This window comes from Actinomadura sp. NTSP31 (assembly GCF_041951385.1).
Classification (GTDB): Bacteria; Actinomycetota; Actinomycetes; order Streptosporangiales; family Streptosporangiaceae; genus Spirillospora; species Spirillospora napierensis.
Genome location: NZ_JBGNUT010000009.1, coordinates 112,074 through 307,900, shown reverse-complemented (window position 1 = coordinate 307,900; position 195,827 = coordinate 112,074). Strand labels below are relative to the sequence as shown.

Annotated in this window: 179 protein-coding genes, 1 tRNA gene, 7 pseudogenes and 1 riboswitch (1 of these 188 only partly in view); of the genes and pseudogenes, 106 read left to right on the top strand and 81 right to left on the bottom strand. The window is 70.2% G+C overall.

Features of this window, described 5'->3' with window-relative positions; translation table 11 throughout:
- Positions 1 to 378 precede the first annotated feature (378 nt).
- Positions 379 to 1,968: a hypothetical protein gene (locus ACA514_RS18350; RefSeq protein WP_375042363.1), complete on the top strand. Its 1,590-nt coding sequence runs from the start codon at positions 379 to 381 to the stop codon at positions 1,966 to 1,968.
- Between the two features lie 250 nt (positions 1,969 to 2,218).
- Here the strand turns inward: ACA514_RS18350 and ACA514_RS18345 are convergent, their stop codons facing one another.
- Positions 2,219 to 2,578, bottom strand: a complete 360-nt coding sequence (locus ACA514_RS18345) for a hypothetical protein (RefSeq protein ID WP_375042362.1) — start codon at positions 2,576 to 2,578, stop codon at positions 2,219 to 2,221.
- 1,501 nt (positions 2,579 to 4,079) lie between these two features.
- Between ACA514_RS18345 and ACA514_RS18340 the strand changes: the two genes are divergently transcribed.
- Positions 4,080 to 4,628, top strand: a complete 549-nt coding sequence (locus ACA514_RS18340; RefSeq protein ID WP_375042361.1) for a transposase family protein — start codon at positions 4,080 to 4,082, stop codon at positions 4,626 to 4,628.
- Here ACA514_RS18340 and ACA514_RS18335 read toward each other — a convergent pair.
- Positions 4,602 to 5,848, bottom strand: a protein-coding gene (locus ACA514_RS18335) for an IS3 family transposase (RefSeq protein ID WP_375042360.1) whose coding sequence is annotated in 2 segments (ribosomal slippage) — positions 4,602 to 5,509 and positions 5,509 to 5,848 — 1,248 coding nt in all. Because the reading frame shifts where the segments join, the coding sequence is not laid out codon by codon here. The genes ACA514_RS18340 and ACA514_RS18335 overlap by 27 nt on opposite strands.
- A gap of 98 nt (positions 5,849 to 5,946) precedes the next feature.
- On the opposite strand from ACA514_RS18335, the pseudogene ACA514_RS18330 reads away from it, so the two are divergent.
- Positions 5,947 to 6,147: pseudogene (locus ACA514_RS18330) on the top strand (transposase family protein); the annotation flags it as partial.
- A 1,319-nt stretch (positions 6,148 to 7,466) separates the two neighbouring features.
- On the opposite strand, the gene ACA514_RS18325 reads toward ACA514_RS18330, so the two are convergent.
- Positions 7,467 to 12,041: a CHAT domain-containing protein gene (locus ACA514_RS18325; protein ID WP_375042359.1), complete on the bottom strand. Its 4,575-nt coding sequence runs from the start codon at positions 12,039 to 12,041 to the stop codon at positions 7,467 to 7,469.
- A 444-nt stretch (positions 12,042 to 12,485) separates the two neighbouring features.
- On the opposite strand from ACA514_RS18325, the pseudogene ACA514_RS18320 reads away from it, so the two are divergent.
- Together ACA514_RS18320 and ACA514_RS18315 are read left to right on the top strand one after the other, a co-directional pair.
- Positions 12,486 to 12,581 (top strand): annotated as a pseudogene (locus ACA514_RS18320) (hypothetical protein); the annotation flags it as partial.
- Positions 12,582 to 12,716: 135 nt separating this feature from the next.
- Positions 12,717 to 13,565, top strand: a pseudogene (locus tag ACA514_RS18315) (SulP family inorganic anion transporter); the annotation flags it as partial.
- A 217-nt stretch (positions 13,566 to 13,782) separates the two neighbouring features.
- Here ACA514_RS18315 and ACA514_RS18310 read toward each other — a convergent pair.
- Entirely contained in the window at positions 13,783 to 13,935 is a 153-nt protein-coding gene (locus tag ACA514_RS18310) for a hypothetical protein (RefSeq protein WP_375042358.1), read from the bottom strand.
- 176 nt (positions 13,936 to 14,111) lie between these two features.
- Between ACA514_RS18310 and ACA514_RS18305 the strand changes: the two genes are divergently transcribed.
- Both ACA514_RS18305 and ACA514_RS18300 read left to right on the top strand, forming a co-directional pair.
- Positions 14,112 to 14,870: a hypothetical protein gene (locus ACA514_RS18305; RefSeq protein ID WP_375042357.1), complete on the top strand. Its 759-nt coding sequence runs from the start codon at positions 14,112 to 14,114 to the stop codon at positions 14,868 to 14,870.
- Positions 14,871 to 14,910: 40 nt separating this feature from the next.
- Complete coding sequence (locus ACA514_RS18300) at positions 14,911 to 15,207, top strand: integrase core domain-containing protein (RefSeq protein WP_375042356.1); 297 nt, start codon at positions 14,911 to 14,913, stop codon at positions 15,205 to 15,207.
- Between the two features lie 46 nt (positions 15,208 to 15,253).
- Here ACA514_RS18300 and ACA514_RS18295 read toward each other — a convergent pair whose 3' ends face one another.
- Complete coding sequence (locus ACA514_RS18295; protein WP_375042355.1) at positions 15,254 to 15,541, bottom strand: hypothetical protein; 288 nt, start codon at positions 15,539 to 15,541, stop codon at positions 15,254 to 15,256.
- A gap of 430 nt (positions 15,542 to 15,971) precedes the next feature.
- Complete coding sequence (locus ACA514_RS18290) at positions 15,972 to 16,820, bottom strand: universal stress protein (protein ID WP_375042354.1); 849 nt, start codon at positions 16,818 to 16,820, stop codon at positions 15,972 to 15,974.
- Positions 16,821 to 17,127: 307 nt separating this feature from the next.
- On the opposite strand from ACA514_RS18290, the gene ACA514_RS18285 reads away from it, so the two are divergent.
- Entirely contained in the window at positions 17,128 to 17,973 is an 846-nt protein-coding gene (locus ACA514_RS18285) for a universal stress protein (RefSeq protein WP_375042353.1), read from the top strand.
- A 58-nt stretch (positions 17,974 to 18,031) separates the two neighbouring features.
- A complete protein-coding gene (locus tag ACA514_RS18280) occupies positions 18,032 to 18,709 on the top strand; it encodes a DUF4389 domain-containing protein (protein WP_375042352.1) in 678 nt (225 codons plus the stop codon).
- Positions 18,710 to 18,827: 118 nt separating this feature from the next.
- Here the strand turns inward: ACA514_RS18280 and ACA514_RS18275 are convergent, their stop codons facing one another.
- Positions 18,828 to 20,192, bottom strand: a complete 1,365-nt coding sequence (locus tag ACA514_RS18275) for a wax ester/triacylglycerol synthase family O-acyltransferase (RefSeq protein ID WP_375042351.1) — start codon at positions 20,190 to 20,192, stop codon at positions 18,828 to 18,830.
- Between the two features lie 504 nt (positions 20,193 to 20,696).
- On the opposite strand from ACA514_RS18275, the gene ppdK reads away from it, so the two are divergent.
- The gene (gene ppdK, locus ACA514_RS18270) at positions 20,697 to 23,393 is read left to right on the top strand and encodes a pyruvate, phosphate dikinase (RefSeq protein ID WP_375042350.1); all 2,697 of its coding nucleotides are present in this window, start codon (positions 20,697 to 20,699) and stop codon (positions 23,391 to 23,393) included.
- 35 nt (positions 23,394 to 23,428) lie between these two features.
- On the opposite strand, the gene ACA514_RS18265 is transcribed toward ppdK, so the two are convergent.
- Positions 23,429 to 23,551, bottom strand: a complete 123-nt coding sequence (locus tag ACA514_RS18265) for a lyase family protein (RefSeq protein WP_375042349.1) — start codon at positions 23,549 to 23,551, stop codon at positions 23,429 to 23,431.
- 147 nt (positions 23,552 to 23,698) lie between these two features.
- Here ACA514_RS18265 and ACA514_RS18260 point away from each other — a divergent pair, with 147 nt between their 5' ends.
- Positions 23,699 to 24,529 carry a universal stress protein gene (locus ACA514_RS18260; RefSeq protein WP_375042348.1) on the top strand — a complete coding sequence of 277 codons (831 nt, stop codon included), beginning with the start codon at positions 23,699 to 23,701 and terminating at the stop codon, positions 24,527 to 24,529.
- 62 nt (positions 24,530 to 24,591) lie between these two features.
- Positions 24,592 to 25,455 carry a universal stress protein gene (locus ACA514_RS18255; protein WP_375042347.1) on the top strand — a complete coding sequence of 288 codons (864 nt, stop codon included), beginning with the start codon at positions 24,592 to 24,594 and terminating at the stop codon, positions 25,453 to 25,455.
- A 419-nt stretch (positions 25,456 to 25,874) separates the two neighbouring features.
- Here the strand turns inward: ACA514_RS18255 and ACA514_RS18250 are convergent, their stop codons facing one another.
- From ACA514_RS18250 to ACA514_RS18240, 3 genes are all read right to left on the bottom strand, one after another.
- Positions 25,875 to 26,276 (bottom strand): pyridoxamine 5'-phosphate oxidase family protein, encoded by a 402-nt coding sequence (locus tag ACA514_RS18250; RefSeq protein WP_375042345.1) that lies wholly within the window; start codon positions 26,274 to 26,276, stop codon positions 25,875 to 25,877.
- An 825-nt stretch (positions 26,277 to 27,101) separates the two neighbouring features.
- Positions 27,102 to 27,698, bottom strand: coding sequence for a hypothetical protein (locus tag ACA514_RS18245; RefSeq protein ID WP_375042344.1), 597 nt, complete (start codon positions 27,696 to 27,698; stop codon positions 27,102 to 27,104).
- 99 nt (positions 27,699 to 27,797) lie between these two features.
- Positions 27,798 to 30,215, bottom strand: a complete 2,418-nt coding sequence (locus tag ACA514_RS18240) for a glycoside hydrolase family 65 protein (protein WP_375042343.1) — start codon at positions 30,213 to 30,215, stop codon at positions 27,798 to 27,800.
- A gap of 196 nt (positions 30,216 to 30,411) precedes the next feature.
- Here ACA514_RS18240 and ACA514_RS18235 point away from each other — a divergent pair, with 196 nt between their 5' ends.
- Positions 30,412 to 31,278 carry a universal stress protein gene (locus ACA514_RS18235; RefSeq protein ID WP_375042342.1) on the top strand — a complete coding sequence of 289 codons (867 nt, stop codon included), beginning with the start codon at positions 30,412 to 30,414 and terminating at the stop codon, positions 31,276 to 31,278.
- A 446-nt stretch (positions 31,279 to 31,724) separates the two neighbouring features.
- The gene (locus tag ACA514_RS18230) at positions 31,725 to 32,603 is read left to right on the top strand and encodes a universal stress protein (RefSeq protein WP_375042341.1); all 879 of its coding nucleotides are present in this window, start codon (positions 31,725 to 31,727) and stop codon (positions 32,601 to 32,603) included.
- A 122-nt stretch (positions 32,604 to 32,725) separates the two neighbouring features.
- Here the strand turns inward: ACA514_RS18230 and ACA514_RS18225 are convergent.
- A pseudogene (locus ACA514_RS18225) lies at positions 32,726 to 32,824 on the bottom strand (hypothetical protein); the annotation flags it as partial.
- Between the two features lie 68 nt (positions 32,825 to 32,892).
- On the opposite strand from ACA514_RS18225, the gene ACA514_RS18220 reads away from it, so the two are divergent.
- The 5 genes from ACA514_RS18220 to ACA514_RS18200 all read left to right on the top strand — a co-directional run bounded on the left by ACA514_RS18220 (position 32,893) and on the right by ACA514_RS18200 (position 38,434).
- Entirely contained in the window at positions 32,893 to 34,611 is a 1,719-nt protein-coding gene (locus tag ACA514_RS18220; protein ID WP_375042339.1) for a GAF domain-containing protein, read from the top strand.
- Positions 34,612 to 34,997: 386 nt separating this feature from the next.
- Positions 34,998 to 36,341: a polysaccharide deacetylase family protein gene (locus ACA514_RS18215; RefSeq protein WP_375042338.1), complete on the top strand. Its 1,344-nt coding sequence runs from the start codon at positions 34,998 to 35,000 to the stop codon at positions 36,339 to 36,341.
- Positions 36,338 to 36,595, top strand: coding sequence for a hypothetical protein (locus tag ACA514_RS18210; RefSeq protein ID WP_375042337.1), 258 nt, complete (start codon positions 36,338 to 36,340; stop codon positions 36,593 to 36,595). Before ACA514_RS18215 ends, ACA514_RS18210 begins: the two co-directional genes overlap by 4 nt.
- Before the next feature lie 165 nt (positions 36,596 to 36,760).
- The gene (locus ACA514_RS18205; protein ID WP_375042336.1) at positions 36,761 to 37,264 is read left to right on the top strand and encodes a pyridoxamine 5'-phosphate oxidase family protein; all 504 of its coding nucleotides are present in this window, start codon (positions 36,761 to 36,763) and stop codon (positions 37,262 to 37,264) included.
- Positions 37,265 to 37,468: 204 nt separating this feature from the next.
- On the top strand, positions 37,469 to 38,434 hold the full coding sequence (locus ACA514_RS18200) for a universal stress protein (RefSeq protein WP_375042335.1): 966 nt from the start codon (positions 37,469 to 37,471) through the stop codon (positions 38,432 to 38,434).
- Between the two features lie 156 nt (positions 38,435 to 38,590).
- Here ACA514_RS18200 and ACA514_RS18195 read toward each other — a convergent pair whose 3' ends face one another.
- From ACA514_RS18195 to ACA514_RS18170, 6 genes are all read right to left on the bottom strand, one after another.
- Positions 38,591 to 39,082 carry a DUF2231 domain-containing protein gene (locus tag ACA514_RS18195; RefSeq protein ID WP_375042334.1) on the bottom strand — a complete coding sequence of 164 codons (492 nt, stop codon included), beginning with the start codon at positions 39,080 to 39,082 and terminating at the stop codon, positions 38,591 to 38,593.
- Positions 39,083 to 39,298: 216 nt separating this feature from the next.
- Complete coding sequence (gene gap, locus ACA514_RS18190; protein ID WP_375042333.1) at positions 39,299 to 40,249, bottom strand: type I glyceraldehyde-3-phosphate dehydrogenase; 951 nt, start codon at positions 40,247 to 40,249, stop codon at positions 39,299 to 39,301.
- Positions 40,250 to 40,469: 220 nt separating this feature from the next.
- A complete protein-coding gene (locus ACA514_RS18185) occupies positions 40,470 to 40,781 on the bottom strand; it encodes a hypothetical protein (RefSeq protein ID WP_375042332.1) in 312 nt (103 codons plus the stop codon).
- A 257-nt stretch (positions 40,782 to 41,038) separates the two neighbouring features.
- Positions 41,039 to 41,617: a universal stress protein gene (locus tag ACA514_RS18180; RefSeq protein WP_375042331.1), complete on the bottom strand. Its 579-nt coding sequence runs from the start codon at positions 41,615 to 41,617 to the stop codon at positions 41,039 to 41,041.
- A 78-nt stretch (positions 41,618 to 41,695) separates the two neighbouring features.
- On the bottom strand, positions 41,696 to 42,109 hold the full coding sequence (locus ACA514_RS18175; protein ID WP_375042330.1) for an Hsp20/alpha crystallin family protein: 414 nt from the start codon (positions 42,107 to 42,109) through the stop codon (positions 41,696 to 41,698).
- Between the two features lie 277 nt (positions 42,110 to 42,386).
- Positions 42,387 to 42,965, bottom strand: a complete 579-nt coding sequence (locus ACA514_RS18170; RefSeq protein ID WP_375042329.1) for a hypothetical protein — start codon at positions 42,963 to 42,965, stop codon at positions 42,387 to 42,389.
- Positions 42,966 to 43,191: 226 nt separating this feature from the next.
- Here ACA514_RS18170 and ACA514_RS18165 point away from each other — a divergent pair, with 226 nt between their 5' ends.
- The 3 genes from ACA514_RS18165 (at position 43,192) to ACA514_RS18155 (ending at position 44,782) form a co-directional block, all read left to right on the top strand.
- Positions 43,192 to 43,761, top strand: coding sequence for a hypothetical protein (locus ACA514_RS18165; protein WP_375042328.1), 570 nt, complete (start codon positions 43,192 to 43,194; stop codon positions 43,759 to 43,761).
- A gap of 86 nt (positions 43,762 to 43,847) precedes the next feature.
- Positions 43,848 to 44,378, top strand: coding sequence for a universal stress protein (locus ACA514_RS18160; RefSeq protein ID WP_375042327.1), 531 nt, complete (start codon positions 43,848 to 43,850; stop codon positions 44,376 to 44,378).
- Positions 44,375 to 44,782 carry a hypothetical protein gene (locus tag ACA514_RS18155; protein WP_375042326.1) on the top strand — a complete coding sequence of 136 codons (408 nt, stop codon included), beginning with the start codon at positions 44,375 to 44,377 and terminating at the stop codon, positions 44,780 to 44,782. The genes ACA514_RS18160 and ACA514_RS18155 overlap by 4 nt, the downstream gene beginning before the upstream one ends.
- A gap of 38 nt (positions 44,783 to 44,820) precedes the next feature.
- On the opposite strand, the gene ACA514_RS18150 is transcribed toward ACA514_RS18155, so the two are convergent.
- Positions 44,821 to 45,321, bottom strand: coding sequence for a hypothetical protein (locus tag ACA514_RS18150; RefSeq protein WP_375042325.1), 501 nt, complete (start codon positions 45,319 to 45,321; stop codon positions 44,821 to 44,823).
- Positions 45,322 to 45,954: 633 nt separating this feature from the next.
- Here ACA514_RS18150 and ACA514_RS18145 point away from each other — a divergent pair.
- The 6 genes from ACA514_RS18145 (at position 45,955) to narI (ending at position 55,132) form a co-directional block, all read left to right on the top strand.
- On the top strand, positions 45,955 to 46,440 hold the full coding sequence (locus ACA514_RS18145) for a pyridoxamine 5'-phosphate oxidase family protein (RefSeq protein WP_375042324.1): 486 nt from the start codon (positions 45,955 to 45,957) through the stop codon (positions 46,438 to 46,440).
- A 488-nt stretch (positions 46,441 to 46,928) separates the two neighbouring features.
- Entirely contained in the window at positions 46,929 to 48,233 is a 1,305-nt protein-coding gene (locus ACA514_RS18140) for an MFS transporter (protein ID WP_375042369.1), read from the top strand.
- The gene (locus ACA514_RS18135; protein ID WP_375042323.1) at positions 48,230 to 51,931 is read left to right on the top strand and encodes a nitrate reductase subunit alpha; all 3,702 of its coding nucleotides are present in this window, start codon (positions 48,230 to 48,232) and stop codon (positions 51,929 to 51,931) included. Before ACA514_RS18140 ends, ACA514_RS18135 begins: the two co-directional genes overlap by 4 nt.
- Complete coding sequence (narH, locus tag ACA514_RS18130) at positions 51,931 to 53,685, top strand: nitrate reductase subunit beta (RefSeq protein ID WP_375042322.1); 1,755 nt, start codon at positions 51,931 to 51,933, stop codon at positions 53,683 to 53,685. Before ACA514_RS18135 ends, narH begins: the two co-directional genes overlap by 1 nt.
- Positions 53,682 to 54,368, top strand: a complete 687-nt coding sequence (gene narJ / locus ACA514_RS18125; protein ID WP_375042321.1) for a nitrate reductase molybdenum cofactor assembly chaperone — start codon at positions 53,682 to 53,684, stop codon at positions 54,366 to 54,368. The genes narH and narJ overlap by 4 nt, the downstream gene beginning before the upstream one ends.
- Positions 54,365 to 55,132 (top strand): respiratory nitrate reductase subunit gamma, encoded by a 768-nt coding sequence (gene narI, locus ACA514_RS18120; RefSeq protein WP_375042320.1) that lies wholly within the window; start codon positions 54,365 to 54,367, stop codon positions 55,130 to 55,132. Before narJ ends, narI begins: the two co-directional genes overlap by 4 nt.
- Positions 55,133 to 55,145: 13 nt before the next feature.
- Here the strand turns inward: narI and ppk2 are convergent, their stop codons facing one another.
- Positions 55,146 to 55,961, bottom strand: a complete 816-nt coding sequence (gene ppk2 / locus ACA514_RS18115) for a polyphosphate kinase 2 (protein WP_375042319.1) — start codon at positions 55,959 to 55,961, stop codon at positions 55,146 to 55,148.
- A gap of 196 nt (positions 55,962 to 56,157) precedes the next feature.
- Between ppk2 and ACA514_RS18110 the strand changes: the two genes are divergently transcribed.
- Together ACA514_RS18110 and ACA514_RS18105 are read left to right on the top strand one after the other, a co-directional pair.
- Entirely contained in the window at positions 56,158 to 58,518 is a 2,361-nt protein-coding gene (locus ACA514_RS18110) for a phosphoketolase (RefSeq protein WP_375042368.1), read from the top strand.
- Between the two features lie 21 nt (positions 58,519 to 58,539).
- On the top strand, positions 58,540 to 59,634 hold the full coding sequence (locus tag ACA514_RS18105) for an acetate/propionate family kinase (protein ID WP_375042318.1): 1,095 nt from the start codon (positions 58,540 to 58,542) through the stop codon (positions 59,632 to 59,634).
- 109 nt (positions 59,635 to 59,743) lie between these two features.
- Here the strand turns inward: ACA514_RS18105 and ACA514_RS18100 are convergent, their stop codons facing one another.
- Positions 59,744 to 60,109: a hypothetical protein gene (locus ACA514_RS18100; RefSeq protein WP_375042317.1), complete on the bottom strand. Its 366-nt coding sequence runs from the start codon at positions 60,107 to 60,109 to the stop codon at positions 59,744 to 59,746.
- A 711-nt stretch (positions 60,110 to 60,820) separates the two neighbouring features.
- A complete protein-coding gene (locus ACA514_RS18095; protein ID WP_375042316.1) occupies positions 60,821 to 61,237 on the bottom strand; it encodes an HPF/RaiA family ribosome-associated protein in 417 nt (138 codons plus the stop codon).
- A gap of 300 nt (positions 61,238 to 61,537) precedes the next feature.
- Here ACA514_RS18095 and ACA514_RS18090 point away from each other — a divergent pair, with 300 nt between their 5' ends.
- Positions 61,538 to 62,524: a PIN domain-containing protein gene (locus ACA514_RS18090; RefSeq protein ID WP_375042315.1), complete on the top strand. Its 987-nt coding sequence runs from the start codon at positions 61,538 to 61,540 to the stop codon at positions 62,522 to 62,524.
- A 281-nt stretch (positions 62,525 to 62,805) separates the two neighbouring features.
- Here ACA514_RS18090 and ACA514_RS18085 read toward each other — a convergent pair whose 3' ends face one another.
- Positions 62,806 to 64,038, bottom strand: a complete 1,233-nt coding sequence (locus ACA514_RS18085; RefSeq protein WP_375042314.1) for an acetyl-CoA hydrolase/transferase family protein — start codon at positions 64,036 to 64,038, stop codon at positions 62,806 to 62,808.
- Between the two features lie 225 nt (positions 64,039 to 64,263).
- On the opposite strand from ACA514_RS18085, the gene ACA514_RS18080 reads away from it, so the two are divergent.
- Positions 64,264 to 64,677, top strand: coding sequence for a hypothetical protein (locus ACA514_RS18080; RefSeq protein ID WP_375042313.1), 414 nt, complete (start codon positions 64,264 to 64,266; stop codon positions 64,675 to 64,677).
- A gap of 93 nt (positions 64,678 to 64,770) precedes the next feature.
- Entirely contained in the window at positions 64,771 to 65,811 is a 1,041-nt protein-coding gene (locus ACA514_RS18075) for a zinc-dependent alcohol dehydrogenase family protein (RefSeq protein WP_375042312.1), read from the top strand.
- On the opposite strand, the gene ACA514_RS18070 is transcribed toward ACA514_RS18075, so the two are convergent.
- The 9 genes and pseudogenes from ACA514_RS18070 to ACA514_RS18030 all read right to left on the bottom strand — a co-directional run bounded on the left by ACA514_RS18070 (position 65,789) and on the right by ACA514_RS18030 (position 70,749).
- Positions 65,789 to 66,133 carry a hypothetical protein gene (locus ACA514_RS18070; RefSeq protein WP_375042370.1) on the bottom strand — a complete coding sequence of 115 codons (345 nt, stop codon included), beginning with the start codon at positions 66,131 to 66,133 and terminating at the stop codon, positions 65,789 to 65,791. The genes ACA514_RS18075 and ACA514_RS18070 overlap by 23 nt on opposite strands.
- 22 nt (positions 66,134 to 66,155) lie before the next feature.
- Positions 66,156 to 66,359, bottom strand: a pseudogene (locus ACA514_RS18065) (DUF2231 domain-containing protein); the annotation flags it as partial.
- A 111-nt stretch (positions 66,360 to 66,470) separates the two neighbouring features.
- Positions 66,471 to 66,671 (bottom strand): hypothetical protein, encoded by a 201-nt coding sequence (locus ACA514_RS18060; protein ID WP_375042311.1) that lies wholly within the window; start codon positions 66,669 to 66,671, stop codon positions 66,471 to 66,473.
- Between the two features lie 100 nt (positions 66,672 to 66,771).
- Positions 66,772 to 66,900, bottom strand: a complete 129-nt coding sequence (locus tag ACA514_RS18055) for a hypothetical protein (protein WP_375042310.1) — start codon at positions 66,898 to 66,900, stop codon at positions 66,772 to 66,774.
- Complete coding sequence (locus ACA514_RS18050) at positions 66,897 to 67,028, bottom strand: glycosyl hydrolase family 65 protein (protein ID WP_375042309.1); 132 nt, start codon at positions 67,026 to 67,028, stop codon at positions 66,897 to 66,899. The genes ACA514_RS18055 and ACA514_RS18050 overlap by 4 nt, the downstream gene beginning before the upstream one ends.
- Positions 67,029 to 67,034: 6 nt before the next feature.
- Positions 67,035 to 67,181, bottom strand: coding sequence for a hypothetical protein (locus tag ACA514_RS18045; RefSeq protein ID WP_375042367.1), 147 nt, complete (start codon positions 67,179 to 67,181; stop codon positions 67,035 to 67,037).
- A gap of 25 nt (positions 67,182 to 67,206) precedes the next feature.
- Positions 67,207 to 67,683 carry an HPP family protein gene (locus ACA514_RS18040; RefSeq protein ID WP_375042366.1) on the bottom strand — a complete coding sequence of 159 codons (477 nt, stop codon included), beginning with the start codon at positions 67,681 to 67,683 and terminating at the stop codon, positions 67,207 to 67,209.
- A 163-nt stretch (positions 67,684 to 67,846) separates the two neighbouring features.
- On the bottom strand, positions 67,847 to 70,456 hold the full coding sequence (locus tag ACA514_RS18035) for a cation-translocating P-type ATPase (RefSeq protein WP_375042308.1): 2,610 nt from the start codon (positions 70,454 to 70,456) through the stop codon (positions 67,847 to 67,849).
- Positions 70,456 to 70,749, bottom strand: a complete 294-nt coding sequence (locus ACA514_RS18030; protein ID WP_375042307.1) for an SHOCT domain-containing protein — start codon at positions 70,747 to 70,749, stop codon at positions 70,456 to 70,458. The genes ACA514_RS18035 and ACA514_RS18030 overlap by 1 nt, the downstream gene beginning before the upstream one ends.
- On the opposite strand from ACA514_RS18030, the gene ACA514_RS18025 reads away from it, so the two are divergent.
- Positions 70,694 to 71,101 (top strand): universal stress protein, encoded by a 408-nt coding sequence (locus tag ACA514_RS18025; RefSeq protein ID WP_375042306.1) that lies wholly within the window; start codon positions 70,694 to 70,696, stop codon positions 71,099 to 71,101. The two genes, ACA514_RS18030 and ACA514_RS18025, sit on opposite strands and share 56 nt — an antisense overlap.
- Before the next feature lie 45 nt (positions 71,102 to 71,146).
- Here ACA514_RS18025 and ACA514_RS18020 read toward each other — a convergent pair whose 3' ends face one another.
- Positions 71,147 to 71,848, bottom strand: a complete 702-nt coding sequence (locus ACA514_RS18020; protein ID WP_375042305.1) for a response regulator — start codon at positions 71,846 to 71,848, stop codon at positions 71,147 to 71,149.
- A 220-nt stretch (positions 71,849 to 72,068) separates the two neighbouring features.
- On the opposite strand from ACA514_RS18020, the gene ACA514_RS18015 reads away from it, so the two are divergent.
- On the top strand, positions 72,069 to 73,076 hold the full coding sequence (locus ACA514_RS18015; RefSeq protein ID WP_375042304.1) for an Acg family FMN-binding oxidoreductase: 1,008 nt from the start codon (positions 72,069 to 72,071) through the stop codon (positions 73,074 to 73,076).
- A gap of 603 nt (positions 73,077 to 73,679) precedes the next feature.
- On the opposite strand, the gene ACA514_RS18010 is transcribed toward ACA514_RS18015, so the two are convergent.
- The 9 genes from ACA514_RS18010 to ACA514_RS17970 form a co-directional block, all read right to left on the bottom strand.
- On the bottom strand, positions 73,680 to 75,179 hold the full coding sequence (locus ACA514_RS18010) for an AAA family ATPase (RefSeq protein WP_375042303.1): 1,500 nt from the start codon (positions 75,177 to 75,179) through the stop codon (positions 73,680 to 73,682).
- A 6-nt stretch (positions 75,180 to 75,185) separates the two neighbouring features.
- Complete coding sequence (locus tag ACA514_RS18005) at positions 75,186 to 75,866, bottom strand: CBS domain-containing protein (RefSeq protein ID WP_375042302.1); 681 nt, start codon at positions 75,864 to 75,866, stop codon at positions 75,186 to 75,188.
- A gap of 28 nt (positions 75,867 to 75,894) precedes the next feature.
- On the bottom strand, positions 75,895 to 76,332 hold the full coding sequence (locus tag ACA514_RS18000; RefSeq protein ID WP_375042301.1) for a universal stress protein: 438 nt from the start codon (positions 76,330 to 76,332) through the stop codon (positions 75,895 to 75,897).
- Between the two features lie 118 nt (positions 76,333 to 76,450).
- A complete protein-coding gene (locus ACA514_RS17995) occupies positions 76,451 to 77,278 on the bottom strand; it encodes a DUF6544 family protein (RefSeq protein WP_375042300.1) in 828 nt (275 codons plus the stop codon).
- Positions 77,279 to 77,421: 143 nt separating this feature from the next.
- Positions 77,422 to 77,868 carry a pyridoxamine 5'-phosphate oxidase family protein gene (locus ACA514_RS17990; RefSeq protein WP_375042299.1) on the bottom strand — a complete coding sequence of 149 codons (447 nt, stop codon included), beginning with the start codon at positions 77,866 to 77,868 and terminating at the stop codon, positions 77,422 to 77,424.
- Entirely contained in the window at positions 77,865 to 78,764 is a 900-nt protein-coding gene (locus ACA514_RS17985; RefSeq protein WP_375042298.1) for a carbamate kinase, read from the bottom strand. The genes ACA514_RS17990 and ACA514_RS17985 overlap by 4 nt, the downstream gene beginning before the upstream one ends.
- The gene (gene argF / locus ACA514_RS17980) at positions 78,761 to 79,699 is read right to left on the bottom strand and encodes an ornithine carbamoyltransferase (RefSeq protein WP_375042297.1); all 939 of its coding nucleotides are present in this window, start codon (positions 79,697 to 79,699) and stop codon (positions 78,761 to 78,763) included. The genes ACA514_RS17985 and argF overlap by 4 nt, the downstream gene beginning before the upstream one ends.
- The gene (locus ACA514_RS17975; RefSeq protein ID WP_375042296.1) at positions 79,696 to 80,904 is read right to left on the bottom strand and encodes an arginine deiminase; all 1,209 of its coding nucleotides are present in this window, start codon (positions 80,902 to 80,904) and stop codon (positions 79,696 to 79,698) included. Before ACA514_RS17975 ends, argF begins: the two co-directional genes overlap by 4 nt.
- A gap of 26 nt (positions 80,905 to 80,930) precedes the next feature.
- Complete coding sequence (locus ACA514_RS17970) at positions 80,931 to 82,295, bottom strand: amino acid permease (RefSeq protein WP_375042295.1); 1,365 nt, start codon at positions 82,293 to 82,295, stop codon at positions 80,931 to 80,933.
- A gap of 373 nt (positions 82,296 to 82,668) precedes the next feature.
- Here ACA514_RS17970 and ACA514_RS17965 point away from each other — a divergent pair, with 373 nt between their 5' ends.
- From ACA514_RS17965 to ACA514_RS17955, 3 genes are all read left to right on the top strand, one after another.
- On the top strand, positions 82,669 to 85,311 hold the full coding sequence (locus ACA514_RS17965) for a GNAT family N-acetyltransferase (protein WP_375042294.1): 2,643 nt from the start codon (positions 82,669 to 82,671) through the stop codon (positions 85,309 to 85,311).
- A 156-nt stretch (positions 85,312 to 85,467) separates the two neighbouring features.
- Positions 85,468 to 85,686 (top strand): flavodoxin domain-containing protein, encoded by a 219-nt coding sequence (locus tag ACA514_RS17960; RefSeq protein ID WP_375042293.1) that lies wholly within the window; start codon positions 85,468 to 85,470, stop codon positions 85,684 to 85,686.
- 133 nt (positions 85,687 to 85,819) lie between these two features.
- Positions 85,820 to 88,537, top strand: a complete 2,718-nt coding sequence (locus ACA514_RS17955; RefSeq protein WP_375042292.1) for a cation-translocating P-type ATPase — start codon at positions 85,820 to 85,822, stop codon at positions 88,535 to 88,537.
- 155 nt (positions 88,538 to 88,692) lie between these two features.
- On the opposite strand, the gene ACA514_RS17950 is transcribed toward ACA514_RS17955, so the two are convergent.
- The 5 genes from ACA514_RS17950 to ACA514_RS17930 form a co-directional block, all read right to left on the bottom strand.
- Positions 88,693 to 88,950 carry a hypothetical protein gene (locus tag ACA514_RS17950; protein WP_375042291.1) on the bottom strand — a complete coding sequence of 86 codons (258 nt, stop codon included), beginning with the start codon at positions 88,948 to 88,950 and terminating at the stop codon, positions 88,693 to 88,695.
- 228 nt (positions 88,951 to 89,178) lie between these two features.
- Complete coding sequence (locus ACA514_RS17945) at positions 89,179 to 90,825, bottom strand: hypothetical protein (protein WP_375042290.1); 1,647 nt, start codon at positions 90,823 to 90,825, stop codon at positions 89,179 to 89,181.
- 20 nt (positions 90,826 to 90,845) lie between these two features.
- Positions 90,846 to 91,730: an ATP-binding cassette domain-containing protein gene (locus ACA514_RS17940; RefSeq protein ID WP_375042289.1), complete on the bottom strand. Its 885-nt coding sequence runs from the start codon at positions 91,728 to 91,730 to the stop codon at positions 90,846 to 90,848.
- Positions 91,727 to 92,095, bottom strand: a complete 369-nt coding sequence (locus ACA514_RS17935; RefSeq protein ID WP_375042288.1) for an STAS domain-containing protein — start codon at positions 92,093 to 92,095, stop codon at positions 91,727 to 91,729. The genes ACA514_RS17940 and ACA514_RS17935 overlap by 4 nt, the downstream gene beginning before the upstream one ends.
- A gap of 135 nt (positions 92,096 to 92,230) precedes the next feature.
- Positions 92,231 to 92,698 (bottom strand): proteasome activator, encoded by a 468-nt coding sequence (locus ACA514_RS17930; protein WP_375042287.1) that lies wholly within the window; start codon positions 92,696 to 92,698, stop codon positions 92,231 to 92,233.
- 291 nt (positions 92,699 to 92,989) lie between these two features.
- On the opposite strand from ACA514_RS17930, the gene ACA514_RS17925 reads away from it, so the two are divergent.
- The 6 genes from ACA514_RS17925 (at position 92,990) to ACA514_RS17900 (ending at position 96,659) form a co-directional block, all read left to right on the top strand.
- A complete protein-coding gene (locus ACA514_RS17925; protein ID WP_375042286.1) occupies positions 92,990 to 93,193 on the top strand; it encodes a DUF1918 domain-containing protein in 204 nt (67 codons plus the stop codon).
- Positions 93,194 to 93,228: 35 nt separating this feature from the next.
- Positions 93,229 to 93,723 (top strand): flavodoxin domain-containing protein, encoded by a 495-nt coding sequence (locus tag ACA514_RS17920; protein ID WP_375042285.1) that lies wholly within the window; start codon positions 93,229 to 93,231, stop codon positions 93,721 to 93,723.
- Positions 93,720 to 94,595 carry a universal stress protein gene (locus ACA514_RS17915; protein WP_375042284.1) on the top strand — a complete coding sequence of 292 codons (876 nt, stop codon included), beginning with the start codon at positions 93,720 to 93,722 and terminating at the stop codon, positions 94,593 to 94,595. The genes ACA514_RS17920 and ACA514_RS17915 overlap by 4 nt, the downstream gene beginning before the upstream one ends.
- 110 nt (positions 94,596 to 94,705) lie before the next feature.
- Entirely contained in the window at positions 94,706 to 95,119 is a 414-nt protein-coding gene (locus ACA514_RS17910) for an OsmC family protein (RefSeq protein WP_375042283.1), read from the top strand.
- Between the two features lie 88 nt (positions 95,120 to 95,207).
- Positions 95,208 to 96,053: a universal stress protein gene (locus ACA514_RS17905; protein WP_375042282.1), complete on the top strand. Its 846-nt coding sequence runs from the start codon at positions 95,208 to 95,210 to the stop codon at positions 96,051 to 96,053.
- Positions 96,054 to 96,179: 126 nt separating this feature from the next.
- Positions 96,180 to 96,659 (top strand): cyclic nucleotide-binding domain-containing protein, encoded by a 480-nt coding sequence (locus ACA514_RS17900; RefSeq protein ID WP_375042281.1) that lies wholly within the window; start codon positions 96,180 to 96,182, stop codon positions 96,657 to 96,659.
- A gap of 98 nt (positions 96,660 to 96,757) precedes the next feature.
- Here the strand turns inward: ACA514_RS17900 and ACA514_RS17895 are convergent, their stop codons facing one another.
- The 4 genes from ACA514_RS17895 to ACA514_RS17880 form a co-directional block, all read right to left on the bottom strand.
- Positions 96,758 to 97,834 (bottom strand): ThiF family adenylyltransferase, encoded by a 1,077-nt coding sequence (locus ACA514_RS17895; protein WP_375042280.1) that lies wholly within the window; start codon positions 97,832 to 97,834, stop codon positions 96,758 to 96,760.
- 327 nt (positions 97,835 to 98,161) lie between these two features.
- Positions 98,162 to 98,287, bottom strand: coding sequence for a hypothetical protein (locus tag ACA514_RS17890; RefSeq protein ID WP_375042279.1), 126 nt, complete (start codon positions 98,285 to 98,287; stop codon positions 98,162 to 98,164).
- A 28-nt stretch (positions 98,288 to 98,315) separates the two neighbouring features.
- On the bottom strand, positions 98,316 to 98,918 hold the full coding sequence (locus tag ACA514_RS17885) for a CBS domain-containing protein (RefSeq protein WP_375042278.1): 603 nt from the start codon (positions 98,916 to 98,918) through the stop codon (positions 98,316 to 98,318).
- A 28-nt stretch (positions 98,919 to 98,946) separates the two neighbouring features.
- Entirely contained in the window at positions 98,947 to 99,210 is a 264-nt protein-coding gene (locus ACA514_RS17880; protein WP_375042277.1) for a BON domain-containing protein, read from the bottom strand.
- 775 nt (positions 99,211 to 99,985) lie between these two features.
- Here ACA514_RS17880 and ACA514_RS17875 point away from each other — a divergent pair.
- From ACA514_RS17875 to ACA514_RS17865, 3 genes are read left to right on the top strand one after another with little or no spacing between them, the layout of a single operon-like run.
- Entirely contained in the window at positions 99,986 to 100,237 is a 252-nt protein-coding gene (locus ACA514_RS17875) for a DUF1876 domain-containing protein (RefSeq protein WP_375042276.1), read from the top strand.
- Positions 100,234 to 100,470, top strand: a complete 237-nt coding sequence (locus tag ACA514_RS17870) for a hypothetical protein (RefSeq protein WP_375042275.1) — start codon at positions 100,234 to 100,236, stop codon at positions 100,468 to 100,470. The genes ACA514_RS17875 and ACA514_RS17870 overlap by 4 nt, the downstream gene beginning before the upstream one ends.
- 13 nt (positions 100,471 to 100,483) lie before the next feature.
- Positions 100,484 to 102,790 (top strand): heavy metal translocating P-type ATPase, encoded by a 2,307-nt coding sequence (locus ACA514_RS17865; RefSeq protein WP_375042274.1) that lies wholly within the window; start codon positions 100,484 to 100,486, stop codon positions 102,788 to 102,790.
- A 356-nt stretch (positions 102,791 to 103,146) separates the two neighbouring features.
- Here the strand turns inward: ACA514_RS17865 and ACA514_RS17860 are convergent, their stop codons facing one another.
- Positions 103,147 to 103,623 (bottom strand): universal stress protein, encoded by a 477-nt coding sequence (locus ACA514_RS17860; RefSeq protein ID WP_375042273.1) that lies wholly within the window; start codon positions 103,621 to 103,623, stop codon positions 103,147 to 103,149.
- 338 nt (positions 103,624 to 103,961) lie between these two features.
- On the bottom strand, positions 103,962 to 104,183 hold the full coding sequence (locus ACA514_RS17855) for a hypothetical protein (protein ID WP_375042272.1): 222 nt from the start codon (positions 104,181 to 104,183) through the stop codon (positions 103,962 to 103,964).
- A 303-nt stretch (positions 104,184 to 104,486) separates the two neighbouring features.
- Between ACA514_RS17855 and ACA514_RS17850 the strand changes: the two genes are divergently transcribed.
- Positions 104,487 to 105,332 (top strand): universal stress protein, encoded by an 846-nt coding sequence (locus tag ACA514_RS17850; RefSeq protein WP_375042271.1) that lies wholly within the window; start codon positions 104,487 to 104,489, stop codon positions 105,330 to 105,332.
- A 710-nt stretch (positions 105,333 to 106,042) separates the two neighbouring features.
- On the opposite strand, the gene ACA514_RS17845 is transcribed toward ACA514_RS17850, so the two are convergent.
- The 3 genes and pseudogenes from ACA514_RS17845 to ACA514_RS17835 all read right to left on the bottom strand — a co-directional run bounded on the left by ACA514_RS17845 (position 106,043) and on the right by ACA514_RS17835 (position 108,631).
- Complete coding sequence (locus ACA514_RS17845; RefSeq protein ID WP_375042270.1) at positions 106,043 to 106,540, bottom strand: DUF892 family protein; 498 nt, start codon at positions 106,538 to 106,540, stop codon at positions 106,043 to 106,045.
- A 499-nt stretch (positions 106,541 to 107,039) separates the two neighbouring features.
- Positions 107,040 to 107,812, bottom strand: a pseudogene (locus ACA514_RS17840) (transposase family protein).
- 90 nt (positions 107,813 to 107,902) lie between these two features.
- Positions 107,903 to 108,631 carry a hypothetical protein gene (locus ACA514_RS17835; RefSeq protein ID WP_375042269.1) on the bottom strand — a complete coding sequence of 243 codons (729 nt, stop codon included), beginning with the start codon at positions 108,629 to 108,631 and terminating at the stop codon, positions 107,903 to 107,905.
- A 278-nt stretch (positions 108,632 to 108,909) separates the two neighbouring features.
- Here ACA514_RS17835 and ACA514_RS17830 point away from each other — a divergent pair, with 278 nt between their 5' ends.
- The 13 genes and pseudogenes from ACA514_RS17830 to ACA514_RS17770 all read left to right on the top strand — a co-directional run.
- Positions 108,910 to 109,908, top strand: a complete 999-nt coding sequence (locus ACA514_RS17830) for a LuxR C-terminal-related transcriptional regulator (RefSeq protein WP_375042268.1) — start codon at positions 108,910 to 108,912, stop codon at positions 109,906 to 109,908.
- An 851-nt stretch (positions 109,909 to 110,759) separates the two neighbouring features.
- Positions 110,760 to 111,734, top strand: coding sequence for an alpha/beta hydrolase family protein (locus ACA514_RS17825; RefSeq protein WP_375042267.1), 975 nt, complete (start codon positions 110,760 to 110,762; stop codon positions 111,732 to 111,734).
- Positions 111,735 to 111,850: 116 nt separating this feature from the next.
- Positions 111,851 to 113,095 carry an MFS transporter gene (locus ACA514_RS17820; protein WP_375042266.1) on the top strand — a complete coding sequence of 415 codons (1,245 nt, stop codon included), beginning with the start codon at positions 111,851 to 111,853 and terminating at the stop codon, positions 113,093 to 113,095.
- Between the two features lie 230 nt (positions 113,096 to 113,325).
- Positions 113,326 to 113,901 carry a hypothetical protein gene (locus tag ACA514_RS17815; RefSeq protein ID WP_375042265.1) on the top strand — a complete coding sequence of 192 codons (576 nt, stop codon included), beginning with the start codon at positions 113,326 to 113,328 and terminating at the stop codon, positions 113,899 to 113,901.
- Between the two features lie 574 nt (positions 113,902 to 114,475).
- Positions 114,476 to 114,811 carry a hypothetical protein gene (locus ACA514_RS17810; RefSeq protein WP_375042264.1) on the top strand — a complete coding sequence of 112 codons (336 nt, stop codon included), beginning with the start codon at positions 114,476 to 114,478 and terminating at the stop codon, positions 114,809 to 114,811.
- Between the two features lie 199 nt (positions 114,812 to 115,010).
- The gene (locus tag ACA514_RS17805; RefSeq protein WP_375042263.1) at positions 115,011 to 116,663 is read left to right on the top strand and encodes a relaxase/mobilization nuclease domain-containing protein; all 1,653 of its coding nucleotides are present in this window, start codon (positions 115,011 to 115,013) and stop codon (positions 116,661 to 116,663) included.
- A 316-nt stretch (positions 116,664 to 116,979) separates the two neighbouring features.
- On the top strand, positions 116,980 to 117,273 hold the full coding sequence (locus ACA514_RS17800) for a hypothetical protein (RefSeq protein ID WP_375042262.1): 294 nt from the start codon (positions 116,980 to 116,982) through the stop codon (positions 117,271 to 117,273).
- Between the two features lie 125 nt (positions 117,274 to 117,398).
- Positions 117,399 to 118,217 carry a DUF2637 domain-containing protein gene (locus tag ACA514_RS17795; RefSeq protein WP_375042261.1) on the top strand — a complete coding sequence of 273 codons (819 nt, stop codon included), beginning with the start codon at positions 117,399 to 117,401 and terminating at the stop codon, positions 118,215 to 118,217.
- On the top strand, positions 118,214 to 120,241 hold the full coding sequence (locus ACA514_RS17790; RefSeq protein WP_375042260.1) for a toprim domain-containing protein: 2,028 nt from the start codon (positions 118,214 to 118,216) through the stop codon (positions 120,239 to 120,241). Before ACA514_RS17795 ends, ACA514_RS17790 begins: the two co-directional genes overlap by 4 nt.
- A gap of 25 nt (positions 120,242 to 120,266) precedes the next feature.
- Entirely contained in the window at positions 120,267 to 121,139 is an 873-nt protein-coding gene (locus ACA514_RS17785) for a hypothetical protein (protein ID WP_375042259.1), read from the top strand.
- A 20-nt stretch (positions 121,140 to 121,159) separates the two neighbouring features.
- Complete coding sequence (locus tag ACA514_RS17780) at positions 121,160 to 121,459, top strand: superinfection immunity protein (protein WP_375042258.1); 300 nt, start codon at positions 121,160 to 121,162, stop codon at positions 121,457 to 121,459.
- Positions 121,460 to 122,228: 769 nt separating this feature from the next.
- Positions 122,229 to 122,657: a hypothetical protein gene (locus tag ACA514_RS17775; protein ID WP_375042257.1), complete on the top strand. Its 429-nt coding sequence runs from the start codon at positions 122,229 to 122,231 to the stop codon at positions 122,655 to 122,657.
- A 790-nt stretch (positions 122,658 to 123,447) separates the two neighbouring features.
- A pseudogene (locus tag ACA514_RS17770) lies at positions 123,448 to 123,794 on the top strand (hypothetical protein); the annotation flags it as partial.
- Positions 123,795 to 123,867: 73 nt separating this feature from the next.
- On the opposite strand, the gene ACA514_RS17765 reads toward ACA514_RS17770, so the two are convergent.
- On the bottom strand, positions 123,868 to 124,080 hold the full coding sequence (locus ACA514_RS17765) for a DUF397 domain-containing protein (protein ID WP_375042256.1): 213 nt from the start codon (positions 124,078 to 124,080) through the stop codon (positions 123,868 to 123,870).
- Positions 124,064 to 124,933: a helix-turn-helix domain-containing protein gene (locus tag ACA514_RS17760; protein ID WP_375042255.1), complete on the bottom strand. Its 870-nt coding sequence runs from the start codon at positions 124,931 to 124,933 to the stop codon at positions 124,064 to 124,066. Before ACA514_RS17760 ends, ACA514_RS17765 begins: the two co-directional genes overlap by 17 nt.
- Before the next feature lie 764 nt (positions 124,934 to 125,697).
- Between ACA514_RS17760 and ACA514_RS17755 the strand changes: the two genes are divergently transcribed.
- The 6 genes from ACA514_RS17755 to ACA514_RS17730 all read left to right on the top strand — a co-directional run bounded on the left by ACA514_RS17755 (position 125,698) and on the right by ACA514_RS17730 (position 129,704).
- Positions 125,698 to 126,414 (top strand): ATP-binding protein, encoded by a 717-nt coding sequence (locus ACA514_RS17755; RefSeq protein WP_375042254.1) that lies wholly within the window; start codon positions 125,698 to 125,700, stop codon positions 126,412 to 126,414.
- A 99-nt stretch (positions 126,415 to 126,513) separates the two neighbouring features.
- Positions 126,514 to 127,101, top strand: coding sequence for a hypothetical protein (locus ACA514_RS17750; RefSeq protein WP_375042253.1), 588 nt, complete (start codon positions 126,514 to 126,516; stop codon positions 127,099 to 127,101).
- 394 nt (positions 127,102 to 127,495) lie between these two features.
- Positions 127,496 to 127,792 (top strand): WXG100 family type VII secretion target, encoded by a 297-nt coding sequence (locus ACA514_RS17745; RefSeq protein ID WP_375042252.1) that lies wholly within the window; start codon positions 127,496 to 127,498, stop codon positions 127,790 to 127,792.
- Complete coding sequence (locus tag ACA514_RS17740) at positions 127,789 to 129,204, top strand: hypothetical protein (RefSeq protein ID WP_375042251.1); 1,416 nt, start codon at positions 127,789 to 127,791, stop codon at positions 129,202 to 129,204. The genes ACA514_RS17745 and ACA514_RS17740 overlap by 4 nt, the downstream gene beginning before the upstream one ends.
- Complete coding sequence (locus ACA514_RS17735) at positions 129,201 to 129,545, top strand: hypothetical protein (protein WP_375042250.1); 345 nt, start codon at positions 129,201 to 129,203, stop codon at positions 129,543 to 129,545. The genes ACA514_RS17740 and ACA514_RS17735 overlap by 4 nt, the downstream gene beginning before the upstream one ends.
- Before the next feature lie 3 nt (positions 129,546 to 129,548).
- Complete coding sequence (locus ACA514_RS17730) at positions 129,549 to 129,704, top strand: pentapeptide repeat-containing protein (protein WP_375042365.1); 156 nt, start codon at positions 129,549 to 129,551, stop codon at positions 129,702 to 129,704.
- A gap of 182 nt (positions 129,705 to 129,886) precedes the next feature.
- On the opposite strand, the gene ACA514_RS17725 is transcribed toward ACA514_RS17730, so the two are convergent.
- Positions 129,887 to 131,674 carry a S9 family peptidase gene (locus ACA514_RS17725; RefSeq protein ID WP_375042249.1) on the bottom strand — a complete coding sequence of 596 codons (1,788 nt, stop codon included), beginning with the start codon at positions 131,672 to 131,674 and terminating at the stop codon, positions 129,887 to 129,889.
- Positions 131,671 to 132,966: a helix-turn-helix domain-containing protein gene (locus ACA514_RS17720; protein WP_375042248.1), complete on the bottom strand. Its 1,296-nt coding sequence runs from the start codon at positions 132,964 to 132,966 to the stop codon at positions 131,671 to 131,673. The genes ACA514_RS17725 and ACA514_RS17720 overlap by 4 nt, the downstream gene beginning before the upstream one ends.
- Before the next feature lie 179 nt (positions 132,967 to 133,145).
- Between ACA514_RS17720 and fxlM the strand changes: the two genes are divergently transcribed.
- The 12 genes from fxlM to ACA514_RS17660 all read left to right on the top strand — a co-directional run bounded on the left by fxlM (position 133,146) and on the right by ACA514_RS17660 (position 146,395).
- Positions 133,146 to 134,420, top strand: a complete 1,275-nt coding sequence (gene fxlM, locus ACA514_RS17715) for a methyltransferase, FxLD system (RefSeq protein ID WP_375042247.1) — start codon at positions 133,146 to 133,148, stop codon at positions 134,418 to 134,420.
- 5 nt (positions 134,421 to 134,425) lie between these two features.
- Positions 134,426 to 134,629 carry an FxLD family lanthipeptide gene (locus tag ACA514_RS17710; RefSeq protein WP_375042246.1) on the top strand — a complete coding sequence of 68 codons (204 nt, stop codon included), beginning with the start codon at positions 134,426 to 134,428 and terminating at the stop codon, positions 134,627 to 134,629.
- An 84-nt stretch (positions 134,630 to 134,713) separates the two neighbouring features.
- The gene (locus ACA514_RS17705) at positions 134,714 to 137,815 is read left to right on the top strand and encodes a lantibiotic dehydratase (RefSeq protein ID WP_375042245.1); all 3,102 of its coding nucleotides are present in this window, start codon (positions 134,714 to 134,716) and stop codon (positions 137,813 to 137,815) included.
- Complete coding sequence (locus tag ACA514_RS17700) at positions 137,812 to 139,053, top strand: lanthionine synthetase C family protein (protein ID WP_375042244.1); 1,242 nt, start codon at positions 137,812 to 137,814, stop codon at positions 139,051 to 139,053. The genes ACA514_RS17705 and ACA514_RS17700 overlap by 4 nt, the downstream gene beginning before the upstream one ends.
- The gene (locus tag ACA514_RS17695; protein WP_375042243.1) at positions 139,035 to 140,048 is read left to right on the top strand and encodes a thiopeptide-type bacteriocin biosynthesis protein; all 1,014 of its coding nucleotides are present in this window, start codon (positions 139,035 to 139,037) and stop codon (positions 140,046 to 140,048) included. The genes ACA514_RS17700 and ACA514_RS17695 overlap by 19 nt, the downstream gene beginning before the upstream one ends.
- Before the next feature lie 98 nt (positions 140,049 to 140,146).
- Complete coding sequence (locus ACA514_RS17690) at positions 140,147 to 140,596, top strand: MFS transporter (RefSeq protein ID WP_375042242.1); 450 nt, start codon at positions 140,147 to 140,149, stop codon at positions 140,594 to 140,596.
- A gap of 685 nt (positions 140,597 to 141,281) precedes the next feature.
- Entirely contained in the window at positions 141,282 to 141,770 is a 489-nt protein-coding gene (locus ACA514_RS17685; RefSeq protein ID WP_375042241.1) for a pyridoxamine 5'-phosphate oxidase family protein, read from the top strand.
- A gap of 237 nt (positions 141,771 to 142,007) precedes the next feature.
- On the top strand, positions 142,008 to 143,045 hold the full coding sequence (locus ACA514_RS17680) for a cobalamin-independent methionine synthase II family protein (RefSeq protein WP_375042240.1): 1,038 nt from the start codon (positions 142,008 to 142,010) through the stop codon (positions 143,043 to 143,045).
- A 115-nt stretch (positions 143,046 to 143,160) separates the two neighbouring features.
- Positions 143,161 to 144,183 (top strand): hypothetical protein, encoded by a 1,023-nt coding sequence (locus ACA514_RS17675; protein WP_375042239.1) that lies wholly within the window; start codon positions 143,161 to 143,163, stop codon positions 144,181 to 144,183.
- Positions 144,184 to 144,306: 123 nt separating this feature from the next.
- Complete coding sequence (locus ACA514_RS17670) at positions 144,307 to 144,516, top strand: hypothetical protein (protein WP_375042238.1); 210 nt, start codon at positions 144,307 to 144,309, stop codon at positions 144,514 to 144,516.
- Between the two features lie 311 nt (positions 144,517 to 144,827).
- Entirely contained in the window at positions 144,828 to 145,586 is a 759-nt protein-coding gene (locus tag ACA514_RS17665; protein WP_375042237.1) for a hypothetical protein, read from the top strand.
- A 158-nt stretch (positions 145,587 to 145,744) separates the two neighbouring features.
- Positions 145,745 to 146,395, top strand: coding sequence for an IS5 family transposase (locus tag ACA514_RS17660; RefSeq protein ID WP_375042236.1), 651 nt, complete (start codon positions 145,745 to 145,747; stop codon positions 146,393 to 146,395).
- 28 nt (positions 146,396 to 146,423) lie between these two features.
- On the opposite strand, the gene ACA514_RS17655 is transcribed toward ACA514_RS17660, so the two are convergent.
- The 14 genes from ACA514_RS17655 to ACA514_RS17590 all read right to left on the bottom strand — a co-directional run bounded on the left by ACA514_RS17655 (position 146,424) and on the right by ACA514_RS17590 (position 159,627).
- Complete coding sequence (locus tag ACA514_RS17655) at positions 146,424 to 147,896, bottom strand: hypothetical protein (protein WP_375042235.1); 1,473 nt, start codon at positions 147,894 to 147,896, stop codon at positions 146,424 to 146,426.
- 23 nt (positions 147,897 to 147,919) lie between these two features.
- Positions 147,920 to 148,303 carry a hypothetical protein gene (locus ACA514_RS17650; protein ID WP_375042234.1) on the bottom strand — a complete coding sequence of 128 codons (384 nt, stop codon included), beginning with the start codon at positions 148,301 to 148,303 and terminating at the stop codon, positions 147,920 to 147,922.
- A 121-nt stretch (positions 148,304 to 148,424) separates the two neighbouring features.
- Positions 148,425 to 149,204 (bottom strand): hypothetical protein, encoded by a 780-nt coding sequence (locus tag ACA514_RS17645; protein ID WP_375042233.1) that lies wholly within the window; start codon positions 149,202 to 149,204, stop codon positions 148,425 to 148,427.
- A 6-nt stretch (positions 149,205 to 149,210) separates the two neighbouring features.
- On the bottom strand, positions 149,211 to 149,624 hold the full coding sequence (locus tag ACA514_RS17640; protein ID WP_375042232.1) for a hypothetical protein: 414 nt from the start codon (positions 149,622 to 149,624) through the stop codon (positions 149,211 to 149,213).
- A gap of 41 nt (positions 149,625 to 149,665) precedes the next feature.
- Positions 149,666 to 150,514 carry a hypothetical protein gene (locus ACA514_RS17635; protein WP_375042231.1) on the bottom strand — a complete coding sequence of 283 codons (849 nt, stop codon included), beginning with the start codon at positions 150,512 to 150,514 and terminating at the stop codon, positions 149,666 to 149,668.
- Positions 150,515 to 150,558: 44 nt separating this feature from the next.
- Positions 150,559 to 151,383, bottom strand: coding sequence for a hypothetical protein (locus ACA514_RS17630; RefSeq protein WP_375042230.1), 825 nt, complete (start codon positions 151,381 to 151,383; stop codon positions 150,559 to 150,561).
- A 43-nt stretch (positions 151,384 to 151,426) separates the two neighbouring features.
- Positions 151,427 to 151,828 (bottom strand): DUF4913 domain-containing protein, encoded by a 402-nt coding sequence (locus ACA514_RS17625; protein WP_375042229.1) that lies wholly within the window; start codon positions 151,826 to 151,828, stop codon positions 151,427 to 151,429.
- 79 nt (positions 151,829 to 151,907) lie between these two features.
- Complete coding sequence (locus tag ACA514_RS17620; RefSeq protein ID WP_375042228.1) at positions 151,908 to 153,722, bottom strand: type IV secretory system conjugative DNA transfer family protein; 1,815 nt, start codon at positions 153,720 to 153,722, stop codon at positions 151,908 to 151,910.
- Positions 153,719 to 155,164 (bottom strand): hypothetical protein, encoded by a 1,446-nt coding sequence (locus tag ACA514_RS17615; RefSeq protein ID WP_375042227.1) that lies wholly within the window; start codon positions 155,162 to 155,164, stop codon positions 153,719 to 153,721. Before ACA514_RS17615 ends, ACA514_RS17620 begins: the two co-directional genes overlap by 4 nt.
- A 16-nt stretch (positions 155,165 to 155,180) precedes the next feature.
- Complete coding sequence (locus ACA514_RS17610) at positions 155,181 to 156,656, bottom strand: SCO6880 family protein (RefSeq protein ID WP_375042226.1); 1,476 nt, start codon at positions 156,654 to 156,656, stop codon at positions 155,181 to 155,183.
- Entirely contained in the window at positions 156,646 to 158,067 is a 1,422-nt protein-coding gene (locus ACA514_RS17605; protein WP_375042225.1) for a hypothetical protein, read from the bottom strand. The genes ACA514_RS17610 and ACA514_RS17605 overlap by 11 nt, the downstream gene beginning before the upstream one ends.
- Positions 158,067 to 158,825, bottom strand: coding sequence for a hypothetical protein (locus tag ACA514_RS17600; protein WP_375042224.1), 759 nt, complete (start codon positions 158,823 to 158,825; stop codon positions 158,067 to 158,069). The genes ACA514_RS17605 and ACA514_RS17600 overlap by 1 nt, the downstream gene beginning before the upstream one ends.
- A complete protein-coding gene (locus ACA514_RS17595) occupies positions 158,822 to 159,172 on the bottom strand; it encodes a hypothetical protein (RefSeq protein WP_375042223.1) in 351 nt (116 codons plus the stop codon). The genes ACA514_RS17600 and ACA514_RS17595 overlap by 4 nt, the downstream gene beginning before the upstream one ends.
- Positions 159,163 to 159,627 carry a hypothetical protein gene (locus ACA514_RS17590; protein ID WP_375042222.1) on the bottom strand — a complete coding sequence of 155 codons (465 nt, stop codon included), beginning with the start codon at positions 159,625 to 159,627 and terminating at the stop codon, positions 159,163 to 159,165. The genes ACA514_RS17595 and ACA514_RS17590 overlap by 10 nt, the downstream gene beginning before the upstream one ends.
- Before the next feature lie 266 nt (positions 159,628 to 159,893).
- Here ACA514_RS17590 and ACA514_RS17585 point away from each other — a divergent pair, with 266 nt between their 5' ends.
- The 5 genes from ACA514_RS17585 (at position 159,894) to xerC (ending at position 163,132) form a co-directional block, all read left to right on the top strand.
- Positions 159,894 to 160,196, top strand: coding sequence for a helix-turn-helix domain-containing protein (locus ACA514_RS17585; protein ID WP_375042221.1), 303 nt, complete (start codon positions 159,894 to 159,896; stop codon positions 160,194 to 160,196).
- Between the two features lie 72 nt (positions 160,197 to 160,268).
- Positions 160,269 to 161,213 carry an NlpC/P60 family protein gene (locus tag ACA514_RS17580; protein ID WP_375042220.1) on the top strand — a complete coding sequence of 315 codons (945 nt, stop codon included), beginning with the start codon at positions 160,269 to 160,271 and terminating at the stop codon, positions 161,211 to 161,213.
- Positions 161,214 to 161,400: 187 nt separating this feature from the next.
- Positions 161,401 to 161,649, top strand: coding sequence for a helix-turn-helix domain-containing protein (locus ACA514_RS17575; protein WP_375042219.1), 249 nt, complete (start codon positions 161,401 to 161,403; stop codon positions 161,647 to 161,649).
- 150 nt (positions 161,650 to 161,799) lie between these two features.
- Positions 161,800 to 161,976 (top strand): CopG family ribbon-helix-helix protein, encoded by a 177-nt coding sequence (locus tag ACA514_RS17570; RefSeq protein WP_375042218.1) that lies wholly within the window; start codon positions 161,800 to 161,802, stop codon positions 161,974 to 161,976.
- Complete coding sequence (gene xerC, locus ACA514_RS17565) at positions 161,954 to 163,132, top strand: tyrosine recombinase XerC (RefSeq protein ID WP_375042217.1); 1,179 nt, start codon at positions 161,954 to 161,956, stop codon at positions 163,130 to 163,132. The genes ACA514_RS17570 and xerC overlap by 23 nt, the downstream gene beginning before the upstream one ends.
- Before the next feature lie 102 nt (positions 163,133 to 163,234).
- Here the strand turns inward: xerC and ACA514_RS17560 are convergent.
- Positions 163,235 to 163,308 (bottom strand) — tRNA-Pro (locus ACA514_RS17560).
- Between the two features lie 113 nt (positions 163,309 to 163,421).
- Here ACA514_RS17560 and ACA514_RS17555 point away from each other — a divergent pair.
- The 12 genes from ACA514_RS17555 (at position 163,422) to ACA514_RS17500 (ending at position 178,919) form a co-directional block, all read left to right on the top strand.
- Positions 163,422 to 164,102: a hypothetical protein gene (locus ACA514_RS17555; RefSeq protein ID WP_375042216.1), complete on the top strand. Its 681-nt coding sequence runs from the start codon at positions 163,422 to 163,424 to the stop codon at positions 164,100 to 164,102.
- Between the two features lie 110 nt (positions 164,103 to 164,212).
- Entirely contained in the window at positions 164,213 to 166,129 is a 1,917-nt protein-coding gene (locus ACA514_RS17550) for a PP2C family protein-serine/threonine phosphatase (protein ID WP_375042215.1), read from the top strand.
- 483 nt (positions 166,130 to 166,612) lie between these two features.
- Positions 166,613 to 166,770, top strand: a riboswitch (cyclic di-AMP (ydaO/yuaA leader).
- 10 nt (positions 166,771 to 166,780) lie between these two features.
- The gene (locus ACA514_RS17545) at positions 166,781 to 167,590 is read left to right on the top strand and encodes a CHAP domain-containing protein (RefSeq protein ID WP_375042214.1); all 810 of its coding nucleotides are present in this window, start codon (positions 166,781 to 166,783) and stop codon (positions 167,588 to 167,590) included.
- A 201-nt stretch (positions 167,591 to 167,791) separates the two neighbouring features.
- Complete coding sequence (locus ACA514_RS17540) at positions 167,792 to 170,680, top strand: CDP-glycerol glycerophosphotransferase family protein (RefSeq protein ID WP_375042213.1); 2,889 nt, start codon at positions 167,792 to 167,794, stop codon at positions 170,678 to 170,680.
- On the top strand, positions 170,658 to 171,962 hold the full coding sequence (locus tag ACA514_RS17535) for a glycosyltransferase (protein ID WP_375042212.1): 1,305 nt from the start codon (positions 170,658 to 170,660) through the stop codon (positions 171,960 to 171,962). The genes ACA514_RS17540 and ACA514_RS17535 overlap by 23 nt, the downstream gene beginning before the upstream one ends.
- A gap of 23 nt (positions 171,963 to 171,985) precedes the next feature.
- Entirely contained in the window at positions 171,986 to 173,167 is a 1,182-nt protein-coding gene (locus ACA514_RS17530) for an acyl-CoA dehydrogenase family protein (protein ID WP_375042211.1), read from the top strand.
- Positions 173,164 to 173,943, top strand: a complete 780-nt coding sequence (locus ACA514_RS17525; RefSeq protein ID WP_375042210.1) for an SDR family oxidoreductase — start codon at positions 173,164 to 173,166, stop codon at positions 173,941 to 173,943. The genes ACA514_RS17530 and ACA514_RS17525 overlap by 4 nt, the downstream gene beginning before the upstream one ends.
- Before the next feature lie 9 nt (positions 173,944 to 173,952).
- On the top strand, positions 173,953 to 174,570 hold the full coding sequence (locus tag ACA514_RS17520; RefSeq protein ID WP_375042209.1) for a TetR family transcriptional regulator: 618 nt from the start codon (positions 173,953 to 173,955) through the stop codon (positions 174,568 to 174,570).
- Positions 174,571 to 174,590: 20 nt separating this feature from the next.
- Positions 174,591 to 175,745 carry an acetyl-CoA C-acetyltransferase gene (locus ACA514_RS17515; protein ID WP_375042208.1) on the top strand — a complete coding sequence of 385 codons (1,155 nt, stop codon included), beginning with the start codon at positions 174,591 to 174,593 and terminating at the stop codon, positions 175,743 to 175,745.
- Positions 175,746 to 175,809: 64 nt separating this feature from the next.
- Positions 175,810 to 176,982 (top strand): NADH:flavin oxidoreductase, encoded by a 1,173-nt coding sequence (locus ACA514_RS17510; protein ID WP_375042207.1) that lies wholly within the window; start codon positions 175,810 to 175,812, stop codon positions 176,980 to 176,982.
- Between the two features lie 34 nt (positions 176,983 to 177,016).
- Complete coding sequence (locus tag ACA514_RS17505; RefSeq protein WP_375042206.1) at positions 177,017 to 178,003, top strand: SDR family NAD(P)-dependent oxidoreductase; 987 nt, start codon at positions 177,017 to 177,019, stop codon at positions 178,001 to 178,003.
- 103 nt (positions 178,004 to 178,106) lie between these two features.
- Positions 178,107 to 178,919 (top strand): MaoC family dehydratase N-terminal domain-containing protein, encoded by an 813-nt coding sequence (locus ACA514_RS17500; RefSeq protein ID WP_375042205.1) that lies wholly within the window; start codon positions 178,107 to 178,109, stop codon positions 178,917 to 178,919.
- On the opposite strand, the gene ACA514_RS17495 is transcribed toward ACA514_RS17500, so the two are convergent.
- From ACA514_RS17495 to ACA514_RS17485, 3 genes are all read right to left on the bottom strand, one after another.
- The gene (locus ACA514_RS17495; RefSeq protein WP_375042204.1) at positions 178,916 to 180,580 is read right to left on the bottom strand and encodes a glycerol-3-phosphate dehydrogenase/oxidase; all 1,665 of its coding nucleotides are present in this window, start codon (positions 180,578 to 180,580) and stop codon (positions 178,916 to 178,918) included. The two genes, ACA514_RS17500 and ACA514_RS17495, sit on opposite strands and share 4 nt — an antisense overlap.
- Positions 180,581 to 180,675: 95 nt before the next feature.
- Positions 180,676 to 182,193 (bottom strand): glycerol kinase GlpK, encoded by a 1,518-nt coding sequence (gene glpK / locus ACA514_RS17490; protein ID WP_375042203.1) that lies wholly within the window; start codon positions 182,191 to 182,193, stop codon positions 180,676 to 180,678.
- 96 nt (positions 182,194 to 182,289) lie between these two features.
- On the bottom strand, positions 182,290 to 183,117 hold the full coding sequence (locus ACA514_RS17485) for an MIP/aquaporin family protein (protein WP_375042202.1): 828 nt from the start codon (positions 183,115 to 183,117) through the stop codon (positions 182,290 to 182,292).
- 249 nt (positions 183,118 to 183,366) lie between these two features.
- On the opposite strand from ACA514_RS17485, the gene ACA514_RS17480 reads away from it, so the two are divergent.
- Both ACA514_RS17480 and glpK (ACA514_RS17475) read left to right on the top strand, forming a co-directional pair.
- Positions 183,367 to 184,134, top strand: a complete 768-nt coding sequence (locus tag ACA514_RS17480) for an IclR family transcriptional regulator (RefSeq protein ID WP_375042201.1) — start codon at positions 183,367 to 183,369, stop codon at positions 184,132 to 184,134.
- A 96-nt stretch (positions 184,135 to 184,230) separates the two neighbouring features.
- The gene (gene glpK, locus ACA514_RS17475; RefSeq protein WP_375042200.1) at positions 184,231 to 185,757 is read left to right on the top strand and encodes a glycerol kinase GlpK; all 1,527 of its coding nucleotides are present in this window, start codon (positions 184,231 to 184,233) and stop codon (positions 185,755 to 185,757) included.
- A 19-nt stretch (positions 185,758 to 185,776) separates the two neighbouring features.
- Here the strand turns inward: glpK (ACA514_RS17475) and ACA514_RS17470 are convergent, their stop codons facing one another.
- Positions 185,777 to 186,928, bottom strand: a complete 1,152-nt coding sequence (locus tag ACA514_RS17470; RefSeq protein WP_375042199.1) for an acyl-CoA dehydrogenase family protein — start codon at positions 186,926 to 186,928, stop codon at positions 185,777 to 185,779.
- Positions 186,929 to 187,082: 154 nt separating this feature from the next.
- Between ACA514_RS17470 and ACA514_RS17465 the strand changes: the two genes are divergently transcribed.
- The 7 genes from ACA514_RS17465 to ACA514_RS17435 all read left to right on the top strand — a co-directional run bounded on the left by ACA514_RS17465 (position 187,083) and on the right by ACA514_RS17435 (position 194,148).
- A complete protein-coding gene (locus tag ACA514_RS17465; RefSeq protein ID WP_375042198.1) occupies positions 187,083 to 187,778 on the top strand; it encodes a GntR family transcriptional regulator in 696 nt (231 codons plus the stop codon).
- 128 nt (positions 187,779 to 187,906) lie between these two features.
- Complete coding sequence (locus ACA514_RS17460; protein ID WP_375042197.1) at positions 187,907 to 188,695, top strand: enoyl-CoA hydratase/isomerase family protein; 789 nt, start codon at positions 187,907 to 187,909, stop codon at positions 188,693 to 188,695.
- A 49-nt stretch (positions 188,696 to 188,744) separates the two neighbouring features.
- Positions 188,745 to 189,920 carry an acyl-CoA dehydrogenase family protein gene (locus tag ACA514_RS17455; protein WP_375042196.1) on the top strand — a complete coding sequence of 392 codons (1,176 nt, stop codon included), beginning with the start codon at positions 188,745 to 188,747 and terminating at the stop codon, positions 189,918 to 189,920.
- Between the two features lie 4 nt (positions 189,921 to 189,924).
- Positions 189,925 to 191,136 carry a CaiB/BaiF CoA transferase family protein gene (locus ACA514_RS17450; RefSeq protein WP_375042195.1) on the top strand — a complete coding sequence of 404 codons (1,212 nt, stop codon included), beginning with the start codon at positions 189,925 to 189,927 and terminating at the stop codon, positions 191,134 to 191,136.
- Positions 191,137 to 191,195: 59 nt separating this feature from the next.
- Complete coding sequence (locus ACA514_RS17445; protein ID WP_375042194.1) at positions 191,196 to 192,056, top strand: helix-turn-helix transcriptional regulator; 861 nt, start codon at positions 191,196 to 191,198, stop codon at positions 192,054 to 192,056.
- Positions 192,057 to 192,163: 107 nt separating this feature from the next.
- The gene (locus tag ACA514_RS17440; RefSeq protein WP_375042193.1) at positions 192,164 to 193,168 is read left to right on the top strand and encodes an aldo/keto reductase; all 1,005 of its coding nucleotides are present in this window, start codon (positions 192,164 to 192,166) and stop codon (positions 193,166 to 193,168) included.
- Complete coding sequence (locus ACA514_RS17435; protein ID WP_375042192.1) at positions 193,168 to 194,148, top strand: zinc-binding alcohol dehydrogenase family protein; 981 nt, start codon at positions 193,168 to 193,170, stop codon at positions 194,146 to 194,148. Before ACA514_RS17440 ends, ACA514_RS17435 begins: the two co-directional genes overlap by 1 nt.
- Before the next feature lie 3 nt (positions 194,149 to 194,151).
- Here ACA514_RS17435 and ACA514_RS17430 read toward each other — a convergent pair whose 3' ends face one another.
- Positions 194,152 to 194,928 carry a class I SAM-dependent methyltransferase gene (locus ACA514_RS17430; protein ID WP_375042191.1) on the bottom strand — a complete coding sequence of 259 codons (777 nt, stop codon included), beginning with the start codon at positions 194,926 to 194,928 and terminating at the stop codon, positions 194,152 to 194,154.
- Entirely contained in the window at positions 194,925 to 195,500 is a 576-nt protein-coding gene (locus tag ACA514_RS17425) for a peroxiredoxin-like family protein (protein ID WP_375042190.1), read from the bottom strand. The genes ACA514_RS17430 and ACA514_RS17425 overlap by 4 nt, the downstream gene beginning before the upstream one ends.
- Before the next feature lie 67 nt (positions 195,501 to 195,567).
- Between ACA514_RS17425 and ACA514_RS17420 the strand changes: the two genes are divergently transcribed.
- Positions 195,568 to 195,827, top strand: the 5' portion of a protein-coding gene (locus ACA514_RS17420) for a TetR/AcrR family transcriptional regulator (protein WP_375042189.1). Its footprint extends 364 nt past the window's final position; 260 of the gene's 624 nt are visible here — the first part of the coding sequence; its start codon is at positions 195,568 to 195,570; its stop codon lies beyond the right edge, outside the window.

The following is a 195,827-nucleotide window of genomic DNA, read 5'->3' as shown; positions in this document are numbered from 1 at the left end:
GCCGCTGCTCTCAAGGGCTGGCACATCTTGCGGAAGGCCCGCTGCTCACCCAGCCGCCTATCCGCCATCGTGCGGGCCATCCTCACCATCCATCACCAGGACCAATGAGGATGGAATCAGCTCAGTGCCTTCAGGTCCGTACCAGAGCGCGAAACCGTCGCACCTGACACAGGGGCGATCACGAGTTGGCCCTCCAAGCCGAGCCACCCGGATCCGCTGCAGTTGTCGCGCCGCAGTCAGCCAACACGGCCTTTGTTAATTATTCAGCCAAGCCGCAACAGATCGTCCGGAAATTCAGCCAACTGGCGGCCCCTGCTGGCAAGGATCTGGCTGGCAAGGATCTGGAGCAGCCCCTCGCGATCCCCTGCTGGAGGACGGATGAATCCCCATATCAAGATTCTAGGAAGTGAGATCATAACAAATCCGGGTAGGAGGCATGCGCGCGACTTTCAAGGCAAGAACCTTGTCTTGATCACAGGACCGGCCGGCGGAGGGAAGACCTCTCTGCTGCAGACTGCCCTCTATCCGCTGGGCGTGACATACCCCTTCCGTCGGGCCACCAAGGAGCACGTCGCCGCCGTCCGGACCGCAGTCGAACTCGGACCACTCACCTACCAGCTCACCCGGAGCCTGACCAACAACACGCACTTGATCGAGGTCCGGCAGGGCAACAACTTCGTGACCCGGCTGGACACCCGTGGCGCCGCCGGTCCCACCCCGGCAGCCTGGATCTTCGAACAGCTGGGAATGGCCAAGGTGTTCGCCGACCTTTCGGTTGCTGCGGACAAGGACCGAGTGGACATGGCCGACTACCTTACTGTGCCCTATCTCATGCAGGAGGAAAGCGACCACCAGGTCATGCGGCACCGGTCCGCCAATGCCAAACGCCACAGGGTCTTCGAAACGGTCCTGGGAATCACCAACGACCAGGTCGAGGAACGCAAGGCAGCCCTGCGGGAGATCACTCGAAAGTTCGACGTCGCGCGCGCCGAGCACGGCCGGATCAGCGCGTTCCTCGCCGAAGGATCGATGACCGAGACGACCCTGCGCCGGGATCTGCGCGTCGCGGTGGACAGGCTCGCCGTCGTGCGGTCCCTGCTTGACAACCTGGGGGTGAGCTCTGGGGCAGGCCAGGGGGCGGCCGCCACCGCACCTCCCGGCGGCGACGGGCCACAGCGTCCCCCCATCCCCAAGGCCTGCCCCACCTGTTCGGCCGACCTGTGGCATCGCCGCAACCGAAAAGGTGCCTGCGGTCTGTGTCTGACACCCGACCGCAGCCGACCCGGCTCAACCGACCCAGGCACAGCCGGCACCGACGATCCCCTTACGCAGGCCATCATCGAACAAGCCCGACTCACCGAGCAGATCAAATGGATTCGCCGACTACTTGAGCACTACGACCGACTCAAGATCCTCGGTGACTCGATCACTCAACTCAACGCGGAAAAGCGACGCGCTCAGGCGGCCCTCCAGGACGCCAAAGACCTCATCTCCTCCAAGCGCGGCCTGCTCTACGAGTTGAACGACGAATTCTTGGAGATCATCCGTGAATTCAAACCGCCATGGTTCAAACGGAACGCCCGGATCGACTTCGATACTTATCTACCCGTTGTCGAGGGTGAACAGTTCAACGCCATGGGCGCCGGAATTCGCGTCGCCGTCAACATCGCCTACCACCTTGCGCTCATCGCGGTTGCCGTGCGTACCGGCGCAACCTACATTCCGGACATGCTCATCATCGATTCGCCGCGCAAGAATCTCGGCAAGAACGCGACTGACCGTGACTTCGCGAATCGGATCATCAACTATCTTCTCCGCTTCCATCAGGAGTGCGGCGAGGCGGGCCATCCCTTCCAGTTGATCCTCGTTGACAATGACACTCCGGCCACTTCGACTCAGGATTCCCGTCGAATCATCCTGCGTCACGCCGACCCGTTCATACCCGGTGTAGAGACTGAAATCGTCTAAGCGGTGCACCGCGACGAGGCTCCACACCGATACCGCGCCCTGTAACGGCGCAGCCTGGCAGGCGGCCGGAGGCGACCCCGGCAGTCTTCGCCATACCAATCCGCCAAGCGTCTGTACGCCCACAAGGCGGCGCCGAGCACGGCGCCGTGATCTGGAGAACGGGAAGGAATAAGCGAACCCAGTTCTTGGGCCGCGAGTTTCGTCAATGACGTGGCCTTGCTATACCCCTGGGGCACCGTTGTCGGACTTCCTACAGTCGGCGTTTCACTCCCTGAAGGACCTGGACCAAAGTGTCGAGGTGGTTGTTGGGGAAGGTGATCTGGCCGGCGTTGGCGCGTAGCGCGTCGCCGGTATCGGTGGGAAAGACGTGGGTGATGGCTTGCCACGCGTCGGGGTGGGTCCATCGCCGTACGCGCTCGCCGAACACGGAGTCCTTGCCGAGGATCGCGATGAGGTGGAGTGTGTCGGCTTCGGGGAGCTTGAGCCAGGCGTAGCCCCGGTAGAAGTCGGCGTGCCGCTTGCGGTCCTTCGCCGATGTGTCCGAGCGGTGGCCGTTGACGGCGATCGACTCGCCGAAGTCCTGGCAGCAGCCCTCGGTCTTGAGCCCCATGGCCCAAAGGCTCTGGACCAGCGGGACCATGTTCTCGTCTACATCGACCAGTCCACCTTGGTGGGGGAGACGTACGGTTGGATGGACCTGTCCTAGCTCGCTAGGCATGTCACCGCCTCCCACAGGTGCCGGCTGATGGCCTGCTGCACGGCGTGCTCTCGCGCGGGGTTGCCTGCCTCCGCCCATCGGTAGTTGCTCTGCATGAACCAAGACATGGAGGCTGCGCTCATGCAGACCATGAAATACGCCGACCTCGTCGAGTTGCCGACGGTAGTCGACATCACCACGGCCGCCCGTGCGCTCGGTCTCTCCCGAACGTACGCTTACCACCTCGCAAAACACGGCGACTTCCCCTGCAAGGTCATTCGCATCGGTACCTGTTACCGAGTTCCCACCGCAGCTCCTCGAGCCCTACTCGATGCTGAGGAAGACCGATAGGAGCGTTCGCTTCTTCTGATGGCCGCCGCCCCGGCTGCTTCCGGTCGGGGCGGCTGCCCGTGGAGGGCTTTTGGAAGCAGGGGGAATCTTGGGAGCGGCCAGGCTGGATGTCTCCGAAGCTCGCGGAGGGGTGACTGTCGGCGGCCTGGACCCGGCTGGATGCGCCGCTGAGGCTGGTGGCGGATGAACCTACTACTCGCGGCGGGGCGTTGGCTCGTCGCTTGTGGCTGACGGTGCTGCGGCCCGGCCACCGGCGTTGGTGGTCGATGGTGCTCCGGATCGAATGACGATCATGGGGGAGCGGTGGGACCGGACGTGTGAACATCCGGTGGGCTGGAGCGGGGCGGTGCCGGTTCTTCTGGTTCTGTGTGAACCGGGTGAGTGCCGCCAGGGGCGGCGGGGTTCACTAACGAACGGCTAACAAACGATCAAGAGGCCGGTCCTCCGGGTGGAGGAAACGGCCTCTGAGCTGGTACTTCTCTGTCGGGACGGCGGGATTTGAACCCACGACCCCTTGACCCCCAGGCACAGTAGACCAGTCGATCAAGGTCGGTGGAAGTCGATCGGGGAGCCTCTCACCTGCAGAAACGCCCTGGGGGAGTCGCGGTGGGTCTGGGGAAGTCTGACCACGGTGGCTCCCCGATTGGCTCCCCGCGGCTTCCCTTGAACTCGAGAGGGGCATCTTGCGAACAAGATCGTTCTGTGGGCCTGCTGAGCGACGGAGGCTGGATCGTCGTAACCGTGTCGATGGAGTTTGTCTGCTACACAGGTCGTCTGCCGAGACGGCGAGACTACGTCGGGGGAGTGCGGACGTCGACGTCCGACCCCCTGCGGATTAAAAGTCCGAAACTGCCGTATCGGAGCGGCCTGCTCGGTGCCGGCCTGTGTCGATCCGTCCCCATCGAGCCCGATTCTCGTACCGCACGGTGCCGCCGCGTGCCGATCCGGTTCGGAACCGCCGAGCCGACAACGAGCCGACATGCACAGTTGGCGATCTTGTAAACTGCTCATCGGCGCCCCTTCCTGACCAGGATGGATGGAGTTTTCGGCAAGCGCAAGGTTCGTGGCCGATCTGATCCGCAGGCATCGGCGCCGGGTCGGGTCGCGGTGGCGGCGGTTGCCGCCAGGCCGCCAGGCGCTGCTTGTTCTGGTGCACCTGCGCCGCAACGAGACCTTCGCCGACCTGGCGGCGGCGCTCGGTGTCGGTGCCGCGACCGCGCACCGCTACGTCACCGAGGTGATCGGACTGCTCGCCGACCTGGCTCCCGATCTGCGGCAAGCCATGCGGATCGCACAGGGCAAGGCGTACGTCATCCTGGGCGGCACGTTGGTGGCCACCGACCGACTGTCGGGCCAGAACGACCGGCTGTACTACTCGGGCAAACACCGCCGCCATGGCGTCAACGTCCAGTTCCTCACCGATCCGCACGGCGAACTGATCTGGGCGTCGCCGACCCTACCGGGGTCCACCCACGATCTGACCGCCGCCCGCGAGCACGGCATCATCGACGCTCTGACGGACCGGGCGATCGCCTGCTACGCCGACAAAGGGTGGGTCTTCCCCCCGAACCGTGGACACCGGTTGCTATGCGGCTTGCGCCACCTTATGTGACTGCTGTTCGTAGGTGATCGGACTCATCTGGCCCAGAGCCGAGTGGCGGCGGGTGGTGTTGTAGAGGGTCGCCCATCTGAACACCGCCAGCCGGGCTTGCCTGGGGCCGTTCCGGCCTTTGCGGCCTTGGAGCGTCTCGCGTTTGAGGGAGGCATTGAACGCCTCGGCCGCTGCGTTGTCGGCGCTGGTGCCCACCGTGCCCATCGACTGGGTGACCCCCAGCCGGGCGCAGGCGGCGGCGAAGTCGGCCGAGCCGTATTGCGCGCCGTGATCGGAGTGGAAGATCGCGCCGTCCAGCCGGCCACCGCGGGTGCGGGCCGCGGCCTCCAGTGCATCCACCACCAGCTCGGTGCGCATGTGATCGGCGATGGACCAGCCCGCCAGGCGGCGCGAGCACAGGTCGATCACGGTCGCCAGGTAGAGGAACTTGCCGTCGCCGACCGGCAGATAGGTGATGTCGCCGACGTACTTCATGCCCGGGGCCGGTGCGGTGAAGTTGCGGCGGATTAGGTCGGGCACCTTCTGATGCGAGGGCGCGGGCACGGTGGTGCGGACCCTGCGGCGCAGGTGCACCCCGAGGATGCCGAAGGCGCGCATCACCCGCTCGATGCGCTTGTGGTTGACCTTGCGTCCCTGGTCGCGCAGTTCAGCGGTGATGCGTGGTGATCCGTAGACACCGTCATGGGCGGCGTGGATACGCCGGATCTGCTCGGCTAGCGCCGCATCGGCGGCCCGCCGCTCAGCCCGGGCGGCAGCCGCATCCCGCCACCGGTAGTAGCCCGACCGCGACACTTGAAGGACATGACACAGCCGCTTGATGCTGAACAGCTCGCGGTGGTCGTCAACGAACTGGAAACGGCTCACCAGTTCGTCTCGCCCGCGAAATACTTGGCCGCCCGGCGCAGGATGTCCCGCTCGGCCTCCAACTCCCGAATCCGGGCTCTGAGCTGCCTGTTCTCTGCTTCAACCACGTCGTCGAAACCTACCGGGCCCTTCCCGGGAGCTTGCTGCCAGGCCTCACCCGGCTCCGCCGCAGGCCCGCCGCCGGGCAGCTCGCCGGCAGCGGCACGCCGCTTGCGGTCGGCCAGCACCCAGTTCCGCAGCGTGCCCCGGCTGACCCCCAGATCCCGGGCCACCGACACATACGTCGCCGACGGAGTCGACAAGAACAACGCCACCGCGTCGGCCTTGAACTCCTCCGAGTAGTTCTCCTTGGCCATCCAGACCCTCCAGCCCGGACACCATGATCCAGGACTCAGGGTGACCACGATTCAGGGGGAAGGCCCGGTACGTCGGCGCCGGCGGCGCGGTCGATACCCCCTACAAGCGCAAGAAGCATCGCCAGCTGGGGAAACGCAAGAAGCTGTTCAACCGGCACCACGCCAAGGTCCGCGCGCTGGGCGAGCGAGGCGCCGCTGCGCTCAAGGGATGGCACATCTTGCGGAAGGCCCGCTGCTCACCCAGCCGCCTAACCGCCGTCGTGCAGGCCATCCTCACCCTCCATCACCAGGACCGATGAGGAAGGAATCAGCTCACTGGCGGAACTAGCGGGACCGCCACCGAGCCATCTCCCGCTAGCACCGCCGACCGCCCCGCACGCACACCCCGCAGCTCATCTAGCGAAACCCGGTCGTCGTACTAGGGCTCTGGATGCTGTCCGCCGAAATGTTTTTGCGGCCGGGAGCCTTCCGCGCGGTGGCGTGAATCGACGCTGAGCCCGAAGGTTTTAGCCCAGGGGCACCCGTTGGGCTTGATCGATGGAGTGCTTACGAAGGGCATGCCATAACTGGCTGAATTCCCGCTATGTCCTGAAGGTTGATAGCCTGCTTGCCGCTAGCGGTTTCGATCGTCAGGCGTCCAGACGCGATCTCAACTACCTTACCGCAGTACGTCTGGTGAGTCGTGGAAAGCCGAACCGAAGGCGTCTCCTTCTGTGGGCCGTACCAGGTGACAGCGACAGCAGCGCAGAGCAACCCGGCCGATAGAAGAGCACCCACCAGACCGACTCGCAGCGCGCGGAGGGAAGCGAGAGTCTCAGCGTGTTCCTCAGTGACGAAACTCGCCTGTCTCCGTCGCGAGCTGGACACAGTAAGCGGCCGCGGGGGACCGTGTGCAGCGCGCAACAGCAAAAGAGCAGCCGCTGTCCCCGTCAGCAGCGCGCCGAGCAGCAGGACGCCTACAATCGCATCGAATGGTGTCCGCAGCTGGCCGACGTCAGAGCGGCCCTTAATCAAGCTGAAGCTGAGGAGGCCGGCCAGCAATGCGGAGATCCCGTTGCGCCAGGCCAGGGCCATGCCGCGGACGCGGGGAAGTTCTTCGCGGTACCACTCGTATCGTCGGTGGCCCGCTACACGGTCGGCGACTCCGGCATGGGGGCCGGGCCGGATCTCGAACGTCATGTCGCGCTAGGCCCGATCGTGAGATTCCAGTAGACGCCACAACCGACCTCGCCGCTCGGTCTCCCGACGTGATCAGCCATACAGGTGCAGAGCATGTGAACGGTGCTCTCGTTAGGGCTGGAGTCGTCTGCCCGACTCCTGACCCCTCGTGTGCCACGGTACGACTGGCGAAAATACGGGAACTCCATCGAATGCTTACAGCGTGGACAAGGTCCGACAAAGTGGAACCCGCCACGAGCTGTCAACATCTGAAATGATGCTGCCGCGCTGAGGGCGTATTCTGCCGAGGTGTGTTCGTCATACGAGAGAGGCTCTTCCTTGGGTTGTGGCGGCGGCTTCTCCTCGTTCTCCATGAGGTTCTCCAGTTCGGGGGCAATGAGCCTTAGCGAAAGACGGTCAGCTAGAACAATTGAGCATGCACCGGGCACGAAGGGCATCTTTAGGGACCGGTGTGAACATGCGCGGCCCAGTAAAGCGGATGTTGCGGATAGCGTCGACGGAGAGTCTCGACCGCGGTGTGGAGCGACAGCGCTGGATCGTGGCCTACGTTGCCATCGGCCTGATTTCCCAGCATAGCTCGATAGAACAGCTCGGCCACGTCAGCCGCGACGGCATCCATGACCGGCCACAGCGTGGCGACGACGTGCTGGTATCCGGCCACCTGAAAGGCGGATGCGAGGTGGACGGATTCGTCGGAGAGCAAGAAGCCTCCGACAAGCGTATTGCAGCATGACAGATAAGCGAGCCGGGAATTTGGCAACCTCATGTCGGCAAGCGCTGAGAGGTCCAGCGTTCCATCGACCAGAATGAGCTTGCTTGCGAAGGGATTCAAGGGATCCTGTTCCGCATGGCACGCAAAGTGTGCGTAACTGTGGTGCCGAAGCCCGTCGATTACCCGATTCCTGGTTGCCCGATCTGAGCTAACGATTTCTGACCCAGGCACCAAGTTGCCGACACTCTCAGCTTCATGGGTGGCGGACGGCAGATCGCCCATGCGGGGAGTTTTTGGCATGGCCACGATTAAGGCCGTATCTGCTTCGGGATCCTGGATTTCATCAGCCGACCGCGCCAAAGACTTTAGGGTTGGCGTGTAGGAACTTATCGCAGTGTTCAAAATGCTTTCTGACTCACCGGAGTCAAAGGTGCCGGCGGCATGCCAGGGAAGAAAGGCGAGCATCCCGATCGGGCACCACCATATCCGTCGCTTCCGACCCGCATAGTCCTGGGTCTTGAGATCGGCGAGTATAGGTTGGACCGCGCTCTCCCACATCCAGGTGAGCGTGGCACGAAGGACACGCTGAGCTTTCGCCTCGGCCCGAACTTCATTGTCGCTCGACCCGGCGTGCAACAACGCGGTGGACCTATGCAAAGCGAAGACCCGCTCGACTGCATCGTCCCTCGATAATTGTGGCAACCTCACCAGACGGACGCCATTGTTGGTGACGATCAAAGCGACGGATCCGTAGTCGCTGGATGCAAGGACGATCACCGGACCATTGCGCGCCGCCGGCACTAGTTCGTCGATGGTTGGAGGTCTTAGAAAATCCTCCGACCCTGGTCGTGAACGGACCTGCTCCAGCAGAGAATTCCACTCACGGAACAGCTTCAGCCGGGCATGAGAAAGTGCCGAGTCTGCGACGGTGATCGAGCCTGCCTCCGTCACAGCGCCACCAACGGACGCATCCAGACGTTGGCGTATCTCAAATAGCCGATCCGCGAGATCGGGTGATCTCTCGCGGAGCGGGGAGAAGTCGTCACGCAGGTCACTGCTCTGCTGGAAGAGTAGACCACGCGCGAATTCGGCCAACCGCAGGGCCAGTTCAGGCTGGCCGCTGAAAGCCGTGCAGACTATGGTGGCCGGGACCAGATGATGCCACCGGGAAAGGAATTGCTCCTGCGCGAGTCGACTCGTCCCGGCCCATATGAAAACCGGGAGAAGTTCGGTGGCGCTGGCAAATGCTGAAGCAGCGACCTCCCACATAGCACGGCTCGCCGCGAGATCAGCTTGCCCCGTATGTATTGTCATCTTCCAGTCAGGTGCCATTGATTCGACGCGCGCTGCCTCCTGATAACCGTCGAGCGCCTCCACAAAGTCATCATCCACATTGGTAAGTCGGTAGCGATGCCCAAGCAAGCCAGACAAGTTGCTTACAAGCAGTGGTCGGAAGTAGTGGTCTTCCTCGATTGTTCCAATTGTTTCGCGAGCGATCGATATTGCCCTCTCGAGATCGGGCAGATTAATGATGTCCGGAGCGCTGACTGCCGCCATGAGGGCCAGTACAATGTTGGGCCTGATCGCATCACGAGGACGGATTTGGTCGATTACGAGATAAATGTTATCCAGCGCCTCCCCGAGATCCCCCTCGCGCTTCCTCGTTAGCAATGCGGATGCCAAGTTGCCCATTGATATCAAATATCCAGGCTCCGAGACGGATGACGTGCGCACCGCTTCGCGGTGCAGTTCGATGACCTCGTTCAGCTCTGCACCTGATCTAGTCCGCGCGTAGCGAAGGCGAAGTGCCGCCCCGAGATTTGAAAGTCGCGCTGGTCGATCAGGATCCGACGGCTCAGTCGCGTCTACGGCTTCCCGGCCATATCTGACGGCATCGTCGAGGGCGGCCAGTTCGCCGGTCTGGATGTAATAGGAGCGCATCGTGGCGCAGAGATTCGACGTGATATAAGGCTGTCTGGTGTTTCTCTCCTGCGCGCGTTCGAGTGCCGCAAGTCCCAGTTCCACGGCGTCGTATAGGTCCCGCTCGGTACCCAGGCGCTCGAACCGGGTTCGGAGCACAATCTGAGCGATGTCCAGGGCTCTTGTCGAATCGGCGTCGGCTACGTCCGCCAGCTCGATTGCCCTCCTCGCCGCTGCGACGCCCTCGTCGAGATCGCTCGCCGACTGGCGTGGATCACGAGATATGGCGAGGGCGAGGCTCGCCAGGCGTTCGTGCTGGCCAGCTTTGTCGAGCGTTGATTCACAGGCTCGACGATAGAGGTGCGCCGCCTCAGACGCATCCTTGGGGTCACCGAAGGTCAGATATCGACTCGAGTGAGCAGTGGCCAATCTCTCCAAGATTTCGAGCCGGATGCGGTCTGGAGTATCAGTTCGATCCCTGCCAACGGTGCACGCGCTTATCAGCTCGTCCAAGTCAGACTTGTCTCGCCACACGGAAAAGCGAGCTTCGAGCACTCTGCAATAGTTGGCCAGGCGGCGAGAGTACTCGGCAGGTGTTGGTGCATCGTCAACGGATCGCCGACTCGTCCGCAACGCCTCTTCCGCGTCTTCTGCCGAACTGTTACGAGAAAAGCGGAGGGTTAAGAGGGATGGCCGGAGAAGAGCGAGGGGACCGACATCGCGGAGCGCAGGGTCAACCTCCTTCGCGAGCGTCAGCGCGCGGTCCAGCGCGGCTGGGTTGCTGAGCGAAACGTGGCCGGCTCTGATGAGGTCGTACAGCGTCGAAAGAAGCAGGGGAATTCTGGAATACCCCTTTGGAACGTGCAGCAACACCCACTCGTATAGCGAGTCCAGTTCGTCGCGCGAGACCTCTTCTTCTGAAAAGTGCTCGGTGCGCGCTGCCATGACGAGGCACAATGTGAGTTTGGGGATGTACCGCTGAGGGTCATGGCGAGGAAGTCCGGCCGTAGCCTCCCTCGCCAGCGACTCCGCCTCGAGAAGATCCTGATCCAAGCGGCTCGTGATGAAGCGCGCAAAGAGAAGCCAGCTAAGGTTCGACAACCGTGCTGACCTGTTGGGATCCTCTTGCGACGTGTTCTGAAGGATCTCCCGTCCAAGGCGGATTCCCTCATCAGGTGATGAACCGGAGTCCATTGCCTGGAAAGCGAGGGCGTTGAAAAGGTGGATATTGAGGTCGAAGGTCGCGGCGTCGTCAGCCGAGGCGGACAGCGCGGCACGTAACATTCTGATTTCCTCGATCAGATCAGATCCGTCTTCTGTATGTTCCCGGCGAAGACGTAGTGCGATCGCGAGGTCTCGTTGGTATGATGATTGATCATCTGATCCGAGACGATCACCTGCCAGCGCCTTGCGCCGCGCGGCGATGAGTCTCTCAACGTCGGCCTGACTATGGTGGAGTCTGAAGCGGGACTCCAGGACGTTGCCCACCTTCGCTGCGCACCAAAGATGTCGGGCGTCATCGGGCGGAGTGTTCTCTACTATCTCGTCAAACAGGCTGAGCGCCTGATCGAGGCTGTCACCTGCCGCAACTTGTCGGGATAGGGCGTCGAGGGCGCGAGCCACGGTTAGCCGTGCGGCTATCCAGTACGGGCTCTGTTGGGGTAATGCGTTGAGGTCGATCGCCTCGATCAACGCTTTCGCTTCGTCTAGCAAACCTGGGCCACCGGTCGCTTCGTAACGAAGCCTCAAGGCGTCGATCAACGGGGCGGCGACCCGGACGTATGCCAGCGGAGACTGAGCTGAATCGGGCAGGCTGTGCCGGAGGTTTTCAAGCACGGCGACTAGAGTTCTCGCTCCGACGCCTTCGCCGTATGCGCTTTCGGTACTCATGGCCAATACTTGCACGGTTGCGACACGGTCTTCTGGGTAGAGATCGGACCGCAATACTGATGCCAGGAAAGCCTGGATCATCTCTACCTGCTCGGTGGAGTCGGGGGTCTTACGGACTGTCTCGACCGCATCGAGGAGAAAGGTATTGACCTCCGCTTCTATCGCCGGTGGGGGCGGACGCGTCGATTGGGGTTTCTTGAAAGGATCCGAGCGCCACCATTGCGGCAGTATCTGGCGATGTTCGCCCGTCAGCGAAGAGAACGCCCGGCGTGCCTTTGCCAGATCATCTGATGTGTCGTCGCTGCCATAGGCCAGGTAGCGCCACCAGAAGAATGTGCCAGCTGAATGCATGGCGGCTGTGATGGTGTCCAGAGTCTCGTCTGCTGCCGTCGAAGAAAGCAGTTCCTCGGCCGTGGACCGCCGCGCCTCGTCAGACAGGCATAGCAATTTCCATTCGAATGCACATTTGAATAGTGTCTCGTAGACCACCACGGCTGATGTAGACGGCACGGATGTAGTCTACCCACGATGGCAACAATCATCCTATGGCGTATGCGAGGGTGCTGTGGCGGGATTTGTTGACTGCTCTGGCTGTTGGCAGGAGGCCAATGAGGAAATTTCAACCTGAGTCCGCAGGTCACGGGCCGGTTGCGTCCCGCGCGGCGTGAGCGACGACAGAAGAGCTCCTGGTAGATCGAGATTTGCGACGATCTTGACCACCAGGAGCTCCGATGCTGTTCTATCAGTGAGACTGGGGATGTCGGGAACGCCTGCTGCTGTGGATGAGGTTGCAGTGGCAGGAGGTGCTCTCCGGTGAGACTGACCCTTGTTCTACCTGGCTCCTGTTCGGATGCCATCAGCACGATCTGTGGGCCTTCCCCCTGAATCGTGGTCACCCTGAGTCCTGGATCATGGTTTCCGGGCTGGAGGGTCTGGATGGCGAAGGAGAACTACTCGGAGGAGTTCAAGGCCGACGCGGTGGCGTTGTTCTTGTCGACTCCGTCGGCGACGTATGTGTCGGTGGCCCGGGATCTGGGGGTCAGCCGGGGCACGCTGCGGAACTGGGTGCTGGCCGACCGCAAGCGGCGTGCCGCTGCCGGCGAGCTGCCCGGCGGCGGGTCTGCGGCGGAGCCGGGTGAGGCCTGGCGGCAAGCTTCCGGGAAGGGCCCGGTAGTGCCCTTCACCCTGGACACCCTCACCACCATCGCCCCCTACGCCCTGGCGATGGCGCTGGTCGGCCTCATGGAATCGCTGATGACCGCCAAGCTCGTCGACGACATCACCGACACCCACTCCAGCAAGACCCGCGAGTCCATCGGCCAGGGCATCGCCAACATCGTCACCGGCCTGTTCGGCGGCATGGGCGGCTGTGCCATGATCGGCCAGACGATGATCAACGTGCGCGTGTCCGGCGCCCGCACCCGCCTGTCGACCTTCCTGGCCGGCGCGTTCCTGATGGTGCTGTGCATCGGCCTCGGCCCGGTCGTGTCCGACATCCCGATGGCCGCACTGGTCGCCGTCATGATCCTCGTCGCGTTCGGCACCTTCGACTGGCACTCCATCGCCCCCGCCACCCTCAAACGGATGCCCGCCGGCGAGATCACCGTCATGGCCATCACCGTCGCCGCCGTCGTCGCCACCCACAACCTGGCCATCGGCGTCGTACTCGGCACCCTCACCGCGATGGTCGTCTTCGCCCGCCGCGTCGCCCACCTCGCCGAGGTCACCGCCGTCACCGACCCCGACCACGCCACCGTCGTCTACCGCGTCACCGGCGAACTGTTCTTCGCCTCCTCCAGCGACCTGGTCAGCCAGTTCGACTACGCCGGCGACCCCGACCACATCGTCATCGACCTGTCGGCCACCCACATCTGGGACGCCTCCTCCGTCGCCGCCCTGGACGCCATCACCACCAAATACGCCCAACGCGGCAAGACCGTCGACATCGCCGGACTCAACCAGCCCAGCGCCGACCTGCACGGCAAACTCAGCGGCGAACTCACCCCCAGCCACTGACCGCCCGGACGAACCGCCCGCCGACAACGGCGGTAGCACGGCCAACGGGTGGCCGACCAAGCACTCGGCCGGCCACCCTGGCCGACAACGACGCTGTGACACAGAATCTGCATTACCTGTCACACTGACTGTCGTCGGCCCTCCGCCAGATCCTCCCTGGACACCGCGCCCATGCCCAGCAGGCCCGCCGTGCTCTCACTGGGCCGGACCGGTCGCTTCACGCCTGCTTCCGGTAGGTGCGGAAGGCACGTGTGGACAACAGGCCCATGAAGAGGGCTGCCGCTGCGAGCAGCCCCAGGTGTACCCAGACCGTGCTCCAGTCGGTGTCGGCACCCATCGCCTCTCGGGCCGCGACGACCGCCCATTCCATGGGGTTGTAGTCGGCAACGACACCGACCCAACCCGGGGCCAGACCGAGATTGTGCTTGCCGAAAAGTACGTCCGTGCAGGTGAGAGCCCTAATGTCCGAGGGTAGCGGCGCAGGGTTGGGAACTGTCGCGGGATCAGGCCGCGACACCCGCCCTCGCCTCGCGATGATGGGCGGTTGTGCTGTTGCGACTGGCCTACTTGACCGTGGCGAACGCGTTCGCGGTGCTGCGTTTGGTTCCGATGACCGATCGGGAGAAGGACGCCGAGATCTTGGTGCTGCGGCATCAGATCACGGTGCTGGAGCGTCAACTGGACGGGACGAGGGTGCGGTTCGCCGGTCCGGACCGAGTACTGCTCGCGGCGCTGCTGCACCGGTTGCCTCGCCGTGTACTGCTTCGGATGCGGCTGCTCGTGCGGCCGGACACGATCTTGCGCTGGCACCGGGACCTGATCGCTGGCCGGCACGCCGCTCGCTGCCGACCCAAGCGTCCGGGGCGGCCACCGACCGTCCGCTCCATCCGGGTTCTCGTCCTTCGCCTGGTGCGGGAGAACCCGAGCTGGGGCTACCGGCGGGTGCACGGCGAACTGCTGGTGCTCGGCGTCAAGGTGGCCGCCTCCACGGTCTGGGAGATCCAAGGACGCCGGAGTCGATCCAGCACCGAGCGTGCATCGACCACGTGGGCCGACTTCCTGCGCTCACAGGCTGGAGCACTCCTGGCGTGCGACTTCCTGGAGACCGTCACGCTCACGGGTGCGCGGATGTACGTGCTGGCGGTCATCGAGCACCACAGCCGCCGCATCCGCGTTCTGGGCGCCACCGCCCATCCGACTGCAGCGTGGGTGACACAGGCGGCCAGGAACCTGGCCATGGACCTGGAGGACGCCGGGTGTCGGGCACGATTCCTGATCCGCGACACGGGACGGCAAGTTCCCTGACCCCTTCGACACCGTTCTGGCCGATGCCGGCATCCAGACGGTGCTGACCGGGGTGCGGATGCCCAGGATGAACGCGGTCATGGAACGGTGGGTGCAGACCTGCCGCCGCGAACTCCTGGACCGGACTCTGATCTGGAACCAGCGGCACCTGCTCGACGCCCTCCGGGAGTTCGTGACCTTCTACAACGAGCATCGGCCTCACCAGGGCATCGCTAACGCCCGCCCGTTGAGGCCGTTGCCTTCACCGATCACCGAACCCGACCAGGTCGCCCAGCTGAACGTCCGAAGAAGGCAACGTCTGGGCGGCATCCTCAACGAGTACCGGCATGCGGCTTGACCTGCGCGGACGAGGTTTTCGGCAAGCACAGGTCTACCACCACCGGTCAGCGCAGTTGGTCGTGCAGGAGGCATTGGAACGATGCTGTGGCGCCCGGGTCGCAAGTCTGCTCGTTGACGCCGACCACGATCGCGGCGTCGGCGTCCTTGCCCGCGGCGGAGAGCACGACCTTGCGGCGCCGGCCTTCAGATGCGCGGCGGCGCCGGGACCGGCCGGTGGGTTCGATGACGATCTCGACAGCAGAGCCGGCCCGCTCGACCTCGCGGTCGAGCGGGCCGTAGGTGAGCAGGTGGAGGAGCGTCGCGGTGTCGGCGACATCGTTGACCGCCGCCACCGGTCGGCCGTTGGCGAGGGTCCGGCGTAGATAGCTGCGTCCGATGGTGCCGAATCGTTGATGCCTACTGGTGCGGTCATTCGCCTCCCGCCAGGGGGGCCGGTGCTTTCTGCTCCGAGAGCCGCACCGGATGGTCTATTCCAGGCTCGGCGCGCGGGGCCGAACCAGGGACCTTGCCGGGGGGTGAGCAAGCAGGAACTGCGCGGTATCGAGGAGCAGTTGGCGGGCGAATGCACGGTCGAGGTGGCGGCGTTCGATCGGTTCACGCAGTTGATCGTCCGTTGTGGCGGCGAACGCGACGAATGGGTGGGCGGCCAGGCCAGGCGCTCATCACGGTGGCGGGTGACGCACGGCGCGAGCGGCTCCGTCCGTGCGGTGCGACGAGGCGCGGGTGCCGCTGTTCGCGCTGATCGGGGCCACCGCCGCGCGGTCAGCCGCGGGCGTGGACGACGGCGACCGGGCAGTCGGCGTGATGGATCACGCCGTGCGCCACCGAGCCGAGCGGGAGGGCGGGGCCGTGTGAACCGACGACGACCAGGTCGGCGTGGGCCGAGGCCAGGATCAGGCGGTGGACGGCATGGCCGAGGCCGACGTCCTCGACGACCTTGACGTCCGGGTGGCGGTCGCGCCATGGTGCCAGGGCCGAGGCGAGATGGTCCCGGAGGGTGTTCTCGACGACCTGCAGATCCGCTCCCGCCTCGACGGCGAGCGGCGCGGGATGCCAGGCGTGCAGCGCGCGCAGCCGTGCGCCGCGGGCCTCCGCCGCGGCGAAGGCGTGTTCGAGCAGCGGCTCGGGATCGGTGAGCAGATCCAGGCCGGCCACGACTTCGCCGACCTGGTCCATGTCCTGCCCCCGGACGATGATCAACGGAACCGGCAGGTGCCCGGCGAGGTGGAGCGCCGTCGAGCCGAGGAGCAGCTCCGCGAAGCCGCCCCGGCCGCGATGACCGATCACGACCTCGGTGGCCTCGGCCGCGTGCCGCTTCAAGCCCGCCGACGCGCTGCCGGCGCGGACGAGCGACGTCTCGACCGTCAGGCCCGGCTGCCGGCGCTGGGCGAACTCGTGTCCCGCGCGCAGAACGGAACTCCACGACTCCATCACCGACCGGGCGCCGTCACCGGTGTCCTCTGCCGAACCATGGACGGGGGCGTCGACGACGTGCACGATGAGCAGGTCCCGGCCGGTGCGCGCCGCTTCGTCGGCCGCCCAGCCGATGGCTCGGTTCGGCGGGGCGGAATCGTCCGCTCCGACCACGATGAACTCTCGCTGTGCCGGCATCGCTGCTCCTGACCGTTCGTCCGCTTGGTCGTGGCGCCCGGCCGCGGCCGCGCTCTCACGTCCCAGAGTCCGCCACATGTTGACCGGCCTGTAGGGACCTTCGTCCCGGCAACGGCGCCGACGGCCCCATCACCGCGGCGCCGTTCCAGCGCCGGACGGCCGTGTCGGCCCCGTGAACGCCCCGCGCCGATAAGGAACAGGGACCTTCGCCTCTGGGACGCCGCCGCCTCGACCGCAAGCCTGGATCTCGGGGAATTGCACGGCGCTGGAGGCAGTGGCGCCCGCGGTGCCTCACCAAGGAGGGGACATGTCCGAACCGATCGTCGTCGGCATCGACGGGTCAGAGTGCGCGAACCATGCCCTCGACTGGGCGGCGGCCGAAGCCGTCCGGCGTCACCGGCCCCTGCACATCGTCCACGCCGTGGACCGCTCGCCGTACCGGTCACCGCTGTTCACACCGCCCGAAACGTCCGAGCGCATAGCGCACCTGAGCCATCGCCTCCTCGACGACGCCAGGGAGCGAGTCCAACGACGTCGGCCCGGTCTCGAGACGACCACGCTGCTGGTCGCCGAGCCCGTGCCCGAGGCTCTGGCGCCTGAGGCGGAGAAGGGATTCGAACTCGTGCTGGGCAACCGAGGGCACGGCGGCTTCACCAGCCTGCTGCTCGGTTCGACCGGCCTGCGGATGGCCGCACGGACGACGGTGCCGCTCATCATCGTCCGGGGCGACACCGGTGACAGCGGAGAAGTGCTCGTCGGCCTCGACCTGACCAAGGACGAGGACACCACCCTGAGCTACGCCTTCGACGCCGCCGCCCTGCGCGAGGCACGGTTGCGGGTGGTGCACGCGTGGCTGATGTACCCGCCCTACGTCGCGGCGGGCTACACACCCGAGGACCGGAAGATCGACGCCGGAATACGTGAGCAGGTCGCGGCCGTGATCGCTCCGTGGCGGGTCAAATACCCGCACGTCGACGTGGTCGAAGAGGTTGTGATCGAACACCCGGTCTCCGCGTTGACCAACGCTTCCCGCAACGCCCGCCTGCTGGTGGCGGGCGGGCACGAGCGCGGCCGCAGCGCGCCGCACCTCGGTTCGACCGGCCACGGCGCCGTCCATCACGCGCACTGCCCCGTCGCCCTCGTGCCCCGCTGAACAGACCCCATTGCGGGCACCCGCTGGCCGGTTGCCCGCCTCGACATCGGAGGACGAGATGAACGAGCGCCCATCGCCGGTCCGCGTGGAAGGCCGGCTGGAGGAACCGCTGTCGCGGTGGCTGTGGCTGGTGAAATGGCTGCTGCTGATTCCGCACTACATCGTGCTCTTCTTTCTCGGAATCGCTTTCGCGGTGGTGACCGTGGTCGCGTTCTTCGCGATCCTGTTCACCGGCGGCTATCCCCGGGCGATGTTCGAGTTCAACGCCGGCGTGCTTCGCTGGGCGTGGCGGGTGGCCTTCTACGGGTACGGGGCCTTGAGCACCGATAGGTACCCGCCGTTCACGCTCGCCGACGTCCCGGACTATCCGGCCCGGCTGTCGATCGAGTATCCCGAACGGCTGTCGCGGGGCCTGGTGCTGGTGAAGTGGTGGCTGCTGGCGATTCCGCACTACCTGGTGGTGTCGGTGCTGGCCGGAGCGGCCATGGGCGGAGAGCGTTCGGGCTGGGACACCCCGGGCTTGCTGGGCGTGCTGGTCCTCATCGCCGCGGTGGCGCTGCTGTTCACCGGCCGCTACCCCCGGGGGTTGTTCGATTTCGTCATGGGAATCGCCCGCTGGGCGCTCCGGGTGGCGGGCTACGCCTTCCTCATGACCGACCGGTATCCGCCGTTCAGGCTGGACATGGGCGGTTCCGAACCGGGAGCCGACCTGACGCCGCAGGCCCCGCCGGCGTGACACGACGCCCGTGACGGGACACGACGCCCGTGAGGACGCCAGACCCGCGAGACGGGCTGCGCGGACTCACGGGCTGCGTGGTCCTCTCACGGGCAGCGTGGTCCCTGGGCCGTGGAATCTAGGCCGCCGTGATCTCCGCGGGCGGCTCCGCGAGGAGTTCGTCGATTCCGGCCCGGATGCCGCCTGAAACGACCTCCAAGTCCCGGACGGCGTCGTGGTCGCCGGTGAGGCCGAACGTCAGGCCGCCGTCGTAGGACACCACCCCGACCGAAATCCGCAGGCCGGCCGCGATTGGGATGTAGGGGGCCAGTTCCACCATCCTGTGCCCCATCGCGTACAGCGGGAACGGCGGGCCGGGGACATTGGTGACGATCGTCTGGATCCTCGGCTGCCGCAGCCGGAGCGCGGTGTGCGCCGCGACGGCCAGCAGCGCGGGCGCGCCGCCGATGAGCCTGACCAGGGCGTCCGGGCCCGCCGCCCGGCCGTCGCTCTTGGCGCCGTCCATCTGTTCGCGCAGGAGGCGCAGGCGGCGCACCGGGTCGTCCTGCCCGCACGGCAGGTCGACCAGGACCGCGGACACGCGGTTCGACAGCTGTCCGCGCTCGCCGGGGGTCCGGACGGAGACCGGCACCATGGCGCGGACGGCCGAACCTTCGGTGAGGACGCCGCGGCTCGCCAGCAGGCCCCGGAAACCGCGGGTCACCGCGGCCAGCGCGACATCGTTGACCGATCCGCCATGGGCGCGGCGGACCCGGTCGATCTCGTCCATCCCGGCATGCTCCCGGCACCAGCGCCGGCGCGGGCCGGTCGGGCCGTTGAGCGTGGGTTCGCCGGCGCCCGCGAGCTGCGCCGCGTAGGCGGGCGCGGCCTTGGCGATCGCCATCGAATCGCGAAACATGGGGGTGAACAACCGGACCGCCTGCCGTCCGTAGCCGGCGAGGGCGTCCAGCACGGCGTCGCGGACGAGGGTCCGCGACCGGGGCTCGGGCACCGGCGTCCAGGGCCCGGGCTCCGCGGGCGACCACCTGTCGTCGGCGTCGAGCAGCACCGTCAGCAGGTCGATGCCGGCCAGGCCGTCCACCATGCAGTGGTGCACCTTCGTGATCGCCGCCCAGCGGCCGCCTTCCAGCCCGTCGACCAGCCATATCTCCCACGGGGTGCGGGTGAGGTCGAGGCGCCGGCCGAGGACGCGGGCCGCCAGATCGTGCAGTTCGTGCGCGTCGCCGGGCGAGGGCAGGGCGGTGTGGCGAACGTGGTGCTCGATGGCGAAGTGCTGGTCGTCCACCCATACCGGGTGCGCGATGTTCAGCGGCACGGTGCGGACGCGCTGCAAGCAGCGCGGCGCGAGGGGCAGCCTGGCCAGCACCTGCCGCACCAGGTCCGGATAGCGAGGGGCGGGCCCCTCGAACACGGCGACAGTTCCGATCTGTAGGGGCGTCGTGTCGTTCTCGGCGAAGAACATCCCGGCGTCCAGTGCGTTCATCCGTTGCATGGTGCACCGTCCTTGCCTAGGGCTCTACTCCGTACTCAACCGCGCCGCGGGGCTGTGCCCCAGTCGCTTTCGTCCCGGCTGCGCACGCCGAAGGTCCCGCCGCCGGCGCGGCCCGTCGGGATGAGGCCCACGGTGGGACGCGGGCTCGATGTCACGCCGCCCGTTGATGCTCGCTGGGCTCGTGGTGGGATTCGCCGGACTCGTGCTGGAGATCCCTGGCCCTGAGCCTTCGGCTGGCTCGGCTGCCGATCCGCAGGTCTTGCGGGACGAAAGACGGCCGTATGGCGTAGAGGACCTTCGCCCTGCAGAGGCGGCCGTTCGGCCCTGGATGGGCAACGGCTTGCCTGCCGAGGATGGTGGCGACCCCGCGAACAAGGGACCGTGCCGGCAGTCCGCGTCCTTCTGGAGCGGTTTCTCCCGGCAGGTGCGCCGGGCGCCTCGTCCACGGACGTCCCCGTCGGTCGGGGGGAAGCGCACGCGACAGGAGGAGACCCCATGCCGAAACTCGTCTACGACTTCGCCGAGGGCGACAAGGACCTGATGGACCTGCTCGGTGGCAAGGGGGCCAATCTCGCCGAGATGGCGCGCCTGGGCCTTCCCGTCCCGCCCGGGTTCACGATCACGACGGAGGCGTGCCGGGTCTACCTCGCCGAGGGCCGGGAACCGGCGGGGCTCCGGGATGCGGTCGGCGGACACCTCGCCGGGCTGGAGGCGCAGGCGGGGCGGACGCTCGGACGGTCCGACGATCCGCTGCTGGTGTCGGTGCGTTCGGGCGCGAGGTTCTCGATGCCGGGAATGATGGACACCGTCCTCAACATCGGGCTGAACGACGCCTCCGTCGCGGGCCTGGCCGCGCGGACCGGGGACGAGCGGTTCGCGTGGGACTCCTACCGCAGGCTCATCCAGATGTTCGGCAAGACGGTTCTCGGCGTCCCGGGAGAGCCCTTCGAGGAAGCCCTGGACAAGGCCAAACGCGACCGGGGCGTCACCGGCGACGTGGAACTCGGCACCGGGGATCTGAAAGTCCTCGCCGCGGAGTTCAAGGACATCATCCGCGGCGCGACGGGAGCGCCGTTCCCGCAGGACCCGCGTATGCAACTCGACATGGCGGTCCGTGCGGTCTTCGACTCGTGGAACGGCGAGCGCGCCCGGATCTACCGCCGGCGGGAACGCATTCCGGACGACCTCGGCACGGCGGTGAACATCATGGCGATGGTATTCGGCAATCTCGGGATGGACTCGGGCACGGGCGTGGCGTTCACCCGCGATCCCGCGACGGGACGAACCGGCGTCTACGGCGACTACCTGCAGAACGCGCAGGGAGAAGACGTCGTCGCCGGGATCCGCAACACCGTTCCCTTGGACGAGTTGGAGCACATCGACAAGCGCTCCTACGACCGGCTCCTCCAGATCATGAAGACGCTGGAGGACCATTACCGCGATCTGTGCGACATCGAGTTCACGATCGAGCGCGGGAAGCTGTGGATGCTGCAGACCCGCGTCGGCAAGCGCACCGCCGAGGCGGCGTTCCCGATCGCCGTCCAGCTCGCCGACCAAGGGCTCATCGGTATGGACGAGGCCGTCGCCAGGGTCGGCGGCGACCAGCTCGGCCGGCTGATGTTCCCGCGGTTCCACGCGGGCCCGCGGGCACGGCGGATCGCCGCCGGGATCGCGGCCTCGCCCGGCGCCGCCGTCGGCGTCGCGGTGTTCGACTCGCAGACGGCCGTCCGGCGGGCGCGGGACGGGGAGCGGGTCGTGCTGGTCCGCCGCGAGACCGCACCCGACGACCTCGGCGGCATGATCGCCGCCGAGGGCATCCTGACCAGCCGGGGCGGCAAGACCTCGCACGCCGCCGTCGTGGCGCGGGGCATGGGCACCGCCTGCGTGTGCGGGGCGGAGGACCTCGACGTCGACACGGTGCGGCGCCGCTTCACCGGTCCCGGGGGAGTGGTCGTGGCAGAAGGCGACGTGATCTCCGTGGACGGGTCCAGCGGCGCGGTGTACCTGGGGGAGCTTCCGGTCGTGCCGTCCCCGGTCGTCCGGTACTTCGAGGGCGGGCTCGACCCGGAAGGCCCCGAGGCGGGCGACTTGGTGAAGGCCGTCCACCGGATCATGTCCCGGGCCGACGCGGTGCGGCGGCTGGCGGTCCGCGCCAACGCCGACACCCCGGACGACGCGGCGCGGGCACGCCGCTTCGGGGCGCAGGGCATCGGGCTGTGCCGCACCGAGCACATGTTCCTCGGCGAGCGGCGCGTCCACGTCGAGCGGCTGATCCTCGCCGGCACCGACGCCGAGCGCGAGCGGGCGCTGGCGGCGCTGCTGCCGCTGCAACGCGGCGACTTCACCGCGATCCTGGAGGCGATGGACGGGCTGCCGGTCACGGTGCGGCTGCTCGACCCGCCGCTGCACGAGTTCCTGCCCGATTTCACCGAGCTGTCGGTGCGGGTGGCGCTGGCCGAGGCCCGGGGAGAGCCGTCCGAGCACGACCGGAGGCTGCTGGCCGCGGTGCGGCGCCTGCACGAGCAGAACCCGATGCTCGGCCTGCGCGGTGTCCGGCTCGGGCTGGTCGTCCCCGGGCTGTTCGGCATGCAAGTCAGGGCGTTCGCCGAGGCCGCCGCCGCATGCGCGGGGGCAGGTCTGCATCCGCGCGGAGAGATCATGATCCCGCTGGTCGCCGCCGTCCAGGAGTTGGAGGCCGTCCGCGCGGACGCCCAGCGGGTCCTCGCCGAGGTGGCCGCGGAGACCGGTGTCCCGCTCGACATGCCGATCGGCACCATGATCGAGCTGCCGCGGGCCGCGCTCACCGCCGGCCGGATCGCCGAGGCCGCGCAGTTCTTCTCCTTCGGCACCAACGACCTGACGCAGACGACGTGGGGCTTCTCCCGCGACGACGTCGAGGGCGCCTTCTTCGCCCCTTACCTGGACAAGGGGATCTTCAGCGTGTCGCCGTTCGAGACCCTGGACCGCGCCGGCGTCGGCCGGCTGGTCGAGATCGCCGTGGCGGAGGGCCGCGCCCGCCGCCCGGACCTCGGGCTCGGCGTCTGCGGCGAGCACGCGGGTGATCCCGCGTCGGTGCGCTACCTGCACGAGGTCGGTGTGGACTACGTCTCGTGCTCGCCGTTCCGGGTGCCGATCGCCCGGCTGGAGGCGGCGCGGGCCGCCCTGGGCGAGACGGCCGGCGACACGCGGTAGCCGGCTCGGGTGCCGCTCGGCCGTCGCGGCTTCGATCACATGGGTTCGCCGCCGGCCTGGCGCAGATGCTGTACCGACCCGCCCACCATGACCGCGTACGCGGCGAGCTCTTGCCCCAGCGTCATCGGCACCGCGTCCTGCAACTGGGCGCGGCCCATCAGCTCCAGGGCGCGGTCCGGCCGATGGGCCCTGGGAACCGCGGATGACCCTGGCCCTGCGAAAAGGGGACCTTTGGCCGGGGAAAGGCGGGCCCGCCCGGCCTAGCGTCTGCACTGGGGGCTCCAGACCTCGGGAGGGGATGACCAGTGACGAAACCGATCATCGTGGGCATCGACGGCTCGGTGCACGCGTGGCGGGCTCTGGACTGGGCGGCCGACCAAGCGGTCCGCCACCGGCTGCCGCTGCGGCTCGTGCTCGGGGCGCACTTCCTGATGAACGGGGGCAGGATTCCGGACGATGTGCTGGCACACCTGACCGCTGAGCGCGAGGACCTCCTGGATGAGGCCCGTCAGTATGCCCTCAAGGTCCATCCGGGGCTCGACGTCGACACGAACCTGACGCCGGGGGATGCCGGCCATGCGCTGGTCAAGGAAAGCGAAGGGGCCGCGCTGGTGGTCGTCGGATCGCGCGGGCTCGGTGGATTCGAGGGGCTGCTGTTCGGCTCCGTGGGGCTGCACGTTGCGGCGCATGCACGCTGTCCAGTGCTCGTCGTGCCTCGTGCGGCACCGTTTCCCTCGGAGGTGCCGGGCGAGATCGTGCTCGGTGTTGCGGGCCGGTCCGGCGACGAGCACCTGATCGACTGGGCGTTCACCGAGGCCGCGTCGCGCGGCGCGAGGATCCTCGCCCTCCACGCGGTCGGCGGGGACTTCGCCTCGCCGCGCACGAGGGTCGTGGAGGACATGGAGCTGTCGGCGGCCCTGGCCGGCATGCGTGAACGCCACCCGGACGTGCCGGTCGACCAGATGGTCTCCGATCGGACCGCGGCCCAGGCACTGGTGGAGGCGTCCGCGCATGCGGCCCTGGTGGTGGGGGCCCGCCGGAGGCACGGCGCGACCGGCATGGCGCTGGGCCGGGTGAACCACGCCGTGCTGCACCACTCGGCGTGTCCCGTGGTGGTCGTCCCGCCGCGCGACTGAGCCCGGCGCGCCGGGCGTGAAACCCCGTCCCGAGAACCGGGACCCGTCAGAGGAGAAGGACCATGGCCGAACCGATCATCGTGGGCGCCGACGGCTCCGCCCCGTCCATGCGAGCCGTGGAATGGGCCGCGGACGAGGCGGCCCGCCACCGGCGCGACCTGCACATCGTTCACGCCGTCGAGAAGTGGGCGTTCGACGTCCCGCTCAGTGCCGCGCCGGGGGAGATCGGGTCGCTGTCGCGCACTGGTCGGCAAATCCTGGACGCCGCCGAGCACGTCGCCCGCGACCGGCGGCCGAAGGTCCACGTGAGTACCGAGCCGGCCGCCGCGGGCACCGTGCGGGCGCTGGCGGAGCGGTCGGAGCGGGCGTTCGAACTCGTGGTCGGCCACCGCGGGCTCGGCGGGTTCGCCGGGCTGGTACTGGGCTCGGTGGGGCTGGGAGCGGTGCGGCACGCGGCCTGCCCGGTCGTGGTCGTGCGCGGCGAGGACGACAGCGGGCGCGGCGGCGTCGCGGTCGGGATCGGCCTCGGCGACGACTCCGCGTCCCTGGAGTACGCGTTCCGGGCCGCGGAGGCCCGGGGCGTCCCGCTGAGCGTCGTGCACGCGTGGCCCTTCCCCGAGGCGCTGGACGGGCCCGGAGCGGCGGCGAGCGTGGAGCGCGCGGAGGAGCGCGCACGCTGGCGCGTCGTCGAGGCCCACGCCCCGCTGCGCAAGAGCCATCCCGGTGTGGACGTCGACGAGATGATCGTGCAGGACAATCCCGCCGCGGCCCTGATGGCGACGTCCCGCATGGTCGACCTCGTCGTGGTCGGCACGCATCCGCGCGAGGGGCTGGCGGTGCCGCACAGCCGCGCGGTGACGCATGCGCTGGTCCATCACGCTCACTGCCCGGTCGCCGTCGTCCCCGCTCCGGGGACCCTCACCTGACGGGACGAGGACGCGATCTCCGGAAAAGGATGTGGAAAGGTGCTTCTGACGGCTCACACCAGCTCGAACACGTCGGTGCCCGAGACGAGCGCGACCGGCCCTTCCGGGACGTGCGGTAATGGTGGGCGCACAGATGGATGTCAACGGGCGCCGAGCGCTGATCGGTGACCGGCATCATCGCGACGACCACGGGTTCGGCCAGGCAGCAGCATGCCCGTCCGGCAAGCGACGGCACTCTGGGAGGTTTCGCCTCATCCATGGCCGGGGGCGCCGTACGGGCTTGCGCGCCTTGTCGGATCCGGCGAGGCCGAAGGGCGAGAGGTGGGTGTTCATGGACCTGCTCTTCCTGGACGAGGTGTTCGCCCTGCAGAGCCTTCGTAGGTGGAAGGGCGGGACCAAGAGGCCTGCCCTGGCGGCTGTCACACCGCGGCGGCATCGTCGACGCGATGACCGGAGAACCGCTCGCAGGAGATGCGGAAGTACTCGGTTCCGGGAGCCGAGGGACCCAGGGCGACGCGCACGCGCTCGCCGGGCGACCGGACGGCGCGGGCGTGGCCGACCACGGTGATCGTCCAGCCTGTCAGTCCCGCGGTGCCGAACCGGTCGGCCTGGAAGGCCACGACGGTGCCGCGGACGGCCGCGCCGAGCCGCTCAGCGGCCGGAGCGCGAACGACCAGGTCGCCGCCGTCGACGGTGAACCGGACGGGTGTCACCGCGGGCAGGGCCTGGTCGGTGAAGACGACCCGGCCGATCGTCTCGGAGTTCAGGAGCGCCATGCACTCAGCCCGGCTGAGGTTCCGGGTGCCGGTCTCGTCGTTCATGACTCCATGGTTCGCCACGGCCGGCGGAGTCCGCAGAGGCCAAGGTCATGCGATCAGGTGCCGTCCGTCCCGCTCGTGTCGTCTCCCGCTGCCCGTCGGCGCCGTCGTCCGTAGGCCGGCGAGACGACGGCGACCGGGCACGGAGGATGCCTCAGGCAGGCGGTGGCCACCGGCCCGAGCGGAGTTTCCGGCGGGGCGCCGCCGCGGCGCCCCGCCCAGAACGAGCAGCCGCGCGCCGGCGGCGCGGGTAATGAGCGCGTGCGCTCTCCCCGCGAACCAGCTCCTGGCGGATCGTCACCCGAGGCGCCGGACCGAGAACTCGCAGGACGTCCGCCGCCAGTGCCCGCCGGGCACGTTCGCGCTCCTGGCCCGGGGACGGCCGGGCCGTCGCCACCGGGTAGGGGCCAGCCATTCCCGGCAGGCCCTCCACGCGCGGACGGCGACGATTTCGGCACGGCGCAGTTCCGCCTCGCCTGCCGCTCAGCGCAGTGCGGCCAGCGATGCGGTGGACCCGTCCACGCCGACGGCTATCCGGTCTGTTCCGCGAAGGTGCGTCGTCGCTCTCGTCTCCGTTCCGCCCTGACGCCGCGAGGGCATCGGACCGCAGAGCCGGTCCGATGCCCTCGACGCCGCGTCACTTGGTGATGGTGATCCGCTTGGCCTCCTTCTTGGCGACCGTGGGTCCTGCGGCCAGTGGCGCCTGGTCGGCTGCTCCGGGCTCGGTGCCCGTTCCCATCGGGGGGTGCCGAATACAGCGCTTCTCCGCGGGCGCGCCGTTCCCATGGCCATCAGGCACGTGACGCCGGGACCAAAGTCCGGCGAGGATCAGTTCACCTGGCGGCGGTCCAGGCGGGCCCAGTCGGCCTCCCACATACGTGCGCGACGGCGCTCGCAGCGTCGGCGGACCAGCAGGTAGACCGCCAGCGGCGGTGCTCCCGCGGCGCCCACGGCCGCAGTGCCGGCGAACGCGGTGGCGGTGACGGTGTCGGCGTGGCTCTGCGGCCGCCGGGTGGGCTCTCCCGAGCCGTCCACCCAGACCCGCCGGACCGTGCCCGGCCTCATCGACTTCCGTGCGGGGAGCGTCGTCCAGTGCGCTCGGCCGTCCGGGGTCGTCCAGGTCAGCAGGGCGAAGGAGTAGCGCACTTGGCCGGTGTTCTCGGTTTCGGTGCGGGCGACGCGGGCGTCGACCAGATGGTGCGTGGAGGTCTGGGCCGCCTCGGCCCTCACGCCCGACCGGTGGGCCAGTGACGCCATGCCTGCGCAGAGCGGCAGGGCGATCGCGGCGAACGCCACTGTCGCCGTCAGCCCGACGGCCCATTGCCGCCGGTCGACGGACCGCCGCAGATCATTGTTGTCGAAGCCGAACCGCCGCCGCAGCCGCTGCAGCCCTTCTGGGACACGGTGCAGGTGAGCGCTGGTCATGGCGGCCTCCCGGGATCGCTCTACCCGGCGAACGTAGCCGCTGGCCTGGCGGGGGCGGCAGGTCCGGACGTCCCCCTCACCAGGACGAAAGTCCCTGGTTCACCCGGCGTCCGGGGCTGCTCTGCCGCGCTGGAGCGGGGTCTCCCAGGAGGCACCGGGCTGGATGAGGACGTCCTCGGCGCCGAAGGCGATGCGGATCGGCAGCGCGACTCCGGGGCGGAGCGAGACACGGAGCCGGTCCTGATGGCAGGACAGGTCGATCCCCCAGTGCCCGCGGTAGCGCAGTCCCAGGCGCAGCTCGCCGATCGCGGAGGGCAGGCGCGGATCCAGGTGCAGCGTGCCGCCCCGGGTGCTCAGCCCCGCATAGCAGCGCTGGACGAGGTCCACTGTGCCGGCCATGGCTCCCAGATGGACGCCCTCGGCGGTGGTGCCGTGCTGCGCGTCCTCCATGTCGCAGCCGAGGGCCTCCAGGAAGACGTCCCAGGCCTCGTCGCCGTCGGTGCTGGCCAGGATCCAGGCGTGCACCAGGGAGCTGAGCGTCGATCCGTGGCAGGTGCGCGGCAGATAGTAGGCGATGGTCCGGGCGAACAGTTCCGGCCCGTGCTCGTGGCCCAGGTGCTGGAGGACGTCGTCGAGTTCCTGCGGTGACAGGACATAGAACAGCATCAGCACGTCGGCCTGTTTGGAGGCCTTGTAGCGGTTGGGCGAGTCGCCTTCGGCCTCCAGGATCCGGTCGAGCCTGCGGATGTCGCCGTAGCGCTCGCGGTAGCCGGCCCAGTCGAGTTCCTCCAGCTCGTCGTAGCCCTCGAACTGGCTGATGACGCCGTCGTGGAACGGGACGTGCATCCGCCGGCTCACGTCCTCGAACCGGGTGATCTCCTCGCAGGTCAGGGCGAGCCGTTCGCGCAGTTCGGCGCGGCGGTCCTCGGGCAGCAGCGCGAGCGCCTCCAGGGCCCTGCGCAGTACCCATGCGGTGAGGACGTTGGTGTAGGCGTTGTCGTCCAGCCCCGGCTCTTCGCGGCCGGGGTAGGCATCGTGGTACTCGTCGGGCCCCATGACGCCGCGGATCCGGTACCGGTCGATCGAGCGGTCGTAGTCGGCGAGGTCGGCGAAGTAGCGGGCGATCTCCAGGATGATCTCGCCGCCGTACTCGGCGAGGAACTCCGTGTCGCCGGTCGCCTCGTGGAAACGCCACACGTTGTGGGCGATCGTCAGTCCCACGTGCCGTTGCAGGTGCGAATGGTCCGGCAGCCATCGTCCCGAGCGGGGGTTGAGGTGCACGAGCTGGGTCTCCTCACGGCCGTCGGCCGCGCTCTGCCAGGGATACATGGCTCCGCGACGGCCCGCGGCGGCCGCCGCGCGCCGGGCTTCGGGCAGGCGCCTGCAGCGGTACATCAGCAGCGCCCTGGCGATCTCGGGGAACCGCGTGGTCAGGAAGGGCAGGATGAACAGCTCGTCCCAGAAGACGTGGCCCCGGTACGCCTCCCCGTGAAGACCACGTGCGGGCACACCGACGTCCAGTTCCACGGTGTGCGGCGACACCGTCTGCAGCAGGTGGAAGATGTGCAGGTTGAGTACCCGCTGCACATCCGGGTGATCCACGCTGAGCTGGGCGCGGCGCCACAGATGAGCCCAGGCGAGTTCGTGCCGCTCCAGGAGGGCGTCGAAGCCGTCGGCCCTCCGCACGGCGGCCAGCGCCGCCTCGCCGTACTCCTCGATCGCGCGGTCGCGGGAGGTGTACATGGCCGCCACCTTCTCGACCGTCACCGTCCGGCCCTCCTCGACCTCGATGCGCAAGTCCTGCGCCGTCCATCCCGGCTCGGAGTACCGGGACCGTTCGGCGGGATCCGACGACCGGGTGCGCGCCGCCACGGCGATGCCGATTCCCGACGAGATCGTGGTGGTCTTCACCCAGGACGACTCCGGATCGCCCGGCTCGGTCGGCTTGTCGTGCGTGAGGTGCTCTCCTGGCAGGTTCCGGTAGCGGGCCACGCCCATGTTCGCGACCCGGCCGTCCAGAGCAGAGCGGACCTCGATCGTGCCGCTCCAGTCCTCCGGCACGATCGTCGTTTCCATGGCGGCCAGGTGCGGGTCCTCCATGGAGACGATCCGGCGCTGCGCCACACGGCAGGTCCGGCCCGCCGTGTCCCGGAAGCGCAGCAACCGGGTGAGGACGCCGCGGCGGAGATCGAGCTGCTGCTCGTAGGAGAGGAGCCGCCCCTCGGCGAAGGCCTGATCGACGTCGAACCATTCGCCTTCGGCGGCGCGGAACGTCAGAGGCAGCCAGTTCGGGGCGTTGACCAGATCGACGTTGTCGGCGCGGTACCCGGTCACCTCGATGGAGGATCGGTCGTAGCAACCCGCCACATAGGTCCCGGGGTAGTGCACCTCGTCCGCGGACGACTCGGCTGCGGCGCCTCGGACGGCGAAATAGCCGTTGCCCAGCGTGCACAGGGCCTCGCGTAAGCCTTCCGAGGCGGGGTCGTAGCCGCCGTAGGCCAGGATCCACCGGTTCATGGTCTTCCCTTGCCTCGTTGTTCATGGCCGCTCTTGGATGGGTTCCCGTTTCGGTGCCGTCTCATCGGCGGCGCCGGGCGCCCGGTTGCCGGATGGTTCCCGCCCGCACGGGACTTTTGGCCTCTTTGAGGTGCCCTGGGGTGAGTCGAGACTGGGGAGAGAGGGTGTTGCCGTCGCGTGGGGAGAGGAGTCGGGGATGGGTGGACTGGATCGAGTCCAGCGGCCGCAGGTGCTGCTCGGCTATGACGCCTCCGAGGACAACGACCCCGCCCTGCGGTGGGCGGTCGAGGAGGCGCGGCTGCGCGGGCTGAGCCTGGTGATGTGCCATTGCTGGCACTGGCCGTATGCGGCGGACCACATGGACGACCGGGTCGAAGCGATCATCAAGCGCGCAGGCGAGATGCTCCTGGAGCAGGGGGAGGCGAGGGCGCGGCGACTGGGCGCTCCGGGGACGGTCGGGAAGCGGCTGAGGAGCGGGCCCGTGCCGGACGCTCTGGTGGGCGAGTCCGGTGAGGCGGAGCTGATCGTGATCGGCTCGCATGAGCGGCATCGCCTGCCGGTCGGGTCGACGGCGGTGCAACTGCCGGCGCGGGCGCGCCGTCCGGTGCTGGCCGTCCGCCGGTGCGGTGGCGAGCACGGGCGCGTGGTCGCCGGCGTGGACGGGTCCGCGGGCGGTGAGGCGGCGCTCGGCTTCGCTGTGGAGGAGGCGGCCCTGCGCGGCTGGAGCCTGCGTGTGGTGTTCGGCGCATGGGAACCGGGAGCGGTCGACGAGGCCGAGCTGCCCTTGTTCAGCGACAAGGAACGGCTCGCTCAGGTGCGCACCGCTGCGCTGGAGAAGGCCGTCGCTCCGTGGCGCGAGCGCTACCCGAAGGTCGACCTGCGGGCCTCCGTGGTCCTCGACCGGCCCCGTGAGACCCTCCTCGCGGCCGTGGAGGACGCTGATCTGCTGGTGGTCGGAGACCGCGGCACCAGAGGCCTGGACCCTCTCTTCCTCGGAGCGACGAGCTCGGCGATGCTCCACCATGCCCCTTGCACGGTCGCGATCGTGCCGGCCGCCCCCTGACCCCGGGGCAGGCGAGCCGCGAGCGCGGTCAGCGCCTTCTCTGGTTGGGACTCCTGGGCGAACCCGACGACGGCGTTGACGATCACCACGCCAAGGATGACCAGGGCGTCCGCCTGCTCGCCCACCGCTCCCAGGGCCGCGGAAGGCGGCAGCAGGTGGATCAGCGGGCTGGGGAGCTGTAACAGGTACCGCAGGACGGGCCCGCGGCCGCGCCGCCGCCGGCCGCCTGTTCAGCCCGTCCTCCGCCGGCTCCGAGGCCGCTTCGGCGTCATCAGAGCCGGGCCGGACGCTCGTCGTGCTCTCCGAGGGATCTCGCCCGCGCATGGGCACCACCGTGCTCCGTGCGGCCCGCTGCTGGCAGAGGCGAAGGTCCTGCGTGCATGTGGTCGATCGCCTCTCGCCGGATGTGCCGTCACGGGGGGAGGGTCGGGGTTGAGGGAGGACCAATGAACCGAGGACGCGTTGTTGCCGGGTTCGACGGCTCGCCGGCCGCGGGTCAGGCCGTTCGCTGGGCGGCTGCGGAGGCCTCCGTGCGCGGTGTCCCGCTGGTGGTCTGTCACGCTTGGAACTGGCCCTATCCGTCGCGGCCCCGGGACGAGACGGCGGTGGAGATCGTCAGGGAGTTGGGCGCCATGGTGCTGGAGGAGGGCGTCCGGCTTGCCCGGGAGGCGGCTCGGCACCTCGACGTCGTCCCGCTGCTCCGCAGGGGCGCCGCGCCGGGCGTGCTTCTGGAGGCGGGTGCCGGCGCGGAGCTGACGGTGATCGGAGCCCGGGGCAGCGGCGGCTTCGACGCCCTGCCCGTGGGAGCCACGGCCACCCAGGTCCCCGCGCACGCCGATGGTCCAGTGGTCGTCGTGCCGGCACACGCCCGGCAAGGGAAGGGAGGCGGCTGCGCGCGCATCGTGGTCGGTGTCGACGGCTCACCGGCCGGCGAGGCGGCCCTTCGCTTCGCGTTGGAGGAGGCGCGGCTTCACCGGGTGGTGGTGACGGTCGTCTGCGCTTGGTGGGACCCGGCCGTGCTGCCCGGTCCCGAAAGGCTGCCCTTCACCGATCCGGAAGCGCTCAAGGAGCAGGCCAAGGAGCGTTTCGCCGGCACCGTCGCGCCCTGCCTCGCCGATTACCCCGATGTCTCGGTAGAACGGCGCTTCGTGATGGAGCGCGCTCAGCGCGTCCTTGTCGACAACGCCCGGGAGGCGAGTCTCCTGGTCGTCGGTGATCGCGGGATCGGCTCTTCGCCGCGGACCTTGCTGGGCGCTGTGGTCCGGGCCGTTCTGCACGAGGCGCCGGCGCCCGTCGCGGTCGTCCCTGAGGATGGTCGTCCCTGAGTGTGGGTGCTGTGGCGGGGAGCGGGGTGGCCGGCCTGTTCACTCGTTGTGGTCCTGTCTTCTTGCGGAGTCGGCCTTGAGCGGCGGCACATGCCGAGCTTGGTGAAGATGTTGGAGATGTAGTTCTTGACGGTGTTCTCGGCGAGGAAGAGGCGTTCGCCGATGAGTTCCAGGATGTCAGTGCCCGGCGCACTACGGACGACTGCGCAGCGTGAAGGCATGACCACTTGGTCACAGAGAACGGTCCCCTCGTCTGTCATCCTGGTTCGTGGTCGGTGATACTGGGGGCGTGACCGATGAGCCCGGGGCGGGCGAGGACAAGGCACGGCTGATTCTTCCTCAGTTGCAGTTGGACGATCTCCTGGCCGAACTCCAGACCAGGCTGGCGGCGGCGCGGTCGACCCGTGACCGGGTGCACGCCCTGCTGGAGGCCGTGGTCTCGATCGGCGGCGAGCTGGACCTGGAGACGGTGCTGAGGCGCATCACCGAAGCCGCCACCACGCTCGTCGACGCCCGCTACGGTGCGCTCGGTGTGATCGACGAAGAGGGGGAGCACCTCGTCCAGTTCGTCACCGTCGGGGTCGGCGAGGACGAGATCGCGGCGATCGGCCACTGGCCGCACGGCCTCGGCATCCTGGGGCTGCTGATCAAGGAGCCGCAGTCGCTGCGGCTGCCGGACCTGCCCGAGCACGCCGAGTCGTACGGTTTCCCGGCCAACCATCCGCCGATGCGCACGTTCCTGGGCGTCCCCATCCGGGTCAGGGACGAGGTCTTCGGCAACCTCTACCTGACGGAGAAGGCCGGCGGCGGTCACTTCGAGGAGGAGGACGAGGTCGTGGTCACCGCGCTGGCGACGGCCGCGGGTGTGGCGATCGAGAACGCCCGGCTGTATCAGGAGGCCAGACGGCGGGAGCGCTGGCTGGAGGCTTCCGCGGAGATCACCACGGCGTTGCTGTCGGGGACCGATCCGCACCAGGTCACCGCCGTGGTCGCCGAGCGGGCGCGCGAGATCGCCGACGCGGAACTGGCCACGGTCGCGTTGGTCGACGAGGCGGGCGGTGAGTTCGTGGTGGAGGCCGCCGACGGCACCGAGGCCGATCGGATGCGCGGGTTGCGGATCCCCGGGGACCATTCGATCGCCGGGAACGTCTTCGGGAAGGGGACGACGCTGCGCCTGGCCGACGGTGCCGCGGCGGTCCGCGAGGCCGGCACGCCGGTCGACTTGGAGATCGGTCCGCTCCTGGTGGTGCCGCTGGGCGTCGGCTCTTCCGCCCGGGGCGTCCTGTCAGTGATCAACGCTCCCGGCGGACCGGCTTTCTCCGAGGGGACGCAGCGGCTGCTGGAGGCGTTCGCCGGGCAGGCGGCGGTGGCCCTGGAATTGGCCGACCGGCGCCGCGACGCCGAACGGCTGGCGCTGCTGGAGGACCGCGACCGGATCGCCAAGGACCTGCACGACACCGTCATCCAGCGGCTGTTCGCGACCGCGATGACGCTGATGGCCGCCATCAAGATCACCCAGAAGCGGGAGGTCGCGGTCCGGGTCCAGCGGGCCGTGGACGACCTGGACGACACCATCCGCCAGATCCGCTCGTCGATCTTCGCGCTGCAGGCGGCGGGCGACGAGGAGTCCCTGCGCGGCCGCGTCCACGCCCTCGTCGAAAACGCCGCCGAGCAACTGGGGTTCGCGCCCTCGGTCCGGCTCGACGGCCTGCTCGATACCGCCATCGATGATGAGACCGGCGAGCAGTTGCTGGCGATCGTGCGCGAGGCGCTGTCGAACGTGGCGCGGCACGCCCGGGCCAGTGAAGCGGCCGTCGTCATCGATGTCGGCGACGAGCTGACGCTGCGCGTCGAGGACGACGGCGTGGGCATTCCCGAGGGCGGCCGCCGTAGCGGCCTTCGCAACATGAGCGAACGCGCCGAGACCTGCGGCGGCTCCTTCGATATCAAGCGGCGGCCGGGTGGCGGCACGATCCTGGTCTGGCGCGTGCCGCTCAAGGACGGATGACCGTTCACGGTCCGATGCGATGTCGGTCGAAGTCGGCCCGCGCAGCGTCCCAACGCCTGTGGCGCACCTTGTCGAAGCGGCGCCGGAGAAGACCCAGCGGTCGCCGCCACCGTCCCATCCAGGCCACCGTCACCCCACGGCAGGAGTGTGCCTCGCTGACCTCCACGACCGTAAGTGACCGACCTCCGGATGGAGAAGCGCTCACCCCGCGGTGAGCGCCTTGGGCTCGTGCGGTTCCGGTGCTTTGCCCGCGCCGCGCTGACCACCATGTGGTGACACTCGGCGGGGGACCCGGGGACCCGGGGACCCGGGGACCTTGGTCCGCTGTGCCGCAGCAGAGGCTGAGCGGACGCTGAGAGCCCCTGCGGAATAGGACGGTGTCTCTTATGCGACGCATCACGGCCGTGGCCATGACCGCGCTCCTGTCGGCGGCCTCGATGAGCGTGCCGGTTCTGGGAACGGTGCTCGGCCCGGCGACGGCCAGGGCGGCGGCCAATGCGGATGTCCCCACCTACACGCCCGGCGTGGTCGGCTGGCCCAGCGGGAAGGGCTTCGACGTCGCCTACCGGGCCTCGACGACCAACGTCCTCTACCGCACGTTCGTGGACGGCGCGTGGGCGTGGGGGACCCCGCTCAACCTGGGCGTGCGTCTTGTCGGCGGCCCGGCCGTCACGTTCGCGGGCTCGTCCCCGCACGTGTTCGGTCGCGGTGTGGACGGCCGTCTCTGGGAGCGAGTGCGCCTGAGCGGGACGTGGCAGCCGTGGGCCAAGGTCGACGCCCTGGTCATCACGGCGGCGCCCGCGGCCGTCGGGCTCCCCGACGGGCGGGTCGAGGTCTTCGTCCGCGACATCACGGACCAGCTGCGCACCAAGACCTACACTCCCGGAACCGGGTGGAGCGACTGGTCATCTCTCGAGATGACTGCCGACAGCGCGCCCGCCGCAGCCGTGACGGGCACCGATGCGATACGCGTCGTCGTCACCGGCCGGGACCACGCCGTCTGGACGCGAACCCGGACCGGCGCCACCTGGTCGGACTGGACTTCCCTGGGCGAGAGCACCTACAGCCCGCCCGGAATCGGCGCCGACGCCGCGACCGGCCGCGTCTGGGTGTTCGTCCGAAACTCCGGCACCGACCGTCTGCGTGTGCGCGCCTTCGCCGGCACCTGGGGCGATTGGCAGATCATGGGCGGGCTCTACGTCGATGGTCCGGGCGCCTCCTACGCCGGTGGCAGGACCGTCGCCGTCGGGCGCGGCCGTGACGGGGCGCTCTGGAGCCGGACCATCACCGGCACGACATGGACGGGCGACCAGCGCGCATGGGTTCCCGGGCCGCCCGCCGGCGTGCCCTCCTCGCTGCGCGGCAAGAACGTGACACGGATCCCGACCACCGCCAAGGTCGCCGCCCTCACCTTCGATGGCGCCTGGGACAGCACCGGTGTGGACTCGGTCCGCGCCACTCTCCAAAAGGAGAACGTGCCGGCGACGTTCTTCCTGGTCGGCGACTTCGTCCGCGGATTCCCCGCCTATGCCGGCCAGCTGGCCGGAGCGGGCTTCCGCATCGGGAACCACAGCGACACCCATCCCGACTTCACCGAGATCAGCGACGCCGTCGCCCGCACCCAGGTCGTCAACGCCCGCACAGCGATCTTCAACGCGGTCGGGGCCGAGCCGCGTGCGTTGTTCCGCTTCCCCTACGGCGCCTACACCGCCTCGGCGTCACTCTGGTGAACGGCCTGGGCTACGTCCCGGTCGGCTGGACCGTCGACTCCCTCGGCTGGCAGGGCACCTCGGGAGGCCAGAGCACCGCCAGGGTCACCGCGCGCGTCCTGGCGGCGACCCGACCCGGCATGATCGTGCTCATGCACCTGGGCGCCAATCCCGACGACCACTCCACGCTGGACGCCGAAGCGCTTCCCGCGATCATCCAGGGTCTTCGCGCCGACGGCTATTCCTTCACCACCCTCGACGCACTGCTGCCCTGACCCGTCTCAGCGGTGGCCCGGCGTATGGGCCAAGGCCGCCTGGGGCCCTGCGGCTTCAAAGGCGCACCGGGGCGGCTCCACGTCAGGAGGCACAGGAACGAGCTCTCCGGGAGACGGGACCTTGGGCCCTAACCGGGCGGACGCGCGGTTCAGCAGACTTGAACCATGCTTCTCGATCGTGGTGGTCTGGAGATCCTCGATCCCGGCGAGTGCCGGGCGCTGCTGCGGCAGGCCGAGGTCGGCCGGATCGTCTTCACCCACAACGCCCTGCCGGCGATTCAGCCGGTCAACTACGTCCTCGTCGGCGAGGACATCGTGATCCGGACGTCGCGGACCTCCCGGCTGGCGACCGGCGCGACCGGGACCATCGTCGCCTTCGAGATCGACCACTTCGGCGTCGGCGCGCGGACGGGCTGGTCGGTGGTGGCGGTCGGACCGGCCCGCCGCGTCTCCGCGCCCGGCGAGATCGCGGCGCTGGAGAAGATCGAGTTGCGCAGTTGGGTGCCAGGGCAGCGAGACCAGTTCATCAGGATCCGTCCCGAGATGCTCTCTGGGCGTCGCATACCGGGCGGGCCCGTCGGCGTCCGCCCGGACGGTGCCGCGGCACATGACCGGGAAACGGCGCTCGATCCGGACCCTGAGCGCGACGACGGCTCCACTCTGGTGTGACCGGCCGGTGACGACGGTGGTCATCGTGGTGCGGCCCTGCGCCGCTCCGGTTCCCCGGGCGGATCGTCCGGCGCAGTAGCGATGCGCGCGAGCGCGGCCACCGCCACGATGAAAGGGGCCGAACGACCGGTCGGGAAAATGGGGCCACGCGGCCCGGGCCCGTCACACCGCAGTCCGGGTTCGCCGGCCGGCGGCGGAGATGGCATGACCAGGACCTTCGCCCCTAACGGAATCCGGTCCGGATGGGAAGCCTGGATTCAGGAGGCTGATCGACGGGCGCACACCGATCACTGTGGGCGCTCGGACACGCGAGGGGGGAACATGTCACAGGCGATCGTCGTAGGGGTCGACGGATCCGACTACGCGGAGCGTGCCGTCGAGTGGGCGGCCGCCGAGGCGATCCTGCGTCGTCACCGTCTTCACCTGGTGCATGCCGTCGAGAGCTGGCCGTACCGGGCGCCGCTGTTCGCGCCGCCGCAGACGGTCGACCTCATGGCCCGGATCGGCCGGGACGTCCTCAACGGAGCGCAGGAGCGCGCCCGGGAGCGGTGGCCCGACCTGGAGATCACCGCCGCGCTCGTCTCGGACGATACGGCGCACGCGCTGCGCGGCCAGTCCGCGGACGCGTTCGAGTTGGTGCTGGGGCATCGAGGTCTCGGCGGATTCGCCGGTCTCATGCTCGGCACCACCAGCCTCCGGGTGGCCGCCCGCTCCACTGTCCCGGTCGTCATCGTGCGCGGTGAGGGAGGCCGCGGCGGTGACATCACCGTCGGGATCGACCTCAGGAAGGATGCTGACGCGATCCTCCGGTACGCCTTCGACACCGCCGCCCTGCAGGGCGCCCGCCTGCGGATCCTGCACGCCTGGCGGATCTCCCAGACCCTCGTCGAGGCGGGTTTCGCACCTGACAGGACCAAGGTGGAAGGGGAGCTTTTCGACCGGCTCGTCTCGGCGGCCGGCCCGTGGCGGGCCAAGTACCCCCAGGTCGAGGTCGTTCCGGAGATCGCCGTGGATCATCCGGTGGCCGCCCTGGCAAACGCTTCCCATAGCGCCCGCCTTCTTGTCGTCGGGACCCACGCCCGTTCGTGGACGGCGCCCCGGCTCGGATCGGCGGCGCACGGCACGATCCACCATGCACATTGCCCTGTCGCCGTGGTCCCGGCCCAATGAGTCGAGCACCCGAGACCTACGAGGCCTTCTCCGACGCCGCCCATACGGGTGTCCTCAAGGTCGTCCTGACCCCCTGAACCCGCAGCCGATGGAGCCGTGGCCATCCCCCCGGACGGTCACGGCTTCCACCATGGGCTTCCAACGGTCCGGGTCTCCTCAGCGGCGCTCGGAGTGGGTGGCGACACCGTGCCACACCGCGTTGGCGCCGCTGTGTCCGATTTGGACGACCTGGACGCCGGACGCGGCGGCCCCGCCGACCGCCAGGACCGCGGCCGCCACGGTCACCGCACCCGCCCATCGGGGCGCTGTGGCGGATCGGCGGCGGGTGTACCAGCCGACGCCGGTCAGGACGGCGAGGCCGAGCCACATCGCCGCGGCCAGCGGCAGCAGCGTGTCGGCGAGTTCGGCGTGGCGTTCCACCAGCGCGCTGTGCGGTACGCGCTCCTCCAGGTTCTCGCCGCTCGAGGTCGCCATGGGAACCGAGATCACCGCGGCGGTCGCCAAGGCGAGCACCCAGGGGGCCGCCACTTTCCGGGCCCGCGGCCACAGGGCGACGCCGAGCGTGGCGGCGACGGTGAGCGGGATGAGGAAGACCACCAGATGGACGACGAGCGGGTGGGTGGGCAGGCCCCAGAGGGTCGACGGCATGACCGGCCTTTCACGGAGACGGGGAGACCGCACGAGGATGTGCCGCCACTGAGCCGGTTGGCTATGACTTCGCCCGCTTTCAGAGAACCCTCATAGGTTGTCTTCTGAGAACCCCCATGGGTCGCGGCATCTGCCGGTCCATTCTCCTGCTGGGATGCCGCCGGGCTTTCACAGCCGTGCGGTGATGTGGTCGACGAGGTCGGCGAGCCGGCAGGTCTAGCCCCATTCGTTGTCGTACCAGCCGAAGATCTTGACCAGGTCGCCGTCGGCCTGGGTGAGCGGGGCGTCGAAGACGCAGGAGGCGGGGTCTCCGATGACGTCGCGGGACACGATCGGGCGGGTGCTGTGGCGGACGATTCCCTTGAGAGGCCCGGTGGCGGCGTCCGCGAAGGCCTGGTTGACCTCATCGGCCGTAACGTGCCGGTCGAGCCGGCAGGTGAGGTCGACCAGGGAGCCGTCGTCGACGGGCACGCGCAGGGCGATTCCGTCGAAGCGGCCCCACAGCTCCGGGATCACGACGCCGACGGAGCTGGCCGCGCCGGTGCTGGTCGGGATGATGTTCACCGCCGCCGAGCGTGCCCGGCGCAGGTCCTTGTGCGGGGAGTCGAGGAGGTTCTGGTCGTTGGTGTAGCCGTGCACGGTGGTCATGTAGCCCTTCACAACGCCGAATGCATCGTGCAGGACCTTGGCCATGGGTGCGACGCAGTTGGTGGTGCATGAGGCGTTGGAGACGATGTGGTGGTTGGCGGGGTCGTAGATCTGCTCGTTGACGCCCATCACGATGGTGGCGTCGGCGTTCTTGCCCGGGGCGGACAGCACGACCTTGCGGGCGCCGGCCTTGAGGTGCGCGGCGGCGTCGTCGCGGCGCCGGAACCGTCCGGTGGACTCGATGACGATCTCGGCGCCGAGGGCGCCCCAGTCGAGATCGGCGGGATCGCGGTGCGCGGTCACGGGGATGCGGGTGCCTTCGATGATCAGCGCTGAGCTCTCGTGTTCGACCTTGCGGTCGAGCGGGCCGTAGGTGGAGTCGTACATGAGCAGGTGTGCGAGCGTCGCGGTGTCGGCGACGTCGTTGATGGCCGCCACCGGTCGGCCGTTGTCGAGTGCCAGGCGCAGGTAGCTGCGGCCGATGCGGCCGAATCCGTTGATGCCTACTGGTGCGGCCATGTCGCCTCCGTCGAGCGGCCGGCGGCGGCTGCTTCGCGATGGCCGCGCCGGATGGTTCCTTCCAGACTCGGCCGGGAGGCAGGGCCGATCCAGGGACCTTCGACCCCAAGGCGCGGCCAATGGGCCTGCGCCCGATGAAGCGATGGCCGCGCGCCGGTGAGTTGGCGGCGCACGTAAAGGCCCGGCGTGTGCCGGGCCTTTACGTGACTGGAGGGCGGGGTCAGACCAGCTCGAAGGGGTCGGTGCCGGTCACCAGAGCGCCGTTCCGGTCGAAGACGATCGCGCCGGCCGACGCCAGGGACTTGCGAGAAGCCCGGTAGTGGTGGGCGCACAGATGGATGTCGACGGGGTCGGGCCGCTGATCGGTGACCGGCATCACGGCGACGACGACCGGTTTGGCCAGGCAGCAGCACGCCTGCCTGCTGAGGGCGGGCACCCTGGGCGACACGGCGTCGTCTGCGGGGACGCGCCGCTCGGGCGCCTGCGTCCTGTCGGACCTGGTGAACGGGAGGCGCGGGAAGTCGGTGTTCATGCTTCGAGGTTCCCTTCTCGCCGTCTTCCAGGGCAGGGCCGTTCGTGTCATCATCACGGGACCAAAGCCCTGCCGCGGTTTCATGCGCCTACCGCTCGCCAGGGGGCGCAGACGACCGGTCCGCCGTCGTCGACGGTGAACCGGACCAGCGTCACCGCGGGCCGGGCCTGATCGGTCGAGACGATCCGGCCGATGGTCTGGGTGCTCAGCGGCGCCGGGCATTCATCTCGGCCGAGTGCCGGGGAACCGCTCTCGTCCTAGTGCCTCCATGTTCCGCTGCGGGCGGCGAGGTCCGCAGAGGCCAAGGACACATGGTCGGGTGCCGTCCGTCCCGGCCGTGACGGCCGCAGCCCGCCGCCGCGGTCGTCGGCCGCACGGGCGGGGACGGGGGCGGGCGGAACGAGGACGACCGGACACGGGGCGTGCCGCAGGCAGGCGGAAGCGACCGGCCCCACGAAGACCTCCGCCGACCGATCATCGCACCGTCCGCCGAGGACGAGCAGCTGCGCTTCGCCGGCGTAGGCGATCAACGCGCGTGCGGCGCCGCCGCGGACCAGCTCCTGCCGGATCGGTACCTGTGGGAGCGGACCGAGGGTCTTCAGCACGTCCGTGGCCAGCCCGTTCCGGGCCCGCTCGCGTTCCTGGGCGGGGGAGGGGCGGCGGGCGGCCACGGCATAGGGGGCGAGCCAGTCGCGGCTGGCTCGCCATGCGCGGACGGCGACGATTTCGGCGTGCTGCAGCGTCGCCTGGCCGGCGGCCCAGCGCAGGGCGGCCAGGGAGGCCGCGGAGCCGTCCACGCCGACGACGATCCGGTCGGTGTCGGGTACGTGTGTCATCGCCGTCATCTTCCTTCTCCGCCGGGATGCCACGGGGGCACCGGACGGGTTTCCCGGTCCGATGCCCCCGCCCCCGCGTCACTTGTCGATGGTGATCCGCTTGGCTTCGCGCTTCGCGGCTTTGGGCGTCGGCACGCGGACGGTGAGGATGCCCTGGTCGTAGGACGCCTTGATGTCGTCGGCCTCGATGTCGGCGGGGAGGCTGAAGGAACGGGTGAGGGAGCCGTAGGTGAACTCCGACCGGTGCGCCTCCTTCTTCTCCTCATGCCGCTGGGCGTGGATGCGCAGCACACCGCCGGAAACGGTGATCTCGACGTCCTTGTCGGGGTCGATTCCGGGCAGCTCGGCGCGGATGACGTGGTCGTCGCCGTCGACGTAGTCTTCGACCCGCATGGCCTGGGTGCCGCCGCGGAAGATCGCGAACGGTGAGTCGAACCAGTCGAACAGGTCGGGGAAGATGCCGCGTGACGTGCGGCGCTCCGGTGCGGACATGGGTGCCTCCCTTGGGGCGGGGCCTGGTGGCACCCGCCGGTGGGATCGGGGGCGCCGGGATGCCGGATGCCCGTCTTGGCGACGGTGGGTCCCGCGGCCGGAGAGGGCCGCCTGGTCGGCTGCTCCGGACTCGGTGCCCGGCTCCCATCGGTGGGTGCCGACTTCATGCTCCCTCCGGCGGAGCCGGTTCCCCATGGCCATCGGTCACCTCGCGCCGGGACCAAAGTCCGGCGGAGTTCTGACGGCCGTTAACGCGCCGGGAGGTGCGGTGGCCCCTTCACGGTCCGATGCGATGCCGGTCGAAGTCGGCCCAGGCGGCGTCCCACTGCCCGTATCGAACCCGGTCCAGGCGGCGTCGCAGCAGCCAGTATCCGCCCGCGAACACGGCCGCGGTCGCGGCGGTGGTGCTTGTCGTGCGAGCGGCCGTGTCGTCGATGGTCCGTGCGTGCGAGCGTGGGCGGTCCTCCCTGACCCCGGCCGGGCCGGCCCAGACCCGAACGTGGTCGCCCACGGACGCTCCACGCCAACTCTCGTAAGTGCCGGATCGGTGTGAACCGTCCGATGCGATCCATGCCACCGTCAGGTCGCGGTCGCGTTGCCCGTCCCTGACCTTCTCGACCACCGCGTCGACCTTATGGAACGTGGCGGCCTCATGGCGTTCCGTCCGGATTCCGGAAACGTAGGCGGCTCTGCCGACATAGGCGGCCGTCATCGACGCGACGCCGATACCGGCGATGAGCAGCACCAGTCCGAGGAACCACTGCAATCTGTCCACTTCTCGACGCAGATCATTGGTGTCGAAGCCGCAGCTCCGGCGGCGGCGATTCGTGCCCTGCCAAATGCTCGCCAGTTTCATATCACCCTCCCGGCCCATGTCCTTCTCGGCGAGGTTAGAACCACGGAACCGCCGTGCGGCAGGGACGTCTGGCCTGAGGAAGAGCGTTGTTCGGGCCTGTATGCGGTCGGTTAAAGGGACTTAGGTCCTGTCCAACATGATCCGAACGGATCTACAGCACGCGCTGCTCATGGAGTTGAGTTCGAGGTGGCAAAAGAGAAAGCGATGCGATGGAAGGTGAGACGCGATGGCGGTCTCCGAGCACGAGATGAGCACCAGGCACGGACACCGCGCGCTGGTGCGGGTGGTGGCCCCCAAGCCGTTGACCGAGTCGCCCGCGGCCCGGTACATGTGGGCGGTCGCGCGGCTGGCGCTGGGGTGGGTGTTTCTGTGGGCGTTCCTGGACAAGTTGTTCGGGCTGGGTCATGAGACTCCCGCGGCCAAGGCGTGGACCGAGGGCGGTAGCCCCACCGAAGGGTTCCTGAAGTTCTCGCCGAAGGGCCCGTTCGCCGGGTTCTACCACGACATCGCCGGTGCGGCCTGGGCCGACTGGCTGTTCATGATCGGTCTCGGCGGCGTCGGCGCGGCCCTGATCCTGGGTGTCGGCATGCGGATCGCGGCGGCCGGGGGAGCGGCGCTGCTGGTCATGATGTGGTCGGCGGTCCTGCCGCCGGCCAACAACCTGTTCATGGACGACCACCTGATCTACGCGATCCTGATCGTCGGCCTGGCCCTGGTCAGCGCCGGCGACACCCTCGGCCTCGGCCGCTGGTGGGCCAAGATGCCCCTGGTCCGGCGCCTTCCGATCCTCAAGTGAACCGACCCCCGAACGGAGAGGCGCTCACCTCGCGGTGGGCGCCTCTCCGCACGTGTCCGCCTCTCGCGTATTCCCAAGGAGATGTGATGACAGTTCTTCGCAGGAAGACGGAGACCATGAAGATCGGGCGGAAGAGCCACGGCGTCGTCGTCGGCTACGACGGTTCGGCGCACAGTGCGGCCGCTGTTCGGTGGGCGGCGCGAGAGGCCGGGCTGCGCAACGTCCCGCTCAGCATCTGCCATGCGTGGGAGCCGTACATGACCGCCGGCGCGATGACGATGCCGGTCGCCGATCTGAGTGCCGCGGCAAAGGAGACTCTGGCCGAGGGGACCGAGGTCGCTCAGGGGTATCGGGATGTTCATGCCGTCCTGGAGAGCGGCGGGGCGGCATCGGTGCTGATGTCGGCCGGTAGGAGCGCGGAGCTCCTCGTCGTCGGCTCGCGGGGGCGCGGCGGGTTCGCCGGCGTGGAGCTCGGATCGGTCGCCTTGCAACTGGCCGCGCATGCGCCCTGCCCCGTGATCGTGGTGCGCGAGCGGCCGGAGACGAGCCTGGAGCACCGCATTCGAAGAAGGCAACGTCTGGGCGGGATTCTCAACGAGTACGAGAACGCTGCTTGACCTGCGCGGACGAGATTTTCGGCAAGCGCAGGGCGGCGACCTTCGGTGCCGCCGAGCCCGACTCCGCGCGGGTCAAGGTCGAGCTCGCCAGCCTCGAGCAGAGCCCGGCCGAAGCCTTCCAGGCGGAGCAAACGGTGATCACCGGCTTCCGTGTCGTGTTGCGGGCTCATGGGATCCCCGACGCCGGTGTGTCGCCGTCCCGGCTGAGGCCCGCCACGCACTACGAGTTCGACCGGGCCCACGACGAGACGTTGACCCCGATCCGGCCGGCGAAGCCGCAGCCTCCAACGATCACCGAACCGGACGAGATAACCACCCGAATATTCGAAGAACGCAGCGTCCGGGCGGCATCCTCAACGGGTAAGAAAATGCGGCCTGATCTGCGCGAAAGTAGTCTTCGGTAAACAGGCCGAGCGGCCAGTCGACGATGTGGCGACCGGGGTCAGCCGGCCGTGCAGTTCATCGCGAAGTCGTTGGCTCCGCCCTGTGGGCCGAAGTCCACGAAGACCAGTCCGGCGAAGGCGCTGCCGGTCGCCGGCGGTGTGGTGGGCAGCATGAGGTAGTAGGTGATCGACGGCGATCCGATCTGGGGGCCCAGCAGCCAGGTGTTCCATCCGTGCTGGCGCAGGTAGGCACCGTCCATGAAGGTGTTGTCCAGCACGGGATGGTCGGTGGTGACGTCCACCCGGCCGGTCGTGGCTCGGGCCACCGTCGCCGAGAGCAGGTTCCCCTGAGTCGGGTCCATGGTGCCCGTTGCCACGCGTTTGAGGGCGGGGCGGGTCACGGTGGTCTGCGTGCAGTCCAGTGCGCGTGTGCCGGTGGCCGCGTCGGCCATCGGTGCTGTGGCGGCCGTCAGCACGGTGAGGAACGCGGCGACGGCTCCGAAACGCGTGGTGGGTGTCATGAACAGGGCACGTACCGGCGGGACGATCAGGTTCGGCACCGGCCACTTCCGGACAGGCCGGCATCATCGGGACCGGTCTTGGTCGTGGCGATGAGCGGGCTCGGGTCCGGGCCGCCCTGGGGCTTCACCGAGATCCCGGAGGGCGAGTTGCGCGGCGGCGATTCCGACCTCGGCGACCAGTCCCGCCGCGGCGGACTGGTCTGTGGCCACGGTGCGCGTGGTGCCACGGCCGACGGCTGGCCGGTCGTGCCATGTCGTCTCGGGCAGGTCCAGGGCGCCGGTGCAGTGCGTGCGCACGGTGCAACGGCGCCACCGCACCGCGGCGCGCAAGCCGGGCCAGCACCGGTCGAGAAGGCGGTCAGTGACCGGCGGATGGGTTGGCCGGTGCGGTGGTTGTGCCAGATCGCTGCGGTCATGGTCAGGATGCGTTGGCCGACGCGTATGGACCGACTCGATGAGCTGGCAGAACGGTTTACTGCTCGCGTAGTCCAAACAGGGACGAAAATCCTTCGGACCGGCCGTTGCTCAATCCGCGCGAGGAGGCCCGACCCGATGAACCTAGCGAAAAGATCTTCACCCATGGGGCCGCAGGGTGCCCCTGGAGTCGGCGGAACAAGGAGTCGGGACCTTGGACCCTGAGAGGGCATACGCGCGCACTTGCATCCTGGAATCATGCAATTCGATCGCAGCGGTCTGGAGATTCTCGGTCCCCGCGAGTGCCGGGATCTGCTGCGGCATGCCGAGGTCGGCCGGATCGTCTTCACCCACAACGCCTTGCCGGCGATCCAACCGGTCAACTATGTCCTGGACGGCGAGGACATCGTCTTCCGGACTTCGCGGACCTCCCGGCTGGCCACCGCTGCGACCGGGAGCATCGTCGCTTTCGAGATCGACGCGTTCGATGCCGGCGCGTGCATGGGCTGGTCCGTGGTCGCGGTCGGTCCGGCGCGGCGGGTCTCCGCGCCAGGCGAGATCGCGTCGCTGGAGGAGATCGAACTGCGCCCCCGGGGGCCGGGGCAACGGGACCTGTTCATCAGGATCCGTCCTGAGATGCTTTCCGGGCGTCGCATTCCGGACGGGGCGGACGTTGCTTTGAACGATGACGCCGGGACCCTTGGCATGCGGCACGGAGGAGACAGCGGCGCTGCACTCGGCTGACCGCAGCAGCCCGGTCAGTGCTGCCCGGTCAAGTGCTTGCAGCACATAGTGCACGACCGTCTGCGGCCCACGTGACGCAGTGGGCCGCAAGCGGTCTTCACGGGAGCAGGACGTGACCCTTACGAACCTTCCACAGGAAGTACTTCGCAAACGCGATCTTGGTCGCGCGCGCACCTGAGGGCCGGGGATAAGCAGGTACGTCCTGGGGTTGGCCATGTCCGCCCCGCAACCTGGGCTGCGCGCCACCGGTGGCCCGGAAGGGCCCGCGCCACGGGACCAACGTCCCTATTTACGGTCGGCTGAATCCAGCAGTGTGGTCTCGACGCGAGTCGATCACGGTTCGCGGGCTTAGCGCGGGTACTGCGTCATGCGGTGGAGCGCGGCATCAAGCGATTGAGGCGGTGCAGGCAATGGGTGGTTCGCGAGAGGGGGCCGGCTCGCGCACAAGCGTGCCGGCCGCGGTCCGTGGTGGCCCGCGTCCGCTGGTGATGCTGGTGCTGGTCACGTTGGGGTTCGCGCTGAACTTCTGGGCGTGGGCGCTGCTGAGCCCGCTCGGGCCACGGTTCAAGGAGTCGCTGCATCTCAGCTCGTTCCAGCAGGCGCTGCTGGTGGCGGTGCCGGTGGTGGTGGGTTCGCTCGGCCGCATCCCGGTCGGGGCGCTGACCGACCGGTTCGGCGGCCGGATCATGCTCCCGGTGGTGTCGGCGGTGACGATCGTCCCCGTTCTCTACCTGGGGCTGGCCGGGCAGTCGTCACTGGACGAACTGCTGGTGGGCGGGTTCTTCCTGGGCATCGGCGGGACGGCGTTCGCGGTGGGGGTGCCGTTCGTCAACGCGTGGTTTCCGCCGGAGCGCCGCGGGCTGGCGATCGGTGTGTTCGGCGCGGGCATGGGCGGTACCGCGATCAGCGCGCTGACGACGGTCCGGATGGTCGACCGGTGGGGTGAGGAGACGCCGTTCGTGGTGACCGCGGTGGTGCTGGCGGTCTACGCGGTGGTGGCGGCGGTCGTGCTGAGGGAGGCGCCGGGGCGCGCGGTTCCGCAGGAGCCGCTCGCGCGGCGGTTGGCCGCGACGGCCCGGCTGGGCGTCACGTGGCAGGCGGCGGCGCTGTACGCGGTGGCGTTCGGCGGGTACGTGGCGTTCTCGGTCTACCTGCCCACCTACCTCAAGACCGAGTACGGGCTCGCGCAGGTGGACGCGGCGAACCGGATGGCGGGCTTCGTCCTGCTGGCGGTCGTGATGCGCCCGGTCGGCGGGTGGCTGTCGGACCGGCTCGGGCCGGTGCGCGTCATGGTCGTCGCCTTGGTGGTGACCGCGGTGTTCGCGCTGGTCCAGGCGCCTGCGCCAGCGCTGCTCCCGCTCGGGACGATCGCGTTCCTGGGCATGGCGGCGGCGCTCGGCGCCGGCAGCGGCGCGACGTTCGCGCTGGTCGCGCAGGCGGCGCCGGCGAACAGGGTCGGCGCGGTGACCGGAGTGGTGGGCGCCGCCGGCGGTCTCGGCGGGTTCGTCCCGCCGCTGGTGATGGGCTTGGTCTACGGAAGCCTCGGCTCGTACGCGGTCGGGCTCGTCCTGCTGGCCGTGGTCGCGGGGGCCGCCGCGCTCTTCACCGCCACGGTGGTGCGGCGGACGGCCAACGAGCGACAATCCGGCGAACCGGACATCGCGCCGCCGATCACCGGGAAGGGATCGTTCCGTGCCGGCGACGTCGGCGACTCGCGCGGAGACCCGCGTACGACGAACGAGGACGGCGTCGCGCAGGACGCCTCGACCAGCAGGAAGGATCAGTCCCGGTGAAGGACGAGAGCGGGCGCGGTGCGCGGCCCGGATTGGACGGCCCGGTCGAGCAGGCGCTGGTGGGGACGCGGCGGTTCTTCACGCGCGCGAAGGTGTCGCCCGACCTGCGGACGCTGACGAAGGCGGGCGGACGGCAGGCGGACGCGTTCTACCGGGACCGGTGGTCGCACGACAAGGTGGTGCGGTCCACCCACGGGGTGAACTGCACCGGCTCGTGCTCGTGGAAGGTGTACGTCAAGGACGGCATCATCACCTGGGAGGCGCAGCAGACCGACTACCCGTCGGTCGGCCCGGACCGCCCGGAGTACGAGCCGCGCGGCTGCCCCCGTGGCGCGTCGTTCTCCTGGTACACCTACTCGCCGACCCGCGTCCGCTACCCGTACGTCCGGGGCGTCCTGCTGGAGATGTACCGGGAGGCGAAGGCGCGGACGGGCGACCCGGTGGAGGCGTGGCGGGAGGTCGTCTCCGATCCGGAGAAGGCCCGCCGGTACAAGAGCGCGCGCGGTCGCGGCGGCCTGGTGCGGGCGAGTTGGGACGAGGCCACGGAGATGATCGCCGCGGCGCACGTCCACACGATCAAGGAGTTCGGTCCGGACCGGGTGGCGGGGTTCTCGCCGATCCCGGCGATGTCGATGGTGTCGCACGCGTCCGGTGCCCGGTTCGTGTCGCTGCTCGGCGGGACGATGCTGTCGTTCTACGACTGGTACGCCGACCTGCCGGTGGCGTCGCCGCAGGTGTTCGGCGACCAGACCGACGTGCCGGAGTCGGGGGACTGGTGGGACGCCGGGTACCTGATCATGTGGGGTTCCAACCTGCCGGTGACGCGGACCCCGGACGCGCACTGGATGACCGAGGCCAGGTACCGGGGGCAGAAGGTCGTGGCGGTGTCGCCCGACTACGCCGACAACGTCAAGTTCGCCGACGAGTGGCTGGCCGCCGCGCCCGGGACCGACGGGGCACTGGCGATGGCCATGGGCCACGTCGTTCTCAAGGAGTTCTTCGTCGACCGACAGGTCCCGTACTTCACCGATTACGTCAAGCGCTACAGCGACCTGCCGTTCCTGGTGCGGCTGGAGGAGCGCGACGGCAAGTACGTGGCGGGCAAGTTCCTCACCGCCGCCGACCTGCCGGGCGCCGAGGCGGAGTCCGAGAACGCCGCGTTCAAGACCGTGATCCTGGACGCCGGTACCGGGCGTCCGCTGGTCCCGAACGGTTCGCTGGGGTTCCGGTACGGCGAGGCCGGCGTGGGGAAGTGGAACCTGGACCTGGGCGACGCCGACCCGCTGCTGTCGGTCGCGGGCGGCGAGGCGGTCGAGGTCGAGCTGGCCCGGTTCGACGGCGTCGACGGCGCGCCGGGAACGCTCCGCCGGGGCGTGCCGGTCCGGGAGGTCGGCGGCCACCTGGTCACGACCGTGTTCGACCTGCTGCTGGCCCAGTACGGCGTGCGCCGGGACGGGCTGCCCGGGTCGTGGCCGTCCGGCTATGGCGACGCGTCGGAGCCGGGCACCCCGGCATGGCAGGAGAGCATCACCGGCGTCCCCGCGCAGGCGGCCGAGCGCATCGGGCGCGAGTTCGCGGCGAACGCCGAGGAGTCCCGCGGCCGATCGATGATCATCATGGGAGCGGGCACCAACCACTGGTTCCACTCCGACACCATCTACCGGACGTTCCTCGCGCTGACCACGCTGACCGGCGGGCAGGGCGTCAACGGCGGCGGCTGGGCGCACTACGTCGGGCAGGAGAAGTGCCGCCCGGTGACGGGATGGGCGCAGCTGGCCTTCGGGCTGGACTGGTCGCGCCCGCCCCGGCAGATGATCGGCACCGCCTTCTGGTACCTGCATTCCGACCAGTACCGCTACGACCAGTTCGACGCCGGCGCCCTGTCGGCGGCGGCGGGCGGCGGGCAGCTCGCCGGGCGGTCCACCGCCGACGTGATCGCGCAGGCGGCGCGGCTCGGCTGGATGCCGTCCTATCCGACCTTCGACCGCAATCCTCTCGACCTCGCCGACGAGGCCGAGGCGGCCGGAAAGGGGGCCGGTGAGCACGTCGTCGAGGAGCTGAAGGCCGGGCGGCTGAAGTTCGCCTGCCAGGACCCGGACGCGCCGGAGAACTTCCCCCGCGTCCTGACGGTGTGGCGGTCCAACCTGCTCGGCTCGTCCGCCAAGGGCAACGAGTACTTCCTCAAGCACCTGCTCGGCGCGGCCGACGCCGTCCGGGCGGAGGAGACGCCGCCGGGCAAGCGCCCCGAGGAGGTCGTGTGGCGGGACGAGGCGCCCGCGGGGAAGCTGGACCTGCTGCTGTCGCTGGACTTCCGGATGACCAGCACCACGGTCTACTCCGACATCGTGCTGCCCGCGGCGACCTGGTACGAGAAGCACGACCTGAACACCACGGACATGCACCCGTTCGTGCATTCGTTCAATCCGGCGATCGCCCCGCCGTGGCAGACCCGCAGCGACTGGCGGGCGTTCCAGGACATCGCCGCCGCGTTCAGCCGGCTCGCCGGGACGCATCTCGGTGTCCGCAAGGACGTCGTCGCGGTGCCGCTGCTGCACGACACCCCCGACGAGATGGCGACCCCGCACGGACGCGTCCTGGACTGGGCCAAGGGCGAATGCGAGCCCGTCCCCGGCCTGACGCTGCCGAAGCTGGTGACCGTCGAGCGCGACTATCCGGCGGTCGCGGCGAAGATGACCGCGCTCGGCCCGCTCGCCGAGCGGCTCGGCGGTACCACCAAGGGCGTCACCTTCGACCTGGAAGGGCCGGTCGAGTACCTCAAGCACAAGAACGGCGTGGTGCGGGGCGGCCCCGCGGACGGGCGCCCCTCGCTGCAGCGGGACGTGCACGCCTGCGAGACGATCCTTGCCCTGTCCGGAACCACCAACGGGCACCTGGCCACCCAGGGGTTCAAGGCGATGGAGAGACGCACCGGGCAGCGACTCGCCGACCTCGCCGCCGAGCACGAGGGCAAGCAGATCACGTTCGCCGACACCCAGGCCCGACCCGTCCCGGTCATCACCTCGCCGGAATGGTCGGGCTCGGAGGCCGGCGGGCGCCGCTACTCGCCGTTCACGATCAACGTGGAGCGGCTCAAGCCGTGGCACACGCTGACCGGCCGGCAGCACTTCTACCTGGACCACGACTGGATGGCCGAGCTCGGCGAGCAACTGCCGACGTTCCGTCCGCCGCTCAACATGTCCGCCCTGTTCGGCGAGCCCGAACTGGGCGAGACCGGCGAGCTCGGGCTGACCGTCCGGTACCTCACCCCGCACAACAAGTGGTCGATCCATTCGGAGTACCAGGACAACCTGTTCATGCTGTCGCTGTCGCGCGGCGGCCCGGTGATCTGGATGAGCGGGACGGACGCGGCGAAGATCGGCGTCCGCGACAACGACTGGATCGAGGCGGTCAACCGCAACGGCGTCGTGGTCGCCCGCGCGATCGTCTCGCACCGGATGCCCGAGGGCACCGTGTACATGTACCACGCGCAGGACAAGCTCATCGACGTCCCGCGCTCGGAGACCTCCGGCCGCCGCGGCGGCATCCACAACTCCCTCACCCGGCTGCTCATCAAACCGTCCCACCTCATCGGCGGGTACGCGCAGCTGTCGTTCGCCTTCAACTACCTCGGCCCCACCGGCAACCAGCGCGACGAGATCACCGTCATCCGCCGCCGCTCCCAGGAGGTGCAGTACTGATGCGGGTCATGGCCCAGATGGCGATGGTGATGAACCTCGACAAGTGCATCGGCTGCCACACCTGCTCGGTCACCTGCAAGCAGGCGTGGACGAACCGCAGCGGCGTCGAGTACGTGTGGTTCAACAACGTCGAGACGCGCCCCGGCCAGGGTTACCCGCGCCGGTACGAGGACCAGGAGCGCTGGCGCGGCGGCTGGACGCTCAACAAGCGCGGCCGGCTCGCGCTCAAGGGCGGCGGGCGGCTCCGCAAGCTGCTGACGATCTTCTCCAACCCCAAGCTGCCGAGCATCGGCGACTACTACGAGCCCTGGACCTACGACTACGAGACCCTCACCAACGCGCCGCTACAGGAGCACACGCCCGTCGCCCGCCCCAAGTCCCTGCTGTCGGGCAAGGACACCAAGGTCACCTGGTCGGCGAACTGGGACGACGACCTCGGCGGCTCGGTCGAGCACGGCGACAAGGACGTCCTGCTCAAGGACATCTCCGACAAGGTGAAGATGGAGTTCGACAAGACCTTCATGTTCTACCTGCCGCGGATCTGCGAGCACTGCCTCAACCCTTCCTGCGCGGCGTCGTGCCCGTCCGGCGCTATCTACAAGCGCACCGAGGACGGCATCGTCCTGGTCGACCAGGACCGCTGCCGCGGCTGGCGGATGTGCGTGTCGGGCTGCCCGTACAAGAAGGTGTACTTCAACCACCGCACCGGAAAGGCAGAGAAGTGCACCTTCTGCTTCCCGCGCATCGAGGTCGGCATCCCGACGGTCTGCTCGGAGACGTGCGTGGGGCGGCTCCGCTACATCGGGCTGATGCTGTACGACGCCGACAAGGTCCTCGACGCCGCGTCCGTCCCTGAGGACACCGACCTGTACGAGGCGCAGCGGCAGGTGTTCCTCGACCCGCACGACCCGCAGGTCATCGCGGCGGCCGAGCGCGACGGGATCCCCGCCGACTGGATCGAGGCCGCGCAGCGGTCCCCGGTGTACGCGCTCATCAGCACCTACAAGGTCGCGCTGCCGCTGCATCCGGAGTACCGGACGATGCCGATGGTCTGGTACATCCCGCCGCTGTCCCCGGTCGTCGACGTCGTCCGCGACACCGGGCACGACGCCGAGGACAGGGGGAACCTGTTCGCGGCGATCGACGCGCTGCGCATCCCGGTGGATTACCTCGCCGAACTGTTCACCGCCGGGGACACCGCCCCGGTGGACGCCGTGCTCCGCAAGCTGGCCGCGATGCGCTCCTACATGCGCGACATCAACCTCGGCCGCGATCCCGACGACGCGATCCCCGAGGCGGTGGGCATGTCGGGCGAATCGATGTACGACATGTTCCGGCTGCTCGCCCTCGCCAAGTACGACGAGCGCTACGTCATCCCGCCCGCGCACGCCGAGCAGGCCCACGGCCTGGAGGAGCTGGCGACCGAGTGCGCGCTGGACTACGACGGCGGGCCGGGGATGGGTGGAGCCGGGCTGGGCGGCGGTTCCGGCCCGTTCGGTGAGGCGTCCGGCGGCGCGCTCCCGATCGCGGTGGAGAACTTCCACATGCTCAAGGAGCGGCAGACCTCCGACAACCCGGTCGACCCGGCCGACAAGCACGAACGCGTCAACCTGCTGAACTGGGACGGCAAGGGTATGCCGACCGGGCTGTTCCCCGTGCGTCGCGACGACGGCCGCGGCCGCGAAGGCCCGGGCCCGAACGACGCCGATCCGCCCGCCGACTCCGGCGCCGCCGAAACGGAGCCCAAGCCGTGAAGATCAGAGCCTCGAGGAAGGCCGCCCTGGACGAGGGCCGGCTGACCACCGCGTGGCAGGCGGCGTCGTTGCTGCTCGGCTACCCCGACGAGGAACTGCTCGGGCGGCGCCCGCTGCTGCGCCGCGCCGCGGGCACGCTTCCCGAGCCGGTGGCAGCACCGCTGCACGGGTTCCTCGACCACCTGGACGCCACCCCGCCGCGGGACCTGGAGGCCGAGTACGTCGCCACGTTCGACCACCGCAAGCGCTGCTGCCTCTACCTGACCTATTACGCCTACGGTGACACCCGCAAGCGCGGCATGGCGCTGCTGCGCTTCAAGCAGGCCTACACCACCGCGGGACTGGTCCTGGACGACGGCGAACTGCCCGACCATCTCGCCGTGGTCCTGGAGTTCGCCGCCACCGGCGACCCGGTGCAGGGACGCCGGCTGCTGGTCGAGCACCGCGCCGGCCTGGAACTGCTTCGCTTGGCCCTCACCGACAGCCGCTCGCCGTGGGCGGCCGTCCTGGACGCGGTCTCGGCGACGCTGCCGCCGCTCACCGGCCGCACCGAGGATGCCATCGCCCGGCTCGTCGCCGAGGGGCCTCCCGAGGAGGAGGTCGGCCTGGCCCCCTACGGCGGCGACGCGACCGCCCCGGGGCCCGTGTTCCTGCCCGATCCCGTCGTTGGAGCCCGCTCATGACCGGCCAACTGCCCGTCCTCGCCGCCGACAAGGGCGACGCCGGTGTCGGCGCCACCCTGCTGTGGGTCGCACTGCCGTACGTCACCCTCGCGGTGTTCGTCCTCGGGCACGTCTGGCGGTACCGCTACGACAAGTTCGGCTGGACGACCCGCTCGTCCCAGCTCTACGAGAACCGGCTGCTGCGCATCGGCAGCCCGCTGTTCCACTTCGGCATCCTGGTCGTCCTGCTCGGCCACGTCGGCGGCATCCTCGTCCCCGAGAGCTGGACCGACGCCGTCGGGATCAGCGAGGACATGTACCACGCCATGGCGCTGGTCCTCGGCACCATCGCGGGAGCGTGCACCATCGTCGGGCTGGCGATCCTGATCTATCGGCGCCGGACGGTCGGACCGGTGTTCTCCGCCACCACGCGCAACGACAAGCTGATGTACGCGGTGCTCGGGGCGACCATCCTGCTCGGCCTGTCCGCCACCGTCGTCGCCAACATGCTCGGCGGCGGCTACGACTACCGGACGACAGTCTCGGTGTGGTTCCGCTCCATCTTCTACCTCGACCCGCACGCCGGCCTGATGGGCGACGTGCCGATCCTGTTCAAGCTGCACGCGATCAGCGCCATGGTGCTGTTCTGCATCTGGCCGTTCACCCGGCTGGTGCACATGCTCACCGCCCCGGTCGGCTACCTGACCCGCCCCTACATCGTCTACCGCTCCCGCGACGTCCAGCTGGGCGCGCTCCCACCTCGCCGCGGATGGGAACGGACCTGACCGGCGCCTCCGATCAGGAGCGCAGCGTGGCGGAGTGGTCGGGGACCTGGGTCTGCATCTCGCGCGGCGACCGCTCGTATCCCTTCGGGGCGGGCCGCGGAGGCAGTTCGAGCGGCGGGCGCTCCACCTCCGCGTAGGGAACGGTCGACAGCAGGTGGGCGATCATGTTGATCCGCGCCCGTCGCTTGTCCTCGCTCTCCACGACGTACCACGGCGCCTCGGGGATGTCGGTGTGGACGAACATCTCGTCCTTGGCCCGCGAGTAATCCTCCCACCTGGTGATCGACTCCAGGTCCATCCGGGACAGCTTCCACCGCCGCATCGGGTCCTCCAGCCGGCTCCGGAAGCGCCGCTCCTGCTCGGCGTCACTGACCGAGAACCAGTACTTGCGCAGCAGGACGCCGTCCTCGACGAGCAGCCGCTCGAAGATCGGGCACTGGTGCAGGAAGCGCGTGTACTCCTGCTGGGTGCAGAAGCCCATGACCCGCTCGACGCCCGCCCGGTTGTACCAGGACCGGTCGAACAGCACGAGCTCGCCGGCCGCGGGCAGATGCTCGACGTAGCGCTGGAAGTACCACTGGGTGCGTTCGCGGTCGGTCGGGGCGGGCAGCGCCGCGATGCGGGCCACCCGGGGGTTGAGGTACTCGGAGACCCGCTTGATGGTGCTGCCCTTCCCGGCCGCGTCCCGGCCCTCGAAGACCACGACGACGCGGGCACCCTCGGCGCGCACCCACTCCTGCAGCGTCACCAGCTCCGCCTGAAGCCGGGCCAGCTCCCGCTCGTAGACGTCACGGGGCAGCCGCTTGACCTTGCCCGATGCCTTGCTCATGGCGGGCCTCCCGTTCCGGCGTGCTCGGCCAAGTAGATCACGGCGCCCTCGGCCGCCGACCGCGAACGTCGCGCCGCCTGGGGGATCGCGGCGCGTCGCGTCGGACAGCGCATGTGACTTTCGGCCCTGTCGTGCGAGCCTTTCCCCGTGGTCCTCTGGGGTCAGTGATCCCAGAGGAGGAACGGTGACGTCCACGATGGTGCGAAGTGGTCTGCAGGCCGATTCGGAGTTCGATTCGATCGATGCTTACTGGAGGGCGGCCAACTACCTGTCGGCCGGGCAGATCTATCTGCTGGACAACCCGCTGCTGCGTGAGCCGCTGCGGCCGGAGCACATCAAGCCGCGGCTCTTGGGACATTGGGGCACCTCGCCGGGGCTCAACTTCTGCTACGTCCACCTGAACCGGGTGATCAAGGCGCGCGATCTGGACGCCATCTACGTCATGGGCCCCGGGCACGGAGGGCCGTCCGCGGTCGCCAACGCCTGGCTGGAGGGCACCTACAGCGAGGTCTACCCCGCGGTCTCACGCGACGCGGCGGGGATGAAGAGGCTGTTCCGGCAGTTCTCCTTCCCCGGCGGGATACCCAGCCATGTGGCGCCGGAGACGCCGGGGTCGATCCATGAGGGCGGCGAGCTCGGCTATTCGCTCGCGCACGCCTACGGCGCCGCCTTCGACAACCCCGACCTGGTGGTGGCGTGCATCGTCGGGGACGGGGAGGCCGAGACCGGGCCGTTGGCGACCAGTTGGCATTCCACCAAGTTCGTCGACCCGGTGCATGACGGCGCGGTGCTGCCGATCCTGCACCTGAACGGCTACAAGATCGCCAACCCGGCCGTGCTCGCCCGCATTTCCGAGGACGAGCTGGTCAAGCTGTTCGAGGGATACGGGCACGCCCCGATCGTCGTCTCGGGGGACGACCCCGCCACCATGCACCGCGCCATGGCGGCGGCACTGGACCGGGCACTGGACGAGATCGCCGGCATCCACCGCGCCGCCCGCGAAGAAGGGGCGACGGACCGTCCCCGCTGGCCGATGATCATTCTACGGTCGCCGAAGGGCTGGACCGGACCGAAGCAGGTCGACGGCCTGCCGGTCGAGGGCACGTGGCGGGCGCACCAGGTGCCGCTCGCCGGTGTCCGCGACAACCCCGCCCACTTGGCCGAGTTGGAGGCGTGGCTGCGGTCCTACCGGCCCGAGGAGCTCTTCGACGAGGCCGGGCGGCCGGTTCCGGTGCTGCGGGACCTGGCACCGAGCGGGGACCGCCGGATGAGCGCCAACCCGCACGCCAACGGCGGGCTTCTGCTGCGGCCCCTCGACCTTCCCGACCTGCGCGCCTACGCCGTGCCGGTGGACAAGCACGGCACCGCCACCGCCGAGGCCACCCGCGTGCTCGGCGACTACCTGCGCGACGTCGTCGCCGCGAATCCGCGCAGCTTCCGGATCATGGGGCCGGACGAGACGGCCTCCAACCGGCTGGGTGCCGTCTTCGAGGTCACCGACCGCGTCTTCGAGGGCGACGTGCGCGACACCGACGAGCATCTGGCCCGCAGCGGCCGCGTCATGGAGGTGCTCAGCGAGCACCTGTGCCAGGGCTGGCTGGAGGGCTACCTGCTGACCGGCAGGCACGGCTTGTTCAACAGCTACGAGGCGTTCATCCACATCGTCGACGCCATGTTCAACCAGCACGCCAAGTGGCTGAAGGTCACCCGGCACCTGCCGTGGCGGCGGTCCATCGCGTCGCTGAACTACCTGCTGTCCTCGCACGTCTGGCGGCAGGACCACAACGGCTTCACCCACCAGGACCCCGGCTTCCTGGACGTGGTCATGAACAAGAAGCCGGAGATCGTCCGGGTGTACCTGCCGCCGGACGCCAACACGCTGCTGTCGGTCGGCGACCATTGCCTGCGCTCCCGCGACTACGTCAACGTCATCGTCGCCGGCAAGCAGCCCGCGCCGGTCTGGCTGCCGATGGACCAGGCGATCGCCCACTGCACGCGCGGAATCGGCATCTGGGAGTGGGCGTCCACCGACGGCGGCGCAGACCCCGACGTCGTCCTGGCCTGCGCCGGCGACACTCCCACCCTGGAGACACTCGCCGCGGTGGATCTGTTGCGGGGCTTCTTCCCCGAGTTGCGGGTCCGGGTCGTCAATGTCGTCGACCTCATGCGGCTACAGCCCGTCGAGGAACATCCGCACGGGCTGCCCGACGTGGAGTTCGACGCCCTGTTCACCACCGACAAGCCCGTCATCTTCGCCTTCCACGGCTACCCCTACCTGATCCACCGGCTCACCTACCGCCGCGCGGGCCACCACAATCTGCACGTCCGCGGCTACAAGGAGGAAGGCACCACCACCACGCCCTTCGACATGGTGATGCTGAACGACCTGGACCGCTTCCACCTCGTCATGGACGTCATCGACCGCGTCCCCTCCCTGGGGGGTCGTGTGGCGAACGTCCGGCAGCGCATGGTGGACGAGCGGATGCGGCTGCGCGCCTACACCCGCGAGCACGGCGAGGACGCCCCCGAGATCCGCGACTGGACCTGGCCGTACTGAGCCGTTGCGAAGGAGCCCGTCATGCGAATCCTCACCGTCAACCCCGGTTCCAGCAGCGTCAAGCTCAGCCTCCTGGATGCCGACGACACCGCCGGCGTCCACATCGAGTTGCCCACCGGCGGGGCCGATCGCGCCGCTGAGCGTGTCATCGCGACGGTGGCGCGGCTGCCGCGTCCCGACGCGGTCGGCATCCGCTTCGTGCACGGCGGCAGCGACTACACCCACCCGATGCTGATCGACGACGAGGTCACCAAACGCCTGCACGCGCTGGTCGACCTGGCGCCCTTGCACCAGCCGCTGTCGCTGTACGCGCTCGGAGAGATCCGCAGGGCGCTTCCCGGCGTGCCGGTGGTGGCCTGCTTCGACACGGCCTTCCACACCACCCTGCCCGAGGCCGCCGCCACCTACGCGGTGCCCGCCGAATGGCGTGAACGCTTCGGCCTGCGCCGATACGGCTTCCACGGCCTCTCGCATGCCTACGCGGCTCGTCGCGCGGCCGAACTCCTGGACGCCGACCCCGCCGGCCTGCGCCTGGTGGTGTGCCACCTGGGATCGGGAGCGTCGCTCACGGCGGTGGCCGGCGGCCGTTCGGTCGACACGACCATGGGTTTCACGCCGCAGGAGGGCCTGGTCATGGCAACTCGTGCAGGCAGCATCGACCCCGGCATCCCGCTGTGGCTCTTGGCGCACGGCGTCCCCGCGGCCGAGGTCGCCGACGCCCTCGAGCACCGCTCCGGGCTGTGCGCCCTCGCCGGAACCGGCGACATGCGCGAACTGCGATCGCGTGCCGCCGGCGGCGACGAGGTCGCGGTGGCCGCGCTGGCGGTCTACCACCACCGGCTCCGCGCCTGCGCGGCCGCCATGGCGGCCGCGCTGGGCGGCCTGGACGCGCTGGTGTTCACCGGCGGTGTCGGCGAACACGACCCTGAGACGAGACGGCAGCTGGCCGCGGACCTGGCCTTCCTGGGCGTCGCCGTCGACCCGGACCGCAACGTCGCGGCCCACGCCGACGCGGTGATCAGCCCGTCCGACGCGACGGTGGCGACCGTCGTGGTCTCCGCCCGCGAAGACCTCGAGATCGCCGCGGCCACCCGCTCCGTCCTCGCGGATACCTGAGGAGGACGCCGGGCGAACACGGGTGGAAAGCGAGCCGGGCGGCACCTGACGGCCGTGACCGGTCGCCGCGGTCGTCCGCTTGGACGACCGCGGCTCCTGCCCATGGTCTTCAGCGGCTGCCCGGATGAGCGGCCACGTCGTGCCATACCGCGTCGGCGCCGCTGTGCCTGATCCGGACCACCTGGACGCCGGACGCGGCCGCCCCACCGACCGTCACGACCGCCGCCGCCACGGTCACCGCAGCAGCCCATCGCGGTGCGACGGTTGTGTCCAGCCCGGACAGTTGCCTGGCGAAGGCGACCACTGAGCCCGCCAGGGCTTGGCGCTGCTCGCTGTTGGCCTGGTTGAACAGATTCCGCAGTTCGGGATGCGTGGCGAATATCGAGGAGTAGAACCGCCCGGTGATCCCGGCGCCGTGCGCCGCGATGGCGGGCGGGAACGTTCGAACGATGTCGGCGTGTTCCCTAGAGAGCACCGTGCTGGTCGCTGGGCCGGAGCAGCCGCGGTCGTCGGACGGCGCGTCCCCAGCACATCGGAGACCGGACGGCACGAACTGGACGGCGCCCTGGGCCCGTACCGGACACGGACGGTCGCCTGATGTGGCGTCGCGCGTCGGATCGCGGAGTGGCGGCTTGCGTGGTCCATGTCCCGCATGTCCAGCGGTTGGGTGAGCGGGTTGGCCGCGACTCCGAAATCGGTCGTGGTGAGCAGCGTCTGCTGCGGCGCCTGTCCCGCTCAGCCAAGTCTAGGGGCCGTCGCTTCGCCGCGCGGTGCGTCTTGGACGACGCATGGGTCGGCGCCGACCGACGCCGCCTGTTCGGAAGGTGCCGTACCGGGGCCGGTCGACCGCCATGCCGTCCCCGGAGGTCCTGGGGGCATGCGGTTGCTGTGCCTGGTGTGGACCGCCGCGTAGAGGCGTCGCTCGGCGGCCGGGGGCGGTGACCCTGGGATCGGTCTGGATCTCGGCCAGGCGTGTGGAGCCGCTCCAGGCTCCGGCGAGAACCCGCACGTCAGGGTGGTGGTCCGAGGTCAGCATGGCCGGCCGCGCGTTCAGCAGCGCGGCGCCGCAGCTCATCGTCATCGAACGGCCGCGCGGATCGGTCACCGGCAGTCGCTGCGACGTGTCCGCGTGCAGTTCCAGCTCGCCGTCGCGGAAAAAGACGAACCGCCACGGCTGGGGCCCCGGTCATGGCAGCCAGAGGGCCGGTGCGTCGCCGTCACCACGTGACCGGCGCGGATGCTGGCCGCGACGCGATTCCCAATCCCGCGCGGAGCGCGTCATCTGGGCCGCGAGCCGGTCCGCCGTCGCGGCGATCGCCTCGTGCAGCGACGCCGCCTCGGCATGCGCGTGGAGGAGCCGGCCGTTGATGTCGGCCTGCACCGACGCCTCCGCCGTTGAGGATTTGCTGTGCAAGGGTGCGAGGGCCAGGGTCGCCCGGACCGACAGGACCGGTTCGTGGGCGTGCGCCAGCACCCGGGAGAACACCGTCCGGGCGCGCTGCATCTGGTCAGCGTTGACGTCGCCGGACAGGGCGAAGCACATCGGCAATGTCGGGGCCGCCTCCGCTGGTGACCCAGCGCGGGACCGGTCCTGATCTGGCATGGCTTCTCCTGGAGAAATCGGCCGCCCGGTCGCCCCGGGGGAGACCGTCCTGTTTCGGTCTGCTCCTCCACGATGGCCCCGCTGACCACAGCCGTCCCAGGGACGTTGGTCCCCTGACCGGGGGCCTTCGGTCCAACCAGATGGTCTGGTGGACGTGGCCGGGTGCATCCTCACGCCGGTAGCGGCATGCCGCTACCGGCTACGGAGAGGCTGAGTGGAGAAACCGGCGGTCGGCCTCCGAGGCGGCGGGATAGGGAATGCGGTGGTCTGCGAGGCGTTGCCTGGTGCACTGTGATGTCCATGCTGATCACGCTGGAGTCAGGCGCGGACCGTCGTCATGTCTCGCAGGTGATGCGCAGGCTCGTCACCGACGCGCAGAACCTTGCGGGCAGCCAGCATGGTCCGTATGCGCTGCACCGGGCGTATCAGGCGTGGGTCAACGCCGCGCGCACGCAGTTGCGCCGGCAGATCAGCGAGACCGACATGGGGAGGCTGGTGCTCACTGACCGGTACGAGGCGCTGTTGTCCATGCAGGTTCCGGTGCTGTTCACCAGTTCCCCGGCGGGGCTGAAGCCGGTGGATCAGCCGGGCAGCGGGCCGATCCGGGAGATTCTCACCCTGGAGATCGATGAGCATGTCCACCACTTCGAGCAGGCCATTGCGACGTTGGAGCAGTGGAGCACTCTTTTGGAGCGCGCAGACCGGTCCGGATCGTTGGTGATTGCCGATGCGAACGTGTTCTGTCATCACCCCAGCCGGCTGAAGGACTGGGATGTGGGCGCCGACGCTCGTGCGCTCCCGGGGCGGGACGTCCATCTGGTGCTGCCCCTGCCGGTCTTGGATGAGCTGGACCGGCTGAAGGACCGCGGCCAGGGCGCGGCCAAGACCAATGCGCGGGAGACGATCAAGCAGATGATGGGGCTGCTGCCGCACGGCGTGGTCCGCCAGCGTGGCCAGACGGGCCGGTCGTCGGGCGTTCGCGGCGGTGCGCTCACACTGGACTTGTGGCCTGACCCTCCATGCCATGTCCGGCTGCCCCGCGCGGATGACGAGATCATTGCGCGGGCCGTGGCTTTCCAGGCCTTGGCGGGTCGAAAAGTCACCCTGCTCACTGGGGACGGCGGCATGTCGTCCCGCGCCGAGCTCGCCGGCCTGGACACGGTCCTGCTCGACCTGCCTGATGCGACCCACAAGCCGCCCAAACCGCCCCGCGGTACCCAACACCCCGCACATCGCACCGCCTCGATCGACGTGGCGGCCAGCGGTGTGGAGCAGAACGGCCAGTAAGGGGGCTGCCCCGGTAACACGACACCCGCCGGGTCGGGTCAGGCCGGGAGGCCAGTGCAGGGGGAGCTTGTTTTCCACGACCGTACAGCTTCGGGTCGCGGTCAGCGTCGATGAGGCGGCGCGCGCTGGTATGGCCTGACCGGCGGTGACGGCGCGGTAGGTGCCGCGTCCGCCGTGCGCGATTTCGCGTGAGATCTCTTCTCGCTCGGCACGGGGCAGGTGCTTGGCCGAGCGCCGCTGAGGCTGAGGGCGTGTGCCGACGATTGGTGTGCGCGGTGCCGTCACGGGAGCGGGAAACCGAGCTCCCGGCCCTGTTCGCGCAGCTCCTCGCGGGCGGACGGGTGCGCGACGTTGTCGATGATCTGCTGCGCCTGGGACGCGGCGTCGTTGCCCCAGACCGCGGCGGTGCCCTGCTCGCTGACGATGTAGCTGTGCTGGAACGAGGTCACCGGGCCCGCCAGCCGCGCGATGACGGTGGAGACGTCCGCGCGCGGGTGCCACGAGGGCAGGGCGATCACCGCGTGCCCGCCGGGGGAGTGCAGGGCGCCGACGACGAAGTCGGTCTGCCCGCCGAAGCCGGAGTAGATCGCCCCGCGCACCCGGCTGGCGTTGGCCTGGGCGAACAGGTCGACCTGGAGCGCGGAGTTCACCGCGACCATGCGGGGCCGGCGGGCGATGAGGCCCGGGTCGTTGGTCTTCTCCGTGCGCAGCATCCGGATCCGGTCGTTGCGGTCGGCCCAGTCGTAGAGCTCCCGGCCGCCGAAGGCGAACGAGGCGGTGATCGGGGCGCCGGTGTCGAGCGCGCCGGCCTTCTCCAGCGCCAGGACGCCGTCGCTGAACATCTCCGACCAGACGCCGAGGCCCCGGCGGTCCAGGAGGGAGGCGAGCACCGCGTCGGGAACGGCGCCGATGCCGAGCTGGAGCGTGGCGTGCTCGGGGACGAGCCGGGCGACCCGCTCGCCGATCCGGCGGGCCGCCCCGCCGGGCGGGCGCGGCACCGGCGTGGCGAGCGGCCCGTCCGCCACGATCGCGTAGTCGATCTCGTCCTCCGCCAGGACGGCGTCGCCGAAGGTGTAGGGCATGTGCGCGTTGAGCTGGGCGATCACGAGGCCGCCGCGCGCCCGGACGGCCTCGATGGCCGCCGGGAGGATGTTGACCTCGATGCCCAGGGAGACGGTCCCGGCGGACGGCGGCGAGGTCTGCACGATCACCACGTCCGGCGGCAGCGACTCCTTGAGCAGGTTCGGGACCAGCGACAGCCGCGACGGGAAGTACCGCAGGTTCGCGCGGCCGCGCATCCCGGCCCCGACGAACGGCGTCTCCAGGTCGACCCCTTCGCGGTCGGGCAGGTCCTCCTGCGCGTTGAGCATGAACAGCCGGTACTCGCCCATCGCCTCGTCCACGATCTTCAGAGCGCGCCGCGGCGCGGCGAAGTTGCCGCCCGCCACGATCCTCGGACGTCCCGGCAGGCCGGCCAGGATCCGGGCGAGGTGCCGCTCCGAGATGACGCGCATGCGGGTGCCTTTCCTTGGGGGACGGGTTCGGTGCGGCCGAGGCCGCGTTCAGCTCATGATGACGCACGCCGATTCCCGGTTCATCAGGACCTTCGTCCCGTGGACCGGGACTTCCCTCCCTAGTGAGTCCGGCCGGCGGCCGGGAGCGTGGAAACGCGTGACGACCCTGATCGACACGGCAATCGCCGAGGGAAGACCGGCATATCGCCACGGACGGAGAAGGACATGAGCGCCACCGCCGCGGGTGCGGCCACCCTTGAGGACGTCCTGCGAGAACGTCATCGCCGCTGCCTGCCCGCGCTGGCCAGGCTTAAGCTGCTGGCAAGGGACGGCCGGGGCACCGGACAGGACGTTCGGGCCGCGACCGCCGAAGTGCTGGGCGAGTTGGACGCCGCCGAAGCGGTTCTGCTCGACGCGCTCTCGGGAAGCGTGCGGCGCGAAGCCCTCGCGCACTTCCTGGCCTGCCGCGTCAACCGCCTGAGGATCGTCGCCGAGCACGCCGCCGCGACCGCGGACGCCGGTGACCTCCCCGTACTGCGCCGCCTGCTTTACCAGTTCCACGCTCTTGCCGAGGCGATGTGGAAGGTGCAACTCGGATTGCAGATTCGGAACCCGCGCTCCATCGTCGGCGGGACGTAAGGCCCTTCCTCCGGGACGTTGGGCACTGCCCGGCCTGCGCCGCCGCCGACAAGGCTGGAGGAACAGGGAACCCGAGCAACGGAGGAGGCCCCAATGCGTGCACTGGTGTACCACGGTCCAGGCAGCAAGGCTTGGCAGGAGGTCCCGAAGCCGCAGGTCGTCGACGACGGTGACGCGGTGGTGCGGGTCGACGCGGTGACGATCTGCGGAACGGACCTGCACATCCTCAAGGGCGACGTCCCGGCCGTCACCGGCGGCCGGATCCTGGGCCACGAGGCCGTCGGAACCGTCGAGACCACCGGACCCGGCGTCCGCACGCTCGAGCCGGGTGACAAGGTACTGGTCTCCTGCATCACCTCCTGCGGGACCTGCCGGTTCTGCCGCGAGGGCAGGTACGGGCAGTGCCTCGGCGGAGGCGGATGGATCCTCGGGCACAAGATCGACGGAACGCAGGCCGAATACGTCCGCGTGCCCTTCGCCGACACCTCCGTTCACCGGCTGCCGGACGGGGTCCCGGCCGAGGACGTGCTGATGCTGGCCGACATCCTCCCCACCGGATACGAGGTCGGCGTCCTGAACGGACACGTGACGCCCGGCGACGTCGTCGCGGTCGTCGGCGCCGGCCCGATCGGCCTTTCCACGATCATGGGGGCCCGGCTGTTCAGCCCGAGCCGCATCATCGCGATCGACCTGGCCGACACCCGGCTGGAGGCGGCGAAGCAGTTCGGCGCGGACGTCATGGTGAACAACTCCCGCGAGGACCCGGCCGCGATCATCCGTGATCTGACCGGCGGGCTGGGAGCGGACGTGACCGTGGAGGCCGTCGGCGTCCCGAACGCCTTCGAGCTCGCGGTCGCGCTGGCGCGTCCCGGCGGCCGCATCGCCAACATCGGCGTGCACGGCAAGCCCGCGACGCTGCACCTGGAGGAGCAGTGGATCCGGAACATCACGATCACCACCGGGTTGGTGGACACCTTCTCCACGCCCACGCTGCTGCGGCTGCTCGCCGGCGGGCAGCTCGACGCCGGACGGTTCGTCACGCACCGCTTCGGCCTCGACGACTTCCCGAAGGCCTACGAGGTCTTCGCCGACGCCGCCGACACGGGCGCCCTCAAGGTGGTCCTGACCCGCTGAGGCCGGAACCCGAAGAGCCGCGGCCGTCCCCTCGGACGGCCGCGGCCCTGGTCCGTTCTTCAGCGGCCGCCCGGTGAGCGGCCACTCCGTGCCACACCGCGTCGGCGTCGCTGTGCCCGATCCGGACCACCTGGACGGCGGACGCGGTGGCCCCGCCGACCGCCAGGACCGCGGCCGCCACGGTCACCACGCCCGCCCAACGCGGCGCCGAGGCGTGCTCTCGGCGGGCGTACCAGCCGACCCCGGCCAGGACGGCGAGGCCGAGCCACATCGCTCCCGCGAGCGGAAGCAGCGTGTCGGCCAGTTCGGCGTGTCGTTCCACCAGCGCGGTGCGGTATGCGCTCCTCCAGGTTCTCGCCGCTCGACGTCGCCATGGGAACCGAGATCACCGCGGCGGTCGCCAAGGCGAGCACCCAGGGGGCCGCCACCCGCCGCGCCCACGGCCACTGCGCCACGGCGAGAGTGGCGACCACAGTGAGCGGGACGAGGAAGACCACCAGATGGACGACGAGCGGGTGGGTGGGCAGGCCCCAGAGAGTCGACGGCACGAGCGACCTTTCGCAGCGACGGAGGACTGGACGAGAATGACCCGACCCCTCCGTTCTGCCCACGGCTTGGAGCGCTTGCAGAGAACCCTCATAGGTTCTCCGGCACGGCGTTTACGAGGATTTCAAGTAGGTCAGCGAGACGATGCCCGCGCAGAGCGGCGAGGCGATCCCGGCGAACGACACCGTCGCCGCCAGCCCGGCGGCCCATTGCCGGCGGTCCGTCGTGCGTCGCAGGTCGTTGCCGTCGAAGCCGAACCGGCGCCCTAGCCGCTGCAGCCCGTCCAGGCCGCGAGGTAGGTGCACGCTGGACATGGCCGCCTCCTGGGATCGCCTCTGCGGCGAACGTAACCGCGGGCAGGGAAGGGTCGGCAGGTGCGGATGTCCCGTGCCGGCGGGACGTACGACCCGGTGTTCACTCGTCGGCCGTAGGTGTCCTGCCGTTCTGGAGCGGGGTTTCCCAGGAGTCCCCGGGTTGGATGAGGACGTTCTGGTCGCCGAAGGCGATGCGGACGGGCAGCGCGGCACCGGGACGGAGCGTCACTCTGAGCCGGTCATGGTGGCAGGTGAGGTCGATTCCCCAGTGCCCCGGTAGCGCAGCCCCAGGCGTAGTTCGCCGATCGCGGCGGGCAGACGGGGGTTCAGGTGGAGGGTGCCGCCCTGGGTGGTCATTCCGGCCTAGCGGCGTTGGACGAGGTCGACGGTGCCGGCCATGGCGCCGAGGTGGACGCCTTCGGCGGTGGTCCCGTGCTGGGCGTCCTCCAGGTCGCTGCCAAGGGCTTCCCGGAAGACGCGCCAGGCTTCGTCCCCGTCGGTGCTGGCCAGGATCCACGCGTTCGGCGGGCTCTGACTAGTCCGGCCCCATCCGTCCGGCGTCCGGACGGCCGGGCAGGCCGGCCGGGAGCACCGGTTCGATCCGGTACAGGGACGGCATCCCGCCGGTGCGCGGTGGAGCGTTGCGATGCACTCCCGCAAGCCCGTCGATCAGGTCGTGCGCGGTGAGCAGGCCGACGAGCACGTTCCGGCCGTCGGTGACCGGCACGTAGTCGCGGCCGGACCTCAGCATGGCTTTCGCGGCCTCTGGGACGCTGGCCGTGGGCGGCACCGTCTCCGGAGGTCCGGGCGGCAGGAGCGTGGTGACGGCCCGCCGTGCCTCCTCGGGGCCGGCGCCGTTCCAGGAGGCCGTCAGGGTCTGTGCGTCGACGACGCCGATGAAGCCTCCCTCGTCGTCGGCCACCGGCAGGTGATGGACGCCTGCCTGGCACATCAGCTCCCACGCCATCAGCACCGATTCGGACTCGGAGATGGTGAGGAGGTCCAAGGTCATCACTTCGGCGACGGTCCGCCTCTCGAGTGGGCGATGGGTGGCCATGACTCCTCCAGGCTGTCGGTTTCCGTCCTTGCGTCCAGGATTCGCGGTCAGGGAGCCGGATTGCAGAGGCGAAGGTCCTTTCGGAAGGGAGGCCGAAAAGCCCGGCCGCCGGGAGTCGTCAGCTGCGCTGGAGCCGCTTGATGATCTCTATGAGGACATAGGCGACCACGGCGAAGACAGTGATCCGTACCCACGCGCCGAGGCCGAGGGCGGCTGAGTGGAAGACCCGGTGCGTGAACGGTGTGTAGGTGTAGAACACCTGGATCGCGATGAGGGCCACGGCGCTGACGGCCGTCCAGGGATTGCGGCGGATCCCGCCCCACAGGAGCGGACGATCCAGGGACAGGCAGTTGAACATGTAGGCGATCAGGGTCACCGCGAAGACGTTCACCACGATGGTCCGCGTCGTGTCGGGCGAGGCCCCGTGCGTCCGTTCCCAGTGCTGGAGGCCGAAGGAGCCCGCGAGCAGGATCCCCGACACGAGCAGGATTCTCAGTGTCATGGCACGGGTGAGCAGCGGCAGTGACGGAGCGCGCGGTGGCCTGCGCATGATCGCCTCGTCCTTGGGCTCCACGGTGAACGGCAGGCCGAGGACAAGGACGGCCGTCATGTTCAGCCACAGCACCTGAAGCGGCAGGATCGGCAGCGAGGCGTTGGCGACGATCGCGGCGACCAGCACCAGGCCGAGGCCGATGTTGGACGGAAGCGCCCAGACGATGAACTTCACCAGGTTGTCGAAGACGCCGCGCCCCTCCTCCACGGCCTGCTCGATCGAGGCGAAGTCGTCGTCGGTGAGGACCATGTCGGCCGACTCCCGGGCGGCGTCGGTACCGCCACGTCCCATGGCGACGCCGATGTCGGCCCGCTTGAGGGCGGGGGCGTCGTTGACGCCGTCTCCCGTCATGGCGATGACGTGGCCGGCCTCCTGGAGCGTCCGGACGAGCTGGAGCTTCTGCTCGGGAGAGACCCGCGCGAACACCGAGGCGGAGTCGACCCGCTCCGCGGGCAGGCCGGCGTCCAGGTCGGCCCCCGTCACGACCTCGCCGCCGAGCCCGATCCGGGCTCCGATCGCCGCCGCGGTCGCCGCATGGTCGCCGGTGATCATCTTGACCTGGACTCCGGCGTCGCGGCAGGCCCGCACCGCGTCCGCCGCCTCCGGACGCGGCGGGTCGATCATCGCCTGCAGGCCGAGGAAGGTGAGGCGGGGCAGCGGATCGAGGCGATCGGACGACGCCCGCGCGAACGCCAGGACGCGCAGAGCCCGCCCGCCGAGCGCCTCGGCGTGCGCCGTGACGGCCGCACGGTCCAGGGTCGCCGGTAGGCCGTCGCGGTCCATCCCGTCGTCGCAGAGCTCCAGGATCCGCTCGACCGGGCCCTTGACATAGACGGCGCCGTCCTCGTGCGCGGTGGCCATGTAGCGGCGCTTAGAGGTGAAGGGCAAGGTGGCCGTACGGCGCGGGACGGGGGCGACGCCGGCCTTGGCCGCACTCGTCAGGAGCGCCGCCTCGGTCGGGTCACCGGCCACCCGCCAGCCGCCCTCGTCGTTGGCGAGTTGCGCATCGTTGCAGGCCGCGCCCGCGAGCAGCGTCTCGCACAGTGCGGGATGCCCGGCCAGGCGGACCTGCCGCCCATTGTGCTCGAGGATGCCGGCAGGCCCGTATCCCGAGCCGGATACCGAGTATTCCAGGCCGCCCGCGACGACGGCGGTGACCGTCATCTGGTTCTGCGTGAGCGTGCCGGTCTTGTCGGTGCAGATGACCGTCGTCCCGCCGAGCGTCTCGACCGCTGGAAGGTGCCGGACGATGGCCCCCCGGCGCACCATCCGCGCGACCCCGAACGCCAGGGTGATCGTGACGATGGCAGGGAGCCCTTCGGGGATCGCGCCGACCGCGAGCGCGACCGCGGCGGTCAGCATCTCGGCGGGCGGACGGCCGTACAGCACGCCGATGGCGAAGGTCAGCGCCGCCAGCACGAGGATCGCGACGGTGACGAGCTTGCTGAACCTAGCGATCTTCCGTGTCAGCGGAGTCTCGACTGCGCCGGTGGTCTGCATCAGGTGATGAACGCCGCCGATCTCGGTGCGCGCTCCGGTGGCGACGACCACCCCGGCGCCCTGACCGCCCGTGACCAGTGTCCCGGAGAAGGCCATGTTGCGCCGATCGCCGAGCACCGCCTCCTCCAGCGCCGCCGGGTCCTTGGTCACCGGGACGGACTCGCCCGTGAGGGCCGACTCGTCGACCGAGAGCTCGTCGGTGCGCAGCAGGCGCAGATCCGCCGGGACCTTGTCGCCGGCCACCAGCTCGACCAGGTCACCGCGGACCAGCCCGGCCGCCGAGACGCTCAGCGGCCTGCCGTTCCGGATGACCGACGCCATGGTCTGCGTCAGCGCCGCGAGAGCGGTCAGCGACTTCTCCGCCCGGGACTCCTGGGCGAACCCGACAATGGCGTTGACGATCACCACGCCAAGGATGACCAGAGCGTCCGCGTGCTCGCCCACCGCTGCGCTCACGGCCGCGGAAGCCAGCAGCACGTAGATCAGCGGACTGTGGAACTGCAGCAGGAACCGCAGGACGGGCCCGCGACCGCGCGCCGCCGGCAGCGTGTTCGGCCCGTCCTCCGCCAGTCTCGAGGCTGCTTCGGCGTCCTCGAGACCGTGCTCGGCGTCGCCGCCGAGCGCGGCGGTCACCTCCTCGGCCGGCCTGCGGTACGGCGCCTGCGCAGGTGCCATCAGAGCCTGGCCAGCCGCTCGTCGTACTCCTCCGAGGTGATCTCGCCCCGCGCGTAGCGATCGGCGAGTATCTCCCGGGCGTGCCGGTGCTCCGCCGGCTCGGCGATCGCCGGCGCATCGCGCCGCGGTGCCGCCAGGCGGACGAGGACCCACCCGGCCACGGCGATGAGCACGATCAGCAAGACGATCATCACCGCCCCCCAGATCCACATCCAGCCGGCCCCGCCGGCATTGCCCATGTGCCCCCACCCGCCGCCGGGACCGGCGGCGGTAAGGACGTACCCCATGTTCATGTCCCTACCTCCTCACGGCACCACCGTGCTCCGTGCGGCCCGCTGCGGGCAGAGGCGAAGGTCCTGGGTGCATGTGGTCGATCGCCTCTCGCCGGATGTGCCGTCACGGGGGAGGGTCGGGGTGGGGGAGGGCACGATGAATCGAGGACGCGTTGTTGCCGGGTTCGACGGCTCGCCGGCCGCGGGTCAGGCCGTTCGCTGGGCGGCTGCGGAGGCCTTCGTGCGCGGTGTCCCGCTGGTGGTCTGTCACGCTTGGAACTGGCCCTATCCGTCGCGGCCCCGGGACGAGACGGCGGTGGAGATCGTCAGAGAGTTGGGCGCCATGGCCGTTTCTGAGGATGGTCGTCCCTGAGCGTGGGTGCTGTGGTTGGGAGCGGGGGCGGGGTGGCCGGCCTGTTCACTCGTTGTGGTCCTGTTTTCTTGCGGAGTCGGCCTTGAGTTGTGCGGCGAGGGCGGCGGCCTGGGTGCGGCGGCTCATGCCGAGCTTGGTGAAGATGCTGGAGATGTAGTTCTTGACGGTCTTTTCCGCCAGGAAGAGGCGTTCGCCGATTTGCCGGTTGGTGAGGCCTTCGCCGATGAGTTCCAGGATGTGGCGTTCCTGTTCGGTGAGGCCTTTGAGGGGGTCCTTCTTCTCCTGGCGGGCGCGGATCCGCTGGAGCATGCGGGCGGTGCTGCGGGGGTCGAGGAGCGATTGGCCGGAGGCGACGGTGCGGACGGCGCCGACGAGGTCGGAGCCGTGGATCTGTTTGAGGACGTAGCCGGAGGCGCCGGCCATGACGGCTTCGAAGAGGGCGTCCTCGTCGTCGAAGGAGGTCAGCATCAGGCAGGCCAGGTCGGGCATCTGGGAGCGGATTTCGCGGCAGACGGTGACGCCGTCGCCGTCGGGGAGGCGGACGTCCAGGACGGCGACGTCGGGCCGGGCGGCGGGGATGCGCGCCAGGGCGTGTTGTGCGGTGCCGGCTTCGCCGACGATCTCGATGTCGTCCTCGGCGGACAGCAGGGCGGCGACGCCGCGGCGGACGACCTCGTGATCGTCCATCAGGAACACCCGGATCGTCTTCGTGTCCTGCGGAGCGTTCTGGTCGTCCGGCCCGTTCATAGTGATCGTTCCCTTGAAGTCAGTAGTGATGGGTTGGACGCTACCCCGCGTGCGGGGTCTCTCACAGGCGCCGGAAGTCCCTCGATCCCCGGGACGAACGTCCCGGCGTCTCGACCGGGCAGGCGGATGCCGCCTTGCAGGGACTTTCGGCCCTTCCACAGGTCCGGGCCGGGTGGTGGGCTGGAAATGAGCTTGGAAATGAGGCTGGAAGGAGCGATCGATGCGTACCAGGAACAGCACCACGATCGAGCCGGGCACCGTGCGCGCCGCTGTGGCGGACGCGGTGCAGGCGCCTTCGGTGCACAACACCCAGCCGTGGCGGTTCAGCGCACGTGGTTCGCGGATCAGCCTGCGCGCCGACCCCGATCGCCGTCTGGACGTCGCCGACCCGCAGGGCAGGGAAATGCTGATCAGCTGCGGGGCGGCCCTGTACAACCTGCGGCTGTCACTGCGGAAGCGCGGATACGAGCCGGCCCTGCGGCTGCTGCCCGATGTGGATCGCCCGAACCTGCTGGCCGATGTCGAGGCCGAGCCCTGCCACGAGCCGGTCCCCGGTGAGATCGAAACGGAGTACGCGCAGATCACGCGGCGGCACAGCCATCGCGGCGGGTTCCGGCCCGATCCGGTGCCGCCCGGTGTGCTGGCGGCGATCCGGCTCGCGGCCGAGCAGGAAGGAGCCCGGGTCGTGCAGGCCGTCGACGACCACGTCAAGGGCGCGCTGGCCGCGCTGACCGACGCCGCCGAGCACGTCCAGCGCCGCACGCCCGCCTACTCCACCGAGATCGCCCGGTGGGCGCCGGCACCCTCCACCGCGCGCAAGGACGGCGTCCAGCAGGTCTCCTATCCGAGCCGCACGCCCCGGACCGAACCACACTTCCCGCCGCGGGATTTCGCGCGCGGGCAAGGATGGGGTGTCGAGCCCTCAGACGACGACGGCATCGCCCTCGCGGGTATCGTCCTGCTCCTCGTCACGGAGGAGGACACCCCAGCGGCATGGCTGGGCGCCGGGCAAGCGCTGGAGCGTCTGCTGTTGTGCGCCGTGCAGCACGACCTGTCGGCCGTGCAGCACACGCAGGCGCTGGAGATCCCGGAGCTGCGGGCGTTCATCCGCACGCATTTCTGCGGCGACGCCCACCCGCAAATGCTCCTGCGGATCGGCGTGCCGGCGGGGGAGGAGCTGGCGACCGTGCGGCGTCCGGTCGAGGACGTCATGATCGAGGAGCCCTGATCGGAGGATCCTGCCAGGAAGCGGTCGCGGCCACCGGCCATGAGGCCGGGACGTCGGTCGAGGGGGAGTTCGGACCGTTGCCGGTGGTGCCGCTGGGCGTCGGCTTTTCCGCCCGGGCAGGCGGCGGGCGACGAGGTGGCGACGAGGTGACGCGCGGGTGGAGGACGACGGCCCGCGCAACATGAGGGAGCGTGCCGAAGCCAGGGGCGGCTCCTTCACCACCCGGCAGCGGCCGATTGGCGGCACGACTGGTCTGGCGCGTCCCGCTCAAGGACAGCGGCCGTGTCGCCGATGGTCCGCGCGTGCGGCCGAGGAGGCTCCTCCCTGACGCCACCCTGGCCGGCCCACACTCCTATCTGCTCACCCACGGCCGTTCCGCGCCAGGCTTCGTAGGAGCCGGACCAGCGTGATCCGTTCGTACTGGTCCATGACACCGTCACAGTGCGCTCGGACTGCACTTCCTTGATCTCCACGACCGTCGCATCGACCTTATGGAACGTGGCGGCCTCATAACGTTCGATGCGGACTCCGGAACTGTAGAAGGTTCTGCTTACGTATGCAGTGACCGCTGACGCTGCACCGATTCCGGCCACGAGCAGCGCCCTAGTCGGGCGGCAGGAGGGGTGGGCTCCGCCAGACGTGGTCGGCGCCATGGGGGCGGACGACCTTCAGTGCCCGGTCGAGCGCAGCGTCCAGGGTGCCGCTCGTGTCGATCACCGTGGCGTCCGGCCAGGTGGCGGCATCCTCCGCCATGCTGAGCGCGATGCCCGGGTCGGCGTCGGAGATTCCGTGGGCGCGGCGGCGGATGCGCTCGGCGGCGAGGCTCCCGGGGGCGTCGCAGTGGAGGGCGATGAGGTCGGCGTGCTCTCGCTGCGCCACGGAGGCGATGAGGTCGCGTTCGGCCTGGTCGTTCCATGAAGCGTCCAGGATGACCGTTTCGCCCATGCGAAGCAGGTGGGCGGCGCGCTCGGCCAGTTCCTGGTAGGTGCGCCGGGTCGAGGCCGGTGTGTAGATGCCGGTGCCGTAAGGGGCCGCTGCGGATGTTCCGGGGGAGATGCCGGCGAGTTCCTTGCGTGTGCGGTCGCTGCTGAGGAGGGTGCATCCGAGCCGGTCGGCCAGGGCGCCGGCGAGCGAGGACTTGCCGGTGCCGGGCAGGCCGCCGACCAGGACCAGATCGATCTTCCCGGCGCGCAGGTGGCGCAGTGCCACGTCGGCGTAGTCGCGGGCCTCGGCTGCGGACTTCTCATCGCCCTGGGCGTGCCGCAGGCAGGCGACCTTGGCGCGGACGAATGCCCGGTAGGCGACGTAGTGGTGGCGCAGCGAGGGCGGAGTGGGATCGGCGGCGAACTCGGTGTACCAGCCGATGAACCGTTCGGCGAGGTCGGGCGCGCCCAGACGTTCGAGATCCATCGCGAGGAAGCATGCGTCGTCGAGGCCGTCCAGCCAGCGCAGGCGCTCGTCGAACTCCAGGCAGTCCAGGATCTGCGGGCCGTCGTCCAGGCAGAAGATGTCCGTGGCCAGCAGGTCGCCGTGGCCGTCGACGACGCGTCCATCGGCGATGCGCGCGTCGAAGAGCGCCCTGCGGCCGGCGAGGAAGGCGATGCTGAGATCCTCGATCTGGACGGCGACGGAACGCGCCACAGCATGCCCGTAGAAGGGCTTCACCTGCTCGAAGCTGTCGTTCCAGCGCGCCTGGACGCGGTCGCGGCTCTCTTGCGCGGAGATCTGCGGGCCGCGCGGTGCCTGGGCGTGCCAGGCGGCCAGGATGCGTGCGGTGTCCCGCAGCGCTTCGGCGACGGATGCGCCGGCTTTGACGAGGGTGGACATGCGCCGGTCGGCGGGCATCCGCCGCATGGTGACCAGGTGATCGCAGACCTTGCCGTCGGGGCCGTGCACGTCGGAGACGCCGAGGTAGACGTCGGGTGCGAACCGCCGGTTGAGCCGGACTTCCTCGTGGCAGGCGTGCTCGCGCCGCTCGCGGGTGCTGAAGTCCAGGAAACCGAGGTTCAGCGGCTTCTTCAGCTTGTACGCCCGGTCGCCGACGAAGAAGACGATCCCGCTGTGGGTCTCGCTGACGGCCACGTCGCTCACCTGGTCGGACATCACGCCTCACGCTCTCGGATAGGCGGTCGGATGGGTGTCGTCGTGCTCGTAGGCGAGGTCGCTGACGACGTCCACGACGCCTTCGGTCGCGGCGGTCATCCGGACCACGATGGGGATGAGGCTCTTCAGGTCCACACGCCCCGAGAGGCGGACGATGCCGTCGTGCACCCGCACGCGGACCTCGGACGGGTCCTGCCAGAGCCGGCACACCAGCACGTCGCGGACGATCTCGTCGTGGATTCCCTCGTCGCTGCGGTGGAACACGCTCAGCAGGTCGCGGCGGGCGACGATGCCGCACAGGGCCGCGTCCTCGTCGATGACCGGAGCGGCCTTGAAGCCGCGGGAGGCCAGGAGCCGGGCGGCTTCGGCGACCGTGGCCTCCGCCTTGACCGTGACGGCGGGCGCGCTCATCAGGCCGCGGGCGTCGACCGCGCGCGCCTTGGCGACGGCGTGGTGTCGCCTGCGGCCCCACAGCGGGCGCTCTCCGGCGTCGTCGGGCTTGAACTCCTCCTTGCGGAGCAGGTCGGCCTCGGTGACGATCCCGGCTAGGCGCCCTTCGGCGTCCAGGACGGGCACGGCGCTGATGCGCCGGTCGGTCAGCGTCTCGACGATCTCGGCGAACGGGGTGTCCTCGGTCACCGTCACGACCTCGGTGGTCATGACGTCCTTGACCGTCCGGCGCTTCATGGCCGCCTCCAGGTGGTGCGGGGGGAGGTCACAGGACTTCCTGCGACGCGGTGCTCTGGTCGGCGCAGATCACGACCGGGCAGCGCGCCAGCTCGCGGGCGACGGGCACGGTGTCGCCGCCGAAGGGGTTGCCGTGCTCGGAGTTCGCCCGCGCGCCGATCACCAGCAGTTCGGCGTGTTCGGCGGCCTTGGCCAGCGTCTCTCCCGGCCGTCCGCGGCGGACGAGGAGCCGGGTGGTCAGATGCTGCGAGCGGGGGGTGGCGTGGGCGACCAGGTCGCGGAGCCGCAGCCACTCCTTCGCGGTGCGCAGCGGGTTGGGGCCGGTGCCGGGGGCCAGCACGCGGACGACGTCCAGGCGCGCATGCCGCTCCACGGCCTCCCGGGCGGCGCGGCGGAGCGCGGCCAGGGAGTTGGGGGATCCGTCCACGCCGACGACGACGGCGCGGTGTTCGGGCATGACCTGCATTGATGGCCTCCTTGAGTCGCTTCCAGCTTCGCAAGCGGCCGATCGGGAGGTCAGTGCCGAGCGTCCCCCGCGGCCGGGACCTTCGGCCCGCGCCAGCGGCAACTGGATTTCCGCGGCCTCACAAGAAGTGCGCTTGATCGAGCGTGTACCTGATGAATTCGCCGCGATTCCAGCGCTGGGTCCCGTACCACCATCCCGCCCGCACCATGGAGGGGATGGTGTAGCCGCCGTACGAGGCCTCGTCTTCCAGGCGGGCGCCGAAGACGTGCCGGCCGAACCTCTCGCCGTCCGGAGCGCCCCACCGGTCGAGCACCAGCTCGGTGAGCGAGCCTTCGGGCGTCACGGTCACGGTGACCGAGTGCGTGACGCCGCCGATGAGCACGTCGGCGCGGGCTCGGTCACCGTCGGCCGGCTCCCACGTGACGGCGGGCGACAGCGCCACCGCGGGGACGAAGACGAATTCACCGGCGAGCCGTCCCGCCGCGCTGAGGCTGATGTCAGGGCCGGTGGCCGACATCACCGGGAGCGCGCCGAGCATGCGCCAGCGCATCTCGCCGTCGCCGCCGCTGTAACGGTCGAATCCCCTGATCGGCAGCCCGGCGACGCGGGCCGTGGCCGCCCAGACGAAGCCGTGCGGCGGATGCAGGATCTGAGTCGCCTGGAACGTCCGCCAAGAGCCGAGCCGGATCCGCCCGTGCATGCGCAGCCGCACCGCCCGCAACAGGGGCGTGCCGGGTCTGATCGCGTGGTCCAGCCAGCGGCGGGCCGGCTCGGGCAGTTGCCGGGTCAGCTCTGGCCCGAAAGGTCGCCCCTGCTCAGCGACCGTCGCCAGATCCGCCCAGTCGCGCCGGGCCGCCGGCGTCAGGCCCGGAACCGGCGGCCGGGCAGAAGCCCGGTGCGGGGCGACGACCGGTGAGCTGCCATCAGCGTGGAATCCGGTGTCCATCGACCGCGCTCCTCTGATCGGGCCCTGCTAAGAGCAAAGCACCCGGATGCCGTCGACCGGCACGGCCATTGGTCCCAAGAATCGGAATCGGCTCGCCGTCGCGCGCGGACGAATTCCAAGGCTTCGGCGCACTCGGATGAGGATCATTCGTCGGTCGGGTCGATGTGTTCGATGGACACTCCACCCGGGTGGAGGGGAATGCGGCGCCCGGTGATCTTCTCCGGGGTCAGCCGCACGAAGAACGGTTCGGGGGAGTCGAGCCAGGGTGCCAGCGGCAGCGACCGCAGCCGATCCACCTCCGGCGGGTCGGTGACGGTCTGCGCGGTGCCGGTGAGCAGCACGCTCCACGCGGTTCGCAGTGCCGGTTCCAGGTCGTCGGCCTCGAAGGTCAGCGGGCGCCCCGCACGTATGGCCTCGAATTTCGAGCCGGGCGCGGTACGGAACACCAGTGCGGTGCCGTCCATGACGAAGTTCACCGGCAGGATCGACGCGGTGCCGTCCTCGGCGCACCAGGCGACCCGGCCGACCGGGACGCTCTGCAGCAGGGCCAGGCAGGTGTCGGCGTCGAGGGCCTGCAGTTCGGTGCTCATGGTGCCTCGATTCTCGTGCCCGCGCCTCCCAGGAGGAGCGCGGGAGCGTCGCTGAGGGACCCGATGACGGCGACGGCGCCGGGGCGGTGTTCGGCGAAGCGGCATGCTCCCTCGGCCTTGGGTCCCATGGAGCCGCCGGGCAGGTCGAGCGTGCGCAGCCGCTCCGGGGTGATCTCGCGGATCGGCCGGGCGTCCACCGTGCCATAGTCGCGCATCACGGCCGCGACGTCGGTGAGCAGCAGCAGCGTGTCCGCCTTCAGGCGCGCGGCGAGCAGCGCGGCGGTGAGGTCCTTGTCGACGACGGCCTCGACGCCGTGGTGGTCCGGGTCGACCGGGACGCCTCCGCCGCCGGCGGCGATCACCAGGCAGCCGTCGTCGACGAGCCGCCGGATGGACGGCAGCTCCACGATGGCGCGCGGTTCGGGGGAGGGGACGACCCGGCGCCAGGCCCGGCCGTCCGCGCGCATCGCCCATCCCCGGTCCTCCCGCATCCGCTCGGCCTCGGCCTGTGTGTAAGCGCGGCCGATGAACTTGGTCGGACGGCCGAAGGCGGGATCGGCCGGGTCGATGAGGGTCTCGGTCAGCAGGGCGACGACTTCCCTGCCGGGAAGGGCGCGGCGGAGTTCGCGGATCAGCCAGTAGCCGATCATGCCCTGCGTCTGCGCGCCCAGGACGTCGAGCGGGTAGGGGGCGGTGAGCTCCGGATCCGCGGCGCTCTCGATCGCCAGCAGCCCGACTTGCGGGCCGTTGCCGTGCGTGACGATCAGCTCGTTGCCGTCGGCCAGCGCCGCGAGGCCGCGGACGGCCTCGCGGACGTGGGCGATCTGGACGGCGGCGTCCAGAGGCTCGCCGCGCCGCAGCAGCGCGTTGCCTCCGAGCGCGGCGACGATTCTCATCGGCGGCCTTCCAGCCGGTCGGTCAGGAGTGCGTAGAGGACGGCCTGGGCGGCGGGCAGCCGGTTGGCGGCCTGCCGGAAGGCCAGCGACCGGCCGCCGTCGATGACGCCGGTGGTGACCTCCTCGCCGCGGTGGGCGGGCAGGCAGTGCATGAACACGGCGTCCTCGGGGGCGCGGTCCATGAGGTCCTGGTTCACCTGGTAGGCGGCGAACACCTCTCTGCGGTGCGCGCGTTCGTCCTCGGAGTCGCCCATGGACAGCCACACATCGGTGTACACCACGCTCGCGCCGCCGACGGCCGCTGCGGGGTCCTGCGTCACCGTGACGCTTCCGCCGTGCCGGTCGGCTTCGGTTCTGGCGGACGCGACGGCCTCCTTGCGAGGCAGGTACCCGTCCGGGGACGCGATGACCATGTCCATGCCGGCGAGCGCCGCGGCCTCCATCAGGCTGCGGGCGACGTTGTTGCCGCCGTCGCCGATGTAGGCGATCCGGTGGCGGTGCAGGTCACCGAAGTGCTCCTTGATGGTCAGCAGATCGGTGACGGCCTGGAGCGGGTGGTGGCCGTCGGTCAGCGCGTTGATCACGGGGATCGGGGCGGCGGCCGCCAGCTCCTCCACGTCGGTGTCGGCGAAGGTGCGGATGACGATCGCGGCGGCATAGGCGCCCATCACGCGTGCGGTGTCGGCGATGGTCTCCCCGCGCCGCAGTTGCAGTTCGTCCGGGCCGAGGGCGACGGGCGTGCCGCCCAGGCGGGTGACCGCCGCCGCCGTGGAAAGGCGGGTCCGGGTGGAGGGCTTGGCGAAGTACATCGGGACGATCCGGCCGGTGAGCAGGCCGGGTTCGGCGGCGGGCTCGTCCTGGAATCCGGTGGCCAGCTTCAGCAGCAGGTCCAGGTCGCCGGCGCTGAGGTCGGCGACGCGCAGCAGGTCCTTCACGGGGTCACCTCGTCGCGGTGGAGGGGGCAGCTCATGCACCGGGGACCGCCCCGGCCGCGGCCGAGCTCGCCGCCCGGGATGGTGATGACCTCGATGCCGTGGCGGCGGAGCATGGTGTTGGTGGTGACGTTGCGCTCGTAGGCGACGACGACGCCCGGTTCGACGGCCAGGACGTTGTTCCCGTCGTCCCACTGCTCGCGTTCGGCGGCGCGGACGTCCTGCTCGGCGGTGAGGACGTGGACGTGGGCGAGGCCCAGGGCGCGGGCGATCGCGGGGAACAGTGCCTTGTTCTCGTGGACCACGACCTCGTTCCCGCGTCCCGCTGTCAGGGTGTAGGAGCGCAGCGGCGGCAGCTCGGGGTAGACGGTGAAGGCGTCCTTGCCGACCATCGTCATGACGGTGTCCAGGTGCATGAACGCCCGCCGCGCGGGCAGCCGGGCGGCGATGACGCGTTCGGCGGTGCCGGCGGTGAACAGGCGCTGGGCGAGTAGCTCGATGGCCTGCGGGGTGGTCCGCTCGCTCATGCCGATCAGGACGAGGCCGTGGCCGAGCACGTGGATGTCACCGCCCTCGATCGTGGGGAGGGCGAAGTCCGCACCGGGATACCAGATCTGTGGCGGCTGCTCGGCGAACATCGGGTGGTACCGGTAGATCGCGCTGAGGTGCAGGGTCTCGCGGCGGCGGGCGGTCTTGGCCATCGGGTGCAGGGTCACCCCGCCGTACACCCACGCGGACGGGTCGCGGGTGAACAGGTGGTTGGGCAGCGGCGGCAGGACGAAGTCGCCGTCGTCGAGCGAGGCCAGCAGCAGGCTGTGGACGGCCAGCCCCAGCTCGGCCTTGGTCAGGCCGCCGATGAGGTGCCGGGCGAGGTCGTCGGGGGCCAGGTCGTCCAGCGCGGCACGGACCGGACCGGCGAGTGTCGGCCCGAGGGCGGTCTCGGACGCGGTGCGGTCGAGCAGGTGCGCCCGCGCCTGGTCGATCTTGAGGGTCTCGGCGAGCAGTTCGGCGAGGTAGAGCACCTGGACGCCGCGTTCGCGCAGCGTGTCGGCGAACATGTCGTGCTCCTGGCGGGCCCTCTTGGCCCACAGCACCTCGTCGAACAGCAGGTCGTCCTTGTTGGCGGGAGTGAGGCGGAGCAGTTCCAGGTCGGGGCGGTGCAGCAGCACCTGCCGCAGCCGCCCGACCTCGGAGGAAACGGTGAACACGGAGGGACTTCCTTTCGGACGGTGGTTCAGGCGGCCTTGGCGGGCGGCTCGGTCTCGCTGCCCACGGCCTTGAGGGGGGCGCTGTTCTCGCGGTACTTCAGCCAGGCGTAGACGGGCATCCCGGCGAAGATCAGCAGCGTGCCCTTGAAGACGACCTCGTAGCCGGCGCCCGCGATCGCCCAGACCGAGTAACCGAACGCCAGCAGCGCGATCACCGCGTCACGGGCGAGCCGGCGCCCGGAGAACGCGGCACGGTCGGTGGCCAGCAGGACCAGTTCGGCCATCGAGGCGTAGGCGTAGGGGATGACGGTGGTGAGGGTGGCCAGCAGGATCACGAACGTGAACTGGTCGACCAGGCTGCTGTTGTAGTTCATGACCATCAGCCCGGTGACCAGCACGCTGGAGACCACCAGCCCGACGACCGGGGTCCCGCCGCGTCCGGTGCGGGCGAAGAACCGGGGGAACAGCCCGTCGCGGGCCGCGGCGTAGGGCACCTGGCCCTGCAGCAGGATCCAGCCGTTCAGCGCGCCGAACGCGCTGATCGCGGCACCCGCCGCGACGAGGTTCGCGGCCCAGCCGCCGAACGCGGCGTCCGCGGCGTCGGCGAACGGCGCCGTCGAGTTCGCCAGCGCCGCCGCCGGGACCAGGCCGAGGACGGCGACGGTGCCGAGGATGTAGATCAGCGCGGTGACCACGGTGCCGGCCACGGTGGCGCGGGGGATCGTCTTCCCGGGGTTCTCCACGTCCTCGGCGGGCACGGTCGCCGACTCCAGGCCGATGAACGACCACAGCGTCAGCGCCGCGGCGGCCGTCACCGCCGAGAAGGCACTGGTCCCGCTGGCGTTGAACGGCCCGAAGTTGGCGGACTTGATGAAGAACAGGCCGCCGACCGCGATCAGCAGCAGCGGTACCAGCTTCACCACGGTCGTCACGACCTGCACGAGCCCGCCCTGGCGGACGCCGTAGGCGTTGACGGCGGTCAGCACCCAGATCGCCGCCAGGCCGACGCCCGCGGCCAGGGGCTTGTTCGTGCCGAGGCCGTGCCAGAAGTGCGCGAGGTAGCCGACGAACGCGACCGCGATCGCCGCGTTCCCCGCCCACACCGCGATCCAGTAACCCCATGCCGTCTGGAATCCGACGAAGTCGCCGAACGCGCGCCGAGCGTAGGCGTACGGACCACCGGTCTGCGGGTAGGCGCGCGCCAGCCGCGCGAACACCAGCGCCAGCAGCACGGCGCCGGCGGCGGTGAAGACCCAGGCGACCAGGCTGATGGGGCCGTACTTGGCCAGCGCGCTGGGCAGCAGGAAGACGCCGGATCCGATCATGTTCCCCACGACCAGAGCCGAGGCCATCCAGAGCCCCAGTCTCCGGCGGGCGGGTTTCGTGCGCATGGGCGCCTCCTCGATGAGCGGCCTGCTCGCCGCATCATCAGTCGATCACCCGCCGCATCACTGATCGCCAGCCTTCGGTCCCCGGCCTCCCGGACGAAGGTCCCGCCGCAACCTGACCATCAGTCCCGACCAGGACACGGGGCCCCCGTCCCGGCATGGCCGAGGCGGCCATGAGGTCAGGCCATGAGTCCAACCTGACGTCCAGCCTGACGTCGTCGAGCCGCAGGTCGGTGTCGGCGGGCGACGGAACGGCGTCTCGGCGAGGTGGCGCGGATCGGCCAGACGATCATCGAGCGGTGCGTGGGCCGAAAGTCCCTCGATGATGTGACGTTAGGGCGCTGATCCGCCGCATCCGCCGGCGGAGGCTGGATCCATGAGGGCACAGACGTCCAGCAAACCGGTGTACGCGCTGCTCACCGACGGCACGCAGGTGGAGATCAGACGGCTCGCCGAGACCGATCGCGAGGCGGTCTGCGCGATGCACCGCGAGCTCAGCGACGAGAGCCTGTACCGGCGGTTCTTCGGGCTGAACCGCGCCATGGCCGACAAGATCGCCGATCAGGTCTGCCGTCCGGACGGCTCCGGGCACGCGGCGCTGGGCGCATGGCTCCGCGGCGAGCTGATCGGCATCGCCGAGTACGAGCCGTCCGACGCGCCGGGAGAGGCGGAGGTCGCGATGGCCGTCGCCGACCGGATGCACCATCGCGGTGTCGGCACCCTGCTGCTGGAGCATCTGGGATCGCTGGCCCGCGAGAACAGGATCTTGGCGTTCCGGGCCGACACCCTTGCGGAGAACGGTCCGATGCTGCGGGTCTTCGCCGATGCCGGGATGCCCGCCAAGCGCCGCGTGTCGTCCGGCGTCGTCGAGATCACGATGCCGCTGGTATCCGACGAGCATTATCTGGACGTGGTGGCCGAGCGCGAGCGCGGCGCCGATGTCGCCAGCCTCATGCCGCTGTTCCGGCCCCGTGCAGTGGCGGTGGTCGGGGCGAGTCGGCGGGCGGGCACGGTGGGCGCTTCTGTCCTGCGCAGCATCGCGGCGGGCGGTTATGCGGGACGGCTCTACGCGGTCAATCCGCACGCCGCCGGCACCGAGTTGCACGGAGCGCCGTGCGTAGCAGCGGTGTCCGACCTGCCGGAGCCGGTCGACCTCGCCGTCATCACCGTCCCGGCGGACGCGGTGGTCGCCGCGGCGGCCGAGTGCGGGGCATTCGACATCCCGGCCATCGTCGTGATCACGTCCGGGCTGTCCGCCGAGCAGGGCGGCGAGTTGCTGGCGACCTGCCGGAAGCACGGCATCCGGCTCGTCGGCCCCAACTGCCTCGGAGTGGCCGACACGAGCAGCGGGCTGGACGCGACCTTCGCCGCCCGGCGACCCGCCGGCGGCGTCGCCGGGGTGGCGGTGCAGTCGGGCGGCGTCGGCATCGCGTTGATCGATCACCTGTCCCGCCTGGGCATCGGCGTGTCGTCGTTCGCCTCCCTGGGCGACAAGTACGACGTCAGCGCCAACGACATGCTCATGTGGTGGGAGTCGGAGCCGACCACGCGGCTGGGCCTGCTGCACGTGGAGTCGTTCGGGAGCCCGCGCAAGTTCGCGCGCACGGCGCGCCGGGTGGCGTCCCGCATGCCCCTGCTGACGGTCCTCGCGGGGCGTTCCGACCCGGGCACCAGGGCGGCGGCGTCGCACACGGCCGCCGCCGCCACGCCGGAGGCCACCCGCCGGGCCCTGTTCGAGCAGGCGGGCATCGTCGCGACCGACGACCTCGGCGAGCTGGTGGACGCCGCCGCGATGCTGGCGAGCCAGCCGCCGCCCGAAGGGCCGCGCGTGGCGGTGGTGTCCAACGCCGGGGGCGCCGGCGTCCTGGCCGCCGACGCCTGCGCCGACGCCGGCCTCACCGTGCCCGGCCTGGAGCCGGCCACGCGGCGTCGGCTCGCCGCGATGCTGCCCGCCTGCGCCGCGGTCACCGATCCCGTCGACACCACGGCCGCCGTTTCCGCCGAGACCTTCCGGCGCGCGATCCACCTGGTCGCGTCCGACCCGTCGGTCGACGCCGTGCTCGCCGTCGTGGTCCCGACCGCCCTGGCCGACCTCTCCGGAGCGCTCGACGGCTGCGCCGGGCCGGTCGCCGCCGTCGTGCTCGGCCAGCCGGAAACCGTGGTGATCAGCGACCAGGGCGTGCCCTGCTACGCCTATCCCGAGAACGCCGCTCGTGCGCTGGCGCACGCCTGGTCCTACACGCGGCGGCGCGACCGGAGCCCCGGCCTGCCGCCCGCGCTGCCGGGCCTGCGCACCGGCGAGGCGGCCGGCATCATCAGCGATTTCCTCGCGGACGAGCCGGACGGCGGCTGGCTGCCGTCCGTCCGGACGTTCCGGCTGCTGGAGTCCTATGGGGTGCCGATGGCGCCATGGCGCTGGGCACGGACGGAGGGGGAGGCGATCGGCGCGGCCGCCGACCTCGACGGCCCGGTGGTGTTGAAGGGCGAGGCCGAGGGCGTCCTGCACAAGACCGCGGCCGGGGCCCTGCAGCTGGATCTGCGCGGGGCCGGGGACGTCCGCAGCGCCTACCGGTGGCTGGTCGACCGTTTCGGGGACGGCCTGCGCGGAGTGCTGGTGCAGCGCATGGCCGCGGAGGGCGTCGAGGTGCTGTGCGGCGCGGTCCAGGACGACGTCTTCGGCCCGGTCGTGATCTTCGGATCGGGCGGCGTCGACACCGACGCCCTGGCCGACCGCGCCGCCCGGCTGGCGCCGCTCACCGAGCAGGAGGCCGGCGAACTGGTCGGCGAGCCCCGGGTGGCGGCGGTGCTCGCCGGCCATGCCGCCCGCCCCGCCGGCGACCTTACGGCGCTGCGCGACACCCTGCTGCGCCTCTCCCGGCTCGTGGCCGACCATCCGCAGATCGCCGAACTCGACCTCAACCCCACCATCGTCCGCCCGGACGGGATCGTGGCCGTCGACGCCCGGATCCGGCTGGCCCCGCACCGCGTCTGGGACCCCTATCTGCGCCGCCTCCGCTGATCGTTCTCCGCCGCCCGGTCATCGCCCGGGGCGCCGACGGGCTCCGCCGGCCCGCGCCCGCCGACCGGGGCCCGGTGCGCCGGCCGAAGGGCCTTCCGCCTCGGTCGCGAGGACCTCCGCCCGGTGGCCGCGGCGAACGGCGCGACGGTGGGGGACATGGGCGTTCTCGTGGGGTACGCGAGCGCGCACGGGTCGACCCGGAGCATCGCCGAGCGGGTCGCGGTGGTGCTGACCGCGCGCGGTGTCCCGGTGGAACTCCGCCCGATGGCAGAGGTCGGCGAGGCGCGCGGCTATGACGCGTTCGTCCTCGGAAGCGCGGTCCACCGCCAACGAACTGGCGGGGGCGGGCTTCCGGATCGGACATCACCCTGCTGAACGGCAAGCCGTGCGTGGGCCTCGGGCCCGCCGGGGGCACCGGCCTTGGTGACCGGGTAGGGACCTTCGGCCCGGCACTCCCCCGGCGTTCGCCCCTGACCCTGCGATCGCAGGGCTAGGAGCATGGAGAGCTATGGGACACCATTCCGTTGCGCGCACGGCGCCGAAGGCCGACATGCCCATGGCCGATCCGGAGGAGCCGCTTCCACTGCTCCGCAAGGAACTGGGCACGGGCGATCGCGGTCTGTCGGCGCGCGAGGCGGCGCGCCGGCTCGCGGTGTACGGCCCGAACCAGGTGCGTCGGCACGAGAAGACGTCGTTGGCCCGGCTGCTCGCGGGGCAGTTGGCGCATCCGCTGGCGCTGCTGCTGTGGGGCGCCGGGGCACTGGCCTTCGGCGCCGGGATGCAGGTGCTCGGATGGGCGATCCTGGCGGTGATCCTTGTGAACGCGGCGTTCGCGCTCCTGCAGGAGCATCAGGCGGAACGGGCGGTGGAGGCGCTGGCCGCCTACCTGCCCGAGCGGGCGCAGGTCGTGCGGGACGGGCGGCGGCAGGGGGTGGACGTCGCCGGCCTGGTTCCCGGTGACCTGGTCGTGATCGAGGAGGGTGACAAGGTCCCTGCCGACGCCCGGCTCACCGACGGCGCCCTGGAGCTGGACATGTCCATGCTCACCGGGGAATCGGCCCCTGTCGAGCGCGTGGCGGCCCCCGGGACGGAGGGAACCGCCCACCTGCGGGAGCCGAACCTCGTCTTCAGCGGCACGACCTGCACTGGGGGAGAGGCGCAGGCGATCGTGTTCGCCACCGGTGGGCACACCGAGCTCGGCCGCATCGCGGCGCTCAGCCAGCGCGCTCCCCGCCAGGACAGCCCTTTGGAGAGCCAGGTCAAGAAGGTCGCCTGGCTGATCGCGGCAGTCGCCATCGGCATGGGCGTCGTCTTCCTCCTGATCGGCACGCTCGTCGGCCTGCCCCTGAAGGACGCCCTGATGTTCGCCATCGGGCTGCTGGTCGCCAATGTCCCCGAAGGTCTGCTGCCCACCATCACGCTCGCCCTAGCGGTCGGCGTGCGCGTCCTCGCGAAACAGGGGGCGGTGGTCAAGCGGCTCAGCGCGGTCGAGACGCTCGGCTCGACGAACGTGATCTGCACCGACAAGACCGGCACGCTCACCCAGAACCGCATGCGGCTGCATATGTTCTGGACCCCGGACGCCGGACCGGTGACCGCCTCGGACGACCGGCGGCCGCCGCCGGTCCTGGCACAGGCGATCAGCGACTGTACGACGGTCTCCTACAACGAGGACCACGAACTGCAAGGGGACCCGACCGAGATCGCCCTGGTCGAGGGAGCCGGGCCGGACGTGCCGGAGCGGCTGGCCGACCGCGACGCCCGCCGCCGCGCGGTCTTTCGCTTCGATGCCAGGCTGAGGCTGATGTCCACGATCGCGCAGCGGGGGGACGACCTCCTTGTCTCCGTCAAGGGCGCCCCGGAGTCGGTCCTGGGGCGGTCGGACCTCGGTAGGGACCAGCGGACCGAGGTACTTGCCGCCGTCGACGAGCTCGCCCAGAAGGGGCTGCGAGTGCTGGCGGTGGCGGTCCGCGAGCTGCCCTCCGGACAGGGAGTTCCGGGAAAGCGGGAGGACGTCGAGAAGGATCTGCGGCTGGTCGGGCTGGTGGGGTTGTACGACCCGCCGCGTCCGCAGGTCGCCGGCGCGGTCCGCCGATGCCACGATGCGGGGCTGCGCGTCCACATCGTCACCGGCGACAACGGGACCACGGCGGCGGCCGTCGCCCGCGAGGTCGGCATCGGCGTCCCCGAACTGCGCGTGGTCGCCGAGTCCGAGCAGATCCACGACCACGAGCTGGACGAACTGCTCACCGGCCCCGCCGAGATCGTCTTCGCCCGCTCTGCACCCGAGACCAAGCTCAAGGTCGCCGACGCCCTCCGCGCCCACGGCCAGATCGTCGCGATGACCGGGGACGGCGCCAACGACGCCCCCGCCCTGCACCAGGCCCACATCGGCATCGCCATGGGCAAATCCGGCACCGACGTCGCCCGCGAGGCCTCCACCATGGTCCTCACCGACGACAACTTCGCCACCATCGTCACGGCGATCGAGTCCGGGCGCCGCGTCTACGACAACGTCCGCAAGTTCATCCTCTACATCTTCGCCCACGCCGTCCCCGAGATCGTGCCGTTCCTGGTCTTCGCGCTCAGCGGCGGACTGATCCCGCTGCCGCTGACGGTGCTGCAGATCCTGGCGATCGACCTCGGCACCGAGACACTGCCCGCCCTGGCCCTGGGCCGCGAACCGGCCGAACCCGGCATCATGAACCGCCCGCCCCGCGCCTCCTCCCAGGGCGTCATCTCCCGCGACATGCTGATCCGCGCCTGGGGCTACCTCGGCCTCATCTCCGCCGCACTGGTCATGTCGGTGTTCTTCTACGTGCTCTGGCGCGCCGGCTGGCACCCCGGCGACCCCACCGGACACGGCGCCGCGCTCCACCACGCCTACCTGACCGCGACCACCGCGACCTTCGCCGGCCTGGTCACCTGCCAGATCGGCACCGCCATGGCGGCCCGCACCGACCATGCGTCACTGCGCCAGGTCGGCCTCGCGTCCAACCCGCTGCTCCTTGCGGGCATCGGCTTCGAACTCCTCTTCGCCGCTGCCCTGATCTACCTCCCGCCGTTCCAGCACCTGTTCGGCACGGCCGCACTCGGTCCGGACGTCCTCGGCATCATCGCCGTGTTCCCGTTCATCGTCTGGGGCGCCGACGAACTGCGCCGCTGGCATCGCCGCCGGGCGCTTCCCTCGTCCGGGACCGTCCTGCCAGAGCGAACGCGTTCATAAGCCCCGCCCTCCGCACTCTTGACGTGCAACGCCGCGGCTGATGGAACAGGCGAACGAATGCCCCGCCAAGGGCGTCAGGCGGTCTACCTATGCGGGACTGATCGTTCTGTGGCCCTGGTGGGGCCTCGGAACGCGATGCGGCGGTCTGCGGGTTTTCAGTCCAGCAGGGTGCGCAGCGCCAAGCCGCAGCCGGCCGCAGTTCGTCGTGGCTGCGGCCGGCTGCGGCCGACTGCGGCCTGGACGGCGATGCCGTCGGAGATGGTGTGGACGAGTGCGGCCAGGGCGGCCGGTTCGTAGCGGGAGGGCAGATCGGTGGCCCGCTCCAGCCGCCTGCGCAGCGCCGCCTCACCGGCTTTGCGAGCCGCAATGGCGTCCTGGCGTGCGGCGTGCGCGTCGGGACCGCGGGCGTGCACGCTGTTGACGCGCAGGCAGCCGTGGGGCGTGTTCTGGTCACCGCGATCTGCCGCCGGGGCGTAGAAGGACGACGGTTACGGCCGAGCGGAGGACTGGGTGAGACGTTGCCGGGCCGGGACATCGCCATGGTGGCCGGCGCTGTCCCCCCAGTACCGCCAAAGAGTGATTCGTTGTCCCGACGGGTCCCCTTCCAGGCTGGCGGCGCGAAACGCCTGCTGGTGTCCGTCTCAGGAAAGCTGCATGTCCCGTCGCGTGCAGAGGACCAGTGCCAGCGAGCAGAACGCGGCGGCCAGAGCGGTGGTGATGACGATGGTGGAGGCGTGCGGCGATTCGGCGGGGGCCGAGGCCATGTAGTGGAAGATCGAGACCGTCGTGACCCAGTGGGTGGCGGGCTGCAAGGATCCGAGGATGTTGGCGAGCCACGAGCCGATGACGAGGATGTAGACGGTCAGGCCCGCGATGCGGGGAGCCAGGGCGAGCGCGCAGGCGCCGATGCCGAGGACCAGGAGGCCGGTCGGCACGAGGTTCAGCCCGGCGGTGACCATGGGGACCAGGGCGACGTGGGTCCCGCGCGCCGCGGCGCCCAGCCATGCCGCTACTCCTGAGAGCAGTCCTGCGGCCGTGATCGTGACACAGGTCAGAGCCAGCCGACCGGCGATCACTGAGGTTCTTTTCACGGGCCCGGCGATGACATGGGCGAGGCGGCCGGAAGTCTCCTCCTCCGCCATGGCGGCGAGCTGGCCGGCGGGGATCAGGGCGATGAGGGCGGCGACGAAGAGGAAGGCGACCCCCAGGTAGCGGTCGACCATGTCGCCTTGCCGGGCGAATTTGTCCAGTGCGTTGGCGAACGATTGCGGCGACGTGCCGGTGACGACCTTGGCGAGGGTTCCGAGCGCGAAGGCGGCCGTGCAGGCACCGACGCACCATCCGGCCAAGGCGGGGAACTCCAACCGGGCGGCGAGCCCGGTGGGGGAACGCAGGCCGAGCATCCGCGGTGGCGCCGTGTCGCGGGATGCCAGCATGCCGGAGCCCGTGTCACGGCGAGCCGACAGCGCAATGGTCGCGGCCGACAACGCGATCGCCACCGCAGCGGCCGGTAGCAGCGGAAGCAGCTCGTTGCGCGTGAACGGGCGTGGCAACTCGGCCCAGCCGAACGGTGTCAGCCACAGGAGCCAGTGCATGTGGGAGCCGCTGTCGCCGAGCATGCGCAGGATGAACAGCACGGCGAACGCGCCGAAGCCCATCCCGGCCGCGCCCCGGCGTGTCGCGGCGAGTTGCGAGGTGAGCGCGCCGATGGCGGCGAACACCGCCGGGACGATCACCAGGCTCAGCGCGTACAGCAGCGTTCCGCCCTTCGTGAGCCCCAGCCGCGGATCGCGGCTCGCGAGCAGCATGATGAGGGCCGTCCCGGCGAACACGATCCCAATGGCCGCCGCGAGCCCGGCCAGCGTGGCGGCCGTGGAGCGGGCGGGGGTGGTCCGGCCGGACAGGAGCAGCTGCCGGCGCCCGGCGTCCTCTTCGCCGCGTAGTAGGCGGGTGGCGGCGAGCAGGGCCCAGATCGCGCCGATCGTGGTGAGGAAGACGAAGTTCTTGTAAACGGTGTAGCCGCCGACGGTCCCGATGTCGGACACCGGGCCGAGCAGCACGGCGAACCCGGTGTCGTGTCCGGTCGTGGACGCGATGGCCAGGCGATCGGCCGGGGTCGGATAGGTGCCGGCGTAGGTGATCGCCGATGCCGCGGCAGAGCCTCCGAACACCAGTGCCCACGCCGTGGCGGCCGCCCATGTGCTCCGCAATGCGTGGCGGGCGATCACGGGCTCTGCGGCGTGCCCGCCTTCCGTGTGAGCGGCACGCGGCTTCGGAACGTCCTGCATCTCGTCTCCTCGGGACTCGTTCAGCGGGACGTGCCGTACTCGGCCAGGAACAGCTCCTCCAGCGAGGGCTCACGAGTCGTCAGGTGCTCGAGGCCCGCGGGGGTGAGCGCGTGCAGCAACGGCTGCATAGGCCCCGAGACGTCGCATTCCAGCATGCGGCCGTCGACCGCGACGTTGCGTATCCCAGGCACCGCTGACAGGTCGGGTACCGGGGACTCCAGGTGCGCCCGGACGTGGGTGGCCGCGAGCCTGCGCAGCACGTCAAGCGAGCCGGTCTCGACGATCCGGCCGGCCCTCAACATGGCGACGCGGTCGCAGACCGCCTCCACCTCGCTGAGGATGTGGGAGGACAGGAGCACGGTCTGCCCGCGCTCGCGGGCCTCGCGCACGCATCGGCGGAACACCTGCTCCATGAGCGGGTCGAGGCCGGTCGTCGGCTCGTCCAGGACCAGCAACCGGGCCCTGGTCGCGAACGCCGCGATGAGCAGCACCTTCTGCCGGTTGCCGTGGCTGTAGGAACGGACCTTCTTGCCGGTGTCGAGGTCGTAGCGGCGGATGAGCGCGTCGCGGTAGTCCTTGTCGACCGATCCGTGGACCTCGCCCAGGAAGTGCAGGGTCTCCGCGCCCGTCAGGGAGGGCCAGAGGTTCGCCTCGCTCGGTACGTAGGCGATGTCCCGGTGGAGGTCGCGGGCCGCGCTCCGGGTGTCCAGCCCGAGGATCCTCGCGGTGCCGGAGGTCGGTCTGAGGAAGCCGAGCAGCAGGCCGACCGTCGTGGATTTCCCGGCGCCGTTGGGGCCCAGGTACCCGAACACCTCGCCCTGCCGTACCTCCAGGTCGAGCGAGTCGAGCGCCGTCGTCCGGCCGTAACGCTTGGTCAGCCCCCGTACCTCGATCACCGTCGTCATGGCAGCGGCCGTTCGGCCGGCCGGCGGCGCGCCGCCGTGAAGCGCTGCTCCAGGCCGGTGATGCGCAGGAGCCTGCGCAGTGCGGGCGGTGCGTTGACCACGGTCAGGCCGCCGCCGCGGCGGGTAGCGAGGTCGTCGGCGGCGACGAGTACCGACAGGCCGCTCGCGTCGCGGAAGCTCAGTTGCCGTGCGTCGATCTCCACGGTGGGTGAGCCGGTGGTGACGATGTCGGTCAGCAGCATGTCGAGGCGCTCGGCCGTGAGGATGTCGACTTCGCCGGCCAGGACGACGCGCCGGGGCGGTCCGGGCCGGACCGTGGTCCGGAGTCGTGAGGGCGGTGTGCGCCACCGGGTCGTTGCTTCCATGGCGAATCGTCTCCTGTCTCGCTGCCGCGCGGATGTAGTAAGCCTCCGATGCAGGTGGCGCCGCCTCCAGGGACCAAGGTCCCCCGTGCGTCCGTGGAGGTCCGGATGTTCGCGCGGCGGGGAAGGAGCGTCGGGTCAGCCGCGCGGCCCGCGACGACGTCCGCCGCCCCCGGGGAGAGGGGCCGCATGCGTACGGGTGGCTTGGCAACTGAGCTGCATGAGCATGGACCTCACCAGGCCGTCCAGCCAGCCGATCGCTCCAGAGCAGGCGATCCGGACGTCTGCCGCTCCAGGCTGTTCACCCAGGACCGGAATCAGACTGCGGGCCTCCTCCGCCAGCGGAGGGGACACCGACTCGAGGATCTCCGTCCGCACGCGATCGAATGCCAGGGACGCGCGGCGGTCGGCCGCCTGGTCGTGCGGCGCGGTAGGCAGCTCCTGATTGACCGAGGAGAGCAGGTGCCACGCGCGCAGCAGGCGCGCCGGTGCGATGACTTCGTCGCCGGTGCGCCGTGATTCGGCCGGATCGCCGATCTTGATGGTGGTCCGCGAAGGGTGCGGCGTGCTGGCGACCGTGCCGCCTCCGGCCCGCTGTCCGTCCATGAGAACTCACTCCTCGGCCGCTCGGCCGTCCGTACGGCTGCTTCTTCCAGTGCAGCCGCCGCACAGGCATGAGGCCAGGGGCTTAGGACCTGCGAGCTCCCCGCCCTTCGGCCTTGGCGCCCCGCAGCGGGCAACGGTCGGCGCGGGCGGGTCCCGAGGCCTTCGTGATCGCGCGGCGGGGACCTAGGCACCGTGGGGCGGGACCTTCGGCCCCTCCTCGCCTGCCCGGCCGGTGACCACGCTGGAGGTGTCGGCATCGGCCGACCGCACGGGCGCGAACGAGGAGGCGGCATGAAGGCGAACAGAGGCGACTGGGTGATCGTGCACGGCCATCGGGTGGGGGAGCCGACCCGCAAGGCGGTGGTCCTCGAAGTGCACGGCCGCGACGGCGAGCCGCCCTACGTCGTCGAATGGGACGACGGGCACCGGGGTACCTATTACCCCGCCTCGGACGCGGTGATCGAACGGCACGCCCCGAGTGATGCCGGCGGTTGACGGCCGTCCCCGCCGCAGATACTGAGGAGAGAATCATGAGAGTGCTGGTGGCGTACGCCTCCGAACGCGGAGGCACGGCGGAGATGGCCGAGTGGATCGGCTCGGAACTGCTTCGCATCGGGGTGGACGCGGAGGTCTGCCCGGCCGGGACGATCACGACGCTCGACGGGTACGACGCCGTCGTCGTGGGCGGCGCGCTATACGCCGGACGCTGGCACCGGGAGGCGCGACATTTCGTCCGCCATCACGCCGACGCCCTGGCGCGGCGCCCGGTGTGGCTGTTCAGCAGCGGTCCGCTGGATCATTCCGCCGAGGAGGGCGAGATCGCTCCGGTCCCCGGCGTGGCCAAGTTCGCCCGCCGGATCGGCGCCCGCGGCCATGCCACGTTCGGTGGACGGCTCGACCGCGACGCGCGCGGCTTCCTGGCGTCCAAGATCGCGCAGCGGTCGGGCGGCGACTACCGCGACCGCGACCAGGTCCGCGCCTGGACGGAGGGCATCGCAACCGACCTGCGAGCGGTGACGGCGTGAACGAGATCGTCGTCGGGACCGACGGATCCCGCAAGAGCCTGCGCGCCGTCGACTGGGCCGCCGACGAGGCGGCCCGCCGGAACGCGCCGCTGCGGATCCTCTACGTGGTCGTCCCCTGGCTCTTCGACGTGCCCGTCGATCCCCGCGCGGGGGCTATGCGGGCATGGATGCTGCGCGGTGGCGAGGACATCCTCGGGCACGCCGTCGACCGGGCGCGGGCACGCGTCCCCGGCCTCGGCGTCTCCGGAGAGCAGGCGGGCGGTCAGCCCGCCGAACTGCTCATCGAGAGGAGCGGTGACGGGCTGATGCTCGTGGTCGGGTCTCGCGGCCTGGGCGGTGTCGGCGGCCTGCTCCTGGGGTCGGTGGCGCTGCAGGCCGTGTCGCACGCACGCTGCCCGGTCGTGGTGGTCCGGAGCGTCCCCGAACCCGCGCGCGGTGAAATCGCCGTGGGCGTGGACGGTTCGGCGGCCTCCGCGAGCGCGGTCGGATTCGCCTTCGAGGCGGCCGCCGTGCGCCGATCCCGCCTGCGCGCGGTGCTGGCCTGGCCGCATCCGATTTCGGCGGGGCCCGGCGACATGCAGCCCCTGGTCTACGATCCGGCGATCGTCGCGGAGGGGGAGAGGCGCGTGCTGAGCGAATGCCTGTCCGGACGGCGGGCGGAGTTCCCGGACGTCGACGTCGCGGAGGAGGTCGTGCACGGCCGTGCCACGCCGGCCCTGGCGCGCGCCTCCGCGAATGCGGACCTGCTCGTTGTGGGATCCAGGGGGCGGGGAGGATTCACCGGCATGCTGCTCGGGTCCGTCGGTCACGCGATGCTGCACCGCTCCCGCTGCCCCGTCGCCGTGGTCGCGCCCGCCCGCTCAGCCGAATAGGTGCCCTCCGGTGCCCCCGGGCGGGACCTTCGCCCCTCGGTCATGGACTCCTACCAGGCGAGACTCATGGTGAAGGACGAGGAACGAAGTGAACGAGGGAGGCGGTCCCGATGCAGGAGATGACAGTCGTCCATCGAGAGAACGATGCCTTCGCCGTGCTCATCCGGGACCACGTGATCAACGTGGACCAGCCGTACACCTCGGGCGGCATGGACGAGGGTCCGACACCGGTCGAGCTGTTCGTGGCGGCTCTGGCGGCCTGCGCGGCGCACTACGCCCGCCGCTACCTGGCGGGGCGCGGGCTCCCGGCCACCGGACTGGAGATCACGGCGGGCTTCACCATGAACCCCGGCGTCCCGGCGCGCGTCGCGCGGGTCAGGCTCAGCCTGCGTCCCCCCGTCGACGTTCCGCAGGAGGCGCTGATCGGCTTGAAGGCGGCAGTGGCCGGCTGCACCGTGCACAACTCGCTGCTCGACCCGCCGCGGGTCGACCTGGAAGTGCGCAGCGAGGCCCGCGCCGCCTGAGCCGGCGGATCGAAGGCCCTGCGGGGAACTCATTGGCATGCCACGCGGCCGCTAGGGCAGCGGGACGGCCGGACGGCAAGGAGGAGACATGAGCCATGTGCTCGTCGGTTATGACGGCGGTGCCGGCAGCGAGCGGGCCCTGCGATGGGCGGTGGACGAGGCGCGCCTGCGGCACCTCCCGCTGACCGTCTGCCACGTCTGGCGCTGGCCATACCCGATCACGTACATCGACTATGAGGGCGTCGGGATCGTCAAGCGCATGGGCGAGCATCTGCTCGACAGCGGTGTGGAACTCGCGCGTGAGATGGCGCCTGGACTGCAGGTGACCAAGCGCCTGAAGGACGGAAGCGTCTATCCCGCGCTGGTGCACCAGGGCGAGGACGCCGACCTCATCGTGGTCGGCTCGCACGAGACCGGGGAGCTGCCCATCGGCTCCACCGCGCTGCAGCTGCCGGCTCGCGCCCGCAGGCCCGTCGTGGTCGTCCGGACGGCCGCCCCCCGGGACGGCCGCGTGGTCGTGGGCGTCGACGGGTCCCCGTCGGCGGACGCGGCGCTGGCGTTCGGCTTCGAGCAGGCGGCGCTGCGCGGCTGGGAGCTGCGGGCCGTCTACGGCTGCTGGGAGCCCGGGGCGGCCCCGGACGGGGACCTTTCGCTGTTCGAAGACGAGGACAAGCTCCGTCATGCGTGCGGGTCCATCCTGGAACGGGCCGTGGCGCCCTGGCGGGTGAAGTACCCCTACGTCCGGGTGGTGACCGAGCTGGTGCTCAGGTCGCCACGGGAAGCCCTGTTCGAAGCCGCCGGCGGAGCCGCGCTGGTCGTGGTGGGCCGGCGCGGTGCGGGCGGCGTGGAGCCTTTGGCGCTGGGCTCCACCAGCCAGGCGCTGCTCCAGAACGCCGCATGCACCGTGGCGGTCGTCCCCCGCGCCGGGGAGTGAGCGAACCGTCGACATGAAGAACCGTCCGGGCCGGACGCCGACCGGCTCCGGCCCGGCGGTGCCCGAGCGGCGTCGTGCTGAGCCGCTGTCAGTCGAATGAAGAGGCCGGAGATGATCCTCATGGGGATGGCGACCGGGGAGCTGGCGAGAGAACCCTTCCTGAACGCCATGCGCAGTGCAGACCTCACCAGGCTGGCGACCGCCGCTCGACCCGCCCGGTTCCCGGCGGGCCGGCGCCTGGCCGCCGAGTCCGAACCGGCGGAGCGGTTCTGGATCATCCGGGACGGGACGGTCGAGATCGACTCGCGCCTGCCCGATGGCGGCTCCGTCCCCTTTGACGCGCTGGGCCCCGGCTCGGTCGTCGGGTGGTCCTGGATGTTCCCGCCGTACCGGTGGCGGTTCGGAGCGGTGGCCCGCACGCCGGTCGAGGCCATCGAGTTCGACGGGCGGCTGGTCCGGGTCCTGTGCACCGTCGACACGTCGCTCGGCTACGAGCTGACCCGCCGCTTTGCGGAGGTCATGGCCGATCGCCTACAAACAGTACGAGCTCGGCTTCTGGGCCCTCTAACCGGCCCTGTGCCGAGCATGGAACAGCTTGAGCAATAGCCTTTGGACAAGTGAAGCGTTCTTAGGCGTCGAGTGGCGCCTCAGGTAGATCAACGGTCTCGTGCTCCACTCGATGCTCATAGGGCTGGCGACCCGAATCAGCCATCACTTGGCATCGTCAAGGACGGCAAGGGCCTGAAGTCGCCGTCCGCGAGGGCCGACCCAGGGGAACGTGAGCACCACCGGCAGGCCGCCTGGGGGCGCGAGCCTTCGCGGTCTCGGCTGCGGTAGCGCGGCTCATGAATGACCGTGTCGTGATCCTGGTCTTCGATGTGGAGATCGGTCACGGCCTGCATGAAGTGAGTGGCCGCCTCCGCCGCGGCGATCGAGTTGAAGGTGACGACCGAGGCGGCCGGAACATCGGCGACGTACCGGGCCTGGGCCCGCAGCGAACCCGGAAGCGTCTCGGTGGCCGGGTCCGTCGGGTCGATCAGGTGGTCGCACCAAAGGCAGCGCACCCCCGGCAGGATGGGGCGCATGGCGACGTGGATGTCGCCGACGTCCCCGCCGAGGCGGACGGGGATGGCCACGCCGACCTGAATGGCCGGCAGCAGGTGCTGCTGCACGACTGCGTTGACCACATGACGGGCCACTGCCGTGTCGGCTGCCAGGAAGATCCAATCCACCTGTGTGAGCGCCGAAGCCGCCCGCGGATCGGCGGTGTTGACGTCGAGGCGGACGACCTTGGCCGCCGGGTTGGCGCGTCGCGCGTTGCGTGCGGCGATGCGTGTCTTTCTGGCCGCGAGTCGCTTGCCGAGCGCGCGAAGGATTCCAGGGGAGGCCGGCCTGCGCAACCATGGCATGGCGTCCAGACGCCGGGCTGCCACCAGGCGTGGCAAGTTGGTGGGGTCGACGCGATCGGGATCGATCAGCACGAGCTGGCCGACACCGAGGCGGGCCAGGTACTCCACCAGCAGCGAGCCGATCCCGCCGACTCCGACCACGGCTACCCTCATCTGCCGGAACACCGCCCGCCCGGCGTCGCCGAAAGCCGCGACCGGCGGTCGAAACCGAAGGAGATTCGCGGCCGGCACGACCATCTCGGCCAGCTCGACCCACTGTCCGCCGGGCGTGAGAATGCGCCCGGTGGCTGCGTGTTCGGCCAGAACCACAGCGCCGGACGGTTGGCCGAGGTTCTGTGTGATCGCCGGGTACGACCGTTCCTGGCTGGTCAAGTCCACTTTTGAGAAGGCAACGCGTTCGCTGCCCTTTATGGCAGTGCACCGCGAGATAGGCGAGGTTCCCCCGTTCTGCGAGATCGAGGGCGGTGTCGATGAACTCCACGGTGAGAGCCAGGTGCCCCTGCGAGCCCGGGACGTAGTCGATCCTGTCCACGGCCGGCAGGACATGGCGTGCCAACAGCCACGGTCCTCTGGGCCTCTGGACCTTGCTCGCCAGATTGACGGCGGCGTGCTCGGCGCCGTCACCCGGGAACAGATGGTCTCGGAGCCGATCCCAGTGAAGCGGTGGCATCGTGAGCGACCAGCCCTCGGCCGGAGGGTTCACCGGCCGGCGAGCCATGCCAGCACCCCCTCTGCCTTCATCGCCGGGGTGTCCATCAGCGGATCGCGATCGTTGGTGCGGCGGGAGATCTGCAGCGCCGGGCGCTCCCGCCACCCGTTGCTCACCACCGTGATGGGCGGCGTGGCCGGGCCGTCATGAGGACGGCCTGATCAGGACGCGGGTGGCGCCGGGGACGGTGCGGGCCAGCACCTCGACGATGCGCTCGGCCTCCGGGTCGTCGCGTCCGCTCAGCCTGACCACACCGTCTTCGACGGTGACGTCCCAGGGCCCGCCGTCCGGGGCGTAGGCGGCGATGGAGGCCAGGACGTCGTCGCGGATGCGGGCGTCGCCTCGGGCCAGCGTCGCGATCAGGTCGCGGCGGCTGATGACGCCGACGACCGCGGAGCCGTCGAGGACGGGGATGCTCTTGATCCTTGTCCGCAGCATCGTCTCCGCGAGTTCGGCGATATCGGTGGTGGGACGCGCGGTGCGGACGTCGCGGGTCATGACCTCATCGACGAGGCGGGGCGCCGGCGCGGGCGGGCCGCTCCGCGGGCGGGCGAAGGCCCGGGGATCCGCCTCGAACTCGCCGCGCAGCAGGTCCATCTCGCTGACGATGCCGACGAGCCGCCCCGCCCCGTCGACGACCGGCAGAGCGGTCACGTCGTGCTCGAGCACAATCCTCATCGCCTGGCGGATCGTGGCCGACGGCGCGATCGTCACCGCCGGGGTCGTCATGGCTTCGCGGACCAACATGTGATCCCTCCTCGGTCTCGTTCGGGAGTCAGTAGTCGGTGAGGTCGGCGGTGCGGGGACGATGGCGGTCGTCGACGGCCGCGGTGAGGTGGTTCTCCACGGCGACCACCCCGTCGACGGCGGCGGCCGTGCACACCGCGAACCCGACGTCGCTGGACGCCGGCCCCTCCCCGCGCAGGGAGACCGCTCCGTCCCGGACCTGGACGTTGATGAGGGCGGGCGGGACGCTCAGCCGATTCGTGAAGACCTGCTCGACGATTCCCGGCGGATGTCGGCGTCCGGGCGCAGTCACACCTTGCGCAGGTCGCGCGGTGCGACGATGCCCACCAGGACGCCGTCGGCGTCCACCACGGTCTCTGTCCGGTCACCGCCCGTCTCCTCCCGCCCGGCCGGTCACGGCTGCACCGCCGCTCCGTCTCTCAGAGTGAATGGCTCTGGCCGCCCGTCGATAGGGACCAAAAGCCCCGTGCGCTCCCGCCATAGGTCCCGCGCACCGGCACGGGCTTCAATAGGCAGAAGCGTCCGGTCTATGAAGTAGCTTTCTCACAGCCTTTCCGGTGGTCGCGAGCGGAACCATGGACGGATGTCCCGGCTTCCGGGACCGAAGGCCGAGGACCCCATAGACGATGATGCTGTCCTTTAACTGCGTTTCGCTGGATCGGGCTCGCCGCCGCAGGTCACCAACCAGATGGTCGGGTCGAACGTGGGGCTGTAGACGCGCCCGGTCGGGAATCGGTTCTTGGGCACCTGCTCCAGCGAGGTGACCTCGAAGACCGCGATGCGCCCGTCCTGACGAGCCGGCCGAGCCGTTCGGTCTGGTCGAGCGCCGACGGGCATGCAGAGGCGGAAGCCGTGCCTTTCGCTTGACCTTCGGCCCATCCCTGCGGTCGGACGGATCGCCGCCGAGAGCGCGCGACCGTCGGCCTGAGGGGCGTTCGAGCTGGTCGGGCGCCCCAGCCTCCCGGGCAGGCCCTTAATCGTCTCTTCGGAGGACGTTCGTCCCTTGGGGCGCGGGCGGCCGGTTCGGAGCATGGAATCGGGACGTTATCCAGCTGAGGGGGTTCGCCATGGAGACCAAGCAGTGGAGCGTGGAGCTCTACATCAGCGAGGACGGGACGGACACCGACGTGCGCGCGGTGCTGTTCACCGGTGGCGAGAAGAGGCCCACTGGTCGCGGGCACGCCCGCCGCAACCCGGCCGACCGCCGGATCCCGGAGATCAGCGACGAGTTGGCCGTCAGCCGGGCGCTGGCCGATCTCGCCGACCGGCTGCACGGCCTGGCGAGCGAGGACATCGCCGCACTCGGGGGGCCGGTGTGAAGACGAAGCCGGTGGCAGCGCCCGGAACGGAGCGCGCATCCGTTCCACGGGGGCGGCCGCACAGGCGGCTGCATCTGGCCGTGCCCGCGGTCGCGATGCTGGTCGTCGCCGGAGCCTTGTCGCTCGGCGCTTCCCTCGACGCCGTTATGTGGAGTGCGATCGCGCTGGCGGTCGTGCTCGCCGCCGCGCGGATCGTGACGGCCCTGGACGCCGCCCGCCGCGCCCGTCGTTGAACGGAGTGGACGAATGAACGCCACCGACATGGTCCGGCGCCGCGCGTCCGAGATCCTCTTCATCCTTGTGGCGACCGGACTGGCGGCGGGTGCGGTGCTCCGCTGGACGGGCACGGCCGCCGCGGGCGACCTGGTCTGGGCATCGGTCACGGTGGTGGCGGTCGTTCCCGCCGCCTGGTGGGTGCTGGACGGACTGCGGCACCGCCGGTTCGGCAGCGACGTGATCGCCTTGCTCGCCCTGGCGGGCACGCTCGCCGTGGGCGAACATCTGGCGGGCGCGGTGATCGCGGCGATGCTGACCGGCGGCCGGCTCCTGGAGGAGCGGGCCGGACGGCGCGCGAGGCGGGATCTGGGCGCGCTGCTGTCGATGGCGCCGCGCGTCGCGCACCGCCGGACCCCGGACGGGCTGGAGACGATCGCCGTCGGACGGGTCGTCCCCGGTGACCGGCTGCTGGTCCGGCCGGGCGAGGTGGTGCCGGTCGACGGGCAGGTGGAGGAGGGAAGAGCCGTCCTCGACGAGTCGACCCTGACGGGGGAACCCGTACCGGTCGAGCACACCGAGGGCGACGGCGTGCGCAGCGGGGCCGTCAATTCGGGAAGCCCGTTCATGCTCCGCGCCACCACGGACAGCGACGACAGCACCTATGCCGGGATCGTGCGGCTGGCTCGTGAGGCGGCCGCGGAGAGCTCTCCGTTCGTGCGGCTCGCCGACCGCTACGCCGCGTTCTTCCTGCCGGTGACGCTGCTGCTGGCAGCGGCGGCGTGGTGGGCGGCCGCGAGCCCGGTCCGCGCCGTGGCCGTGCTGGTGGTGGCGACCCCCTGCCCCCTCATCCTCGCCGCGCCCATCGCCTTCGTCTCGGGGCTCTCGCGCTGTGCGCGCCGGGGCGTGGTCGTGAAGGGCGGCGATGCGCTGGAGCGTCTGGCCGAGGCGCGGGTGCTGCTGTTCGACAAGACCGGCACGGTGACGGCGGGGCATCCCGTGCTGAGCGAGGTCGTCACCGCCCCGGGACGGCCCGACCGGGATGTGCTCGGCTTCGCGGCCTCGCTGGACCAGGTGTCACCGCACGTCCTGGCGACGGCGATCGTGCGTGCGGCGCGCGATCGGGGTTCGCGGCTCGATGCACCGTCGGGCGTGACGGAGGAGCCGGGCAAGGGTGTGCGCGGCACGGTCTCGGGGCGCGAGGTGAGCGTCGGGAAGGCCGGCTGGGCGGGGGAGGGCGACCCGGTGTGGGTGGAGCGGATGCGTGACCGGGCGGCGGCCCGCGGGTTGATCACGGTCTTCGTGGGCGTGGACGGGCGGCTCGCCGGAGTCCTCCTGCTGCGCGACACCGTGCGCCCCGACGCCGCGCGCACCTTCCGGTTGCTGCGCAGGGCGGGGATCGAGCGGACGGTGATGGTGACCGGTGACCGTCCGGCCGTCGCGGGGCCGATCGCTGAGTTGGTCGGGGCCGACGCCGTCCACGCGGGCCAGACCCCCGAGGGCAAGGTCGAGGTCGCGCGTGCCGAGACGGCCCGCGCGGCCACCGTCATGGTCGGCGACGGCGTCAACGACGCCCCCGCCCTGGCTTCGGCCGGCGTGGGTGTCGCGCTCGGCGCGCGGGGCGCCACGGCCGCCTCCGAGACCGCGGACGTCGTCATCACTGTCGACCGGCTGGAGCGGCTGGCCGAGACACTCGCGATCGCGCGGCGGACCCGCTCGATCGCCCGGCAGAGCGCCCTGCTGGGCATGGGGCTGTCTCTGGCGGCCATGCTCGCCGCCGCGTTCGGCTACCTCGCGCCGGCGGTCGGCGCGCTGCTGCAGGAGGGGATCGATCTCGCCGCGATCCTCGGGGCGCTGCGCGCGCTGGGGCCCGGACGCGATCGGTCGCCGCGCCTGCGCGGCGACGAGGCGGACCTGGTGCGAAGGCTCGACGACGAGCACCGCGCCCTGCGACCGCGCATCGACCGGCTCCCTGCCCTCGCCGAGCGGATCACGGGCCCCGACCCGCGCGAGCGGGACGCGGCGGCCGGCACCGTTACCGGCCTGCTCGAGGACATCGCCGACCATGAACACCGGGACGAGAAGCTGTTCTATCCAGCGGTCGCCCGCGCTTTGGGCGGCTCGGACCCCACCGGGGTGATGAGCCGCGGGCACACCGAGATCGCCGACCTGGCGCGCCGCGTCGACCTGCTCATCGCCGAGTCGCGCGAGCATCCGGACGCCTCGGACACGGCCACCGACCTACGCGCGGCGATCCAGGAGCTGTACGCCGTCCTGCGGCTGCACTTCGCGCAGGAAGAGGAGAACTACTTCGTCCTCGCAGACGAGCCGGGCGCGTAAGGCCGCTCCGATCCGAGAAGCGCGCCACCGCTGACCTGGTTGCAGGGCCTGCGCTGTCAGGCGGCGGCCGGGCTGCGCGGGCGCAGCCCGCTCCGGTGGATCAGCCACCGGACGTCCTCGGACGTGACGATGCCCGGCAATTGGTGGTCGGCCGCGTCGACGGCGATGAGGTCGCCCGCCTGATCGTGCCGAGTCTGAAGGTTTGCTTTATGGCGACCTTTTGCTGATTTCAAACCTGGTCTTGTCGTCCGGGCGGCCAGGGCGGGGAAAGGCCCCGGGCGAAGGGGCGTAGAAGCGGTCCGCGTGCCGTCACCCTCGGGCGTGCACGACAGCGACAGGGCAGTCGGCGTGATGGATCACCCGTGGGCCACCGAGCCGATGGGCGGGATGCGCCCGCGCGATCCGACCACGATCAGGTCGGCGTGCCCAGAGGCCAGCACGAGCGAGTGCACGGGATGACCGACCACGACGCCCTCGACGATCTCGACGTCCGGATGGCGCTTCCGCCAAGGGACGAGGGCCGCGGCGAGATGACTGCGGAAGCTGTTCGCCGCGATCTGCAGGTCCGCACCAGCCTCGAGGGCGAGCGGCGCGGGCGGCCAAGCGTGCAGTGCGCGCAACCGCTCACCGCGGGTCTCGGCTGCGGCGAAGGCGTGATCGAGCTGTGGTGCGGGATCCTCGACCAGGTCCAGGCCGACGACGACCTCGCCCGCCGGATCCGTGTCCGCGCCCCGTACGACGATCAGCGGAACCGGCAGGCGCCCGGCGAGGTGGAGTGCCGTCGACCCGAGGAGCAGTTCGGCGAAACCGCCCCGTCCGCGATGGCCGATCACGACTTCCGCGGCCCCGTCGCCGCCCGTTTCAGGCCCGCCGGCACGCTGCCGTCACGGACCAGCGCGGGCTCGACCGTGAGGCCGGGCCGCGAGCGGGCGGCCAACTCGCGTGCCGCCCGGAGGACCGGATTCCAGGACTCGACCAGCGCCTGGACACCGTTGCTGGTCTCCTCGGGAGACCCAGCGGAGGGGCACCCACCACATGCACGATCCGCAGGTCCCGGCCAGTGCGCACGGCTTCGTCGGCCGCCCAGCCGATGGCGCGGTCGGACGGGGCGGACCGTCCGCCCCGACAACGATGAGCCCTCGTCGTGTCGGCATCGCTCCTCCTTGAGAGGTCACGGGCAATCCGTTGATTGCGGAAGAAGCAGTTCGCGGGCCTGCCGCAACGCCGTCGCCTGACCGTCGTCATAGGGGACGAGCGGGGCGGTCTCCAGCGCCATGGCCATGACTTGCAGCGCCTCGGCCAGGGCGGCGACACGGCGCTCCAGCGTCGCGACGCGGCACTCCAGGGCCCGCGTGGAGGGATCGGTGGACCCAAAGGAGATCTGCCTTGCCATGACCCCTCCTCTGCCTGCTCGTGGCGCCCGGTGGTGGCCACGCTTCACGGTTCAAGAGTTCGCCACGTGCTCACCGCCCTGTAGAGACCTTCGTCCCGTCGACAGCGCCGACAGCCCCGAACCGCGGTGCGGCACCGGCGGCGGATGGCCGTAGCCGCCTCTCCGGAGCCCTCGGCGCGATCCAGAAGGGAATCCGGGGACTTTCGCCCCTGGGGAGACAGGGCGCCGTCGGCAAGCCTGAAAAGGAGGGAAGACCCGCGTGGGAGGCGCCCACCGCCTTCGACGCACCACGAAGGAGGGAACATGCCCGAGCCGATCGTCGTCGGAACCGACGGATCAGACTGCGCTGACCGGGCCCTCGACTGGGCGGCCGACGAAGCCATCCGGCGCCACCGGCCGTTGAAGATCGTTCACGCCCTGGACCCGTGGCCCTATCGCGCCCCGCTGTTCGCACCGCCCGAGACGGTCGAGCGCATGTCGCGCCTCGGCTACCGAGTCCTCGAAGCGGCCAAGGAGCGGGTCCGGCAGCGTCGCCCGGATCTGGAGACGACGACGATGCAGGTGGCCGAATACACGCCCCAGGCTCTGCAGAAGGAGTCGGAAAAAGCGTTCGAACTGGTGCTGGGCAACCGAGGGCATGGCGGCTTCGCCAGCATGCTGCTCGGATCGACCAGCCTGCGCATGGCCGCCCGCACGACGGTGCCGCTGATCATCGTGCGGGGCGACACAGGAAAGCGCGGAGAGGTCGTCGTGGGTCTCGACCTGCTCAAGGACGAGGAGACCACGCTGAGTTATGCGTTCGATGCGGCCGCGCTCGGCGAGGCCCGGCTGCGGGTCGTCCACGCATGGCTGATCTACCCGACCTACATCGAAGCCGGCTTCGGCTCCGCGGACGAGAGGATCGAGGTGGAGCTCCGCCAGCAGGTGGCGAGCGTCATCGCCCCATGGCGTGCCAAGTATCCCCAGGTGGACGTGGTGGAGGAGGTTCTCATCGAGCATCCGGTGGCCGCGCTCACCAACGCTTCGCGCAATGCCCGCTTGCTGGTCACCGGGGCTCACGAGCGCAGCTGGACCGCGCCGCGGCTCGGGTCGACCGGTCACGGAGCCGTCCATCACGCGCACTGCCCGGTTGCTGTCGTCCCCCGCTGACACGGCGAAATTCCCGAGCATTGGAGGAAAGCACGCCCGCACCGGGCATCGTGGGTACAGACGGCTCCGGTGATGCCCGCCGGGCCGTCGACTGGGCCGCAGCCGAGGCGACAGACACCATGGCACCGGCGGCTGCACAGCGTCCACGTGGCGCAGATCTCGCCCTATCGGGTGCGCCCCTCGCCTTTCCAGCGGAGGACGCCACGCCACGCACCGGGACGCCGTGCGCGCAGAGGCTGAGGCGACCGTCGGTGATCGACACCCCGGCCTCCAAGTGACGGCGACCGCGCCGGCGCACGGCCCGGCCGCCGACGCACTGCGTGCGGAGGCGAAGGGTGTCCTCGAGCTGTTCCTCGGCCATCCCGGCCACGGCGGCTTCACCAATCTGCTCATCGACTCGATGAGCCTGCGCATGGTCGGGGTAATCGCCCGCGCCTGGCCGGGCGTCGCGCAGAGCGGCGCTCCTCGTCGTGGCCGTCCGCGAGCGCCACCGGCCGGCCTCGTGGTGCGGGTCAGTCGCTCATGTCGTGATCCATCACGCGGACTCTCCAGTCCCGGTCGTGAACCGATCAGAGTGACCGGCATGGCTACGCCCTGCCGTACTGATGGGCGCCCGTTCAGCATCGGGTGTGCCGAGCCCGGAGTGGGGGAGACCGCAGGAGCACCCTCGCGTCCCGCACGCCGGACGCCTACCGGTTACTGTCCGGTCGTCAGGTTCCGTCGAAGCCGTGCTCGCGGAGAGTGATGTCCAAGGCGATATCCCAGCTGGCCGACAAGTGCTGAGACATCTCGTGGCCGTCGGCGCACATCCCTGCCGCGACCTGTGCGGTTTCCGTATCGCCGACGCGTTCGGCGAGGCGCCGCAGCAGCTCCCCCACGGCGATCTGCAGGTGTACGGCGGAATAGGCGTCGCGTAGGTACTTGGCGGCACCCGCACGGTGCCCTGCTCCGAAAGCCGCTTCAGCGACCGAGGCGAACAGCATTCCGGCGTCTTTCACGAGCGAGGCGGATGCGCCGTGAGCGCGCAACCTGGCTTCGATCTCCCTCGTGTGGGAATGGGATTGCTCAGCGAATTGGCCGAGCGGCCGACACAGCTCCGGCTCGTCCGCCACTGCGGTCAGGGCCTCGCTCAGCACCGCCTGCACGTGCTGCTGCAGCGCATGCGCGTCCTTAAGCGCGGTGACGAGCTGTCGCTCGATTCTGGTCATCGGTTCACCCCGGTCGCTTCAGCTCGGACCAAGCTGGACGCGGCATACGTTAGGTCAGGATGGCCATCGTCGCGACTGGTGGCACCCTGACCGAGTATCGGGGCGCCGCAGCCCGCATGACATCCTGCTTCCGCTTGCCCGGTGTCCCCATTGGCTAAACTCGACCTGCCCGCCTGGTTCGTCCGCAAACACCGCCGGACGAATCGTCGCGCAGTCTAATGGCCAGGAAAAGGCGGGGCCAATGGCCGGTAGATCTGCTATGTGCGCTTTGGTCCTGTGGAAAAGTAAAGGAGCTTATGAGTGTTTATATTGAGCTGTGATTTTATGTTCGCACAGCTCAGGGGCGAGGTGCCCGGCAGGATTCGAGCCTGCGACCGTCGGTTTAGAAGACCGATGCTCCATCCCGTCTGTCCGCGCCGACGGTGATTGCTGTCTTGAAGATGGCGTCCGATCGCTCGCCGAGTCGAAGCAATTCTTTGGAATCTACAATGAGCCTTTTTCAGTGTGTTGCGGTCTCGTGGAGTTGCAGGGTGTGGACGGCTTTGGCGAGGCGGCCGGCGCGGTGGGGGCAGCAGCGCAGCTTCCGTAGGATTCGCCATGCCTTGAGCTGGGCGTTCGCTCGTTCTCCGGGTCCGCGGAGCTTGGCGTGTGCGCGGTTGGCGTCCTTGAGCGGTGCGGGCTTGTCGCGTCCCTTGTAGGGCGTGAGGATGTGCGTGCCGGCGCCCTGGTACGCCTTGTCGGCCAGTACGAGCAGGCCGGTGGTCGCCAGTGCCCGGATGACTCCCCAGATCCGGGCTGCCGCCAGGTCGTGGACCGAGCCGCGCAGTGGTCCCGACACCCATAGCAGTGTCCCGTCCGGTGCGGCGATGACCTGGAGGTTCATGCCGTGGCGGTGATGCTTTCCCGAGTAGTAGGGCCGGTCGGTGGCGACCCGGTCGATCGGGATCAAAGTGCCGTCCAGCACCAGATATAGCAGCCCGTCCTTGACCGCTTTGGCCAGCGCGGTGCCGAGTTTGGGCGCGCGGGTGGCCAGCACGTCGATGGTCTCGTTGACGTAGCGCCACGCGGTGCTGGTCGAGACAGCGAATCCGGCGCCCAGTGCAGCGTAGGTCTCGCCTTTGCGCAGGTAGACCAGGGTCATCAGGGCCTGCATGTGCCCGGGGACAGGCACCGGCCCTTGCTCCCGATGGCTCGGCGGTGGCGGCGGACCACCCCGGTGGCGTAGGCCAGGGTCCGGCGCGACAACGGCAGCGAAGCACGGTACAAAAGCATGTGAGGCCTCTGGTGGGGACGGGACGTTGTGAGAGACCAACCGTCCTACCAGGGGTTTCTTGACGTCCGGGGCTGCCACTCCGCCCGCGATCATGCTGTGATCAGCGAACACGAAAGTGCCACTGAAAAAGGCTCAATGTAAAGAACGAGGCATGCGTTTAATGCATAAGCTTTCGTGAACCTTGAACGGCGAAAGGTCCAGGGAGGTGGAGCCTGGACCTTTCGTCCTTTGTTGCTAGCGTGCGTTGGGGATGTGAAGCCGGGCGGCTGCCTGGTTGCGGGACAGCATGTTGAAGTCTCGAGCGGGCGGTCGTCTGGGGCCGTCCATGTCGATGAGGTGTGTTGGCCGTATGGCCATGGGCCGTGGAAGAGCGCGATGAGGTTGGCCGTTGGCAGGCTCTTCAGAGTCTGGTGGACGACATCGGCGTCGGGTCCTGGGCTTGCCAGCCACAGGGTCGTCGGCTGTTCGTTGAACTCGTTAGCGCCTGTACGACGGTGCGTGTTCTCCAGGTGCTCGATCGTGTCCTCCAGGGTGTCGGACATGTGGAGGGTGGAGGCGAGGAGTTCGGGCGGCACTGAGGAGGTGTCGCCCAGCAACTGCTCGAGATCGGGCTGTGCGATGACGACGTTGACCCGTTCGGTGCCCTCCACGAGGGCGTCGACCAGCACGGCACGCAGTAGATGTTGTGCGCCGGGGCCGATGACGCCGGCGCCTTCCGGATGACTGAAGGCCTGGGCCAGGGGCCGAGGCTGCTCAGCGCGTGCGAGGGTGCGGAGTGTGATCAGCCGGCGGATGGTGGAGATGGGCGTGCTGCTCATGATCGCTCCTGCTCGCTGCTTGTCGGAGCCCTGATCAAAGCCTGGAAGCCCAGGTCAGCACCCTGAGCAAAACCCGTCATGGTGAGAAGTGGCCACGGCGGGCTCGTTCTGGCGGAGGAGAGCAAGGGGTGATTCGGCCGTGGAGCAGGGGCTTCGACGAGGTGGCTCCGGCCTGGCTCGCGGTGGTGACTTCTGCTCATTGGAACGAAACCTTCACTGCCCGATCGCGTGACGCAGCAAAGTTACTTCGCTACTCTCCGTGCTCGGAGGTGGTGCGGGTGGGGATCCCGGTCGAGCAGAACGTGAAGCAGCTTCTGGAAGGGATCGTCTCGGAAGAGCTGCTCGTCCCGTACATCGCGCTGCTTGCGCGGTCCGGGTGCTTGCTGGAAGAGGCCGATGAGCTGCTCGGTGGACCTGAACGCATCAAGGCGCTCACCGACTCGGGCCTGGCCCACGTCCGTGGCGGTGGGCCGGCACTGCCGCCGCAGGTGATGCCCACACCGCCGAACCTGGCTCTTCAGGGTGCGCTGGCCGACCTGGCGCGGCAGCTGACCGCAGAGCACGAGCGCCTGCTGGACGGACACAGGCGGATGCTCGACATGCACCCGTCCAGCTCGGCGGCGTTGAGCGGGGACGCCGGACAGCTGGTGCAGATTCTCAGCGACCGGAACGAGATCAGTGACCTGTCTCGATCGCTGATCAGCACGGCCCGGCGTGACTGGATGACCCTCGACAACTACGTCCTGGAGGCGTCGGTCGATGAGTTCATCGCCGTCTCGCCGCTGCCCTCGTTCGAGGGCGAAGTGAGGTGCCGGGCGATCTACGAGACGCGGTGCGCCGAGCATCCGGTCGGCGTCAAGACGATCGAGGCCGCCGTCGAGGCCGGCGAGGAAGCGCGGCTGCTGCCTCGGATCGGCATGAAGATGCAGATCGTCGATGAGGCCATCGCGCTTCTTCCGCTGACGCCGACGGGGTTGTCGGGCGCGCTGCTCGTCCGCTCGTCGGTCATCGTCGAGGCGTTGCGGGAGTACTTCGAGTTCCTGTGGGAGCGAGCGATCCCGTTCGGTGCCGCACGGCCCGAAAGTCCGCTGTCGCCTCTCCAGCAGAAGATCCTGAGCATGATGGCGGAGGGTCTGTCGGACGAGGGCATCGCTCGACGTGCTGACGTGAGTCTGTCGACGGTGCGTCGGCATTCCGCCGCTATCAGGGAGAAGCTCGGCTTCGAGAGCCGCTTCGCCGCCGGCGTCGCGGCCGTCCGACGCGGCTGGCTCGGTTGAACTCCGTTACTGCGAGTTGAGAGGCGACCTGATGCCCGAATTCCGAGACTTCGTTCCGAGCCAGCGGATCCGCCCGAGCCTTTCGCTGTCGCCGGACGGAAGTACCGTGGCGTACTCCGGTAACGCCGGTGGCAGTTTCGATCTCTGGGTGCTCTCGATCGTCACGGGTGAGGCGCGGCAGTTGACCGAGTTGGCCGATCAAGCGGTGCAGCAGATCGCGTGGATGCCGGACGGCAAGTCCCTGGTCTTCTCCGCGGATCGCCAAGGTGACGAGCAGTTCAGGTTGTATCGGATCGACGTCGACGGGACCGACCTCGCCGAGCTCAGTTCCGGACCGGACTGCCAGCGGATACTCGCAACGGTGCCCTTCGACGCCGCAGGACGCTACCTGGCGTACGCCGCCAATGACCGCGATGCGACCGTCCAGGATCTGATCGTCCGGGACCTCGCCGACGACACCGAGCGCCGCATCATCCCGCCACCCGAAGTCGCCTTCGAACCTGCAGGAGTGTCGCCTGACGGGAAATGGCTGCTGGCGGCTGGCTTCCGTTCCAACACCGACGTCGCGCTCTACCTGGTGGACCTCGAAGCCGGGAGTGAACCGGTCTGTGTCACTGCTGAGTACGGCGAAGGCATGTTCGAGCCAGGCCCGTGGATGACCGACTCAAGCGGGTTCTACCTGCTCACGGACGTATGGAGTGAGTTCACCGCGGCGGCACGATACCGCCTGGACGGGATTTTGGAGCCTGTCGCTCAGCATGACTGGGACGTCGAACTCATCGACGCTGCGGGTGACGCGCTCATCTGGTCCGTCAACGAGGCGGGCCGCTCCACTCTGCACGCATCGCAGGGTGACGACACGATCGGCCTCCCAGACATTCCTTCAGGAAGTTGTCACCTCGCTTGCGCTCGCGGCAGGGGGGCGGGCAGCGGTCGTTCTGATCGATGCCGCCATTCGCCCGGTCGAGATCGCCGTACTCGATCGGGACTCCGGGTTCCGGTACCTGACCGATGGCCGTCCACCCGCGCTCCACGTGGTCGAGCCGGCCGAGCCGGAGTCGATCACTTACCCCGCAGTGAACGGCCGACAGATCCAAGGTCTTCTCTACCGGCCCCACCAGTCGGGGCCGCATCCCATCCTGCTGTCCATTCATGGTGGCCCCGAGGACCAAGAGCGGCCACGCTACGTCTTCTCCGGGCTCTACCAGCACCTGCTCGACCAAGGCATCGCAGTATTCGCCCCTAACATCGCCGGCTCCACCGGATACGGGTCCGCACACCAGAAACTCATCTACCGCGACTGGGGCGGCGTCGACCTGGACGATCTCGATCACGCGGTTCGTTATCTGCAGGCAGCTCCCGATCTCGACACCGACCGCATGGCCGCCATGGGTGCGTCCTACGGAGGCTTCGCTGCCCTGTCCTGCCTGTCCCGGCTTCCGTACCGATGGGCTGCGGGGGTTTCCCTGTGCGGCCCCACGAACCTGGTCACTCTCGCCACAGAGTGCCCCCCGACCTGGAAGACCTTCGTGGCCACGGTTCTGGGCGACCCCGAGAAGGATGTCGACTACCTGACCGAACGGTCTCCGGCTACTTACGCCGACGCCATCACTGCGCCTCTGCTCATACTCCAGGGCGGCCGGGATCCTCGCGTCCCGCGCGCTGAGTCCGACCAATTCGTAGAACGTCTGCGTGAGCGGGGCGTGCGGGTCGTGTACGAGGTGTTCGAGGACGAGGGACACGGCTTCAGCCAGCGGAAGAACGAGCTTCGCGCATACGAACAGGCTGCAGACTTCCTGGCTCGGCATCTATTGACCAAGGGGTGACGTCCGTCTTCCGCGCGGCCGGAACGCAGACGGGATGCAAGGGGTTCGTGCGCTTTTAGTAGAGCACGGGAAAAGTGGCAGTGTGATCCATTTTCTGTACCCTACGGTGGTCGACCGTGTCCGAGATACTTGCGCCGCTGGCGCTATTGAAAAATCCTGCTGTTTCGCCTCTCTTCATCTCGCGTCTGGTATCCAGTGCGGGTGTCGGTTTCGGGCAATTGGCGCTCGCGTGGGGAGTCATGGACCTGGGCTGTGGTCCTGCGGCGCTCTCCATGGTGATGGCCTGCAAGGCTGCCCCGGCCATACTCATGGTCCTCACTGGAATCGCTGGCGACCGGTTCCGACGCCACTACGTGCTGGTGGCGGCTGAGTCTTTGGCGACCCTGGCCTGGCTGGGACTCGGCGCTTGCTTCCTGACGCGGACGACCTCGCTTCCGCTGCTGTGCGGGCTCGCCGTCCTTTCGGGCGTGGCGACGGCGATGTTCCTCCCGACGATCCGGGGAATCGTGGCGGACCTGCTCACCGAGTCGAGCCGACCGGCCGGCAACGCCGTGATCAACCAGACCGAATCCATCGGGCTCCTCATCGGCCTGGCGACATCCGGCGTGGTGGTCAGCACCGTGGGCGCCGGATGGGCGGCCGCGGCGCGAGGCGCGCTATGTGCCGTCAGCGCAGTCCTACTGAGCCTCCTCACGACCGCACGCCAAGATCACGGCTCCGGGATGCTCCAGGACCTGCGAGCGGGCTGGAGCCAGTTCGCCGCGCACCGATGGGTCTGGACGATGGCATTGCAGTTCACCGCTCTCATCATCGCCGTGGCGTGCTTCACCGACGTCATCGGACCGATGTACATGAAGGACGGCCACGGGGGTGCGCGCGCATGGGGCGTCGTCGCCGCATGCGAAGCCTTCGGAGCCCTGGCCGGGGCTCTCGTCGGCGCCCGCCTCAAGACGTCCAAGCCGGCTCTTGTCGCCACGACGCTTCCTGCTTCCGCGGCGATCCCGATGATCCTGATGTGGGGTGGCGTCCCCTGGATGGTCATCGGCTTGGCGATCTTCGTACCCGGCATCTGTCAGGCCGCGTACTACGTCCTATGGACGACCGCTCTGCAGGAACATTTCGCTCGGGCGGTGCTGGTCCGGGTCAACAGCTGGAGCATCGTCGGCAGCTACCTACTCACCCCCTTCGTCTTGGTCGCCGTAGGTCCCCTGATCGAGAAGATCGGCTCTCAGAATGCTGCGCTCATCGCAGGGCTCCTCGTGCTCGCCGCCGCCTGGGTAGCGCTCCTATCGGTCCGATCGGTCGTCAGCGCAGGCGTGTCGGCGGCCGGCCCCCGCCAGACCGAGCCGATGCCGTCCTGACCTCCGCCCGTGCTCCCGCTGAGTAGGACCCAGAGCTAGCCCGCGACCCTGGCGCTCCGAACGGAGACGCGACACGCCCGGGTCGGTGCTCGCTTGGGTTCAGGCTCGCAAGGAAGTATGGAGCGTAAACAGCCTGACTTAGCTCAAGTAGAAGTCAGACGCTGCCATCCGTCGTCACAAGAGAGGAATCTGCATGGCTCGAGCGACAACCACTCGGAGGACCTCACCACATGGCAGATCACGAGACCCCCGCAGACGAGCGCACGGAACTCCTCGCCGGCGAGCTGTTCGACCGCGCCCGCGCGCTCGCGCAGCTGATCCAGGACCCGCCCGGCCTGACGCGGCCGGAGGCCGTGAGCACGATCACGGGCAATCTGACTCAGGCGGCATTCCGCCTCGCTCAGATCGCTGAGGAACTGGACGCCTTCCTCAACAGAGAACTCGACGCCGGACGCCTCGGGCATGCCCGCGGCGCCGATCCCGTCCCGACCGTCCTGAAGGCGCACGATGCGCTGGCCAAGGCGACCGAGCAGTCCATGAACCTGGGCGTGTCCTTCCGGCATGCGCGCAGAGCCCTCGACGACATCCACGGAACCGAGGACGGCACCGCATCACCGCATCAAGAAGCCGCCAAAGAAGAGACACTGGCAGACCAGCGCACCGAGTCGAGGACGGCGGAGATCGAGTCCGCCTCCAGGGACTTCCCGCATCCCATCGGTGACATCCTCACCAACACCCCAACCTCCCAGGGCCCTGAGGAGCATCGTCCGGGCCCCAAGCCGCCGCCTCCACGCCGTGAGATGTAACCGCCTAGGGAGCTCCGGCGCACCTCGGCGTTCGGCGCAATGACGGCCCGCGCTCTTGCGGCGGCCGTCATAGCTTCCTCAGCACGTTGGCGCTCATCACGTAGGAATCATTTGTCGCCCGTCCTGGCCGGGTGAGCTGCTTGCGGGCGCCGAAGCCGGCGCCCGCGAGCGCTCGCCTGGCCGGCTTGACCGGCGAGATTGGGCAGAGCGGTCCCGCGCACAGTGTTCGTCGTGTCCCAGACCGTCCGGATGCCAGGGAACCTCGACGATCTTGTGCTGACGGGTCTTTCGTCTGGCATCGGCAGAAGGGCCCAACCTACGCCAGACGTGTCTGGTGCAGGACATGGAAGGGGCGGCCGCAACCTCTGGGACGGCTTCAGTCGATGCGGGGCAAGAAATGGATAAGGCATGCGTTATCGCTGCGGACCGGGCGCGGTCCGCAGTGAGCGTGGGATGGGATCGAGCGCGATCCGTAGTGAGGAGGCTGGTTATCGAAGACCCCGATGGTGAAGCCGCGCCGAGGGTCGTGAAGCGACGCAACCGTCGGACACGGTATGTCCCGAAGCGAGGACGGGTGCTGCAACTCCGCTTGTCGGACGAAGAGCGCGCCGCTTTGAGCGCGGCGGCTGAGCGGGAGCAGTTGGCGACTGCGGCGTGGGCGGCGCTGACGCTGTCGGCTGCGGCGAACGGCACGCCGCGGGAGGAGTATCGCGAGTTGTGGGAGGCGCTTGAGGCCGTGATGCAGGCGCGCGGCCAGGCACAGCGGATCGGCGTCAACCTCAATCAAGCGGTCGCGGCGCTGAATTCTGGTGAGGTGTCGTCGACGCTTCAGTGGTATGCCGATGCGGCGGCGCGGACAGTGCGCAAGCTCGATGACCTGGCCGAAGAGCTGAGGAGGCGGCTGCCGTGACCACGTCGGCACCGGCGGCGAGTCCTCCGGGGTGATCGGGAAAGTTCTTCGTGGCGCCCGGGTCCAGGGGCTTCTCCGCTACCTGTACGGCCCGGGCGCTAACGGTGAGCATCACAACCCTCACATCGTCGCCGGATTCGATGCCCCGGATGCACTGGAACCGGCGGTGGGGCCTACTGGCCGCCGCGATCTTCGCCGCTTGGACGGCCTGCTGTCCCAGCCGGTGGCTTTGCTTCGTGAGCGGAACTACCGCAAGCCCGTCTGGCATTGTGCCGTCCGGGCCGCCCCTGAGGACCCGATTCTGACCGATGCGCAGTGGGCGCGGATCGCGACCGAGTTCATGCACCGGACGGGGCTGGCGCCGAATGGGGACGTCGACGCGGTTCGTTGGATCGCCGTCCGCCACGCGGACGACCACGTCCACATCGTCGCTACACTCGCCCGGCCGGACGGCGTTCGTCCGGAGGTGTGGAATGACGGGTATCGGGTCCGGGACGCCTGCCGGGCGATGGAGGACCAGTTCGGCCTGCGGTCGACGGCTCCTGCGGACCGGACGGCCGCGCGTCGTCCGAAGCGGGGCGAGACCGAGAAGGCCGTCCGCCGCGGTCAGGAGGTGCCATCTCGTACGCTGCTGCGCCGTGCCGTCCAGACGGCCGCAGCCGGCGCCTGCTCTGAAAACGAGTTCTTCGCCCGCCTCGACGCCGAGGACGTTCTGGTGCGGCGGCGGTTCAGCCAGCGGACGGCCGGCGAGGTCACCGGATACGCGGTGGCCCTGCCCGGGGACGTCAACGCGGACGGTCAGCCGGTCTGGTTCGGTGGCGGCAAGCTCGCCGCAGACCTGGCCTTGCCCCACCTTCGCCGCCGCTGGACGAGCGCGGACGGCTCCGTCCGGACGCCGTCCGCCGTCCGGACGCTGGACGGACGGCACCTGTCCGCGCGCACGAGACGCGTCCTGCTGCGGACGGCCGTCCGCCGCGCCGCGGACGAGTCCCGGACGACCGCCGAGTTCTTGAGCCGGCTCCAGGAGGACGGCCTGTGGGTGAAGCCTCGGCACAGCCAGCTCAACCCGGGCCAGGTCACCGGCTACGCCGTTGCGTTCCCCACGGAACACGATGGCGAAGAACCGATCTGGTTCTCCGGCAGCCGCCTCGCCGACGACCTCTCGCTGTCCCGTCTCCGGCAACGCTGGTCAGGAGACCCCGAGCACCGCACCTCGACCATCGAGCATGACGAACTGACGACGGAGGAACGGCAAGCCTTCTACGACGATGCCGCACGCGCCGCCTCCCACGCCACCGCCCAGATCCGCCGGCATCTGGCGACGAATCCGTATGCGGCTCAGGACGCTTGCTGGGCGGCCTCCGACGCTCTCCATGTAGCCGCCCAGGCCACCGGCAACCGCCATCTGCTCGGTGCTGCCGATGCCTATGATCGTGCGGCCCGCGCACCGTACGGCCGGATCCCGCGACCGACTCCCGCAGGCAACGCCCTGCGCACCACAGCTCGGCTTCTCGCCCTCACCGGCTCCGCCAAGAACCGGGCGACGGTGTCCACCATGCTGCTCGTCGCCAACTTCATCACCCTGCTCGACACCATCGCCGAACTCCGCCGGCTCCAACACCGCCACGCCCAAGCCGACGCCGCCCGCAGAGCGGCCATCCGAATCCGCGAAGCGAGAACCGCCACCGCTACGCCTGTGCCCCGGCAGAGCGAACCCGCGGTCACACCTTCACAGGTGAGCCTGGCCATGGCCGGATTCCCGACGCCGTGGGCTCCAATGCCTGCCACTGCCACCAGCAGACCGGCTGCGGCGAACCCCGCTCGCCCAGCCCGAGACAGAAGACGTCCCTGACCGGGTGACTCAGCCAGCGGAAAGCTCACGTCGAGAGTTGCTCCGCTGGCGACCAACAAAGCAGATCGGCCGGCTCGGTGAGCTGCCCATCCTTCGGTCGGTCGCACGTGCTTGCTCAGTTCCGCAGCACGAGCCGACCAGTGCCTCTGCGTATCGAGCTGGAACTGGCCTCGGCACGGGCGGTTGACCGTGGGCGACTATCGACACGCCGAATGCTTACTGTAGTTGATCGACGACCTAGCGTATTGCATGGTTCTGATCACTGACTTTGGTTGATGGGGCTGCGGCTCGTCAACCACTGGCCGACGGGGGAGTGATGGAAACGCTGGTAGCGGTCGATCAAAGAGAGCTGGCGGTGCGGCGGGAGCGTCTGCTGCGACTGCACTTCGAGCTCAAGCGGCTGGGCGCCTCGGTGAGAGTGCGCCGGCCGCGCAACGGGCGGTGGCGGTTGAGAATCCGCCGCGACGGCTGGTCGGAGACGGTCATGTGCGCGGGCGCTGATGGCGCCTACGCCTACGTCACGGCGCACGGGCGACTCCTCGGTACGGCCAGCGAGGTGCGGTACGTCGCCCAGGTGCTGCTTTGGATGGTGGAACGGCGGGTGCGATGACCGTCTCCAAGCCACGTCGCCTTCCGGCATCCGCAGGCCCAGCACTGCAAGAACAGTCTGCGGGGCCGACGACAGGAGCAACGAAATACGAGACGCGAGATCGCGTCGTCCGGGTCGTGGTGGCCGTGGTCGCCCCGTTGATCACGGCGCTGGCCGTGCTCGGTGGGCTGGGGTCGTTCACGACCGTGCGGGAGTTGGCGGAGCCGCACTTCAAGGGCCTGGCGTGGATCGTTCCGGTCGGCATGGATCTCGGCATCCTGATCCTGCTGGCCTGGGACCTGCTGATGGAGTACCTGGACCTGCCGTGGCCGGTGCTGCGCTGGGTCGCCTGGGCCTACGTCGGCGGCACTGTGCTGGTGAACGTATCCGCCGCGCGCGGTCAGCTGGCCGGCAGCGTGATGTACGCGGCGATGCCGGTGCTGTTCATCACGGTGGTGGAAGGCGTCCGGCATCTGATCCGCCGCTGGGTGGGGCTGGCGTCCGGTCGCCGGATGGAGCGTGTGCCGGCAGCCCGGTGGCTGCTGGCGCCGGTCTCGAGTCTGCTGCTGTGGCGGCGGATGGTTCTGTGGCACGTCACCGCCTACCAGGACGGGCTGGGGCTGGAGTACCGGCATCTGCTGGCGGTGTCGCGGCTGCAGGAAGAGTACGGGCGGTGGGCATGGCGCTGGGATGCCCCGCTGGCCGAGCGGCTCTCGCTGCGCCGACTGCCGACCGACGGCGACGCGGATGACCTCGAGAGCGCATCGTCCCCAGGTGCGGGGGAGGACGAGCTGCTGGGCGCCGCGCGGCGGATCCGGCGGCAGGCGCGACGGCAGGGGGTTCGGTTCACCAGGGACTACCTAGGTGACCAGCTGCGGGACATGGGGTACCCGGTCGCGAACACGCGCGTCCGGCGGCTCCTGGCCGTGCTCCGCGACGACTCGGCCCAGGGCGGTGAGGCATGAGCGGGCCGGTGCCGACGGGATACCAGGAAGCCGAGCCGGGGGAGAAGCAGCAGCGTCAGCTCGACTTCTTGCAGGGGATCGCCGAGTACGGCGTGGCCGGTCTGCTCGACGGGCGCCTCGAATGGGCGGCGTGGCTTGAGCAGGCGAGCCGCCATGGACGCTACGGGTTCACCAACACCCTGCTGATCCCTGCGCAAAGGCCTGCGGCAACGGACGTCCGTTCCTACGACGACTGGAAGAAGCAGGGACGGCACGTTCTGCGCGGTGAGACCGGCATCCGCATCCTCTCCCGCTCGGGCAAGCCACGGCCGGTCTTCGACATCGAGCAGACCGACGGAGCGGCGATCGAGGAGACCGCACCCGTCTCGACGTCCGAGGGCCTTGTGAAGCTTTCCCGGCTGACGGCGGACCTCGGCGTCTACCTGGACCGCGGACAAGGTTGGACCTACCTGGGAGATCCCGATCGGCGGTTGTCGATCGCCCCCGAGCTGGACGACCTCGCGGCGGCCACGCTCCTCGCCCACCAGCTCGCGCACGTCCTCGACGTCGAGGGGCGACTGGATGCGTCGAACCTGGACCAGGAGCCATGCCATGGGGCGAGGCGAGCGTTCGCCGAGTCGGTCGCCTTCCTGCTGCTGGCAGACGTCGGCCTGCCGACCGAGCATCTGTCCTTCTCCGCTCCGAGCAGTTGGGCAGGCACTGACGAGCGCGCCAACGCGGCGGGTGCCGTCCGCCTGGTGGGAGAGCAGGTGGTCCGTACGGCCTCGCGCCTGCGGTACCGGCTCAGCAAGTTGCAGTCCGTCGAATCTGGCGCGTCCCTCCTGAAGGAGCGGACGAGCGCGCAAGGGAAGGGACCCGCCTCATCGGGGCCTTCACTAGAGAAGAATCCGGAGGCCGACGGTTCAGCGACAGGTAGGCCGCGCGATGAGTTGTTCGCTGCGATCGAGGACGCGCTTCGCTTCTTCATCGCCAACCTCGCCGTAAGCTGGGGCGCCTCATACCTGGCCCGTCGCGGCTTCACCGCTGACGTCCAGGCAAGGTGGCAGGTCGGGCATGCGGTCCGGCCTCGCCAAGCCCTCGTCGAGCACCTACGTCAGCGCGGTCACGGCGACGAAGCGATCATGGCCGCTGGTCTGGCCAAGCTCGGACGTGATGGCGAGCTGATCGACGTCTTCCGCGACCGCGTTCTGCTGCCCTTCCGCAACGACGACGGCGCGGTCATCGGATTCGTCGGCCGAGCCCAGGACGGCTTCGCCGGAGCGAAGTACCTCAACACCCCCGACACGGTCCTCTTCCACAAACGGGAGGTGCTCTTCGGCCTGAGCGAGGTCAGCGACCGGCTCGCCCAGGGCGTTCGTCCACTCCTGGTCGAGGGCCCGCTGGACGCGATCGCGGTGAACAGCGTCATGCCCCAGACCTATGCTGCCGTCGCCACCTGCGGAGCAGCCATCAGCGCGACTCACCTGGACGCACTCAACCGCCACACCGACCTCGGCACCCGCGGCCTGGTCATCGCACTCGACGGCGACCCGGCCGGACGAGCGGGAGCGATCCGCGCCTGGCGCCACCTGAGCGAGGTCACCGGACCGGTCGAAACCGCCCAGCTCCCCACGGACCGAGACCCTGCCGACCTGCTCGGCAACCCAGGACATCCAGAGGTCCAAGCGGCGTTACGGTCCGCATTTCCGCTGGCTGACCTGGTAATTGATGAGAGACTGGAGCGGATCGGTGGAACGCTGGAGTTCGCTGAGAACCGGCTGGCCGCCGTCCGCGCGGCCGCGACCATCATTGCCGGCCTGCCCCCGGATCAGGCCGCCAGACAGGTCGCCCGCGTCGCGTCCCGCACGCAAGTGGACCAGGCCGAGATTACGGTCGCCGTGACGTCGGCGATCAGCCCGGGCCCCGCCGCGGACCTCGCAGCGGCGGCGAACGATTTCCCGTCATCGCCTGATCTTCAGCTTCACTCACCTGCACTCGACAGGCGACCGGTGGTGCCACCAGCGCGAGCACACCGCACCAGGTAACCGAATCCTCTCCAGGAGAACGCACGTGACCAACCAGTACCCTGACCCGGTCGCCGAAGGCTTCTCGCACAGCGGCGAGCGCATGATCCAGATCATCACGATGGCGACCGCCCTCAAACAGGGCTACGCACGCCGGGCGGCCCGGTTACAAGCCGCCGAACTCGCACGCGACGCGGCGGCCGAGCGCGCCGAATCCGCAGCCCAGCAAGCGGCCTTCTCCGAGGCCCGCGCGCGGTGGGTACGCGCACACGATCGCAAATGGCTTCAGCACGCCGGACTGCTGCACGTGGCCGAAGCATGGGGAGCCGCCGTCCCCCACGCCGCCGACAGCGCATCGGCAGCCGGAGCCATGGGCAAGTGCGAGAAGCGGCTACGCGACCTGCACCCGCATGCGATGAGCCACTACGACCGAGCCCGCACCGACGGCATGGAGCCGCTCGAGGCGATGCGCAAGGCCGCACCGTTCTTCACCCGCGACCCCAACGTCCGCACCGGCGAGCCCGCGGCCGCACGACCTGCACTCGCCGAAGGCAGCGGCGCCGAGTGGGTGGCGACCATTTACGGTCCCCACCGCAGCGACTGGGAGAACGCCCGCCAGGAGCAACGCGCTCACCGTATCGCCGACCAACTGCGCGACCGCCTACACAGCCAGGGCCGCGAGCCCCGCCCCGATGAACTGCGGACGGCTCTGAAGGCCACGACCAACCTGCCGGACGAGGTGATCACCAAGGCCGCCGCGGCCTCGGGCACGTCCGCTCAGGCCCGCTTGGCCGCCGAAGGTTTCCCCTTCACCGTCGACCAGGCGCTGGAAATGAGCGCAAGGCAGCCCTTCGGAAGCCCTGCCGCACGCAAGACCCCAGTCCAAGCACCCGACCGGAACAGACGCCGCAACCTGTAGACCCCGAGAAGAGGCATCGAATGACCAATAGTCTCCTGGCGGGCTGGATCTGGGGACTCGCCATCATCACCGCCTTCATCGTCCTGGCCGTCCTGCCGACCTTCATCGCCCTCGTCCGTGGCGCCGACGAGATCCTGCTCATCATGCTGGTCAACGCCCTGTGTTGCGCCACCGTCATCGGCTGGCCACTCGCGCTGATCATGGCCATCAAGTGGCCTCGCAAATACCCTCGCCCGACCAAGACACCGCACGCCTCACGCTCAGCGCGGCCTCACGATCGACACGACACCCGCACGGTGATGCGGGGTCCGTATGGCTGACCCCCGCGGAAGGCGCCAGCACACGCATCGGGTCTTGCCAGCCAGCACCTTCCCCGTCCTCGTGGGGACCTTGAGCCTGATGGCGCTGGCCGTGCCGGCACAGGCGGCCGAGCCCCATCGGCGGTCTCCGGGCTGTCCGCCGATCGGACCCGTCGCGAGCCGTTACGTCGACCGCGAGAAGCTCTGCCGGCGCGCCCGGGAAGAAGCGCTGCGCAGCCTCAAGACCGGTAAGGATCCCGACTGGGACGATGTCTTCCGCGACTCCATACCGGCCAAGCACCCCAGACGGCGCCGGACTGCGGGACACGGGCACCGCACACTCTCCGGGCATGGCTCCCGTTCCCAGCCAAGAAGAGAGCCCAAGCCGTCCGCGCGCCCCACTCCGAGTCAGTCCAGCGGACCCTCCCGCCGCACGACCAACCCGCTGCCACCTCCCAAGATCGTCATCGACTCACCACCCACGGCAACGTCCAACCGCACCGCCATTCCCCACCGCTCACGGACAGGCGAGAGCCGGCCACTCGATACACCCGGCTGGGGAGCAACCGCCGCCCTTGTCACCGCGCTCGGCGGTGTGGTCATGTGGCGGCGCAGAGCCTTCTCGGCACGGTTGCAGAAGCTGCGGCGCAACCCCCGAAGATCAGGCTCCGATACCGAGCCCAGGTCGCACTGCCACCAACCAGAGAACGGCCCTTCTGCCGATCCCTTCGCCTGGGGTGGAGTTTCGCTGGCGGGGCCGGGAGCAGAGGACGCCGTCCGTCATCTGATCATGGACGTCCTCATCCATCAGCACGAGCACGGCATCGAGCTCGTGCTCACCCGTCCAGACGCATGGCGGCTGCTCGGCATCGCACCGGACGATCTGCAGGACGAGCGAGTTCCGGGCTTGACCCTCACCGATGACGACCAGCAGGCATACGCCCACGTGCGCCGGCACGGCTTCTCGCGCCGCCTCCTGATCACCTACGACGGCAGGGACGACGACCATCGGCACACCCCGGCCCAGCAGACCGCGCGTTCGGCCGTAGTGACCGTTGCAACCTGGACCAGGCCATCCGCGCAGATCTCAGCCGACGGCAGCGTCACCCCGTGCTCATCTTCCGGTTCCACCATCGCGGAGCCGCACACTCGGGCGCGGCTCCTCTCCAGACCCGACGCGATCGAACGGCTGCTGGCTCTGCCGACGCTCGGCAGGTGACGACACCCATGCTGCCCATCCCAACGGTCTTCGTAAGAGCGAGCCGATCGCGCCCTTGAGATGATCAGAAATCAGGTTCCGGCTTACGGCGAAGGCCTCGTTCGACCGCGATCCGGTACCGCTCTTGCGGACTTGGGCGGTGGTGAGGGTCGCGCGGGTCGGTGGTATCGCTCGGTGGGCGCGTACGCCCAGCAAGGCGATGGCGTGGGACGGTGCTGTAGTCCTGACCAGGGATGGGAGCTACCTCAGTACCAGGCACGCGCGCGTGCCGTCCGGTGTAGCCATCGGGGTTCATCTCGATCCACAGGATCCTGGCCCACCATGACCGGTCAGGGTGCCGCTCCCAGGCGAGCAGGAACGCCGGACCGCCGATGGCGCGGTAGGTGACGGCGGGCGGCACCCACACTTCAGCAACCCAGCATGTCGAACATGCGTTCTATTATGCCTGGAGATCCAAATCGCTGAAGTCCGGGTTCGTCAGCCGGCGGAGCAGTGAGCCGACAATGCTGTGGCCAAGCGTTCGGTTGTCGCGCTGTCCTGGTCGGAGTTGCGGGTGACCGCACACCACGGGGCAGGTGGGATGCCGGGCATCGAAACATCGACCTCGTACGTCCGCGTCGTCCCGAACTTTGTGGTGGAGATCAGCGTGAACGCGGCGACGGGGGACGGTCGATCGCGCCTTCGGTGCGCTACGTCCGGGTGAGACGCGACCGCGCTTCAGAAGGAGTGCCAACCGACCTCGACCTGGAGCGACCGTACGAAGCGAATAGCGCTGCGCCTCAAGAACGCGCCGCGGGTCGTGGTGATGGTGGACGATTACGACCTGCTGACCAGCGCGGGCCAGCAGTTGCTGGCACCGTTCCTTCCGTTGGTCCCTGGCGGACGCGATATCGGCCCCCACTTCGTTATCACCCGCCGCGTCGCCGGCGCCAGCCGTGGTCTGTACGAACCGCTGGTCCAAGCCGTGCGCGAGAGCGGGACGAGCACGCTGATGATGTCCGGCGACCGCTCGGAAGGGTAGCTGTTCCCGCTGCACTACCCTGCTCCGCTACCTCCGGGACGCGTGGCCTGTGGATACAACGAGGCGGCCCCACCCGCCTCATCCAGACCGCCTTTCTTGATGCACCTGTGAGGTAGCAGGAACGCGGGGCGCACCCGACCCCGGAATCGCGGACGGACATGAGGCCCCTCCCGCGACAAGGGGCCGAGCTCAGGCGAGGTCGAGTTCGCCCTTGCTGGCCTGGTCGGCCAGCTTGCGCCACACGTCGCGGTCGAACAACAGCTTGGGTCCGTCGGGGTCCTTGGAGTCGCGGACGGCGATCAGCCCAGGAAGACCGGCGACTTCGACGCAGTCGCTACCGCTCGCGCTGCTCCTGCTTGCCTTGCGCCAGCGTGCTTCCAAAGGGTCAGCGGGGAGGCTCATCGGATTGCCGATACTCCTTGGCGATGTCGGCGATCAGTGTCACCGAGTCGTCCTCAGACAGTGCCTGATCGCGAATGCGGTCAAACCTCACATTACAGCGGTTCAGCTGGCCGACGTCTTCGAGGTAGATCTCGCCGCCCATGCCTTCGAGGTAGGCGACGTCCTGGTCCTCGCCGTCGGCGAAGCTCAGGACCACGAAGGGACCGTCCATCCCGGCGTGTTCGCCGACGGAGATGGGCATGATGCGCACACTGACGTTCGGCCTGTTCGCGGCCTCGATAAGGGCGTCCAGCTGTCGGGCCATGACCTGAGCACCGCCGACAGGGCGCCTGAGCACGGCTTCGTCCAAGACGACGTCGTAGGAAGGCGTGTCCTGGCGCTCGAGAATCGCGCGGCGGGCCATGCGGGCTTGGAGCCGGCGGAGCAAGACGTCCTCAAGGTCGTCGGGAGACAGGATCCGGATGAGAGCGAGGGCGTAGTCACTGGTCTGGAGTAGGCCGGGGACGAACTGCACCTGCCAGCTACGGATCGCGGTGGCGTCGTCCTCCAGTTCGGCGAAAGAGCCGGCCAGGACGTCATTGAACGCCGACCACCAGCCCCGCTTGCGGATGTCCCGCGCGAGCTGCATCAGAGTCAGCTTCTGAGCCTCGCTACCGCCGTACAGGTCAAGCATCGCCTCCACGTCAGCGGGCTTGGGGCGCGTCTTCGCCGTCTCGAACCGGACTAGCTTCGGGCGACTCCAGCCCAGCGCGGCGGCGGCCCGCTCCATCGACAGGCCGGAGTTCTCGCGCGCCTGACGGAGTTGGCGAGCCAGCCGTCTATGCCTGACCGTCGGACTCTGTGCGCTCGTCATGTTGCTCAGTGTCGCACGCAGTCTGTTCAAGTTCTTGGACATTCGAATAGTCCAAAAGAATCTGAACAAGTGCATAGACAGTCGGTGTCGTTCGGGTGATGATGTGTGACGACAGCTTCACTGAGTGCAACGCGACGCTGCGGCATCCCGCCGCTGTCCGGCTCCTGGTGGAGCGATCCGCACTTCTCCGGGGCTGGTCTGGAGAGGTCGAGGCGGTCCCGGGTCGGTGTGGCACCACCGGCCCGGGACCTTGATCGGACGCAGGAGGTCCGACCCATGCATGATCGTACGAACCCGTCACCGGTTCTAGGGCGGCCGCCCACCCCCGGACTCGTGTCCGTCCAGGCCGGGAGCCGAGGACACCATCAAGCGGGCCTGGGTGTGACATCGTCAGCGCCCTGGGCGTTGGCGGAGCCGGATCCGGACCGCGCCATCGCCGAGCTCAGATTCCAATTCCCCCGCGCGACGTGCTGGTTCGGGGAGTACACCGGCAGCTACTGGGGCCTGACTTCCGACAACGGCACCTTCCTTCTCTTGGAAGGCGCCACGCCCGACGCCCTGAGGCGTCAGCTGCTGTCCCTCGGCCATCCGGAGCGGCTCCGCTCGCCTTCACCCGGCAGACCGTTCCAGCCCACCGCACCCTCCACGCCCGCGCCGCTTCTGCAACCGGCCGCGCCGCCCGCGCCCGCTCGCCGCCCCTTCAGGCAGCGCAGCAAGAGCCGCGGCCGCCACTGCATAGCCGAGGCGCGTGACCGGGGCGGACGATGCTGACCGGCAGGCCGGCCGACATCTCGACCGGCGGAGCCTGCGCCTTCCAACTTCCCCGGGACCCCAGCGCCGCATCCCGAGCCCGCACCCTCGTCGCCGCGACGATGCGCGAGCTCGACTTCACCACCGACACGATCGACGACGCCAAGCTCGCGGTGTCCGAACTGGCCACCAACGCCCACATCCACGCCTCCTCGGCGACGCGTCCCGAACTATGGATCTGGGCGCGCACCCGCCCGGCACCGGAGCTGGTGGTTTCGATCTTCGATACTCACCGCGACACCTGGCCGGTCGCCGGCAACGCCGACCTGCTCGACGAGCACGGCAAAGGCCTGTCCATCGTGGCGGCCCTGGCCACCCGCACCGGCTCGCACTTCACCCGCTCACGCCTGACCACAATGACGGGCAAGTGTGTCTGGTTCACCCTCTGCTTGCCGACGTCGTGGTCGATGGTCAGTCCCATCGCCCCGAAGCTGGCCTCCGACAACCTTCTGGACTCCCTGCACAGGCGCGGCATACCCGCCACCGGCTGCAGCGACGACCGCGGCATCTCGGTCCTCACCGTCGCAGCCCTCAACATCTGGGTTGGACCGACCGGCTTCTCGTGGCGCGACGGCCGAGGCTACGTCCGCCAGCCGCTAATCGACCTCCAAGAGACCACCGAACGCATCGTCAGCCGCCACGAGACCTCACATCGCCACCGCCAGGCCTGACGAGCCGTCCCCGCACAACGGGACTCCCAATGCCCGGGGGTGCGGCGCATCCTCCCGTCGCCGCACCCCCGGCCCACAGCCACCGCAAGGACGCTTCCCATGCATCCACCCGCCGACCGCTACACCCGTCTCCTTCAAGCCATAGAGACCGTCGGGAAACTCGCTCAGCAAGACGACATCGAGTCCATCGAGCACCTGCTCGACCAGCCAGCGACGATGAGCCGCCTCGATGCCTCGACCATCAACGCCCTGCGCAACGCCCGCGACTCGATCCTCACGATCAGACGAGCCCTCACCACACTCTTCGAGGCCGCAACCGCGGACTGCCCAACACCGAATCCCGCCGCCATCCGCCCGCCATCGGACGAGCCCCTCGCAGCCGGCCACCGCACCATCGACCGCGCCGAGGCCTGGCGCCGCGCTCACCGGCACCTGCCGGACCACGGCAACACCCCGCTACTCCTGCACATCGAGGAATTTCAGGACGGCTACCGAGCACTCCCAGTCCTGGTGGAAATCCCAGAAGCGCCCTCCATCCCCACCCTGGAAACACCCACGGCCCTCGCCATAGACAAGATCACCGGCGCAGTCACCCGCTGGCCCCTGCTCTACCTGGATGTTTTCGCTCGTCAGTACCGCCGCTACCGCCAAGGCGAACCCATGGTCCTCGACGCTATACGTTTCTGATCAAAGTCCATCAGTGCCAATCCTCATTGCGGTTCCCGCCCCGACAGATGCAAGGACCGAGCGAGGATCGCAATCCCACAGCACATACGTTGCGGCAGCGTCGCATAGAACGTCGCGTTTCACCCGAGGGCGTCGCACAGCCCCCGTACGACCGCATCCGGTCTCCGGCGGGCAGCAGCGGCGAGACGAAACGCCCACGCCACACCGTGTGTGTCCCCATCGCAGATCCCGAGTGAAGTTGCATGAGCCGAGGCTGTAGGAGCGCGGTAAAACGTGGACCGGTCCATATGTGGCCGGGCCCGTCCACCGCTTGGCCACTATCGGTCCTGCCGCATCGTATGCGCAAAACCGGACACGTCTGGAAAAGAGTACCTTGCGCCGTTAGCCTCCCGTCGTGGCTGATCGAATCCTCGCGGAGCTGGTGGCGCTGGAGACCGGGGAAGCTGATCTGCGGCGTGCGTACCAGCGTCTGGTGAGCGAGTTGGACCGTTTGGACAGCGGTCTTCGAACGTCGTTAGCCGCCTGGTCAGGAGATGCTCGGACAACCTATGATCAGGCGCATCGCGAATGGATGCTGGCCGCACGCGATATGGCGCGTCAGGTTGACGAGCTGCATCGGTACGTCGCCCGGGCGCGGCACAACTTCCGCGCCTCGCTCCAGGCGAACCACGGCATGTGGAATCCATCATGAGCCCCCCGCCGAAACCGGCTTCGCCCGTTCCGGTACGGGTCGACATCACTCCCGAGACGGTCGACCGGGCGGCGGCCAACTTCGCGATCGGCCAGCAGGACCTGATCAAGGCGTACACGACCCTGTCGCAGAAGCTGTCCGCGCATTCGTCGGGCATGGCCGGTTTCGACAAGGCCGCCCACCAGTTCGCCGCCTTGTACGACCCGGCGGCCAGGGCCGTCTATCAGGCATTCCACAAGGCGATCGAGGCGTTGGGCGGCACCTCCCTCGGCCTCACCCAGACGGTCAACAATCACCTGGCCGCCGATCACCACTCCCGCGCCGACCACCCCGGCGGCGGACCGCCGCGCTTCTCGCCGCATCCGGTGTCGCAGAACTTCGCGGTGGCCGCCGCGCCCCCGCCGGTGGTCGGGGCGATGAGCTGGGCGCCCAACACCACCGTCCCGCTCATCCGCCACGCGGTACCGCACCTGCCCGGCTGGGTGGACGGTCTGCTCGGCACGTCCAACGACTGGCCGCAGGGCAACCCGGAGATGTTCGACCAGACCGGCGACGCCTGGACGGAGGCCGCCCGCGAGACCGGTCAGGTCGCCTCATGGCTGAACTGGACGGTCACCACCATCCTCGACCCGGCCGACAACGCCGAACACGCCGCCGTCGCCGCCTACTGGGCCACCCTGTACCGGCCCGGCGACTCGACCACCATCCTGTCCGGCCTGCAGGAGATGTGCACCGCCCTGGCCAACGCGTGCCACGAGTACGCACAGGCCACCCGGGACGCCACCCGCATCGTCACCGGCGAGCACATAGCCGAGATCATCCTTCTTCTCGGCGCGGGCGCCGTCACCGGTCTGCTGCGCAAACTGTTCGGCCGGATCCTGTCCCGCGTCGGCGCCTACATGCTCAGCCGCGTCGCCGGCATCGCCGAACGCTGGGCCCTCCGCAGGATCCTCGCCGACCTCATCAAGGCCACCGCCGACACCAAGGTCGTCAAAACCGTCCAAGCCGCCTTCGACAAGACCGTCGGCAAGAAGCTCGAAGCCGCACTGGAGGCGGAACGTAAGCGCCTGATCGATGAGTTGATCAGGAATGGCACCAAGTGCAGCCCCGAAAGTATCGTTGCCATAGCGCGGGACTCGTCCGGAAAAATCATCTTCCTCGAAACCGGGAGCCCCCGTGCCGGGTTGCAGCATATCATCGAAAGACATGGCCGCGAGTTCGCACAGAAAGGAATTCCCGAAAGTCAGGTTCCAGAATTTGTGATGCATGCAGTTACCGAAGGGACGAAGATCGGCTATCAAGGCAAAGGGACAGGGCGTCCGATCTATCAGTTCGTGTTCAACGGTAAGATGTACAAGGTCGCTGTGACAGTTGGCGGCAACGGTTTCATCGTGGGAGCAAATTTGAAATGAGCGCACAAAAATCAACGATCCGCGTACTGGCAGACTATCAATGCTACCCGCTGTGGGTAGTTTACTCTGACGGTGAACTGGATAACATTGCCCCGGAAGTCCTTCATATATCGAGCGGCCTGTCGGAATCACTTAATCACTGGGCGGACGAGTACGATGGAACCTTGAATGAAGACGATCCGGCATCTTCTGGTTTCGGCACACCCGGTGACGAACGTCGGTTCAACGACCAGGGGAGAGGCCTTGCCGAACAACTCGCGCAGGAAGTGGGCGCAGAGTACAAAATCACATACTTCGATAGTTTTGAACGTAAAGATATTCCGATCAGCACTGAGGGTTAGCGCCTGCGGACATGCGAGTTCGAGGAAGCCGACCTCAGAAATTGCGATCTTCGCAGGGCCAATCTCGGGAACGCATGGACTGCTAAAACGGACCTGCACGCGGCGCCGACCTGCGAGCGTGAACCTTCGGCGGCCCCTCGTCCTGGACCGCCCTCTTAGAGGTTCGCATGGCGGATTCGCGTCTCGACGGCGCCACCGGCCGCGTCAGTGGCCCTGTCGACGTCGGCGCCACGTCACCTCATCTGCTCGACGGCGATGACCTTCAGCGGTGGTTCGCCGACCATGGCGCACCCGAGGTCGAAGTTCATAACGGATGATCCACCGGACGTCTGCTCGGTGTGTCAGGTCGGCAAGTCGGTGAGGAAAGCGAGTTCGGCGGTCAGTGCTTGTTTGATGGAGTTCGGTGAACGGAGGACGTGGCCTTCGCCGGGGAGGGTCAGAAGATCGGCTTGGGGGCCGAGGGCGGCGGCGAGGGCTCGGGATTGGGCGGCTGGGGTGATGGGGTCGTCGTCGCCGTGGAGGATGAGGACCGGGCGGGTGATGTGCTCGGTGTGGTGGAGCAGAGAGCGTTGCTGGTAGGTGGGGGCGGTGTCGGGCCAGGGGCCGATGAGGGTGTCGGCGTGGTGGGCTTGGAATTTGGGGGCGGCGTCGCGCCAGGTGGCGGGGTCGATGACGGGGCAGTGGGCGATGGCGGCGGTGAAGGTGTCGGTGATGGCGAGGCCGCGGAGGGCGGTGTAGCCGCCGGCGCTGGCGCCCCAGATGACGGTGCGGTCGGGGTCGGCGCGTCCGGTGGCGGCGAGGTGGGTGGCGGCGTCGGCGCAGTCGTGGGCGTCGAGGACGCCCCATTGGCCGTGGAGTGCTTGGCGGTAGGTGCGGCCGTAGCCGGTGCTGCCGCGGTAGTCGATTTCGGCGACGGCGTAGCCGCGGCTGGTGAGGTACTGGGTGTGCAAGTCCAGGCGTAGTGGCGTGTTCGCTGTGGGGCCGGGGTGGGCTTTGACGATCAGCGGTGGTGGGCCTTGGACGGCGGACGGGGAGTGGTAAAGGCCGTGTGCTGTGCTGCCGTCGCGGGTGGGGAAGGTGAACGGTTCGGGGTTCGAGGCGGGGTGCGCGTGGGCGGATTTGAGGGGTTGGTGGCGGCCGGTGCCGGCGTCGATCAGGACGGTCTGTGGTGCCTGCTGCGGGCTGGAGGCGATGGCGGCGATCGTCGTTCCCGAGCCTGACAGATAGGGCTTGATCGAGGTGTAGGGGAGATCGAGAGCGGTGGTCTTGCCGTCGCGGAGGAGCTCGATTCTCTGGGTTCCGCCCTGCTGGACCAGGACGGCGATGGCGTCGTCGAGGAAGGTGTAGGTGGAGTAGCCGAACTCCCATTGGGCGACACCAAGCTCGGCTTGGCGTTGGAGGACCGGTTCGATGCGGTCACCTGTCCAGCGGTAGAGGTTCCACCAGCCGGTGCGGTCGGAGATGAAATGCAGGACGTTGTCGGGGCTCCATTCCGGCTGGAACACCGATTCGTCCGAGCCACCAGCGATGAGGCGGGGCGTGCCCAGGGTGCCTGCGCTGTCGAGGACTTCGGCCAGGTAGAGCGTGGTGCCGTCCCACGGCATGTTGGGTGCGTTCCAGCAGGTCCAGGCCAGCCAGCGGCCGTCGGGGCTGGGACGCGGGAAGGAGTAGAAGTCCCATCCGCTGGCCACGGTGCGCGGTTCGTCGGCAGAGGCCGGGACCCAGACGAGGTCGTTGATGACGCAGGTGTCCTCGTGGCGTTCGCGCACCGTCCACAGACCGCCGACGCCGGGTCGCATGTCCGCATACCGCGCGCCGGCAGCCGGGGTCACGGGTACGGGGTCGTGGTCGGTGGTGCGGTAGATCCGCTGGTCGGCGGCGTCGCAGAACCAGATCCCGGTGTCGGTCGCGTGGTAGGCGCCGCCACCGTATTCGTGGACGTGGCTGGCTACGTCCGTCCCGGGCCCGAGGACGTCGCGGGCGCCGTCCCCGGGTGTCCACCGGACGAGAGCGTCATGCCCGTCCGGTCGGCCTTCGAGCCAGTAGACGACAGCACCGCCCTGCAAGACCTGGACCGCGTCCAGCGAGGTGGTGGCCTCGGCGACCTTATCGGCGGGGACCGGGGTCATCGCGGCTCCTGCAGCCGTGCCCGCACATGCTGGTCCATCTGGTCTGCCTCCCGGTGGTGTCCGCCGTCCCGCAGAAGATCGCGGAACCGTCGTACCCGCCGCAACCCCGACACCGACCCGCGGGAGGCGAAGACCTCCAGCGAGCGTTGCGCGGCGTCGGTGGCCTGGTCGAGCCGGCCGTCGGAGAGGTGGGCTTCGGCGAGGCCGATGGTGATTTGGGCACCGCGCCGTTCGCAGGTCTCAGGGAGCGCGGCCAGTCCCTCGCTGAAGGCGGCAATCGCATCCTTGGCCTGCCCGAGGCGGAGATGGCATTGGCCGCGGTAGTCGGCCAGGGCCGTCCGGTCGAACTCATACATCCACTCTTCGCGGTCCTGGGCGGCATCGAAGTGCTCTTGGGCTTGGCGGAGGAGTGCGAGGCTGTCGTGGCGTCGGCCGGTGGTGGCGAGGGTGCTGGCCGTCAGGGCGGACAACCAGGAGCGAGTGAGGCGCGTGGTGGACTTGGGGGCGGTGTCGAGGGCCTTCTGGGCGTGGTGGACAGCGTCGGCGGTCAGCCCGTCGGCTTCGCTGGCCAGGGCCTGGTAGCCGCTGATGTAGGACGCCAGGGCCGGGTTGCCCGCTTCGGGGAGCAGGTCGCGGGCCGTCCGGTAGTAGAACGAGGACTTGTGCGGGTCGCCGAGGTCGTGCCAGATCCAGGCGGCGAAGCCGGCCGCTTCACTGGCCGCCGATGCGATGCGGTGGCGCAGCACAGTGGACGAGGTGTTGTCGAGGAGTGCGATCAGCAGGCCGAGGTGCGCTTCGACGGGGACGCTCATCTGCGCGGACGTCAGTTCGTGGTAGAGGCGGCGTTGCCGGTCGGTGATCGTCTCGAGTTCGTCGACGATGTCCGCGGTCATGGACGAGAGGCGTGTGGTGGCGGCCAGGCGGCTCCAGTCGATGTCTTCCTCGGGGGCAGGGGCGGAGTGGTGGCGGATGGCCTCGCGGGCGTGCCGCTGGGCGGCCTGTTCCCGGATCACGCCGGGCAGCAGCGAGACCAGCCGACCGCCGGCCGACAGTGCGCGTTCGCAGGCCAGGACGACGTTCTCGGTAGGCGCGACATGGCCCCGTTCGACGTTGCCGAGGTGCTGCCAGGAGTAGCCGGTCAGCTCGCCGAGCTGGATGAGTGTGAGCCCGCGTTGGAGGCGTGTCCGGCGAAGTTCGGCGCCGAGGTTGGCGAGCAGGGACGCGGACGGGTCCAGGGCTTTGGCGGGACGGCCTGGGCTGCGGCCAGGACGTGATGATGGGGACGTCGTCATCGAGCCGCTCACGTTCGCTGCGGGTTTGCTCGTCGTTGCGAGCAAACCAAATCGCGGTGTGTGCTGTCAGCCGTACCGCCCAGGCCGTTCCGGCTCCGGCTGTACTCGATGGACACTGCCGTGCCGCGAATCCGCGAGCACGGCGACCTTCCAAGCAGAACCGGCTGGAGGAAGCTGCAGTGACTGAGACGAACGTCGAACCGGGCCGCGCCGCGGAGTTGCGCAGGCAGATGGTCGATGCGCTCGTCGCGGACGGCACGATCATCTCCACGCAGGTCGAGGCGGCGATGCGCGCCGTGCCCCGGCACCGTTTCGCTCCGGAGGCGTCCCTGGAGCAGGCGTACGACGCCTACAAGGCCGTGTTCACCAAGAAGGACGAGCACGGGATCATCACGAGCTCGGTGTCCGCACCGCAGATCCAGGCGATGATGCTGGAGCAGGCTGAGATCGGCCGCGGCATGCGGATCCTGGAGATCGGCTCGGGCGGGTACAACGCCGCGCTGCTCGCCGAGCTGGTCGGCGCGGCCGGCGAGGTCACGACCATCGACATCGACCCGGACGTCACAGCGCAGGCCGCGCGCCTCCTGGGCGATACCGGCTACGAGCGTGTTCGCGTAGTCACGGGGGACGCTGACGCCGGTGTCCCCGCAGCCGCGCCATACGACCGGATCGTGGTCACCGTCGGAGCCTGGGACATCCCGCCCGCCTGGACCGCCCAGCTGGTCCCGGCGGGACGCCTGGTGGTGCCGCTGCGGATCAAGGGGCTGACCCGCTCGATCGCGTTCGACCGCGCCAGCGACCGTTTGGTCGGCTCGTCTGGGCAGGTGTGCGGGTTCGTGCCCATGCAAGGCGCCGGTGTCCACCAGGAGCAGCAGCTGCTGGTCACCGGAACCGGCGAGATCGCTCTGCGGTTCGACGACGGCCTTCCCCTGGAACCGGGCCGGCTCGACAACGCCGTGCGCACACCTCGGGCCGAGAGCTGGACAGGCGTGCGGGTCGGACGACAGGAACCGTTCGACACCCTGCAGCTGTTCCTCGCCACCGTGCTGCCCGGCTTCTGCGTCATGGCCGTGGACCCGGACCTTGACACCGGGCTCGTCGCGCCGAGCAACAAGTGGTTCTCCATGGCCACCGTCGACGACCGCGGCTTCGCCTACCTCACGACCCGTCCCACCGCCGACCCGCAGACGGTCGAGTTCGGCGTCCACGCCTTCGGCTCGAATGGGCCCGCGCTCGCCGAGACCGTTGCTGCGCAGGTGCGCGCCTGGGACCAGGAGCAGCGCGGCGGGCCCGGCCCCCGCATCGAGGTCCACCCGGCCGGAACACCCGATGACCGGCTGCCCGCTGGCCGCGTCGTCGACAAGCGGCACAACCGGGTCACGCTCTCCTGGTCCGCGGCGCCTTCCGCCGACGACCAGGCCGTCTCGTACGCCCCCACCGCACAAGGAGAGTGATCCAGATGGCGCACACCGCAACCCCGGAGACCCCCGTGGCGCTGGCGGAACCGACCGCCGGCGACCGCATCGAGGACGAGTTCGACCTCGACGTGCGCGTCGTGGTCGCCCTGCACCCCAACGGCAAGTTGATGTGCGACACCGGCGACGGGTGCGGCTCGACCTGTCAGGGCAGCGCCTGCAACTCCTACATCGACGACCCGTTCTAACCGCCCGGTGACCGCCGGGGTGTGTCGGCGCCCCCGTCCGACGCACCCCGGCTCCGGCGAGCGGACGCAGCACGGAGGCCACCCATGGCGCTCAAGCCCCCCGTCAGCTACCAGTGGCAGCCCGGCGCACTACTGCGGGCCACCACCGTGCCCGACGGCATCGGCGATCTACTCGCGAACCTCGAAAGCCCCGACGATCCTGAGCAGGGCCAGGATTGGCTTGCGACGGTCTGGCGCAACGCAGAAGTGCGAGACGCCTTGGAGACGGCCAGCCCTGGGCTGGTCAGCCGCGTCCAAGACGTGCTGGAGGGAAGGTGCCGTCGGCAGCGGCGGGTGCGGCGAGTCGTGCTGTCGGTGGCGTCCTACCTGCTTCGCTGGCAGCGTCGTCCGACCCCGTTCGGCTTGTTCGCCGGAGTCGCTCCGGCACACGTTGGAGACACCGCCCGCGTGTCGTGGGGGACCAAGCATCTGACGGCCGTGCGGCCCGACGGCGGCTGGCTGGCCGACATCGTCGACGGCCTGAACCGTTGCCCCGAGCTGCTGCAGCGCCTGTCGGTCGTTGCCAACGACGCCGGGCAGGTGCGCGGCGATCGGTTCGTGGTCCCCCGTGCTCCAGTCGATGGAGGAAGTGAGCAGCTGGCGCCGCTGGAGACGTCGGTGCGTCTCACCCGGCCACTCGCGGCCGCACTCCAAGCCGCTCGTCGGCCGGTGACATTCGGCGTGCTGCGCGACCGTCTCGCGAGGCAGTTCTCCCTGGCGGTCCCCGAGCGGATCGAAGCGATGCTCACCGGGCTCGTCTCCCAGAACGTCCTGGTCAGCAGCCTCTGGGCCCCGATGACCCAGATGGACGCCCTGGGACACCTGTGCAGTGAACTCCGCGCCGCCAATGCCGACACCATCGCCGACATCACCGATATGGTGCAGCGCCTGTACGAGATCAACGAGGAACTCGGCACCGACGCTTCACCGACGCCTTGGCGTGCACGCACCCGGCTGGCCGAGCGAATGCGGGACCTCAGCGACGCCGCGCCGACGCCGCTGATCGTTGATACAGCGCTCGACTGCCAGGTCGAGATCCCCGAACAGGTAGCACGTGAAGCACAAGACGCCGCGGGCGTGCTGTATCGGCTGACGCCCCAGCCCTTCGGATACCAGCACTGGCGCGACTATCACGGCCGCTTCCGCGAGCGGTACGGCGCCGGGGCGGCAATTCCGCTCGCCGAGCTGGTCGCCGACAGCGGCCTCGGCCTGCCCGCCGGATACCTCGGCTCCGCCCACGGACGTGCTCCGCGTCCACTGACCGATCGCGACGAGAAGCTCCTCGGGCTTATCCAGCAGGCTCTACTCGACGGGGACGACGAGATCGTCCTCACCGAGCCGCTGATCGAGGACCTGGCGGTCGGAGACGGCGACGAGATCATCCCCGTGCCGCGCGCCGAGCTGGCGGTAGAGATCCACGCTCGCTCCGTCGAAGCGATGGCTCACGGGTCGTTCCGCCTTGTGGTCACCGGAACCCCTCGTCCGGGCAGCAGCATGGCCGGACGCTTCGCCCACCTGCTGCCCCAAGCGGACCTGAACGACCTCGAAGCCACCTATCGAGCCGCCGGCCCGGAGAAGATCAGCGCACAGCTGTCCTTCACACCCCGCCGGAGACGCAACGCGAACATCGCCCGCACCCCTCGACTGCTGCCGCACGTCATCGCTGTGTCCGAGCATCGCGCTGATCGCGCCTCGGTGCTCGGGCTCGACGACCTCGCGGTCACCTCCGACGCCCGCCAGTTCTTCCTCACCCAACTCTCTACCGGCAGGCGCATCGAGCCCCGAGTCGTCCACGCCCTCGAAGCCGGCGTGCACACTCCGCCGCTGGCGCGGTTCATCGCTGAGATCACCACGGCTCGGTGCGCGGTCTACAAGGCGTTCGACTTCGGCGCCGCAGCGCAGCTGCCCTATCTACCGCGAGTGCGCTACCGGCGCACCGTGCTCGCCCCGGCTCGATGGCTTCTGACGTCCTCCGACCTCCCCGGCCGGCACGCCACCATGGCCGAATGGGAGGCCCGGCTCCGGGACTGGCAGGCAAGGCTCCGTGCCGGCGACCGGGTCACCATGGTCGATGACGGCCAGCGGCTGCCACTCGACCTCGACCATCCCGTCCACCGCGCCTTGCTACGAGCCCGCCTCGACAGCGCCCGCCGGCTCGAACTGCGCGAGGCACCATCACCGGACGACCTTGCCTGGATCGGGAAACGCGCTCACGAACTCCTCCTCCCGCTGGCCTTCGCCGAGCCCGCTACCGCTCGCCCAGCCGTACCCAGAGGACCATCCCCAGCTGTGGTCGCCGGAGGGGCCCATCTGCCGGGACGCTCGAGCGTCCTGTACGCCCGCATCCACGCCCATCCACTGCGCTACAACGAGATCCTCACCGCCCACCTACCGGGCCTGCTGCAGACCTTTACGCCGCAACCGCAGTGGTGGTTCCACCGCCACCGCCGCATGGCCCACCCTGAGAGCGACCAGTACCTCGCGCTCTACCTGCAGCTCACCGATGCCGCGATGTACGGACGGGTCGCCGCGGCGGTCCATGACTGGGCAGCCGACCTCCACCATCGTCGACTGCTTGCCGAGGTCAGCTTCGCCACCTACCAGCCCCAGACCAGCCGCTACGGCTACGGACCAGCGATGAAAGCCGCCCACGCCGTCTTCGCCGCCGACTCCTCTGCCGCCCTCGCGCAACTCAACACGGCCGACCGATCCGGCATAGAACCCCACGTCCTTGCTGCGGTCAGCATGATCGACCTGGCGCTCGGCGTCACCACCTCGCCCGAGGAATGCTTCGACTGGTTGGTCCGGCATCTGCCGCGAGCGGCCGGTCCGGTCGACCGCTCCCTTGTACAGCAGTGCCTTGGCCTTGCAGCCGACCTCACCGAGCCCGGAGCCGACGCCGCGGCGATCCGGTCTCTCGCAGACGGACCGCACCTCATCGCCGCCTGGACGGCCCGCCGCAGCGCATTGACCGAATACCGAGCCGCGCTGGAGCTCCAGGGTGACCCGCTGTCGGTCCTGCGATCCCTCCTCCATCTCCATCACGTGCGTGCTGTCGGTGTCGATCCCGACCTCGAGCGGCTCACCGGCCACCTCGTCCGCAGCGCCGCACTTTGCCGGATCTCCAGGGCCAGGAGGGCACGATGACACCGCTGGCCTGCTCCTGCGATGCCGCGGCCGAACTCGCCGACCGGCTCGTCCAGCATCTCGCCACTCCAGTTGCCCCTCCCGCAGACGAGATGTGGATGGCGCAATCGCTCGCCAAGGGCGCCGCCGGAATCGCCCTCATGCACGTCGAACGCGCTCACATCGGCGCCGGGACGTGGGAGGACGCGCACGCCCACATCGGGCGAGCATTCGCCGCCACCATCAGCGCTGCCGACAGCACCGGACTGTTTCTCGGTGCCCCCGCCCTGGCGTTCGTCCTCCACGTCGCAGCCCACCCTGGCGACCGGTACGCCCGAGCGCTCAAGACTCTGGACACCCACGTCCACCGGCTCGCCCATCGCCGGGTCGATGCCGCGATGGCCCGCATCGGTCGCGGGGAACTTCCCGCCTTCGGCGAATACGACATCTTCTACGGGCTGACGGGAATCGGCGCCCACCTGCTGCGCCGCGATCCGAGCGGCAGCGCCCTCGAACGGATCCTGACCTACCTCGTCGCACTCAGCCGGCCACTGCGGACGGACGATGATGAACTACCGGGATGGTGGGTTGCCCATGACCCCCACGGCAGTATTCCCACGACGCATCACCTCGGCGGCCATGCCAACCTCGGCGCCGCCCACGGCATCCCAGGCCCCCTCCTCCTGCTCAGCCAGGCAGCCCGACCCGGCTCCATCGTCGAGGGACACCACGAAGCCATCGACAGGATCTGCACCTGGCTCGATATCTGGCAGCAGCAAGGCGACGCCGGCCCATGGTGGCCCGAGTACATCACCCGTCCGGAACTGCACGCCGGTACGAGCAGGCAGCCTGGCCCTGCCCGCCCGAGCTGGTGCTACGGCACACCCGGAATTGCCCGCGCCGGACAGCTCGCCGCCATCGCCCTCAACGACGCCTCCCGGCAGCGCTTCTTCGAGAACGCTCTCCACGACTGCCTCACCGACGACGCCCAGACCGCCAAGCTCACCGGCCCTGGCCTCTGCCACGGCTGGGCCGGTGCGTACCAAACGGCCTGGCGCGCCGCCCGCGACGCGACCACACCCCAGCTGGCAACCGTCCTCCCGCACCTGGCCGACGAGCTCGTCCAGCACACCATCACCGGCCCAGGGACCGAACCCGGCCTCTTGGACGGCAACGCCGGCACCATCCTCGCCTTGCACACCGCCGCCCTGGACGCAGCACCGATCTCAGGATGGGACGCATGCCTCCTGATCAACTGAACCGTCTCCAAGACGATCAGCAGACGGACAACCCGACACGCCAGGCGGCAACACAACAGGAGCTCAACAGGGCCGAGGACGCCGTACTCCACGTCCTGGCCGGAACACCGCTCAAGCACGTGGCCGACTGCTTCCGCATGTCACCCGCCACCCTGGCCACAGCCGTCGAGACCTACCAGCGAGCCGGTCGCCAAGCACTCCACCACCAGAGCCACTCCGACTGGTGCCAGCTCTACATCGAATTCCCCGACTGGCCGCACGCTGAAAAGACCGCAGCCGACCACCTCGCCCCGCTCTTGGACGCCACCTCCACGGCCGCATGGTGGTTCATCCGCAAGCACCCGTGCTGGCGAGTGCGTCTCCGAAGAGGTTCACCTCACCGGCGAACCACCCTCACCTCAGCACTGGACGAACTCGCCGCCAGGGGCATCATCCAGAGCTGGTGGCACGGCGTCTACGAACCGGAAACGACCGCGTTCGGCGGCTCCGAGGCCATGGCCGTCGCACACGAACTCTTCTGCGCCGACAGCCACGCCATCCTGAACATGCTGCCCACCGGCCAGGAAAGACTCGGTCGCCGCGAACTGTCCATCCTCTTGTGCACCGTGTTGTTCCGCGCCGCCGGGCTCGAATGGTACGAACAAGGCGACGCCTGGCACCACGTCGCCAAAGAACGCCCTCTACCCGCCGACGTGCCGGCGGCTCGACTCCAAGCGATGGCCGAGTCCCTCCGGCTCTTGATGTCCGCCGACCTCTACCAGGACGACCCACTACTGAGCGAGATCGGCCCACTCCCGTTCACCGTCGAATGGACCGACGCCTTCCGCCGCGCCGGCCAGATTCTCGGCACCTCTGCCCGCGCAGGCACCCTCGAGCGCGGACTACGCCGCGTTCTCGCCTACCACGTCATCTTCCACTGGAACCGCCTCGGCTTCCCCCTCCGAACACAGAGCATCCTCGCAACCGCCGCGCACACAGCAATCCTCACGGTGTAAGCGCATGGTCGAGCAGGAGTACGCAGGTGAAACGCGACCGTCGGCTTCAACGACTCGGCGAAGCTCGATGGCGCAGCATGTAGCCGGCTGCCTTAGCGGTGAGTCGACGCGTCCTCACGGTGCACGCGCTGGTCCTCGGTGTGGGGACGGCGCTGTTCGGACGCCTGGCGGACGCCCGGGGCGTCCGCGCCACGCTGCTGTTCGGATCGCTGGTCCTCGGGCTCGGTGCGACGATGATCCTGCTCGCCCCGAACCTCGGCGTCCTGGTCGCCGGACAGTCCGTCCTGGCGACGGGCTCGGGGGCGACGACCTCTGGTGCGCTGGCGCTCGCCGCCGCCGGCGGGCCGGAGCGGCGCGCCGGCGTCCTGGCCGCCATCGGCGCGACGATGGCGGTCTTCTCAGCGAGCGCGACGCTGGCCGGCGGGGTCGTGACGCAGTGGCTGACCTGGCGGCTCACCCTCGTGCTGCCGGTCCTGTCGCTGGCCGGAGTGCCGCTCTGCCTGCGGCTTGCCGTCCGCCCCGGATCGGGGAGGCCTGCCATGCGGTGAGGCCGACCAGGGGCAGCGCGGCCGCATCGGCGAGCGGGATGCTCGCCGGAGCCGGAGCCGGGCTCTCGGCGGGCGCGAGGACGTACTCCGCCCGTGCGCTGGGAAGCCGCAGAGACGGCCGCGCTCGTGGCGGCTACGCTCAGGGAAACCAGCGATTGCAGCGTTGTCATGGAGGCAGGCCACATCCTAGGTCCCAGGTGGACCGCCGGGAGATCGACCGCGAGGTTCACCGGGTGCCGTGCTTGTCTGGGGTAGTTGCCTCAACTGGCAGATCAGCGGCCTGGGGACCGGTCCGCCATGTAAGGCGAGTAGATATCGAGGGCGAACTCGCCCAGCTCGGCCCCGCCGGGTACCGGCCGCTGCGCAAGCGTCACCGCAACCGGCCGCACCTACCCCGCGATCGCCTCGGCGGTCGCTCAGGTCGCCCAGGAGAACGGCCTCGCCCTTGGGTGCTCCCTGGTTCTATCAGCGGTTTCTGGGTCCACCCGTGCGCCGCGCCTTGGTCGTAGCAACACCCCTGGGGGTCAGGTGTTGCGACCATCCTTAGAACCCAAGAGGCGAATGCGGGGCCAGTACGCACTCGTCAAATCAGGCGATCTGTCGATGTGTGCGCCGCGCCGTTCGTCTAGAGGTACAGCCTCCCGGCAGGGGAGGAGAACTCACACCCAAGTGAAGGGGAATCGTCGTGCACGCCGACGAAGAACTTGCCTCGATCCCGGTCCCGCGCAGCCTGGCCAAGCGGCGAGCTTATGCTCGAAACCGGCTCGACACCGGCTTCCAGATGTGGTTGGCCACCGGCAGCGACGGCCATGGTGCGCATCTGATCCCCGTGGCCTATGCCTGGGACGGCTCGACTCTGTATACCGCGACCTTCGCCAAGAGCCGCACTGCCGTCAATATCAAAGCCCACCCACAGGCTAGGGTCGCTCTCGGCGACACCGGCGACGTCGTCATGATCGACACCAGTGCGTCGCTTGTGGACGTCCCCGACATCGACGCTGACATCGCCGAGCACTACGCCAAGGTCTCCACAGACCCTCGTACCTACCCGGAGGGAATGTTTGTCTACCTACGCCTGCACCCCATGCGCATTCAGGTCTGGAACGGCCTTCACGAATTCGTTGGGCGCACGGTCATGCGGGATGGCCGATGGCTAGATAACCCAGTCGACTGAGGTGATCTCTCGATCATCGACCCGGGTGACCAGGTATCCGGACCCTAACCGCTGCCACCGAGCCGCCATCCCCAAAATCCGGGCAACTCACCACCCCCCACCCTCACCCCGGGCCACATCCGGACATTATGGATCCTGGAACGACCGTGACCGGCGGGGTCAGGGATGTGGGGAGGTGAGGACGTTGACTACTAAACGTGACTATCTGCATGCTGTGGGTGTGCGTAGGGTCGCTGTATGTCACTCCCCACTGAACCCATCGGCAGCATCCCCCGCCCGGCCGCGCTGCTGGCCGCCCCTGCGGCGGAGAGGCCGGCCCGCACCGACGCTGCCGTCGGCGATACCGTCCGGCGCCTGCAGGAACTGGGGTCGCCGGTGGTGTCCGACGGTGAGCAGGCCAAGCCGAGCTTCGTCACCTACCCGGTCGAGGGACTGCCGGGCCTTGCGTCCGACGGCGTGGTGATCCCGTTTGCCGACGGGCACCAGCGGCAACTGCCGCGCTTGACCGCCGGGCCGTTCCGCTACACCCGCCACGCCGTGGACTACCTGCGCGCGGCGCAGCGCCACGCGAGCGTGCCCGTCAAGCAGGCCGTGATCGCCCCGTCGGCGCTGAGCCTGCTGTACCCGCCCGACGGCATCGCCGGATACCCGCGCGAAAGGTTCCTGCAGGACCTGGTGGACGCAGCCGAGACCGACATCCGCGCCTGTCTGGACGCCGGTGCGCACACCGTGCAGCTCGACTTCACCGAAGCGCGGCTGTCGCTCAAGCTGGATCCCTCCGGCGGCGTGCTGGACGACTTCATCGCGCTGAACAACCGGGTGCTGGAACGGTTCTCCGCAGATGAGCGCACCCGGATCGGCGTGCACGCCTGCCCGGGCGCCGACCAGGACTCCACCCACAGCCTCGACGTCGACTACGCCGGCCTGCTGCCAAAACTCCTCCGCCTCAACGCCGGCGCCTTCTACCTCCAGATGGCCGGCGAGAGCGACCCCGATCGCGCCCTGAGCGTCGTCGCCGCTCACCTGCCCGCCGACGCCCGCATCTTCATCGGCGTCATCGACCCGATCGACCCCCGGGTCGAGACGCCCGAGCAGGTCCGCGACCGGATCCTGGCCGCCGCGCGCCATCTCCCCGCCGACCGCCTGGGCACCTGCGACGACTGCGGCTTCGCCCCCTTCGCCGACGATACCTCCACATCGCGGGACATCGCGTTCGCCAAGATCGCGGCCCGCGTCCAAGGCACGGCAATGGCCGCCGAACAACTGGGCATGTAGCCGCTGGGGTCGGTAGGAGGTCCCCCGACGGGACCCGTGGCCCGACTCCCTCCAGAGCAACCCAGGACGACACCGTCACCGGCGCCCCGGGCTCACCCGACTAGGACACGACGACATGCTCCAGCGCCGCACCACGCTCACCCTCGGCCTGTACTCCCTAGCCGCCGCCGCGCTTCCCCGCCCCGCCCACGCCATCACCTCGCGGACCGGCCCGTCCCGCCGCGGCGGCGCCGGCGACGTCGGCCGCATCCGTGAGACGACCGCGGCGTTCGGGCGGCTGGACGACCTGTACGGCGGCGGGCACGCCCGAGGCGCCGTCGCCGCCTACCTGGCCGGCGACGTCGCGCCGCTGCTGCGCGGAACCACCGGCCGCGCCCGCCCCGCCCTGCTCACCGCGGCCGCCCAACTGGCCTACCTCGCCGGCTGGATGAGCGCGGACATGGTGCGCACCGGCCTGGCGCAGCGCTACTACATCATGGCCGTCCGCCTGGCCGACGAGGCCGGCGACGACCTGATGCGCTCGACGGTGCTACGCAGCCTGGCGGTCCATGCGGTCGAACTCGGCCATCACCGTGTCGGCCGCGACCTCGCCGACGCGGCCGCCGACGGCATCCGCGCCGGATCGCCCGCTCGAACCAGAGCGTGGATCACCGGCATGTGCGCCGAGGCCAGCGCCGCCGCCACACATGACCAACGCCGCGCGCACACGCTCCTGCGGACCGCCGAGACCGAGCTGGAGCACGCCGACTCCCGCCCCGACGACGCCGTGACCGGCAACTACCGCCGCGAATCGTTCTCCCATCAGGTCGGGTTGACCCTGACCCACCTTGGGGACCTCAGCGGCGCCGAGGAACACCTCGCCGCCTCCGTCGACTCCCGCCGGCCGGTCGAACGGCGGACCCGCGCCCTGATCGGCGCCCGACTGGCGCTGACGCAACTGAACCGGCAGCGCCCGGACGTCGCAGCGCGGACCGTGCTGAACCTGCGCGACGACCTGTCGGGCGTGGAGTCCAGACGCGTCCACCAGACCCTGTCGAAGATCCGCACCGGATGGCGCGACGCCACCACCGACGACCCGATCGGCGAAGCCGACCGGCTGCTGGCCACCCTCGCCGGAACCGGTAGACCCGGCCGATAGGTTCAGCGGCTGGTGATCCACGGACGGCGAACGCCCGTCCGCCGGCCGCCCGGCGCGCATCCGAACGAGAAGTCGCGCTCCCAACACCGCTAGGAGCTGGCCGAGGCCCAGCGTGACCAGGCGTTGCCGGAGGTCCGCGCCTGGCTGGAGGTCGCGATCGAGGCCGGTTTGGTGCCCGACGTGGCCGACGCCGACACCTCCTTCGTCCTCACCACGGCGCTGCAAGACTTCGCTCACCGGCAGCGCGGCGAGGCCGACGACCTCACCGCCGACATCGCCACCGGAGACAGCAGACCACGGCGCGGCCCGGCGCCACCTCGCGAATGCCGCTGACACCAGGCGAAGCAGGAGCCAGCTGACCCAAAGGGGGGCCGATTGGGTGTGATGCAGATCACCTAGTGGTTGGGCAAGATTTTTTGCCGGATGAGCCAGCCCTCAGGCACGAAGAGTGACGGACACTCGAATCCATGGGAGAAGGTCGCGCCATGAACGTCTCGCCACAGCCGCAGGAGCGACAGCCCACGCCATCCGGTCCGAGCCGTACGGCGGCTCCGCAGGACCCGACTCCGGTCTCCAAAGGCCCGACCGGCGCCGCACCGGCCCGCACGGTTGGGAGCGCTGAGAACCCTTGCGACTGGGACGCGATGGCGTACGGGGTGGAGGGCAGCGACGGGTATGAGGGGGTGCGAATTCTTTGCGCCGACGACGGCACGGAGAGATTCTGGCGTCAGAATGATGATCGCGACCTCTGGAGGCCGCTGGACCTGTTGCAGATGAGGCTGCATCCGGGCGGCCAGATCTGGGGTGGCATGTGGGGTGCGTGGTTCGAACCTGGCGAGGCATACATCCCAGCCATGGAACCCGGCAACCTCCTCGACAAGGCCGCTCACATCCTGGCGGGACGGACGGGGCCCCAGTGGCGGGAAGCCGCGGACACGGCGTTGCTCAGCTGGCCGGCGAGCGGCCGGAGGAACACCGTGCACGGGGGGATGGGCTGGTTGCGGGCCCAGATACATCAGGCCCATCGGCAGCTCACCCCCATTTGGCGGCGGAAGAGCGGCCATCAGCGGGTGCTGCTGCTGGACACCCCCTTCGGCGAGAGCGGGGCCACGCTGCACGACCTGGTTTCCGGCAGCCCGCCGCCGGACGAGCTGGCGCTCGGTGCCGTCCCTGACGACCCTCGGCTGGCCGCCGTGCTCGACGCCCTGACCCGGCAGGAGCGGATGGTCGTTCTGGCATGGGCACACTGGCAGCCCAACACCTGGGCTGAGGCTGCCATGCTTGCCCGCGCGACAGATCCGGTGGCGTACGGGGAGCGGGTGCGGCGCAAGCTCAAGCGCCTCGGCAACCAGCACGCACAGCGTGCGGCCGCGGCACGCAGTACGGCGGAAGGGCGGGCATGAATATCTTGCTCGCCGCGCTGTCGGAGTACCTTGGCGGCCTGGCTGCCGCCGGCACTTTCGCGGCCGCACACTGGACAGTGAAACGGGTGCATGCCCAGCGTCGGCAGCGTGCCCGCGCCAGGGACGCGGACCTGGGCTAACGCGCTCGGGTCCGGTCCGTGGCCGGATCCTGCAGCGGACCGCCAGCGGGACCTGCCGTCTACATCGCCCGCTGGAAGCGCGACGGAGTGTTCGCCCAGCTCACGGGGCTGCTGCGCGATCTGGTCCGCGGGCAAGAGGGCCACCGGGCCCAGCCCAGCGCCTGCATCATCGACTCCCAAAGCGTCAAGACCACTGTCGACGTGCCCACCGCCGGCCAGGGCACCGATGCAGGCAAGAAGATCGCGGGCCGTAAACGCCACATCATCACCGACACCCTCGGACTGCTGCCGGCGGTGCTGGTCACCGCGGCCAGCGTGCCGGACGGCACCGCCGGCATGCAGCTACTGACCGGTGTGGCCGCGGCCCACCCGACGATCACCAAGGCGTGGGCCGACACCGCCTACCGCAACAAGGTCATCGACCACGCCGCCACCCTGGGCATCGACCTGGAGCCCGTCCGCCGCGACCCCGCCACCAAAGGATTCGTGCCGCTACCGCGGCGCTGGGTGGTGGAGCGCACGTTCGGCTGGCTGATGTCGCACCGCCGCCCGGCCCGCGACTACGAAACCTTGCCGACCCGATCCGAAGCCATGCCCCACGCCGCAATGATCAACCTGACGAGCCGCCGTCTCACCGGCGAGGCCACTGTCACATGGCGGGGCACTTGACACCACAGATACAGGACGAAAATCCGTGTTATAGAACATTAGGCTTTTGGGTGTTGGATGATTTGCTTGTCGGTGCGGTCGGGCTAACTACCGCCTGTGGGGCGGTGAGGCATTCATCGATGGGGGCAGGGAAGCCTGCGGCGGCGAGCGCGCTTTGACCGGATGTGGCTGATCGGCGGATGATGAGGCGGGCTTCGTCGGTGTAGCGGGAATTGTGGCTTGAAAGGGCCTCGATGGTGCGTCCGGCAACTGTGATGGTTTCGGCGCCTTGAGTTTCGGCGGCTTCATAGAGGCCGAGTAGGCGACGGATTGACGCGGGGACGCGTGGGCTGAAGGTCGGACGTTGCTGCTGTTGTTGAAGGACGCCGATGACTGCCAGGTCATTGATGGCGGTCCGGTGGTGGGCGGCGATGATGTTGCAGGCCTCGAGGGCTTTGAGGGCCACAGTGGCGACGCGTGCTGCGTCGGACATGGTGGCGGCGAGTTGGTCAGGCGGCCTGACCTGGTGGGATGCGCGGGGGCTGGGTGTCCATGCGGGGTCGGTATGGATGAGGCGGCCGAGGCGGATGATCAGATCGCTGGCGTCGGTGGCCATACCGGCGGCGGGGTGACCGAAGCTGTCGTAGGTGTCCCAACGCCGGATGATCGCTTTCCACCGCCCGCTGGTTGCTCTGACGGATTGAGTGACTTGTTTGAGCCTTGCAACGTGCTGGAGCTCGTTAAGCTCCTCCATCCGGCGGGTGAGCTGGAGGATGGTTTTGCTATTGAGGTCGCAAGTGATGGCCGCGGCGCGAGCCAGGTAGCGCCAGGTGGCGATTGAGTCGGGCGTGGTGGGGTTTTTCAGACGTTGGATACTCGCGCCGATACCCGCGACGGCTTCAGCGAGATTCTCGTCGACCTTGGGAGGGATCCGTTCGGGCGTGCGGTGGAGAGGGACGGGGTTGATCGGTGGCCGTTCGTTCTTGCCGAACACTCGTGACAAGACGGCGGCGGTCAGGAGTGGTCGACTTGCGGTTTCCGACGGTCCGCCGGTGTGTTTTGCCAGATGAGCGACAGTGGCGGTGTGGTCGCTGAGTCGGTGCAGGAGGGTGCGGGCGGTGTCGGTTGCGGCGATGGCGGGTGCATCAGCCGAGATGGGATGGGTCAGGGTGCTCGGAGCGTGGGAGGCGAGCAGGTCCAGGCCGCAGCCGAGGGCGATGGAGACGCAGCGGATCTTTTCGGCGAGGACGGTTTCGGGTGTTTCGGTGGTGGGGCGGGGTCCGAGGAGTTGTTCGGCGTGGGTGATCAGGGCGGAGGCGCGGCGGGCGGCGTCCCGCACACCGTGGTCGTGGGTGTGCGGGACGCCGAAGCCGGTGGCGATCTGGTCGTGGTAGCGGACCAGGACGTGGGCCAGCTGGGAGAGTTCGGCTCGGACGGCTGGTTGGGCGGCTTGATGGGTGATGTCCGGGGCGTGGATGGCGTGCTTGAGGTCGGTCAGATGTTCGGCTGCGAGCGCGGTCATCTCCCCGAAGGTGACCACGGCGGCTACCGGAGGGCTTCGCGGAGCCGGCTGGCGTGCAGGGCTGCTTGCAGGCAGGCCATCTTGTCGTCGGGGTCGCCGGCCAGTTCGGCGGCGCGCACCAGGCTCTTGGAGACCTTGCTCGCCAGGTCGAACAGGGCGTCGGCGGTCGCGTTGGCGGTGTCGTGGTCGGTGGGCGCGGCTGCCTGCAGAGAGGGGGCTCGGCGCAGGGCGCGGTGGGCTTGGGTGGCTTCGCCTTCGGCCATGCCCCAGGCGATGAATCCGTCGGGTTCTTGGGTGGCGAAGGCGGTGATGACGCGTTCGGCGTGGGCCAGGTCGTTGAGGGCGGTGGTGAGGAGTTCGGTGAACCAGGTCTGGCGGACCTGGGCGTGCTCGTTCTCGTGGGTCATCTACGGGTCCTTGGCTCGGGTGGCTGGGGCTGTTGCGGTGCGCGGGTGGGGCCGGGACGGATCCGGGCGAGGCCGCGTTGGTGGCCTGTGGTCCTCCGCATCTGGGTTCTCCTGCCGGTGGTCATGCGGCTTGGGCCGGGCCTCGATGACGCCTTGCCTGCTTAGGCGGGCGGCTGGTGGGCGATGGCGGTGTGGGCGGAATGCCTTGGGTGATGTCGTGCGGGAAGTCGTTGGCGGCGGCTGCGGCGTCGCGGGGACGGCCTGCGGGGGCGTTCGGCGGCGGCTTGGGGCCGAGTTCGTCCCGAAGCTGGTCGGCGGAGACGCCCGTCCAGGAACTGAGCGCCGCGATCAGGTTGTCGCAGTCACGTTCGAGGGCGCGGCGGTCGGATGCCTTAGCGGTGCCTAGGCGGGCCGAGAGACTGATGTAGCTGCGTTCAGCTTGGTCAGCATGTGCCACGGTGCCGAGAAGTGTCTCGGTGCGCGGGAATGGCGGCGCCGGCGCCAGGTGCGCGGCCGGTTCGGCGAGGACATGGGGGATGCCGGGGACCTCGACGAGGTAGGTCGTCCCGGTCTCGGACTTGCTGGTCGTCCAGCCGACGATGGTGCCGCATCGGTCGCCCTGCCGGTTGAGTCGGACCTCGTCACCGACCTTGTAGAAGGCGTGGCCGGTGGTGTTGCGCGGGGCGGCGGCGAGGCCGCTGGTGACGACGTCGGTGAAGTCGATGTCGTGGTTGGTTGCGTACTGCTCCAGATCGCCGATCAGGGCGCTCAGTAGGGCTTGGGTGTAGAGCGGGTCGCGGTCGAGCAGGGAGCCGCCGCCGGGGAAGGCGCGCTGCTCGTAGGTCCGGACGATCTGGGTGGCGCGGGCCAGTTGTGTGGCGTTGGGGTCGTAGTCGGTCATGGGCTCCTACTTCAAAGCCGAGTACAGGCGGCCGGCGTGATGTGCGGCCCGCAGGCACGCCGTGCGGTCGCCCGGATCGGCGGACTTGGACGCGACATTGAGGATCGCCTCGGTGACGACCAGCACGAACCCGGCGATCGTCTCGGCGAGCTCTCGGCTCTCGTCCGTGGTCATGGGCGCGGCGCCGGGCCAGGCGAGGGTGGGGGCTTGCGACAGCGCCCACCACGCGTCGATGGCCGCGATGGTCGCGCTCTCGTAGTCGAGAAGGGCCTGGTCGTCGCCGATGTCGGGCAGCACGGTCGTCGTGCGTTCGATCAGATCGAGGCCGATGAAGGCGGAGGTGAGGAGGGCGGGGATGGAGTCGGCGGCCTTGATCTGGCGCGTGAGGTACTGGAACTGGTGTTTCAGGAGATCCTCCATGGCGTTGCTGTTCGTCGATTGGATGGCGGCTGCGCGGCGGGTCAGCGGCTGGGGCTCGGTGGTGTTTGCCGTGTGCGTGAGGCGCGGGTCGCTGCTGGCTTCTGTTCGCCGGCGATGTCGTCGGCAAGGGGAACCGGGAATGCCTGGGCGGCGAGTTGGGCGGGCGTGAGCCGAGCAGCCGGTTCCGAGGTCGGCGGCTTGGTGATGTCGTTCGGTTCTGCTGCGTTCAGGTGCTCGGCGACCCTGCTCAGCAGCAGGTCGGTGACGTTACGCTCGGACATGTCGTTCCAGGCCGTGAGCGCGTCCAGCAGGGTTCGGTGGTCTCGCAGGTCGTCCGGGCTGGGTTGCAGGCTGTGGACGTCGGCCGAGGCGATACGGGTTGCCGTGTCGATCAGGAGCTGCTCGGCTTTGAGTGGGTCCTTGACGACTCCTTGTGTTGTGGGCGTGGTGGGGAAGGGCGGCGCGGGCTCGAGGTCGGCGGCGAGGACGGGTTGGTTCTTGGTCTGTCCGAGAGTTCGCACGTAGTACTCGGTCTGGCCCTGGTGGGAGACGAAGATGCCGGTGACGCTGCCTCGGGTCGGTTGCCCCAGCAGGACGGCCTCGTGGGCTGCGGGCCCTTGGAGTTGGACGGTCGAGCCGATGGCGTAGGCGTTGGGGTTGTCGCGTTCGGTGTCGTAGTAGGCCTGTGCTTCGGCGGCGATGTCGTTGAACTCGATTCCGCGGCGTTCGGCGTAGTGCATGAGGTCGATCAGCAGGTCGCCGATCAGCTCGCGTGCGTCCTGGTCGTCGGTGCGGTGATCGAGGTGCTCGGTCTGCTCGAAGAGGGCTTGGAAGGCATCGAGAGCTGCGGCTCCGAACTCGGCGAACTCTTCGGCGCCGGCTTCGGTCATACAACCTCCGTACATCGATGAGCTGGTGGTGTGGTGTCGAGTGCCTAGGGGCGGCGCGGATGTCTGGTGGAGCGGTCCGGCAGCCTGGTGACGGGTGGGTCGTCGGGTCGGATGGGTGTGGGGCCTTGCGGGAAGCCCATTGCGGCCAGGCGCGCGGCCGGAGCCGTGCGAGAGTGGTCTGCGGCCGTTGCGTCTGCTCGCTGAGCGGGGTCAGGCATGCGTCCGGGCAGGTGACGGGCGATCTGTTCGGGTCTGCCGCCGGACCAGCTGGCCAGGGCCTCGGACAATCGCGTCAGGTCGTCCCGCCGTTCCTGGAAGGTGGCCGGAGCGGTGTCGGCGTTGCGCTCGAGCCAGGCGGTGAGGGCGATGATCGTCGCTTCGGCGTCGCACGCATGATGAACGACCCCGGCTGTTCGCGTGGCGACAGGTAGGAGTGGGTCCGCCGGTTCGAGCTCGGACGCGGTGACGTGCACGGCTTCGGCGACGGCTGGGATGCGGACCGTGCATCGTGCCTCGCCGCCTGGCGCTTCGGTGAGGGCGGTAACGAAGCCGCGCCGGTGCGGAGACCGCGGCTCGGCTCCTGTGGCGATGTCCTGCTGCCGGAACTGCACCTGGGCACCGAGCCGAAAGCTGTGGACGGGACTGGGCTCGGGGCCGCCGCGGTCGATGCTGCGCTGATGCAACTCCTCCAGCGTGTCGTGAACGTCCAGACCGTTCTGGTCGGCGTAGCGCGCGAGCTGTTCGAGCAACGACTGGACCAGTCGCTCGGCCAGGGCCTGGTCGGTGCGGTGGCTGGGAAGGGCGTCGGGCAGCAGGTGCTGTTGGTAGGCGTCGAGTGCCAGTGCGGTTGCTTCCATGCGATCGGGCATGCGGATCTCCGGTGAAGGCGTGGGGTGTGGGGAAGGGCCCCGGTCAGTACTTGGCGGAGACGAAAACATCGTCGGGGCCGAGCCAGCCGTCGGGGACCGGGGCGACGCGGGCTTCGTGCGGGGCCAGGTGTTCGTTCTCGGTGCATTGGTAGAAGGGCCCGCGGGGGCCGAGGAGGACGGGGAGCTGGTGGTCGAGGTGGTCGCGGTACCACAGGGCCATGCCGGTGGCGCCCTGCAGGCGCATGGCCTCCCACGCGTACCAGAGGGCGGTGAGGCGGGAGATCGCCTCGCCGTGGTGCCACCATTGGGCGCACCAGCGGAACTCGCCGCCGAGCGTGCGCCGGTACATCGGAATGAAGTGGGTCGTCACCCAGCTGGTCAGGCTGGGATACAGCGGCTTGAGCTTCTCGCCCCCGGGACTGGCCGCGGCGTCTTCGACGGGCATCGAGCCTCCTGAACTCTGAAGTCGGGCATGACGGCGTCACCCTTCGCTCGTCGGATTCCTCGGGCGGCGGGACGCGGAATTAGGCGTCCAGCTCCGGCAGCTGGGTGCGTTCGGGCTGGCCGTAGTGGCGGCGGGCGGCTTCGGCGATGGCGGTGTCGGCGTTCTTGATGGCGGTGTTGATGGCGGTGGCGTGCGGGCTGCGGTACCAGGGGCGTAGCCGGATCAGGGCGGGTTTGGTGCCGGTGGCCAGGAGTAGCGCGGTGCCTTTGGGGAGGGCGCGGATGTCGGCGGCGTCGAGGATCTCTTGGCGGCGCAGGGAGATCTGTTCGCTGGCGCGTCCGTCGTTGTAGGTGATGGAGCGGACGGGGACGTCGTGTTGGCCGATGAGGGTGGCCAGGTCGCGGACGAGGCGGGGGGAGTCGATGCCGGCGCCGATGAGTTTGCGGGTGGCGGCGCCCCACAGCGCGGCCATTCCGGGTTCGCCCCAGACGGTGACGCCCTGCTCGTAGCTTTGCAGGATGGTGACCGGGATGATCCCGCGTGAGCCGAGGTGGGAGTACAGCTGCGGGAGGTCGGCGATGCGGCAGATGTTGGCGGCCTCGTCGAGCGCGACGATCAGGGGCGGGTCGAGGCGTCCGCCGGATTGTTCGGCGCGGCGTTCGGCGGCGCGCATGGTGGTGTCGGTGAGCGCGGCGATCAGCGGCGCCGCGGCCGACAGGGACTTGGATAGCAGGTAGAGCGTGTCGCGGGTGCCGGCGAAGGTGTGCGGGTCGAAGACCGGCAGGTCGCGGGCCGGTGTGACCCAGGCCAGGATCTCCTGGTCGCGGAGGGCTTTGGCGGCGGTGCGGGCGGTCTGGTAGATCCCGTCGCGGGTCTCGACCGCGCCGTTCTGGGTGCCTTTCAGGGAGGAGGCCATCAGCTGGAACCCGGCCTCTTGCAGCAGTTCGATCGGGGTGGGGACGGCGGGTTCGTCCAGCCATTGGGCGATGTGGTGCAGGGAGCGGCCGGAGGTGGCGGCGGCCAGGAACAGCGCGCACAGCAGATCCTGGGCGGCCGGTCCCCACAGGTCCTTCTTTTGTCCGTCGTCGACGGTGAGGACGAAGTGCCCGGCCAGGCGGTGGGCGTCCTCGACGGTGGTCAGCCCTGCGAGCGGGTTCCACCACCAGGTCTGGGGTTGGTAGGTGATGTGCTGGGGGTCGAACAGCCAGGTCCGGCCCTTGGTGCGTTCGGCGCGGACGGTGGAGATGGCGGCCCACAAGTCGGCTTTGTTGCTGGTGGCGATGACCGGTCCGGGCGCCGACAACACGTGCGGGATCGACTGGGTGGTGGTCTTGCCGGAGCGGGGCGCCATGAAGGCGACCACGGTGTCCTCGAACGAGGCGAACAGCGTAGGTCCGCTCCGGTCGCCGGGCAGCAGAACGTCGCCGAGGACCAGGCCGATGTCGGCGCGGTCGAGCTGCTCGGGCGGTGTGGTGAGGGAGCGGCGCAGCGCGACGGCCTTCGTTGCGGTCGCGGACGGCTGCAGTTCGGTGAGGCCGGGATTGTCGGCGAGTGCGGCGACCGCGTCCCCGGGTTGCGGCAGGTGTTCGGCGATGCGGCGCCAGAATCTCCAGATGGCGTTGCCGAGTGCGGCGAGCAGCAGCACGAGAATGAGCAGAACGAGCGGCGTTGGAGTCCCTGGCCAGGCTGTCTGGAAGTGGCGGCGGGCGAGCGCGAGGGCGAAGTCCGTGCCGAAGGGCGCGACGGCTCCGCTGGTCGCGGCTGCGGCGAGCTTGGCTGAGGCCCACACCAGCCCGAGGGCGGCGATGGGTGTCCAGCAGGCGAGAAGGATGAGCCAGGCGGCGCCGGCGTTGGTGTCGAGGATCGAGGCGCGGGGGCCGAGGGCTCGGGTCATGCGGTGGCCCGGATGGCCTGGTCGGTGTCGTAGAGGTCGGCCTCGGGGCCGACGAGGGAGAGTTCGACGGGGATGCCGAGGCGTTCGCCGGTCTTGATGAGGTACTTGCCGCGGCCGGGGTGGCGGGAGCCGGGCTGCCAGGAGTCCGGCGCCGACCAAGAGGTGACCAGCTGCTGCTCGGGGCCGGTGAGCGGGGTGATCTCATGCACCCGGGCCAGTTCGCGGGGCGGCAGCCCGGCCAGGACGGTGATGGCGGAGCGGTCGGCGAAGCCTTTGGCTTTGGCGCGGTCTTCCTCGGTGGCCAGCGCGTCCAGGTCGGCAAGCGAATGGGTGATCATGATGGAGGCCATGCCTTTGGCGCGGTTAAGGCGGGTGAGGGCGTCGGCGTGCTCGACCAGGCCCGGTGCGCCGCGTAGTGCGCGCCAAAGTTCGTCCATGACGCCCAGGTAGGAGCGGCGGGGTGCGGCGTGCAGGTCGGCCAGGGCGGTGGCGGCGTCGACCATGCCGAAGGCGTAGGCCCAGGTGCACAGCATCGCGGCGGTGAGCAGCTTGTCCCCGGCCGCACGGACCCGGGAGATGTCGACGCTGATCGCAGGTGCGTCCAGGTTCAGGGGCCGAGTAGTGGCGGCGTCGAAGACACCGGCCAGGGACCCGGAGATGAGCAGGTCCAGGGTGAAGACCAGGTCGCGGGTCTGGGCGCGGTAGGAGTCGCCGGTGTCGGTGCGCGTCGCCGACCGCAACTCGTCGGGGCCCTGTTCCAAGATGCACAGGACATCAGGAATGGTGGGCGCGTGCCCCAGGCGATCGTCGAGCAGGTCGATGGCCCGACCTAGAACGACTTCTTCGGCGTTGGTGATGCGGGACTCGCGAACGAGAGTCGCCAGCGCCAGCAGCAGCGAAAGCCGACGTGAGCGGACTTCCCACCGCAGTGTCTCGGCGTCGGCCCCGGTCAGGCGTCGCCGTGCTTGGTCCAGCGGACCGGCGTCGAGCGGGTTGATGCGGTCGATACCGCGGCCCACGCGGATGACCTGGCCGCCGAGGTAGTCGACCAGGCGGGTGTAGTCGGGTTTGGTGTCGCCCAGGATGATCGGCGTGGCCCCGGTGGCGACGGCGCCGGTGACCAGCCGTTTCACCAGCGTGGATTTGCCGGTGCCGGGCTGGCCGAGGACGAACATGCCGGGGTTGGTGACCAGCCCCTCACGCAGCCAGGCCAGCGGATCGAGGCAGACGACCTCGCCCCACAGCTCGTGGCGTCCGACCGGCGTGCCGACGGTGGGAGTGCCGGAGCCGGCGGTGAAGGGGTAGAGGCCGCAGACCTGGCTGGTGGTGGCCTGGTATTCGGGTGCGGGTTCGATGTGGGCGGCGCGTCCGGCGCCGGGGTCGCGCCATCCCCAGGGCGGGGCGAGTGGCTCGGCCATGGCTTGGGCTTCGACGTTGGTCAAGGGCGGTGTCTCCGGTTCAGTGCAGAAGGCGGTGGGAGAGTTCGGGTGGGCAGATGCCGCACGGCAGGGTGGTGGCGAACCCGGCGGCTTGGCTGCCCCACAGGCGACGCAGCCGGATCTTGGCCGCGTCGGCGGATGCCTCGATGTGCGCGACGGCGCGGCGCAGTTGCTCGGGGTCGGTGACGGTGACGGTGGCGTACATCGACACCAGGCACACTCCGGCGCCCATGGCCTCCTCGGCGGCGGCTTGGCGGGCGCGCGCCGAGTCCCAGCTGTCGCGCGCGGTTTCGTCCCGTCCGGTCCGGCGCCGGAACTGGGCGCGGAACGCCGCCGCGTTCACTTCTTGCTGCAGGACGCGGCTGGCTGCTGCGGCGGGCAGTGCCCTGTATTGCAGGGTGACGCGCTTGGGGAACGGGCCGGGCGCGACGAGCCGGGCGAGGATGTCGGAGCGGACGTTCTGGCGGGGCGGCTCGTGCCAGGCCCAGCTGACCGAGACGCCACCGTCGTGCTCGTAGTGGTCGGTGTGCTCGGTCGCGGCGACCGGCCCGGCATCGCACCAGCTGAGCAGCTCGGCGGCGTGGGAACCGGTCAACAATCGATTGATCTCACCGCGGGAGTGCGGGTCGAACGCGGTACGCACAGTCCCGGCGATCTCCGCTGCCGTCGCCCGCCCCCGTACCGACACGCCGCAGCCGCCGAGCCGGGAGGCCAGCCCGTCGAGGGTGCGGCCGAGGTCGGCGACGGCTTCGAACAGGTCCTTGGGCGCTGCGGCTGAGGCTTTGGGGTCGAAGGTGACCGAGACGCGGGTGTCGACATCGGCGGCGGCGGCCGGGGCCGTGCGCACCAGTTCGCCCATGATGGTCCGCGCCGCTTGCGGTGCGGTTGCGACGACGGCTTGCTGGACCGCGTCGGCGAGGGTGGAGCCGGGTTCGGGTGCGGTGTCGATGGTGACGGTGACCCACCGGATGGCGGGCATGTGGCCGAGGGCGGCGAGCCAGCCGCCCCAGGCGGCGACCCAGCTGTCGGCGTCGGCGCGGTCGGCCAGCCAGGTCGAGGCCGGCACCACCCGCAAGGTCGCGGTGAGCAGCCCGGTGCGGCGGTCCCACACGATCCCGTACCGGCCGCCGTAGCCGTCCTCGGCGCTGAGCAGCGTCAGCGGCGCGAGCACGCCGGGTAGCTGGAATGCCCGGGGATGGTCGATGACCACTCCGGCGCGGTAGCGGTTGTGGCCGCGTAGCACCGCCCAGCGCCATCGGCACCGCGCCGCCACGTGCCGCCCGATCGGAACACCGCCGATCCGTACCAGCCCGAGGCCACCGACCAGCGCGCTAGGCGGCAGCAGGTAGATGAGCGCGGTCGGAGCGGTCGCCGCGACCAGGACCAGCAGCATCGCCGCGCCGAGCGCGATGAAGGTGGCGGTGGTGTCCAGACCCAGCAGCCCGATCCCGTGTCGGCGCCTCCAGCCGCCGTAGGTGCGAACTTCATGCCCCACCAGAGCCACCTCCATCTCCGACCGCGCCGGACGGGCCGTTGTTGCCTGTTGTGTCAGTGGAGCCGGTGGGGTTGCCCATCCATCGCAGGGTGTCCTCGCCGCGATGACGCTCGCGCTCGAAGGTCTGCATGGTCGCCGGTCCGACCGGTTCACCGTGGCCGTCCGGGCCCGACCCGGCGGCCTGCCCGGTCGCCGATGTGGTCTGTCCTGCCATTGCCGAGTGCTCGGCGCCTGGCTGGGTGCTTCCCGACGGCGCGCCCGGGGCGGTCGCGGAGTCGGCGGCGCCGGGGGCCGAAGGCGGGTCCGAAGTCGGCTGCTCAGCGGCCGGCTCCGGCCGGGCAGGCGGTTCGGCTCCGGACGTGGTGTTGTCCTGGTCACCGAGTTGCTCGTTGAGGAAGTCGGCGTGCTCGCCGGCCGCACCTCGCCCAGCGCCGGTGGAGCCGCCGGCCGCGCCGTAGGCGCGCATGGCGCCCAGCGCGGTGGCGCCGCCCATGAGCGCTCCCAGGATGCCGCCGCCGCTGCTGGACTCGGCGCCGCCGGTGGTCCAGGTGAAGAACTTCAGCAGCACCGGGAAGGCGATGAGGCTGATCAGCATCATCGCGAACCCCATCAGCACCGAGTGCAGGTTCTTCCCGCTCCCGATCAGCGTGAACGCCGTCGCATACACCGCCGCGGCGGCGGGCTTGTAGAAGATCAGCGCGAGCATCCAGCCCCCGACGCGGGTCAGCCACGACCGTGTCGCGGCGGTGAGCCCGCCGGCGGCGGCCAGCGGCAGCAGCCCGGCGAGGATGACCAGGGCGGCGCCGCGGAACAGCAGCAACAGCGCCTGGATGATCCCGATGAACAGCGCGACCAGGCACAGCACCAGCACCAGCGCGGCGGGCGTCCCGGTCGGGATGACGACGATCGCGGCCATCCGCTTGGCGAAGTCGCCGTGGGAGGAGGCGTCCAGCATCCAGCCGCACCACTGGTCGCCCCACTGCAGCAGCAGGTTCGGCAGCACGGTCCCGATGACGGTCACCGTCGCCAGGACCACCAGGCCGCGTCCGGCGTCCACCGCGGGCAGGGCTTTGCGCGTCAGCGCCATCTTCCCGGCGACCACCAGCAGTCCCAGCACTGCGACCGCGACCGTCAAGGGCTGCACCAACAGCTGCAGGTAGCCGATGGCCGATTCGGTCTCCAGGTTCGGTGAGGGTGTCTTGACCCACCAGGAGGCGGTGTGGGAGATCAGCCACCCGACCGCGGACTGGAAGGCCTTGGCCGCGTCGTCCAGGGCATGGCCGCCGATCTCGGCGGGGATGTCGGGCATCGGCGGACCCCACGGATGGTCGTCGTTGTCGACCGTCTGCACGCAGCCCGGGTCCAGCACCGACGAGCACGGATCCGCCGGGACCAGCGGGGACAGCGCCATCAACCCGCACCACCACCCGGGAACCGGATGTAGCCGTCCGCAGAGGGAACCGAGGCGGCTGATCCGCCCCACGTCCCACCTGGGGGAGCGATGACGCGCCAGTCGTCGTCGTGCCATTGCAGCTGGATCCGGGTGGCGGCGCGGACCGTCATGTCGCTGTCGCCGGGGCCGGCGGAGACCAGATCGAGGCTGGCGGTGTCGGGAGAGTAGGCCTGCCAGCGGAACCCTTCCAGCACCACGTAGGCGCGTCCCAGTGCCGCTCCGTCCGGCAGGTGCCCGCGCCGTTTGGTGTACAAGCCGCTGGTAGCAGCGAGCAGAGCCTGCGCGTCCGGGCCGATGACCTGCTTGGTGATGGTCGGCTCGAACACTTTCGGGCCCCACTGGGCGTTGGCGCGCACCGCGATGTGGACCCCCGCCAGCAGCGCCCCCAGTGGTGTCCGCGTAAACCCGGACGCCAGATCACCGCTGGTGCTGCGTGGCCCGTCACCGACGGAGCTGGGGAGGGTGACGCCGTGGTAGTCCCGCCACATCACCCCGGCGAACGACACCTGCGCAGCAGCCACCAGCCGCCCAGTGGACAGGCGGGGCGGGCCGGCGGTCCGCGTGATGTGCCGCGTCGGGTCGGGAGCAGGGAGCACCACATGGGTGCCGGCGCCGACCACGGCGCCACTGGCGATCGCGGCGAGCACGTACCGGCTCGTGCGCCGCTTCGATGAGCCGGCCGCGCGGGGACGGCCGGTAAAAGAGCGCCGGGTCATTTGAAGAACACCGCGACGATCGGGGCCGCGGTCGCGGCCAGGCTGAGCCCGCCGAGCACCCAGGGGATGCCGGTGGCGCCGTCGGCGGCGAAGGTGGAGCGGTTCTTGCGGCCAATGGCCATCTGCCCGGCGCAGATGAACAGTCCGGCGACGCCGCAGATCAGCACGCCCCACTTGCCCCACGACAACAGGGTGTTCATCTTGGCGTCCATCCCCGGCGGCGGCGACGGCGGTGGATTGGGCACCGGCACCCCGGGGCTCGCACCGTCCTGCGGACGCGGCCGCGACGGCCCGCCCAGGAGTTCGCCGATCTCGGCTGCGCGGACGATGAGGGAGATCAGGAGCATTCCACCCCCTGCCGGTGCGTCGCGGCGTCGCCGCCGGTCCGGTCGAGCAGGCCGCGGAGCTGCTGCAGAGCGTGGCGTGCCTTGCCCTGCAGGAGGACCTGCGCGGGGTCTTCGGCCAGCCGCAGCTGCCGGACGTGCGGGACGCGGACGATGCCGCCGACGCGCGCCTGGAGAAGCGCGAACCGGGCCGTGGCGTCACGCGTTTCGGGGCCGCCGTCGCTGACGATCGCCAGCGCCGCGACCTGTTCGTCCCACTCGTGCAGCACCCCGACCGCCGCGGTTGCGCGCGTGGCCGCCACCGCGGTGTTGCGCGCCGCGAGCACGATGGGGCGTCCCTTGGCGCCCAGCGGTGGATGGTCCAGCTCCAGCAGGTGCTCGATCGAGCCCATGTCCCAGGGCGTGCGCAGCAGCGCTGCCAGCGTGGAGGTCCCGGCGCCGCCGTGTGCGCCGGCCACCACCACATCCACGGCGCCCTGCGCGGTCGGTGCCGGATCTGGTCGGTGGTGGGTTGTTGTGGTTTGGCGGAGACTCACCCGCTACCCCCGAATCGTTGCTGTGAGTTGATCGAGCATCACCGTACGTGGCAGCATTATGGAGCGCAAGCATCGCCAAACACCTTCTTCAGAACTCAACACGATCCACAACGTGCTTCCGCAGCACCGCATCCGCCACACTTGAAGGGACCACCCGCACGATGACCGCAACCCCAGGAGCCCCAGCGATGACCGACACGCCCGGCCGCGACCCCGACGTGCTCACCACCGCCGAACTCGCGACCAAACTCGGCCTGTCGCCCCAGACCGTCCGCCGGATGGCCAACGCCGGGCAGATCCCCGCGCTCAAGACCGGCAAGGACTTCCGCTACTCCTGGGAAGCGGTCCGACAGGTGCTGCGGCAGCCCCACCAGCAGGGGGACGCCGCCGATGACCCACAGACCGACCAACCCGCCCGCCCCGCCCAGCCCTCACGTAAGGGAGCCGGGTACCGCGCCCAACGCCGCGCCCGCACCGGCGCCCAGGACTAACCCCCCGGTCCCGCGGCGGCCCATCCGGTGAAGGCCGCCGCCACCGCATGCGCCGCCGCCCTGGCGCTCCCGTTGTCGCTGGTCCTCCTCCTCGCCGGACAAGCCCCCGCCGCAGACACCGGATCAGCAGCGGGAGCGCCCACCCGGCTCGCCCGCACCGACATCCCACCCGCCTACCTGCGCTGGTACCTCGACGCCGCATACACCTGCCCCGGCCTGGGCTGGAACATCCTCGCCGCGATCGGCAAGATCGAATCCGACCACGGCCGCTCCACCGCACCCGGTGTGAAAGCCGGTGAGAACAGCGCCGGCGCCGCCGGCCCCATGCAGTTCCTCGCCGACACCTGGGCCACCTACGGCATCGACGGCGACCACGACGGACACACCGACCGCTACAACCCCGCCGACGCCATCTACGGCGCCGCCCACTACCTGTGCGCCAACCACGCCGGCCAAGGCGGACGACACCTCTACCAAGCGATCTGGCAGTACAACCACGCCGACTGGTACGTCCACCAAGTCCTCACCCAAGCCGCCGCCTACGCCACCACCACACCCGCCACCACCACACCCGCCGCCAGCGGACGCGGCGCCATCGCGATCCGCGCCGCGCTGCACTGGCTCGGCACCCCCTACTCCTGGGGCGGCGGCGGACCCGCAGGCCCCACCTACGGCACCGCCCAAGGCGCCGGCACCAAAGGCTTCGACTGCTCCGGCCTCACCCAATACGCCTGGGCCCAAGCCGGCATCCAACTCCCACGCATCGCCGCCGCCCAATACACCGCCGGCCCGCACATTCCCCGCAACCAACTACACCCTGGCGACCTGCTCTTCTTCGCCACCGACATCCACAACTCGGCGACGATCCACCACGTCGGCCTCTACTACGGCCACGGCCAGATGATCCACGCCCCACAGACCGGCGACGTCGTCCGCATCTCCCAATTCACCGGCAACCCCTACCGCGAACACCAATACATCGGCGCCACCCGCCCAACAGCCAACGCCTCAACCTGACCGGAGGACCATGCCCAACCACCATCAGCGGCAGGACAAGCCGCTGCCCCAGACCGGCCGCCATTCGGCGGCTGGCAATCCACCAGCGTCCTCATCCGGGCCGCTCGAGGCCACATCGACTTCTCCGCCTTCCTGTTCGTCAACGTCGGCGACGGCTTCGAACACCCCGTCACTTGGCCCTGCATCCGTGACCGAGTCGGCTGCGCGTGTCGCCGCCAGAACGCTGCGGGCAAGCCAGGTGCCCACTGAAGAGAACCCGGAAGGGCAGACGCTCCAGGTGTACACGGTGAAGCAGGTCGCGGAGATTCTGCAGGTCGGCCGCGACCAAGTGTTCGCTCTGCTTCGAACCGGGCGTTTGCGCAGTATCAAGATCGGGCGGCTCCGCCGGATCACCGCTCAACAACTCGCCGACTTCGTCGCCTCAGTCGAAGAGTGATGTGCACTCGGTGTAGTGCTTGCGCTACGGTGTGCTACGCATCCGTCTCGGGCCTCTCCGATGAGGGCCCGAGGTTCGCTTCTTGATAACTCCACCGACGCGAGCGCGATCTCACCTCGGCACACGCAACTGGCGAGAGGAGATGCACGCATGGCCGACGACAGGACGACCCTGCCTGCGGTGCGGGTGGACATGGCGTTCAAGCAGCGCCTTGCCACGTACGCGGAGTCGCAGGAACGCGACGTGTCCTGGGTCATCAGGAAAGCGATCAAGGAGTATCTCGACCGACGCGAGGAGCGATCGATTGAGCAAGATCTTGATCGGTAAGTACGAAGGAACCATCTACCAGGAGAAGGGGGGATACACCGGAGCCGTGGCCCTCGGCTTCGGGCCGGACGGCAAGCGCAAGCGGCTCAAGCGGAAGGGGAGGACCAAGAGTCAGGTTCTGGACAGGCTCAAGGAGGCCGTCGCCGACCTGGAATCGGGGGTCAAGACTCCCGTGAACTACACGGTCGGGGATGCAGTCGAGGGCTGGCTCGCCAAGGGTCTCAGAGGCCTCGACGACGACACGGTCATCAACTACCGGAGTCTCGCTCGCAAGCACGTCATCCCGCTGATCGGCAAGCCCAGGCTGGGGGATCTGCGGGCGGACGACGTGGACGCCTGGCTCGACGGGCTCACCGATTCGCTGTCCACCCGGACCCTGCGGCTCGTGCACTCGATCCTCAAGCGCGCGATCCGGCAGGCGCAGGCGCGGGACATGGTCGTGCGGAACGTGGCCGAGCTGGTCAAGACGCCCAAGGGCCTGGCCGGGCGTCCGAGCCGGGCTCTCACGCTCGATCAGGCTCAGGCCGTTCTCGAGGCGGCCAAGTCATCGCGACTGCACGCCTACGTCGAGGTCAGCCTCCTGACGGGCGTCCGTACTGAAGAGGCGCGGGCGCTGCGATGGGACCACGTCGTGGCGTGGGTCGACGAAGAAGAATGGCGGCCGGTGGTCAAGGCCGGCTTCGATCACGACAGGTTCGCCATCTACGTGTGGCGGTCTGTGCGGGCCGGTGGCGACACCAAGACCGAAAAGTCGCGCCGGACGCTGGAACTCCCACTACGGGCGGCGGAGGCTCTGCGCAAACACCACACGCGGCAGGCCGCGCAGCGGCTCAAAGTGGGGGAGGTGTGGCAGGACAACGGCCTGGTGTTCTGCTCGACGAGCGGCCGACCGCTGGACGCAGCCAACGTGCGGCGGGCGTTCCGGCTCATCACCAAGAAGGCGGGGATCGGGGAGACCTGGTCGCCGCGGGAACTGCGTCACTCGTTCGTCTCGATCATGAGTGACGGTGGGCTGCCCATCGAGGCGATCGCCGATCTGTGCGGGCACTCCTCGCCGGCGGTCACCGGGGAGGTCTACCGGCATCAGCTGCGGCCGGTGATCACCAAGGGCGCGGAGGTCGTCGACGCGGTGTTCGGTCCGAGCAAGTCGGCGTAGATCGGGTGACGGTGGCTCCCCTTTTGGCTCCCCATCGACCTTCAAGATCGAAAAAGGGCTCCGGAGTGATCTCCGAAGCCCCTCTGACCTGGTCTTTCTCTGTCGGGACGGCGGGATTTGAACCCACGACCCCTTGACCCCCAGTCAAGTGCGCTGCCAAACTGCGCTACGTCCCGGTGCCCGCCGCAGCGGGCGTGATTACTCTAGCGCAGTCTGGAGGGTCGTGCGTACCGGGTTCTGGGCGGGGTGCGGTGAGGTGCGGGCCTCGTGGGCGGTCTTCGATCTGGCGGTGGGGCGCACGGTCGTGGAGCGGCGGCCGGCGGAGGTGTTCCGGGCGGCGTCGGTGGTGAAGATTCTCTTGGCGCTCGACTGCTTGCGGGGGCGCGTGGTCCGGGGGAGGGACCGGGAGCTGGTGGAGGCGATGCTGCGGGCGAGTGATGACGCGGCGGCGGACGAGGTGTGGGAGCGGGGCGGGCGGGCGGAGGTCGTTGAGCGGATGGTGCGGCGGATCGGGTTGCGGGAGACGGTGCCGCCGCCGGAGGGGATGTCCGGGTGGTGGGGATACACGGGGATTAGTGCTGGGGATGTCGTGCGGGTTTATCGGTATGCGGTGGGGGTGCCGGAGGGGCGGTTCGTTCTGCGGGAGTTGCGGAGGATGGCCGTGCGGGGCGCGGACGGGTTCGATCAGGTCTTCGGCATTCCCGAGGCGTTGCCCGGAAGGTGGGCGGTCAAGCAGGGGTGGTCGGGGTTCGAGGACGTGCCGGACGGGCGGCCGGCGCCGGAGGCGCTGGGGCTCGGGCGGCCCGCGCTTCATACGACGGGGCTGGTCAGGGGCAAGATCGTCGTAGTGTTGACCTTGCATCCGGAGGGGACGTCCGCCGAGGTGGCGGCGGGGCGCGTGACGTCGCTGGCCGGGCATGTGATGCGGGTCACAGGGACGCCCATGGGTTCGTTCCCGGAAGGTCAGTGAAAGCGGTCTTATCGGGGCGAAAAGAAAAAGACGGGTAAAGATCCGGGCTGCTAACGAAGATGGCGGCCAACGGACCTTCGCCGACGTATGTAGCTTTTTTCTCCCAGGGCATGAAACGCCGAATGGGGGACTGGGTGTCGGAAGCGGACGGCACGTGGGGACCGCCCGGAGTGCACGCGGCGGACCTCGAGGGGCTGCGGGGGGCGGCGCACGACCGCGCGGTCATGGCCGAGGCGCGCGTGGTGCTGGCCCGGCGGCTGGGGGTGCCGCCCGGCGAGGCCCTGCAGCACCTCATCTGGCTCGCCCGCGACCTGGAGATGGAGCTGCCGGAGGCGGCGGCCATGGTCGTCCAGGGCGGGGGCGCCGGGACGGAGGGCGCGGTGGTGGCCGGGAGGCGGCCGCCCCGCGCGGAGGGCACCGCCCAGCGGGGCGTGGTGTCCGAGGCTGAGGACCTGCTGCACCGGCTGGCGGCCGAGGACACCGACGGGGACGACGGCCTCATCGCGGGCCTGCCCGCGGACCCGGTGGCGCGGGGGCTGCTGGAAGGGACCCTGGACTCGGCGGCGCACCTGGTGCCGGTGCGGGGCCCGGACGGCGAGGTCCAGGACTTCCTGTACGCCGAGCTCAACGGGGCCGCGCGCGACCTGTTCGGGCGCGGCGCCGAGGAGCTGACCGGGCTGCGGCTGCTGCGGACGGACCCGGGCGCGGCGCTCAGCGGGCTGTTCGAGGAGTACGTCGCGGTGCTGGAGGGCGGGACGACCCTGGACCGCGACTCGATCATGTACTCGACCGTCCAGGGCGGGCTGTCGCGCTCGTCGCGGATGAGCGTGCGGTGCGTCCAGGTGCCGACGGGCGTCTGCGCCACCTGGCGGTACCACTCCGGCGAGGACCGCAGCGCGCGCCGGCTGGAGCGGGTGGAGCGGCTGGCGCTGATCGGGTTCGGCGAGTGGGACCTGGTCACCGGGCAGGCGGACTGGACGCCGCAGATGCTGGCCAACTACGGGCTGGGCCCGGACGAGGTGCCGCCCGCGCCGCACGACCTGCCGAAGGTGGTGGCCGAGGACGACCTGCCGCTGGTGGAGGAGGCCGTCCAGACGATGTTCTCCCGCCGGGAGCCGGTGGAGGCCGAGCACCGGGTGATCGGCAAGGACGGGGCGCCGCGGCATCTGTGGGTGTTCGCCGAGCCGGTGCTGGACGACGCGGGGCTGCCGGTGTCGATCAACATCGTGTCGCAGGACATCACGCGGCGCCGCGGGGTGGAGCGGGCGCTGGCGGAGACGCGCCGGCAGATGCTGAAGCAGCAGGCGCGCACGGCCCAGGAGCGCAAGGTGGCGGTGACGCTGCGCCGGGCGATCCTGCCGGACGAGGAGGAGGTCGGGCAGCTGCCCGGGCTGCGCGTGGCGATCCGCGCGCTGGCGGCCGAGAGCACGGCGCGGATCGGCGGCGACTGGTTCGCCACCCGGGTGATGCCGGACGGCCGGGCGCTGTTCGCGATCGGGGACGCGGCGGGGCACGGCCTGCCGGCCGCGGCCGCCATGGCGCGCAGCCGCAACGGGCTGCTGGGCCTGTCGTGCACGGGCGAGCCGGCGGGGCGGCTGGTGGGCTGGCTGAACGAGCTGGTCGGCAGCATGGACCCGCCGGCGACGGGCACCGCCCTCGTGGGGCATTACCGGCCGGACCGGCACGTCATGGAATGGACGTGCGCCGGGCACCTGCCGCCGATCCTGGTGCGGGACGGCCACGCCGAGCCGCTGGAGGTCCATCGCGACCCGCTGCTCGGCGCCCTGCCGGACTGGGAGTACAAGACGATCTCCACGGAACTGCGGCCGGGGGATCTGATCTTCCTTTACACCGACGGCCTGGTCGAGCGCCGCGACGCCGATCTGGACGAGCGGATAGCGCGGCTCACCGGCATTCTGCGGGATTCCTCGGCGGGGCCGGAGCTGGCGCTGGACGAGGTGCTCGCGCGGATGGAGCACGACCGGGCGGCCGACGACACCACGATGTTCGCCCTGCACGTGGAGTGACCATCCCCCTGGTCGGGGCCGGCCGGCGGCCGGGGGTGATGCACAGCACACCGGCTCGGGAAGGCGGGGCCGGTGTGATCTGCGACGCGCGCCGGTCCGGGTCCGGGCGACCGAGTCCGCCCGGCGCCATTTGATCATTTTACCTTTTCGGGCGCTCGCGGCGGTTATCGGCATCGCCCTTCCCATAAGGGTTTCCGGCGCCCCGGAGAAAGATCGCAGAGACCGCGCGCCCGGGGGTGCTCGATCATCTCGCGGAGGGGTGCTGACCAGGCAAAAGATCCTTTTGCTCCTGGTTTGCTTTTCCGCTGAGCATTGGTACCTTCTTTCCCGAATCACGCAGCGCGTTCCATGCGTTGCACGCCGGCCGCTTCCATGCGCGGCCGAGGGTCGCGGAGCGGGCTCCGCACGCGACGCGCGCCACACGATGCGCGCCCTCCTCGAGATCAGTCGCTGAGATACATCCGAATATCCGGCACCGCGTTCCGCGGTGCGAGGCCGAGTCCGTCCAGGTCCACCCGACCGGACGGAGCCGGGGACCCAAGGTTCCAGGGGTGAATCGGCGCGTCCGTCAGTACGCGCCGTAGGGCTCTTCCATGCCCGAATCCGTCAGCTAACCCGGTAGGCGTCATGGGAGACAAGGAGATTCCCTGCATGACCGGTCGTTTCGATCGTCTTTTCGAGAACATCGCCCCCCGACTGAGCGCGCTGCGCCTGAACGGCGCCGCCCCCCGCGCCGCGCTCGCCCGCATGAGCCCCGAGGACCGGGCCGTGGGCGTCGCCGTGGCGGGTGTGATGGCCGGGGCGGTCGGGCTCGCGATCTTCAACCCCCTGAGCGGGGACACCGCGTCCGCCGAGACCCCCGCGCAGGCCGCCGCCGCGGTCAGCCGCGAGGGGGCGGTCGCCGGCAGGTCCGAGCACGTCAAGTCCGAGCGGTCCGAGTCCGGGCGCTCGGCGCGCAAGGCGGGCACGGTCGCCGCGTCGACCGTGATCAAGCTGGCGAAGTCGCAGGTCGGCGTGGAGGAGGGCCGGAACGGGTCCACCAAGTACGCGGACTGGTACGCCTCCACCCCGCACGCCGCGGTGACCGCCCGGCGCGACGGCGGCAGCGTCGGCGACTACAAGGGCGCCGAGTGGTGCGACATGTTCGTCTCCTGGCTCAGCGCGCAGACCGGCGTGCGGAACATGGGCTGGGACGCCTACACCGTCCAGCACGCCAGTTGGTTCAAGGACGAGGGCAAGTGGGGCACGAAGGCCCGCCCGGGCGCGGTCGTGTTCTTCGACTGGCAGAACGGGTCCCGCGGCGGGATCGACGGCATCGACCACGTCGGCCTCGTCGTCAAGGACAACGGCAACGGGACGATCAGCACGGTCGAGGGCAACACCGGCAATGCCGTCCAGGAGAAGGTCCGCGACAAGTCCGAAGTCGTCGGCTACGGATACCCGGACTACGCCAAGTCCTGATCGTCGCCACCGCGCGGAAAAGATCGTTTCGTGCGGAAAGAAGGCGCCCGGTTCCGGCCGGGCGCCTTTGGCGTTCCCGGGTGATCTGCCGGGTCCTGTCGGGTAATGCTAAGCATTGACAGCTTTTGATCAGAGTTGGCCCTTGACGCCTCCTTGCGGGAAAGGAATCCCTGCACGCCGAGGAGCGGAAGGGGATGGCCCATGCGGGTGCGCCCGGATGTCAGCGTGGTGGTGATCGCCTACAACGACGCCCGGCGGCTGCCGCGGGCGGTCGCCTCGTCGCTGGCGCAGTCGCTGGGCGGCGTCGAGACCGTGGTCGTCGACGACGCGAGCACCGACGCCACCGGGGAGGCCGCCGACCGGCTCGCCGCCGCGCACCCCGGCCGGGTCCGGGCGGTGCACCTGCCGGTCAACTCCGGGGGCTGCGGCCGGCCGCGCAACGTCGGCGTCGAACGCTCGGACGGCCGGTACGTGATGTTCCTCGACAGCGACGACCTGCTCGACCCGCACGCCTGCCTCAACCTGCTCTCGGCCGCGCAGGAGAGCGGCGCGGACCTGGTCTCCGGGCGCTGCGACCGGGTCTTCCTGGACCTGCCCGAGAACGCCAAGGACCGGGTCCGACCCTGGTATCCGTGGCTGTACCAGCGGAGCACGGTGTACGGGTCGCTGGAGGAGAACCCCGACCTGCTCTACGACACGCTGTCGACCAACAAGCTCTACCGGCGGGACTTCCTGGAGGACGGCGCGCTCCGGTTCGTCGAGCGGCTGCACTACGAGGATTTGCTGTTCAGCGCCGAGGCCTACTTGGCGGCGCGACGCACGGCCCTGATCCCGCACCGGGTCTACAACTGGCTGGTCCGAGACCGGACGGTGATGCCGACGATCTCCAACCGGCGGGACGAGCTGCACAACTTCGCCGACCGGCTGGAGATCCACCGGCGCATCGACATGCTGTTCGAGCTGCGCGGCGCGGACGGGCTGAAGCACGCCAAGGACGTCAAGTTCGTCAATCACGACCTGCTGCTCTACCTGCGCGAGCTGCGCGACCGCGACCCGGTCTACCGGGCCCGGTTCCTGGATCTGGCCGCCGGCTACCTGGCCGGGCTGGACCCGGTGGTGTTCGAGGCCGCGAACCCGCTGCCCGCGATCGCCGCCTACCTGATCAAGGAGGGCGACCAGGCCGGAGCGCTCGCCGCGGCCGAGTACCTCCCGGACAGGGGGTGCGAGCTGCACGCGCCGCTGGTGGAGCGGGACGGGCGGATCTTCTGGGGCGCGGGCCCGCCGCGCGGCGACCTCGGCCGCCGCGTCCTGGACGTCACCGACTTCGGCTTCCATCTGTGCCCGCTCAAGGAACTGCGGCCGGCCGCCACCGTGACGCGGCTGGAAATGCGCGGCGGACGCGCGCACATGGCCGGGCACGTGCTGAACCCGCTGGGCCGGATCCCGCCCGGCGCGGAGCTGGCGGCGTCGCTGGAGTTCCGCGACCGGCGCCGCGGCGCCCGCCGGGTCCGGGTGCCCGCCGAGATCGTCCACGAGGGCGACCGGCTGGCGTGGCGTGCCCGGTTCGATCCGAGCGCCCGGATCCGGCCGCTCGGGTTCGCCGACCGGGTGTGGGACGTCCGGCTCCGCGTGACGGCGGACGGCGAGGAGATGATCACCCGGCCGGGGCCGCCCGCCGGGCCCGGCGCGCCGGACCTCGCCGGGGTCGGGCTGCCAGTCCGGCCCCGGCTGACGCGCCTCGCGGGGGACACGCTGTGCTCCTACGTCACCGAGGGCGGGCATCTGGCGTTCACGCTCCGGACCGGCGACCCGAGGAGGCGGCGTGCCGCCGGGGCCGTCGCGCGCGCGGCCGCCAGCCCGCCGGCGCGGCTCGGCCGGCGGCGGGCGCGCCGGCTGGAGAGGTCCGTGCGCCGTACGCTGACCTCGGGCCGGACCAAGGCGGTGGTGTTCAACCGGGTGCTGACCCGGCTGCCCGTCCGCAAGGACCTGGTGGTGTTCGAGAGCCACCTCGGCCGGCAGTTCTCCGACAACCCGAAGTACATCTACCGGGAGCTGCGCCGCTCGGGCCGCCCCGTCGAGGCGGTCTGGTCGTACGCGTCGTCCACGGACGGGTTCCCGTCCGACGCGACGCTGGTGAGACGCGGTTCCTGGCGCTACCACCTGGCCCTGGCGCGGGCGCGGTTCTGGATCGACAACCAGGGCTATCCGGCGGACCTGCGCAAGCGCCCCGAGACGACCTACATCCAGACCTGGCACGGGTCGGCGTACAAGCTGATGGGCCTCGACCAGCCCCGGCTGAAGAGCGGCCCCGCGTCGGAGCGGACCCGGCTCGCGCGGATGGTGGATCGCTTCGACTGCTTCCTCGTCCGCTCCGACCACGACGTGGACACCCTCGCCAGCGGGCTCGGCGTCCGGGCCGAGCTGCTGCCGGCGGGCTACCCGCGCAACGACCCGCTGGTCACCGGGGTCGGCGGGGACGACGAGCTGGCCGCCGAGGTCGACGCGCTGCGCCGCTCCCTCGGCCTGGACGACGGACGCCGCGCCGTGCTGTACGCGCCGACGTTCAGGACCGGGCCGAAGGGCCGGCCCGTCAGGCGGATGGAGCCGCCCGTGGACCCGGCGCGGTTCGCCCGCGAGCTCGGGGACGAGATCGTCCTGCTCGTCCGCCCGCACTACCTGTGCCGGGCGAACCTGCCGCCGTCCGCCGCGCGGGCCATGCGGGACGTCGGGGGAGTGCCGGACGTGACGCTCCTCCTCCTGCTCGCCGACGCCCTGGTCACCGACCATTCATCGATCATGTTCGACTACGCGCTGCTGGACCGGCCGATCGTGCTGCACCTGCCGGAGGACGGCGAGCACGCCGACGGCTACTTCGACCTCGAACTGCACGCGCCCGGTCCGGTCACGCGGACCGAGGACGAGCTCATCGCCGCGCTCGCGGACCTGGACGCCGCCGGGTCCGCGCACGCCGCGCGGCGCCGTGCCTTCGCCGAGCGGTTCGGCGAGCACGACCGCGGAACCGCCGCGCGCGCGGTGGTGGACCGTTACTTCGGAGAAAGGAGCGCCCATGGTTCCCACCGGAACCGCTGACCGCGCGCCGCGCGACGTCTTCATCGTCTGCAACAACGTCGACGAGATGGGGGGCCTGCAGCGCTGGGCGCACCACATGGCGCGGATGCTGGCCGGACGCGGCGACCGCGTCACCCTCGTCGGGATCACGCGAGCGGCGGTGGGGCACCACCACGGCCGCGACGGCTCCTACGCGGTGGAGGTCCTGCACGACACCTTCCGCCCGCCGGTTCTGGAGTGGCGGCCCGGCAGGCTGAGGGACCGGCTGAACATGGCGGCGCGCGGACGCGACGTGTGGCGCGCGGCCGTCCAGCGGCGCGGCGCCGCCCGCCTGACGCGGATGTTCGCCGCGGCCCGTCCGGGCGCCGTCGTGATCGTGCCGCAGGTGTGGGCGATGGAGTGGGTCCGGCGCGCCGACACCTCGGGGATGCGGGTCGTCGGCATGAGCCACGAGTCCTACAAGGCGACGCGCAAGTCCACGCGGTACGAGCGGGTGAAGCGGCATTTCGCGCACGTCGACCGGTTCCTCACGCTGACCCAGGAGGACGCCGACGCGTGGGCCAGGGACGGCATGACCAACGCCGGCCACGTCCCGAACGCGCTGCACGTGACCCCGGCCGTCTATCCGACCCTCAATCTCCCGGCGGTCGCCTGCGTGGGACGCCTCTCCTACGAGAAGGGCGTCGACCTGCTGCTGGAGGCGTGGCAGCGGGTGCACGAGCGCCATCCGGACTGGCGGCTGCACATCTACGGCGACGGCCCGGACGAGGAGGCGCTGCGCGAGCAGGCGGCCGCCGCCGGTCTGTACGGCACGGTCGAGTTCCGGGGCGTGGTCGCCGACGTCGAGGAGGCGCTGGTCGAGGCGTCGGTGTTCGCGCTGCCGTCGCGGGCCGAAGGCGTGCCCATGTCGGTGATGGAGGCGATGGCCTACGGGTTGCCGACGGTGGCGTTCGACTGCGCACCGGGCGTCCGCATGCTGCTCGGCGAGCGGGGCGGGGAGACGGGCGGCCTGCTGGTGGAGCCGGGCGACACGGCCGCGTTCGCGCGGGCCCTGCAACGGCTGATCGAGGACCCGGAGCTGTGCTGCGAGCTCGGCGCCGAGGCGCGCGCGTCGGTGCAGCGCTTCCACCCGGACGCGGTGCTCGCCCGCTGGGACCGGCTGTTCGACCTGCTCCACCGCGACCTCCCGGGGGTGCGGGAGCCCGCCGCCAAGGAGCGGTCCGCCCTGCCCGCGCCCGAGCGCGCGCGGGCGGCCGGGCGGGCGGCTGAAGCGGAACCGGCCCTGGAGGCCGATTCTTTCTAACAACTGTTTGGTAGAGTCGCGGCGTGAAGCAGAACGAGTCCCCGGCGGACCGGGAGTTCCGCGCCGAGGTCCGCGGCTGGCTGGAGGCCAACCTGTCGGGCGGGTTCGCGCACGCGCGCGGGCTCGGCGGGCCCGGCCGCGAGCACGAGGCGTTCGAGGAGCGGCTGGCCTGGGAACGGCACATGGCCGCGGCGGGCTGGACGTGCGTCGGCTGGCCCGAGGAGCACGGCGGCCGCGGCGCCACCGTCCGGCAGCAGGTGATCTTCAACGAGGAGTACGCGCTCGCCGACGCCCCGGCGCGCGTCGGCCACATCGGCGAGAACCTGCTCGGCCCCACGATCATCGCGTTCGGCACCGACGAGCAGCGGGCCCGCTTCCTGCCGCCGATCGTCGCGGTCGAGGAGCTGTGGTGCCAGGGCTACTCCGAGCCCAACGCCGGCTCCGACCTCGCCAACGTGCAGACCCGCGCCGCGCTCGCCGGCGACCACTGGACGATCGACGGGCAGAAGGTCTGGACGTCCAACGCCCTCGAATCGGACTGGTGCTTCGTCGTCTGCCGCACCGAGCCCGGCTCGTCCCGCCACCACGGCCTGTCCTACCTGCTCGTCCCGATGAAGCAGGACGGCGTCGACATCCGGCCGATCGTCCAGCTCACCGGCACCTCGGAGTTCAACGAGGTCTTCTTCGACGGCGCCCGCACCGATGCCGGCAACATCGTCGGCGCGCCCGGCGAGGGCTGGAAGATCGCGATGGCCACGCTCGGCTTCGAGCGCGGCGTCGCCACCCTCGGCCAGCAGGTCGGGTTCCGCCGCGAGTTCGAGGGCGTGCTCGACCTCGCCCGCCGCACCGGCGCCATCGACGACCCGCTGCTGCGCGACCGCCTCACCCGCGCCTACATGGGCCTGGAGGTCATGCGGCTGAACGCGGTGCGCACCATGGCCGGCGTCGCGTCCGGCGCCCCCGGCCCCGAGTCGTCCATCTCCAAGCTCGTCTGGGGCACCTGGCACCGCGAGCTCGGCGAGCTGGCCATGGACGTCCTCGGCGCCGCCGGGATGGTCGCCGACAGCGAACCGTACGACCTCAACGACTGGCAGCGGCTGTTCCTGTTCTCCCGCTCCGACACGATCTACGCCGGGTCGAACGAGATCCAGCGCAACATCATCGCCGAGCGCGTGCTCGGTCTCCCCAGAGAGGCTCGCGGATGACGCCGCCCCCCTACGTCCCCGGGCACGGCCTGCTGAAGGACCGCGCCGTCGTGATCACGGCCGCGGCCGGCGCCGGGATCGGCGGCGCCACCGCGCGCCGCTGCCTGGAGGAGGGCGCCCGCGTCCTGATCTCCGACGCGCACGAGTGGCGGCTCGCCGCGTCCGCGCAGGAACTCGAGAAGGAGTTCGGCGCCGACCGGGTCGCCTCGCTGGCCTGCGACGTCACCGACGAGGAGCAGGTCCGGGCCCTGTACGCGCTCGGCGTGGAGCGGTTCGGCCGGATCGACGTCGCCGTCAACAACGCCGGCCTCGGCGGCACCGCCGACCTCGTCGACATGACCGACGACCAGTGGGGCCGCGTCCTTGACATCACCCTGAACGGGACGATGCGCTGCACCCGCGCCGCGCTGCGGATCATGCGCGACCAGGGCGCCGGCGTCATCGTCAACAACGCCTCGGTGATCGGCTGGCGGGCGCAGAAGGGCCAGTCCCACTACGCCGCCGCCAAGGCCGGCGTGATGGCCCTCACCCGCTGCTCCGCGCTGGAGGCCGCGGAGTTCGGTGTGCGGATCAACGCCGTCTCGCCGTCCCTCGCCATGCACCCCCACCTGGTCAAGGTGACCTCGGAGGAGCTGCTGGACGAGCTGACGCGGCGCGAGGCGTTCGGCCGCTACGCCGAGCCCTGGGAGGTGGCCAACGTTATCGTCTTCCTGGCCAGCGACTACTCCTCGTACATGACCGGGGAGGTCGTCTCCGTGTCTTCCCAGCACGCTTAGGAACCGACCATGAGTCCACGACGGCGCGACGCCGAGGGCACCGCCGCCGCGCGCGCGGAGCGGCGGGCCGAACTGCTCGCCACCGCCGCCGAGGTGTTCGCCTCGCAGGGGTACTCCGCCACCACCATCCGGAAGGTGGCCGACGCCGCCGGGATCCTCGGCGGCAGCCTCTACTACCACTTCGACTCCAAGGAGGCGATGGCCGACGAGATCCTGTCGACCTTCCTGGACGAGATGTGGGCGGCCTACGAGCGCGTCCTCGCCGCCGGCCTCAGCGCCCGCGACACCCTGGAGGGCGTCATCGTCGAGTCGTTCCGCTCGATCGACCGGCACCGGCCCGCCGTCGTCCTCTACCAGAACGAGTCCAAGCACCTCGCCACCAGCGAACGCTTCCACTACCTGCTCGAATCGCAGCGCCGGTTCGAGCAGATGTGGCTCTCCCTGCTGGACGGGGGCGTCGAGGAGGGCGCGTTCCGCGCCGACCTCGACCGGACGCTGATCTACCGCTTCATCCGCGACACCGTCTGGGTCGCGGCCAACTGGTACCAGCACGGCGGGCGGCTGTCCGCCGACGACATCGCCAAGCAGTACCTCGCCATGGTCCTCGAAGGCATCCAGGCGAGCTAGCCCCGAAGGAGACACCCCCCATGGCCGAGGCCTACATCGTCGAAGCGGTCCGCGCGCCGGTCGGCCGCAAGAAGGGCGGGCTCGCCGGCGTCCACCCCGCCGACCTCGGCGCCCACGTGCTGAAGGCGCTGATGGACCGCGCGAAGGTCGACCCCGCCGCCGTCGAGGACGTGGTGTTCGGCAACGTCGACAGCGTCGGCCCGCAGGCCGGCGACATCGCCCGCACCTGCTGGCTCGCCGCCGGGCTGCCCGAGGAGGTCCCCGGCGTCACCGTCGACCGGCAGTGCGGCTCCTCCCAGCAGGCCGTGCACTTCGCCGCGCAGGCCGTCCTGGCCGGGACGTCCGACCTGGTCGTCGCGGGCGGCGTGCAGAACATGTCGCAGATCCCGATCTCGTTCGCGATGACCGCCGCGGAGCCGCTCGGCTTCACGCAGGGCCCGTTCGCCGGCTCCAAGGGCTGGACGGAGCGGTACGGCGACGCCGAAGTGTCGCAGTTCAACGGCGCCGAAATGATCGCGCGCGACTGGGACATCTCCCGCGAGGAGATGGAGGCGTTCGCCTACGAGTCGCACCAGCGGGCCATCCGCGCGATCGACGAGGGCCGGTTCGAGCGGGAGATCGTCCCGCTGGAGGGCGTCACCGCCGACGAGGGCCCGCGCCGCGACACCACCCGGGAGAAGATGGCGGGGCTGAAGACCCTCGTCGAGGGCGGCCGGCTCACCGCCGCGCTCGCCTCGCAGATCTCCGACGGCTCCGCCGCGCTGCTCATCGCGTCCGAGCAGGCCGTCAAGGACCACGGCCTCACCCCGCGCGCCCGCATCCACCACCTCTCCGCGCGCGGCGAGGACCCGATCCGGATGCTGTCCGCGCCGATCCCCGCCACCGCGCACGCGCTGAAGAAGACCGGCATGACGATCGGCGACTTCGACGCCGTCGAGATCAACGAGGCGTTCGCGCCGGTCGTGCTCGCCTGGCTGAAGGAGACCGGCGCCGACCCGGCGAAGGTCAACCCCAACGGCGGCGCCATCGCCCTCGGCCACCCGCTCGGCGCCACCGGTGCCCGCCTGATGACCACCCTGCTGCACGAGCTGGAGCGCACCGGCGGCCGCTACGGCCTGCAGACGATGTGCGAGGGCGGCGGCCAGGCCAACGTCACGATCCTCGAAAGGCTCTGACCGGACCGGGCCCGCGGAAGGCCGCGGGCCCGGCGCCTCCCCTCGCCCCTGATCGGAGTTCGGTGTGGACGTCTTCGAAAGCGCGAAGCTCGGGCCCGTCACGCTGCGGAATCGGGTCATCAAGGCTGCCACGTTCGAGGGCATGACGCCGGACGCCCTCGTCACCGACGACCTGATCGAGTACCACCGGCGGCCCGCCGCCGGGGGAGTGGCGATGACGACCGTCGCCTACTGCGCGGTCGCGCCCGAGGGACGCACGGAGCGGCGGCAGATCTACATGCGGCCGGAGGCCGTTCCCGGTCTGCGGCGCCTCACCGACGCTGTGCACGCCGAGGGCGCCGCCGCGTCCGCGCAGATCGGGCATGCCGGGCCCGTCGCCGACGCGAGCTCCAACAAGATGCGGGGGCTGTCGGCCGGACGGTTCTTCAACCCGCTCGGGATGCGCTTCACCAAGGCGGCGACGGCCGAGGACATCGACCGGGTCACCCGGGCGCACGCCGACGCGGCGCGGCTGGCGATCGAGGCGGGCTTCGACGCCGTCGAGATCCACTTCGGGCACAACTACCTGGCCAGCTCGTTCCTCAGCCCGCGGCTGAACAAGCGCGACGACGCCTACGGCGGGCCGATCGAGAACCGCGCCAAGGTGGCGCTGGGCATCGCCCGCGCGGTGCGCGCGGAGGTCGGCGACCGGATCGCCGTCACCGCGAAGCTCAACATGCGGGACGGCGTGCCGGGCGGGCTCGAGATCGACGACAGCCTGCAGGTCGCCCGGTGGCTGCAGGAGGAGGGCACCGTCGACGCGCTGGAGCTGACGGCGGGCAGCTCCCTCCTGAACCCGATGTACCTGTTCCGCGGTGGCGCGCCGGTCAAGGAGTTCGCCGCCAACTTCAAGCAGCCGCTGCGGACGGGCATCCGGATGTCCGGCACGAAGTTCCTGCGCGCCTACCCGTACCAGGACGCCTACCTCCTCGAACACGCCCGCCGGTTCCGCGCCGAACTGGACCTGCCGCTCATCCTGCTCGGCGGCGTCACCAACCGCGCGACGATGGACACGGCGATGGCGGAGGGCTTCCAGTTCGTCGCGATGGGACGTGCGCTGCTGCGCGAACCCGACCTGGTGAACAGGATCGCGGAGGACCCCGCGACGCGGTCGCTGTGCATCCACTGCAACCGCTGCATGCCGACGATCTACACCGGCACCCACTGCCCCGAGATCCCGGCGCAGCGCCCGGCTTGACTTGGAGTGCGCTCGAACTCGTAGCGTACGGTGCATGATCACTCCGCAACGCAGGATCGATTCGGGCTTCGGTTTCGGCAGCACGGCGCGGGACGTCCTGGACGGCATCGACCTCTCGGGGAAGCTGGCCGTCGTGACCGGGGGCTACTCCGGGCTCGGGCTGGAGACGACCCGCGCCCTGGCCGGGGCCGGCGCGCACGTGGTGGTGCCGGCGCGGCGTCCCGCGGTGGCGAAGGAGGCGCTCGACGGGGTCGGCGGCGTCGAGGTGGACGAGCTGGACCTCGGCGACCTGGAGAGCGTGCGGTCCTTCGCCGACCGGTTCCTGGCGTCCGGCCGCGGCATCGACATGATCATCGGCAACGCGGCGGTCATGGCCTGCCCGGAGACCCGGGTCGGGCCGGGCTGGGAGGCGCAGCTCGCCACCAACCATCTCGGCCATTTCGCGCTGGTGAACCGGCTGAGGCCGGCGGTCGGCCCCGGCGCCCGGGTCGTCGCCGTCTCCTCGCAGGGGCACCACTTCTCCCGCATGCGCTGGGACGACCCGCACTTCACGCGCGGCTACGACCGGTGGGAGGCCTACGGGCAGGCGAAGACCGCCAACGTGCTGTTCGCCGTGCACCTGGACGCGCTGGCGAAGGACGCGGTGCGCGCGTTCTCGCTCCATCCGGGCAGCATCCTCACGCCGCTGCAGCGCCACATCCCGACCGAGGACAAGATCGCGTACGGGTGGATCGACGAGGACGGCAACGAGATCGCCCAGGGCTTCAAGACCCCGGAGCAGGGCGCCGCGACGGCGGTGTGGGCGGCGACGTCGCCGCGGCTGGACGGGATGGGCGGCGTCTACTGCATGGACTGCGACATCGCCGAACCGACGCCGGCCGGCATGCCGGAGGTCCGCGGCCGGCAGGCTGGCGCGCCCGCGCCCGTCGGCGTGCGGCCCTACGCGACCGACCCGGACGAGGCCGCCCGGCTGTGGGCGTACTCCGCCGAGCTGACCGGCGTCGACGCGTTCGCGAAGTAGGGCGTCCCCGGCCCGGGTTCCCCGCCGCGGGACCCGGGCCCGGCGCCGTTCCCGCCGGTCGGCATAATCCCTGGGGAACGACGAACGGCCGGGAGGTGGGGCGATGATCGACGTCGACGGCTGGTCGCCGGAACCGGTGGAGGCGGCCGAGGTGATCGACGCCGCGCCGTCGGCCGCGGTGGCGGGGCTGCTGGACGTCGAGCCGCCGGGGGAGGAGCTGCCGCCGCTGTGGCACTGGCTGCACTTCCTCGAACGTCCCGCGCAGCGCGAGCTCGGCCCCGACGGCCACCCGATGGCCGGGCACTTCCTGCCGCCGATCCCCGACCGGCGGCGCATGTTCGCCGGCGGGCGGTTCCGTGTCCGCGAGCCGCTGCGCGTCGGCGACACCGTGACGCGCCGCGCCGAACTGGCCTCAACGGCGGTCAAGCAGGGACGCAGCGGCGAGATGCTCTTCGTGACCGTCCGCCACACCTTCCTCCGGGACGGCGCCGAGATCGCGGTGGAGGAGCAGGACCTCGTCTACCGCAGCGGCGACACGGCGTCCCGCCCGCCGGAGGTGTCCTTCGAGGCGCCCGACGTGACGGCGCCATGGACGCTGCCGGTGACGGCCGACCCGGTGCTGCTGTTCCGGTTCAGCGCACTCACCTACAACGCCCACCGCATCCACTACGACGAGACCTACGCGACCGAGGTCGAAGGGCACGGCGGGCTCGTCGTGCATGGCCCGCTGCTGGCGATCCTGTGCCTGGAACTACCCCGCAGGGCGGGCCTGAAGGTGACGGAACTGTCGTTCCGCGCCCGCAGGCCCGTCTACGCGCGGCAGCCGTTCGCGGCGGCGGGCTCGCCGGACGGGGAGCTGTCGATCGAAGCGCCCGGCGGCGTCACCGCGATGACCGCGACGTTCACCGCCGGCTAGGCGGCCGTCACGGGCGGCTCCACGACGGCCGGCGCGTCCCGGCGCTCCGCCCTGATCTGCAGGACGTAGCGCTTGACCTCGTCGGCGGCGTCCTCGCGGGACCAGCCGAGCCGGGGCGCGATCAGCCCGGCGACGTGCGCCGCCGCGGCGAGGCCGCCGTCCCACTCCTCGATCGACACGCGCAGCCGCCGGGCCAGGACGTCCTCCAGGTGCAGGGCGCCCTCGTGCGTCACCGCGTAGACGGCCTCGGCGCACAGGTAGTCCTCCGCGCCGGGGATCGGGGCGCCGAGCGCCGGGTCCGCGGCGACCAGGGCGAGCACGTCCTGCGCACACGACCCGTACCGGCGCAGCAGATGCTCGATCCGCGCGACGTGCAGGCCGGAGCGGGCCGCGATCCGGCGCCGGTCGTTCCACAGCACCTCGAAGCCGACCGCGCCCATGATCGGCAGCCGCCCGGTGACCGACGCGGGCACCGACTCGTCCAGGCCCTCGGCGACCACGTCGACCGCGTCCCGCGCCATCACCCGGTAGGTGGTGAACTTGCCGCCGGTGACCACGACCAGGCCGGGCACCGGCTCGGCGACGGCGTGCTCGCGCGAGAGCCGCGCGGTGTCGTCCATCTCGCCGGACAGCAGCGGCCGCAGCCCCGCGTACACGCCCTCGACGTCGTCCGTGGTCAGCGGCGTGCGCAGCACCTCGTTCACCCGATCCAGCAGGTAGCCGATGTCGGTGTGGTCGGCGACCGGCTCGTCGGGGCCGCCGTCGTGCGGGGTGTCGGTCGTCCCGATGAGCCAGTGCCGCCCCCACGGGATGATGAACAGCACGCTGCGCTCGGTCCGGGTGATGAGCCCGGTGCCCATCGGGATGCGGTCGCGCGGCACCACCAGGTGGACGCCCTTGGACGCGCGCACCGCGAACGCCGCGCGGGACCCGGTCATCGCCTGCGCGCCGTCGGTCCACACGCCGGTCGCGCAGACGACCCGGCGCGCGCGGACGGTGATCTCCCGGCCGCCCTCCAGGTCCAGCACGTGCGCGCCGGTGACCCGCTCGCCCTCGCGCAGGAACCCGGTCACCTCGGCGCGCGTGGCGACCCGGGCGCCGTACTCGGCGGCGGTGCGGGCGACCATCATCGTGTAGCGGGCGTCGTCGACCTGCGCGTCGTAGTACTGGATCGCGCCGACGAGCGCGTCCGAGCGCAGGGCCGGCGCCTCCCGCAGCGCCCGGCGGCGCGTCAGCTGCCGGTGCCGGGGCAGCGACCGGGCGCCGCCCATGGTGTCGTACAGGGTGACGCCCGCGCTGACGTACGCCCGCTCCCACACCCGGTTGCGCAGCGGGTACAGGAACTGGACGGGCCGCACCAGGTGCGGCGCGAGCCGGTGCAGCAGCAGACCGCGCTCCCGCAGCGCCTCCCGGACCAGCCCGAAATCGCGCTGCTCCAGGTAGCGCAGCCCGCCGTGGATCAGCTTGCTGGAACGGCTGGAGGTGCCGGCCGCCCAGTCGCGCGCCTCCACCAGGGCTACGGACAGGCCCCGGGAGATCGCGTCGAGCGCGGCGCCCGCGCCGACGATGCCGCCGCCGACGACCAGGACGTCGAACTCGGTCTCGGCCAGGTCGCGCAGGGTGTCCTCGCGGTACCGAGGGCCGAGGGCTACGGATGTCACTGCATGCTCCCGATGAGGGGTGGTCGGTCAGGAAGGTGCGGGCGGGGCCGGCGCCGGTTCCCCGGCCCCGCCGCGCGTCGTGGTCCCGGCCGGGTCTAGTCCACGTCGACCCAGTCGAGGGTCCGGCTGACGGCCTTCTTCCAGCCGGCGTAGCCCTTCTCGCGCTGCTCGTCGCTCCAGGTGGGCTGCCAGCGCTTGTCCTCGTTCCAGTTCTGGCGCAGCTCGTCGGTGTTGTTCCAGAACCCGACGGCGAGGCCGGCGGCGTAGGCGGCGCCGAGTGCGGTGGTCTCGGCGACCACCGGGCGCGACACCGGCACGCCGAGGATGTCGGCCTGCATCTGCATGCACAGCTCGTTGGCGGTGATCCCGCCGTCGACCTTGAGCGTGTCGAGGGCGACGCCGGAGTCCTCGCGCATGGCTTCGACGACGTCCCGGGACTGGTAGCAGATGGATTCGAGGGTGGCGCGGGCCAGGTGGGCGTTGGTGTTGAAGCGCGACAGCCCGACGATGGCGCCGCGGGCGTCCGACCGCCAGTAGGGGGCGAACAGGCCCGAGAACGCGGGGACGAAGTACACGCCGCCGTTGTCCTCGACCTGCCGGGCGAGCGCCTCGCTCTGGGCGGCGCCGGAGATGATGCCGAGCTGGTCGCGCAGCCACTGCACCGCCGACCCGGTGACCGCGATGGAGCCCTCCAGCGCGTACACCGGCTTCTCGGACCCGAACTGGTAGCAGACCGTGGTCAGCAGCCCGCTCTTCGACCGCACCAGCTCGTTGCCGGTGTTGAGCAGCAGGAAGTTGCCGGTGCCGTAGGTGTTCTTGGCCTCGCCGGGCGCGAAGCACACCTGGCCGACGGTGGCGGCCTGCTGGTCGCCGAGCGAGGCCGTCAGCGGGACCTCGCCGCCGAGCGGGCCGTCGGCGCGCGTCACCCCGTAGCCGCCGGGCGCCGAGGACGGCCTGATCTCCGGGAGCATCGAGCGCGGGATGCCGAAGAACGACAGGAGCTCGTCGTCCCAGTCGAGGGTCTCCAGGTCCATCAGCATGGTGCGGCTGGCGTTGGTGACGTCGGTGACGTGCACGCCCCCGTCCGGCCCGCCGGTGAGGTTCCACAGCACCCAGCTGTCGGTCGTCCCGAAGATCGCGTCGCCCTTCTCCGCGGCCTCCCGGACCCCGTCGACGTTCTCCAGGATCCACTGGATCTTGCCGCCGGAGAAGTAGGTGGCGGGCGGCAGCCCGGCCTTGCGCCGGATGACGTCGCCCTTGCCCTCCCGCTCCAGCGCGGAGGCGATGCGGTCGGTGCGGGTGTCCTGCCAGACGATCGCGTTGAAGTAGGGCCGCCCGGTGCGGCGGTTCCACACCAGCGTCGTCTCCCGCTGGTTGGTGATTCCGAACGCGGCCAGATCGGTGTGGCCGAGGTTCGCCTTGTTCAGCGTGCTCTGGATGACCGCGCGGGTGCGTTCCCAGATCTCGGTGGGGTTGTGCTCGACCCAGCCGGCCCGCGGCAGGATCTGCTCGTGCTCGAGCTGGTGGCGGGCGATCTCGTTGCCGCCGTGATCGAAGATCATGAACCGGGTGCTGGTGGTGCCCTGGTCGAGCGCTCCGACGAAGTCAGCCATGTGCGGAACCTCCAGTGGGAAGGGACGGACGGGTCGCTGCGCTCATGCGGGAGGCTTGTGGGGGGACGACCCCCCACACCCCCCGGTTCGCTGCGCTCATGCCGCTTCGTACTCCGGCTCGGGCTTGGCGGCGTCGACCTCGGCGTCGTCGCCGGACGGCAGGAACCAGCCGATCAGCAGCTTGTACAGGCCGGCGCCGAGCACGCCGCCGATCAGCGGGCCGATGATCGGCACCCAGAAGTAGAGATCCCCGTTCTGGTCCTTCCAGGCGCCGCCGTAACCGGTGATGAACGAGGCGAGCCGGGGCCCGAAGTCGCGCGCCGGGTTGATCGCGTAGCCGGCGTCCGACCCGTACGCCATCCCGATCGCCACCACCAGCAGCCCGATCAGGAACGGGCCGAGGTTGGCCAGCGGCGGCGAGTTCCGCACGTCGGTGAGCGCCTTGATCACGAACAGCAGGATGGCGGTGCCGATGACCTGGTCGCGGAACGCGCCCCAGGTGCCGACCGGCAGGCTCCCGTTGCCCGGCAGCGTGGAGAACACGCCCTGGGTCTTGATCGTGTGGCCGGGGTCGACCTTGGCCAGGATCTCGCTGTAGTTCCACCGGACGATCAGCGCCGCGATGAACGCCCCGGCGATCTGCGCGGCCATGTAGGGCGCGACCTTCCGCCAGGAGAACTCCTTGAAGGTGGCCAGCGCGAACGTGACCGCCGGGTTGAGGTGGGCGCCGCTGATCCGCGCGGCGACGTAGACGCCGAGCGTGACGCCGAGCCCCCAGGCCCAGGCGATGCTGTCGTGGTCGCCGATGTTCGCCCCGGCGACCTGCGCGACGACACCGACCCCGAACAGGATCAGGATCATCGTCCCGGCGAACTCGGCGGCGAGCTCACCGGCCAGCGGTGGGAATTTCCGGCGTTCCGCCATGTCTGTGCTCCTCGCTGCGGGGGTGGACGCATAGCCCCATGAGGCTGGCCTGAACGTAGGACGGTAATGACCCGGAAACAACGGAAGGCTGCCGACAATGTCGAACACTTTCCCCGTCGCCCGGCGCCGGTTAGCCTTCTCCCCTGTGCACCAGATCACACAATCCGGGCAGTTCGGGACGGAAACGGCGGTGATGACGACGGCTGCCGACATTGTCGGCACCCTGGCCCGAGAACTAGCATCGGATGCATGCCCGGACCCGTGCAGTCGATCGAGCGGGCCGCCGCGATCCTGCGGCTGCTCGCGGCCAGCTCCGGCCGTCTCGGCGTCGGCGAGATCGCCAGCTCGCTCGGGCTCGCCCGCGGCACCGCGCACGGCATCCTGCGCACCCTGGAGCGGGTCGGCTTCGTCGAGCAGGACGGCGGCACCGGGAAGTACCAGCTCGGCGCCGCCCTGCTGCACCTCGGCACGAGCTACCTGGACGTCAACGAACTGCGCTCCCGCGCGATCAACTGGGCCGACGCGCTCGCCTCGCGCAGCGGCGAGGCCGTCCGGATCGGCACCCTGCTCGACGGGAAGGTGCTGGTCGTCCACCACGTCTTCCGGCCCGACGACACCCTGCAGGCGCTGGACGTCGGGTCGCTGCTGCCGCTGCACGCGACTGCGCTCGGCAAGGCGCTGCTGGCGCACGACGCCAACGCGGCGGCGTCCATCCGCGACACCGAGCTGGAGTCCTACTGCCGCCGGACGATCACCGACCCGCGCCTGCTCGCACGGGCCGCCACCCGGGTCCGGGACAGCGGCTGGGCGGCCGAGGTCGAGGAGCTGTCCATCGGCGAGGCCGGCATCGCCGCCCCGATCCGCGGGTACGGGGGACTCGTCGTCGGGGCCATCGGGATCTCCGGGGCGGTCGAGCGGATCTGCGACGCCGCCCGCGTCCCCGAGCCCCGGCTGGTGGCGTTCGTGCGGGACGCGGCCCGCGCCGTCTCCCGCGACCTCGGCGGCTCGCGCTGGTGACGGCCGGGAACCGCTGGTGAGGGCCCGCGCGGGGGCGGCCGGGCGGCGGCGGAACCGCGGGACGGGAAAGGGGCACGGCGGGGGAGAGGGCGCAACGTGACCGAACGCTACGTGATGTCGATCGACCAGGGCACCACCTCGACCCGGTGCATCCTGTTCGACCACGGCGGGCGGCTGGTGTCGGTGGCGCAGCGCGAGCACCGGCAGCACTTCCCGCGGCCGGGCTGGGTCGAGCACGACCCGATGGAGATCTGGCGCAACCTGGAGCGGATCGCGCCGGAGGCGCTCGCCCAGGCGGGCGTGACCGCGAAGCAGGTCGCGGCCGTCGGCATCGCCAACCAGCGCGAGACCACCGTGCTGTGGGACCGGCTCACCGGCGCGCCCATCGGCCGCGCCATCGTCTGGCAGGACATGCGCACCGGGTCCCTGGTCGACGAGCTGGGCCGCGCGCCCGGCGCCGCGATCGTCACCGAGCGCAGCGGGCTGCCGCTGGCCACCTACTTCTCCGCGCCGCGCGTCCGCTGGCTGCTCGACCACACGCCCGGACTGCGCGAGCGCGCGGAGCGCGGCGAGGTGCTGTTCGGCACGATGGAGAGCTGGCTGATCTGGAACCTCAGCGGCGGCGTCGACGGCGGCGTGCACGTCACCGACGTCACCAACGCCAGCCGCACCCTGCTGATGGACCTGCACACGCTGTCCTGGGACGACGACCTGCTGGCGTTCTTCGGGGTGCCGCGGGCGATGCTGCCCGAGATCCGGTCGTCCACCGAGACCTACGGGACGGCCCGCAAGGTGTTCCCCGGGGTGCGGATCGGCGCCGCGCTCGGCGACCAGCAGGCCGCGCTGTTCGGCCAGACGTGCTTCGCGCCCGGCGAGACCAAGTGCACCTACGGCACCGGCGCGTTCCTGCTGATGAACACCGGGACCAAGCCGGTGCGGTCGGAGAACGGGCTGCTCACCACCGTCGGCTACAAGATCGGCGACGAGCCGGCCGTGTACGCGCTGGAGGGCTCGATCGCGATCACCGGCGCGCTCGTCCAGTGGTTCCGCGACGGCCTCGGCCTGATCGGCACCGCCCCGGAGATCGAGACGCTCGCCCGCACCGTGGGCGACAACGGCGGCTGTTACATCGTGCCCGCGTTCTCCGGCCTGTTCGCCCCGCACTGGCGCAGCGAGGCCCGCGGCATCATCGTCGGCCTGACCTCCTACATCACCAAGGGCCATCTGGCGCGGGCGGTGCTGGAGGCGACCGGCTGGCAGACCCGCGAGGTCGTGGACGCGATGAACCGCGACTCCGGGCTCAGCCTCAGGGAGCTGAAGGCCGACGGCGGCATGACGTCGGACAACCTGCTGATGCAGATGGTCGCCGACATGCTGAACGTGCCGGTGGCGCGGCCGATGGTGGTCGAGACCGTCTCGCTCGGCGCCGCGTACGCCGCCGGGCTCGCCGTCGGCTACTGGGCGGGGCTGGAGGGGCTGCGGCGCAACTGGCACCGCGCGGCCCGCTGGGTGCCCGCGATGGACGCCGGCCGCCGCGACCACGAGTACGACAACTGGAAGCGCGCCGTGGAGCGCACCTTCGACTGGATCCGTGCGGGTGAGGAGCCCGACGAGGGGCCCTGACCCCCCGGCCCGCGCCGGGTCAGATCCGGTTCCGGTCGATCAGCTGCTTGACGATGACGTTCCGCTGGATCTCGTTGGTGCCCTCGCCGACGATCATCAGCGGCGCGTCCCGGAAGTAGCGCTCGACGTCGAACTCGGTGGAGTAGCCCGCCGCGCCGTGGATCCGGACGGCGTTCAGCGCGATCCGCATCGCCGCCTCGGAGGCGTAGAGCTTGGCCATGCCCGCCTCCATGTCGCAGCGCTCGCCCGCGTCCAGGCGTTCGGCCGCGTCCAGGGTGAGCAGCCGCGCCGCGCGCAACTCGGTGGCCATGTCGGCGAGGTAGTTGCCGACGGACTGGTGCTTCCAGATCGCCTTGCCGAACGCCTCGCGCTCCTGGGTGTAGCGGACGGAGTCGTCAAGCGCGGCGCGGGCGACGCCGAGCGCGCGCGCCGCGACCTGGATCCGGCCGACCTCCAGGCCGCGCATCATCTGCGCGAACCCGCGGCCCTCCTCGCCGCCGAGCACGGCGTCGAGCGGCGCCTCGTAGCCGTCGAACGACAGCTCGCAGCTCTCCACGCCCTTGTAGCCGAGCTTCGGCAGGTCGCGCGAGACCGTCAGGCCGGGCCCCTTCTCCACCAGCAGGACGCTGATGCCGCGGTGCCGGGGCTCGGCGTCCGGGTCGGTCTTGCACAGCAGCGCGATCAGGCCGGACGTCCGCGCGTTGGTGATCCACATCTTGGCGCCGTCGATCACGTACCGGTCGCCGTCGCGACGCGCGGTGGTGCTCATCGACTGCAGGTCGGAGCCGCCGGACGGCTCGGTCAGCGCCATCGTGGCGCGCAGCTCGCCGGTCGCCATCCGGGGCAGGTACCGGCGCTTCTGCTCCTCGGTGCCGAAGACCGCGAGCAGGTGCGAGACGACCGTGTGCCCGCCGAACGCGCCCGCGAGCGACATCCAGCCGCGCGCCAGCTCCTCGGTGACCATCGCGTAGCAGGCCTTGGAGACCGACACCTCGCCGTACGGCTCGGGCACCGCGAGCCCGAAGACGCCCAGTTCCTTCATGCGGGCGATGAGGTGCTCGGGATACTCGTTCGCGTGCTCCAGGTCGCGGGCCGCCGGGCGGACCTCCTTGTCGACGAAGTCCGCGACGACCTCGACGACGGCCCGCTCCTCCTCGCTCAGCGTGAACACGGCTGCCGGTCTCCTCCCGCCACTGGCGCTTTCGAGCGCCTTTTCATATATTTGATTTGAAAGGGCCGGTTGTCAATGTGACGGCGGCCGGACGAGGCGGTGGAGGCGGCGGGTCCCTCCGGGCCCGTCCCGGGAGAGCGGCGCGCGGGAGACGATGACAGAGGCACTTTCCGGTGGCCCGGCCCTCGGCAGGCGCCGCCAGCTCAGCGACGAGGTCGCCGCCTACGTCCGCGAGCTCATCATGTCCGGCCAGGTCCGGCACGGGGAGTTCCTGCGGCTGGAGCGGATCGCCGACGATCTCGGGATCAGCGTCACCCCGGTCCGCGAGGCGCTGCTGTCGCTGCGCGGCGAGGGCTTCGTCACGCTGGAGCCGCGCCGCGGGTTCATGCCCGCGCCGCTGTCGCGCCAGGACGTCCAGGACCTGTTCGACGCGCAGGCGTACTTCGCCGGCGAGCTGGCCGCCCGCGCCGCCGGGAAGATCGCGCAGCCGGAGCTGGAGGCCCTCGCCCGGACCCAGGAGCTGCTGGAGCGGGCGTCCAAGGCCGGCGACGCCGACGGGATCGAGCGCGCGAACCACCAGTTCCACCGGGTGGTCAACCTGTGCGCCGGGTCGCCGAAGACGGCCTGGCTGCTGCAGCTCGTGGTGCGGTACGCGCCGCGCCGCTTCTACTCCAGCATCCAGGGCTGGCCCCAGGCGTCGGTGGACGACCACCAGCTGATCCTCACGGCGCTGCGCGCCGGGGACCCCGACGCCGCGCGCAACGCGATGCGCGCCCACATCAGGCATGCCGGAACGCTCCTCGTCATGCATCTGGAGGCCCAGGGGTTCTGGGCGGACCAGACCGGCTGAGCGCGGATCCCCGCCTCGGAGCATGACCGGCAATATCGTATAAAAAATAGCCAGGAGGGATCGATGGGCCAGCAGGTCATCATTGCCGGACGGCCGCGGCGCGCGGCGCGCGCGTCGGGGGTGGACGCGTGACCGGCGTCCGGCCTGACGACGTGGTCGCGGTAGCCGATCACGAGGCCACCCGCGTCCTGACGCTGAACCGTCCCGAGGCGCGCAACGCCATCGACATCCCGATGCGGCTGCGGCTCCTGGAGGAACTGCGGCGCGCGGTCGACGACCCCGGCGTCCGCGCGATCGTGCTGACAGGTGCGGGCGGCACCTTCTCGGCGGGCGGTGACCTGCGGTCCATGGAGGGCGCCGGCCCTGACGGGGTCCGGGAGCGGCTGGCTCCGGTGCACCAGGCCGTCCGGCTCATCGCGACCTGCGGGACGCCCGTGATCGCGGCCGTCGAGGGTGCCGCCGCCGGGCTCGGGGTGTCGCTCGCCGCCGTCTGCGACCACGTCGTCGCCGCCGAGGACGCCCGGTTCGTCGCCGCGTTCGGCAAGGTCGGGCTCGTCGCCGACGGCGGGCTGCTGTGGACGCTCCCGCAGCGCGTCGGGATGGGCCGCGCCAAGGAGATGCTCGTCTTCGGCCGGACCGTGCCCGCGCCCCGCGCCTGCGAGATCGGGCTCGCCGACTCGCTCGCCCCGCCCGGCGGGGCCCTGGACGCGGCGCTGGAACTGGCCGCCGAGGCGGCGTCGCTGGGCCCGTTGTCGGTCGCCGCCGCCAAACGGCTGCTCGCGCGCGCCGACCACAGCCTGAAGCGGCTGCTGGAGGCCGAGCGGGAGGAGCAGGCCGCGCTGTTCGGCACCGCCGACTTCGCCGAGGGCCGCGCCGCGTTCGCCGAGCGCCGCGCCGCCCGTTTCGAGGGCCGCTGAGCCGCCCCCACACGTTCAGCGCAGGTGTCCGACCCGGGAGGAACGGAACATGAGCAGGCTGCAGCAGACCTACGGGCTGTCGGACGAGCAGCGGGAGATCGTCGCCACGGTGCGGGCGTTCGTCGACAAGGAGATCCTCCCGGTCGCCACGGAGCTGGAGCACGCCGACGAGTACCCGCAGGCGATCGTCGACGGGATGAAGGACCTCGGCCTGTTCGGGCTGACGATCGGCGAGGAGCACGGCGGGCTCGGCGAGTCGCTGCTGACCTACGCGCTGGCGGTCGAGGAGCTGTCGCGCGGCTGGATGAGCGTGTCCGGCATCGTCAACACCCACTTCATCGTCGCCTGGATGATCGCCCATCACGGCACGCCCGAGCAGCGGGCGCACTACCTGCCGAAGATGGCGACCGGGGAGATCCGCGGCGCGTTCTCCATGTCGGAGCCGGGCTGCGGCTCGGACGTGTCGGCGATCAGGACCCGCGCCGTCCCCGACGGCGACGACCACGTGATCGACGGCCAGAAGATGTGGCTGACCAACGGCGGCTCCGCGAACCTCGTCGCCACGCTCGTCAAGACCGACCCGGACGCGGGCCACCGCGGCATGACGACGTTCCTGGTCGACAAGACGCCCGGGTTCGGGGAGGTCGCGCCCGGCCTGACCGTCCCCGGCAAGATCGAGAAGATGGGGTACAAGGGCGTCGACACCACCGAGCTGGTCTTCGACTCCTACCGGATCCCGTCCGCGCAGATCCTCGGCGGGACGCCGGGGCGCGGCTTCTACCAGATGATGGACGGCGTCGAGGTGGGCCGCGTCAACGTCGCCGCCCGCGGCTGCGGCGTCGCCCGCCGCGCCTACGAGCTGGCCCTCGACTACGCGCGGCGGCGCGAGACGTTCGGCAAGCCGATCGCCGAGCACCAGGCCGTCCTTTTCCGCCTCGCTGAGATGGCGACGAAGGTCGAGGCCGCCCACCAGATGATGGTGATGGCGGCGCGCCGCAAGGACTCCGGCGAGCGCAACGACCTGGAGGCCGGCATGGCCAAGTACCTGGCCAGCGAGTACTGCAAGGAGGTCGTGGAGGACGCGTTCCGCATCCACGGCGGCTACGCCTACTCCAAGGAGTACGAGATCGAGCGCCTCTACCGGGAGGCGCCGATGCTGCTGATCGGCGAGGGCACCGCCGACATCCAGAAGATGATCATCGGCCGCCGGCTGCTGGAGGACTGATCCGTTGCTCCCCCTCGAAGGCATCACCGTCGTCGCGCTGGAGCAGGCGGTCGCGGCGCCGTTCGCCACCCGGCAGCTCGCCGACCTCGGCGCCCGCGTCATCAAGGTCGAGCGGGTGGACGGCGGCGACTTCGCCCGCGCCTACGACGCGAACGTCCGCGGCGGGCTCGGCACCCACTTCGCCTGGCTGAACCGGTCGAAGGAGTCGGTCGCGCTCGACCTCAAGCAGGACGAGGGGCGCGCGATCCTCGCCGAGCTGGTCGCGGGCGCCGACGTGTTCCTGCAGAACCTCGCGCCCGGCGCCGCCGCGCGCCTCGGGTTCGGCGCGGAGGAGCTGCGGGCCCGCGACCCCCGGCTGATCGTCATCGACATGTCCGGCTACGGGACGCGCGGCCCGTACCGCGACAAGCGCGCCTACGACATGCTCGTCCAGGCCGAGGCCGGGCTGATCTCGGTGACCGGCACCCCGGAGACGCCGGTGAAGGCGGGGTCCCCGCTGGCCGACATCGCCGCCGGGATGTACGCCTTCTCCGGGACGCTCGCGGCGCTCGTCCGGCGCGGCACCACCGGCGAGGGCGCGGCGATCGAGGTCACGATGTTCGACGCGATCGCCGAGTGGATGGGCCAGGCGATGTACACGACGCTCTACACCGGTGCCGTGCCGCCGCGCACCCGGCTGAGCCATCCGGTGATCTCCCCCTACGACGCCTACCCGACCGCCGACGGGGTCGACGTCGTCATCGGCGTGCAGAACGACCGCGGCTGGGCGGCGCTGGCGAAGGGCGTCCTGGACCGCCCCGACCTCGTCACCGATCCGGAGTACGCCACGAACCAGGCGCGGGTCCGCAACCGGGAGAAGGTGGACGCGATCGTCTCCGGCGTCACGTCGGCGATGGGCCGCGACGAGCTGCTGCGGCGGCTGGACGAGGCGGGCGTGGCGAACGCGTCGCTGAACGACGGGCACGGGCTGATCGCGCACCCGCAGCTCGCCGAGCGCGACCGCTGGCGGGAGGTCGGGTCGCCGGTCGGGACGATCCGCGCCGTCCGCCCGCCGATCACCTTCGCCGACGTGGAGGCGCGGATGGACCCGGTCCCGTCGCTCGGCGAGCACACCGGGGCCGTCCTGCGCGAGCTCGGGCGCGACGACGCGGCCATCGAGCGGCTGCACGCGTCCGGGACCGTGCTGCTGCACGCGCCGGCACCGTCGGCCAGGTGAGCGGGGCCTCTCGGGAGCGCCCCGGCGATCATGGCCTGGCCACCGGATATCGTGGCGCCATGGCCAGTACGACCCCCGCCTCCGCCCCTGACCGCCGCCGCGAGGAGATGCGCGACTTCCTGCGCACCCGCCGCGCCCGGCTGGCGCCCGCCGACGTCGGCATGCCCGACGCGGGCCGGCGCCGGACCCCCGGCCTGCGCCGCGAGGAGGTCGCGGTGCTCGCGGGCGTCGGGGTGTCCTGGTACACGTGGCTGGAGCAGGGCCGCGACATCAAGGTGTCCGGGGACGTGCTGGACGCCATCGCCCGGGCGCTGCGCCTGGACGCCGCCGAGCGCGAGCACCTCTACCTGCTGGCCGGGCTCAACCCGCCGCGGCGGGAGTGCGGCCCGGCCGCGCCGATCACCCCGGAGTTGCGGCGGGTGCTGGACGCCTGGTCGCCGCGGCCCGCGTACGTCCGCGACCGGCACTGGAACTTCGTGGCGATCAACGACGCGGCGCGCGCGGTGTTCGGGTTCGGCGACACCGACCACAACTGCCTGGTGTCGTTCTTCACCAACGCCCGGTACCGGGAGATGCACCTGGAGTGGGCCGCGGCCGCGCCGGGCGTCGTCGCCCGCTTCCGCGCGGACGCCGCCCGCCACCCCGGCGATCCCGAGTTCGCCCGGATCGCCGCGGACATGACCGCGGCCAGCCCGGAGTTCGCGGAGCTGTGGCCCCGGCACGAGGTCAGCGCGGAGAGCCAGGCGGTGAAGGGCGTCCGGCACCCCGAGGCCGGCGAGATGATCTTCGAGGGGACGGTGCTGCCGCTGGCCGACCGTCCCGGCACCGACCTCGTCCTGCAGAACCCGCGCCCCGGCACCGGCACCCTGGAACGCCTGGAGAGGCTGATGTCGCGCCGCGGGCTCGCCGCCGCGAGCTGACCCCGCCAGGGTGGTGGTGGCACACCCAGGATGAACGGACTCTGTCTGCCCGCCCTCCTGTCCGGCAGGATCGTTCTAGGACGAACCGGACGAAGGGGAGAGCGACGATGAGGACGCGCGAATTCGCGGGTACGCAGGTGGGCGCCGTCGGCCTGGGCTGCATGGGGATGAGCTGGGCCTACACCGAGTCCGAGTGCGACGACGACGCGTCGGTGGCGCTGATCCGGGAGGCGCTCGACATGGGCGTCACGTTCCTGGACACCGCGCAGGTCTACGGCGACGGCCACAACGAGACGCTCCTCGGGCGGGCCCTCGCCGGCCGCCGCGACGAGGCGGTGCTCGCCACCAAGACCGGGCTGGGCGTGGAGTCGCTGGAGACCCGGAACATCGTCCGGAACGGGCGGCCGGAGTACGTCAAGGCCTCCGCCGAGGACAGCCTCCGCCGCCTCGGCACCGACGTGATCGACCTGTACTACCTGCACCGCGTCGACCCGGACGTGCCGCTGGCCGACACCTGGGGCGCGATGGCGGAGCTGGTCGCCGAGGGCAAGGTGCGCCGGCTCGGGCTGTCGGAGGTGAGCGTCGCGCAGGCGGCCGAGGCGCACGCGGTCCACCCGGTCGCGGCGGTCCAGTCGGAGCTGTCGCTGTGGACCCGGGACGCGCTGGGGCAGCCGGGGGCGGGCGCCTCCGGCAGCGGCTCGATCTCGGGCGCCGGGGACGCGGGCGACGTGGTCGGGTGGTGCGCCGCCAACGGCGCCGCGTTCGTGCCGTTCTCGCCGCTCGGCCGGGGCTTCCTCACCGGGACCGTCACCGCCGCCGACTTCGAGGACGGCGACTTCCGGGGCGCCAACCCGCGCTTCCAGGAGGAGGCGCTGAAGGCCAACCTGCGCATCGTCGACGTCGTCAAGGCGGTCGCCGAGCGGCACGGCGCCACCCCGGCGCAGGTGGCCATCGCCTGGGCGCTGGCGCAGGGCGAGCACATCATCCCGATCCCCGGCACCAAGAAGCAGCGGTACCTGCGCGACAACGCCGCCGCCGCGGACCTGGACCTCACCGAGACCGACCTGGCCGAGCTGGACGCCGTTCCCGCCGCCATAGGAGGGCGTTACTGATGAAGGCCGTCACCATTCCCGAGTTCGGCGAGGCCGGCGTACTGCGCGTGGACGAGGTCAAGGTCCCCGACCCGGGGCCTGGCGAGGTGTCGATCGACGTCGCCTACGCGGGCGCCAACTTCGCCGAGGTGCTGTACCGGCGCGGCGTCGTGGACGTGCCGCTGCCGTTCGTCCCCGGCATCGAGGTCTCCGGGCACGTCCGCGCGGTCGGCCCCGAGGTGGAGGGGCTGCGGCCCGGCCAGCCCGTCGCGGCGCTGACGATCGTGGACAGCGGCGGGTACGCCGAGGTCGCCGTCACCGCCGCCGACCTGGTCGCGCCGCTGGACGGCCTCGACCTGGGCCTGGACGTCGCGGCCGCCGTGCCGTCCAACAGCACGACGGCGTTCCTCGTCCTGGACCGGGCGGCGCGCATCGAGCCGGGCGAGACGGTGCTGGTGCACGCCGCCGCCGGGGGAGTGGGCAGCCAGCTCGGCCAGGCGGCCCGGCAGCTCGGCGCGGGCCGCGTGGTCGGCACCGTCGGCGGCCCGGCGAAGATCGAGACGGCGCGCGGCTTCGGCTACGACGACGTCGTGCTCCGCGACGAGCTGCCGGGGCGGGTCGCGGACCTCACCGGCGGGCGCGGGTTCGACATCGTGGTGGACATGGTCGGCGGCCCCGCGCGCCGCACCAGCCTCGACGCCCTCGCCCCGATGGGCCGCATGGTCGTCATGGGCAACGCGTCCGGCGCGGACGACGTGGGCGTGTCGGCGAACGAGCTGTGGTTCACCAACAAGTCCGTGTCGGGTTTCAACCTCGCCGCGTTCGCGGGCGCGTTCCCGGCGGACGCGGGCCGGGCGCTGCGCCGCGCCGTGGCCGCCGCGGCCTCCGGCGACCTGCGGCTGCGGGTCGAGGAGCTGCCCCTGGAGCAGGCCGCCGAGGCGCACCGGCGCATCGAGTCCGGTGCCACCACCGGCAAACTCGTCCTCGCGGTCCACGGCTGATGCTCACACCGCGGTGACCAGCCACGCGGTGCCGCGCAACCGGACGCCGCCGGGCGTCTCGAACGGGCGGGCCGCGGCGGTCAGCGCGGCCCGCGCGCGTCCTGCGCCGGCTTCGTCCAAGCCGCCGCCGAAGGCGCCCCAGGCGAGGATGAACGAGGCGGCCGCCTCCGCGTCCGGCCCGAGGACGATGGACGTCTCGACCGGTGCGGTGCGGACCTCGGCGAACCCGGCCGCGCCGAGGACGGCGGCGATCCGGTCGGGGCGGGACAGCGAGTGCACGTCGGAAGGGGGCGCGCCCGCCGGCGCCGGCGGCATCGCGGCGGCGACGATGCCGGGCAGGTCGTTGCCGCCGGGCGGGCCGACGGTCGTGAACACCAGCCGTCCTTCGGCCTTCAGGGCCCGGCGGACGTTGCCGAAGGCTTCGACGGGGTCGCGGAAGAACATCATGCCGAACCGGCTGATCGCGACGTCGAACTCGCGGCGGGGGAAGGGGTGCGTCTGCGCGTCGCCCGCCTCGAACGCGATGTTGCCCAGGCCCTCGTCGTCCGCGAACGCGCGGGCCTGGGCGAGCAGGGGCTCCACGACGTCGTTGCCGAGGACGCTCCCGCGCGCGGCGAGCCGTGCGGCGCGGCGCGAGGTCGCGCCGTAGCCGCAGCCGATGTCGAGCACGCGGCCTGCGGGAGGGATGGCGGCGGCGGCGAAGAGGGCGGCGTCGTACCCGCCGCTGATCACCTCGTAGCGGGCGGCGTCGGCGGCGCGGTCGGAGGGTTCCATGGTCATGCCCTCCCTGTCGGGGCGGGCGCCTCGGCGGCAAGGGCGAGGAGCTGGTCGACCGTCCACTGGTCGTAGGCGTGCTCGCCGTACTTCGCCGCGAGCAGGCGGCCGTCAGGGGCGATCAGGAAGTCGCCGGGCAGGCCCAGCCGGCCGCCGGCCGGGCTGGACGAGGGCAGGTGCTCGCGGCCCCGGATCGTCTGCCATGTCCCGCTGGCCACCGCCCACAGCAGCGGCCCCCACACGCGGGGGTCGAGCAGGGCCCGGCGCGCGGACTCGACGCCGAACTCGGCGTACAGCTTCTTCGAGGGGTCGCCGACCACGGGGAATGGCAGGCCGTCGATGTGCTTGCGCAGCTCCTCGGCGGGCGAGTGGAACACCACGATCTCGCGGATCCCCGCCGCCTCGATGTCGCCGTGCCGGACGACGAACGAGCGCAGGTGCAGGTTGCAGATCGGGCAGCCCGCGAACCGGCGGAACTGCAGGTGGACGAGGTGGCCGGGGTCGGGCACGGGGACCGGCGGGCCGCCGACCGGGGTCAGCTCGCGGGCCGGGACGGCGGATCCGGGGGGCAGGTGCATGCTCGCTCCTTTAAGCGTATGGCGTACACCTACGATCGTAGGCGTATGCCGTACGCTGTCAAGGGCCATGCCACGACCCCGCTCGCTCACCCAGGACCAGGTCGCCGCCGCGGCGCTCGCCGTCATCGACCGGGACGGCCTCGCCGGACTGTCCATGCGCGCCGTCGCCAAGGAGCTCAAGCTGAGCACCATGGCGCTCTACCGGTACGTCCGCGACCGGGAAGAACTCGAAGGCCTCGTCGTCGACCTGGTCTATGCCGAGGTCGACCCCGCGCCGCCGGCCGGCGGGCCGTGGGACGCCAGGATCGAGACGATGGCGCTGCGCCT

Coding starts and splice junctions, on each gene's coding strand:
- ACA514_RS17635 (WP_375042231.1), bottom strand. CDS start 150,514: ATGACCGAAGCCGGCGCCGAAGAGTTCGCCGAGTTCGGAGCCGCAGCT.
- ACA514_RS17695 (WP_375042243.1), top strand. CDS start 139,035: ATGCCTCCTGATCAACTGAACCGTCTCCAAGACGATCAGCAGACGGAC.
- ACA514_RS18185 (WP_375042332.1), bottom strand. CDS start 40,781: ATGAACACCGACTTCCCGCGCCTCCCGTTCACCAGGTCCGACAGGACG.
- ACA514_RS17940 (WP_375042289.1), bottom strand. CDS start 91,730: ATGACGACGGTGATCGAGGTACGGGGGCTGACCAAGCGTTACGGCCGG.
- ACA514_RS18040 (WP_375042366.1), bottom strand. CDS start 67,683: ATGACCTTGGACCTCCTCACCATCTCCGAGTCCGAATCGGTGCTGATG.
- ACA514_RS17550 (WP_375042215.1), top strand. CDS start 164,213: ATGAAACGCCGAATGGGGGACTGGGTGTCGGAAGCGGACGGCACGTGG.
- ACA514_RS18025 (WP_375042306.1), top strand. CDS start 70,694: ATGTGCCCCCACCCGCCGCCGGGACCGGCGGCGGTAAGGACGTACCCC.
- ACA514_RS17540 (WP_375042213.1), top strand. CDS start 167,792: ATGCGGGTGCGCCCGGATGTCAGCGTGGTGGTGATCGCCTACAACGAC.
- ACA514_RS18195 (WP_375042334.1), bottom strand. CDS start 39,082: ATGCCGTCGACCCTCTGGGGCCTGCCCACCCACCCGCTCGTCGTCCAT.
- ACA514_RS17960 (WP_375042293.1), top strand. CDS start 85,468: ATGGGCGTTCTCGTGGGGTACGCGAGCGCGCACGGGTCGACCCGGAGC.
- ACA514_RS17735 (WP_375042250.1), top strand. CDS start 129,201: ATGAGCGCACAAAAATCAACGATCCGCGTACTGGCAGACTATCAATGC.
- ACA514_RS17665 (WP_375042237.1), top strand. CDS start 144,828: ATGGCGTACGGGGTGGAGGGCAGCGACGGGTATGAGGGGGTGCGAATT.
- ACA514_RS18310 (WP_375042358.1), bottom strand. CDS start 13,935: ATGGAATGGGCGGTCGTCGCGGCCCGAGAGGCGATGGGTGCCGACACC.
- ACA514_RS17765 (WP_375042256.1), bottom strand. CDS start 124,080: ATGAGCCTCCCCGCTGACCCTTTGGAAGCACGCTGGCGCAAGGCAAGC.
- ACA514_RS17535 (WP_375042212.1), top strand. CDS start 170,658: ATGGTTCCCACCGGAACCGCTGACCGCGCGCCGCGCGACGTCTTCATC.
- ACA514_RS17930 (WP_375042287.1), bottom strand. CDS start 92,698: ATGGACGGACAGCGGGCCGGAGGCGGCACGGTCGCCAGCACGCCGCAC.
- ACA514_RS18005 (WP_375042302.1), bottom strand. CDS start 75,866: ATGAAGCGCCGGACGGTCAAGGACGTCATGACCACCGAGGTCGTGACG.
- ACA514_RS18170 (WP_375042329.1), bottom strand. CDS start 42,965: ATGAAACTGGCGAGCATTTGGCAGGGCACGAATCGCCGCCGCCGGAGC.
- ACA514_RS17885 (WP_375042278.1), bottom strand. CDS start 98,918: ATGTTGGTCCGCGAAGCCATGACGACCCCGGCGGTGACGATCGCGCCG.
- ACA514_RS18235 (WP_375042342.1), top strand. CDS start 30,412: ATGGGTGGACTGGATCGAGTCCAGCGGCCGCAGGTGCTGCTCGGCTAT.
- ACA514_RS17780 (WP_375042258.1), top strand. CDS start 121,160: ATGACCAATAGTCTCCTGGCGGGCTGGATCTGGGGACTCGCCATCATC.
- ACA514_RS17480 (WP_375042201.1), top strand. CDS start 183,367: ATGCCCGGACCCGTGCAGTCGATCGAGCGGGCCGCCGCGATCCTGCGG.
- gap (WP_375042333.1), bottom strand. CDS start 40,249: ATGGCCGCACCAGTAGGCATCAACGGATTCGGCCGCATCGGCCGCAGC.
- ACA514_RS17955 (WP_375042292.1), top strand. CDS start 85,820: ATGGGACACCATTCCGTTGCGCGCACGGCGCCGAAGGCCGACATGCCC.
- ACA514_RS17875 (WP_375042276.1), top strand. CDS start 99,986: ATGGAGACCAAGCAGTGGAGCGTGGAGCTCTACATCAGCGAGGACGGG.
- ACA514_RS17855 (WP_375042272.1), bottom strand. CDS start 104,183: ATGGCAAGGCAGATCTCCTTTGGGTCCACCGATCCCTCCACGCGGGCC.
- ACA514_RS18275 (WP_375042351.1), bottom strand. CDS start 20,192: ATGAACGCACTGGACGCCGGGATGTTCTTCGCCGAGAACGACACGACG.
- ACA514_RS17515 (WP_375042208.1), top strand. CDS start 174,591: ATGGCCGAGGCCTACATCGTCGAAGCGGTCCGCGCGCCGGTCGGCCGC.
- ACA514_RS17655 (WP_375042235.1), bottom strand. CDS start 147,896: ATGACCGCGCTCGCAGCCGAACATCTGACCGACCTCAAGCACGCCATC.
- ACA514_RS17455 (WP_375042196.1), top strand. CDS start 188,745: ATGAGCAGGCTGCAGCAGACCTACGGGCTGTCGGACGAGCAGCGGGAG.
- ACA514_RS17605 (WP_375042225.1), bottom strand. CDS start 158,067: ATGGCGCTGTCCCCGCTGGTCCCGGCGGATCCGTGCTCGTCGGTGCTG.
- ACA514_RS17700 (WP_375042244.1), top strand. CDS start 137,812: ATGACACCGCTGGCCTGCTCCTGCGATGCCGCGGCCGAACTCGCCGAC.
- ACA514_RS17675 (WP_375042239.1), top strand. CDS start 143,161: ATGCTCCAGCGCCGCACCACGCTCACCCTCGGCCTGTACTCCCTAGCC.
- ACA514_RS18240 (WP_375042343.1), bottom strand. CDS start 30,215: ATGAACCGGTGGATCCTGGCCTACGGCGGCTACGACCCCGCCTCGGAA.
- ACA514_RS18230 (WP_375042341.1), top strand. CDS start 31,725: ATGAACCGAGGACGCGTTGTTGCCGGGTTCGACGGCTCGCCGGCCGCG.
- ACA514_RS18050 (WP_375042309.1), bottom strand. CDS start 67,028: ATGACCACCCAGGGCGGCACCCTCCACCTGAACCCCCGTCTGCCCGCC.
- ACA514_RS17465 (WP_375042198.1), top strand. CDS start 187,083: ATGACAGAGGCACTTTCCGGTGGCCCGGCCCTCGGCAGGCGCCGCCAG.
- ACA514_RS17680 (WP_375042240.1), top strand. CDS start 142,008: ATGTCACTCCCCACTGAACCCATCGGCAGCATCCCCCGCCCGGCCGCG.
- ACA514_RS17600 (WP_375042224.1), bottom strand. CDS start 158,825: ATGACCCGGCGCTCTTTTACCGGCCGTCCCCGCGCGGCCGGCTCATCG.
- ACA514_RS18145 (WP_375042324.1), top strand. CDS start 45,955: ATGCAATTCGATCGCAGCGGTCTGGAGATTCTCGGTCCCCGCGAGTGC.
- ACA514_RS17645 (WP_375042233.1), bottom strand. CDS start 149,204: ATGACCGACTACGACCCCAACGCCACACAACTGGCCCGCGCCACCCAG.
- ACA514_RS18215 (WP_375042338.1), top strand. CDS start 34,998: ATGCGACGCATCACGGCCGTGGCCATGACCGCGCTCCTGTCGGCGGCC.
- ACA514_RS17910 (WP_375042283.1), top strand. CDS start 94,706: ATGCAGGAGATGACAGTCGTCCATCGAGAGAACGATGCCTTCGCCGTG.
- ACA514_RS17740 (WP_375042251.1), top strand. CDS start 127,789: ATGAGCCCCCCGCCGAAACCGGCTTCGCCCGTTCCGGTACGGGTCGAC.
- ACA514_RS17705 (WP_375042245.1), top strand. CDS start 134,714: ATGGCGCTCAAGCCCCCCGTCAGCTACCAGTGGCAGCCCGGCGCACTA.
- ACA514_RS18035 (WP_375042308.1), bottom strand. CDS start 70,456: ATGGCACCTGCGCAGGCGCCGTACCGCAGGCCGGCCGAGGAGGTGACC.
- glpK (WP_375042203.1), bottom strand. CDS start 182,193: ATGGCTGACTTCGTCGGAGCGCTCGACCAGGGCACCACCAGCACCCGG.
- ACA514_RS18020 (WP_375042305.1), bottom strand. CDS start 71,848: ATGAACGGGCCGGACGACCAGAACGCTCCGCAGGACACGAAGACGATC.
- ACA514_RS17725 (WP_375042249.1), bottom strand. CDS start 131,674: ATGACCCCGGTCCCCGCCGATAAGGTCGCCGAGGCCACCACCTCGCTG.
- ACA514_RS17790 (WP_375042260.1), top strand. CDS start 118,214: ATGAGCGGGCCGGTGCCGACGGGATACCAGGAAGCCGAGCCGGGGGAG.
- ACA514_RS18140 (WP_375042369.1), top strand. CDS start 46,929: ATGCTGGTGCTGGTCACGTTGGGGTTCGCGCTGAACTTCTGGGCGTGG.
- ACA514_RS18160 (WP_375042327.1), top strand. CDS start 43,848: ATGACAGTTCTTCGCAGGAAGACGGAGACCATGAAGATCGGGCGGAAG.
- narH (WP_375042322.1), top strand. CDS start 51,931: ATGCGGGTCATGGCCCAGATGGCGATGGTGATGAACCTCGACAAGTGC.
- ACA514_RS17760 (WP_375042255.1), bottom strand. CDS start 124,933: ATGACGAGCGCACAGAGTCCGACGGTCAGGCATAGACGGCTGGCTCGC.
- ACA514_RS17815 (WP_375042265.1), top strand. CDS start 113,326: ATGGCAGATCACGAGACCCCCGCAGACGAGCGCACGGAACTCCTCGCC.
- ACA514_RS17995 (WP_375042300.1), bottom strand. CDS start 77,278: ATGGACACCGGATTCCACGCTGATGGCAGCTCACCGGTCGTCGCCCCG.
- ACA514_RS17750 (WP_375042253.1), top strand. CDS start 126,514: ATGCATCCACCCGCCGACCGCTACACCCGTCTCCTTCAAGCCATAGAG.
- ACA514_RS17570 (WP_375042218.1), top strand. CDS start 161,800: ATGGCCGACGACAGGACGACCCTGCCTGCGGTGCGGGTGGACATGGCG.
- ACA514_RS17945 (WP_375042290.1), bottom strand. CDS start 90,825: ATGCAGGACGTTCCGAAGCCGCGTGCCGCTCACACGGAAGGCGGGCAC.
- ACA514_RS17435 (WP_375042192.1), top strand. CDS start 193,168: ATGAAGGCCGTCACCATTCCCGAGTTCGGCGAGGCCGGCGTACTGCGC.
- ACA514_RS18110 (WP_375042368.1), top strand. CDS start 56,158: ATGGTGCGAAGTGGTCTGCAGGCCGATTCGGAGTTCGATTCGATCGAT.
- ACA514_RS17935 (WP_375042288.1), bottom strand. CDS start 92,095: ATGGAAGCAACGACCCGGTGGCGCACACCGCCCTCACGACTCCGGACC.
- ppk2 (WP_375042319.1), bottom strand. CDS start 55,961: ATGAGCAAGGCATCGGGCAAGGTCAAGCGGCTGCCCCGTGACGTCTAC.
- narI (WP_375042320.1), top strand. CDS start 54,365: ATGACCGGCCAACTGCCCGTCCTCGCCGCCGACAAGGGCGACGCCGGT.
- ACA514_RS18255 (WP_375042347.1), top strand. CDS start 24,592: ATGGCCGAACCGATCATCGTGGGCGCCGACGGCTCCGCCCCGTCCATG.
- ACA514_RS17625 (WP_375042229.1), bottom strand. CDS start 151,828: ATGCCCGTCGAAGACGCCGCGGCCAGTCCCGGGGGCGAGAAGCTCAAG.
- ACA514_RS17755 (WP_375042254.1), top strand. CDS start 125,698: ATGCTGACCGGCAGGCCGGCCGACATCTCGACCGGCGGAGCCTGCGCC.
- ACA514_RS17800 (WP_375042262.1), top strand. CDS start 116,980: ATGGAAACGCTGGTAGCGGTCGATCAAAGAGAGCTGGCGGTGCGGCGG.
- ACA514_RS17850 (WP_375042271.1), top strand. CDS start 104,487: ATGCCCGAGCCGATCGTCGTCGGAACCGACGGATCAGACTGCGCTGAC.
- ACA514_RS18030 (WP_375042307.1), bottom strand. CDS start 70,749: ATGAACATGGGGTACGTCCTTACCGCCGCCGGTCCCGGCGGCGGGTGG.
- ACA514_RS18245 (WP_375042344.1), bottom strand. CDS start 27,698: ATGACCAGCGCTCACCTGCACCGTGTCCCAGAAGGGCTGCAGCGGCTG.
- ACA514_RS18000 (WP_375042301.1), bottom strand. CDS start 76,332: ATGCAGGTCATGCCCGAACACCGCGCCGTCGTCGTCGGCGTGGACGGA.
- ACA514_RS18090 (WP_375042315.1), top strand. CDS start 61,538: ATGCTGATCACGCTGGAGTCAGGCGCGGACCGTCGTCATGTCTCGCAG.
- ACA514_RS18345 (WP_375042362.1), bottom strand. CDS start 2,578: ATGGGGCTCAAGACCGAGGGCTGCTGCCAGGACTTCGGCGAGTCGATC.
- ACA514_RS17430 (WP_375042191.1), bottom strand. CDS start 194,928: ATGACCATGGAACCCTCCGACCGCGCCGCCGACGCCGCCCGCTACGAG.
- ACA514_RS17545 (WP_375042214.1), top strand. CDS start 166,781: ATGACCGGTCGTTTCGATCGTCTTTTCGAGAACATCGCCCCCCGACTG.
- ACA514_RS18290 (WP_375042354.1), bottom strand. CDS start 16,820: ATGCCGGCACAGCGAGAGTTCATCGTGGTCGGAGCGGACGATTCCGCC.
- ACA514_RS17845 (WP_375042270.1), bottom strand. CDS start 106,540: ATGACCAGAATCGAGCGACAGCTCGTCACCGCGCTTAAGGACGCGCAT.
- ACA514_RS17775 (WP_375042257.1), top strand. CDS start 122,229: ATGGACGTCCTCATCCATCAGCACGAGCACGGCATCGAGCTCGTGCTC.
- ACA514_RS17905 (WP_375042282.1), top strand. CDS start 95,208: ATGAGCCATGTGCTCGTCGGTTATGACGGCGGTGCCGGCAGCGAGCGG.
- ACA514_RS17720 (WP_375042248.1), bottom strand. CDS start 132,966: ATGACGACGTCCCCATCATCACGTCCTGGCCGCAGCCCAGGCCGTCCC.
- ACA514_RS17650 (WP_375042234.1), bottom strand. CDS start 148,303: ATGACCCACGAGAACGAGCACGCCCAGGTCCGCCAGACCTGGTTCACC.
- ACA514_RS18200 (WP_375042335.1), top strand. CDS start 37,469: ATGACCAGGACCTTCGCCCCTAACGGAATCCGGTCCGGATGGGAAGCC.
- ACA514_RS18095 (WP_375042316.1), bottom strand. CDS start 61,237: ATGCCAGATCAGGACCGGTCCCGCGCTGGGTCACCAGCGGAGGCGGCC.
- ACA514_RS17925 (WP_375042286.1), top strand. CDS start 92,990: ATGAAGGCGAACAGAGGCGACTGGGTGATCGTGCACGGCCATCGGGTG.
- ACA514_RS17865 (WP_375042274.1), top strand. CDS start 100,484: ATGAACGCCACCGACATGGTCCGGCGCCGCGCGTCCGAGATCCTCTTC.
- ACA514_RS18060 (WP_375042311.1), bottom strand. CDS start 66,671: ATGTCCAGCGTGCACCTACCTCGCGGCCTGGACGGGCTGCAGCGGCTA.
- ACA514_RS18165 (WP_375042328.1), top strand. CDS start 43,192: ATGGCGGTCTCCGAGCACGAGATGAGCACCAGGCACGGACACCGCGCG.
- ACA514_RS17835 (WP_375042269.1), bottom strand. CDS start 108,631: ATGAGCAGCACGCCCATCTCCACCATCCGCCGGCTGATCACACTCCGC.
- ACA514_RS17965 (WP_375042294.1), top strand. CDS start 82,669: ATGAGGGCACAGACGTCCAGCAAACCGGTGTACGCGCTGCTCACCGAC.
- ACA514_RS18265 (WP_375042349.1), bottom strand. CDS start 23,551: ATGGGCCGCGCCCAGTTGCAGGACGCGGTGCCGATGACGCTGGGGCAA.
- ACA514_RS17585 (WP_375042221.1), top strand. CDS start 159,894: ATGACCGACACGCCCGGCCGCGACCCCGACGTGCTCACCACCGCCGAA.
- ACA514_RS17500 (WP_375042205.1), top strand. CDS start 178,107: ATGATCGACGTCGACGGCTGGTCGCCGGAACCGGTGGAGGCGGCCGAG.
- ACA514_RS18180 (WP_375042331.1), bottom strand. CDS start 41,617: ATGACACACGTACCCGACACCGACCGGATCGTCGTCGGCGTGGACGGC.
- ACA514_RS18285 (WP_375042353.1), top strand. CDS start 17,128: ATGTCCGAACCGATCGTCGTCGGCATCGACGGGTCAGAGTGCGCGAAC.
- ACA514_RS17970 (WP_375042295.1), bottom strand. CDS start 82,295: ATGCGCACGAAACCCGCCCGCCGGAGACTGGGGCTCTGGATGGCCTCG.
- ACA514_RS18015 (WP_375042304.1), top strand. CDS start 72,069: ATGCGTACCAGGAACAGCACCACGATCGAGCCGGGCACCGTGCGCGCC.
- ACA514_RS17985 (WP_375042298.1), bottom strand. CDS start 78,764: ATGAGAATCGTCGCCGCGCTCGGAGGCAACGCGCTGCTGCGGCGCGGC.
- ACA514_RS17900 (WP_375042281.1), top strand. CDS start 96,180: ATGGCGACCGGGGAGCTGGCGAGAGAACCCTTCCTGAACGCCATGCGC.
- ACA514_RS17425 (WP_375042190.1), bottom strand. CDS start 195,500: ATGCACCTGCCCCCCGGATCCGCCGTCCCGGCCCGCGAGCTGACCCCG.
- ACA514_RS18075 (WP_375042312.1), top strand. CDS start 64,771: ATGCGTGCACTGGTGTACCACGGTCCAGGCAGCAAGGCTTGGCAGGAG.
- ACA514_RS17640 (WP_375042232.1), bottom strand. CDS start 149,624: ATGGAGGATCTCCTGAAACACCAGTTCCAGTACCTCACGCGCCAGATC.
- ACA514_RS17920 (WP_375042285.1), top strand. CDS start 93,229: ATGAGAGTGCTGGTGGCGTACGCCTCCGAACGCGGAGGCACGGCGGAG.
- ACA514_RS17595 (WP_375042223.1), bottom strand. CDS start 159,172: ATGCTCCTGATCTCCCTCATCGTCCGCGCAGCCGAGATCGGCGAACTC.
- ACA514_RS17710 (WP_375042246.1), top strand. CDS start 134,426: ATGGCGCACACCGCAACCCCGGAGACCCCCGTGGCGCTGGCGGAACCG.
- ACA514_RS18250 (WP_375042345.1), bottom strand. CDS start 26,276: ATGAACGACGAGACCGGCACCCGGAACCTCAGCCGGGCTGAGTGCATG.
- ACA514_RS18105 (WP_375042318.1), top strand. CDS start 58,540: ATGCGAATCCTCACCGTCAACCCCGGTTCCAGCAGCGTCAAGCTCAGC.
- ACA514_RS18280 (WP_375042352.1), top strand. CDS start 18,032: ATGAACGAGCGCCCATCGCCGGTCCGCGTGGAAGGCCGGCTGGAGGAA.
- ppdK (WP_375042350.1), top strand. CDS start 20,697: ATGCCGAAACTCGTCTACGACTTCGCCGAGGGCGACAAGGACCTGATG.
- ACA514_RS17520 (WP_375042209.1), top strand. CDS start 173,953: ATGAGTCCACGACGGCGCGACGCCGAGGGCACCGCCGCCGCGCGCGCG.
- ACA514_RS18080 (WP_375042313.1), top strand. CDS start 64,264: ATGAGCGCCACCGCCGCGGGTGCGGCCACCCTTGAGGACGTCCTGCGA.
- ACA514_RS17485 (WP_375042202.1), bottom strand. CDS start 183,117: ATGGCGGAACGCCGGAAATTCCCACCGCTGGCCGGTGAGCTCGCCGCC.
- ACA514_RS17620 (WP_375042228.1), bottom strand. CDS start 153,722: ATGACCCGAGCCCTCGGCCCCCGCGCCTCGATCCTCGACACCAACGCC.
- ACA514_RS17990 (WP_375042299.1), bottom strand. CDS start 77,868: ATGAGCACCGAACTGCAGGCCCTCGACGCCGACACCTGCCTGGCCCTG.
- ACA514_RS17505 (WP_375042206.1), top strand. CDS start 177,017: ATGATCACTCCGCAACGCAGGATCGATTCGGGCTTCGGTTTCGGCAGC.
- ACA514_RS17440 (WP_375042193.1), top strand. CDS start 192,164: ATGAGGACGCGCGAATTCGCGGGTACGCAGGTGGGCGCCGTCGGCCTG.
- ACA514_RS18010 (WP_375042303.1), bottom strand. CDS start 75,179: ATGTCCGACCAGGTGAGCGACGTGGCCGTCAGCGAGACCCACAGCGGG.
- ACA514_RS18205 (WP_375042336.1), top strand. CDS start 36,761: ATGCTTCTCGATCGTGGTGGTCTGGAGATCCTCGATCCCGGCGAGTGC.
- ACA514_RS18175 (WP_375042330.1), bottom strand. CDS start 42,109: ATGTCCGCACCGGAGCGCCGCACGTCACGCGGCATCTTCCCCGACCTG.
- ACA514_RS18350 (WP_375042363.1), top strand. CDS start 379: ATGAATCCCCATATCAAGATTCTAGGAAGTGAGATCATAACAAATCCG.
- ACA514_RS18085 (WP_375042314.1), bottom strand. CDS start 64,038: ATGCGCGTCATCTCGGAGCGGCACCTCGCCCGGATCCTGGCCGGCCTG.
- ACA514_RS17445 (WP_375042194.1), top strand. CDS start 191,196: ATGGCCAGTACGACCCCCGCCTCCGCCCCTGACCGCCGCCGCGAGGAG.
- ACA514_RS17630 (WP_375042230.1), bottom strand. CDS start 151,383: ATGCCCGATCGCATGGAAGCAACCGCACTGGCACTCGACGCCTACCAA.
- ACA514_RS17525 (WP_375042210.1), top strand. CDS start 173,164: ATGACGCCGCCCCCCTACGTCCCCGGGCACGGCCTGCTGAAGGACCGC.